Here is a 220,878-nt window from a genome sequence, read left to right as displayed (position 1 = left end):
CCCTCATGATCACTGTTCACCATCTCAACAACTCCCGCTCGCAACGTATCCTCTGGTTGCTCGAAGAGCTCGGCCTGCCTTACGAGGTCAAGCGCTACCAGCGCGACCCGAAAACCAACCTCGCGCCGCCTGAGCTCAAGGCAATTAACCCACTGGGCAAATCCCCGGTCATCGAAGACGGTTCCCTCGTCTTGATCGAATCTGCCGCCATCATCGACTACCTGATACGTCGCCACGGCCAAGGCCGCCTGCAACCTGATCCTGCTACCGCCACCTACGACAAATATGTGCAATGGCTGCACTTCGCCGAAGGCTCGGCCATGCTGCCGCTGATGCTTAACCTCTACGTCGGCCGATTGGGTGAGGCGGGCGCACCGTTGCATCCGCGTATCGAATCGGAGTTGGCCAATTACCTGGGCTATCTGAACGACGTGCTGGCGGATACGCCGTACCTGGTCGGTGACGAGCTGAGTGGCGCGGATGTCCAGATGAGCTTTATCGGCGAAATCGCCAAGGCGCAAGGCAAGTTGCAAGCCTATCCGAACCTGGCAGCCTGGGTGCAACGCTTCCAGGCACGCCCCGCTTACCAGAAGGCGGTGGAGCAAGGTGGGGAATACGCGTTCGCCAAATAAAGCAGGTCAGGGGGCCGGTGTGCCCCCATTCCCTGTGCCTACCGACCTTCGAAGCGCTTCAACGAAAACGACGACAGGTCGAGGTCACTCGAGCCGCGTATGCACCATTGCGCAAACGCCTCGCCCAGCGCCGCCGAATGCTTGAAGCCGTGCCCCGAACATGGCGAGACCACCAGGGTGTGCTGCAGCGAAGGGTGTTCGTCGATGATGAAGTGATGATCCGGTGTCACGGTGTAGGCGCACACCGCCGACTTGACCACGTTGGCCGTGACCCCGGCGATACGACCTCGTACCTGCTGTTCGTACATTTCCTGCCCTTGCGCCGCCGAGACCGTGCGGTCCAGTGTCTCGGGGGTGGACGTGGTGTGATATTGCGCCGTGGCAAGTTTCAAGCTGCCTTCGCCGGGCTGCGCGGGAAAGCCATAGTGGCACTGATCCTCGCGCCGGCCGTGAGTGAGGATGTACGTGGGTGATTTCCCCACCAGATCCGCGTCCGGCTCAAGCTCAAACCAGAACAACTGTTGCCGATAGACGCTGAGCAGCCGATCAAACGGCGCCCCGAGCAAACCTCCCGCCCAGTTGCCCGCACTCACCACCAGCTTGTCGGCCTGTAGCGTGCGCCGGTCGGTGGTCACCGTCACGCCGTGCGCGTCGGAGCTGATGTGAGTCACCGTCTCGCCCTTGTACAGCGTGGCGCCGTGTTGCTCGGCCAGCTTGAGTTGCACCTCAATACAGCGCTCCGGGCGCACAAACCCGCCGCCCGGCTCGTAGTAGCCGATGGCGCTGTCCGCCACCTTGGCGAATTGGGGGAAACGTTGGCGAATCTGCGCGGCATCCAGCACTTCATGGTCGATGCCATAGGTTTGCGCCAGGTCAATCGTACGCAGGGTGAAGTCGGTTTTATCGTGGGGGTCAACGTCATCGCTGGACGTCAGCACCAGCAACCCAGACTGCTCAAACAGTGCTTCTCCCGACGCCGCTTCCAGCTCGCGCCATATACGGTGCGAATTGCGCACGATGGGCACGTATTGCGCGCCTTCGCCGACTGACAGCCGCGTGATGCGAGTGTCGCCGTGGCTTGAGCCAAACGTATGGGGCGGGTGATGACGGTCGATACCCGCGACGTTTACACCGGCTTTCGCCAGTTGGTAGACCGTGGCGGCACCCATGGCGCCCAGGCCGATGACCAATGATTCATAGCGTTCCAAGGTTGATCCTCGCGTATGGGGAGGCGAACAGTTGAGGGGAATGTGCAAGAAAAACAATGAAAATTGGGGCTGGCCTTGAGGGGCTGGATTTTCCTAATAGACACTCAAGGCGTGGAAACATCGAAGCGGCCTCACCTGCGTCGTTCGTGATGCAACACGAATACTTTCCAGAATCCCCTGTGCTTGCAAAGTCGAATCGTTTGTCGGCTCATCTTCGCAATAGTTACGCTGATTCGGTATGCAGTTTCATCGTCGCACTTCGCTTGAGCATGCGCGCGCGCTCCTTCATGGATGAGTGGAGGCTCAGGCCAGGCGTCGGCGCCAATCGCCGCCATGCTGGGCGCTGCAGGCCTCTTCTGAATCGAAGCGTACGCAGCGCTCCATTGGCACCGGAGCCACTTCGGCGTCGTGCAACGCAGCAGCGGTCAGTTCCCGCATGCGTTGCTCGGCTCCGGTTGCCAGGGCGTGGTCCAGGTTGGCCCGCGTGTCGAACACCCAAATCACCCGCAGGCTTTGAGGGAAGGTGGCGTAGTCCACGGTGTGCGTCAGCCAGTCGAAGCCTGGAATTTCGGCTTTGGCGATTTCACAGGCTTCGGTGAGGGTGGCGACCAGGCGGCGTTCGATACGGGCGTTGTCGCGTTTGGTTGAGGGCATAGGAACTCGGGTGAGGGCAATGATTGAAGAGTGTTCTGAGCGTGTTCTAAAGAACGCTCATCCGTGAATCAATATGCGTCGCCATGTTTTCCAGGGACAGCCGGATGCACTCACTGACTTCGTGATCTTGCACCAACTGATCAAGCGAGGCTTTTGATGCCAGCAAATTCACCGTGAATGACGCGTCATCCACGATCACGGCTGACAGGGTTTCCAGCACCAGGCGTAAAGCCGCCTGTGCAGCGCTGGCCCTGGGGGAGGCGTTGTACAGCGCAACGGGCATGCCCGCAAACGCCTCCAGGCTCACCAGCCAGTCCAGCATGTTCTTGAACGATCCGGGTATTCCCCGTGCGTATTCCGGGCAAGAGATCAGCAGGCCATCGGCCCGGCTGATTTGGTCGTACAGATCCAGAACAGCCGCGCCCGGCGTATTCAGCAGGTCCGGATTGAAGTGCGGTAACTGGCCGATGCTGTCGTAGGAGGTGATCGAAACACCCTGCGGGCAAAGCCGGACAGCGGCGGACAACAGCATCGAGTTGGAGGAAGCCTCTCTCAGGCTTCCCGAGAGTGCGAGAAGATGAATCATCCAAGGTGTCCTTATCGCTGCTGGAGCGCAATTTTCAGCCCCAGGCCCATAAACAGCGTGCCGATGATTTTGCCTTCCCACTGGCGCAGCCTGGAAAGCCCTTTGAACCCTCGGCTCAACGGGCGGACGGCGATGGCAAGCAAACTGGTGTAAACCGCGCTGAGCCCCGAAAAGATCAAGCCCAGTAGCGCAAACTGTACCAGCGACGAGCCTGATTCCGGATGAACGAATTGCGGCAGGAACGCCAGAAAGAAGATCGCGGTTTTCGGGTTCAGCACCTCTGCGCCCACGGCCTGGAAATACGCCTGACGCGGTGTCACCGCAGGCAACTCAAGCCGTGCATGTGTGCCGGTTTTGGCCATGAACGCCCGCACGCCCAGGTAGATTAAATAAGCCGCACCCGCCCATTTCACCGCGTTAAACGCCGCCGCCGAAGTCATCAGAATCGCCGATAAACCCAGCGCCGCGCACAGGGTGTGAATCAGATCGCCCGAAGCCACCCCCAGCCCGGTCGCGATGCCGACCCTGCGCCCGCCTTGAATCGTGCGGGTGAGCACCAGCAACACAGAGGGGCCAGGGATCAGGAAAAGGCCAATCACCACGGCGACGTAAGTGACGAGGGAGGCGAGTTCAAACATGGCGGGCTATCTCGAAATAGGGCTCGGCGTACAGTTATCCTCATGTCTTGGGGCAATGCAACGTCATTTCAGGCAAACGCCGCGACGATAAATGCCTCCAGCCCCTTCTCCTCCAGAATCTCGATAGAGAAATGCCCAAAGCGCTTGGGCAACCAGATGATGCGTTTGCCGGAGGGCGAGCGCAGGTCCTCAAGGCTCAACGGCCTGCTGTTTTCATCCTCCGGTTGCACACCGGAGGCGACCAATTCGGCATAGGCCACCTCGATGTCCGGCGTCGTGTAGCAATGCCGATAAATCATCCCTTCGCCATGGGCGTCCAACAGCTCTCGCAGGTTGCCCGCCAACGGCTGAACCAACATGAACCGCTCCTGGCCCATCAACGCAATCGCAAAACGCACATGCAGGCCGCCGCGTTCCCACACCTGGGTGCTGGAGATTTTGGCGTTGAGAATCTTCGCGTAGTAGGCGCACGTCGCCTCAAGGTTCTCGACCAGCACGTCGACGTGACTGAATTTCAGATCCATTGCTTGCCCTCTGGCGCATGTGGGTACACGCGACAGTAGCCGATTTACAACTGTTAACGTATTCAAAACAGCATTCGAGATAGGCTCTGGCGGGCACGTCTGGATCAGCCCTGTTTAATGAGCCCACTACCATGCACCTGCCCGCCACCGCCGCTGCGCTTCTTGCGTTTGCCACGCTGCAAGTGCCTTTCGTACATGCCGCCACGCCCATCACCCATGTCGCCATCTACCGTGGCCCGGCAGGCTGCGATGACTGTTCCGAGAGCGTGAAAAGAGCATTGCAGCGGCTCAGCCCGACTTATCAGATCGACTTTGTGGGCGCCGATGAATCCGTCGACATCACGCCACACAACCTGGCGCGCTATGACCTCTATGTGCAACCGGGCGGCGGCCAGGATATCCCCGCCGCCCTCGACAGCCTGGGTAAGGCGCGCGCTGAAGCCATTCGCGACTACGTCGCCAAGGGCGGGCGCTATTTGGGGCTGTGCATGGGCGCGTACCTGGCGGATAACAGCAACCTTGGCCTGATACCCCAGGACCTTGATTCCGAAGCGGGCAGGCCCGGGTTTGAAGTGGCGGGCATTGCGGATGCGGCGGTGCGGGTTGTGTGGGAGGGGAAGGCCGACAGTGTGTTTTATCAGGACGGGCCGTACTTTCCCAAAGCGGATGGGGCGTCGCCTTACACAACCATTGCGACCTATCACAACGGTGACGTGGCGGCGGCGCGGTATACGTATGAGAAGGGCGTGGTGGTGCTGAGCGGGCCGCATCCGGAGGCGGGTGAACAGTGGTTTGAGGATGCGGGGGTAGCGGTGAGTGAGATGCCGCGGGGGGAGTTGTTTGGGTCGCTGATGCGTGGAGTGGGGGAGTAGTGGCGTTTTTGGAGAGGCTGCGATTTGTTGTCGTGGTCTGACCCTTAGAAATCTAGAGGATCAAGTCAGATCGACGTAGCAAGGCTTCCCAGATCATCTCCTGCATGAACGGTCTCTCGATCAATGCCAACTTCCAACATGACCACTCCTTTTTACCGCTGTGCTGTCACCGGATTGCCCAGCTTTGAGACATCAGCGGCGACCTGTCAAAGTCTGCTGCTATCGGGCCAGAAGTGGATTTTTTTTGAATAACCTATCGGGCTCCTCAGCGGTTGAGACCGTAGCAAGATTTGTGACGCCCTACCGTTTCTTTAGGTTTTAGATCACGATATAGGCCTAAACGCTGGTCAATGGAGCCAACATGCGTATCGCCCAAGATTTCCGCTCAGACGAAATCCTCAGGCTTGAGCATCTCTTGGAGGGCTTCAACTATACCGCCTGGGTTAACACCTACGGACCTTTTGACCTAAGTAGAACGCTTGAGGAGCAACTGTTCCATTCCATTGGTAACGAAGTAATCATCGGTGGCCAGTCCTGCGTGACTGCGAGCGAAGCCCGCAGCGAGATTACTGAGCAACTGCTGCACGTGGGGGATGGCGGTTATGGTCCACTGGATCTAACGGCAAAGCGCTTAGAAATCCTGACCCTCCTTGAGGCCCTATTCACTTACGTGCAGCTCGACCAAGCCAGCGCCATAACATCATTTTGGCTAACAAAAGGCCATCCGGCGTACCCTGTGTTCTGGGACTTCTCTTTCGATATCCAGGGCCACGGGAAAAGATGGATTCTGATGGGTAGTAGCAGCGACTAGGCTAAGAAAGCCTGACTTTCGAACGCCCTTTTGGCCAAGCATGCGGATAAGAAAATAATCCGAAAATAATCCGGGACAGACCACGGTTAATCTCTCCTGTTAGTCGTCTGTCACCTAATGCCTACGGCCTGCTAGCAGTAGGGGCTGTTGCCGTTTCACTCGCGGCCACGCCGAAGCCAGTTTTTGCGCGAGGCAAGGCACGAGATGCGAAGTTTGGCAGGCTAAATGAGCCATCGAGTAACACCGCATCGCGCAAAACGCTTGCCCGGCCCGTAGGGTTGCGAGGGATATGGCCCCGCTGTTGTTGCAGGACTCGGACCATTATGCGTCCTGCGCCTAACCGGGGGCCATTTCTCGCAGCAACGCGGCTCGCGATGAAACGGCAACAGACCCTAAAGCTGAAAGCGCGAGATGTTCTCTCGCAATGTCACGCTGGTGCGTGCCAGTCCTTCGCTTTCCTGCTGAGCGCTGCGGAAGGCTGCAGCGGATTGCTCGGCGCTTTCGCTGACGGTGACGATGCCCCGGCTGATCTGCTCGGCAACGGTACTCTGCTGCTCGGCGGCAGCGGCGATTTGGTGGTTCATGCCGTTGATTCGCTCGATCATGGTTACGATTGTGCTTACCGCGTCACCGGCCTCGGAAACGCCGGACACCGACTGCGCACTGGAGCGTTTGCAGCGTTGCATATGCTGCGAGGTCTCGTCGGCAATTTTCTGCAGACTGGCGATCAGTCCCTCAATCTCTGAGGTGGCCTTCTGGGTACGCTTTGCCAGGCTGCGCACCTCGTCGGCTACCACTGCGAAGCCGCGTCCGGCCTCGCCAGCACGGGCAGCTTCGATGGCTGCATTGAGGGCCAGCAGGTTGGTCTGGTCGGCCACCGACTTGATCACTTCAAGTACGCCGCCGATATTGCCGGTTTCATCCTTCAGCCGGACCATGGCCATGTTGGACTGTTCTATTGTCTCGGCCAGCTCGCCGATCATGTTGACGGCATCTTTGGCCTTCTGCTGGCTGTACAGGGCCGCGCTATCGGCCTCGCTGGCGGCACTGGCGGCTGATTCGGCATTGCGCGCGACATCCTGCACGGTGGCGGCCATTTGGTGAACGGCGGTGACGATCTGCTCGACCTCGCCCTGTGCCATGGCCACGCTTTCGGCGTTTCTCAGGCTCGATTGGCTAAGCTCCTGGCTGGAATCGGCCACGGTCTGTGAGGACAGGTTTATGCCCTTGGTCATGTCCCGCAGATTCTCCTGCATGCTCAACAGGGCGGCCATGATGCTGGCTTGTGGTGGCTCAATCGTGCGCTCGCTAGCGCGCAGGTCGCCCTGGGCAACCCGTTGGGCGAGCTGGTTGAGTTCACTCGGTTCGGCACCCAGCGCGCGCAGCAGGTTGCGGCTGATGACGTAGCCCAGTACCGCTGCTAGTAAGATGGCCAGCGCAGTAATGACGAGCAGCAGGTTGCGTTGAGAAAGATAGTGTGCGTCATTTTCGCTGACCTGCAGGTCTGCCTTCTGGTTGGTGTAGCGCAGGTATTGGCCAATTGCCTGGGTCAGCTCGGCCAGTAATGGTGTGCACTGCTCGCTGACCATGCGCAGGGCCTCGTCGTTTTCACCCTTGAACAGGTGCTCGGCAATGGTGTGCGCTACCGGTTCGTAGCGGCTCTCGACCTGCTCGATGGTTGAGAACAGTTCACGTGCTTTGGGCGACACATCATCATGGTTATCAATTGCCTGGCGTAGCGCGGCGAGGCTGCTGGCCACCATTTGTTCGTTGGCGGCAATCGCGCCCCGCTGCTGTCCTCTCGCGGTGACATTGCTGTTCAAGGCGATGTTACGCAGGGCAATCGCGCGCTGGGCGGCGGCGTCGTTTAGTGTGTTGGCCAGGCGGGTGCGTGCATCAATGCCATTAACGTAGAGAAAAAAGTCCTTATTGCTGTTTGCAAGGGCGTACAGCGAGATAGCGGCGATCAGCAACATAAACGCGAGCAGGCTGGCATAGCCGGCATAGAGACTGGTCCGTGTAGAGAGCCGGGGAGTGTGCGATGGCATGGCGTACCTGCGTAATGGGAGGAGCAATTTAGGGACACCTGCAAGGGTATGTATTCGCCCTTTGTCCGCATCCTGCGCAGGTATTCTTTTGTTCGACGGCAACGAGTAGCGGCGTTATTTCCTGTCTGGGTAAAACTTGTACAGGCGCTGATACTTGTACAAGTCTTGTACAACTATATTGGGGTGATGTCGTCATGACATCATCTAATCCAGATGAACGGTCAGTGACCTCCTGTTTCTGGCAGGCGCGAGAAATAGAGGCCTGGCTATCGGGCTGACTGGTGTTTGGCGGCGATACAGCCCAAGGCCATCCTTGGGCCGATAGAATCCTGCGAGCGCTGTAAAAATGCGTAGCGCTATTTCTGTACAAGTATTTTGTAGGGGGGGAGCTAGGGCGCGCTAATTGTGAGCCTGCGCTGCGCTAAGGGCTGTTGCCGTTTCATCGCGAGCCGCATTGCTGCGAGAAATGGCTCCCGGTTATGGGGGAGGGCGAGTTCATTCTCGGATCTGCATGCGAGATGGCGGGGCAGGTTTGCCCAACGTGCGGCGAGGGGGTTAGGCAAATGGCGAGCCATGGCGTTGACTGCCCACTTGCGGGACATTCATGCCGGCTGGTGAGCATGAGAGGGACTAGCGGATTGATCGACATGAACGTCTGATTGGTCGATTTTGCCAGCTTATCAGCCGCCAGTTATCTCCGACGTTAATGTCTACTTTTGGCCGATTGCAGCCTGTCATGAACGACTGCGATCGACCCAGAGTGTGTAAAAACGCTTTATTGCGGATGAGCGTTGTAGCCCTGGCGACTCGGCTTGCGCCTACGCATGGGTGAGCCCGGTCAACGTATCCGCAATGGTTTTAGTGCGTTGCGCCGTACCCTCGGTCGCGCGGCTCGACGCCTCCAGTGCATCGAGCATTTCGCGCAACGCGCCGACGCCGGTGGATTGGTCTTCGATCTGTTGGGCAACGCGCTGGATCTCACTGGACAGCAGGTCAATATCCACGCCGATTTCCGCCGCATTCTTACGGGTGATTTCCGCCAGTTTGCGCACTTCATCCGCCACCACCGCAAAACCCCGGCCCAGGTCGCCCGCGCGCGCCGCTTCAATGGCGGCGTTAAGCGCCAGCAGGTTGGTCTGCCCGGCGATCTGCTGGATCACCTGCACAATCGACTGGATACGCAAACTCGACCCGGCCAGCGTGCGCGCACCTTCTACCGCCACATCCGCCTGGCTGGAAAGCCCTTCCACCGTTGTCCCGGCCTGGGCAGACACGGCGTTCTGCTGGTCGATCGTACCCACCAGTTCATCCATCGACGCGTGCAACTCACCCGAGTAATGCTTGAGCTGCGCGGCGATGTCCTCCTGCTGACGCTCGGCATGGGCCAACACCATGCCTAAGTCTGCCAAGCCTTCGAACACCGGCAGGATATTGCGGTCCAGCCCACGGGTATTGAGGGTATTGCTGAAGTCATTGTTCTTGAACGCGGTAATCTGCTTGACCACCACATGGTTCAACCCCGCCAACTTCTTCACCTGGCGCCGTAGGAAAAATGCCTTGAACTCGCCGTAATGGGCGATGAAATTGTCCACGTACTCATCACTGAAACTCGCACCCTTGGCCACCCGAAAGAAGAAAATCGCCGTCAACGTCTGATTCAGGTTCAAGCCCAAAATCTCCCCAAAGGTCGAAAAACCCGCCAACGGTACATCACCAAAAATGCCGGCCATGCTGCCCAGCTCGGCGCCGTTGTTCAGCCGGCGCAAAATGCAGTCATTCAAAATCCCCGCCACCGGCTGGCCACCCTTGCCGCGCAGGAACTGCTCATAGTCCAGGCGCGTCGCCTCACGCAACGGCGTACGCCGCACCATCACCAATTCCTCGCCCGGCGCCACGTCGCAAAACAACTGCACGATCTGCTGCTCATAATCGATACGGGCGATGGATCGTACAAACAACTCACTGCCCACCCGAATCGCAAACGAATAGTCCGCCAGCTTCGACTCCAGCGCCTGGGGCGCGCAACTGAAAGCATCACACAGCGCTTGCACCATGCTCTTGATATTGCCGTTGCTGTCGATCACCTGGTCAATCGTGCGGTCCTCAACCGACGCAGTCAGCACACTGAAGGTCAAATCCGCCGGTTTAAAGTTCTGGCTCTTGAACACCCCAAATCGCACATGCGCCGCCGTCTTCAGGAACACAATCTGTGCATGGTTCTGATAACTGCGCTGACCGTCATGAATCAGCGTCTTCTGGAAATCCGACTTACCCCCGGCCGATCCCCCTACAAACAAACACGGAAACCGCCCCGACTCATACAGCGCCTCCATAAAAAACGACTCCGACGCCGACAACCCGTCGAACACCACATACGCCAACGTATCGCGATGATCAATCGATGTGCGTACCTGCACTCGCTTGATATTGGCCACCAACTTGGCAATTCGCTCCTGCATTCCCAACCGCTTACCGCCACCGCGAATGTCCTCACACTCCAACGGCACCATCACCACCTCGGCCGAGGCGATCAGACTGTCGTCGAACAACTGCAACACGATCCGATCCCAGCGATCGCCGGTGGCGCAATACAACGAATTGGGCGCATTGCAGAGTTCGCCGGAGGTGGTGCAGAGGCTGATGGTGGATTGGGGGAAGCGGCGTTTGAGCTTGGCGGCGATTACGTCGATGTCCAGATGCGGCGAGATAAAGCCGGTGATCAGGGTGGGGGTGATGCGTAAGGCGGTGAGTGCGGCGTCCAGGTCGTTGGCAGTACTGGTGAGCGTGGCGGTGCCTTGACGATCGGCCCGGGCTTTTTTTAGAAGGGAAAGTGGGTTCATGTGGTGGACTCGATCAAGGGTGGGCAGGGATAGGCATGCGATTAGTAGGGTTATCGGCAGGTAGGGTGGGGGCTGGAGGTGGGATGTGACGGATGGATGCGGTTTTAGGGAGTTTCCCCTTTATTGACAGGCTGCTTTCAGCCGAGCGTGAATCGCCCCGGCTTTCGTAGACGCTGTTGGTGTCCGCTTTTGGCCGAAAGCCCCCCTTTCTTTGCCAACCGGTCTACCATGCCACCCCCGGCAGTGATTCCACGCGCTACCGACCACTCTTCTTAAAGGTATCGCAATGTCCATCGACCAAATCTCCCTTCCAAAAGGCGTAGGCCCTCACGCCGCCAAGCTGCTTGACGCTATCACCGGTGCCTCCACCTATGAAGAACTCAACCGCGCTGGCGGCAAGGCTGAAGGTTTTGTGTTGGGTCTGGAATCCGCCAAAGCCATCAAAAGCCAAATCGCCGAGTCGCTGTATGTGGCTTATGACGATGCGGCGAGTAATCGGGCGGGTGAGTTGAAGGGCTGATCATTCGCCAGGCAGCGCGTTTCTCTGTGCGATTTTTTGCGCGAGGGTCGTTAGAATGGCGCCTTTGATTTCTCAGGATGAGGCTGTCATGTTTAAAGTTGCTCTGGCGTCAGTGTTGCTGACCTGTACCTTCTGCGCTTCGGCGGGTACGAGTGTTGATGTGTCGAAGATTTACGGCAATATCCAGTTCGTCGATAGCTACCCTGACTACAAGGTTCAGGTTGTCGATCACTACCCCGATCTCAAGGTTCAGAAGGTCGATCATTACCCTGACTCAGCCGGCAAATGGAAAACCGTCGATCACTACCCGGACTACAAGATCCAGATTGTCGATCACTACCCCGACTTCACCATTCAGTACGTAGATCACTACCCTGGCGCTAATTGAAGGCAGCGCCATCGGCGGCGCTGCCGCTCACACGGCCATCACTCGCCAATTCGGCGGGTGAGGTGAAGGGCTAACCATCAGCCAGGGCAGGGTGCTTCGCGGTCGAGCAATTTGGCCGTGAGCAGCACGCCCAGTTCGCTCAGTTGGTGGATGGCCAGCGCGATGTCACGGTGTTTGCCGCACAGGTCTTCGGACAGGTCGAGCAATAGCGTGCTGACGCAGGCGAAGGTTTCGTAGCTGTTGGTGATGAGGGTTTCGGTGCTGGCGTCGGGAACGACGGTGAAGAGAGCAGTTGAATCCGGTTTGACGTTAACCATTGTTAAGTTCCTTGCTTGGGCCACAACCTCATCGCTACTAAACGAAAAGGCGGTAGCTGTACGCAGGTTAGTAGACCGGTGGAACCTAACAAAACCGGCGCACCCAAGGGTGCCCTACGCACAGCCACCATCAAGCACAGACAGGAACGTCTGATAGATGAAGCTTATGCACTTGTTAGGTTAAACCTTGGGCTACTAAACCCGATCACTGAACAATTCAGCGACCGAGCAACCTTAGAGACGGCCACCCCAGCGCACAAGCCGGCGGATTCTGACGTAAGCGTAGGCAATGGAGCAAGGCGGCGACGTTTCGTTGCGCACACCAGAGCGTTTGCCTACGCTGCGATTCATCAATCAGACGCCGCGCTGTTGTAAAGTCGGCCTCTGCAACCGGCCCGCTTCTTAAGGATTCAACATGACATTGACCGTCAAAACCCTGCTCGAAATCGCCATGGCCAACCCGATCAACGCCGAAATTACCGCGCGCCTGCCTGACCTCGGTGTGGATCAGTGCATGCTGACCGCGGGCTGCCTGTTCCAGGCGGTGTGGAACCATCAATCCAACCGTCCGGTCGCTCAAGACGTGAAGGACTACGACGTTTTTTACTTCGATACGGACCTGTCCTACGAAGCAGAGGACAGGGTCATACGCGCGGCCGAGCGGCTGTTTCAGGACTTGGGTGTCAACGTCGAGGTCAAGAACCAGGCGCGGGTTCACCTCTGGTATGGCGAGCGCTTTGGCCGGCCGTATCCGCAATTGCACACGGCCAGACAAGGCGTGGATCGCTACTTGGTGGCGGGCACGTGCATCGGGCTGGAGATTGCAACGGGCGAGGTGTACGCGCCGTATGGGCTGGCGGATGTGGAGCAGGGCGTACTGCGGATTAATCCGCAGCACCGCGAGCCCGAGTTGTTTGCGCAAAAGGCGCTCAGTTATCAGGCGCGCTGGCCGTGGCTCAAAATCGTCGCGCCTGGCCCTATCCCAGCGTAACGCTCAATAGCCACCCCAGCCCGCCACTGCCGATCACCACCAGCCACGGCGGCAACTTCCACACCATCAACGCCACCAGTGCGACCAGGGCCAGGCCGAAACCCCGCGCGTTGAAGATCGCGCTGGTCCACACCGGTTGGTACAACGCGGCCAGCAACAGGCCGACCACCGCCGCGTTCACGCCTGCCAACGCGGCCTGGGTGCGGGGGCTGCGGCGCAGGGTTTCCCAGAAGGGCAGTGCGCCCATCACCAGGAAAAACGATGGCGCGAAGATCGCCAGCAGGCAGAGCAGGCCGCCGAGCCAGCCCGTCGGCGCCTGCTGCATGGACGCGCCGAGGAACGCCGCGAAGGTGAACAACGGGCCGGGCATGGCTTGGGCGGCGCCGTAGCCGGCGAGGAATACATCGTTGCTCATCCAGTGAGTCGGCACGACCTCGGCTTGCAACAGGGGCAGCACCACGTGGCCGCCGCCAAACACCAACGAACCGGTGCGGTAGAACGCGTCGATCAGCGCCAGGCCTTGGCTGGGCGCCAGCTCGGCCAGTAGCGGCAAGCCCGCCAACAACAGCAGGAACAACGCCAACCACATCGCCCCCGCGCGGCGGCTTAGCGTGATGGGCAGGGCGTCATGGGGCGCGGACGGCGGAGTATTGAGCCACAACAGGCCCGCCACCGCTGCGGCGCCGATCACGCCGACCTGGCCCCAGGCCGAAGTTTGCAGCAGGGCCACACAGGCGGCGATCAGCATCAAGGTGATGCGCGGAGCATCGGTGCACAGGTTGCGCGCCATGCCCCACACGGCCTGGGCGACCACGGCGACGGCCACCACTTTAAGGCCGTGCAGCACGCCGGGCGGGATGGCGCTGCTGTGTTGTGCAAGGCCCAGCGCGAACAGAGTCAGCAGCAGGGCCGACGGCAAAGTAAACCCGAGCCAGGCCGCCAGCGCGCCGCCGTAGCCCGCGCGCGATAGCCCGAGGGCAATGCCCACCTGGCTGCTGGCCGGGCCGGGCAGGAATTGGCACAGCGCCACCAGGTCGGCGTAGCTGCGCTCACTCAGCCAGCGCCGCCGGGTGACGAACTCGTCGCGAAAGTAACCCAGGTGCGCCACCGGGCCGCCGAAGGAGGTGAGCCCCAGGCGCAGGAAGATCAGGAATACCGACCAGGGGCTGGCGCGGTGATCAGCGGAGGAAGTGGCCAAGGCGCAGGGTCTCGATGAAGGCAAAACGGGCTAAAGTGTAGAGGCACCCTAGCGGATTTCGATGACGCGAAGAAGAGGCGGTTGTTCGCGAAAATTGCTCCGCTGGATTGAATTTATACGCGCGCGTTTGAGTCATTTAAGGGGCATGGAAAAAGGCCCTCTCACCCCTCACAGCTGATTTCAGCTAAGGACAGACCATGATCTTCCTTATTTTCCTGATTGCCTGCGGCGCCGCCGCCAGCACAGGCATTATTTTTAAACCCGGTCAGTGGTACGAGTCCCTCGTCAAGCCCGGCTTCACACCGCCCAACTGGCTGTTTCCAGTGGCCTGGACGGTCATCTATTTGCTGCTCGCCTGGGCGGGCTATCGCCTCACCCTGATCCCCGGCAGCCAATTGGCCTTGGGCCTGTGGGCGGCGCAGATCGCCTTGAACACGCTGTGGACGCCAGTGTTTTTTGGTGCGCATCAGCTTTTCGCCGGGATGGTGGTGATCGTGCTGTTGTGGCTGGTGGTGGCGGCGCTGGTGGTGATGGCGTTGCGTCTGGACTTGATCACCGGGTTGATCCTGTTTCCCTACCTGGCGTGGTTGAGTGTGGCGGCGGCATTGAATTTCTCGATTTTGCGTAATAACCGCTGATGGCTCATTCACTGTGGCCTGCCAGCGCGCCAGAGCTGGCCGAGATGCGCCGTTTCAATAAAAAGCTCGCCTGGCTGCCGCGCTTCAAAATCCGCAACCGCATTACCCCGCGCCTGATCCAGGCGCTGCTGGTGGCCAGTCAACGGGTCAAAAAGGCACCTGCGGCTGAAACTCGGCGCGTGGCTGGCGTACCCGTGCGCATCCTGCGGCCCGAGGGCAAGGCCAAGGGCGTGCTGCTGGATATCCACGGCGGCGGCTGGGTGATCGGCAATGCACAGATGGATGACGACCTGAACCTGGGCATGGTGCGGGCCTGTGATGTGGCGGTGGTGTCGGTGGACTATCGGCTGGCGGTCGACACGCCGGTTGAAGGGCTGATGGAGGACTGCCTGGCGGCCGCGCGCTGGCTGTTGGGCGACTGCCCGGAGTTTGCCGACTTGCCGGTGTTTGTGGTGGGTGAATCCGCCGGTGGGCACCTGGCAGTGGCGACGTTGCTGGCGCTCAAGCAATGGCCGGATCTGCTCAAGCGCGTGAGCGGGGCGGTGTTGTATTACGGGGTTTATGACTTGACTGGCACGCCCAGCGTGCGCGCAGCCGGGCCGGACACGTTGTTGCTGGACGGTCCGGGTATGGTCGAGGCGTTGCGCATGCTCACGCCGGGGCTGAGTGATGAAGAGCGCCGACAGCCACCGTTGTCACCGTTGTATGGCGATTTTAGCGGGTTGCCGCCGGCGTTGATGTTTGTCGGGGAATTGGACCCGCTCAAGGATGACACGCTGTTGATCGCCGAGCGGTGGGGCGCGCAGACGCAGGTTGAAGCGCACCTGTTAGCGGAATCTGCCCATGGGTTTATTCATTTTCCGGTGGCGATGGCGGGCCATGTGCTGATGCACACCAAGGCCTGGATAACCCAGCGATTGGCAGCAGCAGGAACTTAAAACCTGATCGATTGGTCAGGATAAACAGTCACTCCTCTCCCATCACAGGACCCCACCATGCGCGAATACACCCTGAACTACCTGTTCAACGACGAGCCCCGCACCCACGTGTTTGAATTGAAACAGCTCGAGTTGCCCCGGCATGAAGCGGCAATGCACTTGCTGGCGTTGCATTTTGGCGATGCAGAAAACGGGTTGATCATGCCCACAGCGGACGCAGCCCCCGAGGAGATTCTGGAACAGGCAGAGGTGGTAGGCATCCGCCAGATCAAGGTCATATGAACGAGAGTCCCATCCTTCAGTTCGTCACCGGCGCCGATGTTCCAGCAGTACTGGCCTTCGTCCTGGAGGCCCGCGCCGAGCTTTTCCCCACGCTCAGCGCAACCGGCATGCCGGACGATCTGGCGCGATTTGAAGCGGTCTACCTTCATGGCGACGGCCAGTTCCTGATCGCCCGCGCTGAAGGCCAAATCGTCGCCGCCATCGGCTACTTGCCCTACGACGGCCGTTTCCCCCAGCTGAATTACCAAGGCCTTAAAACGGTGGAAGTGGTGCGCCTGTTCGTACTGCCATCCTTTCGCCGTTCTGGTCTGGCAGGCGAGTTGTACCGCGTACTGGAGGCGAAGGCTCGGGCGGAAGGTGTGGAGGTGGTTTACCTGCATACCCATCCGTTTCTGCCGGGGGCGATTGATTTTTGGGTGCGCCAGGGGTTTGAGGTGGTGGATGTCGAGGCGGACCCGGTGTGGCGGACGACGCATATGCAGCGACACCTCTAACGCCGCCGACCTGATGTGGGAGCAGGCAAGCCAGCTTCCCCCTTTTTAGCGGTGACTCGCCTGTCAGTTTGAGCGCAGCCGCAGAATCTGCGCGCCATCAAACGGGTCCGTCAGGTAATGCGCCTGCACGCCAAACGTGTCCTGCAAGCGCTGCGGCGTGAGCACCTCCAGCGGCTTGCCCAGCGCGACCAACCGCCCGCGATCCAGCACCGCCAAACGATCACACGTCAGCGCCTGATTCAGATCGTGCAGCGCAATCAACGTGGTCACCGGCAGCGCCTGCACGCCCTTTAAAATCGCCAACTGATGCTGGATATCCAGGTGATTGGTCGGCTCATCCAGCAACAGAATCTGCGGCCGTTGCGCCAGGGCGCGGGCGATGTGCACGCGTTGGCGTTCACCACCGGAGAGGCTGCGCCAGGCGCGCGTGCTCAGGTGGGTGGCGTCGACGTCATGCAAAGCCTGGTTGACGATGGCGTGGTCTTCAGCGGACCACGGGCTCAATGCCGACAGCCACGGTGTGCGGCCCAGCGCCACGGCATCGAACACGCGGATCGCGTCGTCGGTGTCGGCTTGTTGCTCCACCACGGCCAACTGCTGTGCGATGGCGCGGCGGGACAGGCCGCTCAAGCGTTGGCCGCTCAAGCGCACTTCGCCGCTGGCGGGCACACGCAAACCGGCGAGCAGTTTGAGCAGGGTGGATTTGCCGGAGCCGTTCGGGCCGACGATGCCTAAGGTTTCGCCTAACCGAACCTCGAGGTGAATATCACGCAGCAACTCGGCCTCGCGCACCTTGAAGCCCAGGCCGGTGCAACTGAGCACGCTCATCGCGCATTCCTCCGGCCGATCAAAATCAGCGCAAACACCGGGGCGCCGACCAAAGCCGTCACCACGCCGACCGGAATCACCTGCCCCTTGATCAGCGTGCGCGACAGCACATCCGCCGCAATCAAAAACAGCGCGCCGCCCAAGGCACTGGCCGGCAGCAACCGCGAATGCCCGGTGCCGACCAGCAGGCGCACGGCGTGGGGAATCACCAGCCCGACAAAGCCGATAGAGCCGACAATCGACACCATCACCGCCGTGACCAGCGCGGCACAGCCCACCAGCACAAACTGCACGCGCCGCACCGGGATGCCCAGGGACGCTGCGGAGTCCGTGCCAAAGGTAAACGCATCCAGCGCGCGACGGTGCCACAGGCACACCGCCAGGCCTGCGACCGCCACCGGCACCACCAGCCACACCGATGGCCAGCGCACGCCGCTGAGGTTGCCCAGCAGCCAGAACAGAATGCCGCGCGCCTGCTCGGAACTGGCGGATTTGGTAATCAGGAACGCGGTGAGGGCATTGAACAGCTGCGAGCCGGCGATGCCTGCGAGGATGATCTGCCCTGTGCCGCTGGACGAGCCGCTGGCCCGCGCCAGCAGGATCACCAGTGCAAAGGCCGCCATGGCCCCGACAAATGCACCCGCCGACAGCGAAATCAGCCCGCCGCCCACGCCGATCAGGGCTACCAATACCGCGCCGGTGGACGCGCCGGCGCTGATGCCCAGCAGGTACGGGTCAGCCAACGGGTTACGCAGCAACGACTGCAAAATCACCCCGCACGTAGCCAGCCCGGCCCCGCACGCCGCGGCGACCAGGGCGCGGGTCAGACGGTAGTTCCACACCACCCCTTCGTCGATCGGGTCCAGCACGTAACCCTCCGCCCACAGTTTATTGGCGAGCACCTGGAGCACGACCTGCGGCGAGATGGCGGTTTCGCCGATGGCCACACCGGCGAGCACGGCGAGCAGTAACAGGGCTAGGGCGAGCAGGGTGCGTATCATTTGGGCAGGTCGTAGCCGTCGATGGCGTGGGCCAGTTGTTCCAGGCCATCGAACGTGCGGATGCTGGCCTGCAAGGCCAGGGCGTCGAGGACGATGATGCGGTTGTGTTTCACCGCGTCCATGTTGCGGGTTACCGGGTCGCTGCGCAGGAAGGCGAGTTTCTTTTCATGGTCGTCGGCTGGGTAGCGGCGGCGGTCCATGCGGGCGATCACGAGGAAGGTCGGGTTGGCCTTGGCGAGGGTTTCCCAGCCGACGGCGGGCCACTCTTCATCGGACTGCACGACGTTGTGCAGGCCCAGGGTTTCCAGCATGAACTCGGGGACACCTTTGTGGCCGGCGACGTACGGGTCGCTGGCCATCTCGGCGCTGGAGAACCAGACCAGCGCACTGGCCTGCTTGAGGCCTTTGCTCTGCGCGGTGGCGACGGAGTTGGCCAGGCGCGCCTTGAGCTCGTCGTTCAGTTGCTGGCCGCGATCCTGTACATCGAAGATCTCGGCCAGTTGGCGGATGCTTTTGTAAATTGTGTCGATGCGGAACGGCTCCAGCCGCGTGCCGTCGGCACCCACCAGGTTGTCCTTGCCTTCGCAGTCGGAGGGCAGCAGGTAGGTGGGAATCTTCAGCTCGTGGAATTGCTCGCGGGTGCCAACCACGCCCTGCGGGCCGACCACCCATTCCAGCTCGGCGGCCACCAGTTGCGGGCGCTTGGCGATCACGGCTTCGAAGCTTGGCTCGTTATCGGCCAGGCGCTCGATGGTGTCGTTCTGCGCCTTGAACGTGGGCAATACGCGGTTGAACCACAGCGAGGTGCCGACCACCGTGTCGGCCACGCCCAGTGCATAGAGCATTTCAGTGGCTGCCTGGCCGATGGTCACGCTGCGCGCGGGTGCCTGCGCGAAGGTCAGCGTGCTACCGCAGTTCTGCACCGTCAGCGGGTAATGAGTGGGGGCCGCGTGGGCCAGGGCGCAGAAGCCCAAGCCGGTGAGCAGGGCGGTGACGCGTGGCAGCATGGGGCAATCTCCGTATGGACCGTACGTGGAACTGGAGCGGTACGGTTCGGAAACACCCCCTCGAAGGCTGCGGTTCAGGCAGGCGAGGACGTCCTTCCCGGACACCCCGCCGGTTAGTGAGTTACTGGGCCGGCAGGTCTCCTGACTGATGCGTCGTCGCCACGCTCCGGCCTTCCCGGGCAATGCCCAGTGGCGATGTGGAGCAGGCTCGGCACCTACAGTTGCGGGGGCAGTTTCGATTGGCGCGATGTGCCGCGCGTCGAATTCCCTATTAGTCCCATTTGGGAACCGGCGCGGTATGGTAGTCGATCGTGGCGGGCAGCGGGAGCCTGATCCGCGCGCAATTGGCCAGCCGCAGCCGATGGGGTCTCTATCTGCCGATATAGGGTGTACCATCAGCTTTTGTTCATCAGATATTAGTCAGACATGCCCACGCATAGCGAAGAGAGCCGCCGGATCGTAGCTTCTCTGGCGCACCGTGTTGGCCAGCACGCTGACACTGCAAGCATCGCCGAGGCGATTGTTTCGATTTTGCAGGATATGGGCGCAGCATTGACGCCCATTATTGGCCAGCAGGGCGTTGTTGCGCTGTACCGCCGCAGCTTCCACCTGTGCGTCTCGACCCACCCACGCCTGGCCGGCACCTATGACAGTGTGCCGGCTGCGATGGATCTGATTGCTCTCAAATCCGTACTCGTCGAGCAGAACGAAACCGACGCGTTGTTCTTCGGTGAGGTGTTGTTGACAACCCTCTACGAACTTCTGACTACGCTGATCGGGCCCTCACTCACTGCACGTCTGCTGGTTGACGTGTGGCAGCCTTCTTCGAGCGACACCTCTGCGCAGGAAATTTCGCCATGAGCACCAAAGTGACTATCAACCGTCTGGCCACGGGTGTGCCAGGACTGGACGAGGTCCTGGGCGGAGGCCTGCCGGAGTTTTCGTTCAACCTGATTGCAGGCCCGCCGGGCTGTGGCAAAACCACCCTGGCGCACCAGATGATGTTTGCCCTGGCCACGCCGGAGCGCCCGGCGCTGTTCTTTACCGTGCTCGGTGAGCCGCCGCTGAAGATGCTGCGCTATCAGCAGCAATTCGATTTTTTCGATAACGAAGCGATTAACCAGTCGATTCGCTATATCAATTTGGCCGACCACACCCTGGCCGGCGATCTGGACGAAGTGTTGCGGCGAATTGTCAGCGAGGTCGAGGCACATTCGCCGTCGCTGGTGTTTGTCGATTCGTTCCGCTCCGTGGTGCTGGCCAGCCAGACCCAGCACAACCCGAATAACAACCTGCCGCAGTTCGTCCAGCAACTGGGTATGTTGATGACCACGTGGCAGGCGACGACTTTCCTGATCGGCGAATATTTCACCGAAACCGACTCCAACCCGATCTTTACCGTGGCCGACGGCCTGATCTGGCTGCGCCAAAGCGTCGAGCGCAACTCGATGGTGCGCAAGATGGAGATCATGAAGATGCGCGGCCAGCCGACGTTGCCGGGGCTGCACACCTTCCGTATCGCCACCTCGGGGATCAGGGTGTTCCCACCGGCCGCCATCAATCGTTCGGTTGACGCGCCGTCGACGTTCCCGATCACGCGTCTGAAAATGGGCGTGCCGGCCCTCGATGAGATGCTCGGTGGCGGCCTGCCTCGCGGCTATTCGCTGCTGGTGGCCGGGCCATCGGGCTCGGGCAAAAGCATTTTGGCGGCGACCTTCCTGGCCGAAGGCGCACGCAACGGTGAAACCGGGGTGATTGCGGTGTTCGAGCAACGCCCCAACCATTCGCAAAACCCGAAGTTGGCCGAGTTAATCAAGAGCGGGCAGGTTGGCCTGGTGGACAGCCGCTCGCCGGACCTGTCCATCGATGAAATCGTGCAATTGCTGCTGGGCGAGATCGACCGTTTAAAAGCCACCCGCGTGGTGATTGATTCGCTGTCGGGCTTTGAGCTGGCGTTGGCGCCAACCTTTCGCGCGGACTTTCGCGAATCGTTGTCACGCATGGTCACCGCGCTGACGGCTGCCGGGGTCAGCGTCTTGATGACCTCCGAGTTGGAAGACCGCTACACCGACCTGCGTTTCAGCCCTTACGGCACGGCGTTCCTGACTGACGCGATCATCGTGCAGCGGTATATCGAAGTCGAGAGCCGTTTGTTGCGGATCATGGCGGTGGTCAAGGTGCGCGCCAGTGCGCACTCCGATCAGCTACGCCAGTACCACATCGACGATCACGGCCTGCAGATTCGCGACATGCTGCCTGAGCAGGAGGGGTTGCTGGGCGGTCGACCGACCAAACAGATTTCAGCAGGAGACAAACATGTGTGAGCCCGACTCATGAGTGAAAGCGGCGGCAAGAATGAACGTGAGCTGACCAGTGCCGCTCACGAACTGTTCCTGCTCGGCCAAAAAACCGTTGAGGCGCGTGCCGTGCTCGCCGCTCTGCAGCAGCAACTGACTGATGCCAGCAGCCGTCTGGTGGATACCCAGCACGTCGAGCAGGTGATCGAGGCCAATCAGCAATTGGTACTGGCGATCCTCCTGGCGCAATCCGACGCTGCAAAGCCGCCGCCGCTGGAGGAGCAACGTTTGTACCAGGAGCTTCGCGAGGCGAACGCCCAGTTAGTGATCGCGGCGCTCAGCGCGCAAGACCTGCAGGCGACAGCCGAGCGTGCGTTGGGCCAGCAGAAAAGTATCCTGGCGATGGTCGCGCATGAGCTGCGCAACCCATTGACGCCGATCAGCATGATCGCCGAGCGCATGGTGCGCCTGCCGAGCGACCAGTTACCACGCATGCGTGAGCTGATCGAGGGGCAGGTGCAGCATATTTCACAGTTGGTTGACGACTTGCTGGACGTGTCCCGCGTGAGCACGGGCAAGCTGCGTATCGAGCGAAGTGATGTCGACATGCTGCAGATCCTCAGAAGCGCGATTGATGCGTGCGGCCCGGTGATGCGGGCAAAACAGCAGCAATTCGATGCGCATCTGCCTGACGGCAGCTTGATGTTCAGTGGCGACCCTGGGCGCCTTTCGCAAATCCTGCATAACCTGCTGGCCAACGCGGCCAAGTACACGCCGGTGGGCGGCCGGATCGTGCTGTCGGTCAGCGTGGCGGACGAGTTGAGGATCAGCATTTGTGACAATGGCATCGGCGTATCGGCCAAGGCGCTGCCGCTCATCTTTGACCCTTACGTGCAGGACGAGCACGCCATTGGTTTCAACGGTTCGGGGTTGGGGATCGGGTTGACGGTGGTTCGCGAGCTGGTTGAAGCGCATGGCGGCAAGGTCACTGCCAAAAGCGAAGGCAAGGGCCGTGGCAGCGAGTTTGTGGTGACATTGCCCTTGTCTCACTGACCTGCCGGCTCTCCACATTCGCTGCGGTGAGCGGGCCTGTTGTGGAGAGCAGGCTTGCCCCAATGCCGTTTTGTTAAGTGCAGATCCCACATTTGATCTTCGCTGCTTTTAGCATTGCGTTCGCTTAACTGAACGGCATTAGGGCAAGCCCGCTCGCCACAGGTCGTTTGCTTGCCCCCAATATAAAGGCCTGCCTAAGAGGCTTATTTGCGATCCAGCCACACCGTCTGCGCGTTGCAGAATTCGCGCACGCCAAAGTGCGACAACTCCCGCCCAAACCCACTTTTCTTGATGCCGCCAAAGGCTACCCGAGGGTCCGAGACGCTGAAGGCGTTGACGAAGATCCCGCCGGTTTCCAGTTGGTTGGCAATGTCGCGTGCCTTGGCTGAGTCGGTGGTGAAGAGGCTCGCCGTCAGGCCGAACTCGCTGTCGTTGGCCAGGGCCACGGCGTGGTCGGCATCGCGGGCGGTGATGATCGAGGCCACCGGGCCGAACAGTTCCTGTTTGAACGAGGTCATCTGGTCGGTGACGTTGGCCAGTACGGTGGGCGCATAGTAGTTGCCGGCGCCGGGTACTTTGTGGCCGCCCAGTAGCAGGCTCGCGCCTTCGTCCAAGGTGGCCTGGACTTGGCCGTGCAGCTCGTCGCGCAGATCGAAGCGCGCCATCGGGCCGACGTAGGTGCTGGTCAATGTGGGGTCGCCCATGACCAGTGCGCGGCTGGCTTCGAGGAATTTAGCGGTGAACGCTTCTACCACGCCGTCTTCGATGATCAGGCGCTTGGCGGCGGCGCAGACTTGGCCGCTGTTCTGGAAGCGCCCGATCACGGCGGCCTGGACGGCGGCGTCGAGGTCGGCGTCGTTGAGCACGATAAACGGGTCGGAGCCGCCCAGTTCCAGCACGCATTTTTTCAGCGCGGCACCGGCCTGGGAGCCGATGGCCATGCCGGCGCGTACGCTGCCGGTGAGCGTGACGGCGGCGATGCGTGGGTCGGCGATGGCGGTGGAGACGCCGTCCTGGGTCACGTTGATCACTTCGAACAGGCCATCAGCGAAACCGGCTTTTTGGAACGCCGCTTTCATCAGGTAGGCGCTGCCCATCACGTTTGGCGCGTGTTTGAGCACGTAGGTGTTGCCGGCGAGCATCGTCGGCACGGCGCCGCGCAGCACTTGCCAGACCGGGAAGTTCCACGGCATCACCGCGAGGATCGGGCCCAGCGGGCGGTATTCAATCTGGGCACTGCCGTTGTCTACCAGCGTTGACTCCGGCGCGAGCATGGCCGGGCCGTGGGCGGCATACCATTCGCTGAGTTGTGCGCATTTTTCAATTTCGGCGCGGGCCTGGGCGATGGGTTTGCCCATTTCCAGGGTGATCATCTGCGCCATGTCTTCGGCTTGGTCACGCAGGGCACTGGCCAGCGCCAGCAGCCGTTCGGCGCGTTGGCTGACTGGCTGGCAGCGCCAGGTGCGGAAGGCGCCGGTGGCGCGGTTGAGAGCAGCGTCCAGCTGCGCCTCGGTTTCGTAAGGGTAGCTGCCGACCGTTTCGCCGTTGGCGGGGTTGATCGACAAGGCGTGAGTCTGCTGAGTAATCGCGTTCATGGCACCGTCCGGCTGAATGAGTGGAATGGGTTCAGCCTACGGGGATGCATGTTTTATGGAAACTGAATAATATTAAGCAATACGTTCACGATTGGAGAATGATTTGGATCTGGTGCAGCTGGAAATCTTCAAGGCCGTTGCCGAGCAAGGCAGCATCAGCGCCGCCGCGCAGTTGATCCATCGCGTGCCGTCGAACCTGACCACGCGTATCAAGCAACTGGAGCAGGACTTGGGCGTGGAGCTGTTTATCCGCGAGAAAAGCCGCCTGCGTCTGTCACCGGCCGGGTGGAATTTCCTCGGCTACACGCGGCGTATTCTCGACCTGGTGCAAGAAGCCCGCGCGACGGTGGCGGGCGAGGAGCCCCAGGGCGCGTTTGCCCTCGGCTCGCTGGAGAGCACGGCCGCCGTGCGTATCCCGGCGTTGCTCGCGGCGTATAACCAGAAGCACACCAAGGTCGAGCTGGACCTGAGCACCGGACCGTCGGGCACGATGATCGAGGGCGTGTTGTCGGGGCGCCTGGCGGCGGCGTTTGTCGACGGCCCGGTGCTGCATGCCACGCTGGAGGGCGTGGCGGTGTTTGAAGAAGAAATGGTGGTGATTGCGCCGCTGCATCACGCGCCGATCACCCGCGGGCAGGATGTGGCAGGGGAGAGCATCTACACCTTTCGCTCGAACTGCTCGTATCGCCATCACTTCGAACGTTGGTTCTCACAGGATGGCGCGGTGCCGGGCAAGATTTTCGAGATGGAGTCCTACCACGGCATGCTCGCCTGCGTCAGCGCCGGCGCCGGCCTGGCGCTGATGCCGCGCAGCATGTTGGAGAGCATGCCAGGGTTTACGGCGGTGAGTGTGTGGCCGTTGAGCGACGCGTTCCGCATTCTGCATACCTGGCTGATCTGGCGCCGGGGCACGGTGTCGCAGAGTTTGAACAGTTTTGTGAAGTTGTTGGAAGAGCGCGCTCTGCAAGCGAAGTAGATCCAGTGTGGGAGCTGGCTTGCCTGCGATAACGGGGTATCAGTGATAGAGGTATCGGCAGGCCTGACGCAATCGCAGGCTAGCCAGCTCCCCCAGGTGATCTTTGTTAGCCGCCGAACTGGAAGGTGCCCATCGCCAGTTTGGCCATGATCGCCGTCGCACCCAACTGCACCAGCCACAAGGCCAGCCCACCGAGGAACACGCCGAGGGCCACTTGCAGTACCAGGCTTTTCTGGCGCTTGGCTTGCGGGGCGCGGGGCGTGTAGTCATGCAATTCGTCGCGGTCGGCGCGCAGGTCCAGGTCGTCGTTTCTCATAAGGCTCTCACAGCAAAGGGGCAGTCGACGTTCAGTCTAGGGGAGCGGGGTGTTTTGCGACAGGCATTAAAAAAGGGAAGCCGCGGCTTCCCTTCGTTCAGCACCGTCAGGTTTATAGAACCTGAACAATCGCCTTGGTTACCGCATCAATGTTGGACTGGTTCAGCGCTGCTACGCAGATGCGGCCAGTGTCCAGCGCGTAGATACCAAATTCGGTGCGCAAACGGGTGACTTGCTCAACCGTCAGGCCGGAGTAGGAGAACATCCCGCGCTGGCGGCCGACGAAGCTGAAGTCGTGGCCTGGCGCTGCCTTGGCCAGTTCAGCGACCATCTGTTCACGCATGCCACGGATGCGCAGGCGCATTTCAGCCAGTTCGGCTTCCCACTGGGCGCGCAGCTCAGGGTTGTTCAGCACTGCCGCAACGATCGCCGCGCCGTGGGTTGGCGGGTTGGAGTAGTTGGTGCGGATCACACGCTTGACCTGGGACAGGATGCGCGCGCTTTCTTCCTTGGATTCGCTGACGATCGACAGCGCGCCCACGCGCTCGCCGTACAGCGAGAACGACTTGGAGAACGAGCTGGACACAAAGAAGGTCAGGCCCGATTCAGCGAACAGGCGCACCGCTGCGGCGTCTTCGTGGATGCCGTCGCCGAAGCCCTGGTAGGCCATGTCGAGGAACGGCACCAGGTTCTTGGCCTTGACCACATCCAGCACGTTTTGCCAGTCGGCCGGGCTCAGGTCGACGCCGGTCGGGTTGTGGCAGCAGGCGTGCAGCACCACGATGGACTGCGGCGGCAGGGCGTTGAGGTCTTCGAGCAGACCTGCACGGTTCACGTCGTGGGTGGCGGCGTCGTAGTAGCGATAGGTTTGCACCGGGAAGCCGGCTTTTTCGAACAGCGCCTGGTGGTTTTCCCAGCTCGGGTCGCTGATGGCGACGACGGCGTTGGGCAGCAGTTGCTTGAGGAAGTCGGCACCGATTTTCAGCGCGCCGGTGCCGCCAACCGCTTGTGCGGTGATGACACGGCCGGCGCTCAGCAGCGGCGATTCAGCGCCGAACAGCAGCTTTTGCACGGCCTGGTCGTAGGCAACGATGCCATCGATCGGCAAGTAGCCACGGGCGGCGTGTTGCGCCACGCGAACGGCTTCCGCTTCGGCAACGGCACGCAAGAGTGGAATCTTCCCCTCCTCGTTGCAATAAACGCCCACGCCAAGGTTGACCTTGGTGGTTCGGGTGTCGGCGTTGAATGCTTCGTTGAGGCCCAGGATTGGATCGCGTGGTGCCATTTCGACAGCGGAGAACAGGCTCATTTTTGCGGCAGCTCTATGGGGGAATGGAGGGACGTGTCGCGCTCCAGCCGAATGCACTAGAGCGGTGCACAAACGGGGAGCTAGTATAGAGGCCATCCCGGCTGAGGGCGACAACCGAAACGGGTTTTCGGCCATGTTTTTCGGTTTATTTGCCGACCGTTAGTCTTATTGCAACATTGGCCAGCGACGGCAGGTAGGACGATTGCCTTGAAACCCGTCACATTCGCCACCACTTCTACAGCTATCATGGTTTTTTCCTGCAACCTGCGATGACTATTCGCGGGTTGCTGAGCTATTTCGTCCCTGGCGGTATTGAGTCTGGGGTGACTTCACGAGGTACGTTATGTCGGATTTCCAGCTCGTCACCCGTTTTGAACCCGCCGGCGACCAACCCGAAGCCATTCGCCTGATGGTTGAAGGCATCGAAGCCGGCCTGGCGCACCAGACGCTGCTCGGGGTGACCGGTTCAGGCAAGACCTTCAGCATCGCCAACGTGATTGCGCAGACCAATCGGCCCACCTTGGTGCTGGCGCCGAACAAGACCCTGGCCGCGCAGCTCTACGGCGAGTTCAAGGCGTTTTTCCCGAACAACGCAGTGGAATACTTCGTTTCCTACTACGACTACTACCAGCCCGAAGCGTATGTGCCGTCCTCCGATACCTTTATCGAGAAGGATGCGTCGATCAACGACCACATCGAGCAGATGCGGCTGTCGGCGACCAAGGCGCTGCTGGAGCGCAAGGACGCGATCATCGTCACCACGGTGTCGTGCATCTACGGCCTGGGCAGCCCGGAAGCTTATTTGAAGATGGTGTTGCACGTTGATCGGGGCGACAAACTCGACCAGCGCGAGCTGCTGCGGCGCCTGACGAGCTTGCAATACACCCGCAACGACATGGACTTTGCCCGCGCCACCTTCCGCGTACGCGGTGATGTGATCGACATCTACCCGGCGGAGTCCGACCTGGAAGCGATCCGCATCGAGCTGTTCGACGATGAAGTCGAGAGCCTGTCGGCCTTCGACCCGTTGACTGGCGAGGTGATCCGCAAGCTGCCGCGCTTCACCTTCTACCCGAAAAGCCACTATGTGACCCCGCGCGAAACCCTGATGGGCGCCATCGAGGGTATCAAGGTCGAGTTGGCCGAGCGCCTGGAATACCTGCGTGCCAACAACAAGCTGGTGGAAGCCCAGCGCCTGGAGCAGCGCACTCGGTTTGACCTGGAGATGATCCTCGAGCTGGGTTACTGCAACGGCATCGAAAACTACTCGCGCTACCTCTCGGGGCGCGAATCCGGGCAGGCGCCGCCGACCCTGTTTGATTACCTGCCGGACGACGCCTTGCTGGTGATCGACGAGTCCCACGTCAGCGTGCCGCAGGTGGGGGCGATGTACAAAGGTGACCGTTCGCGTAAGGAAACCTTGGTGGAATACGGCTTCCGCCTGCCTTCGGCGCTGGATAACCGGCCGATGCGTTTTGACGAGTTTGAAAGCATCAGCCCGCAGACGATTTTTGTCTCGGCCACGCCGGGTAACTACGAAGCCGAGCATGCGGGACGCGTGATTGAGCAACTGGTGCGCCCGACCGGCCTGGTGGACCCGCAAATCGAGATCCGCCCGGCGCTGACCCAGGTCGATGACTTGCTCTCGGAGATCACCAAACGCGTGGCCCTGGAAGAGCGGGTGCTGGTCACCACGCTGACCAAGCGCATGTCCGAAGACTTGACTGACTACCTGGCCGACCACGGCGTACGCGTGCGCTATTTGCACTCGGACATCGACACCGTGGAGCGCGTCGAGATTATCCGCGACCTGCGCTTGGGCACCTTTGACGTGCTGGTGGGGATCAACCTGCTGCGCGAAGGCCTGGACATGCCGGAAGTGTCACTGGTGGCGATCCTCGATGCCGACAAGGAAGGCTTCCTGCGTTCCGAGCGCTCGTTGATCCAGACCATCGGCCGTGCGGCGCGCAACCTCAATGGCCGGGCGATTCTTTACGCGGATCGCATCACCGGCTCCATGGAACGGGCAATTGGCGAGACCGAGCGCCGCCGTGACAAGCAGATTGCCTTCAACCTGGAGAATGGCATCATCCCGAGAGGCGTGTTCAAGGACGTCGCCGACATCATGGAAGGCGCCACCGTGCCCGGTTCGCGCAGCAAGAAGCGCAAGGGTATGGCCAAGGCTGCCGAAGAAAGCGCCAAGTACGAAAACGAACTGCGCTCGCCGAGTGAGATCACCAAGCGGATTCGGCAGTTGGAAGAGAAGATGTACCAGCTGGCGCGGGATCTTGAGTTCGAAGCGGCCGCGCAGACGCGGGATGAGATCGGCAAGTTGCGGGAGCGGTTGTTGGCTGTTTGATTTTGCGGTGACGGTGGTGGCCTCATCGCAGGCAAGCCAGCTCCCACAGTGACCGATTTCCAGCATGAGAATGCGGTCGAATGTGGTAGCGGGCTTGCTCGCGAATGGCGGCACCGCGGTCCACCAGAATCACCCACGCTGGAGCCCAACCACCCCAGGCTGTTACCATTCCCCCCTTGTTTCAATTTTCAGTTTTATCGCCCATTCGAGACCTGCCATGACCACCGTCCGCACGCGCATTGCGCCATCGCCTACTGGGGATCCCCACGTCGGTACTGCTTACATCGCCCTGTTCAACTACTGCTTTGCCAAGCAGCACGGTGGTGAATTCATCTTGCGGATCGAAGACACCGATCAAGTGCGTTCGACCCGTGAGTCGGAACAGCAGATTTTCGATGCCCTGCGCTGGTTGGGCATTACCTGGGCGGAAGGCCCGGACGTCGGTGGCCCGCACGGCCCGTATCGCCAAAGCGAGCGCAGCGAGATCTACAAGCAGTACACCCAGCAATTGGTCGACATGGGCCATGCGTTCCCGTGCTTCTGCACCGCCGAAGAGCTGGACCAGATGCGCGCCGAGCAACAGGCCCGTGGCGAAACCCCGCGCTACGACGGCCGCGCGCTGCTGCTCTCGAAAGAAGAAGTGGCCCAGCGCCTGGCTGCCGGCGAGCCTCACGTTATCCGCATGAAAGTGCCGAGCGAAGGCGTGTGCGTGGTGCCGGACATGCTGCGCGGTGACGTCGAGATCCCGTGGGACCGCATGGACATGCAGGTGCTGATGAAGACCGACGGCCTGCCGACGTACTTCCTGGCCAACGTGGTCGACGACCACCTGATGGGCATCACCCACGTGCTGCGCGGCGAAGAATGGCTGCCGTCGGCGCCTAAACTGATTCTGCTGTACGAGTACTTCGGCTGGGAACAACCGCAGTTGTGCTACATGCCGCTGCTGCGTAACCCGGACAAGAGCAAGCTGTCCAAGCGCAAGAACCCGACGTCGGTGACGTTCTACGAGCGCATGGGCTTCATGCCCGAGGCGATGCTCAACTACCTGGGCCGCATGGGCTGGTCGATGCCGGACGAGCGCGAGAAGTTCTCGCTGCAGGAAATGGTCGATAACTTCGATCTGTCCCGCGTCTCTCTGGGCGGGCCGATCTTCGATATCGAGAAGCTGTCGTGGCTCAATGGCCAGTGGCTGCGTGACCTGCCGGTGGAAGAGTTCGCCAGTCGCGTGCAGCAGTGGGCATTGAATCCCGAGTACATGATGAAGATCGCACCGCTGGTGCAGGGCAGGGTGGAGACGTTCAGCCAGGTCGCACCGTTGGCCAGTTTCTTCTTTGCCGGTGGCGTGAACCCGGATGCCAAGCTGTTTGAATCCAAAAAGCTCTCGGGTGACCAGGTTCGCCAGTTGATGCAGTTGATCCTGTGGAAGCTCGAAAGCCTGCGTCAGTGGGAAAAAGAGGCGATCACCGCGACGATCCAGGCCGTGGTCGAGTCCCTCGAGCTGAAGTTGCGCGATGCCATGCCACTGATGTTTGCCGCCATTACCGGGCAGGCCAGTTCGGTATCGGTACTCGATGCGATGGAAATTCTCGGCCCGGACCTCACGCGTTTCCGTCTGCGCCAAGCCCTTGATTTGCTTGGGGGTGTGTCGAAGAAAGAAAACAAAGAGTGGGAAAAGTTGCTGGGCGCTATCGGCTAAGCAACGGGTTGTAACGGTCAAACCCCGGTTTTCCGGGGTTTGGGCGGTAAGTGATTGTTATCCCGGCAAAAAATTTTGGAAATTGTTGAAAATAAATTTGACACACTTCCAAACCGCCATTAAGATTCGCCCCGTCCTCACCGATGAGGGGCTATAGCTCAGCTGGGAGAGCGCTTGCATGGCATGCAAGAGGTCAACGGTTCGATCCCGTTTAGCTCCACCAATTTACAGGTTCAAGGTCTGGCCACACCGTCCTTGAATTGATCAGGCCTAGCTTGATCAGGTTGTACAGAAGGTTTTGTCCCCTTCGTCTAGTGGCCTAGGACACCGCCCTTTCACGGCGGTAACAGGGGTTCGAGTCCCCTAGGGGACGCCAGTTTCAACAAGCAGCTCGCAAGGTCTGCTGCGCCGCGAGGCGAAAAATCCGGGGCTATAGCTCAGCTGGGAGAGCGCTTGCATGGCATGCAAGAGGTCAACGGTTCGATCCCGTTTAGCTCCACCAATTTACACGTTCAAGGTTCCGGCCACACCGTCCTTGAACTGATCAGACTCAGCCTGATCACGTTGTATAGAAGGTTTGTGTCCCCTTCGTCTAGTGGCCTAGGACACCGCCCTTTCACGGCGGTAACAGGGGTTCGAGTCCCCTAGGGGACGCCACGATTACCCGCTCTGCGGGATTTTTAAGGGTCATTCAATTATTGAATGGCCCTTTTGTTTGTCTGGCGTTTGGGTTTTTACGTCTCCCCCTCCAATACCCGCATCGAATACCCAGTCATTGGCGCGCAAGGCTTCCAGCGATCTGGCCTCGGCTCGCTGCATCGCGAACGGCTGCGGCAGGTGCTTTATTCCATTGTTTTCATCTGTCCTGCTCGGACCAGTGGTCATGTGGGTGGCTTGCGAAATATTATTATGGTAATAATATTTAACCCATGAGCGACGGAGGCAACGATGAGCGATAAAAAAGCGCAAACCCGCGAACGCATTTTGCAGGCTGCCAGCGCGGCGTTGATCCAGCGCGGCCCGGCCGAGCCGAGTGTCGGTGAAGTCATGGGGGCGGCTGGGCTCACGGTCGGGGGGTTCTACGCGCACTTTGAAAGCAAGGATGCGCTGATGCTGGAAGCTTTCACGCAGTTGCTGGCCCGGCGTCGTGCCTCCATTGACGATATGGACGCACGACTGACCGGCGAGGAGCGTAGAGGCCTGGTGGCAGCATTCTATCTGTCGCGCAAACACCGCGACTCGACGGAGCAGGCCTGCCCGATCCCGGCAACGGTGGGCGAGATGAGCCGCCTGCCGGATGAGTTTCGCCTGGCGCTCAACGAGCATACGGAGTTGATGGCCGCCCAGTTGGCTGCCAGCCCGGAAGACACCGACAAAGCCCTGGCGGATATGGCCCTGATGATCGGCGGCCTGGCGTTGGCGCGAGCCCTTGGCCCGGGCGAATTGTCGGACCGCGTCTTACGCGCTGCCAAGTCGGCGGTACGTTAAAAAGAGGAGTCGCAGGGTGGGCGCATTAACCTGGATTCGTGGTTTCAATGGCACTGTCGGCCGCTTGGCGCCGCGCACGGTGGCGAGCAAGTTGCGCCGCGCTTTCATGACGCCTCGCAACCTGCCGCCGCGTGATTGGGAGTTGCCGCTGCTGGCGCAATCGGAGCGCATGACCTTGCGTTTCGGTCTGTCGGCGCTGCGCTGGGGGCAAGGGCCCGCCGTGTTGCTGATGCACGGTTGGGAAGGGCGCCCCACGCAGTTCGCCAGCTTGATCACCGCGCTGGTGGATAACGGTTATTCGGTGATTGCCCTGGATGGGCCGGCCCATGGCCGTTCGCCTGGGCGTGAAGCGCATGTGCTGCTGTTTGCTCGCGCCATGCTCGAAGCCGCCGCTGAGTTGCCGCCGCTGCATGCAGTGGTGGGGCATTCCATGGGCGGCGCCAGTGCGATGCTGGCGGTTCAGTTGGGGTTGCGTACTGAGGCGTTGGTCAGCATTGCGGCGCCGTCGCGTTTCCTCGATGTGCTACGTGGTTTTGCCGGTAGGGTGGGGTTGCCGGCGCGTGCGCGCGCAGCATTCATCCGCGAAGTCGAATTGACCTTCGGCATGCCGCTCAAGCACTTGGATGTCGCTCACTACCAGATGAACATTCCGGGGCTGATCGTGCACGCCGAAGACGACACCTTTGTTCCGGTCAAAGCCTCTCAAGCCATTCATGACGCCTGGTTCGACAGCCGTCTACTACGCCTGGAGCAAGGCGGCCACCAGAAAGTGCTGGCCGACCCGCGGGTGATCGACGGCGTACTGACGCTCCTGGCCGGCCGCCGTTTACAGGCGCGGCAAACCGCCTGATACACTGCTCCCGCCGACATTAATCGACTGGAGCAAGGCATGGGCTGGGATTTGGCAACGCCGTTTATCATTGATCTGCAGGTCGCCGCTGAAGACATCGATGGCCTGGGGCACGCCAATAACGCGGTGTACGTGTCCTGGCTGGAGCGCTGCGCCTGGCGCCACTCACAGCGCTTGGGGCTGGACCTCACCGAGTACCGCCGCCTGGACCGAGCCATGGCCGTGGTGCGCCATGAGATCGACTACCTGGCGGCAGGCTAGAAGGGCGACGAGTTGCAACTGGCTACCTGGATTGTTGACTGGGACCAACGCCTGAAAATGACCCGCCGCTTCCAACTGGTTCGCCCCCGCGACGGCGCGACCTTGCTGCGGGCGCAAACCACCTTTGTCTGCATCGAGCTGTCCAGCGGCAAGCCCAAGCGCATGCCGGCTGAGTTTCTCGACGGCTATGGTCCCGCCCTGACAGGGGGTTAACGGTTACGCTGGGAAACCCAGTAAACTGCGCCACGATTTTTGTTGAGTGTTTTCCATGCAAATTGCTTTGGCGCCCATGGAGGGGTTGGTCGACAACATCCTGCGGGACGTGTTGACCCGCGTGGGCGGTATTGACTGGTGCGTGACCGAATTTATTCGCGTCAACGACCGCCTGCTCACTCCGGCCTATTTCCACAAGCTCGCTCCGGAACTGCTGCACGGTGCCCACACCGCAGCGGGTGTGCCGTTGCGCGTGCAGTTACTGGGTTCCGACCCGGTCTGCCTGGCGGAAAACGCCGCGTTGGCCTGTGAGCTGGGTTCGCAGGTGATCGACCTGAACTTCGGTTGCCCGGCCAAGACCGTCAACAAATCCCGTGGCGGTGCTGTCTTGCTCAAGGAGCCGGAGCTGCTTAACCAGATTGTCGAGCATGTACGCCGCGCAGTGCCCGCGCATATTCCGGTCACCGCCAAGATGCGCCTTGGTTTCGACAGCCCGGACGGTGCGCTGGTGTGCGCCACGGCCCTGGCTGAAGGCGGTGCGGCACATATTGTGGTGCATGCACGGACCAAGGCCGATGGTTACAAGCCGCCCGCTCACTGGGAGTGGATCCCGCGCGTGCAGGACGTGGTCAAGGTGCCGGTGTTCGCCAATGGCGATATCTGGAGCGTCGAAGACTGGAAGCGTTGCCGCGAAATCAGCGGGGCCGACGACATCATGCTCGGCCGTGGCCTGGTGGCGCGCCCTGACCTGGCGCGGCAGATTGTGGCGGCGAAGGCGGGTGAAGAGGTGGTGGAAATGACCTGGGCAGAAATGCAGCCGATGCTCCACGAGTTCTGGCGCCAATCGGTGGCGCAGTTGACCGAAAAGCAGGCGCCGGGTCGTTTAAAACAGTGGCTGGCCATGCTGACACGCAATTATCCCGAGGCCGTGGAGCTGTTCACCGCGATGCGTCGGGAAACCGACTTGCAACAGGTCGGCCGTTTGTTGGGCGTGCCCCCTCCGGTTGCCGCTGGATAGTTTGACGGCCCCGTATTAACCGATACAGGCCTTGAGGTGGATGTGCCTCACATCAACAAACGCCTGAACCCCTCGATCGGCAACGGCCGGCTGTGCAGGTACCCCTGGTACAAATGGCAGCCCAGCTTTTGCAGGAACGCCAGTTGTTCCGGGGTTTCCACGCCCTCGGCGATCACGTCCAGGTTCAGGCTGCGGGCCATGGCCACAATGGCGCGGATGATTTCTGCATCGTTGGGGTCATGGGTGGCGTCGCGCACAAAGGACTGGTCGATCTTCAGCGCATCCACCGGCAGGCGCTTGAGGTAGGTCAACGACGAATAGCCGGTGCCGAAGTCATCCATCGCAAAGCTCACGCCGAGCTTTTTCAGGCGGCGCATCTTGGCCACGGTATCGTCCAGGTTCTGGATCACGATGCCTTCGGTGATTTCCAGTTTGAGCAGGCTGTGGGGCAGATGGTACTGCTTGAGGCTGTGCTCCACCCGCTCCACAAAGTCGTTCTGGCGAAACTGCCGGGGGCTGATGTTCACGCACAGGCTGAAATTCAGTGGGTCCACCAGCCCGTCGGCAATCAGTTGCGCAAATGCGCCGCAGGCTTGATCGAGAATCCAGGTGCCGACTTCCAGGATCAAGCCGCTGTCTTCCAGGACCTTGATGAATTCGGACGGTGACTGCGCACCCAGCTGCGGATGTTGCCAGCGCACCAGCGCCTCGGCGCCGACGATTTTGTTACCGCGCGCATCCACTTGGGGCTGGTAATGCACGCTGAACTCTCCGCGTGACAGGGCCAGGCGCAGGTCGGTCTCCATGCGCAGGCGCTCGCTGGCGGTTTTCTGCATGCTGTTGTGGAACATTTGTATGGTGTTGCGTCCCGAGTCTTTGGCGCGATACAGCGCGATATCGGCGCGTTTAAGCAGGTCGGCCGGCGTGGAGCCATGGTCGGGAATCAGCGCCACGCCAATACTGGGCGTGACCTGCAAGCGGTGCCCATCGAGGAACATCGGCTCCGAGAGCAATTCGCGCAGGGTATCGGCCAGCTCCTGCACTTGGGCGCTGACTTGCGCCCGCGTACCCTCCAGGCCACTGAGCAGTACCACAAATTCATCCCCGCCCAGGCGCGCTACCGTGTCCTCCATGCGCACGCTGGCTTCCAGGCGCGCGGTGACGATTTTCAGCACGGTGTCGCCCACCGGGTGGCCGAGGGAATCGTTGATGTGCTTGAAGTGGTCGAGGTCGAGGAACAGCAACGCGCCGCGTAAGTTGTGGCGCTTGAGCAGGGCGATCTGCTGGCTCAGGCGATCCATCAGTAACGCGCGATTGGGCAGGTTGGTCAGCGGGTCGTGATAGGCCAGGTGACGAATCTGCGCCTGGGCGTTTTTCAGCAGGCTCACGTCCCGCGCGGTCAGCAGCAGGCACGGCATTTCATTCAGGGTGATCGGTTCTACCGAAACCTCGACGGCCAGCACCTCGCCACGTTTGTTGTGCCAAAGCATTTCCAGATGATGGATACGACCTTTGATCTGCAGTTCGGCCAAGAGCGCAGCACGCTGGTTTTCATCGGCCCAGATGCCAATCTGGTAAAGCGTGAGGCCAATAGCTTCTTCGGCGCGATAGCCGGTGAGGCGGCAAAAGCCGTCGTTGACTTCGACATAGCGGCCAGTGTCACGTTCGGTAATGGAAATGGCGTCGGGACTGGAATGGAAAGCCTTGGCGAATTTTTCTTCACTGGCCTTTAGCGCGGCCTCCGAGCGTTGTTGCTGGGTGATATCGCGCAGGGTGGTGACGATACAGGATTGGGCTCCGACCGTGATCAGCCGGCTGGAGATCATGCAGGTCAAGCTTTGGCCATTCTTGTGGTGCACCACGATGGCCACATTGCTCAGCGCCTGCTCGCGGATCACCCGTTCGATACGCTGCAAGCGCTTGCTCGATTCATCCCACAGGCCAATCTGCTCAGCGCTTTTGTCGATGACCTCGGCAACTGTCCAGCCAAAGGTCTGGGTGAAGGCGGGGTTGATTTCGATAAAGGCGCCACTGTCCAGGCACGTGACGCAGATCGGGTCGGGGCTGGCCTGGAACAGGCTGGCGAATTTTTCTTCGGACGCGGTGATGCGTTGTTCGCGCTCCACCTGGTCGGTGATATCGAGCAAGGTGCCAGCCATGCGCAGCGGTTTGCCGGATTCGTCGCGATAGAGGCGTGCCCGGCTTTCCAGGTAGCGAGGGCTGCCGTCCTCCGTCAGCACGCGGTAGGTCAACTGATAGTTGCCGTCCTGGCCTTCACGCAAGCTGCGATAGGCATTGCGCATGCCTTCGCGGTCGTCATCCGACATGCCATCAAAAAACGCATCGAACGACTCGTGGAAGGGTTCGGGCGGCAGCCCGTGCAATTGGGCGGCGCGGGCCGAGCCGTAGAGCATGCCGGTGGGGATGTGCCAGTCCCAGGTGCCCAGTTGCGCCGAATCCAGGGCGAGGTCGAGGCGCTCCTGGCTGTCCTTGAGGGCTTGCTCGGCGTTTTTGCGCTCGGTGGTGTCGAGAAAGGTGCTGATCAGGTAAGCCTCGCCCTCCAGCTCGACTTTCTGCGCGCTGAGGGTGCCATCGTGGATCTGGCCGTTGCTGGCGCAGAACTGCACTTCCATGGTGATGGGTTCGCCCTTGCGCTGCGTGGCCTTGACCAACAGCGCACGTTGTTCAGGCTGTCGCCACAGGCCAAGGTCCAGCGTGGTGCGGCCGATCGCGTGGGCCACGGGCCAACCGAAGTGTATCTCGAAATACTGGTTGGCTTCGCTGATCAGGCCGTCGGATTGACGGGTCAGCAGGACCATGTTGGGGCACAGGTGAAACAGCGTGGCGAAGCGTTTTTCCGACTGCATGAGGGCGCGCTCGCGCTCGCGCTGGCGGGTGGTCTCGCGGATCACGCCGATCATGCGGCGCCGACCGGCCTTGTCCGGCATCAGGCTGCCATTGATTTCCAGCCAGTGATCGCTGCCATCCGGCCACTGTATATGGTGGTGCATGGCCTGCTCGAACGGCTCTCCCGCCAGCACCGCATGAAAGGCGCGCACGACCCGCTCACGATCCTGTGGGGCGAGAAGGTCGAGGTATTCCAGGTCCTTGGGCAAAGGTTGCCGAGGATCGTAGCCGAACAGCGCCTGAGTGCCCCTTGACCAACTGATTCTGCCGGTGTCGATTTCCCAGCTCCACGCGCCCAGCCGGGCAGCATTGAGGGCTGCCAGCAATTGCGGGGCATTGTCCCAGCTTTGTTCCGCCTCTTGAGGGTCCAGGGCGTAAATGCGGGGCAGGGGCGGCACGGAGTCGACGGGGTTGCGCATTATCAAAGGGCCTTGGCTCAATGGGCGGTCGGCGCGGCGTGTTTCAGACCTTGGGGTCGCACAGCTTCATGCCGGTATCCCTGGCAGATCGACCTGTGCATCCAATAGGCTCATGAAAGCCCGCGCAGCGTTCGACAGCGTCCTTTCGGTGTGCACGATATAGCCTAGCTGGCGACTGAGCTGTATGCCCGGTAAAGCGATGCTTGCCACCTGATCGTCGAGCATGGTGCGCGGCAAAACGCTCCAGGCCAGGCCGATAGACACCATCATCTTGATCGTTTCCAGGTAGTTAGTGCTCATCGCGATGTTCGGCGTCAGGCCCTGAGCCTCGAATAGACGGCTGACGATGTGGTGGGTAAAGGTGTTGCCGCCCGGAAACACCGCCGGGTGCCTGGCAATATCGGCCAGGTTGACAGTGCCGTTGCCGGTCAAGCTGTGCTCCGGTGCCACCACGAAATCCAGGGGGTCATCCCACACCGGGGTGGCGCGGACTAAATTGTGCGGATCAGGCGCCAGGGTAATGACCGCCACTTCGGCGCGGCCATGCAGAATCTCTTCGTAGGCCACTTCCGAATCGAGGAACTGAATATCCAGCGCCACGTTGGGGTACTGGCGGGTAAAGGTGCGCAGGATCGGTGGCAGGCGGTGCAGGCCGATATGGTGGCTGGTGGCCAGGGTCAGCCGACCGCTGACTTCGCCGGTCAGGTTGGTGAGGGCACGGCGCGTATCGTCCAGCACGTTGAGAATCTGATAGGCACGCGGCAGCAAAGCCCGTCCGGCCTCGGTCAGGCCGACTTCACGGCCCAGGCGATCGAACAGGCGCACTTTTAATTGTTGTTCCAGGCCGGCAATGCGCTTGCTGATGGCCGGCTGGGTCAGGTGCAGGCGTTCACCGGCGCCGGAGAAGCTGCCGGTCTCGGCGATGGCAATAAAAGCGTTGAGGTTGGCCAAGTCCATTGTGGTATTCCAGTTGGTAATCCAAAGCATAAAAAATATGAATTTGAGTTATTTAATGTAGCGCCATACCATCAGCCTCACAAGCCAAAGGGTTATTGAATGTCTCAAGGCCCGGGGCATAGAAAGACCGATGATGAGGACCGACTGATGGCCGGCAAAACGCTTTACGACAAGCTTTGGGATTCCCATGAAGTGAAACGGCGCGACGATGGCTCGTCGCTGATCTATATCGACCGTCACATCATCCATGAAGTGACCTCGCCCCAAGCGTTCGAAGGCCTGCGGCTGGCCGGGCGCAAGCCTTGGCGCGTCGACTCGATCATCGCCACCCCGGACCACAACGTACCGACGACCCCTGAGCGCAAGGGCGGCATCGACGCGATCGTCGACACTGTGTCGCGCCTTCAGGTGCAGACCCTCGACGATTACTGCGACGAATATGGCATCACCGAATTCAAGATGAATGACGTGCGCCAAGGCATCGTTCACGTGATCGGCCCGGAGCAGGGCGCGACGTTGCCCGGCATGACTGTGGTCTGCGGCGACTCCCACACCTCTACTCACGGTGCGTTCGGCGCGTTGGCCCATGGCATCGGCACATCCGAGGTGGAACATGTGTTCGCCACCCAGTGCCTGGTCGCCAAAAAAATGAAGAACATGTTGGTCCTGGTCGAAGGCACATTGCCCTTTGGCGTGACTGCCAAGGACATCGTGCTCGCCGTGATCGGCAAGATCGGCACCGCCGGTGGTAACGGCCATGCCATCGAGTTCGCCGGCAGCGCGATTCGCGACCTCTCCATTGAAGGCCGCATGACCATCTGCAACATGTCCATCGAAGCCGGTGCCCGCGTGGGCATGGTGGCGGCGGACGAAAAGACCGTTGAATACGTCAAGGGCCGTCCGTTCGCACCGAAAGGCGCCGATTGGGATGCCGCCGTCGAAGCCTGGAAAGACCTGGTCTCCGACGCCGATGCGGTGTTCGACACCGTGGTCGAGCTCGACGCTGCGCAGATCAAGCCGCAAGTCAGCTGGGGCACCTCGCCGGAGATGGTCCTGGCCGTCGACCAGCACGTGCCGGACCCGGCTAAAGAGGCCGACCTGGTCAAGCGCGGTTCCATCGAGCGCGCCTTGAAATACATGGGCTTGAAAGCCAACCAGGCGATTACCGACATCCAGTTGGACCGCGTGTTTATCGGTTCCTGCACCAACTCGCGGATCGAAGACCTGCGCGCCGCGGCGGTGATCGCCAAAGGCCGTAAAGTCGCCTCGACCATCAAACAAGCCATCGTGGTGCCAGGCTCGGGCCTGGTCAAAGCGCAAGCCGAAGCCGAAGGCCTGGACAAGATCTTCCTCGAGGCCGGTTTTGAATGGCGTGAGCCGGGCTGCTCGATGTGCCTGGCGATGAACCCGGACCGTTTGGAATCGGGCGAGCATTGCGCGTCCACCTCCAACCGTAACTTCGAAGGGCGTCAGGGCGCCGGTGGGCGTACTCACCTGGTCAGCCCGGCCATGGCCGCTGCAGCTGCCGTCAACGGTCGTTTCATCGACGTTCGCGAATTGATCTGAGGAAAACCCGATGAGAGCTTTTACCCAACACACAGGTCTCGTAGCGCCGTTGGACCGTGCCAACGTCGACACCGACCAGATCATCCCCAAGCAGTTCTTGAAGTCGATCAAGCGCACCGGTTTTGGCCCCAACCTGTTCGATGAGTGGCGCTACCTGGACGTGGGCTACGCCTACCAGGACAACTCCAAGCGCCCGCTGAACAAGGACTTTGTGCTCAACGCCGAGCGTTACCAAGGCGCCAGCGTGTTGCTGGCCCGCGAGAACTTCGGTTGCGGCTCCAGCCGTGAACACGCGCCGTGGGCCCTGGAAGAATATGGCTTTCGCAGCATCATCGCGCCGAGCTACGCCGACATCTTCTTCAACAACAGCTTCAAGAACGGCTTGCTGCCGATCATCTTGAGCGACGCCGAAGTGGATGAGCTGTTCAAGCAAGTGGAAGCCGATGTGGGCTACCAACTGACCGTCGACCTGGCTGCGCAGACCGTTACGCGCCCGGACGGCAAGGTGTATCACTTCGAAGTCGATGCCTTCCGTAAGCACTGCCTGCTCAATGGCCTGGATGACATCGGCCTGACCTTGCAGGACGGCGATGCGATTGCCGCGTTTGAAACCAGGCACCGGGCCAGCCAGCCCTGGTTGTTTCGCGACGCGTGATTCTATGTAGACCGGACTGGCCCCTTCGCGAGCAAGCCCGCTCCCACATTTGATCGCATTTCAACTGAAGGAACTCGGTTGAATGTGGGAGCGGGCTTGCTCGCGAAGACGGCAGTACAAACAACGCAAGTCTCAAGGAAGCTCACCATGACCAGCACCGCCCACACCCAAGTCGTGCAAAAACAATTCGGCGAGCAAGCCTCGGCCTACCTGAGCAGTGCCGTGCACGCCCAAGGCACCGAATTCGCGGTGCTCCAGGCCGAACTGGCCGGGCAGGGCGCTGCACGACTGCTGGATTTAGGCTGCGGTGCCGGGCATGTGAGTTTCCAAGTGGCGTCGTTGGTAAAAGAAGTGGTGGCCTACGACCTGTCCCAACAAATGCTCGACGTGGTAGCGGCCGCCGCTGTAGATCGCGGCCTGAACAACATTCGCACCGTATGCGGCGCCGCTGAACACCTGCCATTCGCCGATGGCGAGTTCGACTTCGTGTTCAGCCGTTACTCGGCCCACCACTGGAGCGACCTCGGCCTGGCTTTGCGTGAAGTGCGCCGCGTACTCAAGCCAGGTGGCGTGGCGGCCTTTGTCGACGTCTTGTCACCGGGCAGCCCGCTGTTGGACACTTACCTGCAAACCGTCGAAGTGCTGCGCGACACCAGCCACGTGCGCGATTACTCCGCCGCCGAGTGGATGCGTCAACTTAGCGAGGCCGGGCTGCATGTGCGCACCAGCAGTCGCCAACGCCTGCGCCTGGAATACACCTCCTGGGTCGAGCGCATGCGCACACCACAGGCCTTGCGCACCGCGATCCTAGAGCTGCAGCAGGCGATGGGCCAGGAAGTGCGTGATTACTACGAGATTCAGGCCGACGGCACCTTCAGCACCGACGTGCTGGTGGTTTTTGCCGAACGTTGATTAATTTTCCCGACCTGCCCACGGGCAGGTCGCTTGATGAAATGAGGAACGCATGAGCAAGCAGATTCTGATTCTTCCTGGCGACGGTATTGGTCCGGAAATCATGGCCGAAGCGGTCAAAGTCCTGGAATTGGCTAACACCAAGTACAGCCTGGGCTTCGAACTGAGCCACGACGTGATCGGCGGCGCCGCCATCGACAAGCATGGCGTGCCCTTGGCCGACGAGACGCTGGACCGTGCCCGTGCTGCTGACGCTGTGCTGCTCGGCGCCGTAGGCGGCCCGAAATGGGACAAGATCGAACGTGATATCCGCCCTGAGCGCGGCCTGCTGAAAATTCGCGCGCAACTGGGCCTGTTCGGCAACCTGCGTCCGGCCATCCTCTACCCGCAACTGGCCGACGCGTCGAGCCTCAAGCCGGAAGTGGTGGCGGGCCTGGATATCCTGATCGTGCGCGAGCTGACCGGTGGTATCTATTTCGGCTCGCCGCGTGGCGTGCGCGAGTTGGAGAATGGTGAACGTCAGGCCTACGACACTCTGCCGTACAGCGAGAGCGAAATCCGCCGTATCGCCCGTGTCGGTTTCGACATGGCCCGTGTGCGCGGCAAAAAGGTCTGCTCCGTCGACAAAGCCAACGTACTGGCCTCCAGCCAACTGTGGCGCGAAATCGTCGAAGAAGTGGCCAAGGACTACCCGGACGTCGAACTGAGCCACATGTACGTCGACAACGCCGCGATGCAGCTGGTGCGTGCGCCGAAGCAGTTCGACGTGATCGTCACCGACAACCTGTTCGGCGACATCCTGTCCGACCAGGCCTCGATGCTCACCGGTTCCATCGGCATGCTGCCGTCGGCGTCCCTGGACACCAACAACAAGGGCATGTACGAGCCCTGCCACGGTTCGGCGCCGGACATCGCAGGGCAGGGCATTGCCAACCCGCTGGCGACCATTTTGTCGGTGTCGATGATGCTGCGTTACAGCTTCAACCTGAGCGACGCGGCCGATGCCATCGAGAAGGCCGTAAGCCTGGTGTTGGATCAAGGCTTGCGCACCGGTGACATTTGGTCACAGGGTTGCACCAAAGTCGGCACGCAAGAAATGGGCGACGCAGTAGTCGCCGCGCTGCGGAATCTGTAATCTCTCGGGCCCGCTTGCAGTTGTTGCTGCAAGGCGGCCCACTTTTTAACAAGGTGTAGTTGCGATGAAACGTGTAGGTCTGATCGGTTGGCGCGGTATGGTCGGTTCCGTGCTCATGCAGCGGATGCTGGAAGAGCAGGATTTCGATCTTATTGAGCCGGTGTTTTTCACCACTTCGAACGTAGGTGGCCAAGGGCCGTCCGTGGGCAAGGATATCGCCCCGCTCAAGGACGCCTACAGCATTGAAGAGCTGAAAACCCTCGATGTGATTCTGACCTGCCAGGGTGGCGACTACACCAGCGAAGTCTTCCCCAAGCTGCGCGAAGCCGGCTGGCAGGGTTACTGGATCGACGCCGCCTCCAGCCTGCGCATGCAGGACGACGCCGTGATCATCCTCGACCCGGTCAACCGCAAGGTCATCGACCAGCAACTGGATGCGGGCACCAAGAACTACGTCGGTGGCAACTGCACCGTCAGCTTGATGCTGATGGGCCTGGGCGGCTTGTTCGAAGCGGGCCTGGTCGAGTGGATGAGCGCCATGACCTATCAGGCGGCGTCCGGTGCGGGTGCGCAGAACATGCGCGAACTGATCAAGCAAATGGGCGCGACCCACGCGGCGGTTGCCGATCAACTGGCCGATCCTGCCAGCGCGATCCTCGACATCGACCGCCGTGTGGCCGAAGCCATGCGCAGCGAGGCCTACCCGACCGAGAACTTCGGTGTGCCATTGGCCGGTAGCCTGATCCCGTGGATCGACAAGGAACTGCCGAACGGCCAGAGCCGCGAAGAGTGGAAAGCCCAGGCCGAAACCAACAAGATTCTGGGCCGCTTCAAGAGCCCGATCCCGGTGGACGGTATTTGCGTGCGTATCGGTGCCATGCGCTGCCACAGCCAGGCGCTGACCATCAAACTGAACAAAGACGTGCCGATCGCCGATATCGAAGGGCTGATCAGCCAGCACAACCCATGGGTCAAGCTGGTGCCGAACAACCGCGAAATCAGCATGCAGGAGCTGAGCCCGACGAAGGTTACCGGCACCCTGAATGTGCCGGTTGGCCGTCTGCGCAAGCTGAACATGGGCACCCAGTACCTGGGCGCGTTCACCGTTGGCGACCAACTGCTGTGGGGCGCGGCCGAGCCACTGCGCCGCATGCTGCGGATTTTGCTGGAGCGGTAATCGCTGCTGGTAAGTAAGAAACCCGCGTTCTGGTGACAGGCGCGGGTTTTTTGTTGTTCTTTAGGGCCCTCATCGCCGGCAAGCCAGCTCCCACACTTGACCGAGTTCCAGCGTTGAAATGCGGTCGAATGTGGGGGCGGGCTTGCTCGCGATGGGGCCGGCAGCCACAGCACAAACTACCCAGGTTAATTGCCTCACCCCCAGCCACCCGGTAAAGTGCCGCTCCCCCCGCAATGCCCGAGGCAGCCCCCATGACCCAGACTTTTGAAATTGCAGTGATCGGCGCCACTGGCACCGTGGGCGAAACCCTGGTGCAGATTCTCGAAGAGCTGGATTTCCCGGTGGGCACCTTGTACCTGCTGGCGGGCAGCAACTCGGCCGGTGCGTCAGTACCGTTTCGCGGCAAAAACGTGCGGGTAAAGGAAGTCGATGAATTCGATTTCAGCAAGGCGCAATTGGCGTTCTTCGCAGCCGGTCCGGCGGTAACCCTGAGTTTCGCCCCGCGCGCCACGGCCGCCGGCTGCTCGGTGATCGATCTCTCCGGCGCGTTGCCGGCCGAGCAGGCACCTCAAGTGGTGCCGGAAGCCAACGCCCATGTGCTGGACGGTCTGAAAAAGCCCTTTCAGCTGGGCAGCCCAAGCCCGTCCGCCACCAACCTGGCGGTAGTCCTCGCGCCGCTGCGCCGTTTGCTGGACATCCAGCGCGTTAGCGTCACCGCCAACCTGGCCGTCTCTGCCCAGGGCCGTGAGGCTGTCAGCGAGTTGGCTCGACAAACCGCAGAGCTGCTGAACGTACGCCCGCTGGAGCCCAAGTTCTTCGATCGGCAGATGGCCTTCAACTTGCTGGCACAAGTCGGCACGCCGGACGCTCAAGGTCATACAGCCCTGGAGCGACGCCTGGTCCACGAACTGCGTGCGGTACTGGAAACTCCTTTACTGAAGATTTCCGCAACCTGCGTTCAAGCGCCGGTGTTTTTTGGCGATAGCCTGACTGTGTCTTTGCAATTGGGCGCGGCAGTCGATCTGGCGGCGGTCAACCGTGCACTCGATGCGGCACCGGGCATTGAGCTGGTCGAAGAGGGAGATTACCCCACGGCCGTGGGCGATGCGGTCGGCCAGGACGTGGTCTACGTGGGTCGAGTGCGTGCGGGCGTGGATGACCCGGCGGAACTAAATCTATGGCTGACGTCAGATAACGTACGCAAAGGCGCCGCATTGAATGCCGTGCAACTGGCGCAGTTGTTGATAAAAGGCCTTGCGTAAAAGATACTTGGCGGCAATTTGTAGATTGATTCTAGCCAAGCGCTATGCTTGGTCCCTAGCGGAACAGAAGCGCGTCGGTAACCTATCGGCTCGCCATGCCTTATGGCAGCGGTTACCAACCTTCTCGCAGGCCGGGGAGTGTTCAAACAAAGGATGAGGCTATGGTTCAAGTTCGCAAACTGGTGTTAGCAATAGCGGCCGCCTCGGCGCTGTCCTCCGGTATGGCGCAGGCGCTGCAGCTTGGGGAGATGACCCTCAAGTCGAAGTTGAACCAGCCGTTGTCGGTGGAAATCGAATTGCTTGATGTCGGTGGCCTCACCGCTTCCGAGATTACCCCGGGCCTGGCCTCCGACCAGGCGTTTGTAGACGCAGGCGTTGATCGCCAGGCGTTCCTCAATGACCTGACGTTTACCCCGGTGATCAACCCTAGCGGCCGCAGCGTGGTGCGCGTCACGTCCAGCAAGCCGCTGCCGGATTCCTATGTGCGTTTCCTGCTGCAGGTGCAATGGCCCAATGGCCGCCTGATGCGCGACTACAGTGTGCTGCTCGACCCGGCCAAGTTTGAGCAGTCGGCACCGACGCCGACGCCGACTGCCAGCGCACCCGCGCCGCGTTTGAGCGCGCCGACCGGCACTGCGCCGACTGTCAGCAAACCCGCTCAGCACACCACGACTTCTCACGACACCCTGTGGGAAATTGCCGCAAAGAACCGTAATGGTGCGTCGGTCCAGCAGACCATGCTGGCTATTCAGGCGCTCAACCCTGACGCCTTTGTCGACGGCAACATCAATCGCCTGAAAACTGGCCATGTCCTGCGCCTGCCGGACCGCCAGCAAGCCTCCGCCTTGGCGCAGCCCAAGGCGATTGCCGAAGTGACCGCGCAAAATGCGGCCTGGCGCCAGGGGCGTCGCACGGCCAACAATCAAGCGGCGGGCAAGCAGCAACTGGACGCGACCAAGCGCGCCCAGGCGGGCAATGCGCCGTCGAGCACCGACGCGAAGGATAACTTGAGCCTGGTCTCTGCCGAATCGGCCAAGAAAGGCGCGAAGGGCAAGGCGGGTGACGGTCGGGCACTGAACGACAAGCTTGCGATGACCCAGGAACAACTGGATACCACTCGCCGCGACAATGCCGAACTGAAAAGCCGCGCGGCGGACCTGCAAAGCCAGTTGGACAAGCTGCAAAAGCTGATTCAACTGAAAAACGATCAACTTGCCAGGTTGCAGGCAGCAAACGGCGCCCCGGCGGCGCCGGCGACTGCGGCGACTGCGGCGGCTGCGGCGGCTGCGGCGATGCCCGCTCAATTGGCCGGCGAGCCAGCCGCTGCGCCGGCTGCTGTTCCAGCAACGCCCGAAGTTGCGCCTGCTGCGGCTGCACCGACACCGGCACCGGCTGCACCCGAGCCGATCAAGCCGGATGCCGCGCCTGACACCACCGAAGGTAAATTCAACGATCTGCTGACCAATCCGATCGTCCTGGGTGTGATCGGCGGTGCGGCTGGCTTGCTGGTGTTGTTGCTTCTGTTGTTGTGGGCACGTCATCGCAATGCGCGCCTTGAAGAAGAAAAGCACCTGCGTATGGCGCGGGCTTTGGCCGAAGAACCGCAATTTTCCCCTAGCATTGATCACGACCTGCCACCAGACAGCTTCGAAGGCCTTGAAGTAACGCCACCGAACGTCAAGTTGGCTGCTGCGCCTGCGCCCGCTGCGGTGGTTGAGCCGGTCGTGGTTGCGCCGACGGTTGCCTCGGTACTCTCGCCGCTGGCGGTTGCCGTCGCTCCGGAAAATTCCAGTGATGCGTTGGCGCAAGCTCAATCTCATATCGACCGTGGTCACCTGAACCAGGCGGCCGATGTGCTGGAGCAGGCGATCAAGCGCGAGCCCAAGCGAAGCGATCTGCGTTTGAAGTTGATGGAAGTTTACGGTCTGCAGAGCGACAAGGACGGCTTCGTTACCCAGGAGCGTCAACTGGTGGCCAATGGTGAGAACCATGCCCAGGTCGAGCAGCTCAAAAGCCGCTTCCCGGCCATGGCTGTGTTGGCGGCGGGCGTCAGTGCTGCGGTGGCTGCAGCAGCCCTGGACGCCCAATACGTCAAGAACCTGATGGAAGACAAACCCGCTGCTCCGGCCCCGGAGCCAGAGGCGTTCGACACGGATTTCGACCTGAGCCTGGACGATCTGGAAGCCGCTTCACCGGCCGTGGTCAACCCGAAAGACGAGCTGAGCTTCGAGTCTGTGTTGCAACAGCAGGCTGAAGCCAAGGCCAGCCCGGACGATTTGTCGGACTTTGATCTGGACCTGCAACTGGAGGCTCCGGCGTCCACGCAGTCGGATGACGACTTCCTTTCCGGTCTTGAAGACCAGATGAAGGACGTTCCGGCCGTTGAGCCGCCGACCCTGACGCCTGCCGCGCTGGACGACTTTGACCTGCCGGAAGATTTCGACCTGTCCCTGGCGGATGAGCCGCAAGCGCCTGCCGCCGGCAAGCCCGAGGTATTCGCCTCGGAGCTCGATGACGTCAACGCTGAGCTGGATCGCCTGTCCCAGAGCCTGGAGCATCCGCCGATCGAGCCTTCCTTCACTGCTGAAGAGGCGGCGTTGGGCGGTGATGAGCCGGAATTCGACTTCCTTTCCGGTACCGATGAGGTCGCCACCAAGCTGGACCTGGCCCAGGCCTACATCGACATGGGCGATGCCGACGGCGCGCGGGACATCCTTTCCGAGGTGTTGACCGAGGGCAATGAAATCCAGCGCGGTGAAGCCAAGGAAATGCTTGGCAAAATCTGAAGGAAGATGCAAACCCAGTGTGGGAGCGGGCTTGCTCGCGAAAGCGGAGTGTCAGTCGATGCATTAGTTGGCTGGCCCACTGCTTTCGCGAGCAAGCCCGCTCCCACATCAGGACTGCGTACGCTCATGCAACAAAAGCGCCCCTCCTACGCCTGCCGCCTTTATAATGGGCGCCTTTGCGCAACTCATCGGGCTCTCAGTTCTTGGCAAATATAGATAACGCGGCCGCCGAAATGGCGGCCGCAGGCTTTTACCGCATCGCCCTGGGCGTGGAATACAAAGGTTCGCGCTATCGCGGCTGGCAGCGCCAGGCCTCCGGCGTGTTGACGGTGCAGGAAACCCTGGAAAACGCTTTATCGAAAGTCGCTGACTCGCCGGTGTCGCTGATGTGCGCCGGGCGTACCGACGCGGGTGTGCACGCCTGTGGCCAGGTGGTGCACTTCGATACCCAGGCCGAGCGCACGATGAAGGCGTGGGTGATGGGCGCCAATATCAATTTGCCCCACGACGTCAGCGTCACCTGGGCCAAGGTCATGCCTGCGGATTTTCATGCGCGATTCAAGGCGATTGCCCGGCGCTACCGCTATGTGATCTATAACGATCAGATCCGCCCGGCGCACCTTAATCAGGAAATTACCTGGAACCACCGCCCCCTGGATGCCGAGCGCATGGCCGAGGCTGCACAGCATTTGGTGGGTGTGCATGACTTCAGCGCCTTCCGTGCCGGCCAGTGCCAGGCCAAATCGCCGATCAAGGAAGTCCATCACCTGCGGGTGACCCGCCACGGCAAAATGATCGTGCTGGACATCCGTGCCGGCGCCTTCCTTCACCATATGGTGCGCAACATTGCGGGCGTGCTGATGACCATCGGCACCGGCGAGCGTCCGGTGGAGTGGGCCAGGGAAGTGCTGGAAAGCCGCATCCGCCGCACTGGCGGGGTGACGGCGCATCCGTTCGGCCTGTACCTGGTGGATGTGGAATACCGCGATGAGTTCGAGTTGCCGGATCGCTTCATCGGGCCACACTTCCTCACAGGTTTCAGCGAACTTGGCGGCTGACGCCCGGAAAAGCTTTTGTTACCATCCGGGACTTTCTCGGTCCAACCCTGAGGTTTCTACGACATGTCAGCCGTTCGCAGCAAGATTTGCGGGATTACCCGCATAGAAGACGCGCTGGCGGCAGTCGAGGCGGGGGCGGATGCCATTGGTTTCGTGTTTTATGCCAAAAGCCCGCGGGCGGTGAATGTGTTGCAGGCTCGGGCAATCATTGCCGCGCTGCCGCCGTTCGTGACCACCGTGGGGCTGTTCGTCAACGCCAGTCGCTGCGAACTCAACGAAACCCTGGATGCCGTGCAGCTGGACATGCTGCAATTCCATGGCGATGAAAGCCCCGACGAGTGTGAAAGCTACCAGCGCCCCTATATCAAGGCGCTGCGGGTCAAGGCGGGGGATGACATTGCCGCTGCCTGTGCGGCCTATACTGGTGCTCGCGGGATTCTGTTGGACACCTATGTCGAAGGTGTGCCCGGCGGAACGGGTGAGGCCTTCGACTGGACGCTGATTCCCGAAGGCTTGAAGACGCCGATCATCCTCGCGGGTGGCCTCAACCCGGCCAATGTCGGGGCGGCCATCGAGCAGGTCAGGCCGTACGCGGTGGACGTGAGTGGTGGGGTGGAGCAGGGCAAGGGCATCAAGGATCACCAGAAGATTCGCGCATTCATGCAGGCCGTGCGCAACAGCAGTGGCGCGATGTGACGGCTGACAGTCTGCCGCCGTCCATAACTACCACTGTGTAGAACAGCACCGGCGCCGCCTGCGGGAGGCCCGGAAATGAAGTGGCAACCCTGCGCTGGCAGGTTGTCTGGAAGGCTGAGGAGGCATGCGGGAAATGGCCGGTCGAACGTCTGACCCCGTCCAGCATGTGTCATCGCCACATATGAATTTAGCTCAAGGGCATACGCGGGGCTGTGTTCAAGCCACCGGTACTGGAGAAAGAAAGCATGAGCAACTGGTTAGTAGACAAACTGATCCCTTCGATCATGCGTTCCGAGGTGAAGAAAAGCTCGGTTCCTGAAGGTCTGTGGCACAAGTGCCCATCCTGCGACGCGGTGCTGTACCGCCCCGAGCTGGAAAAGACCCTGGACGTTTGCCCCAAGTGCAACCACCACATGCGTATCGGCGCCCGCGCCCGCATCGACATTTTCCTCGACGCCGATGGCCGTAACGAGCTGGGCGCCGACCTGGAGCCGGTTGACCGGCTCAAGTTCCGCGACGGCAAGAAGTACAAGGACCGCCTGACCGCTGCGCAGAAGCAGACCGGTGAGAAGGACGCGCTGATTTCGGTCAGCGGCAAGCTGCTGGGCATGCCGGTTGTCGTGTCCGCGTTTGAGTTCTCCTTTATGGGCGGTTCCATGGGCGCCATCGTGGGTGAGCGTTTCGTACGTGCCGCCAACTACGCCCTGGAAAACCGTTGCCCGATGATCTGCTTCGCCGCCTCAGGTGGCGCGCGTATGCAGGAAGCGCTGATCTCCCTGATGCAAATGGCCAAGACCTCCGCGGTGCTGGCGCGTCTGCGCGAAGAAGGCATTCCGTTCATCTCCGTGCTGACCGACCCGGTCTACGGCGGCGTTTCCGCCAGCCTGGCGATGCTGGGTGATGTGATCGTCGGTGAGCCGAAGGCCCTGATCGGCTTTGCCGGCCCGCGCGTGATTGAACAAACCGTTCGCGAAAAGCTGCCGGAAGGTTTCCAGCGCAGCGAGTTCCTGCTTGAGCACGGCGCCATCGACATGATCATCGCCCGTGGCGAGCTGCGTCCACGCCTGGGTAACCTGCTGGCGCAAATGATGGGCCTGCCGACACCGGTGTACATCGCGCCTAAAGTCGAGCCAATCGTCGTGCCGCCGGTGCCTGCAAACCTATGACCCAGCGTACCCTGGGCGAATGGCTCGCCTACCTTGAGCAATTGCATCCGTCCGCCATCGACATGGGCCTGGAGCGCTCGCAACAGGTAGCGGCCCGCCTTGGGTTGGGCCGGCCGGCACCGCGCGTGGTCACGGTGACCGGTACCAACGGCAAAGGCTCTACCTGCGCCTTTGTCGCGGCGCTGCTGCAGGCTCAAGGGCTGAAGGTGGGCGTGTACAACTCCCCGCACCTGTTGCGTTACAACGAGCGGGTGCAGCTCAATGGCGTCGAAGCCACTGACGAGCAGCTCTGCGAAGCCTTCGCCGCGCTGGACGTCGGGCGTGGTGAGATATCCCTGACTTACTTCGAGATGGGCACCTTGGCGGCGTTCTGGCTGTTCGAGCGTGCGCAGTTGGATGTGGTTGTCCTGGAAGTTGGCCTGGGTGGGCGTCTGGACACGGTCAACGTGGTAGATGCCGACCTCGCGCTGGTCACCAGCATTGGCGTTGACCATGCCGACTACCTGGGTAATACCCGCGAGTCGGTAGCCTATGAAAAGGCTGGTATCTTCCGTCAGGGCAAGCCTGCGCTGTGTGGCGACCTGAACCCGCCGCATACCTTGCTCGATAAGGTGCGTGAACTGGATTGCCCGTTTTTCCTGCGGGGGCGCGAATTCAATCTCGAGATTGGCAACCAGCATTGGCAATGGCGCGGGCGTGATGGGCGTGGGCAAGTTGTAGAGTTGCGTGATTTGCCGCTGCTGAACCTGCCGATGGAAAACGCTGCGCTCGCGCTGCAAGCCTACTTGCTGATGGATTTGCCGTGGAATGCCGAGCAGATTGCTGCGACATTGCAGGCGACTCGTGTGGTTGGGCGTCTGGATCGCCGCACGTTCGAGTGGGCGGGCAAGCGTTTGAATCTGCTGCTGGATGTGGGGCACAACCCGCACGCTGCCGAATACCTGGCACAGCGCCTGTCGCGCACGCCACCGGCTGGTCGCCGTTTGGCGGTGTTCGGGCTGTTGGCCGATAAAGACCTGGACGGCGTGGTCGCGCCGTTGCTGAGCAATGTCCAGGCGTGGGCGGTAGCGCCGCTGGATACGCCGCGCACTCGTCCGGCCGCCGAGCTGGAAATCGCCTTGCAGAACCTTGGCGCATCGGTGGCGTCGTATGCAAGCGTCACCGCGGCACTTGAAGCGCAATGCGCGGTGGCCACGGCCGAGGACGAAATTCTGTTGTTCGGATCATTTTATTGTGTTGCCGAGGCGCTCGAGTGGTTGGCCCGGCGCTCCACGGAGGAAGCTGCACATGGCATTACTGGATAGCGCATACAAGCAGCGAATGGTTGGGGCCCTGGTGTTGGTGGCGTTGGCGGTGATTTTTCTGCCGATGCTGTTTTCCCGTCAGGACGAACAGCGCCAGGTAGTCGTCGAGGCGCCGGCCGCGCCCCAGGCGCCTGCGGTCCCTCAGGTTCAGGTTGAGCCGGTGGTGGTGCCCGAGCCGCAGGCGCTGCCGCAAGAGCCGGTGCCGACCGACGAGGAAATCGCTGCGCAGCAGGCGCCGACCCAGCCGATACAGCCGAGTGTTCCTGTGGTCAAGCCTGCTCCGGCCCCGGTCGTTGCCGCCAAGCCTGTTGCGCCCGCGCCCGCGCCCAAGCCAGTAGCGCCGCAACCGGCTGCGCCGGGTAAGCCTGATGTGGGGCAGAGCCGTATCGATCCGAATGGCTTGCCGATCAGTTGGTCGATCCAGCTCGCCAGCCTGGCCAACCGCGAGAGCGCCGAAGCCTTGCAGAAAAAGCTGCGTACCCAGGGCTACAACGCCTATATCCGTAGCGCCGACGGCAAGAACCGGGTGTTTATCGGGCCGCTGATCGAGCGTGCCGAGGCGGATCGCCTGCGGGACTTGTTGGGCCGGCAGCAGAATCTCAATGGTTTTGTGGTGCGTTTCCAGCCTGAGCGCGGCTGAATAGTTACGCGCTTTTAGGTGGGGCGCAGGCCAAGTGTGGGAGCTGGCTTGCCTGCGATAGCGGTGGGGCAGTCAACAGTGATGTTGAAAGTGCCAGCGTCATCGCAGGCAAGCCAGCTCCCACATTAGTTTTCAGTGGTCTTGAGATAGCGTTAACTCTGGGCAACCCATTGATTTGCAAAGCACCCGCAATCACAGCTTACCGATAGCCCGGCGCTCTGCTAAAATGCGCCGCCTTATCCGTACGTAGGCTGCACTGTGCCATTTACCTGGGTTGATTGGGCGATCGTTGCAATCGTCGCCATCTCCGCTTTGATCAGTCTAAGCCGCGGCTTCGTAAAAGAAGCACTGTCGTTGCTGACTTGGATCATCGCAGGAGTCGTAGCCTGGATGTTCGGTGGTTCACTGTCGGTTTACCTGGCCGGGTATATCGAAACACCTTCGGCTCGCGTTATCGCGGGCTGCGCCATCATGTTCATCGCCACGCTGCTGGTGGGGGCAATGGTCAATTATCTTATTGGCGAGTTGATACGTGTCACCGGCCTCTCCGGGACCGATCGATTTCTCGGCATGGCCTTCGGCGCCGCGCGTGGCGGCCTGCTGGTGGTTGTGGCGGTCGGGCTGTTGAGCCTGGGGCCGGTACAGCAGGATTCGTGGTGGCAGGAGTCGGTACTCGTGCCAAAATTTCTATTGGTTGCAGACTGGTCCAAGAACCTCATTCTGGGGTGGAGCAGTCAGTGGCTGGCCAGCGGAATCAGCGTACCCGCTGATCTTCCGTTCAAGGAACACCTTTTACCGGCCAAAACGCCTCAGTAAGCTGTGTTCAGTCAAGATTCATTAAGTAGGGGTTGCGTCGCATGTGTGGCATCGTCGGTATCGTCGGTAAGTCGAACGTCAATCAGGCGCTGTATGACGCGCTAACCGTCCTCCAGCACCGCGGCCAGGACGCTGCCGGTATTGTGACCAGCCACGACGGCCGGTTATTCCTGCGCAAGGACAATGGCCTGGTGCGTGACGTGTTCCATCAGCGTCACATGCAACGCCTCGTCGGGCACATGGGCATTGGCCATGTGCGTTACCCGACTGCCGGTAGCTCGACTTCGGCCGAAGCTCAACCGTTTTACGTCAACTCGCCTTACGGCATCACCCTGGCGCACAACGGTAATCTGACCAACGTTGAACAGCTGGCCAAAGAGATTTACGAATCTGACCTGCGCCACGTCAACACCAACTCCGACTCGGAAGTGTTGCTTAACGTGTTCGCTCACGAGCTGGCCCAGCGTGGCAAGTTGCAGCCGACCGAAGAAGATGTGTTCGCTGCCGTCACTGATGTGCACAACCGTTGCGTCGGCGGCTACGCGGTGGTGGCCATGATCACCGGTTATGGCATCGTCGGTTTCCGCGACCCCCACGGCATCCGCCCGATCGTGTTCGGCCAGCGTCACACTGACGAAGGCGTCGAGTACATGATTGCTTCCGAAAGTGTGTCCCTGGACGTGCTGGGCTTCACCCTGATCCGTGACCTGGCCCCGGGCGAAGCGGTGTACATCACCGAAGATGGCAAGCTGCACACCCGTCAGTGTGCTGTGGCGCCGAAACTCACCCCGTGCATCTTCGAACACGTCTACCTGGCGCGTCCGGATTCGATCATTGATGGCGTTTCGGTCTACAAGGCGCGTCTGCGCATGGGCGAGAAGCTGGCCGAGAAGATCCTGCGCGAGCGTCCAGAGCACGATATCGACGTGGTGATCCCGATTCCGGACACCAGCCGTACCGCTGCGCTGGAGCTGGCCAACCATCTAGGCGTCAAGTTCCGCGAAGGTTTCGTCAAGAACCGCTACATCGGCCGTACCTTCATCATGCCGGGCCAGGCAGCGCGCAAGAAGTCGGTCCGCCAGAAGCTCAACGCCATCGAGCTGGAATTTCGTGGCAAGAACGTGATGCTGGTGGACGACTCCATCGTGCGTGGCACCACGTGCAAGCAGATTATCCAGATGGCCCGCGAAGCCGGTGCGAAGAACGTGTACTTCTGTTCCGCCGCGCCTGCCGTGCGTTACCCGAACGTGTACGGTATCGACATGCCGAGCGCCCACGAACTGATCGCCCACAACCGTTCGACCCAGGACGTGGCCGACCTGATCGGCGCCGACTGGCTGATCTATCAGGACCTGCCGGACCTGATCGAAGCGGTCGGCGGTGGCAAGATCAAGATCGAACAGTTCGACTGCGCCGTGTTCGACGGCAAGTATGTGACCGGAGATGTCGATGAGGCTTACCTGAACAAAATCGAGCAGGCGCGTAACGACTCGTCGAAGATCAAGACCCAGGCGGTCAGCGCGATCATCGATCTGTACAACAACTGAGTAAACACCGGCCCTGAGGGGCCGGTTTTGTATCTTAAATAAAGAATTGAGTGAGGAGTCGCAGCATGAGTCAGGAATGGGATGCCGGTCGGTTGGACAGCGACCTCGATGGCGTAGCTTTCGATACCCTGGCTGTGCGCGCCGGCCAGCACCGCACCCCGGAAGGTGAGCACGGTGACCCGATGTTCTTCACCTCAAGCTATGTGTTCCGCACTGCTGCCGACGCCGCTGCGCGTTTCGCCGGTGAAGTGCCGGGCAACGTTTATTCGCGCTACACCAACCCGACCGTGCGAGCGTTCGAAGAGCGTATCGCGGCGCTGGAAGGTGCTGAGCAGGCAGTGGCCACGGCGACCGGCATGGCGTCCATTCTGGCCGTGGTGATGAGCCTGTGCAGCGCGGGTGACCACGTGCTGGTGTCGCGCAGCGTATTCGGTTCGACCATCAGCCTGTTCGAGAAGTACTTCAAGCGCTTCGGTGTTGAAGTGGACTACGTGCCTCTGGCCGAACTTTCCGGCTGGGAGGCGGGAATCAAGGTCAACACCAAGCTGTTGTTCGTCGAGTCGCCCTCCAACCCACTGGCCGAGTTGGTGGATATCGCCGCCTTGTCCGAAATAGCTCATGCCAAAGGCGCGATGCTGGTGGTCGATAACTGCTTCTGCACGCCTGCCTTGCAGCAGCCGTTGAAGCTTGGCGCAGACATCGTTGTGCACTCGGCCACCAAGTTCATCGATGGCCAGGGCCGTTGCATGGGCGGCGTGGTTGCTGGCCGCAGCGAACAGATGAAGGAAGTGGTGGGCTTCTTGCGTACCGCTGGCCCGAGCCTGAGCCCGTTCAACGCCTGGATCTTCCTCAAGAGTCTGGAGACCCTCAGCCTGCGCATGAAAGCCCATTGCGCCAATGCGCAGGCTTTGGCCGAGTGGCTGGAGCAGCAGGACGGTATCGAGAAGGTCCATTACGCTGGCCTCAAGAGCCACCCGCAGCACGCGTTGGCTCAGCGTCAGCAGCGTGGTTTCGGCGGTGTGGTGAGCTTTGAAGTGAAGGGTGGCAAAGAAGGCGCCTGGCGCTTTATCGATGCGACGCGCTTGATCTCCATCACCGCCAACCTGGGTGACAGCAAAACCACTATTACTCACCCAGGCACCACTTCCCACGGTCGTCTGACCCCGCAAGAGCGTGAAGCGGCGGGCATCCGTGACAGCCTGATTCGCATCGCCGTGGGCCTGGAAGATGTGGCTGACTTGCAGGCTGACCTGGCCCGCGGGCTGGCCGCCTTGTGATCGAGTGGTCCATGGACGCTGCAGCGACCGGTAACGGCCGCGTTGCACTGGTGACGGGCGCGGCGCGCGGCATTGGCCTCGGTATCGCCGCGTGGCTGATCAGTGAAGGCTGGCAAGTGGTGTTGACCGACCTTGACCGCGAGCGCGGTTCCAAGGTGTCCAAGGTGCTGGGTGACAATGCCTGGTTTATTACCATGGACGTGGCGGATGAGAAACAAGTCGCCCAGGGCGTCGCCGAAGTGCTGGGCCAGTTCGGGCGCCTGGATGCGTTGGTGTGCAACGCGGCAGTGGCCGACCCGCGCAATATCACCCTGGAGAGCCTTGACCTGGCTTACTGGAACCGGGTGCTGGCGGTGAACCTCAGTGGGCCGATGCTGTTGGCCAAGCACTGTGCGCCGTATCTGCGCGCCCACGGCGGTGCCATCGTCAACCTGGCGTCGACCCGCGCCCGCCAGTCAGAGCCCGACACCGAAGCCTACGCGGCGAGCAAGGGCGGCCTGCTGGCCCTGACTCACGCCTTGGCCATGAGTCTGGGGCCAGAGGTGCGGGTTAACGCCGTGAGCCCTGGTTGGATCGATGCGCGTGATCCTGCCGCTCGGCGTGCCGAGCCATTGACCGATGCCGATCACGCCCAGCATCCGGCGGGCAGGGTGGGTACGGTTGAAGACGTGGCGGCGATGGTGGCGTGGTTGCTGTCGCGTCAGGCGGGGTTTGTCACCGGGCAGGAGTTTGTGGTGGACGGTGGCATGAGCAAGAAGATGATTTACAGCGAGTAGGACCGGTAGCCGTCTTGAAGCAATTTTGTCTTTTTCAGAAAAACTTCAAGCGGGCTATTGACTTAGGTCCGCTACCTGCGTAAATTTCGCGGCCTCAACGAAGCAAAGGGTGATTAGCTCAGCTGGGAGAGCATCTGCCTTACAAGCAGAGGGTCGGCGGTTCGATCCCGTCATCACCCACCACTTCTTGAGAGTTTTGCTTCAGGGCAAGACGCAACGTTAAAGGTTGCACCGACGCGCAGCGGTAGTTCAGTCGGTTAGAATACCGGCCTGTCACGCCGGGGGTCGCGGGTTCGAGTCCCGTCCGCTGCGCCATATTTCCAGGTTCGACTTGTCGGGCTTGAGATCGAACAGCCAAGGCTGAACGATCAGATGTTTAAAGACGGTTGAGCGTTCACGCGCAGCCGGTCAAGCGATACGCAGCGGTAGTTCAGTCGGTTAGAATACCGGCCTGTCACGCCGGGGGTCGCGGGTTCGAGTCCCGTCCGCTGCGCCATATCTGCCTCAAGGCCCACTGAACGCCTTGAAGCACAAAGCAAGCGTTAAGCTTCTTTGATCCGATAGCAAAGACCCTGGTCGAAAGACCGGGGTTTTTTGTGTCTGCAATTTGGCTCCGGCTGTTCCTCGGTCAGAAATGTGGGAGCGGGCTTGCTCGCGAATACGGTTTGTCAGCTACATATTCAGTGGCTGACACACCGCCTTCGCGAGCAAGCCCGCTCCCACAATCAGGTAGGCTCAGAACCCCAACTTATCCCGCAGCCCGTAGTACCACGCGCCCAGCGCAGCAAACGGCGTGCGCAACAGTTGCCCACCCGGGAACGGGTAGTGCGGCAGGTCGGCAAACGCATCAAAACGCTCTGCCTGGCCTCTCAACGCTTCTGCCAGCACCTTGCCAGCCAGGTGCGTGTACGTCACGCCGTGGCCACTGCAGCCTTGGGAGTAATAGATGTTGTCGCCCAGGCGACCAACCTGCGGCAGGCGCGACAGGGTCAGCAGGAAATTACCGGTCCAGGCGTAGTCGATTTTCACATCCTTGAGCTGCGGGAAGGCTTTGAGCATCTTCGGGCGGATGATTGCTTCGATGTTTGCCGGGTCACGCGCGCCATACACCACGCCGCCGCCGAAGATCAGGCGCTTGTCGCTGGTAAGTCGGTAGTAGTCGAGCAGGTAGTTGCAGTCCTCGACGCAGTAATCCTGCGGCAGCAACGTCCTGGCCAGCTCATCGCCCAGCGGTGCGGTGGTGATGACCTGTGTGCCGCATGGCATCGATTTGGCCGCCAGCTCCGGCACCAGGTTCCCGAGGTAGGCGTTGCCCGCGACGATGATGAACTTGGCCCTGACCTTGCCCTCGGCGGTGTGCACCACTGGGTTGGCGCCGCGCTCGATGCGCACTGCCGCCGATTGCTCGTAGATTGTGCCGCCCAGCGACTCCACAGCCGCCGCCTCGCCCAGCGCGAGGTTGAGCGGATGAATGTGTCCGCCACTCATGTCCAGCAGGCCGCCGACATAGTTGTCACAGGCCACCACTTCGCGGATACGGCGCTCGTCCAGCAACTCCAGCTGCGTATGGCCGTAGCGCTCCCACAGTCGTTGCTGCGACTCCAGATGACCCATGTGCTTGCTGTTGAGTGCAGCGAACACGCCGCCGTCCTTCAAGTCGCACTGGATTTGGTACTTTGCCACGCGTTCACGGATGATCCTGCCGCCTTCAAACGCCATCTGCCCGAGCAGTTGCGCCTGCTTGGGGCCGACGCTGCGTTCGATCACGTCGATGTCGCGGCTATAGCTGTTGACGATCTGCCCGCCATTACGGCCCGAGGCGCCAAACCCCACTTTGGCGGCTTCCAGCACGGTGACGCGAAAACCGCTCTCCAGCAGAAACAGCGCGCTTGAAAGGCCGGTGTAGCCAGCGCCAATCACGCACACATCGGTTTCGACTTCACCTTGCAGTACCGGGCGCGGCGGAACCGCATTCGCGGATGCGGCGTAATATGACTGGGGGTAGGGGGTGTTCGCCATCCTGGAACCTCTGTTTTATATTTTTTACGAGTGCGCCGATCCTACCTGAGTTGAAAATTGCCTGCCAGCCACCCGAAAACCTCGGGTCTGCCCGGCGCGAATAAATAATTCGCATATTCATAGGGTTAGCTGCAAAAAAGATGTTGACACCCCTCCGGAATTCCGTAGAATGCCGCCTCACAGCAGGCACGTAGCTCAGTTGGTTAGAGCACCACCTTGACATGGTGGGGGTCGTTGGTTCGAGTCCAATCGCGCCTACCAAACAAAATCCGCTCTGCTGGGCGGTCTAGAAGGGCTCACCGAAAGGTGGGCCCTTTTTTGTTGTCCGCGATTTGACTAGGCATCCAATTTGAGCGCCTTCGTGCAGTGCTGAATAGCGTTGAATTCAAGCCGGCATGAGGGCAATCAGCGCAGGTGTTGTGAGGGATCGACAAAATAGCCTATACCCGTACGGGCGCTTTTCACGCTACTGTTATAACGAATGTTTTGGTGAAGTCAGCCTAAGGAAAAGGCTGCGAGATAAAATAAAACTCGAATGTCGCGTGATAGGGGCTCGAAGGGAACAATGAGAAAAGACCTTAGTGTTGGATTGGATTTCACACGAATCATCGCTTGCTTAATGGTCGTTGTTCTTCATGTGTCCGCAACGGGCGTTGCCGAATTTAGTCATGACTGGGTTTATTTTAATGCGTATGACTCACTTGTTCGGGCGTGTGTTCCACTCTTCTTGATGTTGTCGGGTGCACTGTTGCTGGGCAGGGAAGAAGGGGTGACGCAGTTTTACACCAAGCGATTTTTACGCATCTTCCCGCCACTTATATTTTGGTCGGTGTTCTACGTGCTGTGGAAGGCCAGGTTGAGTGGTGATTACAGTGGGTTAAGTGCCTCATTGTTTTCCGTGCTCAAGGGGCCTGCTTATTTTCACCTGTGGTACCTGTATGCCTTGGTGGGGATTTATCTGTTTATTCCATTCATGTCGAAGATTTATCGACATTCCACAGACGCGGAGAAGATCACCTACCTCTCTATTTGGTTCGTCGTTGCCTGCGTGATTCCCTTAGTCGCTTACTTTTATCCGGGGATGGGTGACGTAGCCTCTGTGTACGGTCTTTCATCGTTTGTCGGGTTAAGTGGGTTTGTGTTTCTTGGCGCTTATGTGTTTGATCGGATCAAAACGCAGGTGAAGCAATCGCTTCTGGCGGATGCCGCAGGTTTCATCACGAGCGCCGTGTGCACCGCGTTGGCGACCTATTGGTTATCTCTGCGAGACGGCACGCCCAATCAACTGTTTTTTTCTTACCTTTCGCCTTTTGTCGTGGCGGGGGCTGTTTTCGGGTTTCGGCTATTGATGGGGCTAGGGACGCGACTGTCCAGATACGCTAAAACATTAAATGTGCTGGCAGGCTCTACCCTGGGTGTGTACTGCTTACATATCTTTGTGATGAACAGGCTGAGTATCGTCTATGGCCCCTTCATTGAAGGCCATTCGATGCTCTGGGTTATTCCTGCGCTGGTTTTCGCTATCTTCATCATGACGCTGGCACCTATATTTATTGCGCGCCAGTTCAAGCCCTTCAGGCATATTATTTAAGTGTCGGGCGCGAAGATGTCCGCCGCATGGGCTCCAGCGGCAGATGTGGAAGGCGGCTGTTACTGACTGATCAGCAGAACAGGGTAGCGACCGATAACAGGCAGATGATTTGAACAACCAACTGGCACCGTATTTCACCATTCGTTGTCGCCATACCTATTTGTCCGGCGTACATAGTGGCTCCCTCTTCGTTGGCAAAGTACCGTGAGCGGTGCGCGCAACGCGTGACCGCGTTATTGAGTATAGGTCTGGAACAGGATTTCGCTGTCGAACCGATCTGCGTGGATCAATACCGCGCTTTCAAATGGGTGCCGCAGCGCTGGAGGCATTGCCTGTGGGGCCGCAGCATTAAGAGGCCTGTAGTCAATCTGCACCGATTGTGAGGTGCTGCGCAAGCCGCAGTGACCCTGCATACTGACGGATGATTGAATTCAGCCCAGGGAGCAAACGATGGAATTGGCAATGGAAGTGTCGTTCGACGTGACGGCGCAGGAGCGTGAGGCCATCCTCAAACCGCTGAGGGCGTATAACCTCAGCCATACCGGTGCAATGGCATTTGAAACCGTCGGCATTTTGCTACGTGATCCCACTTCTCAAGAGGTGGTGGGCGGTCTATATGGGAAGATTTCCTACGGATGATTGTTCGTTGAACTCTTGAGCATTCCGGACCAGATGCGTACTCAAGGAACCGGCACGCGTTTGATGGGCGCCGCTGAAGATCTGGCGCGTGAACGCGGATGTGCCGGGATCTGGCTGGACACCTTCAGCTTCCAGGCGCCGGACTTTTATCGCAAGCTGGGCTTCAGTGAGTTTGGTCATATCGCTGATTATCCGCCGGGTCATCAACGGCACTTTTTTCAAAAACGCCTGCGCTAAATCCCTGCACGGCGCCGGATCATCTGGCGCCAATCACCCACAAAATTTATTGGTTTGCAGCAACAATTTTTCTTGTTGGACACCCCCCGCCCCCAAGCAGCACAGTTGCCGCCACTGACGCTCGACCTTCCAGGTCAACAATAAAAACCGCGCCGGGCTGCACGCTACTTTCATGCTGTGAACCCTTTGTTCACATCCTGCTGTAATGGCGCCGCAGCGCGCATTCAAGGACCTCATCGTCATGCAAACTGTTGTGAACCTATGGCCGTTGATCGGCGTACTTGTCATCGTGGTTGGCTTCGTCTTGCGCTTCAATCCACTGTTGGTAGTCACCGCCGCCTCCATCGCCACAGGGCTTGCCGCCCACTTTCCGTTGGACAGAATCCTCGCCAGCATGGGCGAAGGTTTTCTTCAAACGCGCGCCCTGCAACTGATCTTGTTATTGCCCCTGGCAGTCATTGGCCTGTTGGAGCGCCATGGTTTGCGCCTGCACGCGCAGAACTGGATCGCTCGCTTTGAACGTGCCACCGTCGGGCGTTTGTTGATCATCTATCTGTTTGTGCGCGAGTCCACGGCGGCGATGGGGCTCACCAGCCTGGGTGGGCATCCCCAAATGGTGCGGCCGCTGTTGGCGCCGATGGCCGAGGGCGCCGCCGAAAAGCGCTATGGCAAGCTGCCGGACACGCTGCGTCACAAGGTACTGGCCATGTGTGCGGCAACCGATAACGTCGGGCTGTTTTTCGGTGAAGACATCTTTGTCGCCTTCGGTGCAATTGCGCTGATGCATACCTTCCTGCTGGGTTCGGGCATAGATGTGGAGCCGTTGCACATTGCGGTGTGGGGCATCCCGACAGCGATTTGTGCCTTTATCATCCACGCGATTCGCCTGCATCGGTTTGACCGAAGACTCACCCGCGAGATGACGCCCGCCGTCACGCCCGTGGAGGCCGCGCAATGATCATCTCGATTGAATACCTGTACTGGCTTGCCGGCATTTTGTTGCTGATTACCGCGGGCATGATCCTGATGGATCGAACCCACCCCAAGCGCTGGTCCAGCGCCGCATTTTGGCTGCTGTTCGCTATACCATTCCTGGTCGGGGAGCGCTTGCCGCCGATACTCATTGGCATTGGCGTCGTAGTGATGGCGTTGATCGCAGGTTTTGGCGGCGTCGGTCGAGGCGCACATGCCCAGTTGCATGACAAGTCTGCCCGTGCCAGTGCTGGTCGACTGGGCCACAAGCTGTTTATCCCGGCGTTGGCCATTCCCCTGACTACCGTGATTGGTTCGGTGTTGCTCAAGCACACCGAAATCGGTGGCGTGCCACTGCTGGACCCGAAAAACACCACCTTTGTATCGCTCGGTGTCGGTTGCCTGATCGCCCTCGGCCTGGCCTGCTGGTTGACCCGCGATACGCCTGTGCAAGCCTTGCGCGAATCCCGGCGCCTGACCGAAGCCTTGGGCTGGGCCATGGTGCTCCCGCAGATGCTGGCGATGCTCGGGCTTTTATTCAATGAGGCCGGGGTCGGCACGGCGGTTGCGCATGTGACTACCACCTACATCAACCTGGATTTCAAACTGGTTGCGGTGATGGTGTATGTACTGGGCATGGCCCTGTTCACCGTGATCATGGGCAATGGCTTTGCGGCTTTCCCGGTCATGACAGGCGGTGTTGGCGTGCCGGTACTGGTGGTATCTATGGCGGTAACCCGGCGGTGATGGCGGCGATCGGTATGTTCTCCGGCTATTGCGGTACGCTGATGACGCCTATGGCGGCCAACTTCAATATCGTGCCGGCGGCGTTGCTGGAGTTGCCGGACAAGAACGCAGTGATCAAGGCGCAACTGCCGACCGCCTTAATGATGCTGGTCGTCAATATTGTCCTGCTCTACCTGTTGATGTGAGGCCAAGATGCAAACTTTACTGCTGACGGGCTTCGAGCCCTTTGATCAAGACCCGGTCAACCCGGCCTGGGAGGCGGTGCGCCAGTTGGATGGCGTGCAACTGGGCGAGGGTGTGCAGATTGTTGCGCGTCTGCTGCCTTGTGCGTTTGCCACGGTGGGGCAGTGCCTGGCTGGGCTAATCGCCGAATTGCGCCCGGCGATGGTGATTGCCACGGGTCTCGGACCTGGGCGTAGTGATATCTCCGTGGAGCGAGTCGCGATCAACGTTAACGACGCGCGCATCCCCGACAACCTGGGTGAGCAACCTATCGATACGGAGGTCGTGGTCGACGGGCCGGCCGCCTACTTCAGCACGCTGCCGATCAAGGCTATGGTCAAGGCGATGCGCGAGGCTGGGATTGCGGCGTCGGTTTCGCAGACGGCGGGCACATTTGTGTGTAATCAGGTGTTTTACCTGCTGCAGCACGCGCTGGTCGGTACGGACGTTCGCAGCGGGTTTATTCATGTACCGAACCTGCCGGAGCAAGTCGCAGGCAGTGGGCAGGCTTCGATGCCGTTAGTGACGACAGTCGAGGGGCTGCGCGTAGCCGTACGTGCGGCATGGAACACTCAGGTTGATTGGGTGCAAACCGGTGGGCAGATCAGTTGATCTGCCTTAGCCGTTCAACAGTCGGGTCAGGCCGACGGTAATGGCGCACGCGAGCCCGGTCATTGCGAACGCGGTAGCGACGTACCATTTGATGAGATTCAGCTCTGTGGTCGCCAGGTCCGCCTTGGTGGCGAAGTGCTTTTCCATGGAGTCTGCCCTGCTCGAAACGGCGAATAGCTTCTCTTTCATTTCAGCCAGCCCTTTTTCCAGTAAACCCAAGCGTTTTTCCATGCCCGAACCTCCGTCATTGCCTCCACCGGCTCTACCTTGAGCCGGGATGTTCAGTGTGTTCGCCCAACCTAGCCGATATTGTTTTTTCTCCAAAGCGTGACACCTTTTTTGGTTGAAGTGAGAGAGCGCTTGGGAACGAAGATTAGTACCAGTTCGGGCCGACCGTGAGCGACAAACCTTTGCAAAATACCACCAAGGTTCTCGCCTGGGAGGTCAGGCTTCCCGCCGTGGAAAGAACAACTCAAAACACGTCACCCCTGCCTCACTGGTAACGCTGTAGCGACCGTTATGCAGCAGCATGATCGTTGCGACAATCGATAGCCCCAACCCGTTGGACTGGGCCGAGCGTTCCCGCGACTCATCCACTCGGTAAAACCGTTCGAACAGGCGCGGCAAATGCTCGGCGGGTATGGTTTCACCCCGATTGCTGACCCGCAGGTTGATGCCATCGGCATCTGGAACCGCCTGAATCAAAAGTTCTGAACGGGGGGCGCCGTACTTGATAGCGTTTGCACACAGATTGGCCAGTGCACGACGCAATAACATCGGTTCAGCCCAGATCACACCGTCACCCTCGGCGAGAATGCTGATATCCACGTCGCTCGCCAACCCTTCGAAGTAGTCAGCCATACGCTCCACTTCCTCCGCCGCACTCAGCTCCTGGCGCTGGCGCAGGGCGCTGGCCGGGTCGGTGCGGGCGAGGAACAGCATGTTGTCGAGCATCCGCGCCAGGCGTTCGAGCTCTTCGACATTGGAGGCCAGCAGTTGCTGGTAGCTTTCGATGCTGCGGCTCTGTTGCAGGGCGACTTGCGTTTCGCCCAGCAGATTGTTGATCGGCGTACGCAGTTCGTGGGCCATGTCGGTGGACACCTGGCCCAGCTGCACGAAGCCTTTGGCCAGTCGCTCGAGCATGGTGTTGAAGGCGTCGATCATCGGCAGCAGTTCTTTCGGCGCACCGTGGCTGTCGAGTCGTTCAGTCAGGTTGCCCACGCCGATGCCTTGGGCGTGTTTGGCCAGGCGCCGCAACGGCAAAAGCCCGCGGTGCACCAGCAGGTACCCCACCAATGCGAGGATGATTGCCGCAACGGTTGCCAGGATAAACACACTCAGGCGATAGCTGGCGAGCATGGCGGTGCGTTCAGTCATCAGGCGCCCGGTGGTGACTTGCAGGCTGCCCAGGTCACCGGAGTCGATGGATGCGGCCACGGTGGCGAAAGGCACGCCATTCACACCGGGCAAATGGTGCACGTCGGAAAAGCCCAGCTCGTGGTCTTTTGGTACGGGGGGCACGGACGGCATTTCAATGTTGCCCGGGTTGACCAACAGCAACGGCTTTTGCCCCGGCGCCGCGATGCTCAGCACCGACTCGCTGTTGCCCAGCATGTTCTTGAACAGCTCTGGCTTGGTCTTGATCAGGTCCAGGGTATTGCTGTCGTTGAGCAGGTTGCGTAACTGGTCGGCGCGATAGATCAGGGCAGCATCGTCACGTTTGATCAGTTCACGCTCAAGTTCGCGATACAGCGCAACGCCCAGGGTGGCCAGCAGGGCGAAGGCGAGCAGAGCGAAGATCAGCGCCAGGCGCAGAGTCAGCGAGTAGTGCCGGCGGCGGTTCATGGCTGTATATCGAAGCGGTAGCCGATGCCCCGCACGCTGTGAATTAACTTGAGCTGGAATGGGTCATCGATTTTCAGACGCAGGCGTCGTACCGCGACGTCGACCACATTGGTGTCGCTGTCGAAATTCATGTCCCAGACCCGCGAGGCAATCATCGAGCGTGACAACACCTGATCCTGGTGGGTGGCGAACAGGTGCAGCAGGGCGAATTCCTTGTTGGTCAGGGTAATGCGTGTACCCGCACGGGTGACCCGGCGTTTCAGTACATCGATTTGCAGGTCGGCAATGTGCAGTTGCTCTTCTTCGCGACTCGGGCCGCGGCGGGTCAGGGTGCGTAAGCGCGCGACCAACTCGGCGAAGGAGAAGGGTTTGATCAGGTAGTCATCAGCACCCAGTTCCAGGCCCTTGATACGGTCGGCAATGTCATCGCGGGCAGTCAGGAACAGTACCGGCGTGTCAGCCTCCTTGCGCAGGCGCCGCAGCACTTCCCAGCCGTCCATTTTTGGCATCATCACGTCCAGCACGATCACGTCGAATGGCGTTTCCAGCGCCAGGTGCAACCCGTCCACGCCGTCACGGGCGAGGCTCACCGAGTAACCCAGTTCCTGCAGGCCATTGAGCAGGTAATTGCCGGCCTTGGGTTCGTCTTCGACTACGAGGATGTTCATGGGAAGTGCCCTGGTTCTAAGCGTTGCGCAAGTGTAGCCCGATCAATTGTCACTGGCGCAGCCAATGCCCTGAACCTGATAGTCCAGCACATGCTCGCGACCCTGATGGTCCAGGTAATCGAGGCGGGCGGGGACGATACCGCACTGGCCGTAGGTGTCGGTGCTCGACAGGACTTTGTCGACATCCAGGTGCACGAAGAAGCCGGTCTTGTCGTGGATCACGTTGGTGGCGGGGGTTGTGTCGGCTGCGAACACTGAGCCGGTGGCAAGTAAGGCGCTGAAGCCGAGGATAAACAGTTTCATGGTGGTCTCTCTCTTTAAAGGGTTGGCTGCCAGCTCCTGGCAGTGAGTTCACAGTAACCAGGCACCTCAAACAGCCAACCAACAGGATCATGACAAGTTCGTAATGAACGGTTTAAGGCTGACGGCCGGACGCTTCGAGGATCAGGTCAGTGATTTCCTTGGCGTGGGACACCAGCGACAAGTGGCTCGACGGCAGCTCGATGGTGGTGGCGTTCATGCGCTTGGCGAGAAATCGCTCCAGGTCCGGGTTGATGGTCTGGTCATTGCTCGACACGGCGTACCAGGACGGCTTGGTGTGCCAGGCCGCATTGACGGTGCGGCCGCTGAAAAGGGTCTTGGCAATCGGTTGTTGTACGGCGTACAGCTGCAGCGCCTTGGCGTGCGGTACATCGGCGGCGAAGTACTTCAGGAAGGCGTCCTGGTTCAGGGTGAGGTAGCCGTCGTGCTCAACAACACCGGCTCGCACGGGCATGCTCGGGTACTTGGCAGCAAGGGCGACGAAGTCTTCGTTGGCGTCCGGTGCACGGGCTGCCACATACACCAGGGCGCTAACTTTCGGGTTCGCCCCGGCGTCGCTGACCACGGTACCGGCGTAGGAATGGCCGACCAGCACGGTAGGGCCGTCCTGTTGGTTCAGTACGCGATTGGTCGCGGCGACGTCATCGGCAACCGATGTCAGCGGGTTCTGTACGGCGGTCACGTGCAGGCCGGCGGCCTGGAGGCGGGTGATGACTTCTGACCAGCTTGAGCCGTCAGCCCAGGAACCGTGCACCAGCACCACGTTGTCGGCTTTGACCGGTGTGACGGTGCCGGCCATGGCGGTGCCGGTACCCAGCATCAACAGGCTGGCGGCAATCAGGCAGAGCTTGCTTGCAGGTTTCATCGTGCGGCCCTTCATCTTCAGTGGGAAGTTGTGCCACCCGATGTGGGTGACTGACGACGCCACTGTAGGAAGTGAGGGTGCTGACAAGACTTACAGGTTGATGACAAACCTGTAATGCAATCGCTTGGTTAGCGGCGCGGCGCTGGCGTTTACAAGCGAGGAGGTGACCCGTAGATTGCATCGGGTCGATTATTTGTTAATGCCCAAGAGGAATCCACGCCGTGTCCGTCCGAGGTTCAGCCGTATTTGCCCAACGTTACCGCGCCTTTCTGTTCGATATGGATGGGACCCTGCTCAACTCTATCGCGGCCGCCGAGCGTGTATGGAGCACTTGGGCTGAGCGCCACGGGCTGGATGTGGCGGCCTTCCTGACCACCATCCATGGCGCACGCGCCATTGACACCATCACCCGTCAAGCTTTGCCAGGCGTGGACCCTGAAGTTGAAGCGCAGTGGATCACCGAAGCGGAAATCAATGATGTCGAGGGGGTCGTGGCGATTTGCGGCGCTGTCGAGTTTCTGAACGGCCTCCCTGGCGATCAATGGGCGCTGGTCACCTCTGCACCCAGGGAACTGGCGTTGCGCCGCCTGACTGCTGCGGGCATTGCACCGCCGGCAGTGTTGGTGACGGCTGAAGATGTTGTCAGCGGTAAGCCTGACCCCGCCTGTTATGTGCTGGGGGCGCAGCGTTTGGGGGTGCCGGTGCGGGAGTGCCTGGTGTTCGAGGATGCGAGCGTGGGTATTCGAGCCGGGGAGGCGGCCGGTGCGGATGTAATGGTGGTGACCTCTACTCACCTGACGCCCATGGCCACCGCGCATGCCACCATCCACGACTATGAGCAGTTGCAGGTCCGGCGCGACGGTGAGGGCCTGCTGAGTTTGCAGGGTCTGGCGGGCTGAAATGAAAAAGCCGAGCCGTTACCGGTCTCGGCCTTATTCGCGAGGGATGTGATCAGGCGGCGCCTGTAGCCGGCTGCTTCTTATTCCCTGGCGGGACATCACCATTTCTCTGAGGATTTCATTGGCAAGCCGGGCAATCGCTTCGGCACCGCGATAATTCGCCCGCACGATTCCGGTAATCGCGAAATGGTCGGTTTCCGGGCCACTGAGGATGGCAGAAAGGGTGCCGTCAGCGTGCAACGTACACGTGATCTTGTAGCTGGGCAGGCGCGCTGCCAGTGCCGATTCGATTTGGCATTTGCTGAGGCTGTCCATCTGCTTTAACGCCTTTGACTGACCGTGCAAGCCAAGCATAGATCCTGCTGCAAGGCTGTAAATACCGGCGATCCGATAGCGGATTACCGGCCCTCATCGTGCGGCTTTCTGCGGGGGACGTTGCGCGGCGCGTTGGCACAATTTGCGCAAAATGGCCTTTTGGAGGGGCTGAAGGCAGAACGCGAACAGGTAGCCAGACAAGAAGAGCGCCAGGTCCAGCCACGAACGTTTGCCGGGGTCGCTGATGCCTTCAATTTCGAACCTCACGCCATATCCCAACGCCACGAAGACCAGCCCTATCAGCAGGGCGATCCCCCAGGACTTGGAAACAAGTGGCTGCTTTGCGGTTGGCCTCATCGACGTGCTCCTGAACGCACTCGGATGGCAGGATAATAGTCAGGAGATTCGGCTGCGAATTAAGCAACAAGTTCCAGGCGCCAAGACAGTTTCATCTTGCAGCGACGCTGAACGTGTCAAGCGCGCGGATCGCGCAAGAAAGCGCGAACAGTCTGAAGGGATTTCGCCAGCCGTTACAGTGAACGAAAAGGCTGGCTACTGAGTGGGGCGTCAAGGAGTCTGGTTTTTGTCCGGAGCCGTGAGGCCGGCCTGGATGCGCTGGTAAATCTCCTCGCGATGCACGGCAACGTCCTTGGGGGCGTTGATGCCGATTCGTACTTGCTGGCCGCTGACGCCCAGGATGGTGATCGTAATGTCATCACCGATGTTTATGCTTTCACCAACTTTTCGGGTGAGTATCAGCATGGACTTCTCCTTGATTACTTTTAAGGGCACATGTTTCAGACAGGGCACGTGTCGGATGTGTGTAGCTTACTGCTAAGCGCTTCCCTGTGACTGCCTCTTTTAGGACGCATAGAGGCGACATTAATTCCCATGGCGGCATCATACAGGTCTGCGGTACATCATTCGCATTGTTTAAGCCAACGTTTATGACGGCCAGAATAGACAGTGAATGATAAAGTTGCCTCTTTATCCTTAAAGGAGCAGGGCAGTGCGTAAAGTAGCGATGGCAATTGCGGTGTTGGCATTGGCCGGTTGCGGTGAAGGTAAACCGGTCGACGCCCCCAAGGCCAAGCCTGCCGTGACCGAGAGCCAGCCTCAAACCGGAGTGATTGCCGCTCAGGAGTGGGACGTATGGGTAGGCCCGCCAGACCACAAACTGCAGGCGCTCACCGACTTGACCGCCTGGCTGCTGGAACATGGTTTCAATTTTTATATCGTGAAGACAGACGGTAAGGACGAGGTACTGCTGGGCCCGTTCGCCAGCAAGGCCGAAGCTGAAGCCAAGCAGGCCCTGTTGACCGAAAAACTGGCACGCGCCAAGAAAAATGATACCGAGTCGCAGGTCATCGAGCACAAGACTGCGCAGTAACCGGCAGGTTGGGCGGCAGTCCCGCCCATTTTCAGCCGCAGGCTTTCAGGTTCACCGGGCCGACAAATTCGTTACCGCGCCCCATTACACACGCCACGGTCTGGTTGCGCTGACGCTCCCAAGGTTGCACGGGGTAGGTCTTGTTCCAGGCTTCATACAGCTGGCGGTCCTGTTTTGACAGGCGCAAGCCGTATTGTTTGCTCATATAGAAATACGTTCGGGCGATCATCCCGCGAATGGACGGGCGGGGCATGACCTTCTTGGCCTTGAAATCCACTTGGGTCAGGCATGAACCGTATTGCCCGCGTTGCGCCGGCAGCCATCCAAAACTGAAGTTGTTACGGTCGCCATTGACCTCGCCGATGCTCGGCACCAGGTTGTGCAGGTCCGCCTCGGCGCGCTTGAACACGTCGTCGTAGCGCGTACAGTTTTTGCGCCCACCGGTTTGCCAACACTGGCGCTGATGCCCGATCTGCCAGGCTGGAACGATGTGTTCCCATTCGATGCGTGCAGCGCGATTGGCATTTTTGCGTGGGATGTAACCGCAGGCTTTCAAATCCACGCGGTTGCCGTTGTATTTGCAGCCGCAGTAGAACTCCGTGGATTGTGGTGCGTAGAGCTTCCAGGCGACTTTTTTGGCCTCGCTGAATGTTCGGGGCGCCTGAGCATGAGCAGTAGCGGCAAAAAACAAGCAAAAAACAGCAATAAAACGGGCACTCATTGAATCAATCTTCCTTCGGCACAACCCAGAAAATCTGCACGCCGCCATCATCCCGATAGGCGAGGGTGACGTTGTCGTTCTCCGCGATTTCTTCCAGCAAGCGCTCCCATTCCTCCTCCGGCTCGTCCGGCAAACGGAAGATCAGGGCGGCCTTGGCTTTTTGGGCGTTGGTCGAATTGATGATTTTTTGCACACGAACGGCGAGGCGTGCATAGGCGTCAGGCGGGGTTGGCGCTGCAGAAGTAGACGTTGCCACGGAGTATTCCTTAGTGTGCTGTACGTGCATACAGTATTTAACTGTTACGAATTTCGCAACTGCTTAATATTCAGGAAGTTCGTTTGACGGTCATTCAGGCAGAGGGCTGTAGCGAGGAGAATGTGTACCGGAGGGGCGAGCGGGGAGGTAGAGGCAGGCGAGCCCGCCTCTACAGGTGTCGCTAGCAATCAATATTCCCAGAACATCCGTTGCAACTCTTTGCTGTCCTGAGTCTTGGTCAGGGCAACCATTGCCAGAATTCGGGCTTTCTGTGGGTTGAGGTCATGTGCGGCAACCCAGTCGTACTTGTCGTCAGGCTGTTCGGCGTTACGCAGAACGAACCCGCCGGCATTCACGTGGGAAGAACGAATGATTTGCACGCCTTGCTTGCGCAGTTCCTGCAGGGCAGGGACTACTTTGGAAGACACCGAACCGTTACCGGTACCGGCATAGATGATGGCTTTGGCACCGGCCTGGGCCAGGGCCTTGACGGCGGTGTCGCTCACGTTGCCGTAGCCGTAGGCGATTTCCACGTCCGGCAGGCTTTTGATGGTCTTGATGTCGAACTCGGAATCCATGGTGTGGCGCTTGGCAGGCAGGCGGAACCAATAGGATTTGCCTTCAACGACCATGCCCAACGGGCCCCACGGGCTTTTGAACGCTTCGGTCTTGATGTTGATCATTTTGCTGACATCGCGACCCGACTGGATTTCGTCGTTCATGGTGACCAGTACGCCCTTGCCGCGAGCGTCTTTGCTGCCGGCGACAGCCACGGCGTTGTACAGGTTGAGCATGCCGTCAGCCGACATGGCGGTACCTGGACGCATTGAGCCGACGACTACGATTGGCTTGTCGGTCTTTTCCACCAGGTTCAGGAAGTAAGCGGTTTCTTCGAGGGTGTCGGTACCGTGGGTGATTACGATGCCGTCCACGTCCTTGCTGTCAGCCAGTTCGGCAACGCGGCGACCCAACTGCAGCAGGTTTTCGTTGTTGATGCTTTCGGACGCAATTTGCATCACTTGCTCGCCGCGTACATTGGCGATCTGGCTAAGCTCAGGAACACCAGCGATCAATTGCTCGATACCGACTTTGGCCGCCTGGTAGGTGGCGCTGTTGGCGGCGCTGGCGCCGGCACCTGCAATGGTGCCGCCAGTGGCGAGAATCACCACGTTGGACAGTTTGGTCTTGGTTTCAACTTCCTTTGCCTGGGCGGCAACGGGGAACAGCAGCAGTAGGGCTAGAGCGCCCGGAACGAAGGTTTTCAGTGCAGATTTCATTATTTTTCTCTCTGGTTTTTGATGAGTGCGGTAGCAGGTTCATCTAGAACACCCGGGCGATTCTGAATGCCGCGAGGTGCTGAGAAAGAGCAGGATTTGTACCAGGCTGATGGTGGCCGAACATATAAATTAACGTGTTGATTTAAAACAACTTAAATTGATTTTTTAGAGGGGGATGAGGAGCGGTTGTCCGGCTTTCCGAACAGTGAGGGGCTATTGCGTTCGGTTGTCCGAAAACCATGATGGAATATTCATGGAGGCGTGTATGACGGTGGCGTCACTGCCTATCGTTTTGGAGAGCGGTCGGGCAAAGGCAATGTTTAATCACATCAGCGGTACGATGAAAGGCCCGGGCCAGATGAAAGGCAGATTTCCGTCGTTGACAAATCTCGGCAAGGTTCTCATAGTTTGACTAACGCAAACGTTTGCGAGATGTTTCACGCAGCGCTCCCTGAGTATCGTGAAAGCTCGTATCAGCCACCCGGGTGGGAGGGCTGCCGAAGCGTTCTTCGGTGCAAGCGTTGCTTACAATAATCATAAGATCGGAGTGAACCCATGAAGCTGCCATTTGCTGGACGTCTTCTTGCTGTCGCTGTGCTTGCTGCCGCATCCGCTGCTCTACCTCTCTCCTCTGCATTCGCTGATGACGCCGCCGCCAAACCCAAGGTCGGCCTGGTGATGAAATCCCTTGCCAACGAATTTTTCGTGACCATGCAGGACGGCGCCAAGGAATACCAGAAGGCGCATTCCGCTGATTTCGACATGATCACCAACGGGATCAAGAACGAAACCGATACCAGTGCGCAGATCGATATCGTCAACCAGATGATCCTCGCCAAAGTAAACGCCATCGTGATCGCCCCCGCCGACTCCAAGGCATTGGTCACTGTGCTGAAGAAAGCCTCTGATGCTGGCATCAAGGTCGTCAACATCGACAACCGCCTTGATCCGGACGTACTGAAAAGCAAAAACCTCACTATCCCGTTTGTGGGCCCGGACAACCGCAAAGGCTCCAAGCTGGTGGGTGACTACCTGGCCAAGCAACTGACCTCGGGTGACAAGGTCGGCATCATCGAAGGCGTGCCGACCACCACCAACGCCCAGCAGCGCACCGCAGGCTACAAGGATGCGATGGACGCCGCCGGCATGAAGATCGTTTCCACCCAATCGGGTAACTGGGAAATCGACCAGGGCCAGAAAGTGGCCTCCGCCATGTTGAGCGAATACCCGGACCTCAAGGCGCTGCTGGCCGGTAACGACAACATGGCACTGGGCGCAGTCTCCGCGGTACGTGCGGCAGACAAGGCCGGCAAAGTGCTGGTGGTGGGCTACGACAACATCGAAGCCATTAAACCTATGCTGCAGGACGGCCGTGTCCTGGCGACTGCCGACCAAGCCGCTGCTCAGCAAGCTGTGTTCGGTATCCAGAACGCGCTCAAGCTGGTCAAGGGTGAGCAAGTCGATGCCAAAGACGGCGTGATCGAAACCCCGGTCGAACTCGTCCTCAAGAAGTAATCCTGGTAGCACCCAACAGCGCCCGCTCGTCCTGAGCGGGCGCCTGGAGATTTTTCTTATGTCATCTTCCGCCCCGAACGCTGTCCTCTCGGTCAGCGGTATCGGCAAGACCTATGCCCAACCGGTTCTGTCCGACATCACCCTTACGCTCAATCGCGGGGAAGTGCTGGCGCTGACTGGTGAGAACGGCGCTGGTAAAAGCACGTTGTCGAAAATTATCGGCGGGCTGGTCACGCCGACCACCGGGCACATGCAGTTCAATGGCCAGGATTACCGCCCCGGCAGTCGCACCCAGGCTGAAGAGCTGGGCGTGCGCATGGTTATGCAGGAACTCAACCTGCTGCCAACGCTGACCGTGGCCGAAAACCTGTTTCTGGATAACCTGCCCAGAAACTGTGGCTGGATCAACCGCACGCAACTGCGCAAGGCTGCGATCGAGGCGATGGCCCAAGTCGGCCTCGACGCGATCGACCCGGACACCCTCGTCGGGAGCCTGGGCATCGGCCATCAACAAATGGTCGAAATCGCCCGCAACCTGATCGGCGACTGCCATGTACTGATCCTTGACGAACCCACGGCCATGCTCACCGCCCGTGAAGTCGAGATGCTGTTCGAGCAAATCACCCGCCTGCAGGCCCGGGGCGTGGCGATCATTTATATTTCACACCGGCTCGAAGAACTGGCTCGTGTCGCGCAGCGTATTGCGGTTTTACGCGACGGCAAGCTGGTCTGCGTCGAGCCGATGGCCAATTACAACAGTGAGCAACTGGTCACCTTGATGGTCGGTCGTGAGCTGGGTGAAAAGATCGACCTGGGGCCACGCACCATTGGCGGTCCGGCCCTGACGGTGAAAGGGCTGAGCCGCTCGGACAAGGTCCGCGATGTGTCCTTTGAAGTGCGTGCCGGGGAGATCTATGGCATCTCCGGCCTGATCGGCGCGGGTCGTACTGAATTGTTACGCCTGATTTTCGGTGCCGACCTGGCCGACAGTGGCACGGTGGCCCTGGGGTCGCCAGCGCAGGTGGTGAGTATCCGTTCGCCGGTGGACGCGGTGGCTCATGGCATTGCTCTGATTACCGAAGACCGCAAGGGTGAAGGCCTGCTGCTGACCCAATCCATCAGCGCCAATATCGCTCTGGGCAACATGCCGGAAATTTCCGGCGGCGGCGTGGTGAACAGCCGGGACGAAACTGCCCTGGCCAAGCGCCAGATTGATGCCATGCGCATCCGCAGCTCAAGCCCCGCACAGTTGGTGTCCGAGCTGTCGGGCGGCAACCAGCAGAAGGTCGTGATCGGCCGTTGGCTGGAGCGCGATTGCGCGGTGATGCTCTTTGACGAGCCAACCCGCGGTATCGACGTCGGCGCCAAGTTCGACATTTATGCGTTGCTCGGCGAATTGACGCGCCAGGGCAAAGCGCTGGTAGTGGTGTCCAGCGACCTGCGGGAGCTGATGCTGATCTGCGACCGCATCGGTGTGCTGTCCGCCGGGCGCCTGATCGAGACCTTCGAGCGCGACAGCTGGACCCAGGACGAGTTGCTCGCCGCCGCCTTTGCCGGCTATCAAAAACGTGACGCGCTGCTGAACGAAGCAGCGCTTAGGGATACCCCATGAAAACAATAAACTCCCCGGGTAAAACCGGCGGCAACTTCTACGGCCTGGGTACTTATCTGGGACTGGCCGGTGCCTTGCTCGCAATGATTGCGCTGTTCTCGGTACTCAGCGATCACTTCCTGTCCTATGACACCTTCAGCACCCTGGCCAACCAGATTCCGGACCTGATGGTGCTGGCGGTCGGCATGACGTTCATCCTGATCATCGGCGGTATCGACCTGTCGGTGGGCTCGGTGCTGGCATTGGCCGCATCGGCAGTCAGCGTGGCGATTCTCAGCTGGGGTTGGAGCGTATTGCCAGCGGCGGTGCTGGGCATGGGCTGCGCAGCATTGGCGGGTACCATCACCGGTTCGATTACCGTGGCCTGGCGCATTCCGTCATTTATCGTATCCCTCGGCGTGCTGGAAATGGCCCGTGGCGTGGCTTACCAGATGACCGGTTCGCGCACCGCCTATATCGGTGATTCGTTTGCCTGGTTGTCCAACCCGGTTGCCTTCGGTATTTCGCCATCGTTTATCATTGCTTTGCTGGTAATCGTTGCCGCTCAGTTGGTGTTGACCCGTACTGTATTCGGCCGTTACCTGATCGGTATCGGCACTAACGAAGAGGCGGTGCGCCTGGCCGGGATCAATCCCAAGCCCTACAAGATCCTGGTGTTCAGCCTGATGGGGCTGTTGGCCGGCGTGGCGGCACTGTTCCAGATTTCGCGCCTGGAAGCGGCGGACCCGAATGCCGGCTCCGGCCTTGAGTTGCAGGTGATCGCGGCGGTGGTGATCGGCGGTACCAGCCTGATGGGTGGGCGCGGCTCGGTCATCAGTACGTTCTTCGGTGTGTTGATTATTTCGGTGCTGGCGGCCGGCCTTGCGCAGATCGGTGCTACAGAGCCCACCAAACGCATCATCACCGGTGCCGTGATCGTGATTGCCGTGGTCCTCGACACCTATCGCAGCCAGCGCGCCAGTCGGCGGGGCTGAACCATGGCAACGATCAAGGATGTGGCGGCGCTCGCAGGTATTTCCTACACCACCGTGTCCCATGTGGTGAACAAGACGCGGCCGGTCAGCGAGCCTGTGCGGATCAAGGTTGAAGCGGCGATCAAGCAGTTGGACTATGTGCCAAGTGCGGTTGCGCGCTCGCTCAAAGCCAAGACCACTGCCACCATTGGCCTGCTGGTGCCCAATAGCCTTAACCCGTATTTTGCCGAACTGGCCCGGGGCATCGAGGATTACTGTGAGCGTAATGGTTATTGCGTGATCCTCTGCAACTCCGACGATAACGCTGAGAAGCAGCGCAGCTACTTGCGCGTATTGCTCGAGAAGCGCATCGACGGCTTGATCGTGACCTCGGTGGGTGGTGACGACAGTGGCCTTGCTGCGGGTTTGAGCGCGGTGCGCACGCCCATGGTCATTGTCGACCGTGCGCTGGATGGCATTGATGTCGACCTGGTGCGTATCGACCACGAGGAGGGCGCTTACCTGGCGACCCGGCACTTGCTTGAACTGGGTCACCGGGACATCGCCTGCATTGGTGGCCCCGGTCACACCCGTGTGGCGCAAATGCGGCTTGCGGGCTATCACCGCGCGCTGCGTGAGGCGGGCGTGGATGTAGCGGCCAGTCGCACCCTGGAAAGTGACTTCACCAGCACCGGTGGTTATGCCGCTGCGGTACAGTTGCTGTCGGAAAACCCGCCAAGTGCGATTTTCGCCAGTAACGACATGATCGGTTTCGGTGTATTACGTGCGGCAGCCGAGCGCAATATTCGTGTGCCGGGTGAGCTGTCGGTGATCGGTTTTGACGACATTCAAATGGGCCGCTACGTTTACCCCGCGCTGACCACGGTCGGGCAGTCAATCGTGCAATTGGGCGAGACGGCCGCCGAACTCTTATTGCGACGAATTGCGACACCCCAACTGCCGATCGATCAGCGCATCGTGACGCCAAGCATTGTTTTACGTGAGTCGACGGCGCCGTTTGCGGGTGTGTTCGCCCAATACCGCTGAACCGAATTGATGAGTACTGATGTATGCCAGCAAAAGTAGTGGTAATAGGCAGCTTGAACATGGATTTGGTCACCCGCGCCAGTCGCTTGCCGCGCGCCGGTGAAACCCTGATTGGCCAAACGTTTTCCACCGTCCCGGGCGGCAAGGGCGCCAATCAGGCGGTCGCTTCGGCGCGCCTGGGTGCTGATGTGGCGATGATTGGATGCGTCGGCACGGACGCCTACGGCACTCAATTGCGCGACGCGTTGCTGGTGGAGGGCATTGATTGCCAGGCCGTCAGCTCGGTCGACGGCTCAAGCGGCGTGGCATTGATTGTGGTGGATGACAGCAGCCAGAACGCGATTGTAATCGTTGCGGGAAGCAACGGTGAGCTGACGCCCGCTTCGTTGCAGCTGGCCGATTCGGTGTTGCAGGCGGCCGATGTGATCGTCTGCCAATTGGAAGTACCCATGGACACCGTGGGCCATGCTCTCAAGCGCGGTCGTGAACTGGGCAAGACGGTGATCCTGAATCCAGCACCGGCCAGTGGCCCGTTGCCCGCGCAGTGGTACGCCTCGATCGACTATCTGATTCCCAACGAAAGCGAAGCCGGTGCATTAAGTGGCGTGACGGTCGATTCCCTCGACAGCGCCAAGGTCGCTGCGACGCAGTTGATCAAGGCGGGCGCCGGCAAAGTGATCATCACTCTGGGGGCGCAGGGCGCGCTGTTTGCCGATGGCAACGGCTTTGAGCACCTGGTGGCGCCAAAGGTCAAGGCAGTGGACACCACGGCTGCCGGTGACACCTTCGTGGGTGGTTTTGCCGCCGCGCTCGCCAACGGTAAAAGCGAAGCCGAGGCTATTCGCTTTGGTCAGGTCGCCGCAGCGCTGTCGGTCACTCGCGCCGGCGCGCAACCCTCTATCCCTGTATTGCAGGACGTTCAAGGTTTTATACCCTCATGAAAAAGACACCTCTGCTCAATATCGCCCTGTCGCGCGTGATCGCGTCCCTCGGTCATGGTGACATCCTGGTGATTGGCGATGCCGGCCTGCCGGTGCCGCCGGGCGTCGAGTTGATCGACCTGGCGCTGACCCAGGGCATTCCTGATTTCATCAGTACCCTACGCATTGTGCTGAGCGAAATGCAGGTGGAAAGCCACGTGTTGGCGGAAGAAATCCTGCTCAAGCAGCCACCTGCGCTCACGGCACTCAACACCCTGACTGACCAGGCTGCCCTCGGCGAGCGCCGCCTGCTCAGCCACGAAGAATTCAAGCAGCTCAGCCGCAAGGCCCGCGCCGTAGTGCGCACTGGCGAGTGCCAGCCTTATTGCAATATCGCGCTGGTGTCCGGCGTAACCTTCTAGAGTTTTCCTACGACAAGGAGTGTTTCATGCAACGTGGTCTTCCAACCCTGAAAAACCTGTTTCGGAGTGTCCTGCTTTTGTCCGCGCTCACAGCAGCCAGCGCCCAAGCGGCGGAAAAAATCGACCTGATCATCGATACCGACCCAGGTGCCGATGACGTAGTGGCCTTGTTGTTTGCCATGGCCTCTCCGGAGGAACTGAGCATTCGTGCGCTGACCACCGTTGCCGGTAACGTGCGCCTGGACAAGACTTCCCGCAACGCACGCCTGGCTCGTGAGTGGGCAGGGCGTGAGGAAATTCCTGTGTACGCAGGCGCGCCAAAACCGATGCTGCGCACGCCGATTTACGCTGAGAATATTCACGGCAAAGAAGGTATTTCCGGTGTCACCGTACACGAGCCAAAAAACGGCCTGGCTGAAGGCAATGCTGTCGACTACCTGATCAAAACGCTCAGCACTGCCAAGCCGCACAGCATCACCATCGCCATGCTCGGCCCACAAACCAACCTGGCGCTGGCGTTGACCCAGGCCCCGGAAATCACCCAAGGCATCAAGGAAGTGGTGGTGATGGGCGGTGCGCACTTCAATGGCGGCAATATCACACCGGTGGCCGAATTCAATTTGTTCGCCGACCCTATCGCCGCTGAAATCGTGCTCAAAAGTGGCGTCAAGCTGACCTACCTGCCACTGGACGTGACCCACAAGGTGCTGACCAGCGAAGCGCGACTGAAGAAAATCGCGGCGATTAACAACAACGCGAGCAAAGTGGTTGGCGACATTCTCAATGAATACGTCAAAGGCGACATGGAGCACTACGGCATCCCGGGCGGTCCGGTACACGACGCTACCGTCATTGCCTATCTGCTCAAGCCGGCACTGTTCAGTGGGCGTGAGGTTAACGTGGTGGTAGACAGTCGCGAAGGCCCGACCTTCGGCCAGACCATCGTCGATTGGTATGACGGCTTGAAGCAGCCGAAGAACGCGTTCTGGGTTGAGAACGGCGACGCCCAAGGCTTCTTCGATCTGCTGACCGAGCGCTTGGCGCGCCTGAAGTAATGTGTTTGCCGGTCGGCGCTCGCCGGCCGGTTCTTATTCGCGCTCGGGCTTGTGTGCGCCCATGTGATCGGCCGGGTATTTCTCGAATATCTGGCCGATGAAGGCTTGCGCGGCCTGAGTACCGAGTTCCTTGACCAGCAGGTCGATTCCGATGATTGCCAACTCCTCCGGGCTTCCGGGGCTGTAGGAGCTCTGTCCTTGAGGCCACTTGGCTTTGATGTCGGCTTGGAGGGTTACAGTGGTCATGGGGGGCTCGCGGGGTTTGAAGTGCTGGGCAGTGCGCTGGCACGCGGTTTTAGTCGCGGCAGTTAACCATTTTTGCAGGGTATTTGGCACTGCTACTTAGGCATGAGGCGCTTCGGGTTGAGGCAGGCGCTGTGCGACACTGTTGCTCAATTCAATTGCCGGGGAACACCAGGTGCAGATCGATTTGAACAACCCCGATAACGTCACGCTGGAGGCTGTCCGTCAGTTGCTCGCCAGTGCCAGTGATGACGAGCATACCCAGTTACGGGTGACCAGGGCCGGTATCGCGTATATCTCCTCCGGGAAGGCCGTAGGCGGTGTCGAGATCGATGGCTTGCTGTTTCGCCTGGAAACCTGGGCGAAAGGTTCGGGTTATGTCGGTAAAGTCGCGGCCAGTGATGAAGTCTGGGTCATGCAGATTTTCAATGCGCTCACGCAGAATTGGCCAAACCCACCGTTTGACTACATCGACATCTACTGAGTGCGTTCATATCTGGTGACGATTGACTTGGCGAATGCTCGCCCTGAGTCAGGCAGACTTGCCGTCGGGCGATTTACGTCTTGAAACCAAACGGCCAGATCGCTGTCGCACGATCTCTGTCCATTTTTTATCATAGGAGGCTTCATGCCTTGGAAGCTCGCATCATTCGGCACTTTGTTGGCAGCACTCGCGTTGGCGGGTTGCAGCACCCCGGGTGCCTCTGAGCCAGGCAAAGACGTCGCCGTTGCTGACGCAGGCCATAGCCGTTGTGAGTCGAAGGCTGCCGAATTCGCCATCGGCCAGAAAGCTTCGCCTCAACTGCTGGATCAGGCGCGTACCCGTGCCGGCGCGCAGAACGCGCGGATCCTCAAGCCTAACGACATGATCACTCTGGAATACCGCTCCGACCGCTTGAACCTGAACACCGACGACAACCTGGTGATTACGCGGGTCAACTGCGGCTGACAGCGTCCCGGCTTTTGCAGCGCCCATAAAAAACCCCGTCACATGGACGGGGTTTTTTTTAGCTCAGCGGAGAATTACTCGCCGCGAACCTGTGCAGCTTGCATACCCTTTTGGCCTTTCTCAGCCACGAAGGAAACGGTTTGGCCTTCTTTCAGGCTTTTGAAACCGTCGCTTTCGATAGCTTTGAAGTGTACGAACAGGTCGTCACCGCCACCTTGAGGAGTGATGAAGCCGAAGCCTTTTTCATCGTTGAACCATTTAACGGTGCCGGTTTGGCGATTAGACATGGTGTATCTCCAAGAAACATATATTTTCAGTAGTGCTGTGCTGCTCAGGCCAACTGGGCACACTTGGCTATCATAGTCGAAATGTTCGACTTGGGAGCCCCCCCAAGGCATTGTTTACTACTCAATGGCGTTGCGTTTAGTGCCTTGTTCGGCTGAAAGCCCCGATCTACGGGGCTTTGGCGCGAAATATCAGCTGTTAAAAAAAGCCGTAAAAGCTGCGTAATTTGTGAGAAATGGCAGTTTTCAGGCTTTTTTTTCCGCTAAATGGCTGCCTGATCAGTGGTCGGTCTTACTTTTTCTTCACGACTTTGCAGGACGAAATAGCCGTGACCGCTTTGTTTTTAAGCTCCTGCTTGGCGTTCTGGTTAGTCATGAGCTCCTTGATTTCAGCGGTGCTCAATTCCGCGTTGATCTTGTCGGCGCCGCATTCGCAATGGTCTTTGGCGGTTTTGGCGTCAACGCTCTGCTGAGCGGCTGAGGTGCAGTCTTTGACAAAGTTGTCCCGGTCGCCGGCCGAAGGCCAGTTCGATGGGGCTGCAGCCTGTGCGCCGAAGGAGAGGAAGGCCAGCGATGCAGCAAGCGCGAAGGTCGAGGAAAAACGCATAGTTAAAGGCTCCTGAAGTCTTGAGGACGAACGGCGATTCTCGGTGCGTTTGAGGCCTGTCGTACAGCTCAAGTTCACTTTTGCCGCTATAAACGCTGGAATTTGTATTTCCTAAGGCCGTGTCGGCGCGACGACCGTTCATCTGTGCTAGCATCCGCAACCTGGCTGTTTACAGGCGTGCCAATTGCCGCCTTGCCATGTTCTTTTTAGTTCACTCCAGTCACTCTGGTTCGATTATCGGTTGGCCGAAAGGCTCCTGCCGCTGTAAGGCAGGCGTTCATCACTGAACGGCCTGGTGTTGGATCTTGTACTGGCTCATCCCAACCCACGTGACCTTTGGTAGGGGTCACCACTAGGAGAGGAGGCGCCATGCCAACTATTACTCTTCCCGATGGCAGTCAACGTTCATTCGATCATTCGGTTTCCGTAGCCGAGGTCGCCGCATCCATTGGTGCCGGCCTGGCCAAGGCCACTGTGGCCGGCAAGGTCGACGGCAAGCTGGTTGACGCCAGCGACCTGATCACCGCCGATGCCAGCCTGCAAATCATCACGCCTAAGGATCAAGAGGGGCTTGAGATCATTCGCCACTCTTGTGCGCACCTGATTGGCCACGCGGTCAAGCAGCTGTACCCGACCGCGAAGATGGTAATCGGCCCGGTCATTGACGAAGGCTTCTATTACGATATCGCCTACGAGCGTCCATTCACTCCGGACGACCTGGCTGCTATCGAGGCGCGCATGCACGCTCTGATCGAAAAAGATTACGACGTCATCAAGAAAGTCACGCCGCGCGCCGAAGTGATCGACGTATTTACTGCTCGTGGTGAAGACTACAAGCTGCGTCTGGTGGAAGACATGCCGGACGAACAGGCCATGGGCCTGTATTACCACGAAGAATACGTCGACATGTGCCGTGGCCCGCACGTGCCGAACACGCGCTTCCTCAAGTCGTTTAAGCTGACCAAGCTGTCCGGTGCCTACTGGCGCGGTGATGCGAAGAACGAGCAGTTGCAGCGGATCTATGGCACTGCCTGGGCTGACAAGAAGCAGCTGGCAGCCTACATCCAGCGCATCGAAGAAGCCGAAAAACGCGACCACCGCAAGATCGGCAAGCGCCTGAACCTGTTCCACCTCCAGGAAGAAGCGCCGGGCATGGTGTTCTGGCACCCGAACGGCTGGACCCTGTATCAGGTGCTCGAGCAGTACATGCGCAAGGTTCAGCGCGATAACGGCTACCTGGAAATCAAGACTCCGCAGGTCGTTGATCGCGGCCTGTGGGAGAAATCCGGGCACTGGGCCAACTACGCTGACAACATGTTCACCACCCAGTCGGAAAACCGCGACTACGCCATCAAGCCGATGAACTGCCCGTGCCACGTGCAGGTGTTCAACCAAGGCCTGAAGAGCTACCGCGAGTTGCCGATGCGTCTGGCCGAATTCGGTGCCTGCCACCGTAATGAGCCGTCGGGTGCGCTGCACGGCATCATGCGTGTGCGTGGCTTCACTCAGGATGACGCCCACATCTTCTGCACCGAAGAGCAGATGCAGTCTGAATCCGCGGCGTTCATCAAGCTGACCATGGACGTTTATCGCGATTTCGGCTTCACCGAAGTCGAAATGAAGCTGTCCACTCGTCCGGAAAAACGCGTCGGGTCTGACGAGCTGTGGGATCGCGCCGAAGCTGCACTGGCCGCCGCGCTAGACAATGCGGGCCTTGCGTACGATTTGCAGCCGGGTGAGGGCGCCTTCTACGGTCCGAAAATCGAGTTCTCGCTGAAAGATTGTCTTGGTCGTGTGTGGCAATGTGGTACTTTGCAGCTCGATTTTAACCTGCCGATCCGTTTGGGGGCTGAATACGTCTCCGAAGACAACAGCCGTAAACACCCGGTTATGCTGCACCGGGCGATCCTCGGCTCGTTCGAACGGTTTGTCGGGATCCTGATCGAGCACTACGAGGGTGCGTTCCCCGCGTGGCTGGCTCCGACTCAGGCAGTGATCATGAATATCACTGATAAACAGGCCGATTTTGCCGCTGAAGTTGAAAAAACTCTCAACGAAAGCGGATTTCGTGCCAAGTCCGACTTGAGAAATGAAAAGATCGGCTTTAAAATCCGCGAGCATACTTTGCTCAAGGTTCCCTATCTTTTGGTTATCGGAGATCGGGAAGTCGAGATGCAGACTGTCGCTGTGCGTACTCGTGAAGGTGCTGACCTGGGCTCGATGCCCGTCGCCCAGTTCGCTGAGTTCCTCGCGCAAGCGGTTTCCCGGCGTGGTCGCCCAGATTCGGAGTAATTATTATTAAGCGTGAACCGAGACAAGATAAACGAGCTGCACCGAAAGCGCCGATCAATGAGAATATCTCGGCACGCGAGGTTCGGTTAATTGGCGCTGATGGCGAGCAGATTGGCATCGTCTCTATTGATGAAGCGCTTCGTATTGCTGAAGAGTCCAAATTGGACCTGGTGGAAATTTCCGCCGACGCAATCCCACCTGTTTGTCGGGTGATGGACTACGGCAAATCGATCTTCGAGAAGAAGAAGCAGGTTGCCGCAGCGAAGAAGAACCAGAAGCAGATTCAAGTAAAAGAAATCAAGTTTCGTCCAGGGACGGAGGAAGGGGATTACCAGGTAAAACTGCGCAACCTGGTACGTTTCCTGAGTGATGGGGACAGGGCCAAGGTATCCTTGCGATTCCGCGGCCGTGAGATGGCCCACCAGGAGCTGGGGATGGAACTCCTCAAGCGGGTTGAAGCTGACCTGTTGGAGTACGGTTCTGTCGAGCAGCATCCTAAGATGGAAGGACGCCAGCTGATTATGGTCATCGCCCCGAAAAAGAAGAAGTAATCAACAGGGCACGGCAGGCCTTCTGATTATGTTTATCAACTGAATGCGGAGTATCCGAACATGCCAAAAATGAAAACTAAAAGTGGTGCTGCTAAGCGGTTTCTGAAAACTGCTAACGGTATCAAGCACAAGCACGCTTTCAAGAGCCACATCCTGACTAAAATGTCGACCAAGCGTAAGCGTCAACTGCGCGGTAGCAGCTTGCTGGCACCGTGTGACGTGGCAAAAGTCGAGCGCATGCTGCGCCTTCGTTAATTTAGTCAAGAATAGAGGAAGTAACTCATGGCTCGTGTAAAGCGTGGCGTCATTGCCCGTAAGCGTCACAAAAAAATTCTGAAACTTGCTAAAGGCTACTACGGCGCGCGTTCACGCGTATTCCGTGTTGCCAAGCAAGCGGTAATCAAGGCAGGCCAATACGCCTACCGTGACCGTCGTCAGAAAAAACGTCAGTTCCGCGCTCTGTGGATCGCTCGTATCAATGCTGGTGCACGTGTTAACGGTCTGTCCTACAGCCGTTTCATCGCTGGCCTGAAAAAAGCGTCCATCGAAATCGACCGTAAGGTTCTGGCTGAACTGGCCGTGAACGATAAAGCGGTGTTTGCTGCGATTGTCGAGAAAGCTAAAGCCACTTTGGCTTAAGTACCCCCGACAGTCACCCTGGGTTGCTCCTGCAGCCCAAGGTGGTAAACGTCATAAATAGGGGAAGAGCCTTCAAGCTCTTCCCCTATTTTGTATCTGGAGTCTGTACATGGAAAACCTGGACGCGCTCGTCGCTCAAGCTCTTGAGGCTGTGCAAAGCGCTGAAGATATCAATGCCCTGGAGCAAATCCGGGTTCACTACCTTGGCAAAAAGGGTGAATTGACTCAGGTGATGAAGACCCTGGGGAATTTGCCGGCTGAAGAGCGTCCGCAAGTCGGTGCGCTGATCAACGTCGCCAAGGAGCGTGTCACAGAGGTTCTCAATGCGCGCAAGGCGTCGCTCGAGGAGGCCGATCTTGCGGCCAAGCTCGCCGCCGAGTCCATTGACGTAACCTTGCCTGGCCGTGGCCAGGCCTCGGGCGGTCTGCATCCGATCACCCGGACTCTGGAACGTATCGAGCAGTTCTTCACCCATATCGGCTACGGCATTGCCGAAGGCCCTGAGGTCGAAGACGACTATCACAACTTCGAGGCGCTCAACATCCCAGGCCATCACCCGGCCCGGTCGATGCACGACACCTTCTATTTCAACGCGAACATGCTGTTGCGCACCCATACCTCGCCGGTACAGGTCCGCACCATGGAAGCGAACAAGCCGCCGATCCGCATCGTCTGCCCAGGCCGTGTGTACCGTAGCGACTCGGATATCACCCACTCGCCGATGTTCCATCAGGTCGAAGGCCTGCTGGTTGATCGCGACATCAATTTCGCCGACCTCAAAGGCACCATCGAAGAATTCCTGCGGGTGTTCTTCGAGAAGGAGCTGGCGGTGCGTTTCCGTCCTTCGTTCTTCCCGTTCACCGAGCCATCCGCCGAAGTTGATATGGAGTGCGTGATGTGCAGCGGTAAAGGCTGCCGCGTCTGCAAACAGACGGGCTGGCTGGAAGTGATGGGCTGCGGCATGGTGCACCCCAACGTGCTGCGCATGTCCGGGATCGACCCGGAAGAGTTCTCGGGCTTTGCCTTCGGCATGGGCGTTGAGCGTCTGGCCATGCTGCGTTACGGCGTGAACGACTTACGTCTGTTCTTCGACAACGACTTGCGGTTCCTCGCGCAATTTCGCTAGTCGTAACGAATCTTTAGGAGAGCAGGATGAAATTCAGTGAACAATGGCTGCGTGGCTGGGTAAGCCCGCAGGTAGATCGCGACGAGCTGGTTGCTCGTCTGTCGATGGCCGGCCTTGAGGTCGATAGCGTAACGCCGGCCGCCGGTGTTTTCAGCGGCGTGGTCGTGGGCGAGGTGCTGAGCACCGAGCAGCACCCTGATGCTGATAAATTGCGCGTGTGTCAGGTCAGCAATGGCTCCGAAACCTTCCAGGTCGTATGCGGAGCGCCAAACGTGCGCCCGGGCCTGAAGATTCCGTTTGCCATGATCGGCGCCGAACTGCCAGGCGACTTCAAGATCAAGAAAGCCAAGCTGCGTGGCGTTGAGTCCAACGGCATGCTCTGCTCCCAGGCTGAACTGCAAGTGGGCGAGGGCAACGACGGCCTGATGGAACTGCCGGCCGACGCGCCAACAGGCCAGGACATTCGTGTTTACCTGGAGCTGGAAGACGCCAGCATCGAGGTTGATCTGACCCCGAACCGCGGCGATTGCCTGTCCCTCGCTGGCCTGGCCCGCGAAGTAGGCGCGCTGTACAACGCGCCAGTCACTCGTCCCGTGGTTGCCGCAGTAGCTGCCGTGCACGAGGAAGTACGCCCGATCGAAGTGCTGGCGCCAAACGCTTGCCCACGCTACCTCGGCCGCGTGATCCGTAACGTCGACCTTTCCAGGCCAACCCCGCTGTGGATGGTTGAGCGCCTGCGTCGCGCCGATGTGCGCAGCATCGACGCTGCCGTCGACATCACCAACTACGTGATGCTGGAGCTGGGTCAACCGTTGCACGCTTTCGATCTCGCCGAAATCAATGGCGGCATCCGCGTACGCATGGCCGAAGAAGGCGAGAAGCTGGTATTGCTCGACGGCCAGGGAGTCAGCCTGCGCGCTGATACCCTGGTCATCGCCGACCATTCCCGCGCCCTGGCGATTGCCGGCGTGATGGGTGGCGAGCACAGCGGTGTGTCCGCGACCACTCGCGATATTTTCCTCGAAAGCGCGTTCTTTGATCAGATCGCCATCGCCGGCAAGGCCCGCTCCTACGGCCTGCACACCGATGCCTCGCATCGCTACGAGCGTGGCGTGGACTGGAAGCTGGCCCGTGAAGCCATGGAGCGCGCCACTGGCCTGCTGCTGGAAATCACGGGTGGCGAAGCTGGCCCGATCACCGAAACCGTCAACGAACAGTACCTGCCGTCCGTTGCACCTATTACGCTGCGCGCCAAAAGCGTCGAGCAAATGCTTGGCCTGGTGATCGAGCCTGCTCAGATCGAGCAATTGCTGTCGGCGCTTGGCCTTGGCATTTCCGCTGGCGAGGAAGGGCAGTGGCACGTTGACGTGCCAAGCCATCGCTTCGATATCAGCCTGGAAGTTGATCTGATCGAAGAGCTGGCCCGTCTGTATGGCTATAACCGTCTGCCGGTACGCTACCCGCAAGCGCGCCTGGCACCGCAACCCAAGGCCGAAGCGCGTGCGCACCTGCCAGAGTTGCGTCGTCTGCTGGTTGCCCGAGGCTATCAGGAAGCAGTGACGTACAGCTTCATTGATCCGAAGCAGTTCGAGCTATTCAACCCAGGCGTTGAGCCGTTGCTGTTGGCTAACCCGATCTCCAACGACATGGCCGCCATGCGCTCGTCGCTGTGGCCAGGTTTGGTCAAGGCGCTTTCCCACAACCTGAACCGTCAGCAAGATCGCGTACGCATGTTCGAAAGCGGCCTGCGTTTCGTCGGCCAACTCGACGGCCTGAAGCAAGAGCCGATGTTGGCCGGTGTGGTTTGCGGTAGCCGTCTGCCGGAAGGCTGGGCGCAGGGCCGTGACACCGTGGACTTCTTCGACGTTAAAGCTGACGTGGAAGCGGTATTGGGCTTTGCCGGCGCACTGAATGACTTCACGTTTGTGCCAGGCAGCCATCCAGCGTTGCACCCGGGCCAGACTGCGCGTATCGAGCGCGAAGGGCGCTTGGTGGGCTTCGTCGGTGCCATTCACCCCGAGCTGTCGAAAACCCTCGGTCTCGACCGTCCTGTGTTCGTTTTTGAGCTGGTGCTGGCCGAAGTGGCGTCGGGCAAAATGCCTAAATTCAGCGAGTTGTCGCGCTTCCCTGAAGTACGTCGTGACCTGGCCCTGATCGCCGACCGTGACGTGGCCGCCACTGCTGTTCTGGATGTAATCCGTGAAAATGCAGGGGAATGGCTGACAGACCTCAGGCTATTTGACGTCTATCAGGGTAAAGGCATTGATCCGCATAGAAAAAGCCTTGCAGTTGGCTTGACCTGGCAGCATCCATCGCGCACTCTTAATGACGATGAGGTGAATACCACGACACAAAATATCCTCACCTCGCTCGAACAAAGGTTGAACGCCACGTTAAGGAAGTGACGTATGGGGGCTTTGACGAAAGCTGAGATGGCGGAACGTCTGTACGAAGAGTTGGGTCTGAACAAGCGCGAGGCCAAGGAATTGGTCGAGCTGTTTTTTGAAGAAATCAGGCACGCTCTGGAAGACAACGAACAGGTCAAATTGTCCGGTTTCGGCAATTTTGACCTGCGGGACAAACGCCAGCGGCCTGGCCGCAATCCAAAAACGGGAGAAGAAATCCCGATCACGGCTCGCCGTGTGGTCACCTTTCGTCCAGGGCAGAAGTTGAAGGCCCGAGTTGAGGCTTATGCTGGAACCAAGTCATAACGACGAGCTACCCGTCATCCCAGGCAAACGCTACTTCACCATTGGTGAAGTCAGCGAGCTCTGTGCGGTCAAACCGCACGTGTTGCGCTATTGGGAGCAGGAGTTTCCTCAACTCAACCCCGTCAAACGCACCGGGAACCGTCGGTATTATCAGCGCCAGGATGTGCTGATGATCCGGCAGATCCGTGCGTTGCTGTACGATCAGGGGTTCACCATCAGCGGCGCGCGCCAGCGTATGTCCGGTGATGAAGCCAAAGACGACACCACCCAATACAAGCAATTGATCCGCCAAATGATCTCCGAACTCGAAGATGTGCTGGTGGTTTTGAAGAAATAACTCAGGCTTTTAAAATACTTCCACATTTCAAAAGCTTGCGGTATATTCCTGATCGCTTCGTTGCGAAGCGAACCCAGTAACACGCCTAGTCGGGGCGTAGCGCAGTCCGGTAGCGCACTAGCATGGGGTGCTAGGGGTCGAGTGTTCGAATCACTCCGTCCCGACCATATTTTACAGTGACTTAGCCGAACTCTAGCCAGTTCGGATTTTTTACGCGTAGGGACTTTTGCGGGGGATCATCCCAACTTCCTCCTCAAGATTGTCAGTGCTGGCCCGCGAGAGTCAGTTGCCGACACTTTGTTCGCAGCCTCAATCAAGTGCTGCAGCTCCGGGGTAGAATAGTGGCTCGTTATGCTGCCGTTCTTATGCCCCAACAACGCTTTCCGATCTTCCTCTGTCACGTTTGCTGCACGTAGCCTTCTGCCAAAGGTGTGCTTCAAGTCGTGAATCCTGATCGACCTAAATCCGGGGTGCGCTGGCGATTGGTGGGCCTTCTCCCATTTATCCGCTGCGCGCACCCTGGCTTTCTTCCAGGCCGAGTCATTCATGCGATGCATTGCCGTTGGCCCGAACTGATCTGGCTGCCCGTACGGGAACACCAGGTCTCGATGCAGACCGCGCTGGCCATCGATGATGGACATCGCCACGTTGTTAAGGATCACTAGGCGCTCATCGCCGTTCTTTACCCCTGCCTTTTCACTCCGCCCGCCGAATCCGGCAGGTATCAGAAATACGCTGGTGTTCAGGTCCGGCACCCGTATTTCCCAATCCCACCGCAACTTGCACACCTCCTGCTCCCTGCAACCCGTGTTTACCTTATAGAGGGCCATCCTCAAAAGGTGGTCGGGCAGCTCAGGGAACAATAGGGCCTGCTCTTCCCAGGACATCGGGTAGGGTTTACGGCTCGACTTCTTCTCCTCAAGCATCGAGATCATCGGCACGCTCTCCAGCCACGGCCGCTTTTCAGCATCACGCCACTTGCGGTTACACAGGTTCAAGATCCTGACGACTCGCTGCAGGGCTATGTTGACCGTCCTGTTCGATACGCCTGGTTTGACCCTACCATTGCCCGTCTTGCTCGGCCGCTGCCGCTCACGAATGAACGTGGCCAGGCTCCCATCATCGATGTGCGTTATGGGCAGATCGCCGATGTACGGGTCGAGCTGCTCAATGTGAGAAGCGGAAAGGCCGATGGATGCCTGGTCTTTGAACTCCACGAGGAACCGGGTGGCAGCCTCACGCCAGGTTCGCACCTGGCGCACGCCATAAATCTTTTCTTGCCGCAGCTTTTCCAACCGATGAATCAGGTACTGCTCGGCTTCTTCCCTTTCGCTTGCTCCAGTGCTTTCCTGAAGTCGGCTACCTCGGACGACTTTGTCGATGTGCCAAATCCCGTTCCTCTGATAGAGGCCCGACATTGTTTTTCGCGCCATTGTTTTGCTCCTTGGCGCCCACTGCGGGGCGGATTGTTGTCCTGATCAGCCTTCTTTTCAATCGCCTTGGCTTCGATGTAGGCGTCTGCCCACGCGTCCAGTTCGTGTCGATCAAAGCCAACGCCCTGTTTTCCAATGGGGAATTCGCGGACGTGTGGACGGACGGTATTCTTGAATTCTTCCCGGCACATGCCAAGGTAAGCGGGGGCGTGCATCGCCCGGATGAAGCGGGGCGCGGTCTCTAGGACCGGCGCTAACTTTGTGTTGGCCATAGGAATGCCTCGCCACGCCGTTGCCGGGTGGAATTATTGGGGTGGGTTTCCGCGCCGCGCTGGGCGGCAGAAGGTGGGGGAGAGTTATGCGGAGTAGGCGGTGAGAATCACTACCGAAACGCTGGTTCCAGAAAACTCATTGCTGTAGATCTGCGTCCACTCATGAGTGAGCCCTGGGAGCAATTCCTTTCCTTTTGCGCTGGCTGGTAGCACCGCAACCAATCGCCCGCCGAGCTTTAGCATCGATGAAGCATGCTCAAGGTGAGCCTGCCATCGGCCCTCGCTGAACGGAGGATTCATTACGATACGGTCGTATTTGCCAGTGATATTCCACTTCAAAAAGTCGGCACACTCGACATGGTGACCTTTGGCCTTGAGCACTTCGCAATGTAGTGCGCTTATCTCAACGCATACGGTTGTGTCGTTCGGCATCATGTCGGCCAAGCCGCCAAGACCGGCGCTCGGCTCCAAGCATTGGTGGCCCGGATGGATGTCGGCCAGCTCGATAGCTGCCAGCGCGACGTTTTCAGGGGTTGGATAGAACTGATGCGACTTCTGGTCCGGAATGCACCCAGAGCAAACAATCTGGTCAAGCACTTCGCCAGGGTTATAGTCGAACTGCCAGTAGTGCTTGACCTTCACTGCGCCGATTGCTATCAGCGCTTTCTCGGCTTCGGCCTGAGTGGCCTTGTCCTTCTCGCCGTAGCCGAAGCTTTTTGCCATCGGCACGTCGATGTGGCGCTCCGGCCACTCAGGCAAAACACGCTCTCGCACATCTCGCATTTCCGCCAGCATCGCAATCACTGCATGCGGCAGCGGTTTATCGAAGAGCTCGAAATCCTTGATCTTCTTGCGGGTCTTTGGCTTCTCGCGGAATTGCGATGGGATTGCCGCCGGGTATAGGCTGGCAAGGATCGCATTCAGTCGCCAGGACATCTCGGGGTGCACTTCGAGGTGCGCGGTACCGACGCCGCCGTAGACGCGAATGCGCAGCGAATTGCCGTCTATTGCCATCCATTCGCCGTTGTGCCGGCCAGCAGCTTTGATCACCGGATCGGTTGCGCCGTGCTTCGGCTCCTCGCGACCCATGAATTTAGCGATGACACAGCGCAGATCGTTGATTTGGCCAGAAGTACCCCAGCTGTTAATGCCCGCGATGATCATGCGCTTGCTGAAACCTTCTGGCCGGTTGGTCACGTGCGTTCGGCTTAGGGCGCGAAAGATGCCGTCAACGCGCTCGGCCAGGAACTTGTGCCGACTTGACAGTAGGCCTGACAGCGTGCCGCGCACGGTGCTCTCTTCGAAGTCGGGCAGCGCTGGCAGCTCGGCTTCCTGGCTGTGCTTGTTTTTCTTGCGGCCCAGCGGGTTCTTGATTTGCTCGTGCCATTCTTCCCGACGCTTTTGGGGCATGTAGTCGAACACGTCGGTAAGGCGCAGCGCCCTATTCCAGAAATCTCCATTCAGCTGGCCCACGGCGCCCTCCAGATTGAACAGGGTTTCAACGGTCGACGGGATGCTGTAGCGCTGCTCTTCCACGTTTCCGCTAATGAAGTAGTGCAGGACACTGGCGTGCTGGGGGTCGCTGACCGCTGCGGCCATGGATTCGATGTTCCGGCGGGCGGCGCCGTATTGGCCGAGCAGGCCATCTACAAGGTCGCTCGACATCGGCGCAAAGAATTCGGACACATCTTCTACGATTTCCCCAAATGCCTGCTTTGCAATTGAGCTCATGCTTTATCTCCAGATGCGCGCCCGCCGCTCACCGACAGGCATATAGGGGGATTGGGGTTAGGAGGCGATCTTGATGCCGGCAGCGTCGACGGCTTTGAAGCACGCGTCGCGCATTTGAATCTTGGCGTGGTGGGCATCCAGCCAGCTGTCGTCGATTGCATCTTCTGGCGGTTCCGGCGAAGGGCCAACCGTTGGCAGGTCCACCACCAGGGTTTCACGGGAGCGCTTGAACCAGTACCAGGCCCGGGCAACACGCGGCACGCTGTAGCTGTCGCCCAAGCGCTGCAGCTTGATGAACGATACCGGCAGCTTGCCGTTGTCATCGCTGAACGCCTGCTCGAACTGTTCCTGCATTGTCTGCGTCATGGCTTGGGCCCCTTGTAGATAAAGACCTAGGCGAACCAGAGGTTGGCGATCATGGCGTCACCTCTGAAGCTTCTGGAATATCCTCGAACTTGTAAGTCTTGATGACGCGCTCTTCGACGCCGGAGACCTTGATGAATTTGGCTTCTTCAACCCAGGGGTACGCGTTTGGCTCGCCGTGCTTACCGCCGCCGCTCATCTCACAGAAGGCGAGAGCGCGGCCATCAGGCAGGATGAAGGCCTTAACGTCGACCTCGTAGTTGCGGCCCCAGCTGTAGTGGCACCAAGACGAAATTCCGGGGGCGCTCACCGCGCTGTAACGCACCTCGTTCACTGCATCATCGTGCGAGCTCTCATCGTAAAGCTGATCCAGATCCTCGCCGGACATGGACGCCAAATCTTCAAGCGTGACGAGGCCCTTGGGTGCATCGCGCAGGCTGTCGTACTTGTAGCCGAAAGCATCGATTCCGTGATGCATCACCAGCAGCTTGGCCATCTGGCTTGCAGTGAGGCTATTCAGCGAGATGTGGATGTTTGCATCGAGCATGGGGGTTCCTTGCCGCTATAGCGGCTGACTTTGAAGGGGGAGGGGCTACATGTTTTGCGGGTGGAGTACGGATGTTCTCCTACCGGGTTTTTGCACTGCGCTTGCGGAACTCGTAAACCATGCCGCGCAGATCTACGAGAGCTTCCTGTAGGTCGCCGCGGGCGGAGTCGATATTCTCGAACAGCTCACCTTCACCGTCGTCGCCGCCTTCATCGACGGCCAGAAGAGCCAGGCCGTATGCCTGGAACTTCGCCAGCACGTCATCGGCTGACTTGGCCATGTACTCGGCGTGCTCGATGGCGTAGTCCTTGTTGGATCGCTCAGTGGATGTAGGCGCTGCATCGCAAAGCTCAAGCACCCAATCAATCCATTCCTTGCGCTGCCTGTACTGCGGTTGGTCGTCGTCAATCGCTTTGACCATATAGTGCGGGCTGCGGTTGATTGACCGTACCGCACTGACCAACTCGTCCCAGCGCTCATCCGCTGCGGTCAGGCGCTGTTGCATATCCTGCCCGTTGCGCAATTCCGCCTCGCGCTGCTGCTCCAGGCTTTCGACCTGTTCGTCGCGCTGGTTGAGCAGCAGTTGCAGGCCGTCACGCTCGGCTGTGACCCGGTCGAAGTCGGTCGACTCCACGTACCGCCCACCGTCGGCCGGCACCATGTCCGCGCATATTTCGTCAGTGTCCCTGTCCAGGTCGTAGCGCATAACTTCGGTCATACAGCCTCCATCGATACCAGATCATGGGCATTCACAACCGGCTGCTGTTCTTGACGAAGCGCTGCTTGGACGGCCTCGACAACCCGCCGCAGGTACGTGAATTTGTGGTTCTCTTCGACGGCCTTTCCGTCTAGCGGGTAGTGCCACTCATCGCCGAACAACTCGGTCAGCAGCGCGCTTTGATGCCAGCATTCACTCGGACTCTCGATGCTGCGCAGAACGTCGATGTCCTGCCAGAGCTCGCGGGCTTCCTCTTTGCTCAGCTCGCCCAACTCCCAATCGTGGCGGCCGGTCTGTTGCCGCCGGCGCTGGACGATGCACTTCTTGGCGAGGGCGTGAAGCGCGTCACCACTGAACACCGTGGAACTGATGCCGCGATCCAAGCAATTCAGGACGTAGTCCCAGCCGCAGTCGGCGACAAACTCCGCGACGGTGCGCGGGCCCATACCGCCCCAGTAAGCGTTCCAGCTGTTGTCCCAGCAGTTGATGGTGATCTTGCCCTGAGCGGTCTGGTAGTTCGGGTTCGCCTCAATCGGGCAGTCGCGCCGGCCGAAGTCCTCGAGGAACACGGTGATCGGGTCTAGGCGTGGCGCACCGGTGATCACCAGCTTCGTGACTGTGGAGCGCTCAACCTGCAGCGGCGCGGTGATTTGGTTTTCTGTAGGCATGGGGAGTCCTTGCCGGGCCACGCCCGGGCGGTGCAGTGGGGGAGTTACTTCTTCTGGAAGGTTTTGGTCATCGCCGCGTTGACGATGTTGCCGCGCTTCAGCACGACGCGAGCAAGTGCTGCTCGGTCGCTATGACTGTGGCTGGCCTGGCTGAGTAGCCCGAAATAGCTGTTGGCTGTCTGGCGCAGATCCTCGGCTGGCGCCGCGGCGGTGCGCTTCAGTGCCTGGGCCAGGGATCGCTTGCGGGTGGTGCGTCGCCATGGCTTGATGACGTGGCCAACGAAGTCCACGCCACGATCCACGGGTTGCAGGATCGTCTTTGTGGGGTTCAGCTTGGCGCCGAGCCTTGGCAGGAACGCTTCGACCTCTGCCAGCCACTGGTTTAGCTGCTGCGGCGATTCATGCAGGAACACGAAGTCATCGACGTAGCGGATGTAGTGCTTGGCGCCCAGCGTGTGCTTGGCGAACTGGTCCAGGGCGTCGAGGTAGACGTTGGCGAAGAACTGCGATGACAGGTTGCCGATCGGCAGGCCGAGGCGCGCGGGCTGCGCTACCAGACGCTTGTGCTGTGGTACCCGGTTGAACAGGTGCGCCGGGCTGCGCGTCTCGTAATCCTCACGCGGGTCATGCATCAGGATCTGCGTGGCCAGGGCCAGCCACCATCGTTCGGTGATCCTCGCTTCTAGTTGCTTGCGAAGCACCGCCTTGTCGATGGCGACAAAGAAATTGGCCAAATCCAACTTTAGATACCAGCAGGGCTTCGACCAGTTCTCGCTGGCGCTCCGGATCTTCGATTCAAGACGCTTGGCCGCGTACAGCGTGCCGCGCCCTGGAATGCATGCGCAACTGTCCGCTATGAAGCAGGCGTAGAAGCGCGGTGCCACATGGTTGTACATGAGGTGGTGGACGACGCGGTCCCGAAAGGCTGCCGCCCATACTTCCCGGGCTTTCGGTCGGGTGACCACGAAACAAATAGACCGGCCTGGCCGGTATGTGCCGGCTACCAGGTCGTCGTGTAGTTGGATCAGGTTCCGCTCCAGGTCGATCTCGAAAGCCAGCGCACTGTCGCTGTTGCGCTTGGTGCGTCGGCAGTCGTAATAGGCCTGGACCAGATCCTGAAACGGGTAGGGGCCCAAAGTCGAATCTGCGGACGGGGCGGACACGGAGCTCGTTGTTCTTGTCGTTGTTGTTCTGATTGCCATCATCGAAGTTCATGTTGAATGCGTTGTTGGCTGAGCGCTGCGACCTATCGTGCTATCTACGTCGCCGAGCCGAAGGCATAGCCGATCAGCAAGGAAACTGCGCAGGACCTACGCGGACGCTTTAGACCGGCGGTATCCCTTGTGCGCATGGCGGTGACCTATCAGGTCAGCGGCACGACCAGATTCAATTCGCACAGACCAGAAAGCCGTAACCTTCAGGTAGCGGGCGCGGTTGGGGTAGAGCGTTTCCAGGCATTGGCCTGCTTGCCGACGGAGGCTGTTACCTCTATCGCCTTAGCATGCTGTTCGACACTGATGAATCGGCTGTCCTTGAATAGGCGCATCAGGAACTCGACCACTTGAACCCTCTCGACCAACAAGGTCAGGTGTGGTCGTTTGTCCTGGGTTGCGTTTGCACGGGCGATCAGCATCACAACCTCGATGCATTCGTCGATCACTCGCTTACCCAGCGATTGTTTGAGGTCTCGCGGGATATTTCTAGTCAGGATGGTCGCCATGTGCAAAAGACCCATGGCCGCCCGGTAGATCGACAGATCGGTGTGCATTCCCATTGCGGTACAGCTCCATAAGCAAAGCAACCGGCCGCACGCGGCCGGATTAAATAAGCGAATTAATCGATAAATTCACTGCGGACGGGGCGGACACGGCGCTCGTTGACCTTGCCGCCGTAGCCCTGATCGCCATCAACGAAGACCATGAAGAACGCGGTGTCGGCTGAGCGCTGCGAACTCGACCAGTACCAGGTGTCGCGGAAGGCTTCGGCGCCACTTTCTTGGAAGGCGGTGTGCACGGTTTGCAGCGGGCCTTCCGCACTGTACAGCTGACCCACCGGCTCGCTATGTGGGTTGTCACCGTTGCGCGAGTTTTCCCAGTTCTCTTCGGTGGTCGGCTTGAAGTGGCGGTACTGCAGCTCCTGCACATCGCGAGCCGGGATCGCCCAGTCGGTGAAGCCTTCGATGTTCAGGGCTAGCACCTTCGCTGCCAGATCACTGCCTGCTGCTGCCATGGCTTGGGTGTTGGCCAGGCTGTCGGTGAAGCTATCGGCGCCTTCGATCTTCTCGCCGTACTCGCCCCACTTGCCGAGCAACTCATGCGCTGCGCCGGCGGTGATGTGCAAGGAGCGCTTGCCAGTTACCGGGTCGTGGGTGATGCCGGTGACGAAACCGCCGCCGTAGGACTGGCCGATTGCCGGAGTGGTTACTGCTGGTGCTGCTTTCTCAACTGCGGACATGGTGCTTCCTCTTTTCGAAGGCAACAAAAAAGGCGCTGTGCGCCCTGGTGTGCCGGATCAAGAACGAATGGATGAAGGATTAAATAAAGAATCTGCGGACGGGGCGGACACGGAGCTCGCCGCTCTTGCCGCCGAAGTCCTGACCGCCACCACCGAAGTTCATGACGAATGCGGTGTTGGCTGAGCGCTGCGACGATGACCAGTAATAGCAGTCCTGGGCGAACACCTTGGGACAGTTCAGCCAGCCCTGGTACAGTTCGGCAGCGGCGGGCAGGTAGAAGTCGCGGTGACCATCGGCCTGGTGTTCGGCGCAGGCATCCGCCGCCGGGTACTTTCGCTCGTCATCGTTGCCGATCAGCACCTGGGTGTTGGTGTAGCCGTCAGTCTTGCTCAGTCCTTTGACCTCAACGCCACGACCGCCCCACTTGTGATCGCCAACGTCCTTGGCCGCGATGATCAGGTAGTGCGCCGGCACTTCACCGCGGGCGTGAACGAAACCGCCGTTGAGTCCGCCCTGGCCCGGCCACGGTTGGCCGATCTCCGGGATAGTGGAAGGCGCTACCGGTTGAACGTTCGCCGCCGGCGGAAGCACCTGGGCGAAAAAGCTGGCAATCGCCAGTTTTGCCAGAGCACTTGATGGCATCTTGATAGACACGTCGCCGTGTTTCAGGGTGATCATTTCGGTTTTCATGCGGTTACCTCAGTCAGGCGCCGCCATCCGGTGGCCGGATGCAGCGAGTAGGGTGGGTTATTCGTCGTCTTCGGCGTTCATCTGGAGCGATTCGGCAAACCCTGCTTGTCTTAATTTGCGCGCCACGTTTTCGGTTATCTCATAACCGTGGCGCTTAATTTCGAAGAGTGGCGCGGACTTCTCGGCGCCAAGCGAGTGGACATGAGCGATCAGTCGCCAGATGGTGGCGCGGTCTTTCGTCTCGCCAAGCTCGGCGGTGAGCGCTGTAAGCCGGTCACGCATTCCCTGCCGGAAGTAGTGACGGATGATGTCGGACGGCCCTTTGACCTTCGGCGGCGCTGGCGGTAGATCCTCGGCCTTGCCATTGATCACCAGAAGTTGTACTGCCTCGCCAATTTCTCGAATCTCATGCCAGAGCATCAGCTCTGCAAGCATCAGCTGGGTGCCGTACGGGACCGTGTGCCGCAATTCCTGCTCGCCCAGTTCCTGCCGTTTCTCGGCAAGTTTGGCCGTGCGATCCTTCTGTTCGGCAGCCATGGCCTACCTCTTCTATTCCGCTGGCCGGCAGTGCGAGCCAGGTTAGCCGGCGTCTCGCGCTGACCTGTTTATTGATTCGCTTCACGCCGCGACCTTCTGCTGATTCCAGGCGCCGACCGCTTCGAAGATCCGTGCGGCGTGCGCCTCATCGAGCGACATCGCTTCAGGTATGGCAATCCAACCTGAAGCCACCATCTGGCTTTGATTGGCCTCGTCGCGCAGCTTCTTGTAGCAATGCTCGATCACGTCTTCCAAGTGGTCGGAGAGGTAAACGCCTTCGGGCGCCACCTCCACCGACTTGCTGTAGCGGTCGCCGCGGGCGTCGATGCAAAGCGCGCTCAGGTAGATCGTCCAGCGGTGGGGAATGCCGCAGACGGCCTGGCCGATCTTCCCCGGCGCAATATTTTTGAGCGATTTGTAATTGATCATGCCCTGGCGGCCGCTGGGGTCAATGTTAACCACCGCTACGTGGTTGGATGCCAGCAGCGAGCGGCACGACCGGGCAATGCGCGCCTGCAGGTTGTGGGGTTTACGCTTACTCATAAAGCCTCCGCGAGTTTGCGCAGCGCTTCACGCTCGGCTCGGGTGATGGGCGGCTTACGGCGCTTGAGGATGGTTGTCGGGTCGATGAATTCCGAACGCTTTGCCGGATCTGGATTGATCGCCGGGCTCTCGCCGATTGTGAGCTTGCCGCCGGCGGCCAGGTGCCGACGGACCTGACTGGAAAGCTCCAGCGCTTTCTCGCGCCGAAACTCGATGTCTGATTTCAGGTTGCTGATCATGATCAGGCTCCTAGGCGATGGGCTTGCGCCCTGGCTTTGTCTGCTACCTCATCAACCATGCGATTGAGTTCCAGGTTGAACTGAACCAGCTCTTTGTGCAGGTTGGCGATGTAGTCTTCGTCGCGGTAAATCGTCTCGATGTAGAGCTGGCACTCTTCATCCTGGCGCGAATCGAACGACAGGAAGTCCCACCATTTTCGCCCTGTCACGAACATGCAGCCCTGGACTTGCGGCATGTGTTCCTCGGGCATACCTTCGATCCAGGTCCTGACGTGAATCGCTTCATTGAAAGGGCACTTTGATTCAGTGCCGCCGTCATCGTTGATCAGGCCGTCTGGCGAGCAGCCGAGCCAGTCGTACTTCGGGTGAACGATAAACTCCGACGGCAGGACGATGTTGCCGGTCAACATCTCGTAGGCGTCCTGCGCCTTTTGTTCTTCGGTGTGGCCCCACTTCATAGAGGCGCTGCTGACGTTGTGCTTGGACTTCTTTGCCAGCCGTTCGAAGCACAGCTCGCGCATGTATGAGGTGCGCGCCCCCATAGGCTCGCGCTTACCATTTTTGTCAGGCTTTCCCCAGGCCATCACGTCTTTAAAGCGGCTGGCTGTCACGCGGCCAGATCGGTCCGCATGCCACTTGTCCGTGCCCTGAAGCTCAGTTCTCACTACGCGGCCTCCTCTGTATGGGGTTGGTCTGCGTTGGAGCCGCTCATGTCGGTGAAGTCAGCATCAACGGTCGCCGCCATGCTCTTGAGTGCTTCGTGGCATTCAAGACCGATTGCCGCACGCTGCTTCGGCTTGAGGCCCGCCCAAGCTGCAGCGTAGGCTTCAATGTCCTGGCGCTTCGCGACGAACAGAAGGTCCGCAAATACTCCGTCGATGTCAGGCGATGGAGATTTAGGCCCGAACGACACACCTGCCGCGGCAGCGGTGTTCGCAGTCTGCTTGGCGGGGGTGATGTCGATCTCGCCACCGTACGAATCCTCGAATTCGTCGGGGGTGTAAACACCAAGGATCACGTCAGGGCAGAAAAGGCGTGCCCATTTTTTTGTCACCAAGTAGGCGATCTGTTGCTTCGGGTCTTCCGCCCAAAGTGTGGAGTTGCGTGTGCGAACCTGCGTAAGCAGAAGCTCCAAAACCCGCGGCTCGTCTTCGCCCTTGAAGGTCGCCCAGACTTTAATGCCGAGTCCTTTCTCATCATCAAAACTCCAGGCTGGAACGCGGTATTTTTTAAACTCGCCGGTGTCCTCGTCCTTCTTCGTTTTGCTGGTGACTTCGCGCATCTTCCCGATGACGTTTTCCCAAGCGCCGAACCATTCAAAATTTAATCGACCTTTGACTGGTGCCTTGGCGGTGATCACTGCATTAACGAGCTGCGCCTCATAGCTCAATGCCCCACCGTTGACGATGAACGTCTTCTGCGCGACAGCGAATGGATTCATCTGCCACTGCATGGCCTGCAGTACTACAGCCATGCAGTCGGCTTGATTGCCCTTCAGGTGTTTTGGCACTGTGGTAACACCCTTCGACATCATCATCGCCAGGTCGCTCATCGACCTCATGGTGCCCGGGTCGAGTATGAGCGCTGCGGCGTTGTGAGATGGATCTTGGTATGTCGCCAGGCCGGTTTGTGCTTGGGTGTCTGATTCGGTCATTGCGCTCTCCCTGGCCGACAAGGAATGTGTCGGCTTTCGGGTGGAAAGGGTGGTTAGAAGCGGATGGCGCGTAGCCAAGCGCGGGCGGTGTCGAGAGGTACGTCGAAGCCCAGCGCTACAACCTCGACAATGTCGTCAACTGCCGGCGCGGTCGTAGTCAAATCGTCCTGTTCAGCGCCGGTCGCCTGTGAGCTGACTGGTGCGACCTCGGCCTTCGCTTCGATCGAGGCAGGAGCCGTAGCAATGACCGGGACCGGGACCGGCGCGGCAGCTTGGGCGCGCAGACGGGCCAGCTCTTCCTGGTCACGCTGATATTGGGCGTCGCGCTCGCGCTGTTGGCGTTGCTGGGCTTCCATGTCGCGACGCTGCTGGTCCAGTTCGTCCTGCTGCTTCTTTAACCGCAGACGGTCTTCCTCGGCGCGCTGCTTACGCAGTTCTTCAGCCTCAGCGTCGGCGATGCGTTGCTTCTCGTGCAGCTCGTCCAGTTCTTTCTGCTGAGCCAGCAACTTGGCAGCAGCTTCCTCTCGATCAATGGCAGCCTTGTGTAGCGCTTCCAGCTGCTCAATTGCGTTGTCTCGAGCGATGGTGCCTTCAGCTTCAAATTCGCCATATTCTTCGGGCAGGATCACCGACTCCTTAACGCCTTGCAGAATTCCGGCGACGTCGGCAGCGCTGCGGCTTGCGTACGCGGCAGCGACAGAACTGAAACGGGTAATTTTTGCCCGGATGGCTTCGATTCGCTCCTGCTCCAGGCGCTCTTTCTCAGCCTTAGCGTCGGCGACGCGCTTCTCCTCGGCCTTGATCGCTTCGTCAATTGGTTCTTCAAGTACGAGGACGCGAGCCCTGAGGGTTTCACCGAATTCCTTGACCTGGTTGACGCGGGCCTGAGCCTCTTTGACCTTTTGCTGATATGGAACCAACGCCGTCTTGGTGGTGTTTGCCAGGGCATAGCGCACGTCGCGTATATCTACGCGAACCTCTTTCGCATTTGCCAGGCCCTCACTCGTTGAGCAATCCACGACCAGCTTCGCGTAGGTTGTTTCCAGGCGAACGATTTGTTCTTCGTGGGGCCGATATTCAGCGATGTCGGTAACCGCCACCGCAGGGGATACAGCCTTTTGCGCATCTTCGGCTTCACTCATTTCGAGCGATTCCTGTGCGGGTGCATTTTTAGGATTTGTGGACATGACGATACCTCGCCGCGCCTGGCGCAGCATTGAAAGTGTTTGTGGTTTGGTTACGCCGTCAAGCGGCGGTAGAGGTGGAGGCGTTGTAGTTGGCGTAGATTTTGTCGATGCGCGCCCGGAAATAACGATGCTCGGCTTCGTCAATGACCCGCAGCATGAAGGCCAAGGTGACGCATGATGTTGCCGCCGCGCTGGCATTGGCCTTGCCCAGGTCGCGAATCATGTTGTCGATCTCGCCCTCGATCCAGCTCACGGCGTTCTGGTGGTCTCGCTGCGCGATGTTCATTCGATACCGCCTGCTGGCGGGCAAACCAACTCCATCTGCGCAATGGCTGCGCCGATGCGCAGCTTTAGGCTTGCCCGCTCTTTGAGTCGGCGCGCCTCACGCTCAGCCAGGTTGTCCGCCGTGTATTCATGGAACAGGTCGACGTGCTGTTTCTTCCCGAAGTTCGGCAAATCCCAGCGCCTGTCGGACTCCCTGGCCTGGGCGCTATCCGCGTAGCTGGTTGGCATGGCGAGTCTCCAGGCTCCGGGCGAGGGCGCAGGCTTCGTTGTGGTTGCGACGGAACCCCATGACCTTATTGGTCTGGCTATCCACCACATGGAAGAAGTCGCGGCCCGCCGGCTTCACCATCATCCGGAAGGTGACCACTGGCTCAGGCCGACCAATTAGCCGATACAGCTCAATGGTGGCGAGACGGGAACGCTGATGCAGGCCGTCGACGATGTCGCGGCGCATTTGGATGTCAGGGTGCATGGTCGCCTCCAGGGTGGCGTTATTCGGTTGCTGGTGCTGGCCGTGGCTGCCAGTGGGTGATTTGGTAGCCGTACTGGTGGCTGATCTGGAAGAATCCTGATGGCTTGCCCAGGCTACTTCTCGAATAGCTATTGCCGGCGCCACGCAGAAACTCACGGTTCAGGCAGAAGAAGGAAATATCGACATTCCCACCAACACACGAAACCAGTACGTGGGTGTTGTTCTCCGGGAGCATGTCCTCAACCCTGATCCAATCGCTCATGGCGACCTCCAGTGTTTGGGGTTAGGCGGCTTTCGGGTATCGAGCGCCGCGATATTCGGGCTTCGATTGGTATTCGGTCTGTCGGATCACAGCTGCGAGAAGCTGCTTCCAAGTTGCTGCATTGTTCGCAAGGCAGTCGCCAAATTCTTTGGTGTCGTACTCAACCTCTCTCGCCAAGCGCTGGACGAGTGCTAACGGCACGGCTATGTTCGAGCAGCCACTGTTGTAGTAGCCAAGATGCTCAAGCACTTGCGGCTCTTCGTATCGGCCAGCCCTGTCGAGCGTCCAGCAGTAGCCCTTGTCATCTGGCCGCCAAAGGGTGATTGCTTTGTGCCGCCGATGGGTGCGCTTAAGGCTGATCACGATGTACTGCTCACTCATGACTCTCTCCATTCGTTGGTTCACCCGGTTAGGCGGGCAGATCGGACCAGCCTTGAACAAGGTTAGTGACGTAGCTCCCGTAGTTCGGGATGTAGTCGTTTTCGGATTCGGGGCCGCGCTCGTACAGTTCACACAGCGGCGTGAAGTCGCCTGCGGTGCGGTGTTGATCGGATTTGAAGATGCCCAGGCAGTAGCGGAATTCCTCGACCGTGAAGTCTTCGAATCCGGACTCGTAGCCCATGATGTACGTCGATACTCGGATGCGATTTAAAGCTTTCATCGCTAATTCCTCTTTTGGTTCACCTGTATTCGTCAACACTCATTCCTCCCGCTGTTTGCCGATGGGCGCGGGGGAGGAGTGCTGACGGGTAGAGGTGGGGAAGGGTGCAGGCGCCCGGCACTGCCCGGGATGTGTCGAGTCTGGCCAGCTATGCCCTCGGACTCGCCTGCGGTGTTCGTCTTCGTTTTGGTTGGGCCTGCCAGCTCCCTGGCTGATGCGCGGTGACATCGTCGGCCCTGCTGTCCGCTGCCTGTTAGGGTGTTGGGCGAAGCCTTCAGGCTTGCTACGCCACGCGGATGAATCGTTGATCTACTTCATGGCCGTATCTCCTGTTGTTCGCTCACTGGGAAGGCGGTGGCCACCTATTGAATGGGTGATGCAGATGCCCGGTGCTGATCTCCGGGTTGGGTGTGAAGTGTCAGGTTCAACCGAGCCGATCAACCGAAGTCCGTCGGCGCCCCACTTGCGAGCCTGCGTCGCTGCCCATCAGCCTGGGCGTGCATCCGCATCGGATATAGCTCGAATCCCTCCGAGTGTTGTCCGTCTTCGCCGCGACAAAATCCGCTCAGGCTCAGGACAAGGTGGCCACCCTGCTATCACGCAGAAGGCCGAGCTATATCCGATGCGCTCTCATAGAGAGGATCGGGCAGTTAACGACAGGCTGTCGTGGCGCTGGCTGTCCTATTCGGCATCCTGCTCGAGCCATGCAATCCGCGGCGCCTCTTTGCGAAGCGCGAAATACTCGACTTGCACCTTGGCGCTGTTGATCATCTTGCCGCCCAGATTTGCCAGCTCAGAGGCGTCCTTGGCGTTGATTTCACCGGCTTGCAGCTGGCGAAAGACATCGGCCAGATTTTTCCGTAGTGCTTCAGCGTTTTTCATTTTCTATGTCCTTTGCCAATCGAATTATCTGGATTTGAAGGGCTTTAACTGCCACCAACGATTCCGGGATATCTGCTGCACTAGCAGCCCCTCTAGACAGAAGGCCGCGAACATACGACGGGGATAGGCCCGCTCGAAGTTGAGATTTTGTCTTGGTCGATCTAGGCCTGCGCTTGGAATTCATGCAGGTATTGCAGGTGCTTCTATGGTCGCGCTCATTTCCAGCCGAGGTAAGAAATTCGGTCTTGTATTTCTGCGCACTGCAAACCTGGCAGAGCCGATATTCAAGCTCTTTGAATGACTCAAGCATTTCTTTCCGCTTTACCTTCTGCTCCCTGCCTAGATCTGTCCTTCCCTGCCTCCAGCATGATTTGCACTCGGAGGCGACGCCGTCTTTTCGAGCCTTGTTTCGGTGAAACTCAGCAAGGCTTTTATCCACCCTGCAGGTGCTGGATCGCTTAGTCTCGTGGCACATCGTTCTGCACCTGGTTGATTTCCCGTCAGGCCCTCTTGCGAAGGCCTGCCAGTGAAATCTGTTGTCTCCACCACTCACAACTACCGAGTCGTCTCTCACCGGCGTTAGCACATTTCGTGTTCGATGCTTTGCCGGTTTGTGTGCGTGGTTTCGCGCACCCTCATATGGAAGGTGCGGCCAGTTCCAGAGCTGGCGTGGAGATCGAATTTATTGTTCGCACTGTGCCCGTTGCCGGGGATCGATCTGCGAAGGTCTTGAGCTGTTAAAGAGCGGTCAGGCCCTGAGGCCCTTCGCAGTCCCTCGTAAGTCGCTGCGATGGAGCTAGTAAACAACACGTTTATAAACGCGTCAACACAAAATGTTTATTTTGTTTATTTGGACTGCCAGGACGGCATGGGCGGGGACGGCGTGAAGGTCAAATCGCGGGCACAAAAAGCCCGGCGCTTGGCCGGGCTTGATTGGATAGCGTGGACTGGTGTTAGGAGAACATTGCCCACCAGAAGACGTGACCAATGATGGAGATTTGCTGCTCTTGGATTTCGGCGAACGTGTAATCCTCGTCAGGGTACTCGTCGCGATTGTAGCTTCTGAATCTTAGGCCCGTGGGGAGGCGATAGACCTGCTTAACGCGGAGCTGTCCGTTGTGATTGATGGCGTACATCTCTCCATCGACCACATCCTTGAGGGAGTTCTTCCCAACGTTTACACCGACTGTCGCGCCATCTCGCAGAACGGGCACCATGCTGTTCCCGCTTACCGACACGCACTTGGCTTTATCGAACTGCACACTGTTGCGGCGCAGGTCCTGCTTAAAGAAGCGCAGTTTTGCGCTAGGGCTTTCTTCTACTGCAAACATACCAGGGCCGGCATCAAGCTCAACCTCTTCCAAGAAGGGGAGCCAAACCTCATCAGGCCTAAGCGGGGTGTCGTCATCCCACGCTTCAATCTCTGACAGCGCGCCCGATGCGTCTCGATCCCTCGCATCGCCAATACCCTCCATCAAAGGAAGGCCGTCGCCACTGTCGAGCCACTCAAAGCGAATCCCCAATTCCTGACTGACCCGATAGAGGTCTTTCTTGGGCACGCCGCGACTGAACCAGTTGTTCACCGATTGAGTGGAAACCCCGAATTTATCCGCGAGCCAGGTCGGCGTGATGCTTCTAGGGGCAGTGAATTGCCTGAGGCGGTCGCCTGAATGTTCGATTTTCATAAACAGAAAGTTTACTCGTGTTGCTATGTTTATTAAATAAACGTATCGTTGAGTTATGTTTACTCGCCGACGGCGGAATGTTTATGAAACCAACACCTCTAGAACGCGCAATTTTGGCTGCCGGTTCCGGCAAAGCCCTTGCCTTGCTCCTGGGAGTCACTCCTATGGCGGTCTCCTACTGGAAGGCCAGGGGTGTGCCCGCACGTCAGGCACTTCGCATCGAGAGCGCAACCGGTGTGCCTCGGCACGAGTTGCGCCCCGATCTCTACCCAATTGCTGCTTAAACCCAATTCATCAGCCAGGAGCATCGAAGTATGTACATGGACCCCAATCAAAAGCGCGCCATCCCGGTGAAGGTTCGTTTCGAACCAGTGCTTGATCGGATTCTGCGTAAAGCCGCCAGCAAAACCCGTATGCAGCACGCCACGTATCTCTACGAAATCATCGAGTGGGCAGTTTCCAACGGTGTCATCGAAGAGCTCATGCAGGACAAACAAGAAGATATCGCGGGCTAGAGGCCTTTTGGAGGCCCGAATGAGCATTGAGCTTGAAAAGTTGCCGCCTAAAACGCGGCAAGCAGTGGAGGGGTTGATGCGTCAGAACGGGTGGAGTTTTGCCCAGGCCATCAACGCAATGATGGAAACATCAATCGCAAGCGGGGCGCTTTCAGAGGTCGGCCGGAAGAAGGCACCAGTCCTTCAGTTGGTTACCCCAATGAGGGCCTCTGGCAGGGACTCTTAAGGGTAATCCAGAGGGCCTCTGCCAAATTCAAGGCAAAAAAAAGCCGGGGTAGTGACCCGGCTCTCTTCAACGCGTTGTGGAGCAAATCATGCACCATCCAACAGAAACGATCAATACCCCAATCAATTCCGCGCCACGTTTTTCGATTGCTGAAAACGTGGCGCGGAAAGAAGTGATCTCGGAAGAGATTCTCGCGATACAGGCCGGGACAGCCACCATGGCTGTAGCCTATGAGTGGGCTTTTAAGTTCATGTCCCTCGCGAGCCAGAAGGTCGGATCAATTAATTTGGGCGACTTGGATCATATGGATAGAGAGCAGGCTAGGGCTGCGCTCGACGAAATAGAAACTGGCCGAGAGCACTTGAGAGGCATCGCTCCACTCTTTGAAAAATACCCATATATCGCGGAGACCATGCGGTTTCATTGCAGCGCGCTGTTTTACGCCGAGGCAACCCTCATCCCGTTCTACATCCAGTGCAACAAGTCTTTCCTCGACCACAAAGCCTCGTCTACCAAGACCTATATCGTTCGCCATCCAATTACGGGAATGATCAAGATCGGCCGCACTAGCGACGTTCAAGGACGAATCAAGTCTTTGCAAACTGGGGCCGGAGCTATTCTCGCGACCCTGGCAATAATCCCGGCGGATATTGAGCAAGAACTTCACAAGCGCTTTGCCGCGCTCCGTCGTCATGGTGAGTGGTTTGAGGATGTAGACGGCCTTATCAGTTCTTTTGCAAAGACACAGGAGGCTGTGTAATGGCCCGTGCGCGCAATATAAAACCCGCTCTATTCAAAAATGAAATCCTCGGGGTGGCCGACCCCATGGCCACGCTGCTGTTCGAAGGCCTTTGGTTACTTGCAGATAAAGCCGGCCGTCTTGAGGATCGCCCCCTGCGCATCAAAGGCGAACTTTTTCCATACCGAGACGGCCTGGATATCGAGGGGCTTTTGAGGTTCCTTGCAGTTGAGGGCTTCATTGTTCGCTACTCCGTCGCAGCTAAGCGCTATATCCAAGTCGATAATTTCGACAAACATCAGAACCCGCATCGTAACGAACCAGAGTCAGTTATCCCTTCTGTATCAGAGGGTTGTATCGCTACCGATTTTAGCGGAAGTACTTCTGCCATTCTCGGAAGCGCTCCGGCTGATTCTCTGATTCCTGATTCCGGATCCCTGATTCCTGACTCCCTCACCCCGTCAACGCCTCCGGCATTGCCGACTTCGCAGAGTGCAGATCTTTTCCCGAAGTTCTGGAAGCTCTACCCAAACAAGAAGGGCAAGGCTGCTGCGGAGAAGGCTTGGGGGAAACTCAAGGTTACTGACGAACTATTCGCCCTGATTGCCGAAGGCCTGGCTAAGCAGGTTGTTTGCCCGGCATGGACCAAAGACGCCGGCCAGTTCATCCCTCATCCGGCGAGCTGGCTCAACGGCAAGCGCTGGGAAGACGAAGTGAAGCTTTCCGGCAACGTCCACCAATTCCCACAATCGCGCCACACCGGCTTCGCTGATCGCGACTACACCGCCGGCCTGATCGCTCGGGAGGATGGCACCTATGCGTTCTGACAAGATCGTTTCGATGCCCGGCGCCACGCAGGCGCCGCAGCAGACCACTGGCGTGTGCGAAGACCATGGCCAATTCTCACAGAAGCTCACGGTGATATTCGGCAAGGAGTTCAGGACTACATGCCCTGAGTGTCAGCGCATCCACGCCGAAGAGGAAAAGACTCGCAGTCAGGCGCACGAAGCCGCGCTAGCGCAACTACACATGGCGCAAAAGCTGGGCGCCGCGCTGATCCCCAAGCGCTTCGCTGGAAAAACCTTTGCCGGGTACATCGCGGACACCGCCGAACAGCAGAAGGCGCTGAAGACCTGCATCCGGTACGCGGCCGAGTTCAAGCAGATCGCCGCCGCCGGGCGCTGCCTGTTGCTGCTGGGAAAGCCCGGCACCGGGAAGACTCACCTGTCGGTCGCGGTCGCCAACGAGATCATGGCCAAGTCGAGCGACACCGCCGTGTACCGAACGATCGGCTCAGTGCTTCAGGCGATCCGCGCCACCTACGACCACACCAGCGACCAGAGCGAAAGCCAGATCCTGTCGAGCCTCATCAGCCCCTCGCTGCTGATCCTGGACGAGATCGGCGTCAGCAAGGAGAAGCCCAGTGACTTCGAGCTGACCACGCTGTTCGCCATCATCAACGGCCGCTACGAAGAGCTGCGACCCACAGTCATCGTTTCCAACCTCGACGCGAAGGCCTTGGCCAGTGCTATCGGCGAGCGTTGTGCAGACAGGCTTCGGGAGGGCGGGGTGATCGTCATCCCGTTTGAGTGGGAATCGCAGCGTGGAAAGGAGGGCTTCTGACATGGCAGTAACCAGCATTCGATACAGCACCGCACCAACCAAGGCAAAACCGCAGGCCGGCGACGAGCGCTTCCTGAAAGGCCGTGGCGTCCAGCAAATCCGCCAGCAGCAGTACAGCAAGATGTACCGGGCCTGGATGGTCAGCAATGGCCGTCCGGTGTGGGAGTGGGTCGACAAGGGCAGCGAGAAGGATCGCACGTCTGAGGCATGGCTCCAGGCACGCAAGTCGGAGCGCCTGGCATTGATCGCAGAAGCAGCGGAGCAACGGACATGACCAAATTCGTAGAAGTGAAGACTCAAGACTTGACGGGGGCGGCGCTGGATTGGTCTGTGGCCAAGGCTGAAAAGGTCGAGGGTTTGGTGACTCACAAGGGGCACCCATCCTTTGAAAAGGAATTTGACCCGGACTGCTGGGCAGATCACAGCTGCCTAAAAGAGTTCAAGTGCTGGCAGTACTACGCGCCATCTGCCGAGTGGAGTCAGGGCGGCCCCCTGATCGAGAAGTACAAGCTCGATATCGGTGCGCCACTCGAGAACAAAAACGGCCCCTGGAATGCAGCCACCGAATGGGCGCACCCCATGGGCTACAAGGGCGAAACTCCGCTAATCGCTGCCTGCCGAGCCATCGTTGCTTCAGTCCTTGGTGGCACCGTAAGCGTGCCAAAGGAGCTGCTTTCATGATCCACGTAAATGAACTCAGTGACGAGCAGCGGCTCGATGTATGCCAGAAGCTCGACAGGCAGAGTTTGAAGTCTGCTATCGACTACATCCTGAAGCAGGAAGCGCACGAATATCTGGATAGCGGCGATCAATACGATGCGGCCTATGCGATCTACGACGCAGAGGTAACGCCTGCCGCAGTCCTGGCCCTGATCGCCGAGAACGAAGAGAGCGAAGCAGTCATCAATCAGCTCGCCAAGATCCTTGCCGGTGTAGCGGTTGCGCTAAAGGGCGAAGAGCTGCCACTGCGCCGCCACGGATATCAGGATCTGGTGGAGCGCGTCACCGTGCTCAAGCTGGAGAACGATCTGCGCATTGCCGAGAACGCTGGCCTCAAGACCGGCTACGAAGCTTACGAGCGGGTGAATGCTGAGCTGAAGGCTGAGAACGAACGTCTGATCCGTGAAAGCGAGGGAAAAGTCCTGTGCGATCTGGAGCTGTTCGAAACCCTGCGGGACTCTGCCAACACCGAAGCTGACGAACACCGCCAATGCATGGCTACTTACCGGCCACTGCGCCAGGCCAACTTGGATTCAGTCGTCAAGAAGTGCGACGACCTGCTCGCCGCCATGGGCCAGGGAGAGCGGTCATGACCGCCGAAATTCATCAGTTCCCAGCCTCGCGCAGTCTTCACAACAGGCGTGTCGCTGGAGAGCAGGCCAAGCGCAACGAGATCGCCGAGTACCTGCGCACCGTTGCAAAGTGGATTCAGGCCGACGACGTGAAGAGTGAGCCCACCGCGGTGCTATTGGTTCTTTCTGGGAAGGACGGTGACGAAGTCGTCTGGAAGGGCTACCAAGACAACGCCGACGTGAGCCTGCGCGACGCGGGGCGAGCTGCTGATTCGCAGGTAAACACTCTGTTCAGGCGCCGTGGCGGAAACTTCCACGACCGGAGGAAGCCATGACCAAGCCAGCTAAGCCACGCCCAATGCCTGTTTATCTGGTGCTGCGACGCTTGGTCGATCCCGCCACCGGCAAGGAGGTGGCCGCGTTCGTGCCTTCCTCCGACGCCGACCGGTCGATCCTTCGCGAGCGTGATTTCAAGATGAACGCGAAGATCCGGGCCGACCTCAAGCAGCCGCGCAATCCACGGTTTAACGGATTGGTCCACGGCCTGGGCCGGGTGCTGAGCCAGAACATTGACCGGTTCTCTGGCAAGCAGTCCCACGACGCAATCAAGGCCCTGCAACTGGAGTCGGGCGTGTACTGCGACGAGGAAGCGTTCGACATCCTTGGCCTGGGCCAGCTCACCCGCAAGACACCCCGCAGCCTTTCCTACGACTCGATGGGGGAGGAGACATTCCAAGACTTCTGGCGCCAGTGCTGCGCGTACCTGGTGCTGCATGACTGGCCGACCCTCACCGAAGAGCGCCTGACCGAGATGGCCGAGTTTGAAGCATTCAAGGAGGCCGCATGACAATCGAACGGAAGCCGGCCAAGCCCAAGAAATGCCGCGTTGCTACGTGCAGGGCCTCATTCGTCCCTTCGCGGATGGGTCAGGCGGTGTGCAGCCCGGCCTGCGCAATGATCGACGCGCCCAGGCATGAGCCGAAGGCGCGCAAGGCCCTGGCCGATATCGAGCGCAAAGACATCAAGGTCCGCAAGGAGAAGCTGAAGAGCAGGGCGGATCATCTCAAGGATACACAGCACGCGTTCAATGCATGGATACGGGCGCGGGATGCAGGTCAGCCCTGTGTCAGTTGCGGTACGACGGCAGACGTTCAGTACTGCGCCGGGCACTACAGGACGACAGCTGCAGCGCCAGAGCTTCGCTTTGAGCCACTCAACGTACATCTCCAATGCAATCGCAACTGCAACATGGGCAAGTCGGGGAACCTCCTGGGGTATCGCCCTCGACTGCTGGAAAAGATCGGGGCTGAAAAGCTCGCATGGCTGGAAGGGCCGCACGAACCCAAGAAGCACACCGTCGAGCAGCTGAAGGCGATGACCGCCGAATACCGGGCAAAGACCAGAGAGCTGAAGAGGGCGGCAGCATGAACTACCAGAACGTTATTTCTGCAGTGGTCCGCGCTCTGGCAACGGAAACCATTAACAGTGCCGGTGGCTGCAACGTTGAGCCGCGCGTGCAGACCAGCAAGCTCAAAGGCGAGATCACCGGCAAGGACGCGGCACTGCTTGCCGACTGCATCGTGCACAAGCTGTTGCATGCCCAGCTCAGTCCTCGCCACTGGAATGCATTGGTGGCGAAGTACAGCACCCACCGAGGGCGGAAGATCGACTCAATCGGTCGCCTCGTCGCGGTTGTGCCTTCGCCTGCGCCCAAGCGCTTCACGCAACAGGCGGTACTGGTCTGGGCAGTTCCGCAGCAGTCGAAGGGCATTCAGCGCGCCGTAGTTGAGGTGAGGGCGCCGAAGCATCGGGAAAACAAGGATGAGGGGCAGTGGGATTGGCGCAACAAAGCGGCCGACGCAGATGTTGCGCGCGCCAACAAGCACGCCAGGGCAGTGGCCGAGACCAAGCCGGGAGAGATGATCGTCCTTGCCGAGTCGAACTACGACATGACGAACTGGGACACCCAGGGCCTGACCGAGCGCACCTATCAGCGCTGGAACAAGACCATCAAAGGGGGGCTGGAGTCGATGGTGGACGAGGCTTTGGTCGATGCACAGCACATGCTTGAGGCCGTAGGAGTGCTGGAGTGCGAAGCAGCGTGAAATAGTCCCTCAAAAGGGCTTGCAATATCATGTCGCCATGTCGTAAATTACACCCATCCTGTCGTACTTGCGCATGTAGGTGATGCAAGAGACAAACAAACCCGGCCACCGCGTCGGGTTTTTTATTGCCCAAAGAAACCCACCACAAGGAATGCCGAATGATGAAGCGAATGTCCGCTTACCTGGGCCTGGCGCTCGCCGCCTGCCTGTCCTGTTTCTCCCTGTCGGCATTCGCCGGGCCGATCGCCGACCGAGCCGCGCATTACCTGACCGCTCTCAATGAGCCGCAGGGTGTCGCCATGCAGCGCCTGGAGCTGACCCTCGCCATGTGGCGAACGGGTAGCCAGACCACTGACGAAAGTTTGGCCTCCAATCTGCGCGCATCCAGCAACCACTTCGTGATGGCCTCGGCCAAGCCTGCGCCTGATGGTGTCGGCCTGACTCCCTGCTGAATACGCCTGGAAGCAATAGAAAAAGCCCGGACATGCGAGCCGGGCTTTTTTGTACCTGCGAGGAAAGCCGCTACCAAGTGGAAGATTTCCGGGATGTACTTTTGGGTGCGGCTGTGTACTAAATCGAAAAGATTCGGTGCTGTTGGCTACTGATTTTGGATTTGCTTTGCGCTGAATCCGGCAATCACCCAACGAAGCGCCCAAAGACCTAATAGCAGTGCAATGCAGCAAGCTATCCAGCCCCCAAAATACTCGATTCGCGAATCAAACTTTCGTTGATTGTGGTTTTTTACAATTGCACTCATGGATGCGCTGAGGGCGTCGATGTCTTGTTGGATATTCTCAGCAGAACGAGCTGGCGTTTTTCCCTCTGCAGCGGCCATTTTTTCTATAAGAAGCGGGCCGATTCTTGAGTTGTGGTAGTCAAGAGCATCGTAGGGATATATCGGGAGGTTTTCATTTCCTACCCACGCAAAGCCAATGCCCAGCAGTACAGCACCAACGATCCATACTCGCCACCATCCATTTAATTTGATCATCTGCCTCTCCCTATAAAAGCGGGATTATCTCTCCTGGCTTCAACATGCGGAAGACCCCTCATAGTTTGCGTAATTTCAGCCTCGACATTGATCGGGGCTTTTTCGTTTTCGTCCCCACCACACCCTTCGCAATGAGCAGGGAGTGCCGTCGGGGCTGACCTATTTCAAACATGCCCCACGGAGTCGAGCGCATGGAGTATCTACAGCGCCTGCTCGACAAGATCGACAGGTTCGAATTACTGATTGCGGGCCTTGTTGGCGCCGTGATCGCCAGTTGGTGGCACAAGGACGACTTGAACGACTGGCGTGCCTGGATGATCTTCCTCATCACCGGCATGGCCTGCTCGATCTACCTCACGAGCATGGTCAGCACCTACCTGGGTGTGACTGAGCCGAAGATCGTCGCCGGTATCGGCTTCCTGCTGGGCGCATTCGGCGGCTCGCTCCTGGCGGCCATCAATCGAGCCATCAAATCCGCTGACCTCTGGGCGCTCATTCGCCAGCGGTTCGGGGGAGGCAATCCACCATGAATCTTGAACTGATCAACTCCATCGCCTGCGGCCTTATCGCGCTGTGGGCAGCCTGGTGCGTACTGAGCGGGAAGGTGAGGGATGGCATTCTCGGCAAGCTGATCTACTCGGCTATCGCCATCAGCGGCTTCGTCGTTATGGCGCGCAGCCAGAACATCTTCTTCGGCCCGAGCAGTGCCGGGCTGACACTGCATGTGTCCCTGGCCCTGGCCGGTGCACGCCACATCTTCATGGTCACGTACTGGCAGCCGGTAAAAGCCTGGCTGTGCCGGACACTGAACTGCGAGCACTGCCTGAACTGTGACAAGGCACCTGGCGGTGTCGAACGCCGGGGTAAGTAGCCGACCTATCTATAAGTCCGAGGGTAACGTGCTACTGCGGGCATCACAGGCAACGTCGAGCTCTACATTCAACTGATCCACCTGTTCTTGACTGATCCACCCGGCCTTCATCAGAGACTGGTTGTAGCCGGCTGCACCCAGTCTGAGCTTTGCCAGTTGTGCCTGATCCTTGGCTTCCGCCAGGTAATTGAAGTTCTTGCGTGCTAACGCCATCGCGGATGCAGCATCAGTTGGCATGACGTTAACTCGACTAGAGAAGAGGCGCGCAGATTGCCGCAAGTGGTCGATCAAAGGTAGCGGATTATGATGATTCAATAGCAAGTAATCCGCGCCACGTTTTCGAATGCGCCAAATCGTGGCGCGAGAAAGGAGTAGGGCATGAGCGACCAATCAGGCGAGCACGTCCACTACTGGGATGATGGCCGGGGACGTCGGGAAGTGATCATCGACGGCCAGCCAGTTACCCATGTGATCTGGTGCGACACGAAGGCCGGTATCGCCGTTGTGGCCGACCAGCCGCTCAAGGCATCCGACGGCGAGACGGTCGACTTCCACCCTATATGGGGCGAGATCACTGTGCTGACCCTGGAGGCATCATGAGCAAGGTCACCCGACTGCGGCACGCGCTCCCGATGAGCCCGGACATCAACAAGGCAGTGAACGACCTGGATAGCGCCATCGCTAAAGCTGTAGACGCCGCCAAGACTGCCGGGCTTCCCCAAGGCCTGATCGTTGGATTGCTCCACGGTCACGCACATGCACAGACACACCAGATGGTGACGCTATGACCGCGAGCATCCATGACATCGCCGACCAGCGCCCGCACCTGATGGTGGTAGCCAGTGATGGTGCCCATGTCGTCCCGCACGCCCTTATGCAATCGGTGATCGACGGCGACAAGCCTGCATCAATCCTGACTGAGCCAGTGGTGCAGCGGATCATTGAAGAGTGGCTAAAGCAGGTGACCGAATGACCGTCAAGGTTCTTGAGTTCAAGCGAGAAGATTGGCGCGACGCCGCCAAGACGTTGCGAAAGATTGCCGATGACCTCGACGCGGGCGAGCACCCTGAATGCACCGTGGGTGCCTTGACGCTGATCGGCGCGAAGGGAGAGGTGACTGTGTTCGGCCTCGGTCCCAAGTGCGATGACCTGCAGTGTCTGGGTGCGATGCGCCTGGGTGAGCAGAAGCTGATTGATGTGCTGCTGGACACCAGCGACTGAGGGAGACCAATGGATAGGCCAATGCCACCGAAGTCACTGCTGGAGTTGTCTGAGCTATCCGACTTCGGTATACGCCTGACTCCAGCGCCTGAAGTATGGGAGTGGTTCCAAGCCGAGATCCTCGCCGACACCGGCAGCATCCACAACGAAGACCATGCCCACCTACTGGATGCAGACATCCGGGTTATGTGGGCATCGTCGAGCTTCGAGAAGCAGGGTCGCACAGTCCTGGGGCAGGCCGAACAGGTAGCGTTCCGCGCCGGTGGCTGGCAGAAAGCCCGGATGGAGCAGCAGATGCGCGATTGGTTCGGCGATGTGCCGGCCTTCATCATCACCCTGGCGGCGGACTACTGCGCCGAGTGCAGCGACCTTGAGTTCTGCGCACTCATCGAACATGAGCTGTATCACCTGGCTCATGCGACCGACAAGTACGGTCAGCCAGCATTCACCCAAGATGGTGCACCGAAGATCAAGCTGCAGGGGCACGACGTCGAAGAGTTCGTCGGTGTCGTTCGCCGCTACGGTGCAAGTCCTGACGTTCAAGCGTTAGTGGATGCTGCAAACAGTCCTGCTGAGGTGGGGAAATTGAACATTGCGAGGGCCTGCGGAACCTGTCTGCTCAAGTCGGCCTGATTTTTGACAGGCATTAGACGGAATTCAACCTATGGCAGCCCTGAAAAATGAGGTGAAAGGCTTCATCGTTCAGGCGTTGGCGTGTTTTGACACTCCCTCCCAGGTGGTGGAGCAGGTCAAACAGGAATTCGGCGTTGAGATATCTCGCCAGCTGTGTGAGTCGCACGATCCCACCAAGCGAGCCGGGGTGAACCTAGCGGTGAAGTGGGTGACGTTGTTCCATGACACCCGTAAGCGCTTCCGAGAAGAGACTGCCGAGATTCCAATCGCCAACCGCGCCTATCGCTTGCGCACGCTTGGGCGCATGGCCGTAAAGGCCGAGAACTCAAAGAACATGGCGCTGACTGCTCAGTTGCTGGAGCAGGCGGCCAAAGAGGTTGGCGACGTTTACGTCAACCGACAGACCAAGAATGAAAACCCACACGACAATCTTGTGCCTACTCGGGTGCAGGTAGACGTGGTGGACGCGAGGAAGCCTGATGCCGACGCTTAACGTCCCCCAGGCCAAGTTCCTCCAAATGGATAACAAGTTCCGCGGCTTTGTGGCTGGGTTTGGCTCTGGCAAGACTTGGGTGGGCTGTGCTGGCATCTGCAAGCACGTGTGGGAATGGCCTCGGATCAACTCTGGATACTTCGCCCCGACTTATCCTCAGATCCGCGACATCTTCTTCCCGACGATTGAAGAGGTGGCCTTTGATTGGGGGCTGAAGGTCAAGACCAAGGAAAGCGACAAGGAGGTCGAGTTCTACAGCGGCGGGCAGTACCGCAGCACCACCATCTGCCGATCGATGGAGAAGCCCCAGACCATCGTTGGTTTCAAGATTGGCCACGCGCTGGTGGATGAGCTTGATGTACTGCCCGCTCTAAAGGCCGAACACGCCTGGCGCAAGATCATTGCCCGGATGCGCTACAACGCCCCCGGCCTGAAGAATGGGGTGGACGTTACCACCACGCCGGAAGGGTTCAAGTTCGTCTACCAGCAGTTCGTGAAGCAGCTCCGCGAGAAGCCAGGCATGCAGGGGATGTATGGCCTTGTGCAGGCCAGCACGTTCGATAACGAGCTTAACCTTCCGCCCGACTACATCCCGTCGCTGATGGAGTCCTACCCGCCTCAGTTGATCCTTGCCTACCTCAATGGGCAGTTCGTCAACCTGAATGCCGGTTCGATCTACCACGCGTATGACCGAAAGCTGAATGGCTGCTTCGACGCGGTTGAGCCAGGCGAACCGCTCTTCATCGGCATGGACTTCAACGTCGGCAAGATGGCGGCTATCACGCACGTCAAGCGCGCCGATGACAAGCCTCGGGCGGTCGACGAACTTATCGATGGCTTCGACACCCCCGACATGATCCGCCGTATCAAGGAGCGCTACTGGCGCTACAACGGCAAGGACTACGAGAAAACCTGCGAGATCCGTATTTATCCGGACGCCTCGGGGGGATCTCGCAAGTCGGTGAATGCCAGCGAGACGGATATCGCCATCCTTCGACAGGCCGGGTTCAGTGTCATCGCGCCGGATGCGAACCCGCCAGTGAAAGACCGCATCAACGCCATGAACGCGATGTTCTGCAACGCACTTGGCGAGCGCCGATATCTGATCAACCCCCTGCGTTGCCCGACATATGCGGATGGCCTGGAGCAGCAGGTGTGGGCGCCCAATGGTGAGCCTGACAAGAAATCAGGCGTAGACCACGCGAACGACGCCGGCGGCTACTTCATTCACCACGACTACCCGATCATCAAGCCGATGACCCACATCCCCGTCACATTCACATTCTGAGGCCATCAATGCCAAATTTCATTCCACGGGCAGAGTACGCGCAAGCCCTGGCTGGCTGGCAGCTGGTGAAGCGTTGTGTTGCGGGGGCGCGAGAAGTTCGCAAGCATGATGAATACCTGCCGATGCCAGACCCGGAGAACAAAACACCGGAGAACCAGGCCCGGTATAAGCAGTACAAGAAGCGGGCGATGTTCCTCAACGTCACTGGGCGCACGCGCACCGGCCTGATGGGGGCGGTGTTCCGCAAGACCGCTGAACTTACCCTGCCAGCTGGCATTGAGTACCTGAAAGAGAACGCCAGCGGTGACGGCACCAGCCTCGAACAGCTTTCTAAAGAGTCTGTAGGTGAGTGCCTAGACACGGGGCGCGGCGGTTTTCTTGTCGACTTCCCTCCCGCTGAATCTGAAGACGGCGTCAGCTCTATGGCTGACCTGGCAACAAAGCGCGCCCTCATTCACTTCTATGACTCCCTGGCAATTATTGACTGGGAAGAGCAGGTGATTGATGGCGTTAAGCGTCTGGTGTACGTGAACCTGCAAGAGTGCGTGACCGAGTTTGACCCGGTAGAGCTTGCGCGTGAGAAGTACGTACAAAATAGAGTTCTGCTGCTGGTCGATGGGAAATACGTTCAGCGTGTCTACCGGGAAGGCTCCGACGATTACGACGAGGCGCTGCCGACCGACAAGGCAGGGCAGCCTTTTGACCACATCCCGTTCAGCTTCTTCGGCGCCCAGAACAATGACGCCAGCATCGACAAGTCGCCCCTTGAGGACTTGGCCGATGTGAACATCCTGCACTACGGCAACAGCGCCACGGTGGAGGAGAGCGGGTTCATCAGTTCGCAACCTACTCTGTTCATCACCACCGAAATCAGTGCCGACGAGTTCGTAAAGGCCAACCCAAACGGCATGCAGATTGGTTCGCGCCGCGGGCACATGCTTGGCAAGACCGGTTCAGCAGTCTTGCTGCAGGCCGACGAAAGCCAACTCGCCCGAACACTGATGAAGGACAAGGAAGAGCAGATGCTCATGATCGGCGCCCGTATCGTCCAGCAGGGCGGAGGCGCCGAGACGGCAGAGGCTGTTCGAATCCGGTATAGCTCCGATAACTCGGTGCTCGGCACCATTGCGGGCAACGTTTCCGAGGCACTGAAGCGCGCCATACTTGACGCTGAGCGCTTCATGATCGGAGAGCCGGACGAGAAGGGCACCGTGTTCTGGCTCAACCAGTCGTTCTTCGACGAGACCATGACCGCCCAGGACATCCTCGCCCAGGTACAGCTCTGGCAGCAGGGCTTCATTGCGAAGTCGGATGTCCGGGTAAACCTGCGTCAGGGCGGCGTGCTTGAAGCGGATCGCACCGACGAGAAGATCGACGAAGAACTGGCAAGCGAATCACCGGTAGGCGGAATCAATGAGCAGTGAAGGTTATCTGACGGACGCTACCACCAGGCACCAGATCTACGTCCAGCGATATGCGGGCGGAAACCTGAAACGGGTGGCTGCGTTCATCAGTAAGGCCATCAAAACAGCCAAAGATCGCGTTACAGCAGGTCTGAGCGATTACGGCACTCGTCGTTACACTTCGCAGATAGAAACGCTCCAGGGCGATTTGCGAGGCATCTACGACGACTTGAAGGGCCGCGCACAGCTGGACCTTGGCGAATTTGCTGCCTATGAGGCTGAATTCAACGGGAAGATGCTGGGCAAGGTGATCAAAGCCATTGTTCAGCTCAACGTGCCGTCAGCAGAGATGGTTAGAGCTGCGGCGCTGGCTGATCCGCTGCTGTTGGAGGCTCGCAAGGGCATTCAGCGCATCAGCATCAGTGGCGCGCTCGACCAGTTCGGCACCAAGAAGGCCGCCGAGATCATCGGTGAGATCCAGATTGGCTCAAGCCTGGGCGAGACCAGCCAGCAGATCGGCCGGCGCCTGACCAGCATCCACCAACTGCACCAGGATCAGGCCTCATCGCTGGTTCGCACCATGACCAACCACGTAGCCAGCACGGCCAGAGTAGAAACGCTAAAGGCGAACGACGACATCCTCAAGGGCATGCGCCGGATTGCCACGCTCGACTCCAGCACCACGCTGTACTGCATGGGCATCGATCAGACGATCATCCCGCTGGATGGTCCTAAGCCTCCGTATCACTGGGGGTGCCGCACAACACTTGTGCCGGTCCTCAAGGATGAGTTTGCGCGCGAGATACCAGGCTCTACCCGGCCCTCAATCGGCCCTGACGGTGTAGCCATGGTGTCGAGCAAGACGAGCTATCAGGACTGGCTGTCACGGCAGCCGGCAGCCTTCCAGCGCGACATTCTCGGGCCGAACCGCTACGCGCTGTTCAGCAAGGGCGAGTTGACCCTCGACAAGTTCGTCGATGACAACGGCAAAACCCTAACACTGCAACAGTTACGAGACCTTGAGCCTCGCGCCTTCGAGCGTGCAGGGCTTAACTAACTGCCTGAATGGCAAGTGAGCGCGCATGTGCGATAGATCGAATTGCTTCGTAGATGGTGGATTTACCGGTTCACGCGAAAACCAGCAGGTTCTTCTGCCAGGTTTCGGCTTAGACCCTCTTGAGTCTGCGATCACCAACGCAGCGCAGGCGGCAAAGGAAGCTGATGGAATGTCGCTCATGATCCTGCAGCGCCACCTAAAACAACTTTGCGAGCTGCAACTGAAGCAGCTCAGCAGCAAATAAACAACCGGCCATGAGCCGGTTTTTTTACGCCCGCAGGCAGGGCCTGCACCAAGTCTCTGGGAGACAGCAATGACCTTGAAATTCCAACTGGACAGCCTCGAAGGCGTCGACGAAGCCACTCAAGCCATGTACGTGGAGAAGGGCGGCAAGTACGTCCTGAACATTGAGGGCTTGCCAGCACAAGAAGACGTGACCGGTCTTAAAGCCAAGGTTGACGAACTGCTCGGCGAGAAGAAGGCAGCCGAGAAGAAGGCGCGCGAGGCGGAAGAGGCTGCGCGGCTGGAGCGCGAAGAGCTGGCCCGCAAGTCCGGCAACGTCGAGGAACTGGAGAAGTCCTGGTCCGAGAAGTACGCCCGCCGTGAGGCTGAGCTGTCGGGTCAGTTGGAAAGCACGAATAGCGCCCTGCAGGGCCAGATCCGGGATCTGACCGTAGGCCGTACCGCTACCGATATCGCCACTACTCTGGCGATCCCTGGCAGCGCCAAGGCATTGCTCCCTCATATCGAACGCCGGCTGAGCGTTGAGCAGCGAGACGGCAAGCCAACTGTCGTCGTGCTGGATGCCTCCGGCAAGCTCTCGGCAGCAACGCTGGACGAGTTGAAAGCAGAATTCACCAACGATCCGGCCTTCGGCCCGCTGATCGCTGGCAGTAAGGCATCGGGCGGCGGGGCCGGCGGTGCTGGTAAGGGCGGCGGGGCCGCAAAAGGAAAAATCGGCGGCACCAAAGAGGAACGGACGGCTGCAATCGCAAGCCGGTTCCCAGATCTCCCACAATCGTAAGGAAATAACTCATGTCCCTGTCGCAAATGCAGGTTTTCAACGAATACATCATGCCGGCGACTCTCGAGACGCTGGATCAGTATCTCGCCGCTTTCAACGCCGCCAGCCGCGGCGCGATCGTGCTGTCTCCGGACGGCTTCACTGGTGACTTCCTTCAAGAGTCGTTCTTCCAGACACTGGCCGCTGCCCAGCGCCGCGTAGATCGCTACAGCGCAAACGCCGCCGTGGCTGCAACCGACCTGACCGAGCTGAAGAACACTTCGGTGAAGGTCGCCGGCGGCTTTGGCCCGATCCGCTACGAGCCGTCGCAGATGACCTGGCTGGAGCGACCAACCGCCCAAGGCATCGAAGTCGCCAGCCGCGCGTTCGCTGAAATCCTGCTGAAGGACCAGCTGAACACCGCGATCGCCGCCTTGGTCGCCGCTATCACTGCCCAGGCTGCTGCCGTCAACGATGTGTCGGCTACCGCTGGCATCACCTACGCCGGCCTGAACAATGCCCACGCGAAGTTCGGCGACGCAAGCCAGAACCTTGTAACCCAGGTGATGCAGGGCACCAGCTACCACAAGTTGGTCGGCCAGAACCTGGCGAACCAGCAGCAGCTGTTCCAGGCGGGCAACGTCCGCGTGGTGGATATCCTCGGCAAGATCTCCGTTGTGACGGATGCCCCAGCGCTGATGCAGGCCGGCACCCCGAACAAGGAAATCATCCTGTCCCTGGTGCAAGGCGCTGCGCTGGTCCACGACGGCCGCGACATCATCAGCAACGTCCAGACCACCAACGGCAAGGAGCGTATCGAAACCACGCTCCAAACCGACTACACCTTCGGCCTGGGCCTTAAGGGCTACACCTGGGACACCACCACCGGCGGCAAGTCACCAACCGACGCCGAACTGGCGACCGGCTCGAACTGGGATAAGACCGCCACCAGCATCAAGCACACCGCCGGTGTGGCTCTGATCGGTGATGCCTCCAAGTAACCCTGACAACTGAGTCGGGCCCAGCGCCCGGCTTGGCGAGGACACGATCATGAGTAACAAGAACATCTGGTATTTGCCTGGTCCGTTTCATCGGTACTCCGAGGACATCAAGGCGCTGGCTAAAGAAGCAGGCTTGCGCATCATCGACGCGAACGCTACCGAAAGCCGCGAAGATGCTGCCGACGATGTGCCTGAAGTGACGGTCAAGGAGTTTCCGAAGGTGCTGCTGATCGATGGTGGCAGTTCCATCGTCAATATCGATGCCTTCCGTGCTGAGCTCGAATCTGTCGGCCTGATCGTCGAGTCATTCGCTGATCAGGCGCTGGTGCGCCCCGAAGGCGATCTTGGACCAGTCGCTGATCGCCTGTTTCAGGTGTTCGAAGCAGTCAATGCTGGCGTGCAGAGTCTGCGCAACGAGCGTGACGGCGAGGTCGAGAAGGTGAAGTCGCTGCAAAAGCGGATAGACGACCTGCTGGCCCAGACTGATAAGGCCGGTCAGGCAGACGCCGAGGCGAAGGAAATTGCCGACCTGAAGGCCAAGCTTGACGCTGCCAATGTTACCTACCGCGCCAACGCCTCGAAAGAGTCGCTGCAAAAGCAGGTCGACGAGCTGCCGAAGGTGTAACACCCGGGGCTCCGGCCCCACTCATTCAAGCGGAGGCCAGATGGCTACCTACATCTCTGTGGCGGACGTTGACGCCATCCTTGGCACCGACTGGGCGCCAGATGACAAGAAAGCCCGCGCAGTGTTGCAGGCGAATGCCTATCTGACCTCGCTGAACCTCGTTGGCGTCGACATGAACGCTATCCCTGAAGAGGTGAAGCAGGCCGGCGCCGAACTGGCGGTGGTCGCTTCGCAGGGCAAGCTGTATCAGCAGCAGACCGAAGGGTCTCTTGAGGCCAAGACCGTCAAGGCCGGTTCGGTTTCTACCAGCAGGACGTTCGCCTCGATCGACAGCAGCAAATCCACATCGCTGCCCGACGGGGTGCAGTTCGCCTTGGGCCTGTTGCAGCCGTGGCGCTCCAGTCCGTTTTCTTTCCGCGTAGACAGGGGGTGAGCCGTGGGCCTTCGCGAAGACATCCAGAAGGATTTGGCCGAGGCCTTCGACACTGACCTGGCTGATGCTGTGCAGCCGTTCTCCGGGGGCGTGACGTTGCCCGGCACGTGGGACCCTGTTACAGAGGCTGCTGGCCCGCCAGTGGTCATTGCCTACACCGGCCGAGGCGTGTTCGACGCATTCAAGATGGACAGGGTGGACGGCGTGAACATCCGCGCTACCGACCAACTGCTGATCGCGCTGACTAACGAAACAATCGGCGGTGCGCCGGACATCGGCCACAAGATCAACGGATTCGACGTGATCAACGTGCAGACTGACCCGGCGATCGCCCACTACGAGATCCAGCTGAGGAAAGTCTGATGACAGGTAAAGCCGGTTGGAGCCATAGCCTCACCGACTTTGCCGACCAGGCGGGGGAGGACATTACACAGATGGCCCGCGTCATCGCGATTGCCATGCTCACCGAAGTCGTAACCCGTTCGCCGGTGGGGAACCCTGCGCTGTGGAAAGCCAACATTGCGCTGAAGACGAAGAATGTGGCCCTGGCGGATGCATACGACGCGAATGTCGACGCACGCAATGCCAGCAACACCGGGAGCAAGAAGTTCAAGAAGCTGACCCAGCGAGAGCGCAAGGAAAACTTCTACGTCGACGCCAAGGCGGCAGGCAAGGGCTACATCGGCGGCACGTTCCGGGGCAGCCACATGGTTTCCATCGGCGCGCCAGATCTGTCGGTCATTGATCGTGTTGACCCATCGGGCTCCGCGACCATCTCTGACGGCGTGTCGCAGATCAATGCGTCCGGCAAGTTCCCGGTCATCTACATCCAGACCAACAGTCCATACGGTGAGATGCTCGAACTTGGCCACTCCACACAGGCGCCCGACGGCGTGTACGACCTGGCCTTTATTGGCGTATCCGAGGCCTACAAATGACCTACGAGCAAATCAGGGCGGCGCTCACGGCGCAGATGGTCGCCTTCACCGGAGTTGACCAAGCGCGGATTGATTACCCCAACCAGCCCACCGTATTCACCCCGCCGGCCACCGGCCTGTGGTGCCGCTTCAACGCGCAGTACGCCACGGCCTTCATGGCCGGCATGGCCGACAAGCCTTATACGCGCAAGCCGGGCCAAGTCAGCATCCAATGCTTTGCCCGGCTGAACACCGGCACAAAGGCCATCAACGAACTGGCCGACGCGCTCGAAGCGCACTTCGCCTACTGGATGTCCGGCGACCTCGAATGCATGGAGGCCAGCCAGGTCGTCGCCGGTGAGTTCGAAGGCTTCTACCAGATCAACGTGAACATCCGGTTCCGCGCCGGCTGAGCCAGGCAACACCATCCACCCGCCTTGAGCGGGTTTTTTTATGCCCGCAGATAGGAGACTCACCCATGAGTTCCGGCGCAAAAGTTGTTTCGCACATCATCAAGGAGGTGACGCCTGGCGTTACCCCCACCGGCACCTGGGACACGCTGCGCCTGACCGGCAACGCGCTGACCCCAACCGTCAACACCGCAGTCAGTGACGAGATCACTGATTCCCGTATCAGCCAGGGTTCGGTGGCCACCAGCACCGATATCGGCGGAGACCTGACTGCAGAATTCTCGTTCGGCTCGTTCGATCAGCTGCTTGAGGCCGCTTTTTACAGCACCTGGACCGGCAACGTGCTGTCTGTGGGCGATACGCGCAACACCTTCAGCATCGCCAAGGGCTACAGCGACGTCGGCGTGTACAGCGTGTTCAAGGGCGCTCATGTATCCACCTTTGCCCTCGACATTCCCTCCGACGGCAAGGTGACCGCCACCTTCAATATGGCCTGCCTGGATTACGCCGACAGCGACACGCCGATTGTGGTGTCGCCCAATGCACCGACCACCACGCCGTTCCTGTCGAACAACAACGTCGGCACCATCTCGATAGACGGCGAGTCACTCGAAGGCGTGGCCTGCGTATCGGCCATGACCATCAGCCTGGACAACAGCCTCCAGGCCCAGCGCTGCATCGGCAACACCAAGCTCGGCCCGGGCGCGCAGATCGCTACCGAAGCCGCCATCACCGGCACCATCACCCTGGCATGGTCCAAGCGTGCCTGGGAGATCTGGAAGAAGACTTTCACCCGTCTGCCAATCTCCGTGGTGTTCCCGATCACCGACGCCCTCGGTAACAAGTACACCTTCAACTTCCCAGCGGTGGAAGTGGATGGCGAACTGCCAAGTGGCGGCAAGCGCGACCTGATTGAAGTGACGCTGAACTACACCGTCGCCAAGATCAGCCCGACCATCACCCGACTGGCATCGCCGACCGCTGTTACTGGCGTGACTGTCGCGCCGGGCACGGCCTCGATCGCTGTAGCGGCAACCCGCCAACTGACGGCGACCGTCGCACCGGCTGGCGCAAATCAGGCTGTGACCTGGACCAGCGCGACCCCTTCGGTTGCCACCGTCAACAGTTCTGGCCTGGTCACTGGCGTTGCCGCTGGCACCTCCGTCATCACCGCCACCAGTGTTGCCGACGGCACCAAGACCAGCACCGCGACCATCACGGTCACCGCGTAACACGATTCCCCTTTGGCTGCCCAGGCTCTAACGCCTGCCTGGGCGGCCTTTTTTATGGCGCGGCGTTGAGGATTTAGCATGGCTCTCAAACTGAGCAAGAAGGCCCCAGTCACCAATCTGCGCTGGGCCAAGTTCGACGAAGAAACCAAGATTCAGCTGGTCGGCATCGATAACCCGGAATACCTGATTGCCCTTGAGCGTGTGCGCCGGCGCATCCAGCGCAATGACGCCAGCTTTGACCAAGGCGATGTCGGCGTATTCGATGGAGAAAAAACCGAACACGATAGCCACTGCGCATTGCTGGCCCAGTTCGTCGTAAAGGACTGGGACGGTGTTCAGGACGATCAGGGCAACCCTCTTAAGTTCGATTCGGCGGTATGCGAAGAACTGATGGTGACAAACATCGACTTTTTCCTGTTCGTACTGCGCGAGTCCAGCAAGTCCTCGATCGAGGCCGACGCGGAACTGGCTGAAACCGTGGAAAAGCAGTAACCCGGTTCGAGTGGGAAAGGGAGTGGGGCGGTCAGGCCGACAAGCGCCGGGCCATCTATGAGCGTCTGCGCATGGAAATTCCCGAAGAGCCGCCGACCGACCCCATCACCAAGCACCTGCTCGCCACGTTCTTCGGCGTCTGCCGGGGCCGCCGCTTTATCACAACCATGGTGGGAGCCTTCCCGCTCCCGCTGTCTGCCCGCGAGATATCCGACTGGCTCGACGCTCACCCATCCCCCCTGGATCGCCGGGAAGTGGATGAGGTGATGTTTGCGCTGGATGTGATTTGCCTGAGCGAAGAAGACGACTGAACCGCCGCCCTGCGGCAATTTTGCCCGGAGGCAACATGACTCAAACTTCACGCCTGGTCCTTGAGATCGACAGCCGCGACGCTGAGCAGAAGGCCGCAGACGTCCACAAGGCGCTCGAAGCACTCGAGTCTGCTGGTATCCCCACGCAGAACTCCATGAAGAAGGCCGCGTCTGGTATTGATGACGTCGGTAAGAGCTCCTCCAAGGCTGTCGGTTCAGTTGATGACTTGTCTGAAAGCTCCAACAAGGCTGGCGCGTCAAGCAAGAAGGCGGGGGAATCGTACGCAGAAGCCCGTGCACGAATAGAGGCGATAGCCAAGTCGTCTCTCGACGCCAGCACCTACCTGAATTCGCTGTCCACCAGCACTGTTAAGGCTTCCGGTTCGTTTGATGCCGCCGCTGGCAAAGCAAAGAGCCTTGCGGATCTGGCAAAGCGCCTACGCGAAGAGTCGGACGCCAATGTGGGGTCGAATGCCAAACAGGCTGACTCAGTTAAAAAGACTGCGTCCGCGACCGGCACGTATTCCGAAGAGCTAGAAAAGCTCCTTGCAAAACTAGACCCTGTTCGAGCCAAGCAACTCGATCTAATCAATCAGCAGAAGCAACTGGCGGCAGCATTCAAGAAGGGCGATCTCGACGAGGCCGGATACAAACGTTTCTCTTCGATCATTGGCGACAACGCCTCAGCATTGAATAATTTCAGCACTGCAACAAAGGGCTCGCAGCGAGACGTTGCGCAGCTACTGAACGCACTCAAATCGGGTGATTGGGCCGGAGTTACTCGAAATTTCCAGCAGATCAGTGTGAGCGCTGGCGGTACCGGCAATGCCTTGAAAATGCTTGGAGGAATGGCGTCAGCCGTACTGAACCCCATCGCGCTGGGTGCTGCCGCCCTTACGGGTCTTGGCTTGGCATTTTACGACGCAGAGAAGCAGGCAAACGCGTTCAACCAAGCTCTCTTCTCGGGGACTGCAAACTCAGGCCAAACGGTATCGTCGCTTGCGTCTATCGCTAAATCTGCAGCAGCTTTAAGCGGAAGCATCTCTTCGGCAAACGATGCGGTGATCTCGCTTGCAGGAAGCAGCAAGCTGAGCAAGGCCCAGTTTGTTGATCTGGCGCAGGCCGCTTCTGCCATTTCTGCTTACACCGGAAAGGGCGCGGCAGAAGTAGCCAAGGATCTTGCAAGTGTTGGAGACAGCGCTACAAAAGCGGCCGAGAAAATCAGTTCCCAGTATGGGCTATTAACCAGCGCTCAATACGAAGTGATTGCTGCGCTTGATCGTCAGGGTAAGAAGCAGGAAGCACTGGATGTTCTGAGCTCCTCCCTGAATGAGAATGCCCAGCATAGGCTTGAAAAGTATAGAGAATCTCTTTCTCAGGTCCAGAGAGACTGGATTGCGATCGGAACCGCGATAAGCAACGCATACAGCAAGGTGAAGTCTGAACTTTTTCCGGACCTCCAGAAAGAAGCAGACCTCATTGAGCGAGTACTCAAGACTCGCAAGGATGGCGGAATCCTCGGATCGCTCTCTACGGGTCTGGGAAAGGCAAGCACGGCATTTGACTCGGCTCTGGGCATCAAGGACACGGACTCGACTGAAGCGCTTGAGAAGAAACTCGCCCTGATTAAAGAAAGGATGGCGGTATCGCAACAGTCTGCTACGGCTGACGGCGTTGCTGGTCAAGCTGAGCAATCAAGGATTGCAGCGCTAAGCAAGTGGGATGATCTTCACAAGAAAAATTTGTTTGACCAGGCGAAGCTTGAGGATGACATCAAGGAGACCAAAAAGCTTGGCCTTGAGGCCGGTAAGTCCCAGGCTGATATCGACAAAGAAGTCGCCAATATTCAGGCGAAATTCGATAAGTCACAGCCGAAAGATCCAAAAGCCAAGGCATACACCGAAGACGCCGGCATGAAGGCGCTGGACGCGGCGCGTCAGACCCAGGCCGTGCTGATCCAGCAGAACTCTTCTCTGAACGCCCAAGGCATCGCTACGGAGAAAGTAGGTGCCCAAGCGCAGGCATTGATCAAGTGGGAGCAGCAACTCGCTGACATAAAAGGCAAGAAGACGCTCACTGCCGATCAGAAGTCGCTACTGGCCAGTCAGGACCTGATCACCGCCCAGCTCAAGAAAAACGTTGCACTCGAGCGTGAAGCGGAAATCAGCAAAGGCATCCAGCAGGCGCAGAAGGACCAGGTGCAGTTGCTGACTCTCACCGGACAGCTACGTGAAGCAAACAGCCTAAAGTCGTCCTTGGATGACGCTGCGCAAATGGCCGAATACGAGCGCCAGGGCAACGTCGAAGCCGCAAAACGGCTTGAGACGATGATCAAGATCCGCGACATAAACCTGAAAGCGGCGCAAAAGCCAGGGACTGTTGAGGGCGTTACTCAGGCGCCAACGGCCCCGGGCCTCGACGCGTCTGTCGGCGGGCCGGTTAGTGAGATTGACCGGCTCGATGAAGCGGCGAAAAAACTGGAGACATGGCGCGCGACCGAGCTTGAAAAGCAGGCTGCCTACCTGGATCTGAAGGCGATCAACGAAGAGACCTACGCTGCGCGCGTGGCGAACATCGACCAGCAGGCCACTCAAAACCGCCAGAAGATCGAAGAAGCCAAGAACCAGGCATTGCTGGTGGGCGCTTCCGATTTCTTCGGCAACATGGCCAGCCTCAGTCAGTCCGGCAACAAGAAGCTCGCAGCAATCGGCAAGGCGGCGGCAATCATTCAGGCCACTATGGACGGCTATCTGGCCGTGCAGAAGGCTCTGTCCGCATTCCCGCCACCGTTCAACTTCGCAGCAGCCGCTGCCGTGGGGGTGGCCACTGCTGCCAACGTGGCGAACATCGCTGGAATTGGCTTCTCTGGGGGCGGGTATACCGGCGCAGGTGGAGTAAATGAATATGCCGGCCCCGCGCACAAAGGCGAGGTTGTGTGGAGTCAGGCGGATATCCGCAAGGCTGGCGGTGTCGCCACGGTTGAGGCGCTACGTAAAGGCAACGTCTCGCCAATTCGCCCTGGCGCGAAAGGAACAGGGCCTGATGCAAGTCGGCCGATGGTGGGCGCGGCTCCAGTCGTCAACGTGATCGAGGACGCCAGCAAGGCCGGCCAGAGCCAGTCGAGCCAGGTCGACGGTAAATGGATCACTGACTACTTCGTCGCGAATATCCGTGAAAACGGCAAAGAGGCCAAGGCCATTCAGCAGATGCTTGGCATGGGAAGGGCTGCACGATGATCCAATATCCAGTTGGGCTGCCGTATCCGTTGCGAGACGGTTACGGGTTCAGTCCTGTCAGCCCGCTCAAGTCGACGGCCATGCAGACCGGGCGCACGCGGTACCGAAGGAAATATTCCTCGGTACCCACTGAGGCGAAAGTCACCTGGAACATGAGTGACCTTGAGGCTCAGTATTTTGAGTCGTGGTTTGAAGAAGTCCTGATCTCTGGCTCTGAATGGTTTGAGGTAGAGCTCAGGACGCCTCAGGGGCTCCTGCCTTACAAGGCCCATTTCAAGGATATTTACGAGGGGCCTGAACTGTTCGGCGTGGATCGCTTTGTTTTCACAGCGACTTTGCAGTTGTGGGAGCGCCCTGTGCTCGCCGGTGGTTGGGCGATCTATGCGCCTGAATACCTGCTCGCAATGAACATCATCGACCTGGCTGTAAACAAGGACTGGCCATCATGACAAGCCCACTACTCAATCGGCTTTATTCGAGCGGCGGTACGGAAATTATCCACCCGACATTGGAGATTACCGACGGCTCTGTTCGACATTTCCTAACCAACGGTTATGAAGACTTGGAGGTTGGCCTCGAATCCGGATTGCTGGCCCGCTTTATCGCTTGCAGCATATCGGTAGCTTTGCCAAAGCGCGGAAGTGATGGAAAGCAAGATTTGAAATTCGCGCTGTGCAACATTGACGGTAGCGTCTCTGGCTTCCTACGTGCAGCCCTCAGGGAGCGCCGTGAGATCAACCTGGTGTACAGGGAGTACATCAGCACCGACCTGTCCTATCCATCCAAGATCCTGCGCTACAAGGTGAAAAGCGGCTCAGTCACTGCGACCGAAGCTCAGATCGTGGCGGGCTACTTCAACCTGCTCGAAACCCTCTGGCTTCGCTATAACTACACCGGCGACTTCGCCCCTGGCATGCGGTACCAATAATGATCGATCACAACAAATACCTCGCGGGCCGGTACCTCGAGGGCGGGAGAGTGTGGCCGTTTGTTGACTGCTATGGGCTGGTCTTGGAGGTCCGTCGCGACCTCGGCCTGCCGGATTGGCCGGAGTGGGCGGACATCCGCGCCGGCGACGGCTCAATGGTCGAGGTGGCCGGCAAGTGGTTCCCAACGCTCACGCCGTGCGAGCCTGAAGAGGGCGCGTTGATCGCGCTCTACCAGGGTAGCGAGATGCGCCACGTCGGCGTTGTGGTTCGCTGTGGCGCCTCACTTGAGGCAATGGAGATCACCCAAAAGCAACGCACAATCTGCCTGCCTTTGCACAGGCTCAAGCGCCGCTTCGTGCGGGTGGAGTATTACAAGTGATCAATATTTATCCATCCTCCCCTAAGCTGTTTCCAGATTGTCTGCCGCTTGAAGTCCACCAGATCAATGAGCCAACGACCATTACGGAATGGCTTTATGCCAATGTTCAGGATTTCAGCCTGAGCGAGCATCATCCAATTTGCATTGAGGTTGATGGTATAGCCATTGATTCAAGTTTCTGGGGCGAAACGGATATCAACGAAAGTAGCGCAGTTAGGATATTCCCCGTGGTGGGTCTTTTCGGTGGGGCGATCGGGTACATTGCAATTGCCTTGGCTGCAATTTCGATTGTCATGATCCTAACGATGCCCAAGGCTGCCAATGCCAATCAGCAACAGGGCGACAATCTTGATGCCGCTACGGCAACAGGCAACCACGCAAAGCTCAACTCGCCTATTCGTGAGGTATTGGGCATGGCAAAGGTCTATCCAGACCTGCTGGTGCCACCTGTATCGCGGTTCGTAAACAAAAGGAAGATGGTCACCACCCTTGCCGTCTCCGTTGGCAGGGGCCGGCTCGCCATACCTCCAAGCTCGTTTAAAGTCGGGGACACGCCCTTCGCGGCTTTTGGTTCTGATCTGAACTACACGATTTATGAGCCTGGAGCTTCCCTTGTAGCTGATTCGCGCGCAAGAAACTGGTATCCGGTCACAGAGGTTGGCGGCACGAATGCTGGCACCGCCGGGCTCGATCTCTCCAGTACCGCGCCTTCGGAATCCGCGGCCTTGGCAGATTCCATGCTGATCAGCGGCAGCTCTGTATCACTGCTGGGAAACAGCCCGAAATTCCCGGAGGCCTGGGCAACTGGCACCGTGGTACAGCTGGTTACGCCAGACACCTTCATGGTTACAGTGGCAGGTTCGTACAGTCGAATTTCCGGCGCCCTGTCTGACTTTGCGCCGTTCGTTGGCATGAAGGTGACGCTGGGCAGTGATTCGGAGATTGATTTGACGGTGGCCAGTGTGCTGCCTTACGTCGCCCCGGTTCCAGGTATCGGCGGTTCGCCATCAATGGTTACCGGTAGCGCCTCACCGACCGCCTACGACTTCACGTCGGGCGCGGTGGTCTGGTCTGTGACGTTCCAGGGGGTTACCAAGACCGTATCCCTCAATACCAACTACGTGAACATGAGCGGCCTTGTATCGACGATAACGTCTCAGTTGTCGGGAACTGGGCTTGTGGCACAAGATAGCTCTGGCCGTATCCGCCTGATTGAGCCGCTGAGCCCCTACAAGGGTGGGACAATCTCGCAGACCAGCGCACCGGTGCCAATCTTTGGTTCGGGGCCGACCTATACCGTCGGCACTGCCTCTACAGGCGGCACCCCGGAGCAACTCGCAAGCGTCACGCTCAGCTTCGATGATGGAACGCCGTTCTCCGGTATTGCTGCCGGCCAGCAAAGGCTTTCCATTGCTTACCGCGGCTACAGATATCAAATCGTCTCGGTTTCCGGGCTGACGGCAACGGTTAAGCGAATCACTGATACCGGCACGGTCGATAATGCCTGGGGCGGATTCACAGCAAGAACCCTTCTCGACTTCTCCATGTCTGGCAGTGGTGGTGCGAGCAACTGGATTGGTTCGTTCATGGGATGCCCAGAATACGAACTGGCGACCAAGGCTGAATATGACGTCTTCTTCAGCCAAGGCCTTTGCAACTACAGCAAATCCGGCAACATCAAGACGCTCACAAAGTCGATTGAGGTGCGCTGGAGGGATTCGGCTGTAGGTGGGGCGTGGACAACTATCACCCAAACTTACACCGATGCGACCCCTGACCAGATCGGATTCACCCACGGAATCGTTTTCCCTTACCCGCTGCGTCCTGAGTTTCAGATGAGGCGTGTTCAGCCGGTAGAGGGTGGCCAGGTGCGTGACGCGATTCAGTGGTATGGCCTCCGCACGCTGCTTCCTGACCCGGGCTTCTATGAGGGCATCACAGTCATCACCATGGATATCCGTGGCGGCGACCGCCTCAGTGCTCAGTCGGAGCGGCAGATTAACTGTGTGCCGACTCGAATCTACGATAACGCACCGGCGCGCTCCATCAAGGGCGCGGCCCTGCACGTTTGTAAGGGGCTGGGGATTGATGAGTCACTCATCGACATGGATGCGCTGAATGCAGTTGACCAGGACTACTGGACGCCGCGCAGCGAGCTCTACGATATGTCGCACGAAAAGCCCACGGCGGTCCGAGAGGTCCTGCAGGGCATTTTCACGGCAGGCATGTCACACCTTTCCAGCGGCAATGGGTTGCTCAGCGTCAAACGCGAAGGCGTACAGCCACCGCGCGGGGTTATCACCCCGCACGAAATGACCAGCGAACTACAGGCCAGCTTCACGGCGCCGAGCCCCGACGACTTCGACGGGGTAGACGTTGAATACATTGACCAATACACCAACCGCAAGGAAACCGTGCAATGCCGTCTGGACGGAAGCCTTGGGCTCAAAGTGGACAAAATCCAGCTGGACGGGGTTTCCGACAAAACCCGCGCCTGGCGCATTGGCATGAGGCAGTTACGCAAGTATCAGTTCTCGCGCTGGGGCTACAGCGTCGATACCGAGATGGATGCTTTGGTGTTTGACGATATCGACCACATCACACTGGCCGATGACATCCCGAACACAACCAGCAGCGCGCTCATCACCGATGTGGAAGCGTTTGAAGGCCAGTACCTGCTCACGCTTAGCGAAGAGATGGATTGGTCGATGAAAGCCCCGCGCGCAGTCATCCGGCGACACGACGGCACAGTAACAAGCCTGTTTGAGCCAAAGAATGCAGGCTTTCACCAGGTACTGGTGCCGCTCACGGCAATCGACTTTGATATCGTCACCGACCTGAGCATTGAACCTGCAAGGTTCCTGTTTGGCCCAAGCGAGCAAGTCGGCTACCCGGCAATGATCACCGAGATAACCCCGAACCAGGACGGGTCCTGCGCCGTCACCGCGACCGAGTATTCCCCGGTGTTTTACGCGGACGACGACAACTACCCACCCGCAACAGCTTAAATAAAACCCTTCCAAGGCCCGCCATTGAGCGGGCTTTTTTTGCCTCGGGGAAAACCATGGCCTTTAACACCGGAAACCCTGTAGAACCAAACGGCTCGACAGATCCGCGCGACCTCAAAGACAACGCGCAGATCATCGACAAGCTGGTCAACAGCTCAGACCTTACCTGGCTCGGGCGCCTGGGAAAGACCCTGAAGACGTGGGCTGGCATGACTGCCGATTTTATGGCCGCGCAGTTGCAGCGAACCAATGACTTCCAGGCGTTTCTGCAAAACATCAGCTTTGAAGTGCCGGTGAACTACGCCCCAGGTATCAGCATCACGCGCAGCACGCAGACTGTGCTTTATAACGGCCAGGCATACCGGCCTAAAGCTGAGGCGCTGCCTTTCGTCACGACTACCTTTCCGGCTGACTCAGCAAAGTGGATGCTTGCCGGTGATAGCTCCCTGCGTCAAGATCTTGCGGCTGCGCCGGGCTCAGGAAAGGTTGGGTTTGACGAGGCGCAAGCATATTCGACAGGAACAGTGGGCAACCGTCTCAAGGAACTGAACGCGCCAGGCATTGATAAAGAGCAGCGCACGTTCTCAGACCTTGACCTCCTACCGAACCTGGGCAACACAAAGACCCTGGACGCGGCTATCCGCTCCGGCACCGTACGCGTGGCCTTCGTGGGCGACTCCATTACCCAGGGTGACGCGGACAGCCTGTACGACAACAGCTCGGCAGCGATCATCATGCGCCGCCTGCGCGAGGAGAACCCGCGCGTTACTTTCGTGTTTGCCAATTTCAGTATCGCGGGTCTCGGCATTCCGTCCTTTTCCAACCCGAACTACAAAGGAATGGCACCGCCTGCCGACCCGTTCGTGGGTTTCTATCGTCCGCCAGGTGACGCGCTTACCGGTCAATGGCCCGGCGGGTCAGTGGCCGGCAAGTCCTGGATTGACCACCTTAAGGACTGGGCACCCGACCTGGTGTGCAACCCGTTCGGCGCTAATGACGTGGGCTGGACCAGTCTTGAACTCGCCGCGTACAGCAAGCAAGCGATTGACTACATGGAGAGCTGGGCCAAGCCGCCGAGCATTGCCTGGGGTGCTGCTGCTCGCCCTGCCACGGTCTCTATCTATGGCGAGGCGGTACAGAAGGCCGCGAACGTCGCGCGCTCCATTGCCCGCCAGCGTAACCTGACGTTGCTGGACTTTAACCGCCTGCATAACGTGCGTCGTTTTGCGGTCGACGTGGATAACCCGTTCTACGTTCGTGACGATGCGTTCGCGGGGTTCCCAACCAATTGGACCTTGGACCCGGGTACCACCCTGGCACTAAGCACGGTAACGCCCGGCGCACTCGAGGGCCAAGGTACCGCCACCCGTAACACCTTGAGCCAGGACTGTAACCTGGAGGCTTTTTTCACTGCGACCAACTGGTCCGCCACCACCGTAGGGCTTTTGTACCGGGACCTCGGTACCAATGACGGCGGCGGGCAAAACCGGTACTCGGCATTTGCCAGCGCCACGGCGGTCTCCCTCTATTGGGCGGGCACCATGATTGGGTCCTACTCGTACGCGGCTATCCCGAACGGAACAGCTATCAAGCTGCGCGTAGACGTGCGGGGCGCCTTGCACCGGGTTTTCGTCAACGGTATTGAGCGGATTACCGTTTGGAACTACGGCAACGTCATGCAGGGTAAGCACGCGGTTACCGTGGTCGGCGGGTTCGGGGCGGTGTACGGTTTCTCGGCGCACCTGGGCAACAACTACGTCGTGGGTCGCCAGCAACTTAACGATGTTGATATTTATGGCGTAAATGACTTTGCCACGAACCAAAACAGCCTGGGCGGCAACGGTAATAACCACTTTACCAAGTTGGGCAATACCGTGATTATGGCGGCTGGTTACTTCCCGCTCACGCACCACATGAAAACTGTGTACCCCAAACTGTCTTCGGTAATCGTGCCGTTTACGGTGACGGGCACTACCCAGGTTTTTGATGCTGCGGGTACCACTCTGCGCACTCAGATTGAGGGTACTGGTGTGGGCGCGGCGACTTACCCACTTGTCACGTCCAGTGGCGCTACCGCGAGCAAGCAAGACAGCGCGTTTGTGAACGTGCTAACCGACCGAAACGTCACGTGTGAGATTCTATCGTCGTCTGGCCCCACTTCGTTCCTTCAGGCTGTGGTGCCGTTCACCGTAGGCCTTTGGCAAGTCAACGTGAGCGCGCAATTCACAAAAAACTCGGCCGGCGTGTATGCCAACACCTTGACGGTAACGGCTATCCGCATCGTCTAGGCGTGCCCTGGCGCATTGGCAGAAGCCCTCAATCGGTAAGCCAGTGCGCCTAGTGCGTCACGGATAGCGCGCAACAGCGACCCGTCTCTAAAATTTCATTGGCACCGTAAAATCTGGTAAGGTGCCGCGAAATTATCAGGATTGTTGTAATGGAACCGATACAAGCTTTGCAAACGTCGGAAGTATGGATGCTATTAGCCTTTCTTTTAGTCTGCGCTTTTATTCCAATGCTTGTTATGTCGCGAACAGTTACGACTCTTATTCCAGAAGGTCACATGCAGACTCGATGGATAGACGGCCTGCGTGGTTTGGCGGCAGCTATTGTTTCGCTGAATCACGCGCCATATGTAATTGGTAATCTGGCCGTAGTACCAAAAGCCTTTTATGTATCGCCAAATGATGATAGGTTTTTGCTAATGTCTGGAGCGCTAGGCGTTCAGATGTTTTTTTGCATAACCGGCCTGCTTTTTGCCGGAAAGATACTTTCCGAAAAGCCTGTTGATTGGTCTGACTTCTATGCTAAACGGGTTAGGCGAGTGGTGCCCGCATACATCGCGGCCGTATTACTAGCCATAGTGATTGCTGCTTGGTTCTCTTGGCCTATCACTCAATCTCCTACGGAGATGCTGGCCGCAACGCCCAACCTTTTCTCGTTCGGCCTGCTTTACATGCCAACCATTAATGGCTTCAACTTCAGTCGATTGCTCGGCGTTACATGGACGCTGGCTATCGAGTGGCGCTTTTACTTCGTGCTGCCCCTTATCTATTTGGCAGTTAAGAAAAGCAAAAAGGCCACCTTCACAGCGATCATTGCTTTTGCCATCGCCGACCTTTCGATCTCCGGGGTAAGCTCCTGGTCGTTCTTCATCCCTGGCGCGCTGTGCTCGTTAATAGCCGGCAAGAATTTTGGCAGGAACGTAAGAGTAATCGCGGGCGTGGTCGCTCTGGCTGCGGTTGTCTTCATATATTATCGGTCTGGGCAAAAAACAAACTATGGGCTGGAGCAATGGCTCTGTGTTTCCGTGTTGTTTACAGCCTTGACTATTTCGCGCCCTAGCATTCTCAATCTTAAAGTGTTTGTCGGTATGGGCACTGTCAGTTACAGCTTCTACCTGCTTCACTCAATGCTACTATTTGCTGTGCTTGGCGCAGTAAATTTCTACGTCGTAGATTTGGGCACTTTGTCCATTGCTAAGTACGCGATGCTAGCTGGCGGAACCCTGGCACTTGCCACAATTGTTTCGACGGCCTCTTATCTTCTAATCGAAGATAGATACATGCACAAGCCAAGCAAGTCTAAAGTAGCGGCAACGCGCTATTCGGTCGCCGCAAAGTAAATTAACCAAGATTAAAAAGCCCGCCATTGAGCGGGCTTTTTTTCGCCTGGAGAAAAGTATGCCGATTACCGAGCAGCAGTTGCTGCAGATCCTCCCTAACGCCGGCCGACAAGCCGGCGTTTTTGTTCCTGCACTGAACACCGCCATGAACCGCTACGGAATCGTGGGCACGGCGCGGGTCGCCGCGTTCATCGCCCAGGTCGGGCATGAGTCCGGCCAACTGCGCTACGTGCGCGAGATCTGGGGGCCGACGGCGCAGCAGCTCACATACGAAGGTCGTGCCGATCTGGGCAACACCATGAAGGGGGATGGTTCCAAGTTCCGTGGCAGGGGCCTGATCCAGATCACCGGTCGGGCGAACTACGCAGCGTGCGGCGAAGCCCTGGGCCTGGACCTGGTCAATAATCCGGAGCTGCTTGAGCAGCCGCAGCACGCCGCGATGTCGGCTGCCTGGTTCTGGTTGACGCGGGGGCTCAACACGTTGGCAGATCAGGGTGAGTTCACGAAGATCACGCGGCGCATCAATGGCGGGCTCACCGGTAAGGCTGATCGCCAGGAGCTGTACGACAAGGCGCTGAAGGTGCTGGCGTGACGCCGATGCAGAAGCTGGCCGGGATGGTGCTGGCCGCTCTCTTGGTGTTGGCAGTGGGCGCTGGGGCCGGCGTATGGCTCGCCGCGCGTCACTACCGGCCGCTGCTCGACACGGCCCAACTCGACCTTGCTAACACCAAGTCGGCCCGGGACAACCTTGAGGCGTTGGCCGGGGAGCAGGGCAGGAAGCTCGGCGAACTGGTGCAGGCCGGTGAGCTTCGGCAGCGGAACGCTGCATTGGCGCAGGAGAAAGCACGGCAGGAGGCCCAGCCAGACTACGCGGCAGCCAACAATCTATTGCGGGAGCGAACCGGCGGTGATCCCGCCCAGGCTGCCAGCGCGATCATTGATAAGGAGCTGGGTCTATGAAGACTTTGCTGGTGGTACTGGCCGTGGTGTTGGCCGGATGCACGGGCCGACCGCCCGAGGTGCGCACCGTCCGTGTTGAGGTGCCGTTGCTGGTTCCCTGCAAGACCAAAGGCGTCGAGGTCCCGCCGTGGGCGGCGCAAGGCCTGAAAAAATCAGACAGCCTGGAACTGAAGGTGCGCGCGCTCTTGGCTGAGCGCAGGCAGAGGATCGGCTACGAGAGGCAGTTGGTTTCTGCCTTAGGATCGTGTCAGTAGCTTCCTGGCGACCCATGCCAAGTAGCGTCGGCATTGGGCGACAAATAAAAAAGCCCGGCGATGGACCGGGCTTTGGGAGGCTGATGAAGGCGCTGCTGCTACTGCCTGTAGACCTTGCCATCATTGCACAGCCAATCAGTCTTCTTGATGGTGTTCTGAGACGGGGAGCTACTGGCATTATCAGATGACTGTGTTACGGCCTTGCAATCATTCGCAACCACAAATTTTTCCCATCGAGCGCTTTCGTTGTTTGCGAAGTACGCGACCAGAGCGATAACGGCAACAACCCCAATCAGCGCGAAAATTCTGGATACCTTCATTATTCTTCCTTAATAAGTAGTTCTCACGGAGCAAAGTGCGCCGCGTGGTTTATAGAGAGGTCTGGCTGCCAAGGGGTGATTCATTGATATTGAATCAATGATACACAAGACATCATTTTTTTTCCTGCCGAGTGAGCTTCAGGGTTTCGGACCCCTAAGCACGCTCAGCTCCAGCAGGATTCGCTGATTCTCCCTAAGCAGGTAGTCGCGCTGTTCGGCGACGAGCTTCATGCCCAGGATTGCGGGCTCGGAACATCGTTCTTTGAGCTCTCCGATCTCAGCCATCGCCTTTTTCAGCGCTGACTGCGCCTCGGCCTTGCCGGTGGCCAGCGCGTCACTCATCTGGACGAGCCCGGCGATGTTCTTCCGGGCCTTGCGCAGCAGCGCCTGAGTCTCGCTGAGTTCGTCCTCGAGCAGAGAGCATTGGTGCTTGTACATTTCCAGGGGCGTAGGGCAGCCAAGCCACGCTGAGGTGTCTTCGTCGATGTGCATGGTGGTTAAATCCGAATGCTGTATGTGCATACAGTAATCGAGCTTTTGACTCGCCGGTATTTGAGGCGACGAGAGGCGGTCAGTCCGGTGTCATGAGGACGGCCAGGGTCAGCTTTATAAACTCTTCGTTCTCGTCGATGGTGTGCAGGGCACCGCGCACGTTCTCTGCGACTTCAGCGGAACCGCGCTGCTCCACCCAGTTCGATAGCTCCATGATGGAGGCTTCGAGGGCGAGTTGGTTTTCGTAGAGATTCGAGAGCAGGGAAGGGATCAGGTCTGAGTTCGGCATCGGTGTTCCTCCAGGGAGTGAACAGGGTACCAGTTGATGCGATTTAGGTGGTTTGGTGTTCAGTCGGCAGAACGCCGGGCGCAGGGAATTTCTTACCGAAAGCCTGTAGGGAGATTTGCGGGGATTAGTAAATCACGGTTCAGCATCGTTAGGCGTCGATTGCAGTGGGCGCCCACATAAGGTGTTGCAGTTTAAGGCTTTCCGGCACGTCCGCTAGCATGGGGTGCTAGGGGTCGAGTGTTCGAATCACTCCGTCCCGACCATTATTCCTGAGTAAAATCAGACACTTGAGCCGATCAGATGGATCGGCTTTTTTGTGGCTGCGCAAAACTACCCGATGATTTCGCTGATATTCAGGTCCGGTATTGCCTCGGACCAGATGATTTCCTCGTGGTTGTGAGTTCACGCCGTTTTTTGCCCTTTTTCGCACTGCCTTTGGCACCAATACGGTTTGATATTTCTCTTCCTTTCTCAGCTTTTTCGCATGTCAGATGTTCTTGCCTAACGCCTTGTTTCCGGGCAATTAGGGCGTTTTCCCTCACCTGCTCCGCGACGCTAAACCCTGGAAGCTCAGTTCCGATTCTTCGTTCTTAAAGGTCACCATCCCAAATCATCGAAACCGGCTGTACGTCACGCGGGCCGTGTCTTTGAAGACAAACAGAAGCAGCGAAAGCCGGACTTCCGATTGTGCGCTAGGGAAACGGAACAGGGCGCGGGGGGCGCGCGGAGGGTGGTTGGGCAATCGCCAGGTCTGTGGAAGGTCTCTAGTCGCCGGCCGAGCCCTTTGATCACAAGGCCCAGGGGCCGATTTGGAATCAAACCATCGCGTCCGAGAGCCTGACTCATACCTCCAAATTCGATGTTTTTGGGCCCAAACCGCAGTGCCAAACACACCGCAAATTCACCCGACTTCTTGCTGTTTTGGTGACAAACCATTTTGCAGGTAGTTGGTACCGATTGAGTGCCGCTGAACCCTCGAAAGATCCGTCGGCCGAGACTTCTAGCGGTCAGCTCGGAATCTCTTGCAAGGTCCTGGTCGGTGCCAAATCCGCTGCTAACTCACATCTTGAAGTCGGCTACTTCTGGCGACTTTGTCTATATTCCGAATCCAGTTCCTTTGGTTGAGCCCCAACATTGTTTCTCGCGCCATTGTTTTGCTCCTTGGCGCCCACTGCGGGGCGAGTTGTTGTTCTGATCGGTCTGCTTTTCAATTGCCATGGCTTCGATGTAGGCGTCTTCCCTCTGGTCGAACTCATGACTGTCGAAGACAACTCCCTGTTTTTCAATGGGGAACTCCCGGACGTGAGAGTGCCGCTTGCCGTCGAGTTCCATTACGCGGTTGATGGGGCCGGTGATGACCAGGGCGGGTAACGGCTCGCCGGCCAAGACGGGCGGAATAAGTTTGTGCTTTGGCTCGGGTGCCTGAAACTGACGGTCGAACGCGTGCGCCAGCGCTTTCAATACTGTTGGGTTCATGGGGGCATACCTTGCCTATTGGCGGTAGCTGGAATGATGTGCCTTACTCGAAGCTCAACTAAAAATAGGAGCAGGGGAATGGCACCGGTCACGCGTAGGAGAACAAAAGCGTATTTCGAGTGGGCAGCAGCACACCTTCCGTATTCGAGCAAAGAGGAGACGCTGCCTAATGGGGTGTTTGTTGAGGCTTGCGGCCGCCAACTAACCGGCGGACAGGTCCAGCTTTTTATTGGCATTTATACTGCTGATGGAGAGCTGGTTCTTGAGGATTACACTGAGAATGTCCAAGAAATGACTGTCGCAGAGGCCATTGATTGGGGTTTTGATCGTGGTCGAAGCGTTGGTAACAGTCAAAAATTCTGAATGAACGAACGCCCCTTTCCGGGCGTTTTTGGTTACTGCGTGTTCTGTTGGGATACGTTCAATGCTACCGCCACAGGCTGAACCCAGATCGGCATGCTGTTGAGCATGAAGGTTTCGCCGGCTTCGGCCAGCATCAGGGTGGTGCCAAACACGTGGGCAATTGCTTCGGTGGCCGCCGGCGGAACTGCATTGCCGATCCGCTCGAGCCAGGCCTGGTCGCTCAGGCCGTCAAGCTCAAACATTTCTTCGGGTCCCACCAGGCCTTAAAGCGCGGCCAGCTCAAGGGTGGTGAATGGCCGGTGCCAGGTTCCGTCGAGGCTTTTAATAACGCAGGTCAACCGCTCGTTGGCTTCTGGCATGCGAGGATCTGCAACAGACCATCGGCCGTTGTCTTTGCGGGCATTGGCTGAAACGTCGCCGCACTGAACATTCCATCGGTAACACCGTAGCGGTCGCCAGTAAGGTAGGCGCCTCCCTTGGTGCGCTTCATGCCTGGTCTCATTGAGCCATGTCGTATTTCGCGTGTCCAATACCTGGAGCGCGAGGATCTGCAACGCTAAATGTTCCCTGCCCGGGAGACTTGACGCCGATCACAGCGCCGCTCGTTTGATCCCAGGGGCGGACGCCATACAGCTGGTTTTGAAGGGCACCAGCTTTGACCCGCGGATCAGCTACAGAAAACTTGCCGTTGGTTGGCCCGCTGCGTGCTGCGACGGTGCCGATTGTTTCGTTCCAGTCACTTACGCCCAGGAATCCATCCAGAAACTGAGGAGCAATTACCAAGTCACGCAGATAGCCATCCTTGATCGTTAAATTATTCAGGCAGCGCCAGTCCTTACCGGCGTTCACCAGGGCGAGGCGCACCCATGTTTTCCATTGCTACGCTGGCACTCTGTATATGGGGGTCGGAGGCCTCCACGTCGCCCGCCATAGGCATGCGGCTTAGGATTCAGCCGACGGACTTGAGTGTCTTTTTCCCCGGCCCGTAAAGGAACGGCAGCACCTTCTCGATGTGCCTGGCCACCAGCAAAAAGCGCTTGCGGCTCTGGCATGGCTGCCAATGACTCCGTAATCGAGGTTTTTTTTGCAACTGCATAGAGCGCGGCCAACAAAGCACTACGCCTGATAAGCTCAGGGGTTCATGAACGTGCTTGGCATAAAGTTGACCCAACTGGAACAGGAAATAGATTCCACACAAGATGAATCGCCCCGGGTTTCCTAGACACTCTCCAGGCTCGCTGCGTAACGCTTTTCAAACTCTACCGGTGACAGCTGATTGTTGAAACTGTGGCGTCGTTTTGGGTTGTAAAACATCTCGATGTAATCGAACACATCATCCCGAGCATCCTGGCGTGTAGTGTAGATTTTACGCTTGATCCGCTCCCGCTTTAGCAGCTGGAAAAAGCTCTCCGCCACAGCGTTGTCGTGGCAGTTACCTCGACGACTCATGCTGGCCACCAGGTTGTTAGCTTTCAAGAAGCTTCGCCAGTCTGAGCTGCTGTACTGGGCGGATTCAACCGGTCGTCGCAACACCTTGATCGAGGTGTTTATGGGACGACCTGCAGGATGGATGCAAAAATTGACGGGCCGGGGAGCGATGCGTTCTCCAGGTGCACCCTCACTTCGTAATGAGATCGAACGGCTATTTTGGCTGCAGATTGCAACAGGCATCACAAGCGAAAAGGCAGCACATGCCGTTGGCGTATCAACCGCGGTAGGTACACGCTGGTTCCGTCATCGAGGCGGGATGCCATTATTCATGTCGAATCACATATCAGGACGATACTTATCGTTTGCAGAGAGAGAAGAGATTGGGCTGCTTCGAGCGCAAAGTGTTGGCGTTCGTGAGATCGCTCGTCGCCTTGGACGAAGCCCATCGACAATTTCACGGGAGCTGACACGAAATGCTGCTACCCGTTGCGGTCGGCTTGAATATCGAGCGTCAGTAGCGCAATGGAAGGCAGAACTGGTGGCCAAGAGGCCGAAACCAGCAAAACTGGTCACTAACCCGCGACTGCACCAGTACGTACGCGACCGCCTTGAGGGCAAGGTTCAAGACGCCGATGGTCGTGAGATTTCTGGGCCTCGGCAAGCGCCCTTCAAAGGCCGAAATAAACCGCATCGCAGTGACCGTAAATGGGTCAATGGCTGGTCGCCTGAACAAATTGCCAACCGACTCCAGATCGATTTTCCGGATGATGAATCCATGCGTATCTCTCATGAAGCCATATATCAGGCGCTCTACATTCAGGGTCGAGGAGCTCTCAAGCGCGAACTGGTGAGTTGCCTGCGCTCAGGACGAGCGTTACGCGTACCGAGAGCCCGATCGCAGGCCAAAGTGTGGGCACACGTCAGCGAGGACGTGATGATCTCCAGTCGTCCTGCTGAGGTAGAAGATCGGGCTGTACCCGGGCATTGGGAGGGCGACCTGATCATCGGTCTGAACCGTTCTGCGATTGGAACTCTGGTCGAGCGCTCAACTCGATTTACCATGCTCGTCCATCTGCCTCGCGAGAAAGGTTATGGGCTAATCCCCCGCACGAAGAACGGCCCGGCGCTGGCTGGCTATGGGGCTGTTAGTATGGCCAACGCATTGAAGAAGACGGTGACTGATCTTCCCATCGAGCTGTGGCGATCCTTGACCTGGGATCGTGGAAAGGAGTTGTCGGATCACGCTCGGTTTACCATCGAGTCCGGAGTAAAGGTTTTCTTTGCTGATCCACATAGTCCATGGCAGCGCGGCACAAACGAAAATACGAACGGCCTTCTACGGCAATACTTCCCGAAAGGCACTGACCTCTCTCGTTGGAGTGCCCAAGAAATACAGGCGGTAGCTCACGTACTCAATACTAGACCTCGAAAAACACTAGGCTGGAAAACACCTGCCGAAGCACTGAATGAGTATTTAAAGTCTGTACAACAATCCAGTGTTGCGACGACCGGTTGAATCCGCCCTGACTGCCTTGATCCGAGTGGATCATCACCTCTTGCTTCGGCTTACGTCTCCAAACCGCCATCAGCAGTGCATCAATGGCTACGTCGCTGGTCATCTGCGACTTCATTGACCAACCAATGATCTGGCGTGAAAACAGATCGAGCACCACGGCCAAATACAGCCAGCCTTCATATGTTCGGATGTAGGTAATGTCTGTGACCCAGACTTTGTTGGGTTCTCTGACATCGAATTGGCGCTTCAGTAAGTTCGGTGAGGCAACGGCTGGTTTACCGCCATATTTTCCCGGCCTCCGTCGATACCCAGTCTGAGAACGTAAACCTTCAAGGCGCATCAACCTAGCTACCCGGTGACGGCCACAGCTCTCACCAACCTCTCGCAGGTCATCATGGATCTTGCGATAGCCATAAACACCACCGCTTTCCAACCAGGAGTGTTTGATCAGTCCAAGCAGTCGCTGATCGTCCTTGGCTCGCGCAGATTTTGGTTCTGATAGCCACGCGTAGTAGCCGCTGGGATGAACCTTGAGCGTCAGGCAAAGCCGTCGAATCGCGTAATGACCCGCTTGCTGCTTAATAAAGGCGTACTTCAGCCGCACTCCTTGGCAAAGTACGCGGCGGCCTTTTTTAAGATGTCTCGCTCCTCCGTCACCCGTTTCAGCTCGGCACGTAGACGACGAACCTCAGCGCTCTGATCATCCTCCTCAACGCGCTGTTCCTGGGGCTTGGTGTAGCGCTTAACCCAGGCATAGAGGCTGTGCACGGACACACCCAATCGTGCAGCCACCTCCGAGACAGGAAGCTGCTTTTCGGTCACTTGCTTGACCGCCTGGATTTTGAATTCTTCGGGATATCGCTGGTTGCTCATGGCACCTCCTAATGGGCCTCATTTTAAGGCTTGGAGGTGTCTACGAAACTAGGGGCGATTCAAGATGCGGGAACGTCTAACGTGTAGCTTGGCCATGCAACCAAGCTGGGGCTCGCTCGCTTCTACCGAGAATGCTAGCGATCACGGCTTCAGGCAGGATGTGCGCGGTGACTCGATGACCTGTGCCGGCAACCCAACTTTTCCGGAGGGATCGCGTATCTTGGTGATGCCTGAGGCCGATCTGATTAGCGGAAAGTATTACGTTTTGAAGCTGAAAAACGGCGAAAGCAATTTCAAGAAGTACATTGAGGACGCAGGGCTTCGCTACTTGCGGCCGCTAAACTCGAACTACCGAACCATACAGATTGATGGCGACTGCAAGGTGATTGGTCGCGGGATCGTAACCAAAATGATAGGGCTCTGACTGGTGCATGATGAAAACTACAAATCTCACTTTCGCATTGCTGGGTGTCTTACTTTCAGGGAATGCATGGTCTGCTACGGGTAATGATCTGATCCAGTGGGGGACGAATGGTCCAAAAGGCACGACATTCATGGATGGCGTGTACATGGGATACATCTCTGGAGTCTCCGACTTTTCAAACGGTATTCTTTACTGCGCCCCGCCAGGTGTTACCAACGGACAAAACGTCGCTGTAGTAACCAAATTTTTAAAAGCCAACCCTGAGAAATGGACCGAGCAAGCCGCCTCACTTATCGTCCAAGCGTTGACTAAGGCCTACCCCGCCTGCAAAACCAAATAACCTCTGCTAAAAATAGAGCCCGCCATTGAGCGGATTTTTTTGCGCCTAGATTTTAAAGTTTTCGCTTGATGTAGAAATAATCTGCGCATTACGCAATCCGTGTTCTGCGATTGGTGCAAATCAATACAGCCCTTTAACAACCAGCCGTAACAAAGCGTCGACCGGTTAGGATTTGACGCATCGGGCGTGTGCGACTCTCACCCCTGATGCGCCGTATAGACCTCGGTACGTCGGCGTGCAAGACAACGGAAAATTTCACTGGTGCGTCCAGCCGCCATTTGGTCGGACGCAAAGAGAAAACAACCGGAGCAACCGCCCTGCAGGCAACCATGGAACACGAAATAGTTATTGAGGGGTGGGGCCCGAAGTGGAGGTAAACGTACTCGCTGTACGATCCTCCCTGCCCGGCCCACACATCCAGCGACTGGGATGTCCAGGGGGGAACGGGAGCTCGAATTCAAACTGCTGTCGGGCCGTTGCTACGACTAAGGCAGCGTGTCTATGGATTTACCGCGTTACCAACTGCCCTAAGTAGCCAAGCAGCAGTACACGGCTATTTCTTGGAGTTTCGATAGCTAGGAAGGGATCAGGTCTGAGTTTGGTATCGGTGTTTCTACAGAGAGTGAACAGGGTACAAGTTGATGCGGTTCAGGTGGTTTGGTGTTCGGTCGGCAGGAGTCGGGGCAGGGACTTTCTTATCGAAAGCTTGTAGGGAGATTTGTGGGGCTTCTTAAATCACGGTTCAGCATTTTAGGCGTCGATTGCCGTGGTCGCCTACATAAAATATTTTTTAAGGTTTTATAGAGATTCCGTCAGTAGGGGTGCTAGGGGTAGAGTGTTCGAATCACTCCGTCCCGACCATATTCTTCTTTGAAAAAGCCCAATCTGAAAAGGTTGGGCTTTTTCATGCGTCACACTTTCAGGTGGCTTCAGCCAGCCGTGCGTTCGCGCTGTTTGAGGTAGTCCACAAACGGGGTGATATCCGGGCTGCAGAGCAAATGCGCGATCGCGCAGACTTCGGTTTCCGGCCATTCCCACCAGGCGGATTGCTCAAGGATCAGGCGCGTGGGTTCGTCAAAGCGCCAGCGGATATGTTTGGCGGGGTTGCCGCCCACAATGGCGTAAGGCGCTACATCCTTGGTGACGATCGAGCCGGCGGCAACGACCGCGCCATTGCCGATGGTCACGCCTGACAGAATCTTCGCATGCGAGCTGATCCAGCAGTCATTGCCGATGGTGACGTCACCTTTGCTACCGCCGAAGTCAGTAATGTGGGCGAGGCTTTTAACCTTGGCCGGGAACGGGTAGCAGCTGAGCCAGTCAGTACGATGGTGGCCCCCCAAATACACTTCGACATTGCCGGCAATGGAGGTGTAGGCGCCTACACGCAGGGTCGTGCCCTCATGCCAGTCATGAACCTTCAAGTCTCCGTAGGTGCCGATGCCAAAACTGTAATCGGGGTAACGGTTGCGCAGTTTTTGCGTAGAGCGCTCCAGCGGGGAGAGCGCGCGTAATGCCTTGCGCGCTTGATGTTCGCGCCATTTACGCAATAGCTTCATGGGGTGAGCCTTCTTGCAGAGATTGAAATCAGGCGACATCGTGATGAATGGGTGCCGTCTATGCAAGACGAAGGTAGAGCGGTTTATTTATTGTCTGAAAATAGTCGTCGAAGCCTGTCCCTTTTTTTCACCTCGCCTGTCATTCCAGGCAAGTGAATAAAATCGAGAGCTTCCCCTAATGCCCGCAGTCTCACCCTTGCGCTTGCGCCCGTTGCTGAACCTGAGCCTGATGCTGAGCCTCAGTGCCAGCCCGCTATTCGTCCCGCTCAGCTATGCCGAAGACAGCACAGAGCGCCGCAGCTACGAAGTGCCGGCCGGCAGTCTGAGCGCCGCATTGACCCGCTTTGCCGGGCTCGCTGGCGTCAACCTGTCCGTGGACCCGGCGCTGGTCAGCGGTCACAACAGCAGTGGCTTGTCCGGCAAGTACGCGGTGGAGGAGGGGTTTGCTCGCTTGTTGCAGGGCTCCGGCCTGCAGCTGCAACCGATGGGCGAGCAGGCGTACAGGTTGGTGCCGGTGCCGGAGGGTGGCAGCCTGCAACTGGCGCCCACGTCTATCCTCGGCATCACCGGGCAGGCCGATGGGGATACCTATGCCGGTGGCCAAGTGGCGCGCCGTGGTTCGCAAGGCCTGCTCGGCTCGCGCGACTTTATGGAAACGCCGTTCAGCATGACCACCTACACCGCTGATGCGGTGAAGAACCAGCAGGCGCGCACACTGGGAGACCTGGTTGCCAGCGATCCGTCGGTGCGCGCCACCAACCCGGCGGGTGGGCGCTATGAGCAATTCACGATTCGCGGGTTCAGCCTGTTCAACAGTGATGTGGCCTACAACGGCCTCTATGGCGTGCTGCCGACCTACACCATCGACATGGAAATGGCCGAGCGGGTCGACATCCTTAAAGGCCCGAGCCAGTTGATCAACGGTATCTCGCCACGCGGTAGCGTCGGCGGCGGGATCAACGTGGTGCCCAAGCGCGCCACCGACAAGGACATCACCTCGTTGACCGGCACGTGGGCATCCGGCAGCCAGGCCGGTGGCGCGGTGGATGTGGGACGGCGCTTTGGTGAGGACAACAAATTTGGCATCCGTTTCAACGGCGTGAAGCAGTCCGGCGATACCGAATGGGATCACCAGAGTGTCGACCGTGAAATGGCCGTGTTGGGCCTGGATTTTCGCGGCGAGCGTTTGCGCCTTTCCACGGATATAGGCCACACCGAGCGCGACACCGACGCGCCGCAAGAACGTGTACAAGTCGGCGCCAATGCCAGGGTGCCGAGCGCCAACGATGTGCGCCATAACTACGCACAGCCCTGGAGTAAAGCCCGCACCGATGACACCTTCGGCACTGTTAACGGCGAGTTCGACCTCAGTGACAACGTGATGCTCTATGGCGGTGTGGGCGCGCGTAAAAGCAACCACGACTTCTTGCGTCACGCGGTTTCCGTCACCAACAACGCCGGGGATTTCAGCGTATTGCCACGGGATTTCACCCGCGATGAAAACGTGCGCACCGCCACAGCCGGGGTGCGCAGTTGGTTGCATACCGGACCCGTTAGCCATGAGATCAACCTGGCGGCCAGCTACTTCTACATGGACTTTGAAAACGGCGGCGCCCGGTACGCGGCGGCGCCGAGCAACCTGTACAACCCGGAAGAAACCCCAACCCCTTCACGGCCAACACGCCTGGATTCCAGGGTCTACACCGAGAACCGCTTCAGTGGCGTGGCGCTGTCCGACACCCTGGGCTTTTTCGAGGATCGTTTATTGCTCACTCTCGGCGCGCGCTGGCAGCGGGTGAAGGTCGATGACTGGACCGACAACGTCAAGGGCGACACGGCGTATGACGAGGAAAAAGTCTCGCCATCGGGCGGCATCCTCTTCAAAGCCACCGACAAACTGTCGCTATATGCCAACTACATGGAAGGCTTGAGCCAGGGCAAAATCGCGCCTTCGACCTCGATCAACGAAGATGAAATCTTCCCGCCATTTATCAGCCGCCAGGTTGAAGTAGGCGCCAAATACGACGCCGGTGCCTTTGCCGTGACCGCTGCCGTGTTTCGTATCAAGCAGCCCGCCTACGAAACCAACGCGACCACACGGGTTTTCGGCCCCAACGGCAAACGTCAGAACGACGGCGTGGAGCTGAGCGTATTCGGCGAGCCGCTCAAAGGCTTTCGTCTGCTCGGCGGCGTGATGTATATCGACAGCGAACTGACGAACACCACCCACGGCACCTTTGACGGCAATCGCGCACCGGCCACGCCCAAATACAACGTCAACCTGGGCGCAGAATGGGATGTGCCGACGGTTGAGGGCCTGACCCTGACCAGCCGGGGCCTCTATTCCAGCTCACAGTACCTCGACACGTCCAACGTCAAGCAAATCGATGCCTGGACCCGCATCGACCTGGGCGCGCGATACGCTTTCAAGGTCGACGACAAGCACATCACCTTACGAGCGAATGTCGAGAACGTCGCCGATAAACGCTACTGGAGCTCTGCCGGGGCGTCTGACGACAGCGAACCGGGTTTGACGCTGTCGACGCCGCGTACCTACTTGCTCTCGGCGACGGTTGATTTCTAGGCGCCGGGGGAAGGTGGCAGCAACGGCGTTAATAAGAATGTTTTTTGATTGCATCGCCGTGATATGGAATAGTACCCGCCGTTTTCCCAGGCCTCTCCCGCCTGGGTGTGTTAACGCCGAGGTCTTTGTCATGCGAATGCTGCGCTCCATCCCGACCCTTGCCGCCTGCCTCCTGGCATTCTCCTGCAGCGTATTGAACGCGGCCCCCATCGACCTCAACGACGGCCAGCATGCGGTGCACCTGCCGGATGCGCCCAAGCGCGTGGTGGTGCTGGAGTTTTCTTTCCTCGACAGCCTGGCTGCCGTTGACGTCACGCCAGTCGGGGCCGCCGACGATGGCGATGCCAACCGTGTATTGCCGCGTGTGCGCCAGGCCATCGGCCAATGGAAGTCAGTGGGCCTGCGTTCGCAACCCAGTATCGAGGAAATCGCCCGGCTCAAGCCGGACCTGATCGTCGCTGACCTCAATCGCCACCAGGCGCTCTACAGCGACTTGGCGAGCATCGCGCCAACCTTGCTCCTGCCATCACGCGGTGAGGATTACCAGGGCAGCCTGAAATCCGCCGAACTGATCGGCAAGGCCTTGGGCAAAAGCCCGCAGATGCAGGCGCGTATCGCGCAGAATCGTGAGCACCTGAAGGCGATTGCGCAGCAGATTCCCGCCGGTGCCAGCGTGCTCTTCGGCGTTGCACGTGAGGACAGCTTTTCCGTGCACGGCCCGGACTCCTACGCCGGCAGTGTGCTGGAGGCCATCGGCTTGAAAGTGCCATCGGTACGCGTCAAGGCTGCGCCAACCGAGTTTGTCAGCCTGGAACAATTGCTCGCCCTGGACCCGGGTTGGTTGTTGGTGGGGCACTACCGTCGCCCCAGTATCGTCGATACCTGGAGCAAGCAGCCGCTGTGGCAAGTGCTCGGTGCGGTACGCAATCACCACGTGGCGCAAGTCGATGGCGACAGCTGGGCGCGTAATCGTGGCGTATTGGCCTCGGAGCAGATCGCAGAAGACGCCCTCGCCATTCTTAAAGGCGGCCATGCCGTATTGAGCCAATAACCGTGCAGCGCAGTATCGCGGCGACAAGCATTGTGCTGCTGGGGGCCGTGTTGTTCTGGTTCTCGCTGTACAGCTGGTCGCCGTTTGTGATCTCCCCGACGGACGCATGGAATGGGCTGGTTCACCAAGGCCACGAAGGCGGCAATATGGCCTACATCGTCGCCCAGTTGCGGGTGCCGCGAGCCGTGTGCGCGGCGTTGGTCGGTGCCTGCCTGGGGCTGGCCGGTGCGCTGATGCAGGGCATCACCCGTAACCGTTTGGCGTCGCCTTCCCTGTTTGGTGTGACGGCGGGCGCAGCGTTGGGGCTGGCGTTGTTCTCGACCGGATTGGTTGCACCGCCGTTTGCCGGTGGTGCGTTGTTGATGACGTGCCTGGGCGGCGCGCTGGCGTGGATAACGGTATTCAGCCTGGGCGGCGCCTGGTCGCCGACCACTGCGCAAGGTCGGCTGGTATTGGCCGGTGTGGCCGTGGCGGCGCTGTGCGCGGCATTGACTCGACTCACCGTGATTCTGGTCGAGGCGCAGGCGCAAAGCGTGTTGAACTGGCTGGCCGGTTCGCTGGCGAACGTCGGGGCGGCCCAGGTGCAATTGCTCTGGCCGTGCACGTTGATCGGCGGCCTGTGGGCGCTGTGGTGCGCCCCGCGCTTGAATCTGATCAACCTCGGCGAAGACGCTGCGCGCTCGTTGGGCGTGGGTATCGCCAGCCTGCGCTTGCAGGTGTTTCTGGCCAGTTTGTTACTGGTGGGCGCCAGCGTCTGCGCGGTCGGCCCCATCGGGTTTGTCGGGCTGATCGCGCCGAATATCATTCGGCAATTTCTCGGTAACGACTACCGCTGGCTGATTCCGTTGAGTGCGGCATTGGGCGCGGTGATCGTGCTCGGCGCCGACCTGCTCAGTCGCGCCGTGGCCTTTCCGGTGGAAACCCCGGCGGGCGTGGTGACCGCGCTGATCGGCGCGCCGTTCTTTTTGTTCCTTGCCAGGCGCGCCCTATGACCCGGCCACGATTGCGCTTATGGCTGCTGCTGGGCCTGTTGCTGGTGACGCTGTTGGTGAGCCTCAGCGCCGGTACGGTGTGGCTCAAGCCCGCAACCGTGCTGGATCGCCTGCTGGCTCACGACGCCCTCGATTTTGAAGTGTGGAACCACCGCCTGCCGCGCAGCCTGATCGCCATGCTTGCCGGGTGTGCGTTCGGTCTGGCGGGGGCGATTGTGCAGGGGGTGATTCGCAACCCGCTGGCCTCGCCGGAAATTCTCGGCGTAACGCAGGGTGCAGGGCTGGCGCTGACGGTGGCGATCATCAGCTGGCCGCAACTGCCGATTGCCTGGCTGCCGCTGGTAGCCTGCCTGGGCGGGGCGGGCGGCGCCTTGCTGTTGGCGCTGTACAACACCGGCGTGAGTTTTTCCGGGGTGCGTTTTGCGCTCTCGGGCGTGGCGATTGCGGTGACCTTGTCCAGCGTCACCGAGTTTTTGATCCTGTCTCACCCGCTGGATATCAACACCGCGTTGCTCGCACTGACCGGCAGCCTGTGGAGCCGCAATTGGCACCACGTGGTGTTGGTGCTGCCGTTTCTGCTGCTGATCCCGCTGGGCCTGTGCCTGGCCAAACCGCTGAACCTGATCGCCCTCGGCGACGAAGCCGCCCACAGCCTGGGCACCGCCCTTGGCCGCACGCGCTGGCTGGCGATGGCCTGCGCGGTGGTGCTCACCAGCCTGGGTGTCGGCGTGATCGGGCCGATTGGCTTTATCGGTTTGGTCGCGCCGCATATGGCGCGGCGGCTGGTGGGCGGGCATCACCACTATTTGCTGCCCGCCGCGATGCTGATTGGCGCGCTGCTGTTGGTGCTGGCCGACACCCTCGGGCGTACGTTGATCGCACCCAGCGAAATCCCGGCGGGCATTCTCACGGCGGTGATTGGTGCGCCGTATTTTCTTTGGTTGCTGGCACGGTTCAAGGGCTGATGACATGAGTATTCTTCAGGCACAACAGCTCGACATTGGCTACGGTGCGACGCGTATCGTGCAGGGGTTGTCGTTCGCGCCGCCAGCGGGTCGCGTCACCGCGCTGATCGGCCCCAACGGCTGCGGCAAGTCCACCTTGCTCAAGGCGTTTGCGCGCATCCTTAAACCCACCCAAGGTGCATTGACCCTTGATGGCCAGCCCTACGCCAGCCTGTCCGCCCGCCAGTTGGCCCGGCAAATTGCGTTCTTGCCCCAGGTGTTGCCAGTGCCGGAGGGCGTCAGTGTGCGCCAGTTGGTCGCTTACGGTCGCAGCCCGCACAACTCGCTGTGGGGGCGCCTGAGCGGCAACGATCAATCCCATGTGACCCAAGCCATGCAACGCCTGGAACTGGACAGCCTGGCCGACCGTGTGCTGGCGGATTTGTCCGGCGGTCAGCGCCAGCGCGCCTGGCTGGCCATGGTGTTGGCGCAAAACGCGCCAGTGGTGCTGCTCGACGAACCCACCACCTACCTCGACATCAGCCATCAGGTCGAGCTGCTCGACTTGATGGGCGAACTGGCCGCCGAAGGCAAAACCGTCATCACCGTACTGCATGACATCAACCAGGCCTGCCGCTATGCTGATCATCTGGCGGTGATGCAGGGCGGCAAGCTGGTCGCCGATGGCGCGCCCGCCCAGGTGATCAGTGCCGAACTGATGCGCCAGGTGTTCGATGTGCACGTGCAGGTCATGCAGGAGCCGCTGGCCGGAACGCCCATGTGCCTGGTGGAAAAAAGCACCCGTACACGTGCCTGATGTGGGCAAAAATGCGCGAAGGGCTTGCTCCCTAATCGCGTTCTGTCCTGCAAAAACATTATTTATATGAATAAAGTTATTTATAAATAATGAAAGTAGAGAATATTAGCTTATGCCCAAATAGCATTATATTTTTAAAATCCATTCCGTTATGTTTGATCGCAACAGCCTACCCCTGACCTCGGATGGTACCCAGCGTGATTCAGATTCTGCGCGCCATAACCGGGTAACAACCCCGCGGCAGAATCGTTGGAACGGAGTTCAACGTATGTTGCCATTTCAAAGCCCTCGCTCGCCCCACACCTAGTTACAGATCGCTTACACCTCCCTGAAAACCGTGCACCCCGCGCCGTCCCGACGACAGCGTGACTGCCCGACTTCGCGATCCGGAAAGTTTGGAGTGGCCATGAAGCAAGTTTTACAACCCACCGCTGCACTGGCGCTGGCCCTGTTTGCCGGCACCGCACAGGCCCAGGACGACAGCACCCTGTCCACCGTGGTGGTCACCGGCAACCGTGGCGCCGAACAGCGCACCGTCACCAGCAGCCCGGTACCGATCGATGTGGTCAGCGCCAAGCAACTGCAAAACACCGGCAAGCCCGGCTTGATGGAAGCCTTGAGCGCGGTGATCCCGTCGCTGACCCTGCCGGAAAAAACCGGCTGGGATGCCAGCGGCATTGCCCGCGCACCCAACCTGCGTGGCCTGAGCGCCGCCGAAGTGCTGGTGCTGGTCAATGGCAAACGTCGCCACACCAGTGCCACCCTGAACATCAACGGCATCAATACGGGCGCGGCGCCGGCCGATCTCGACTTAATTCCCATCAGCGCCATCGACCACGTGGAAGTGCTGCGCGATGGCGCCGCCGCCCAATACGGTTCGGATGCCATCGCCGGGGTGATCAATGTGATCCTCAAGGCCGACACCAGCGGCACCGCAGTGACCCATATCGGCCAGGGTTACGACGGCAAGAAACAGACCGTGCAACAGAGCCTCAACAAGGGTTTTGAAATCGGCAACGGCGGCATCGTGCAACTGGCCCTGGATGCGCGCAGCCAGAATGACGACAACAAGGCCAGCGCCAACGGCTACACCTATGAGCAAGCCTACAACCAGGCCGGCAGGGCCACCTATGGCGGTTATGGTACGCCCAAGACCAACCTGCTGACCTTGGGCTACAACGCCGAGCTGCCGATCGATGACAGTCTCAGCCTGTATTCCTTCACCACTTACTCACGACGCAAAGCCGAGCAGGGGCAGAACTACCGCCTGCCCACCATCACCAACACCATTACTACCGGGCCGAACGGCTACCCGGCCGGTTATACGCCAACCTGGTCCATCGACGAGGATGATTTCCAGGCCGCATTCGGCGGCAAAGGCACCGTCGGCGCGTGGGACTGGGACTTGTCCACCACCTACGGGCGCAACGAAGCGGAGCAGGGCACCACCCACAACCAGAACCCGTCGCTGGGCGAGTACACGCCGAACAGCTTCACCTCCGGCACCTGGATTTCCACCGAGTTGACCACCAACCTCGACTTCAAACGCGGCTTCGACGTCGGCCTGCAAAAACCGTTGGACCTGTCCTACGGCTTCGAGCATCGACGCGACACCTATGAGGTGCAGGCCGGTGACTATGCGTCTTATGCCAACGGCGGTTATTGCGTGGCGCCGGGCAACTGCGCTTCATCCGGGGCCCAGGTCACCAATGGTATTTCACCGGACGAAGCCACCAGCGCCTCGCGCAACAGCCTGGCCAGCTATGTTGATGTGGGCTTCAACCCGCTACCGGATTGGTACGTGGGCACCGCCTTTCGTTATGAGCATTACAACGAAGGTGTGGGCGCTACCCGCAGCGGCAAGTTGACCACGCGCTACGATTTCACCCCGCAATTTGCCGTGCGCGCCACGGTCAGCAATGGCTTTCGCGCGCCGTCCCTGGCCAACAGCCTGTTCAGTGCGCGCTCCACCACCTATGGCGTGGTCGACGGGGTGTACCAGTCGATCAACTACGGCGTGTTGCCGGTGGATTCGGCGGCGGCCAAGGCCCTCGGCGCCCAAGAGCTGAAACCCGAGCGCTCGACCAATTTCAGCCTGGGTTTCACCCTCACGCCCACCGACCGTTTGAACTTCACGGCCGACGCCTACGTGATCAACCTGCGCGACCGCATCACCCTGACCGGTACCTTGCTCGGGCCTGAAGTCACCCAAGTGCTGCAGAACAACGGCATCAACTCAACCTCCGGCGGCCAATACTTCATCAATGGCGCCGACACCCGCACCAAAGGTGTTGATCTGGTCAGCAACTACAACCAGGACATCGGCCAGTACGGCACCTTGAAGTGGACGGCGGCGTTCAATTGGAACCAGACCCAGATCCTCAACTACAAGGCGTCCACCAACATCCTGGGCACTTCCTATGACCTGATGGACCGCCAGGCGCGCAACCTGATCACCGGCGTCCAGCCCAGCACCAAGCTGATTCTCGGTGGCGACTGGAGCATCGACCGCTTCAACCTCAACCTGGCCCTGACACGCTATGGCACCTACAAGGAAGTCAACGTCTCTGCCGACCGCAGCCTGGACCGAATCTACAGCGCCAAATGGATCACCGACCTCGACCTTGGCTACAACCTCACCAAAGCCCTGAACATCGCCGTCGGCGCCAAGAACCTGTTTGACCTCTACCCCAAGAAACAAGGCGTGCCGAGCAGCACCATGCTCGCCAGCTACGGCACCTATTCGCCCTACGGTTTTACCGGCGGGTACTACTACACCCGGCTGACTTACGCCTTCTAAGGCCGCTACCCGCGAGGAATAGAACATGCCCATTGTCGCCAAAACCTATGACCTGATCGATGAGGTCACCGACTACCCGGTTCGCCAGCGCCGTGTCTCCACGCCGATCAAGGCTCTACACGTGGTCCCGGCCCGACACCCCTGGCGCTGGGCGGGTTCGATCTTTGCCGCGCTGGTGTTACTCGCCATCGTGCATTCCCTGGCCACCAACCCGCGCTGGGAATGGGGGGTGTTCGGTCAATGGTTCTTCTCGCCGTCGGTGCTGCGCGGCCTGGGCCAGACGCTGTTGCTGACGCTGCTCAGCACGGTGTTCAGCATCATTCTCGGCACTGCGCTGGCCCTGGCGCGGCTGTCGGGCTCGCCGCTGCTGGCGGCATTGGCCTGGGGCTATATCTGGTTTTTCCGCTCGATGCCGGCGCTGCTGGTGCTGATCATCCTGTACAACTTTGCCTATCTGTATGACCACATTGTGCTCGGCGTGCCCTTCACCCGTGTGGTGTTCGCCGAATGGTCGACGGTGGATGTACTCAGCCAATTCACCGTGGCGGTGTTGGGCTTGAGCCTGATGCAAGCGGCGTACGCGGCGGAGATCATTCGCGGCGGCCTGATCGGCGTCGACGCCGGCCAGCACGAAGCCGCGGCAGCCTTGGGGTTGCCGGCCTCGCGACGCATCTTCCGCATCATCTTGCCCCAGGCCTTGCGCTCGATCCTGCCCTCGGGTTTCAACGAAATCATCGGCCTGGTCAAGGGCACGTCGATCGTCTACGTGCTGGCGTTGCCTGAGCTGTTCTACACCGTGCAGGTCATCTACAACCGCACGCAGGCGGTCATTCCGCTGCTGATCGTCGCCACCGTCTGGTACCTGATCATCACCACCGTGCTGACCAGCGCCCAGTACTACGTCGAGCGCTATTTCGCCCGAGGCACTGCGCGCGTGCTGCCGCCGACACCGCTGCAACGCATAGGCCGCTGGCTCAAGGAGAAAACCCATGAGTGAAGCACGCGCCGGGCGCATCCAGATCCAGGGCGTGGGTAAGCGCTTTGGCAACCAGCAGGTGTTGAAAGACATCGACCTGACCATCGACCCGGGCAAGGTCACGGTGATTCTCGGCCCCTCCGGCTCGGGCAAATCCACCTTGCTGCGCACCATCAACCACCTGGAGAAAATCGACAGCGGGCATATCACCATCGACGGTGAATACGTTGGCTACCGCCGCAAGGGCGACCTGCTCTACGAGCTCAAGGAACGCGAGATTCTCAAGCGGCGTATCGACGTAGGTTTCGTGTTCCAGAACTTCAACCTGTTCCCGCACCTCACGGCCTGGGAAAACATCGCCGAAGCACCGCTGGCGCACAAACGTTGGAGTAAGGCCGAGGCTCAAGCCAAGGCATCCGCACTGCTGGCCAAGGTCGGCCTGGCGGACAAGCTCGATGCCTACCCGCGCCAGCTTTCCGGCGGCCAGCAACAACGTGTGGCCATTGCGCGGGCCCTGGCGCTGGACCCCAAGGTGTTGCTGTTCGATGAGCCTACCTCGGCCCTCGACCCGGAGCTGGTGGGCGAGGTGCTCGACGTGATCAAGGGCCTGACCCAATTGGGCGTGACCCTGGTGATCGTCACCCACGAGATCGGGTTTGCCCGCGAGGTCGCCGACCACGTGGTGTTTCTTTGCGACGGCCAACTGATCGAAGAGGGCCCGCCCGAACAGATTTTTCGCCAACCCCGACATCCCCGCACCGTGGCCTTTCTCGGCAAGGTGCTTTAGTTCAAGGAGTGACTGCTCATGTTCATCAATACCGCCCGTGTGGCTTTGCTGACGCTTGCCGTCAGTGCCGCGCATACGGCTTTCGCCGCCACGCAACCCGTTGACCTCAGCCCTGACCGCGCACGCATTCATGTGCCACGCAACGAGGCGGCTATCGCGCAAATCCCGCCGGGCTTCAAGTTCGCCCAGCCGGGCAAATTCACGGTGGCGGTGTCCGGTGTGGCCGGGCCACCGCTGGCACTGCTGGCCAATGACGACAAGACCACTATCGGCAGTGAGGCCGACACCGCGCAGCTGGTGGCCGACAGCCTCGGGCTGCAACTCAACGTGGTGCAGACCAGTTGGGAGGATTGGCCGCTGGGCGTGAGCTCGGGCAAATACGACGCGGTGATCAGTAACGTCACCGTGACCGAGGCGCGCAAGAAGCGCTTTGACTTCGCCACCTATCGCCAGGATGTGCTCGGGTTTTACGTCAAGAGCACCAGCAAAATTACCGAGATCAAACAGGCTTCGGACATTGCCGGGCTGAAGATCATCGTCGGCTCCGGCACCAACCAGGAAAAGGTCCTGCTGGCGTGGAATGAGGCCAACGAAAAGGCCGGCATCAAGCCTGCGCTGTTGCAGTACTTCGACGACCAGGCCGCCGCGCAATTGGCGGTGCAGTCGGGGCGCAGCGATGCGCTGTTCGGGCCTAACTCGGTGTACGCCTATTCGGCGGCGATTACAGGCGGCATCAAGCGAGTCGGTACGGTGAACGGTGGCTGGCCGTTGAAGGCGGATATCGCGGTAACTACGCGCAAGGACAACGGCCTGGTCCAGCCGATCCATACCGCCCTGGAGGGCGCGATTGCCGGCGGCCAATACGAACAGGTGCTGCAGCGTTGGGGCCTGGATGTGGAGCGCGTCGACACGTCGCTGATCAACCCACCGGGCTTGCCGGACTAGGAGAATCGACATGGGACTGACACGACGTGAAGCGTTGTCGAGCATCGCCGCCGTAGGGGGCGAGAAGGCCGTCAAGGACGCACTGGCGGTATTGGGTTTGGGGCCCTCGTCACATCGGCGGCCGCAACCGCTGAAACTCAAGGACGGCCTGGGGCAGGGCACCCGCGTGTTGGTGCTGGGCGCCGGGATTGCCGGGCTGGTCACCGCCCTGGAGCTGACCCGCGCCGGGTTCAGCGTGCAAGTGCTGGAAGCCCGTGAGCGCGTGGGCGGACGCACCTGGACACTGCGCCATGGCGATCGCGTTGACTACAAGGACGGCCGCACGCAAACCGTGGCGTTTGATCCGGGCCTGTATTTCAACGCAGGTCCCGCACGCATCCCCAGCCAGCACCGCACGATTCTCGATTATTGCAGCGAACTGGGTGTGCCGCTGGAAGTGCTGGTCAACAGCAGCCATGGCGCCCAGGTGCGCCCGGACCTGCAGCAGCCGGCGTTCACCGTCGGCCAGGCGATCAACGATGCGCGTGGGCACCTCTCCGGTTTGCTGGCCAAAGCCGTGCAGCGCGATGCGCTCGATGATGTGTTGAGCGGCGAAGAACGCACGCGCTTGCTGGCCTTCTTGCAGGTCTACGGCGATTTGTCGCAAGAACTGGCCTATGAGGGCAGCCTGCGCGCCGGTCATCTGGATTCGCCTGCGCACCCCGGCGCATTGCCCGCCAGCCGCAGCCCGCTGGCGCTGGATCGCTTGCTGCATCCCGAGCTGTGGGGCGCATTACTGCATACTGAATTCCCTGAGTTCTCCGCGACCATGTTTCAACCGGTCGGCGGCATGGACCGCATTACCGACGCCTTCTACCAACGCGTCAGCGAGCACGTGCAGTTGGGCGCTCAAGTCCGGCAGATCCGTCAGCTGGAAGACGGCGTGGCGGTGACTTACCACGACCAACACAGCGGCCGCGAACAGGTGGTGCGCGCCGATTATTTGGTCTCGACATTACCGCTGCCGCTGCTGGCCAGGCTCGACACCGACTTCAGCGAACCGGTCAAAGCCGCGTTGCTCAGCACCCGCAGCGATCAGGCGACCAAAGTCGCGTGGCAGTCCCCGCGCTTCTGGGAGACCGACTATCGCACCTACGGCGGCCTGTCGTGGATAGAGCACCCGGCGCGCCTGCTGTGGTACCCGAGCAATGACCTCAACACCCGCGAAGGTGTGTTGGTGGCCGGTTACGTCACCGGGGAGGGCGCCGACGTGTTTGGCGCGCAACCGTTCAACCAGCAATACGCCACCTCCAAGGAGGCCGTGGAGCTGCTGCATCCGGGTTACTCCAAACACTTGCGCAACCCGCTGGCGGTGTCCTGGGAACAGATTCCCTACAGCGAAGGCCCGTGGCTGCAACGCGAACACTTCCCGGCCGAGGCCAGCGCCTTGTTGGAACACGCCCATGGCCGCGTGTACTTCGCCGGTGACGGTTTGGTGCAAAGCGGTGTGGGCATCTGGCAGGAGTCAGCAGCCAACTCGGCCCGCTTTGTGGTCGGTCAACTGGCTGAGCGGGTTACCCAACAACGACACATTGCGGTCGTGGCCGCGTCTTAAGGAGCAACACCATGAGCGACAGCATTCAACGCACCAGCGTCGGTGATTTTCCGATCTCGCAAACTGTCTCCGTGCCGGCCTCCGCCAGTCTGGTCTTTGTCAGCGGCACCTTGCCGGACCTTGCCGACCCGAACGCACCGGCCGGGACGCCGGCGGCCTACGGCAATACCGAAGTGCAGACGGTGTCGGTGTTCAACAAGCTGCGCAAGATCCTTCAGCAGCAGGACCTGGACCTCGGCGATATCGTGCAGTTACGGGTATTCCTGGTCGGCGCCGAAGAGACCGGCGGCAAGCTCGATTTCGCCGGTTTGCAGCGTGGTTATACGCAATTCTTCGGCACGCCCGAGCAGCCGAACAAACCGGCGCGCACCGCGTTGCAAGTGGTGGCGTTGCCGTTGCCGGGGGCGTTGGTGGAGGTGGAGGCGGTTGCCGCCAGGACGGTGTAGCACTCAGCGACTGCCCAGGTGTGCGAACAGTTTCTGCGGCTGCGGGATCAGCTGCGCCTGGCTGCTGCCCCCGCAGACTTTGGCGCTTCCCCCACGTAATCGACACTCAACGCGGTGATGAACTCAGGCGGGACAGGCCGCACGGCATGCCCATGGGCGAATTCACCCAAAATCATGTCATGAATCGGTCTTAAACCGTCGTTTTCATCAGGTTTCGATGCCTTGCCAGTGGTTATGATCAGTCAGCTTGCTGCTCTCTTCTTCCAATAATAAAGGAGCACAGATCTTGGACTGGTTGCACTATCTCATCGAAAATCTGCCATTGCTGGGGACTCGAACCGTCGAGCATTTGGGGCTGATTTCCATTGCTGTCGGGTTGGCAATCGTCACCGGCGTTCCCATCGGCATCGCCATTACCCAGAACAAACGCGTGGCCGATGCAGTGCTGTACGCCGCGTCGGTCCTCGTGACCATTCCTTCTGTCGCCATGTTCGGGGTGATGATTCCTCTGCTTTCTCCCTTCGGCTATGGCATCGGTCCGGTGCCGGCAGTCATCGCTGTGCTGCTGTATTCCCAGTTACCGATCATCCGCAACACCTACACCGCCATCGGTAATGTCGATTGCGCCCTCAGGGAAGCTGCACGGGGCATGGGCTTGAGCCCGCTCCAGCGTCTGCGCCTGGTTGAGATTCCCCTGGCGATACCGCTGATCATGGCCGGCATCCGCACCGCTGTGGTGTTGAATATTGGGGTGATGGCCATCGCTGCCTACATTGGTGCTGGAGGCCTGGGGACATTTATCAGTCGCGGTATTTCGCAATCGGATTCGCGGCAACTCGTGCTGGGGGCCGCGGCAGTGAGCCTGCTGGCGATTATTGCCGACTACTTGCTGCTCTGGTTGCAGAAATGCATAACGCCACGTGGCATGGCTTTGGCGCGCTGAACACGCTTTTCCTCTTTCATATCAGGAGCCTGCCTGCATGATCCAACTCGACTGCCTGACCAAGACATTCGATACCTCCAAAGGGCTGGTCACAGCGGCGGACAATATCTGCCTGGAAGTCCCCAGCGGCGAAATCTGCATCCTGCTGGGGCCGTCGGGGTGTGGCAAAACCACCACCCTGAAAATGATCAATCGCATCATCGAACCCACCTCTGGCAAGGTCTTGATCAACGGGCAGGATACTTCCGGGCTCAACACTCAGGAACTACGCCGCAATATCGGCTACGTGATTCAGCAGATTGGCCTGTTCCCGAACATGACCGTCGAAGAAAACATCTGCCTATTGCCCAAGCTGCTTGGTTGGGACGTGAAGCGCTATCGCGAACGTGCCCGCGAGTTACTGGACATGGTGGCACTGGACCCCAACCTGTTTCTCAAGCGTTATCCCTATGAACTGTCAGGTGGGCAGCAGCAGCGTATTGGCGTGGCCCGTGCCCTGGCAGCAGATCCGCCCTTGATGCTGATGGACGAACCCTTCGGGGCGATTGATCCGATCAACCGCGCGTTGATTCAGGACGAGTTTCTGCGTATGCAGCAGGCGCTGAACAAGACCATCCTGTTCGTCAGCCACGACATTGACGAAGCGGTGAAGATGGGTGATCGCATCGCCATTTTCCGAGACGGCAGGCTGGTGCAGTGCAGCATCCCGGACGACCTGCTGGCGGCGCCAGAAAATGCCTTTGTCGAGAGTTTTCTCGGATCAGACCGCGCCTTGAAGCGCCTGAACCTGGTACGTGTCAGCCAGGTCATGCTGGCCAATACACCGGTGCTTTTCCAGCACGACAGCCTGGAGCGCGCGCTCGGCGTCATGGATGAGCATTCCTACATAGCAATGACGTTAGTCAACAGCGCGCACCAACCGATTGGCATGGTGCTGCGCTCCACCGCAGTCGCCAAGCGTGGGCGTTGCGGCGACCATTACCTTGGGCTTGATGCGGTCGTCCATGTCAACGATGACCTGCGTAAAGTCGCCTCGCTGATGTTCGCCCACGATACAACCTGGATGCCTTGCGTGGACGACGATGGCCGCTTCTGTGGCGAGATCACGCAAAAAGGCATTACCCATCATTTGGGGGCTCGCTACAGGAATAGGCCTGAGGTGACGATATGCGCATAGCCGCGACCACGGATGCAGTTTACGCGGGCCTGCTCTGTTTGGTTTTTGTAGGCGGCGCGGTGGTCGGGCACCAGGGATTGTTTAACGCTTTCTACACGTATTGGCCGGACATTCGCTACCTGAGTATGCAACACCTGCAATTGACAGCGATGTCCGGTGGCCTGGCGGTCCTGGCCGCCATTCCTCTGGGCATCTGGTTAAGTCGGCCACGCTTGCGTCGTTACTCGCAAACAGCGATGCAACTGCTCAACATCGGCGCGACCCTACCGACCTTGGCTGTGTTGGCATTGTCCGTGGGGCTTCTCGGAATTGGCACCTTGCCCGCCGCGTTTGCGCTGTTCGTCGCGACCTTGCTGCCAATCACCCGCAATACCCATACCGGTTTGCTGGACGTGCCACAGCACCTGCTCGAGGCCGCCAGTGGCATGGGCCTGTCGCCCTTTCAGAGTTTGCTCAAAGTCGAGTTGCCCAATGCACTGCCCACGATGTTCGCTGGCATTCGCACTGCCCTTGCGATCAACGTGGGTACGGTGCCCCTGGCCTTCTTGATCGGCGGAGGCGGTCTGGGTGAATTGATATTTACCGGGATCGACTTGAACGAGCCGGTCATGATGTTGGCTGGCGCCATACCGACCGCCATGCTGGCAATTGCGGTAGACGCCATCGTCGCCGCGCTGGCAACCCTGGCAATTTCGCGCGGCGTCAATTCGCATCGCGCTGTTGCAGCACAACTTAAACCTACCCGCTGAGGATCGACCGATGAAACTCAAGTTGCTTCAGGCCATCGCCGCCTTATTGCTCGGCTCCATCGGCGTGATCGCTTCGGCGAATACGCTGACGGTAGGCGGTAAGAACTTCGTTGAGCAACAGTTGCTGACTAGCCTCACCGGGCAATATCTGGAAGGGCTGGGCTATCAGGTGAAACAGCGTGCCGGCATGGGTAGCAGTGTGCTGCGCAGCGCACTGGAAAACGGCCAGATCGATCTTTATTGGGAATACACCGGTACTGCATTGGTTAACTACAACAAGGTCAAGGAGCGTCTGTCTCCCGAGGACACCTATACACGGGTGAAGACACTCGATGCTGCCAAGGGCCTGGTCTGGCTTACGCCGTCAAAAGCCAATAACACTTATGCCTTGGCCATGCGCAGTGCCGATGCGCAGGAGCGAGGTATCACCACGCTGTCGCAACTGGCGGCCTTATTGAAAGCCAGCGGCGGCAAATCGTTAAGTATTGCCATGAACGCTGAGTTCTATTCCCGTGCCGACGGTTTTAAACCCCTGTCCGAGGCCTATGGCCTGGTGATCGAGCGCGACCGGATTCGGCGCATGGATTCTGGACTGACCTACGTGGCCCTGAAGGATAAACACGTCGACGTCGCCCTGGTCATGGCCACTGACGGTCGTATACCGGCTTTCAACTTTACTGTGTTGCAGGACGATCTCAACTTCTTTCCGGACTATGCGATTATTCCCGTAGTGCGTGAAGCGACGTTGGCGAAGAACCCTCAACTGGCCGAACAGATGAACCGTCTTTCGGCTCTGTTGGATGATCAAGTCATCGCTGGACTCAATGCCCAGGTCGATATTGAAGGTGTCGCGATCGAAACCGTCGCCAGCGATTTTCTCAAGCGCAACCGCTTGATCTGAGTACCGCTGCAAACACCACCGAATGCTTGCAAGTCGTTGCCCCTGTCAATGCTTCTGCCGTAACTGCCGGGGTGTCACCCCGAACATCTCGCGGTGGCAGCGCGCAAAGTGTGACGTGGTGGAGAAGCCACAGGCCAGGGCGACCTCCAGAATAGGCAGAGATGAACTGAGCAAAAGCTCCCGAGCCCTTTCCAGGCGCAGCTTCAAGTAGTACTGCGCCGGCGTCAGTTGCAATTGCTCACTGAACAGCCGCTGCATTTGCCGGTACGACAACCCAACCATGCGGGCAATGTCTTCGCAACTGAGCAGCCCTTCCAAATGGTTCTGCATCAGCGTGATCGCGCTGATCAGTTTCGGGTTATGAATGCCCAGTCGGCTTTCCAGTGACATACGCTGCTTGTCGTGGGAGCTGCGAATGCTTGGGTGTACACACTGCTCGGCTACCTGGTGCATCAGTGCATTGCCGTGCTGAAGGCCGATCAGGTGCAACATCATGTCCAGGCCGGCGACACCACCGGAACACGTCCAGATTCGTCCGTCCTGTTCAAACAATTCGCCCGTCACGGTCGCTTCCGAGTGTTCTTCGAGAAGGCTCTGGTGGCTCTCCCAGTGAATGGTGCAGCGTTTACGGTCCAGTAAGCCTGCACGAGCCAACAACAGGCTGCCGGTGGATATCGAACCGATCAGGCGCTTGCCGTTGTTGCGTTGGCGTAACCAGCTGCGCATACCCTCCGAGTCGAGTTGATGGGCGGCGATACCCGCCACCAGGAACAACGCATCGAGCGTGTCTGCTTCACGCAGTTTGATCGTAGGGGAAAATGGCAAATTATTGCTGGCGAGGACCTCGCCATCGTCCCGACTCAACAGGCCCCATTGATAAAGCGTAGTACCACTCATGCGGTTGGCGATGCGCAATGGCTCCAGCGCTGCGGCAAACGAAAGCATGGAAAATCCGGGAAAGAGCATGAAACCAAAGGTACGCGTTTCAGGTGTCATGAATCGGCCTTTTTACGTCGTTCTTATCGTATTGAAGCGGTTTTGACTGACGCATCATAAGCCCGTCGAACCCACTTCGACAGCGATGCGGACAAACAATAAATTCGCCTACTTCGAAGGATTTTTTCCATGCAGACAGAACAAGTTCAGGTCGTGAGCGACGGCATAAAAATTGATGCTGCCTATTTCTGGGATGACCACGCACTGCGCGCCGATGCGCCGCTGGTCATCGTCTGCTCGGGCTTCACTGGCCTGAAAAACATTCATCCGGAGCGTTTCGCGCGAGCCCTGACGCCGTATGGTTATTTCTGCTTTGGGTTCGATTATCGCGGCTTTGCCGACAGTGGTGGTACCCGGGAGAAAGTGCTGATCGAAGAACAGGTTCGTGATATTGCCAACGTGGTCGCGGTGGTTGCCGAACGCGCCCGCACTGAAGGGCGCAAGCTGGTCCTGGCTGGCTGGGGCATGGGTGGGGGCCTGGTTCTGGATGCCTATCGCCAGGCCGAGGGTTTGATCGACGGTCTGATCGCGATGAATGGTTTCTTCGACGCCGTACGGGTACAAAAAGCCCTGCGCGGCGGCGAAGGCTGGAAAGCATTCCGTGACTTCATGAACGCCGAGCGCCTGCGGCTGGCCAAGGGTGGCGACGCTAAAGGCATCGACCCGTTCGCTATTTATCCACTGGATGAAAAGTCCCGTGTCTATGTCGACACTGTATTACGCAAGAACCCGGACTATGGGGTGACTTCGGATTTTGAATTTGCTGATTCACTGATTGCTTTCACCCCTGAAGCGCATATCGACGAACGTTTTGCCGGCACACCGTTGCTGATCGCTCACGGTGCCGAGAACAATCTGCACCCAGTCGAAGAGGCACGCTCGCTGTTTGCGCGCTACCCAGGTCCGAAGTCCCTGTTCCTGCTACCTGATGCCGGTCACACCGAATGGATGTTGGATGAAGATCCTAAGTTCCAGGTGTTTTCCGCTCGCATTGCCCAGTGGTTGGACGAGCATTTCGCCTGAGTCGGGAATAGGCCCGGGGCTCAAGCTTCGGGCCGTATTTTTACCTGCAACCGTGGCCGAACGAGAGGCGAGTGATGAAAGCCCCACCTGACGAACCCAGCACGTGCGCGCCTGCCGATCCGACACCGCGCCCTCCAACGTTTACCTTGCCCGCCGGGGCCGTGGACTGCCATGCGCACGTCTTTCTTGACCCGCGCGCTTTCCCTTTTCATCAGCCGCGCAGCTACACCCCACCACCCGCCTTGCTGGAAGCCTATTGCGCCATGCATCGCACTCTCGGCATTGCCCGTGGCGTATTGGTGCAGCCGAGTGTCTACGGTGATGACAACAGCGCCCAGGCAAACGCACTGGTGTCCTTGCGCGGAAAAGGGCTTGATTACAGGGGCGTTGCCGTAGTGAGGGGGAATGTGACGGATGTCGAACTCGACCGGTTGGGGCGCATTGGGTTCTGCGGTGTGCGCCTGAACTTGCTGTTCGAGGGGGGGATCGCCTGGGCCGATGTCGTGCATCTGGCGTCGCGCCTGGCCGAGCGCAACTGGCATCTGCAATGCTTGATCGACATCTCTACATTTCCTCGGCTTACCCATCGCTTGGGTAACCTGGCGGTTCCGGTAGTGATCGATCACATGGGCCATTTTAATGCCGAGAAGGGCGCCGCTCATCCGAGCTTCCAAAACCTCCTGCGTCTGCTCGACACGGGTCGGGCCTGGGTCAAGTTGTCCGGTGCCTATCGCCTTACCCGTCAGAATCATCCGCCGTACTCCGATGTTCAGCCGTTGGCCGAAGCGCTGGTGCAAGCCAACCCGCAGCGCTTGGTTTGGGGGTCGGACTGGCCACACCCCCATATTCGGGGGGCGATGCCAAACGATGGCCACTTGCTTGATCTGCTGGCTGGCTGGGCACCGGACCAGGCCACACGCCAGGCGATTCTAGTGAGCAACCCCGAGGCTTTGTATGGCTTCGCGCCTGTTGGGCAAAAAAACGGTCATTGTCGATAACTGCCCGGCTGCATCGCAGCAGTGGTGTTAAGCAAGGGTTGTGTCAGTGACTTGGGCTTAAGGGGTATGCAAACGTTGAATACAGCGTTTTGGATGATCAATAGTTCTGATAACTATAAGAGGCCTACATAACTTGAAAAACCGCCGGGTAAATCGAGCCCTGACTTGATAATGCGCTGCGCCGGAGCTACCAGCCGCAGAAGGCCGACGGTGGCAAGGACGGTGGGCCGGTAAAGTTTGGCTGGAACATCCGGCAGAACATCAAAGCCTGAGTCCCAGCCAACCCCTTACTCCTCCAGCTGCAACGCCTGCTGCTTGAGCTTGCGCTTCTGCTCAAACGGCAACTTTTCATTATCCCCATACGGCGCGCTGTACCAGTTGCCATAACTCGGATTCGGCAGCAAAAACCAGCGTTGCCCCAGCCAGCTCACATAGGGCTCCACCGCCTTGCGTTGGGCGGCGAGGGTGTTGTGTTCGGCTTGCACGAAATCCCCCAGCGAGTCACCTGCCATCAGCAATACACGGGCATGGCTGGCGACCCACTGGCGGCGGCAAGTCTTGCCGTAACCGGCGCTTTCGCAATGACCGGTGGGTGTGCTGGCGGCCAGGACTTGTTCGTCGCTGCTTACTGGAAAGCCGCGCAGGCGCAGGTTGGCGACGGTGGCTGCGACCTGGCTGTGTTCGCGATTAGTGAGGTAGTAAACCTTGATGCCTTTTTGCTGGGCGGCTTGCAGGAACGCCACCGCTCCCGGCAATGCCTGGGCACTGGCCTGGTCGACCCAGGTGTTCCATCGGTCGTAGGAATACACTTGGTTATGGATGATGTCACGTGCATTGAGCGGCACGTTGTCCAGCAGCGTTTCGTCGATATCGACCACCACGGCCGCAGGTAGCCCGTTCAAATTGCGTGGCGGGAAGGGCAGGGCATCCCAGGTTGGGTCGGCCAGGGCCACATCGAGCTGGCGGGTGGCGTTGGCAAACAGTTGACGGTAGATCAGCTCGTGCTCAATGGAGGTTTGGGTCCAGAGCACGGCGTCGAGTTGGTCGTTGGCCGGTGGGGTCTGCTGGCAGCCCGACAGGGCAGTGGTCAGCAGGCAGACACTGGCGAATAACAGCTTACGCATGGGCAAGTCTCGAAGAGGAAGGCGCATTGGCAGCACCTTAGCCTAATCGCCCCCACAATCAAGGCGCGCATACCAGCGCCTGACGCTCATAGTTCAGCGCTTTGTTCTGCGGCGGCAGCGCATAGGTTGCGTTGCATTGTTGCTCGCCCCACTTGATGATCAACGTGCCCTGATCCTGTTCCACCAACGCCAGCGCATTCCCATTCGGATCAGCAATCGCCAGTTGCTTGCCATTGGCGTCCTCCAGCGAAGCCCCAAACGACAGCGGCTTATGCTGTGCATCAAACAACTCAAACAGCACCCGCCGTCCAGTGCTGCCACTGTAATGCGCCACCACGACGGCGCCGCGGCGCGGTACCAGTTGCTGGGTGGCGTTGGTAATTTCCACATCGCCGCCCAGGTCGCGGGTGTCCAGGCTGATCCAGTTCACCCGGTAAGGTTGGGCCGTTGGGATCACTGCATAGCCGTTGTAGCCGGTTTCGACGCCGCTGTAGCTGCTGATCTTCGCCCCGGCGATGCCCGGCACCTCGGCCAGAGCGAAGGTCTCACTGACGGTTTGTCCCAGGTTGACGCCGCCCGCATGGGCCACCACGGAACCGGCAAGGTTGAGGTTCTGCGAGTTGTAGCCCTGGCCCTGGCTGTAGCCAACGCTGACATCCGCCACTGAGGTGCGGCTGTTGATATTCACCGAACCGGAATCACCGCTGGTGTCGCTATGGCCCGCCTGCACCGAATAGAACGTGTCGCTGGCATCGGCGACGTAGCCGTTGATACCCGCTTGCGTCGTGGTGTCGCCATGCTGATGGCTGGTGGTGACAAACGCCCGGGGGGCGCGGGCCTGGCTGCCCAGCGGGAACGAGATGGACAGGTTCACCTGCGTGTCACTGCTGGGCTCGCCCCAGGTGACGATTTGCTTGGTGCGCGTCACGCCAACGTTGTAGCTCAGGTCGCCCCAGTTGCCGGTGTAGCCGGCGGATAGACTCTGCGACCCGCCGCGGTTCCAGTAACGCTGGTCGCTGGCATTCACATACAGGCTGCCGAGCGCATTGTTGCGCCCCAGGCTCTGGTTGATGGTCAGGTCGGTGCGGGTTTTCGAATGCCCGGTGCGCACGCGCACGTCTTCGCTCCTGTCTTCCACATGGTCGGTGAGCGTGCGGTAGCCCTCGGTGGAGTAGCGGTAGGCGGCCAGGGTGAAGTTGGTGTCCGTGCCGGCAAAGGTCTTGGCGTACAAGGCACGCACGCTGCTGCCCTGGGTGGTTTGCCCTCGCGCCTTGCTGGACGAATGGGTGGTATCCAGGGAGAAGGCGCCGAACGAGGTGTTCTTGCCGGCGCCGATCGACAGGGCGCTGTAGTCGTCACTGGCTTGCAGTCCGACAATGCCGCTGAGGTTGCTGGTCAAGCCGTACGCCAGGGTGCTGCTGATAAATTGCGGGCTCGCCAGGCCATCGGCGTTGCTTTTGAAGGTGCCCGCCGAGACGCTGTATTTGACCTGGCCTTCACGGACCATGATCGGCAGGCTGGAAAATGCCTGCATCGTCACGCGACGGCTGCCGTCGGCTTCGATGACGGTGATTTGCAGGTCGCCGTTAGAGCCGCTGGGGTAGATGTCGTTGATCTCGAACGGGCCGGGCGCAACGTTGGCGGTGTAGAGGATGTAGTCGTTCTGGCGGATCTCTACGGTGGCATTGGTCTGCGCCACACCACGAATTACCGGCGCGTAGCCGCGTTCGCTGTCGGCCCGCATGCCGTCATCGGAGGCGAGTTTCAGGCCGCGATAACGCACGCTGTCGAACAAGTCGGTGTCGGAGAAGATCTCACCGGCGCTGAACTGGCCCTTGATCGCGGTCACGTCATGCTGCAAGTAGGTGCGGTTGCTGGTGAAGGTGTTCGAGCGCCCGGTGCCGTTACTCATGTTCGATTCGTTGCGCAAGCGCCAGGCACCCAGGTTGATGCCGTTGCGCAGGCCGAGGTTATTGGCGATGCGGGTTTTATAGTCACCGGCCGTGCGGCTGCTGTTGAGCTGGTAGTTGATGAACGCAGCGGGTACGCCGTCGTCCCACAACTGCGGGTCAACATAACCGCGCAGGCCGCGCTGCATGGCCACTTGCGGAATGCTTGCGAGCAGGCGCAGGCGGCTGCTGTCGTAGCGCACACTGGCGTCTTCAATCATCTCGGCGAGGGCGTAGCATTCCTGTGGCTGCTGCGGGTCGAGTTTGCCTTCGGCCTGCAAACGGGTCATGTCGATACCCAACTGCTTGAGCAGGTCGAGGGTGAGACAGGCCTCGACGCGACCGTTTTTCGGGTTGCGCTTGAAATCGATATCGCGCCGGCCCACCAGTACCTCGTTGCTGTACAGATCCACCCGGTAATTACCCGGCAGTACGCTGTTGGCCGAGAGCAATTGCTGCAAGTCGACCGGCGACTGCGAGCCTTGCAGGAAGGTGGTGTTGAAGGTTTCCGCAGCCTCATCGGCCATGACCCACACGGGCAGGCTGGCGGCGATCGCAAGCGACAGCGTCTTCAACTTCAGTGCGCCCCGTGCGGGCCTGTTGCTGGAAAGAAAAGACATGCGAAGACCTGTGACATCCCTGATTGGCGAACAGCCGGGCACGCAAACACGCACGCGAAGTGAGCCTGTGGGTTAGAGAAAAGGCTTAGGGTTTGAGGCGCGCTTCAGTAGCGTGCGAAGCGACGCCTGACAAAGCGGCGGTGTAGTGGTTCTGCGCGCCGTAGTCATTGATGCTGGAAAACGACAACTGCACTGGGCCGCTGGCGATTGGCGCGCTGAGCGGGAACTGTTTTTCCTCGCCGGGCGCAATCATGGTGGAGTCGCTGGCCAGTTGCGCCTGCACTTTGATGTCGGCCATGGACACGTGGTACAGCGTCGGGTTTTTCACCTGCAACAGCGTTTGGCTGCCGTGTTTGGCCAGCGTCCATTCAAGCTGTGCAGGCGCTTGCAGCGCGCTGCCGGTGAGGCCGGCAGGGCGGTAAAAAATCTTGATGCGTTGGCGGATGGCCAACTGCAAGGTGTTCTCGGTTTCGCTGGCCTTGGGGATTTCCTGCACGTTAAGCCACACCACCGACTCACGGTTCGTGGGCATGCCGGTGCCTTCGTACAGAATGCGCAGCAGTTGTTGTTCCTTGGCGAATACCCGCGCCAGTGGCGGGGTGACGGCAAATGGTGCACGGCTGCCGCTGGAATCGTTCATGTCGACCCAGGATTGAATCAACACATCCTGGTTACCGTTGCGCACGGTGATGTTGGCTTCCTTGTGGTCGCCATCGAATACGATACGGGTGGCATTCAGTGAAATGCTGGCGGCGGCCTGGGTAGCCATAAGCATGCCCAGCAGCCCCAGGCATGCGGCGATAGAACGAGGCAGCATGAGGGTTATCCGGTGTAGTCAAAGAAGAATGGCGAGGCCGTATGGCCTCGCACGTTCGGTGCTCGGGGCGCCGAGTTATTCGTATTGCAGGATGAACGGCAGGGTCGCGTCACCGCGACCGGCGGTGGATGCATTGGCTGCAGCGGTAGTGACGTAGGCGGCTGCGAAGCTCAGGGTGGCGTCGCCGCCTGCGGTGCCGGCGCCGTGCATGGTGCTTTCAATGCGCGCGGTGCTTGGCGAGCTGAGGTCGATCAGGCCGCCATTGCTGTCGAGCAGGGCGATACCCACGTTTTGCGCGGTAGCCGAACCTGGGTTCAGGGCCAGAACTTTTTTGCCGGTGACCAGGCCCGAACCGCCGTTGTTGGCGTCAAAGATCATCGCGACTTTGGTGCCCTGGTTGCAGTTGACGTTCAGGTTGAAGTCTTTGGCAGTGACGCGACCGGCAGTTGGGTTTTCCGCGGTGCCCATGTCTTTGATCGACACGTTGCCCATGTCCACCGAAATGGTGCGGTCGGAGTTGGCGCCGTCGACCGAGCACGCGTCGTTGTTGATCACGCCGGTGAAGGTGATTTTACCGCTGCCGCCCAGGGTTGGCGTCGGTGCAGGATCATCGGCAAAGGCACTGCCGGAAGCGGCGATAATGGCCGAGGCGATAACAGCCAGGGAAAACTTCTTCATGATGATGTCCGTTAGTGTTAGTTGGAAAATGCGGTTGTTGAACTGCGAGGAAAGAGTAAGCGGCGAGGCGGCGGGAGCGAATAAGACGATTCTTATAAGCGCGGAGGCGGGTAGGTTAGTTGCGCTTTTGAAGGGGCGGGAGGCCAGCAAATAAAGGGCGAAGCCATTGTCCAGGAATGGCTTGCAAGTGAGTGGTTAGTTGAAAATGTTACGCGCCAGGCAATAGGCAAGAAGGTCCTGGTCGCTGCTCACTTCAAGTTTGCGCATGGCCGATATTTTTTGCGCACTGATGGTCTTGGAACTTCGGTTCTGACTGCGCGCAATATCACTCACGCTCATGCCGGAAATAAATAAGCGCAGGATCTCGAACTCTTTGGGCGACAAGCTGGTGAAGCGCTCGTCGATGGCCGTCAGGGTCTCGATCACTGAGGTCTTGGGCGGTTCCAGGCTGCGATAGGCGCTCTGCTGCGCAATCGCCTTGAGCGCCAATTGAATCTCGGTGTGCAACTGGCTTTTCTGGATGATGCCGACCACACCCAGCTCCTGCAGGCGAGTGAGGATCAGGTGGTTGGAAATCATCGTCAGGATCAGGATCTGTACCTGCGGGAAATGCCGTTTGAGGTATTCCACCAGCTTCAGGCCATCGCCGTATGGCGAGTCGCCCGGCATGTTGTAATCGGTGATCACAATGTCGGCGCCCTGGCGCTGCAACAGCTCGATCAGGCCGGCCGAACACACGGCCTCGCCGACGACTTGAAAGCGCGTGTCGCGCTCCACCAGTTCGCGAACGCCAAGCAACACGATCGGGTGATCGTCCGCGATTACTACGTTGAATTTTTTCATAAAGGGCCGTCCGTAGTGCCAGTTCAAGTAAGTGAAGAGTGCCCGGGCTGGAGAGTCTCCAGAACGGCCGACAGACGCTGCATCACAGCCTTCACCTTGAGCTCAAGCGTAGTGTCGAGGCTGCCGCGGTTAAGCGCGCTTTCCAATTCGATGCAGGCCTGGGCCAGGCTCAGCGCCTGCACTGCGCCCAGGGCGCCCGCGGTCGAATGCAGCAATTGGCCGAGGCCGTGGGCATCACGCTGCGCCAGCGCCACGCCGATGCGCTGCAAGTCATGCTGCACGCTGCTGATGAACAGCGGGCGCATCTTGTCCGACAGCTGCACGCTGTCGTCGAATACCGCCGCGACGGGCTCGATCGGCGGCTTGACCTTGCACAGCTTGACCAACTGGCCGCGCAGGGTTTGCAGGCTCAAGGGTTTGACGATCCAGGCGTTCATACCCACTGCCAGGCAACGCACGCCTTCCTCGCGCATCGCATTGGCGGTCACGCCGATAATCGGCAATTGCGGGTCATGCTCGCGCAAGGTCCTGGCCAGTTCATAGCCATTCATCAGCGGCATATTCACGTCGGTCAGCACCAGGTCGAAGGCCTGCGGTTGCCACAGTTGCAGCGCCTGTTCGCCATTGGCGGCCAGGCTCACCGAGCAACCGAGCGCTTCCAGCTGTTCCTTGATGATTGCCTGGTTGACCGGGTTGTCCTCGGCCACCAGGATGCGCAGCCCCAACTGCCCGGCGCTTTGGGGGCGTGCTGCCGCAGGTTGCTCATGCTTGCCGTGCTGCGCCAGTGATACGGTGGCGGCGATGCTGCGTATGTCGTGCAGATCCACCACCCAGCCTTGCGCCGTGTGCAGCGGCGGGCTGTGCGCGCCCGGCAGGCAGAGCACACGTTGACCGGCCCATGGTTTGGCGGACTCGTTGGGCAACAGGTCCACCAGCACCGCCTGGCGGCTGTCCTTTTCATGACTGGTCGCTGCCAGAGCGGCCGCAATGCCCAGGCGGTTCAGCCAGTCACTCATCGACTGCGCCAATTCGCGCACCGGTGCCTGCACATACACCGGCGTCGGGCTCGGGTCGATCTGCGGCAGGTTGGTCAGCGTGCCGCAACACCGTGGCAGGCGCATTTTCAGGGTAAAGCTGCTGCCCAGGCCTGGCTCGCTGACCACGCGGATTTCGCCGTCCATCATTTGCGCCAGCCACCGGCAAATCGGCAGGCCCAGCCCGGCGCCGCCTTCGCTCGCGGTGTCCGGTGCCTGGTAGAAAAGATCGAACAGCTTGGCTTGCTGCACCTCGGGAATGCCGACGCCGGAGTCGGTGACTTGCCATTCCAGGTCAACGTTGTCGGCATCAAACTCCATGACCCTGGCGCGGATCACCACGCGCCCGACATCCGTGAACTTGATGGCGTTGCTCACCAGGTTATTGAGGATCTGGCGGATGCGCATCGGGTCGCCCATGACGCAGTCCGGCAACTGCGGGTCGATGCAACTGTACAGTTGCAAACCCTTGCGCTGGGCGGAGGCCGCGTAGGTGTGAAGGGTGTCTTCGAGCAGGTCCAGCGGGCAGAAATCCACGGCTTCTATCGCCATTTGCCCGGACTCGATTTTCGACACATCCAGCACATCGCTGATCAGTTGAAACAGCGTGCCGGACGAACGCTGGATGGTGTGCAGGTAGGTTTTCTGGTGCACGTCCAAGTCGGTGAGGCCGAGCAATTCCAGGGTGCCGAGCACGCCATACAGGGGGGTGCGGATTTCATGGCTCATGGTCGCCAGGAACAGTGTCTTGGCCTTGTTGGCCGCATCGGCGGCGTGGCGCGCTTCTTCCAGCGCCTGGGCATCTTCGATATGTCGGGTGATGTCGTTGAACGCATACAGGCGTACGTTCTCGGCCTGATAGCGGGTCGACACAAAGCCGATTTGCAGGTGCCGGCCTTCGATTTCCAGGTGCGTCTCGCCACTTTCGGCGCTGTCGTGGGCACCGGCCATGGCTGCCACCAGGCGTGCGGTGCCCGGCCATTGTTGGGCACGCTGGTTTTCGATCAACACTTTGCCGTCGCTGCGTCGCACCACGCATAAGCCGGTGGGCGCGGTGTCGATGATCACGCGGCTGAACGCCACGCTTTCGGCAATGTGTTCGTGGGCCAGGCGCGCCGGGGTGATGACTTGGCGCCGATACCAGCGGCTGCCGGCCCAGCCCAGGCCAATCAGGCTGGCAAAGAGCAGGGCCAGGGTGCTCAGCGGCCACAACGCGGAGTGGAAGAAGTGCGAGTAGTTCAGGCCATAGACCGCGCTCCAGGGCTGGTCACCTGCTTGGGTTATCTTGAATTCGAAGCCATTCGCGGTGATGTGCATACCATCGCTGAGTGGCGCTCCGGTTTCTGGCCCGATCAACCGCGTGCCGTCGGGGGCAATCAGCGTGAAGCGATCAAACGCCGAGTGGTCGAGGGCACGCTGCACATCGTCGGCCAGGGCCAGGTCGAGCAAGGTACCGATCACCACCTGGCTCTGGCCATCGAGTGGCAGGCCGATGTACGCCAGCAAGTGTTCGGGTTCAGGACCTGCCTGCCAATACACGCGATCCTGCTCCAACGGTTGCGGCGTTTGCTCCAGGGTGTTTTGCACCGCGTTGACCACCGCCACCAGGTTGCCGGTTTCCTCGGTACTTTCCCGCCGCTGGTAACCCACGGACGGAATGGTGATGGTGTAGTTCGTCTGCCGATTGAGCAAAAAGGTCTGCGGCGCCTCGTACGGTGACGAGGACCAGAAGGCGCTGTAGTAGCTGGTCAGGTGCGCGCCCAGGGCAAAGATCTGCGGCCTGGCGGCGGCGCTGACTTGCTGCTCATCGAACTTGACGCTGAACGGCACTGAAAACGAATACTTCTGGCCTTCATAGAGCGTACGGCGGTTGTCGACCATGCGGCTTTTCAGGCTGACCTGAACGTTGGTGGCACGCAGCAGTTCGGCCTGGATCCCCGGATGCGTCAGGCTCCTGAGGTACGACTCTTGCTCCTGCAGGTTTTCCATCAGCCGCGCGAAGTGAAAACGCGTAGCGCCGTAGCGCGTTTCGATCCCCCGTTGCAGTGACCAGTAATTGGTGAGGACCAGCAGCAACGCGATCCCAATCAGCACCATCAAGCCTTTGTTCAGGCGCAATGAGCTGCGGGTAAAGGCTTCGAGGATCGCGTTGTTGTGCTTCATCAGGGGTTTCCGCAGGCGCAGGATAAATCGGCACTGGATGGAGCTTACTCCTTACTATGGAACAGATAATCCGTGGCCACCAGCTAGTGAGATGTCGCGGGGCCATCATTGTTCAGTAATTGCTGAAATTGGTCCGAAGAGACCGCATGGGAAATCAGGAAACCCTGTACCTGGTTGCAGTCGATTTTGCGCAGCAGGGCTAATTGCTGGGGTGTCTCCACGCCTTCGGCGACCACGGTCAGGCCGAGTTTGCGGCCCAGCGCGATGATGCTCGCCAATGCCTGGGCGATGCCTTCGTTGTCGTGACTGCCCTGGACCAGCGCCTGGTCGATCTTGAGCTCGGTAAACGGCGTGGACACCAGGTTCAGGTACGAGCTGTAGCCCTTGCCGAAATCATCCTGGGACAGGCCGAAGCCCTTGATGCGCAGGCGGCATGCACCGGCATAGAAATTACTGATGTCCTGCGGCACCGAGCACTCCATCAATTCGAAACAGATCATTCCCGGGATGCCATCGTGGTGCAGCACGAACTCCAGTAAACGGTCAGCCAGGTCGTGACTGTTGAGCAGGTGGGTGGGCAGGTTGATGGATACCGGGATTTCATAGCCGCGCTGGCGCCAATGCTCTTGGGCGTGGATGGCCTGTTTGAGCACTAGCCACAACAGGCGTTCCTCCAGTTCAAATGCCTTGATCGCCGGCAGGAACGCAGCAGGCAGCATCACGCCTTGCTCCGGATGCATCCAGCGCACCAGGGCTTCGGCGGCGACGATTCGGCCGTTGGCCAAGGATTTTTTCGGTTGGAACCAGGCCTGGAACTGGCCGCTGCTCATGGCCTGCACCAGCGTGTGACGGTCGATGTCCATGTGTTCGGGCAATTCGGGGGAGGGCTTGCGCACCTTGTTCCTGAGCTGTTCCACCAGGCTGCGCAAGGCATCGGCAGCGACCGGTTTGGAGATCAGCCCGATTACTTCTACGTCGAGGTTTTTCGCCACCAGGCTTGCCGCCATCAACATGCGCCGCGACGCCGCACTCATGATCGCCAGCGCCGGTTTGCAGCGCAGGCTGGCCAGGCACTGAATAAACTGCACGCCGTCCATGCCGGGCATCAGCAGGTCGGTCAGAACCAGGTCGAAATCGCGCTGGCGCAGTCGCTCCAGCGCTTCTTTGCCGTCTTCGGCGGTTTCGAGCATGAAATCCCCCAACTCACTGAGCAAGTGCTGCAGATAGATGTGCTGCAGGGGATGGTCCTCAACAATCAAAATACTAAGAGGCTTCATGAGTGTTCCGTGCATAAGGCGCCAGGGAGTTGAATAGAGCCCGCAACGCAAAGGGTTTGACCAGGCAGTGGTTCATGCCGGCGGCCAGGCACAGGTCGGCCTCGCCGCGCATGGCGTTGGCGGTGGCCCCGATAATCGGCAACGGTGAGCCCAGGCGGCGCAGTTCGCGCGCCAGTTCATAGCCGTTGATGTGGGGCATGTTCACATCTGTCAACACCACGTCGAAGTTGCCGGCGGTGTACAGCTGCAACGCTTCCTGACCATCGGCCGCCAGCTCCACGGTGCAGCCGAGTTCTTCGAGTTGGTCACGCAATATCAACTGGTTGATGATGTTGTCTTCAGCCACCAGCAGGTGCAGGTTGAGTTTATTCAGGTCGCGCTGGCGCGTTTGTTCATCGGCACGGGCCACCCACAACCCCTGCGCCTGGCTCACCGCCTGATGAATCGCACCCAGATGGTTGAGGTTGACGTGCCAGGCGCCGGCTTCGGCTTCCACGGCGGTACAGGTGTTGCTGCTCACGTGAATCACCGGCCCCGGCCACTCGGGCACCAGCAACGGGTCGACACTGCCGGGATGCACTTGCAGCAGCAGATGGTTGTCCGGCAGCGTCGGCAGGCCGGTCTGGGCCCGCGCGCCCCAGCGGCGCAACCAGCCGCTGACGGAATTCGCCAACTCCGGGATCGGCGAGGCCACGTAAATGGTCTCGGCCAGCAACGGGGTCATCGGCGTGGTGGGCGCTTCTTCCAGCGGCAGGATCAGGCTGAAACTGCTGCCCAGGCCGAGTTCGCTGACCATACGGATATTGCCGTTCATCAATTCCGTAAGGCGCTGGCAGATCGGCAGGCCCAGGCCGGTGCCGGCGACCACGTTGGTGTTGCCTTCACTCTGGTAAAACGGCTCGAAAATCATCGCCTGGTCTTCCTGGGCGATGCCTTTGCCGGTGTCCGAGACTTGCCACAGCAGGCTGGAGCGTTCGCCGTCGCGGCCAAGCACTTTGACCCGCAGCACCACGCGCCCGTAGTCGGTGAATTTCACTGCATTGTTGAGCAGGTTGTTGAGAATCTGGCGGATGCGCGTCACGTCGCCGATCAGCCGTTCCGGCAACTTCGGGTCGAAGCAGGCATACAGTTGCAGGCCCTTGCCTTGGGCGGCTGCGGCATAGCCCTGGATGATTTCGTGCACCAGGTCCAGCGGTGAAAATTCGCTCAACTCCAGTGCCAGTTGCCCGGCCTCGATCTTCGACACATCCAGCACATCGCAGATCAATTGCAGCAAGGTCGAGGACGAGCCTTCGATGGCATGCAGGTAGTCTTTCTGTTGGCTGTCGAGTTGGGTGCGCGCCAGCAGTTCCAAGGTGCCCAGTACGCCATACAGCGGCGTGCGGATTTCATGGCTCATGGTCGCCAGGAATAACGTCTTTGCGGCGTTGGCGGCATCTGCCGAATGCCGCGCTTCTTCAAGCGCCGCCTCAACTTGCTTGCGCGCGCTGATATCGCTGAACGCGCAAAACAGCACGTCCTCGCCTTTATAGCGGGTCGGCGCACTGCTCAGGTACAGGTGGCGGCCGTCGATGGTTTCAAAGTAGTCACTGCGTTCGGACGGGCCGTTGGCAAAGGCTTGTTCGATCCAGCCGGCGCGCAATGCTTCGCGCTCCGGGCCGTTGCCCAGCCACTGCTGGGCCAGGGTGTTTTCCAGCACCACCTGGCCGTCGGTGCGGCGCAGTACGCAGAGGGCGACGGGCGCGGTCTGGATCACATCACGGCCGAATGCCTCGCTTTCGATCAGCGCCTGGATGCGATGGATCGAGGGAATGATAAAACGCTGGTCGACACGGCGCATCACCAACCCGATCAGCATCAGGCTGAACAGACAGAACAACAGCGAACCGAGCAGCTGTTTCCATAAGCCGGTGACCACCGCGCGCAGGTCGATGGAGTACATCAGTTGCCACTCCGAAGACTTCAAGTGCTTGCGAATTACCAGGTGGTCGGGCAAGAGCCCGCTGCCGACGAAACCGAAGAAGCTCTCTTCGTCGGGCTTGAGGTGTTGCCGGCTCAGTGGGGTATCAGGGCTGTTGGTAAAGACCAGCATGCCTTGGGAGTTGAGCATCATGAACTCCCCGGCGCTCTGGTCGCTGAGGGTCGAGGACACCTCGCGGCTCTCCATCTCAAGGCCGAGCCAGCCGGAATTGGCATCGCGGTCGTCCAGGCGGATGAAGATGTACAGGTGCGAGTGGTGTTCGGTGTTGTCGCTCAGCCACAGCTCGTTGAGCGTGGCCGGGTCGCTGTGTTGCAGGGCCTTGAGGCGGTTGAGCATGCACTTGGAAATCGGCAATACCTGTGCGGTCGCGTCGTACAGCCGCGTCACCTGCGGGATGGGGTCGGGGCTCACATAGAGCAGGTTGAGTTGCTTGGCTTTGAGGTAGTCGCGCATGCGCGCGGTCAGCCAGATACTCCACTGGTTGCCGGGCGTATTGCCCAGCTCCAGGTGTTGTTCTTCCTGCGAGGAAGGGTAAAGCCTGGACTGCTTGCGCACCGCCGACAGGCTCAGGCTTTCAAGCAAGGCCTGGCGGTTGGTGAAAAAGGTATGGGCTTCGGCGATGGCGCTGCTCATGTAGCCGCGGCGCTGGGAAATGTCGTTGTTGAAGGTGGACAGCAGAAAGGTATAGACCCCGCTCAGGATGCCGACGAGCAACACGGTCGCAAAAATACGAAGCAGCCTTCTGGCTGCTTCGGGTCGGGAGAGGACGGGGTTGATCTGGAGCAGATAACTTTTCAATCGCATCGGCAGACTTTAAGCGCGGGCCGTTGCGCGTGGCATAAGACGATCCTTAAAAATCATCTACTTGTAATACATATCCACCACCACGGCGGCGTCGAACGCGCCGGGTTTTGGCAGGGTGCGCCATTTCAGGTCGGCGCGGAATTCATCGTGGCTCTGGCCCAGCCCCATCAGTTGCTGCAGGGTGAACCAATCGTTGAACGGCAATGGCTGCTCGCTCTCGGCGCGGGACAACGAGATGCCCACCGAATTGTTGTTATCCGGCACCAGCAAACCGTTGATCACGCTGCCGCCCCCCGATGTGCTGGCGAAGCGTGCGCTGACGGTGTAGGGCGTGTCGCAGCCCTTGCGCAGGTTCAAACTGAAGTTCGCGCTGCTGGCGACTTCACCGATCGACGCCTTGCGCGACGGTGTGGGGAATTTGACCACGTTGGGGGTGATGGTCAGTTCGGGGGTGCAAGGCACGAAGCGGATGCCGTTCATGCCGGTGACCACGTAGTTGAAGTTGCTGTTGGGCCTTGAGTTGAGCCCGCGCACGCCGTCCAGTTGGAATACGCGGTAGGAGGTCAATGTACTGGCTTGGCCACTCGGTGGCGTGGGGTCGTACTTCTCGATGAAGACACTGAAGTTGAGGGTAAAGCGCGCCTTGTCCCAACCGACGCAGTTGGAGGTGCAGCCCCGGTCGGAAAAGAACCCGGTGCCGACCTTGCCAGTGCTTTGGGTAATCGGCTGATTGTTATAGCGAATGCCAACACGAATGCCCGTGCCGATACTCACACCGGCCGGGTTGACATAGAAATACACCTCTTCGCGGCCGACGCTGTAGTCGTCCTTGCAGATCACATTGGTCGAGCGTGGGCCCGACTCCCAGATAATACTGCCGTTGGGGGCATCGGCGGCGACGGCCAGTGCGGTGCCCAGCGCTTCCTGGGTGATGATCGAGCCGGTGCCGTCCTCACGGCAAGCCAGCGCATGGCTGGTGGCGGGCAGGGCCGCGCAGACCCACAGCAGTATTGGTAAGCAGCGTTTGGTGAGTGACATAGGTGTAAATACCCCGCGATCTATCACTTGAGCGCCGCGCTATGGCGGGCCTGCAAGCCGATATCGGTGATTTCGGTGAAATGGAGGGTGGTGCCCTTGGGCAAGGCGCTCGGTGCGGTCAGGGTTTTGCTCTCTTGAGGCTTGAGCAGCAGGTAGTCACTGAGCGTCACGCTGTCGGTCTGTACGTTCACCAGCGACAGGTGAAACGCGCTGGGGTTGCGGACCGTTATGGTGTGCCCGTCCTTGCTGCTCCAGACCAACTGCTGCACCGCCTCGGCCGAGCCGCCCTTGAGCGTGGGCGGCCGATAGAACAGCTTGAGCCGTTGGCGAATTGCGAACTGCACGCTGTTGGGGTCTTCCGGCTTGAGCGGAATCTCCATGATGTTGAGCCAGAACAGCGATTCGCGATCGGTGGGCAAGCCTTCGCCGGCATACAGGATGCGCAGTGGGTGATGCTCCCCTGCGCCCAGTTGCACCAGCGGCTCGGTGGCGGCAAACGGCACCGCGCCGCCGGTTGAGTCGTCATCGCCGGTGATCCAGGTTTGCACCACCACCTCGCGCGACGCCTGGTTGACCACGTTGATGCTGGCAGCCTTGTCCTGGCCGAAATAGATCAAGCGCGTGCCTTCGATCTTCAGTGCCGCGCTGGCAGGCGGCGGCGCGAGTACCAGCAGCCCGCAGGCAATCAGCACCATTCTGAGTAAAAACATGAGCACAGACGAATTCCATGGAAGCGTAAGAGGACGCAGGCCATGGTAGGGGCGAGGTGATGCGAGGGCTTTCAGGCGATTCTTAAAAGTTGGCCGGTGCACCCGGTGACCGTTTCAGAATCGCCTTAAAGTCAGGTTTCCCGCTGACGGTTACCGTGTTCAGCGTTGAATGATCGACGCTGATGCCCAACTGTCAGGTTTACCCTATGTCCAATAAAGCGTTACGCCTTCTGATTGCTGATGCAGACTTGTTGCAACGGATCAAGATCGAGAAAATGCTCAACCAGCTGGGCTATCACCGTATCGCCCCCTTGAGTTCGTTCGAGGAGTTGCAGGCGTTGACGCGCTCAGGTTGCGTGGCGTTCGACTTGTTGATCATCAACACAGCGCTGGTGCGATCCAGGCAAGTCAACCTGTTGAAGTATTGCCATGACAATCCGCTGATTCGCCACACGCTGATCTATGACGGGCAATGCGCACAGAGTTCGGTGGTGTCGGTATCGGTGAGCCAGACGTTGCACCTGTCGCTGTCGCAGTCGCCGGACTTCAACTCGCTGCGCCGTTGCATGGAGATTGTCGACCCCGACCATAGCCTGCCGACCGTTGAGCGCCCGATACTGCGCGCCGTCGACAGCCGGACGCAGCCACCCTCGGTGGCACCGCGGGCGATCCCTTTGGGCGACCCGGCGGTGGTGGCGTGCGCCGTCGGGTTATCGCCCAAGCGGTAAACTGGGGTCAGTCACGCCAGACGGGGTGGCAATCGCTGCCCAAAGTCCAATGCGGTTGGCCGGGCTTGAGGCACACACCACCGACCCAACGCTCATGGCTGGCGTGGTCCAGCCAATAGGCATCACCGTCCAGAACCCGAGCGCCCAAAGGCGTCAACACCAGCTCGCGGCGTGGCCATTCGCGGTCGGTTTCGGTTTCGATCAGCAAGGGGTTCGGCCCATCGATTAATGGCCGCAGCAGGGCATGGAACATCATGTCGCCCAGGAACGGCAGCGGCTCGCGTTTGGCCATCAGCTCGGCGAATACCCTGCCGAAGGGCACCGGTCCAACCTCGGCGATGTACCTTAGCGACAGGCGCTCGGTGAGTGACAGGCCATCCAGAATACCTGGCAACTCCTGTAACTGGCGCAGTAGCGCTGGCGCGAGAAAGGGCAGCGACGCATGCGTGTTGTGCGCCAGTTCCGCGAGCTTGACCGGTGAACTGTCGCAGTAAGCCGCCCAGGCCTGTTGGGCCAACTGGACTGCTGCATCATAGATCACCCGTCGCTGCGGCCATAGCCACGCCAGGACATCGGGTGCCAACTGGCCGATGCCGATAAAGCGCTCGACCCCGGGAATACGGTCGACCTCAATCAGCTCCAGCCTGGGCGGTGCCTGTTCAAGACCAGCCAGCGCGCGGATCAGAAACAGCTGATCGTAGGCATCCGCCTCGCACCACAGCACGCTGTGGTCGGCGCTGGCCAAGGTGTCCAGTTGGTTATATTCATCGTCAACGCGGCGCGCGACATCAACGCAGTCCAGCGCAAAGGCCTGGCTGATAAAGGCACTGCGCAGGGCGCGGAAATCTTCGCTGGGCAGGTCGCGAACCGGCCCCATGCACAACGGATCGGTGAGCATCCGGAACTGCCCTTTGAACCCCGCCAGTTGCAGGCTGTGGGCAATGTCACTGCCACAGCGCCAGTGGGTGGTGCGGGCTTCATCGCAGGCATCGAACGTTGGGTGGCGGGCGGCGAAATCGAGGGCGTCGACATGGGCCTTGAGCTTGGGCCAGCTGCTGAAACCGAGCTGTCTGGCAACCTGCCATTGGGCTTGCGACAAGGTGGCACTGGGGTCCTGGCTTTTCAGCTGCGCCAATAGCTCCTTGGCGCGCTTGCGCTGCTGCTCAAGGTTGATACGGCCGTGATGGGTCGAGGATGCGGGGCGTGGCGACATACGATCTCCTTGTACAAACCTTTTCCGCTTTAAGGTTGGGAGTCGTAGAAATGAGGTAGTGCTTGAGTATCTTGGGCGCAGCCCTTTCCGCGGAAGGTGGCGTAGAGAGCGCCAGGCGGGAAATATAGGCAGGATTGCTGTTCAGTGCAATTCAAAACTGTGGGAGCGGGCTTGCCCGCGATTGCGCAGTGTCAGTCACCAGATTCACTAGCTGATCCACCGCTATCGCGGGCAAGCGCGCTCCCACATTGGGATTTGCGTGACCTTTTACTTATCTTTTCTGGCATCCATGGTCTTTTGATGTTCCGCCAGGAAGGGCTGCTCCGCTGGATCAAAGCGATCAATCCCGGCGGTGAATCGATGCCAGTACGGATACAACGGCTGTCGGCGCGTGACCGCCTCGATGCGCGAAGTTTGTGCCTCGGTAAGTTTCAGTTCGGTCGCCGCCAGGTTGTCGCGCAGGTGCGCTTCGGTGCGGGCGCCGACGATCAGCGAGGTGATCCCCGGGCGATCCTTGAGCCAGGCCAGGCAAGTGCGCGCCACCGACACACCCAGCTCATCGCCCACGGCAGCAAGGGTCTCGATGATATCCAGCGCACGCTCCGGGTCATGCACATAGGGTTCCGGCCAGTCGCTGCCCTGCCGGGTGTTGGCCGGCGGCTTGTGCCCGCGCCGGGTCGAGCCGGTCAGCAGGCCTTCGCCCATCGGGCCCCACACCAGGGTGCCGATGGACTGGTCCAGCGCCATCGGCAGCAATTCGTACTCGGCTTCGCGAGATTCCGGTGTGTAGTAGATCTGCTGGGTAATGGGTTTGAGCATGCCGTGCAGCTCGGCTTTGCCCAGGGTTTTCATCATCTGCCAGGCGGTGAAGTTGCTGGTGCCGAAGTAGCGGATTTTCCCGGAGCCCACTAACAGGCGCAGTGCTTCGAGGGTTTCCTCGATGGGCGTCACGCCGTCCCAGTTATGCAGCTGGTAGAGGTCGATATGATCGGTGCCCAGCCGCTTCAGACTGGCTTCGCAGGCGCGGATCAGGTGGTAACGTGATGAGCCGGAGTTGTTCGGGTTTTTGTCCACGGGGCTGCGGCCCTTGGTGGCCAGCAGGATGTCGTGACGTTTGTCACCCAAGGCTTTACCGACGACTTCCTCGGCCAGCCCGTGGGAATACAGGTCGGCGGTGTCGACCATATTCACCCCGGCGTCAAACGCGATGTCGAACATGCGCTTGGCCTGGGGCACGTCCACCGCGCCGCATTTTGCAAACTCGGCGCGCCCCCCAAACGGTACGGTGCCGAGGATGATTTCGGATACCAGCAGGCCCGAATGGCCCAGTTGACGGTATTGCATGTCGCCTCCTGTTTTACGTTGCACGTGAACGTGTGAACGACAGGGGTGGCGATAGTTTGAATTTTTTCATGAAATCTTCCTGCGCGTGCCTCACCATTGCACCCAACACGGTTTAAGAGGAACCCCGCGTTCATGAGCGCACTGATAGAAACCCGCGGCCTTACGCGCAGGGACGAGCGCCGCCAAGTGGCGTTGCTGCAACCGACGGACTTCTGCTTGAACCGCGCCGACCGCGTGTCCATCACCGGCTCCTCGGGTTCCGGTAAAAGCGTGTTCCTGCGTGCGCTGGCATTGCTGGATGCGCCGACCCGCGGGCAGGTCCTGTGGAACGGCCAGCCCATCGCCGACGCGCAGATTCCCCACTATCGCAGCCACATCAGCTACCTCTCACAACGCCCCGCGCTGATCGAGGGCACGGTGGAAGACAACCTGCGTTTCCCCTTCAGCCTCAAGACGTTGCGCAAGCGCAGCTTTGATCTGGCGGCGGTCACCACACTGCTGGGGCACGCCGGTAAAACACCGGACTTCCTGGCCAAGATTGCCGGTGACTTGTCAGGCGGTGAGTCCCAGGTGGTCTCACTGATTCGGACCTTGCAACTGAACCCCGAAGTGCTGTTGCTGGACGAACCGACTGCCGCACTCGACCCGACATCCTCGCGTGATGTCGAAGCGCTGATCACCGCCTGGTATGCCGCCGATAACGCCCGCGCCTATATCTGGGTGTCCCACGACCTGGACCAGGCCCAACGCATGAGCGCCATCCACCTGCACATGAATGCCGGTGCCCTGAGTGGAGCGGCCCAACCATGAACTATCAAAACCTCACCGCGCTGGACATGGGCATCGCCGCCTCGCTGATTCTGATTAACGGCGCGCTGTCATTGCTGTTGCGCCTGGGCCTCGGTCGCCAATTGCTCTGGGCGGCGGTGCGCACGGTGGTGCAACTGTTGGCCATCGGTTACTTGCTGGGTTGGGTATTCGAGTTCGCGTACTGGTATGTGGTGCTGCCACTGATGTGTGCGATGACCTTGATTGCCGGGCTGTCGGCGGCGGGGCGTGGGCGCAGGACCTATCGCGGGCAGCGGGTCGACAGCATCCTCTCGGTGTGGGGCAGTTCCTGGCTGGTGACGGCGGTGGGTTTGTTTGCGGTGATCCGGATCCACCCGTGGTACGAGCCGCAATATGCGATCCCGATTTTGGGGATGATCCTCGGCAATACCCTGACCGGTGTGTCCTTGGGGATCGAGCGCATGACTCAGGAGCTGACCTCGGGGCGCAACACCATCGAGATGATCCTGGCCCTGGGCGGTTCGCGTTGGGAAGCGGCGCAGGAAGCCATCCGCCAGGCGGTGCGCGCCGGGATGATCCCGACGCTGAACCAGATGACCGTGGTGGGCATCGTCAGCTTGCCGGGCATGATGACTGGCCAGGTGCTGGCGGGGGAGAGCCCGGTGGATGCGGTGCGCTACCAGATCGTCATCATGTTCTTGATCGCCGCGTCGTCGGCGCTGGGCACGGTCGGTGCGGTACTGCTCACCTACCGGCGGCTGTTCTCCAGGAGCCACCGGTTTTTGCGCGACCGATTGGAAGAACGCTGACGGTCAGCCCAAGTCCGGCACACCAAAGTCCAGCACCACTTTCATCGCCTGGGTCTTATCCGCCGCCAACTCAAATGCCTGCACCGCGTCGCCAAACGGCACGGTGTGGGAGATCACCGGGCGCACATCCACGATGTGGCGGTTGAGCAAGTCCACCGCCTGGACGAATTCGCTGTGGAAGCGGAAGGTGCCGCGCAATTCAATCTCGCGACTGACCAGCACATTCAGCGGCAGCGACACATCGCCACCCAGCCCGACCGTCACCAGCACACCGCGCGGGGCGATGCATTCCAGGCCATTGCGCAGGGCCTGGGCACTGCCGGAGACTTCGAACATCACGTCGAAGTAACCTTTTTCAGCGGTGTAGCGCTTGAGTGCATCGGTGCTGTCGGCCAGGTTGTGCAGGCGCGTGGCGCCCATTTTTTCGGCGCAGACGAGGGCGCTGGCGGACAGGTCCACGGCGACGATCTCAGCGGCACCGGCGGCGCGCAGGCTGCCGATCAGCAGGTTGCCGATCGGGCCACAGCCGGTCACCAGTATGCGTTTGCCGAACACCGTGCCGGCGCGTTGGATCGCATGCAAACCCACGGACAACGGCTCGGCCAACGCACCTTCGGCGAGGCTGACGTGGTCGGCCAGGTGATGGGCCTGATGCGTCTCGATCACCAGGCTTTGGCGAAACGCGCCCTGGATATGCGGGAAGGGCATGGCGCTGCCGTAGAAGCGCATGTTCAGGCAATGGTTGGGCAGGCCTTGATGGCAATACCGGCAACCGCCGCAAGGGCGCGATGGTGAAACGGCAATGCGTTGACCGACCTTGAACGAACCGACGTCACTGCCCACCGCGTCGATCACCGCCGACACTTCATGGCCGAGCACCATCGGCTCGCGCAGGCGCACGCTGCCGAAGCCGCCGTGCTGGTAATAATGCAAATCCGAACCGCAGATACCGCCACGGGCTATGCGTACGCGCAGTTGATCGGGCGCGAGGGCTTGCGGTTCATCCTGGGGATCGACCCGCAGGTCTTTCGAGGCGTGACAGACGATAGCGTGCATAAGGTTCTCCGGTTTACAGCGAGGCGGTGATGCCACCGTCGACATACAGGATGTGGCCATTGACGAAGCTGGCCGCGTCACTGGCGAGGAAGACGGCGGCGCCGGCCAGTTCGGCCACGTCTCCCCAGCGGCGGCTCGGCGTGCGCTGCACCAGCCAGTCGCTGAATTCGGGGTTGGCCACCAGGTTTGCATTCAGCTCGGTCTTGAAATAGCCGGGGCCAATGCCGTTGACCGTCAACCCATGGGGGCCCCAATCGATGGCCATGCCCTTGGTCAGCATTTTCAGTGCGCCTTTGCTCGCCGCATACGGTGCGATGCCCGGACGGCCCAGTTCACTTTGCACCGAGCAGATATTAATGATGCGCCCACGTTTGCGCGGGATCATCGCCCGTGCCACGGCCTGGCCCACCAGGAAAGCGCTGTCGAGGTTGGTGCTGATCAGCTCGCGCCAGTGTTGCTCGCTGTAGTCTTCCAGCGGCCCACGGCGTTGCATGCCGGCGTTGTTCACGAGGATGTCCAGCGGGCCAAGGCGCTCTTCGATATCGGCGACGGCGGCCTGGATGGCCGCGCTGTCGGTCACATCAAACGCCTGGGTGTGCACCTCCAGGCCTTCCAGCGTCAGCATTGCGGCCGCATCGCGCAAAGTGCTGCGGTTGCGCCCATTGAGCACCACTCGCGCCCCGGCCTGGGCCAGGCCGCGAGCGATGGCCAGGCCGATACCGGCACTGGAACCGGTGATCAGAGCGAGTCGACCGTCGAGGCGGAACGTTTCCAAAACGTTTTGCATGGGGTTGTCTCTCCTGGCGTGCGTATGGTGATAAGCGTTGAGTCCAATGGCGCTTACTTCATCCCAGTGTAGGGTGTAGGTCCAATGTTCATTTATGATCGGCTGATCAACATTGGTGATAACCAAGGGGGGCGGATGGAGCTCAAGCACTTGCGCGCGTTTGTGGTGCTGGCCCAGGAGCTGCATTTCGGGCGGGCGGCGGCACAGTTGTCGATCGTGCAGCCAGCGCTGAGCATGCAAATAAAGCTACTGGAAAGCGGTCTCGGCGTACGCCTGCTGGATCGCAACCGCCACTCGGTGACGCTGACCGACGCCGGCCGGGTGTTTCTGCCGGAAGCCCAGGCCACCTTGCACCAGGCCGCTCGGGCGGCCGATACGGCACGGGCGTCCAACCGTGGTGAAATCGGGCGGGTGCGCTTGGGATTTGTGTCGTCGGTGTTGCCACAGTTATTGCCCGAGTTGATCCGCGCAGTACACCAGCGCTACCCGCGTATCGAACTGGAGCTCAAGGACATGGCCGGCCCTGATCAAGCGGCTGCCTTGAAGAACGGCCAGCTGGATTTCGGCCTGATGCGCTTGCCGGCCGCCCACCCCGGCGTGCAGACCCGCGCGGTGTTGCATGAGCATTTTTGCGTGGCGTTGCCAATCGATCACCCACTGGCGGCCCAGGATTTCATCCGGCCTGGCGACCTGCTCAAGCTGCCGGTTTACATTCTGGCGCGACGTTACGCGCCGGGGTTCTATGACGAGTTTATCCAGGCCCTGGGCATCACGCTGGCTATCGCCAGCGAACTGGGTGAGTTCACCACCATGCTCGCGCTGGTGTCCGCCGGGTTGGGCATTGGGGTGTTGCCGCAGCAGGCGGCGCGGGCGTTGCCCGCCAATTGCGTGTCGCGGCATCTGCAGCTGGGCGGCTTCCAGGCCAGTACAGGGTTGGCCTGGACCGAGCTGGACAGTGCAGTGAAGACCACGGTGTTCGATCTGATCGTGGAATTGTTCGGCGAATGATTGTTTCATTCGGTGAAATACTGGATTGTAAATCCTGGTGATTCCATTGTTCGGGGCAGCGGTAGACCATCCCTGGCACCGACACCCCCACCTTTGGAGTCTTGCATGTCCCAGTCTGCGATCAAACTTTATGGTTTTCCGATGTCCGGCCACTCTCATCGGGTTGAGCTGATGTTGTCGCTGTTGGGCCTGCCCACGGAATTTATCCTGGTGGACCTCAAGCAGGGCGCCCAAAAATCCCCAGACTTTATCGCCACCCTCAACAGCTTTGGCCAAGTGCCTGTGATTGACGACAATGGCACGGTATTGGCCGATTCGAATGCGATCCTGATCTACCTGGCGAACACCTATGGCAACGGCCAGTGGCTGCCGACCGATCCTGTCGACCAAGCATGCGTGCAGCGTTGGCTGTCGGCCGCCGCCGGGCAACTTCACGCCGGGCCGGCTGCGGCGCGACTGGCCGTGGTGTTTGGCGCCGATGTTGATACCGTCACCGCGATCAACCGCTCTCACGCCCTGTTGAAGTTGGTGGAGCAGCAACTGAGCCAAAGTCGCTTCCTGGCCAGCGAACAACCGAGCATTGCCGATATCGCCTTTTACACTTACGTGGCCCATGCGCCGGAAGGCAATGTGTCACTGGCCGACTACCCTCAAGTGCGCGCTTGGCTTGCCAGCATTGAAGCATTGCCGGGCTTTGTGGGCATGCCGCGCACGGCCGTTGGCCTGCAATCACAGTAATGTGAACACCCTGTGCCTATTAGAGTGAACGCCGATGGACCGATTTCATGAAATGCAGGTGTTTCTCGCGGTGGCCGAGGAGGAGGGCTTCGCCGCTGCTGCGCGCCGCTTGAACACCTCGCCGCCGAGCGTGACCCGGGCCATCGCCGCCATGGAACAACGCATCGGCACCCAACTGCTGGCACGCACTACCCGCAGCCTGCACTTGACCGAGGCCGGCCAGCGTTACCTGGAAGATTGCAGGCGTATCCTCGCCGAATTGGATGAAGCTGAAGAAGCCGCGGCGGGCAGTTATTCCATCCCCTGTGGGCACTTGACGGTGACCGCGCCGGTGCTATTCGGTGAGCTGTATGTGGCACCGGTGCTTGGCGATTACCTGGACCGCTTTCCCCAGGTGAATATCAACGCCTTGCTGGTCGACCGCGTGGTCAACATGACCGATGAAGGCGTCGACGTGGCCGTACGCATCGGCCATTTGCAGGAATCGGGGCAGCAGGCGATCAAGGTCGGCGAAGTGCGCCGAGTGGTGTGCGCCGCGCCCGGTTATCTCGACCAGCACGGGCGCCCGTCGCGGCCTGAGCAACTGCGCGAAGCGAAGGTCGTCACCTCGTCCTCCAGCCAGTTGGTGAGTGAGTGGCGGTTTGTCGACGCGGGTCACCCGCTGACAGTGCCGATCGAACCGCGTTTGGTGGTCACGGCGAACAATGCCGCGATTAACCTGGCGCGGCTGGGCTGGGGCGTGACGCGGGTGCTGTCCTACCAGGTCGCGGCTTCGGTGGCGGCGGGGGAGCTGGAGATAGTGTTGGCGGATTTTGAACCGGCGCCGCTGCCGATCCAGGTGGTGTTTCACAAGAGCGGCCGCGTACCGGCCAAGATCCACACCTTTGTCGACTTCCTCACCCAACGCCTCGGGCAGGACACGGCCCTGAACCCGGCGATGAAGCGGCGCGGCTGATGGAACGGTATCGCGACATGCAACTGTTTGCGGCGCTGGCCGGGCAACCCAGCCTGGCTTCGGCGGCGCGTTATGCGCAAGTCTCCGCTCCAACCTTGATACGCGCCATTGCCCGCCTGGAAGCCCGCCTGCACGTGCCGCTGCTGCTGCGCACTACGCGGGGTGTGAGCCTGACCGATGCGGGCAACGCCTACATGACCGACTGCGTGCGCCTACTGGCCGCCGTGGACGCCGCCGAGGCCTCGGCCAAAGGCTTGCATGTGCAGCCCCAGGGTAATCTGCAGGTATTTTTGCCGTTGCTGTTCAGCCACTATGTGATGGCGCCGGTGTTGGCGGCTTACATGGACCGTTACCCTGGCGTGCGCCTCGTCGCCCACTATCACGACTATTACCCCAACCTGCACGAAGAGGGGCTGGACGTGGCGGTGCTGGTGGGCGAGCTGCCCAGTTCGTCGCTGATCGCCCGGTTGGTGGGGCGGGTGCGGCCTATCCTCTGCGCCAGCCCCGGCTACCTCGCCACTAATGGTGAGCCGATGCACCCCAATGACTTCAATCGCCACCACCTGATCGCCAACGCTGATTGGGTGCACTGGGCCTTTCAAGGTTATTCACTCAAGGCGCACGCGCGCTTGAGTTGCGCCACAGTACAAGGGGCGATCAATGCGGCCGTGCACGGTGCAGGATTGATACGCTGCCTGAGCTACTCGGTTCATGAACATCTGGTGAGCGGCCAATTGCGCCGCGTGTTGCCAGCTTTTGAAGGGCCGCCGTTGCCGGTGCACGTGGTCTACCGCGAGGGCCGCAATGCGCCGATGCGCGTGCGCAGTTTTGTCGACCACTGCGTGGAAGCGCTGCGTGAACATCCGGCATTTCAGTTGGCGTAATAGTGGATTGCCTGGCGTGGGTATTCTCTCGATGGGTGGCTGGGCTTAGCCTCTGCACATCGACTATGAGGTGATCGCGATGAACCTGATCGAACAGTCCCCCTGGCATGCCGGCGAACGGCAGATGCAGGAAAGTGCCGGCGTTGCCGAGCGCATGGCAGTGGTCGGGCCCAAGGTGATCCGTGATCATTTGCCGGAGCAGCATCGGGATTTTTATCCGTTGCTGCCTTATCTGGTGCTCGGTGTGGTGGACGAACAGGGCATCCCGTGGGCGACACTGCTGGAAGGCGCGCCGGGGTTTGCCCATTCACCGAATCCGCAGGCGTTACAGGTCGACAGCATGCCGTCCAAGGGTGACCCGGCGTTGCCTGCAATACTCAGTGGCGCGTCGGTGGGCCTGCTGGGCATTGACCTCAACACCCGGCGTCGCAACCGTATAAATGGCTGCATCGGCCGCCTCGATCGGGAGGGTTTCTCGGTCGACGTCGTGCACACGTTCGGAAACTGCCCCAAGTACATCCAACTGCGCCCGATCGATGCGATTGCGCGCAAACCCGGCACCCTGGCCGAGTGCTCCAACAGTCTGGACGATACGGCGCGGGCCATGATCCGCAACGCCGACACCTTCTTCGTCGCAAGCTTTGTGGACGTGGAAGGCCAACGTTCGGTGGACGTCTCCCATCGCGGCGGCAATACCGGTTTTGTGCGTGTCGACGGCAACGTGCTGACCATCCCTGACTTCGCCGGCAATCTATTCTTCAATACCTTGGGCAACCTTTTGGCGAACCCGGTGGCAGGGTTGTTGTTTATCGATTTCGAATCGGGCGACGTGATGCAGGTGGCCGGGCGCACTTCGCTGATTCTCGGCGGCCCCGAAGTGGCGGCGTTTGAGGGGGCGCAGCGGTTGTGGACGGTGACCGTGGAGCAGGTGGTGCGCCGCCCGGCGGCATTGGCGTTGAGGTGGAATTTTGCGGGGTTTTCGCCCTATAACCTGGCGATGGGGCATTAACTCCAGCCTAGCGAACACACCCGATGTAATGCCTCATTTACCCCTGACGGCGCACGTTGATCAGTGCTTGTCAGCGGCACAGTCGAGGACGAGTACGCCATGCTGGCCCTCGGCAAGCAGTGGGCCGAAAAACGTTGGGCAGGCATCGTGTCGTAATACGTCGCCGATGTGCGAACCGTCGGGCCTGGCATCGCTGAGCAAACCGCCATCGCGTTGGACAATGGCGAAAAGGTGTTGGCCGCGGTCGGCGGCGAGCTTGCCCATATGATCATGCTGCGGCTGTATATCGCCTAGCACGCTCGCGATCGGCAGGAGCCGATAGCGCAAGCCCCGTGCCAGCGTTTCCCACGCAACCCGCCGCCGTCTTCGTGGATTATCGTCAATCGGTTGTCGGCGTCGGAGTGGTTGATCGATATTGAGGCGCAGGTGGCGATGCCAAGCAGCCTCAATACCGAATCATCACTGACTTAAGTTCGGTGTAATCCTCGATAAACGCGCTGCCGAACTCCCGTCCAACCCCCGAAGAACGATTGCCCCCGAACGGCACGGCCGGGTCGAGCAGGGTGTGCATATTCACCCACACGGTGCCCGCGTTAATGGCCGGTATCATGCGCAATGCCTTGCCGAGGTCGTGGGTCCACAGGCTGGCACTCAAGCCGTAGGGGCTGTTGTTCATCAGCGCGAGCAGTTCGTCTTCGCTGTCGTAGGGCAGGAAGGTGGCGATGGGGCCGAAGGTTTCTTCGTTGAGCAGGGTGTCGTTGACGCTGTTAGCCAGGATCACGGTGGGCTCGACGTAGCAGCCGGGCCGGTCGATGAGCTTGCCGCCGTGAATGATCGTGTTGTTTTCGGCGCGCGCCTGCTGGAAGTAGCCGAGCAGTTTCTGCTGGTGTTGCTGGTGGGTTACCGGGCCGAATTCGGTGCGTTCGTCCAGGGGCGAGCCAATCGTCAGTCGGCTGAGGCGCTGGCTGAGCTTCTCCAACACGGCGTCCATCTGCGAGCGGTGCACGAAGAAGCGTTCGGCCGCCGCGCAGATTTGCCCGGAGTGCAAAAAGCCTGCCTCGATAATCCCGTCCACCGCCTTGTCCGCTTCCATGTCACGCAAGAAACCGGCGGCGTTTTTGCCGCCCAGTTCCAGGGTCGCGCGGGTCAGGCCGGCGCCCATGGCGCTGCGGCCCACGGCGATACCGGTGGGTACGGAACCTGTGAACGACACTTTGTGGGTACCGGGGTGTTCCACCAGGCCTTTGCCGACGTGCCCGCCGCCGGTCAGCACATTGAGCACACCCGCCGGTAGCCCGGCGTCAATGGCCAGTTCGGCGATGCGCAGGATGGTCAACGGGGTGAATTCGCTGGGTTTGATGATGATGCTGCAACCGGTCACCAGCGCAGAAGCGAGTTTCCAGATGGCGATCATGGTCGAGAAATTCCACGGCACGATACCGACCACCACGCCCACCGGCTCGCGCAGGGTAAATGCGGTGTAGCGCTCGCCGTTGAAGGAGGGCAACGACGGTGTGAGGGTCTGGCCGCTGATCTTGGTGGCCCAGCCAGCGTAATAACGCAGGAAGTGCGCGGCCTGGTCGACCTCGAACGCGCGGGAAATCTGGATGATTTTGCCCGACTGGCAGGTTTCGATCTGCGCCAGTTCTTCGCGATTGTGTTCCAGCAGGTCAGCGAGTTTCAGCAGCACGTTGCCGCGTGTGGCCGGTGCGGCCTGGGACCATCGTTGGAACCCTCGGTTGGCGGAGGCCACGGCTGCATCGATATCCGCAAGGTCCGCATCGGCGAACTCGGCGATCACCTGGCCGGTCGCAGGGTTGGTCACTGTCAACGTCTGGCTGGCATGGCTGTGCACGGTGGCGCCGTCAATAAACAGCCCATGCTGGCGACGCAAAAAGGCTTCGACTTGGGGCAGCAGCGGGATATCGCTCATGGCAGGTTCCTGGCAGTTCACAAAGGAAAACCCGAGGGTAGCCAACGCGCGAAGGCAGCGCTTGACTGTGCCTGCCGCGCCTTATGTCTGTGCCTGCCACGTCTATGAAAAGTACAACCTTGCCTGCCGAATGTGCATTTTGCGCCCGTGCAATGCGTTCGATACTGGCCCTGCATCCGGCGCCGTGCCTGTACGTGGCGCACCTGCCGGACCTCCAATAATAAGCAGGGCCGTCCATGAAAAAGCCAAACCCGCTCCTCGAAGACCTCAAGCCCCTCCTGCCCGCCATCGCCGCGAATGCCGCGCGCGCCGAACAGCAGCGCCAGGTACCGGATGAAAACATCGCCTGGCTCAAAAGCATTGGCCTGCACCGTGCCTTTCAACCCAAGGCCTTTGGTGGCCTGGAGCTGTCGCTGCCGGAGTTCGCCGACTGCATTGCCTTGCTCGCCGGCAGTTGCGCCAGCACCGCCTGGGCCATGAGCTTGTTGTGCACCCACAGTCACCAGTTGGCGTTGTTCTCGGCAACCTTGCAGCAGGAAATCTGGGGCGCCAACCCGGATGCCACGGCCAGCAGCAGTATTGCGCCGTTCGGGCGAGTGGTGGAGGGCGATGGCGGTGTGCATTTAAGCGGTGAAATGGGTTGGAGCAGCGGCTGCGACCATGGCGAGTGGGCGATTGTCGGCTGTCGTCGGCAGAACACCGAAGGCACCCAGGATTATTGCTTTGCCGTGTTGCCGCGCAGTGACTACCAGATCCGTGACGACTGGTACGCCGCCGGCATGAAAGGCAGTGGCACCAAGACCTTGATCATCGACAACGCCTGGGTGCCCGAACACCGGATCCAGAAGGCCAAGGACATGATGGAAGGCAAGTCCGCAGGCTTTGGTCTCTATCCCGACAGCAAGATCTTTTACGCACCGTACCGGCCGTATTTCGCCAGCGGCTTCTCGACCGTGAGCCTGGGCGTGGCCGAACGCATGCTGGAGGTGTTTCGCGAAAAAACCAAAACCCGCGTGCGCGCCTACACCGGCGCCGCTGTGGGCGCGGCTACCCCTGCGCTGATGCGCCTGGCCGAGTCCACCCACCAGGTGGCGGCCGCCCGCGCATTCCTCGAAAAAACCTGGCAGGAGCACGCCGAGCACAGCGCCGCGCACCGTTACCCGAGCCGCGAGACGCTGGCGTTCTGGCGCACTAACCAGGCCTACGCGACCAAAATGTGCATCGAAGCCGTGGATCGCCTGTTCGCTGCCGCAGGTGGCAATGCCTGGTTCGAACACAACGAGATGCAGCGCCTGTTCCGCGATTCCCATATGACCGGTGCCCATGCCTACACCGACTACGATGTCTGCGCGCAGATCCTCGGCCGTGAGCTGATGGGCCTTGAACCTGACCCGAGCATGGTGTGACGGGTTCTTCCACAATAACCATCAGGGTGACCGTGCGCGGTCGCCCGGGAGTCTTGCATGTCTGACAGCAGCCTTTTCGACCCACGGGCCTTTCGCCGCGCCCTGGGCAACTTCGCCACCGGCGTGACCGTGGTCACCGCCGCCACTGCATCCGGGCGCAAGGTGGGCGTGACCGCCAACAGTTTCAACTCGGTGTCACTCGATCCGCCGCTGGTGCTGTGGAGCATCGACAAACGCTCCAACAGCCATGAAGTGTTTGAGGAAGCCAGTCACTTTGCAGTGAATGTATTGGCGGCGGATCAGGTGCACTTGTCCAATAACTTTGCGCGCCCGCGTGAAGACCGCTTCGCCTTGATCGAATACGAGCCGGGGGAGGGTGGCTCGCCGGTGTTTGCCGATTGCTCGGCGCGGTTTCACTGCGAGAAGTACCAGCAGGTGGACGGCGGCGACCACTGGATCATGATCGGCAAGGTGGTGGCCTTCGATGACTTCGGCCGCGCACCGTTGCTCTATCATCAAGGCGCCTATGCCGAGGTTCGGGCGCTGCGTCCCTGCGCGCCCGAGGCGATTCAGAACGGTACGGCGACCACCAACTGACTGTAGACATTGGTGCCGTTGCCGCCGACCTGGTTGCCGCCGGTCTCTGCATCCTTGTTGGGTTTGTAGAGGCCGAGCAGCGGCGTGATGATCAGGTGTTCGTTGACGGCCCATTCGGCATACAGGTCCAGCTCGCGGCCAACCAGGTTCAACTGGCCGCGGGTGCTGACCGTGCTGTAGTCGAAGAACAGCGCGCCAAGGGTGAGGTTGTCCAGCGGCTTGACCTTGAGCGCCACGTGCTGCACCGCCGTGTTGCTGTTGTACGGGCCGGAATAGTTGCCCGCCACCTCGCCTTGAACCCAGGTGCCGTAGCCGCGATTGAAGCCTGAGAACATGGCGTCCCAGTTTTTTGAATATCGCGCATATCGGTAGGTGAGGTCCGGTGACCACGGCAGGTCAGTGAAGGTGTAGCCGGCTTCGGCGTACCCGGCATTTTCCTGGGCGTCGCGACGGTCCTGGCGTGCCAGTTCAAAGGCAAAGTGCGCGCTGTCGATGCCGGCATTGCCGGCGCCGCGCAGGCTGTAGAGGTTCATGCCTTTGCGCTGGCGCTGCAGGTCGGTAGCGAAGCGCTCATCCACGTCGATCCCGTGAATGTAGGTCAGGCCCAGGGTACCCGGTGCGGCGCTGTATTCCAGGGTGCCGGCGGCCATTTCAGTCATGGCCTGTGCCGGGTTGTCGGATTTTATCCACATCAGGCTGCCATGCACGCCGTCCTTGCCGCCCAGGCGGATCACCGCCGTCTGGTCGAAGGCATGGCGTGCGGCGATGTAGTAGGCGCCGCCGCGATTGAACTCACCGTCGCCCACACCCTTGCCGAGGTTGGGGCCGTCGTCGTTGATGATGAAACCATCGCCCAGCATGATGATCTGCCGGCCGAACGACAGGTCTACGCCGTCCTTGCCCAACCCCGCGAACAGGTCGCCGGAGCGCCAGCCGGCGAAGGCTTCGTCAAACTTGGTGGTGCGCTCTGTGCCGTTGGTGACCCCGGACGCATCACCATCGCCCCAGGTGCCGGAACTCACCAGGTTGGCCGTACCGTACACGCCGCCAAAACTGCCCAGGCTGTGTTCGACACTCAGGCCGTACTTGATGAACGCCTCGCGCCAGGTCGAGCCACCGCTACGCCCATCGTAGTTTTTCGGGCTGTTGAACATCCCGTACACGGCGAGAAAATTGCCGGTGACTTTGGTGTCGGCATCGGCATACAGCTCGATCGCCTGAACCTTACAGACCAGCAATGCCATGCCCAGGCCGACCGCCTGGCGCAGGCGGCGATTTTTCAGTGTGTGCTCCATTGTTATTGTCCCCATCTTGGTTAAGAGTGAGGGCGCATTAGGGCGAGCGGTGGGCGCCCAAGTCTTTCATTTGCGTGCCAGGGAATTGACCCTGGCCGCCAGGCGGTTCGCCGTGGCAGGGAGCAACAAAACCGGCGGCAGACAGGGGCAAGACGATCAACTCGGGTGGGGCGCACAGTGCCGACACATTAAAAAAAACCGCTTTCGAGGACCCCACCATGTCGATCAACGACCGACTCACCGCGCACCTCAACCGGGGCACGGTAGGTTTCCCCACCGCGTTGGCCAGCACCATTGGCCTGATCATGGCCAGCCCGGTGATACTCACCGCCACCATGGGGTTTGGCATCGGCGGCAGCGCATTTGCCCTGGCGATGCTGATCGCCGTGGTGATGATGCTGGCCCAGGCCACCACGTTCGCCGAAGCCGCTTCTATCCTGCCCACCACCGGTTCGGTGTACGACTACATCAACTGCGGCATGGGCCGGTTTTTTGCGATCACCGGCACCTTGTCGGCCTACCTGATCGTGCATGTGTTTGCCGGCACCGCCGAGACCATCCTGGCCGGGGTGATGGCCCTGGTGAACTTCGAACACCTCAATACCCTGGCTGAGTCGGCCGGCGGTTCGTGGCTGCTTGGCGTGGGCTTTGTGATTGTCTTCGGTGTGCTGAATGCCTTTGGCGTCAGCGCGTTTGGCCGGGCGGAAATCATCCTCACCTTCGGCATGTGGACCACGCTGATGGTGTTTGGCGTGCTGGGCCTGATTGCCGCGCCGGCGGTGCAACTGGACGGCTGGTTCGGTGCATCACTGGTGGGCACCGACCTGATTACCGTGCTGTCGCTGGTGGGCATGGCGATGTTCATGTTTGTCGGCTGTGAGTTCGTCACGCCGCTGGCGCCGGACCTGCGCCAGTCGGCCAAGGTCATGCCGCGCGCGATGATGCTCGGGCTGGTGGGCGTGGCCACGTGCATGTTCATCTATGGCGCGGCGATGAAGCGCCAGGTGGAAAACGTCGTGTTGGACGCCGCTTCCGGCGTGCACTTGCTGGACACGCCCATGGCGATCCCCAAGTTCGCCGAGCAGGTGATGGGGCAGATCGGCCCGATGTGGCTGGGCATCGGTTTTCTGTTTGCCGGAGCCGCAACCATCAACACCCTGATGGCAGGCGTGCCACGCATTCTCTATGGCATGGCGGTGGACGGCGCGTTGCCCAAGGTCTTCACCTACCTGCACCCGCGCTTCAAGACGCCGCTGCTGTGCATCCTGGTGGCAATGCTGATTCCCTGCCTGCACGCGTTGTACCTGGGCGGCAACACCGACAACATCATGCACCTGGTGCTGGCGGCGGTGTGTGCGTGGAGCTTTGCCTATTTGCTGGTGACGGTGTCGGTGTTGATCCTGCGTATTCGCCGGCCGGATTTGCCACGGGCCTACCGTTCGCCGTGGTTCCCGCTGCCGCAGATCGTGTCGAGTATCGGCATCCTTTTAGGCATGTGGTTCATCACGCCACCGGGCATGAACCCGGCCGATATCTACGTGCCATTTGGCGTGATGCTCGCCATCACCGCAGCGTATGCGTTGTTCTGGACCCTGGTGGTGCAGAAGGTCAACCCCTTCAAGCCGGCCTCCGTGGAGGAGGTGCTGGCCAAGGAATTCAGCAACGAACCGGGGCTCCCAGATGATGGTTATGGCGACTTTGCGGCAAAAACTGTTTGAGCTGTTTCGCGCTGATCGCGCTCCGGCGGGGTACCGGCCGGGCGTGACCCTGGAGCATCTGCGGCGTAATTTGGGGCTGGCGAACGTCGAGCGGCTGTCCGCTACACAGGTAAAAGTGTGTGTGGATGAGGTGACGCTGGAGATTGTCGAGCGCGCCGAATCGCAGTTGTTGATGCACATGGTGATGACCGAATTTGTACTGCGCGTGCCCGCGTCGACAGCGGGCACGGCGAGCTTCGAGGTGCACCATGGCGGCGCGATTCGACGCCGGGGCGTTTGCGTGCGCCGCCGCTCCGGCAACCCGGCGCTGGCCCGTGAGTTACAGGCGTGCTTGCTGGCCGACGACGCATTATTCCAGGCGCTGATGCCGCTGGATTTCAAGCGCCTGCGTATCGAACTGCACGACCAGCAATGGTGCCTGCGCCTGGAGCATATGGGCGGCAGCGAGGTGGTCAATCGGCTGCCGGCGTTTCGGCGTTACATCGCGCTGAGCCCGGTGCAGCGCGGGCATTTACTTGCGACGATGGCCGGCTTGCAGCGGGTGTTGTCGAACCTCTGATTGGCATCAATAGTGCTTTCGTAATGGCAAACAGGTAGTTGTTGCGTGCATATAGATAACATGTTAACTATTGCAGCAGAACAACAAAAAAAACCATTGCGGAGGCACCCCATGAGCATCCCACAGCATGCACACGACGGGCTGGACAGCTGGAACCACGAGCTGCGCGCCGCGTGCGGTCATTTCGACACTGAACTGGCGTTCAACCGCTCGCTGTTTATCGGCGAGATCAACAACTTGCCGCGTGGCCTGGCGATCCTGCGCACCAATGCCGGGCTGATCAAGCGCCCGGCGCACCACGCCGACCACGATAATGACCAGGATTGTTTCCTCGTCAGCCAGCGCAGTGGTTACTCGCAGATCGTGCAGAACGGCCAGACCCTGCAACTGGCGCCCGGCGAGATGCTGTTGATGGACTCTGTGGGCTCTATCGAAATCACCCCCTTCGGCCTCATTGAGCATGCCTCGTTGTCGCTGTCGCGCCCTGATGTGTGCAAGCACCTGGGCGGCGATGCCCATGCCTTCGGCAAGATCTCTTCGACCAAAGCCTGTGGGCGCATGCTGCATGTGCTGATGGACCAGTTGTGCAAGGACGACACGGCGGATGGTGCGGGTGAAGTCGAGGCGCTGCAAACCGCGTTCGTCTCGCTGCTGGGTTCGGCCCTGGAGCAGGGCGATGAGTGCCGTGAAGGCTTGGCGGCGTTGCAGGGGAATAACCTGCGCAGTTATGTGCAGAAGGTGATTGATGAGTCGCTCAGCCAGCCCGGCCTCAGCCCGATCGGGTTGGCCAATCGGCTGAATATTTCGGTGCGACACCTGTACCGGTTGTTTGAGGAGCAAGACGACAGCGTCTGTCGCTATATCCAGCGGGCGCGGCTCAAACGCAGCGCGGATGATTTGACCAACCCGTTCCTCAGGAGTGAGTCGATCACCTCGATTGCCTACAAGTGGGGCTTTACTGACTCGGCGCATTTCAGCCGGTCGTTCAAGAAGCAATTCGAGGTGTCGCCCAAGGATTTCCGGTCCAGCCGGTTGCAGGCAGCGGGAGCATAACCCGGGTCTTCAACGCTAATGTGGGGCGGGGCTTGCTCCCACATTGGAACCGAGCCGGGTTTCAGACTTCCGGCAAGGTCGACCCGCCGTCCACCACCAGGGTTTGGCCGGTGATATAGCCAGCCAGATCGGAGGCCAGAAACAGCATGGCGCCGGCGATATCCGCCGCCGAGCCCAGGCGCCCGAGCGGCACGCGGCTGGCGATGCTGGCATTCAGCGCGGCGTCGCCCAGGTTGCCCATCGCCGGGGTGGCGATCATGCCCGGCTCCACACCATTCACCCGCACCTTCAGCGACGCCAATTCCAGCGCCGCGTTGCGAATAAAGCCGTTGACCCCGGCCTTGGACGCCGCGTAATGACTGAGCCCTGGATAGCCGACCCGATTGCCGGTGACCGAAGACGTCACCAGCACGCAACCACGACCCTGCGCGCGAAACGCCGGCAAGGCCGCCTGGGTCAGCCAGAACAATGCTGACAGGTTGACCGCCAAGGTCCGTTGCAGGATGGCCGGGGTGATGTCAGCAAACGCCGTCAGCGGAAAATACCCGGCGTTGTGCACCAGGACATCCAGTCGCGCCAACCCTTGGACACAGGCGAACACCGCCTCTGACTCCGCCAGGTCGACGCCCACGGCTTCGACGCGGTAACCCTGCACGCAGAGTGCGGCGGCAACCTCCTGGGCTTGCGCGAGCAGGCGGTCGGCAATCACGACCTGCGCGCCGCGACGGGCAAACGCTTCGACGATACCGAGCCCAATGCCTTGCGCGCCGCCGGTGACCAACACCACACGTCCGCTGAAATCCAGGTCATTCACCATGGCTGGGCTCCAGTCGCGTGAAGGCCAATGTGGGCACATCGACAATGCTCGAACCGCCGTCGGCGACCAACGTCGCCCCGGTGATGATCGATGCATCACTGGACGCCAGGAAGCGACAGGCTTTGGCGATTTCCTCGGCGCGTGCGGCCCGGCGCAGCGGCACATCGGCGCACACCCGTTCATAAGCCTGTTGCAGCGTATCGCCATAGGCATTCATCAGCGGCTGCATTTCCGCATCAGCCATGGGGGTGTGCACCCAGCCCGGGCATACCGTGTTCACCCGCACGCCGTGGGGCCCATAATCCCGCGCGAGCGAGCGGTTAAGCCCGAGGAGCGCATGCTTGGCCGTGGTGTAGCCGCACACGTCGGGCCCTGCCGCCAACGAGGCGATGGAGCCGATCAGCACAATATTGCCCGCGCTTTCCTGCAACATCGGCAGGCAGGCGCGGGCGCTGTAGAACGCGCTGTCGAGGTTGCTGCGCAGTGCACTTTCCCAAGTGGCCGGGCTGGTCTGGGTCGCGCTGCCCACGCCATGGCCACCCGCGCAAGCCAGCAGCACATCCAGGCGCCCGTAGTGTTCGCGGATCTGCCGGATAAACCCGTCCCAGGTGTCCGGGCAGGCGGCGTCGCCCACCAGGATCAGTCCGCCGGTTTGTCGGGCCACCTGTTCCAGCGGCTCACGGCGCCTGCCGATCAGCACCAACCGCGCGCCGTCCTCAGCATACAACCGCGCACACGCAGCGCCGATACCGGTGCCGGCACCCGTGATGACGACCGTGCGCGGCTCAGTCACGAGGGTACTCCGTGCGGTTAAGCACCTGGCAATAGGAGCTGATGGGGAAGTTCGACAGCGCATCGAATGACGCCCCGGCGTAGCCAAAAATTTTGCCGTCGCTGCGGTGCTGTTGCAGGTCGATCAGCACCAGGCCGAGGGTGGGTACGATTTTTTCTTGCCACACAAACAGGTACAGCTGTTCGGCGATCTTGTAGTAGTGGCAGCGGTCGGTGTCGCACAAGCCTTGCTCCACGCCCTTCAAACATTGCCAGGCATAGAAGCGTGGGTTGAGGTAGATGTGCTCATAGATTTCGCTGGGGCTGTAGCGATATTGATTGCGCAGGCCCAGCAGTTCGTCGGTTGGCGCATGCAGGCAGTGGCCGTCTTGCCACGGGCGGTCGAGGCTGCCGTGCAGGAAGTCGACCTGCACCGAGCTCAGCGGTTTACCGGCCAGGGCTCGGTGGTAAAGGCCTTCGTGGGTTTCCGATTGTTCGGGCAGGCGGCCGATCACCGCCGTAAACGACTCGCCCGGTGTATCCAGCACCAGGCTGATCGACCAGCTTTGCCCGGCCTCATGCTTGATGAAGTCCACCAGGTACAACCCCGGGCGAATCGAGGTGGCGCGGTAGGGCGCGCTGCCGCTGGAGTGCCCGTCGGCGGCCTGCCAGGCCAGGCGGTCCTGCTCGAAACGGTGCTCGATCTGCCAGCCATTGGCGAAGTGCAGGGTAAACGTCTTGCCGGCCAGTTCGGCGAGGTTGGGCAGGATAAACGCTTGCGGGGCAAACCCGTCGGCCAGGGCGCCCACGGTGATCCAGTCTGGGGAACTCGTCATGGCAACGCTCCCTTAGGCAACGGCGAAGTAGTGTTTGACGAAACTCTCGCTGACCACTTCCCACAGCACGGGTGTGCCCTTGGTCACGAACCAGCTGTCGCCGGCCTTGTAGCGCGCGGATTGGCCGGTGGATTCGTCGGTCAGGACCACTTCGCCGGTCACCACTGTGGCCTGCTCAGCGAACGGGTAGACCATGCGGAACTTGCCCTGTGTGGTGCCGAAGTAAGCACTGCTGACCGGATCGGTAGGCGCGCCGAAGGTCATCTTGCCGAAGGCACGCACCTCGCCTTCGAGGATCTCTGAGCCGAGATCGGCCACGGTACCCCAGGCGTCGAGTTCCGACAGCTGGACGTTGTGCTTGAGGGTGGTAAGGGTCATGGCAGTTGCTCCTGATAAGGAAATGAAAATTAGCGGCGCCCGTTCCAGTAGCCGGAAAGTTGGTGCCAGGATTTGCCTGCCGTCAGCAGCAAGGGGCGGATCGCGTCCTTGCCGATGATGGTCGGGCGATGAATCGAGCTGACCAGGTCATACCGCGCCGAGCCTTCGCTCATGCCTTCGGCCAGGACCTTGCAGATGATGTGGCTGGGGGTGACGCCAAAACCTGAATAGCCCTGCACGAAAAACGCGTTGCTGCGCCCTGGCAAAGTGCCGATCTGCGGAAACAGATTAGGGCTGCACGCCATCGGCCCGCCCCACGCCAGGTCGATTTTCACGTCCTTGAGGTAGGGGAAAATCTTCAGCATCAGGTTGCGGTTCCAGGCCTTCAGGTCGCCGGGAATATGCTCCACCAGTGGCGTCGCGGCACCGAACAGCAAGCGGTTTTCATTGGTTACGCGGTAGTAGTCGATCACCGGGCGAATGTCGCTGTAGGCCCCGCGAATCGGGCTGATGCGTTGGATCAGCTCCTCGGACAACGGCTCGGTCATCATCTGGAACGCGTAGGTGTTGATGGTCGAACGGTGCAGCTCCGGTTCCAGCTTGTTGAGGAAACTGTCGCAGGCCCACAGCAACTTGCTGGCGCGGACCGAGCCGCGGCCGGTGCGCACGGTGATGCGCTCGCCATAACTGACGTCCAGGGCCGGGCTGTTCTCGAAAATCTTTACGCCATGGCTGGCCAGGGCGGTGGCTTCGCCCAATAGCAGGTTGAGCGAGTGCACATGCCCGCCGCCCATGTGCAGCAGGGCGCTGGTATAGGCTGTGGAGCCGATGATCTGCTGCACGTCGGCGCCGCCGAGAAAGCGGATCTCATGCTGGCTGTTGATCGACTTGAAGTCCTTTTCCCAGGCGCGCAGGGTTTTTTCCTGGCGGGCGTTGAAGCCCATGTAGCCATAGCCGTGGCAGAAATCCGCGTCGATGTTGTACTTGGCGATGCGGTTCTTGATGATGTCGGCGCCCAGGTCGCTGATCTCGAATATCTGGCGCAGGCCGTCTTCGCCCACATCCTTTTTGATCTTCTCCAGGTCATGGCCGATGCCCGCCATGATCTGCCCGCCGTTGCGCCCGGTGCCGCCAAAGCCCAGGTAGCGCGCTTCGAGCACCACAACATTGGTGATGCCTTTTTCCGCCAGTTCCAGGGCAGTGTTGATACCGGAGAAACCGCCGCCAATCACCACGACATCGGCGTCGATGTCCTGCTCCAGCGTGGGGAAGCTGAGGTTGTATTTCTTGGTGGCGGTGTAATACGTGGGGGTTTCGATGTTGATCATGGCGCAGCCTGAAAAGGTGAAGGAAGGCGCTAAAGCGGATGCCTCCATTAGGGGCCCTGGCGGGACGGATGTCTTGACCCTGCGTGCCCAGGCTTTTGATTCAGCGCGCCATGGACAGGTGCGGCAAACAAGTTATAGCGCGCTCACTGGCCGGGAATGCTAGAGTTTCGTTAAATTATTAACTAAATAACCCGTGACCCTGATCCCTATGCTTAAACCTCGACAATCCCTGACATTGGCCCTGCTGCAAGCCCGCGAAGCTGCCATGAGTTTTTTCCGGCCCTCCCTGAATGAACACGGCCTGACCGAACAGCAATGGCGGATCATCCGCATCCTTGAGCAACACGGTGAGCTGGAGATTTACCAACTGGCGGAACTGGCCTGCATCCTCAAACCGAGCATGACCGGCGTGCTGGTGCGCATGGAGACCGCCGGCATGGTGCACCGGCGCAAGGCCGAGCAGGACCAGCGCCGTGTGCTGGTGACCCTGGCCGACAAGGGCAAGGCGAGTTTCGAGTCCATGAGCCATTGCATGGAAGCCAACTACCAGCGCTTGCAGGATCAATTCGGTACGGAGAAGTTCGAGGCCCTGTTGGGCCTGCTGGATGACTTGAAGAACATCAAGCGCTGAAACAATTGCTCAAACGCCACACATCAAAGTGTGGGAGCTGGCTTGCCTGCGATAGCGGTGTACCTGTGACAACTAACCCCATTGGCCCACCGCCATCGCAGGCAAGCCAGCTCCCACATGAGATCTCAGTAGACACCACCGGTGTGTGAGGCTTCGGGAGCGCCCTTGAATCTCCCCGCCAAACTCTGCAAGCCACGCATCAACACCGTGGTATCCACACCCACCGCCACAAACGTCGCACCCAGTTCGATGTAGCGCCGCGCCAGCGTTTCATCCGCACTGAGAATTCCCGCCGCCTTGCCCGCGTGTACGATGCGCGTGATTGCCTGTTCAATTGCCGCCTGCACCGCAACGTGCCCCGGGTTACCGCGATGCCCCATGGACGCACTTAAATCCGCCGGGCCGATAAACACACCGTCCACGCCTTCGACTGCGGCGATGGCGTCCAGATTGGCCAGGCCTTCAGCGCTTTCAATCTGCACCAGGAGGCACATCTGCTCATCGGCCTGGTCGAGGTAACCGGGGATGCTGTTCCAGCGCGAAGCGCGGGCCAAAGCACTGCCGACGCCACGAATGCCCTGGGGCGGGTAGCGCATGGCACGCACCAGTTCGCGGGCCTGCGCGGCGCTTTCAACCATTGGCACCAGTAATGTCTGAGCGCCGATATCCAGCAGTTGCTTGATCAGCGCGCTGTCGCCGATCACCGGGCGAATCAGCGCCTGGCTGGGATAGGGCGCGATGGCCTGCAATTGGCCAAGCATGCCTGGCAGAGCGTTGGGCGCGTGTTCGCCATCGATCAGCAACCAATCGAAACCTGCGTTGGCGGCCAGCTCGGCACAGTAGGCATTCGCCAGGCCGAGCCACAGGCCGATCTGTACGTCGCCCTTGTTCAGGCGTTGTTTGAAGCGGTTGACAGGCATGTCCATGACAATCTCCAGTGGTCAGACGAAACGGCAGGCGATCGACCCGAGCGTGTCGTAGTCGACATGGAAGGTATCGCCGGGGCGTGCCGCCACCGGGCGTGTAAACGAGCCACCGAGGATGATTTGCCCGGGCAGCAGCGTGACGTCATACGCCGCCAGCTTGTTGGCCAGCCACGCCACGCCCTTGGCCGGGTGGTTAAGCACCGCAGCCGACACCCCGGACTCCTCGATCACGCCATTGCGGTACAGCACCGCCGGCACTTTGCGCAGGTCGATGTCGGTGGGCCGCACGGCGCGGCCGCCCATCACCACTCCCGCATTCGCGGCGTTGTCGGAGATCGTGTCGAAGACCTTGCGGGTCGCGTGGGTCTGTGGGTCGACCTGTTGGATGCGCGCGTCGATGATCTCCAGCGCCGGGATCACCCACTCAGTGGCGTCGAGGACGTCGAACACCGTGCAGTTCGGGCCCTTGAGCGGTTTGCCGAGGATGAAGGCCAGTTCCACTTCCACCCGAGGGACAATGAAACGCTCGAAGGGAATATCACTGCCTTCGTCGAAAAACATGTCATCGAGCAGCGCGCCATAGTCGGGTTCGGTGATGTTCGATGACACTTGCATGGCCCGTGAAGTCAGGCCGATTTTGTGACCCTTCAAGGTACGGCCGTCCTTGATCTTCTGCGCGACCCAGGCGCGCTGGATGGCGTAGGCGTCTTCAATCGTGATGCCAGGGTAGTCGAGGGAGAACTGGCGCACCTGTTCGCGGCTGCGTTCGGCGCGGTCCAGACGGGTAGCGGCCTCATGGATGTGCTGTGAGTCGAGCATGGCAACGGTCTCTAGTGTGGGTTGACGATGGCGGCGTGGGTGCGCAGCACCAGCAGGCCGCCGAGGGCGATAAACAGGGCGAGTACGTAAAGCGCGAGGCTGGCGCTCTGGGTGGCGTCGCGCATCCAGCCGATCAGGTACGGCGCGAGGAACGCGGCGACGCTGCCGAACGAGCTGATCATGGCGATGCCGGCGGCCTGGGTGGTGTTGGAGAGAAACGCTGGCGGCAGTTGCCAGAACATCGGCAGGGCGGCACTGGCGCCCATGCCGGCGACCACCAGCCCGCTCATCACCAGCAGCGGATTGCCTGGCGCCAGGCCGGTCACGGCGATACCGACGGCGGCCATCAGCAATGGCACACACAGGTGCCAGCGACGTTCGCGGTGTCGGTCGGACGAGCGTCCGCAGCCGATCATGAAGAAGCACCCGGCCAGATACGGCACGGCGCTGAGCAGGCCAACCTGGCTGTCGCGGCCGATGCCAGCGCCGTGGATCAGGGTCGGCATCCAGAACGCCAGGGTGTTTACCGCCAGCATCACCGCAAAGTACACCGCCACCAACAGCCACACCTGCGGGTCACGCAGGATGCCGCTGAACGAGGTGATGGTCTTGCGCTGTTCTTCGCTGCTCAGTTGGGCGTGCAGTTGCTGTTTTTGCTCGGCCGTCAGCCAGTTCACCGAGTCGAAACCGTCCGGCAAGCACTTGAGCACCACCAGCCCCAGCAGCACCACCGGCGCGCCTTCGATCAGAAACATCCACTGCCAGCCGCGCAGGCTGCCCACGTCGTGGAAGTTCTCCAGAATCGCCCCGGAGAGTGGTCCGCCCAACACGCCGGCCATCGGCACTGCAATGGCGAACAGCGCGGTGACCTGGGCACGCCGGCGTGCCGGGTACCAGCGGTTGAGAAACACCAGGATGCCCGGGAAAAACCCGGCCTCGGCCACCCCCAGCAAAAAGCGCAGCACATAGAAATCACGGGCACTCTCGACCCACAACATGCCGGTGGACAACAGGCCCCACACCACCATCAGGCTGGCGATCCAGCGCCGTGGCCCGACCCGGTCAAGTGCCATATTGCTGGGTACGCCGAACAGCGCGTAGGCGATAAAAAACAGCCCGGCGCCAAAGCCGTAGACCGTGTCGCTGAAGTGCAGGTCACTGCTCATCTGCATCTTCGCGAAACCAATGTTGATGCGGTCCAGATGGGCGAACAGGTAACAGACCAACAACAGGGGCATCAGGCGCCAGGTGACTAAACGATGGGTGCGGTCGTGCTCGGCCAGCACGAGGCTGGCAGTGGAATTGGCTGTGCTCATGGTGTTGTACTTTTTGTCTGAGTGGCCGTGAGGGGAGGGCGGGACTCAGCCCGCCGGGTTGTTCAGAAATGCATGCACGTTGTTCTGCTTGAAGTTGAGCTGCGGGTGCAGTTCGACCATCTCGAATGACAGCGCCAGCAAGCGTTGCGCCTGCAGCTCGGCAAAGTGCGCGCTGATCGTCGCGAACACGGCCTCGGCCACCGCCTGTCGCGTGGGCAGGTCGCGGCCATGACCCACCTTGAGGGTCATGTGCACAAAGGCGTAGTCGTGCTTGCCATCGGCCATGCGCCAGGTGTCCAGGCGCACGCCACGGCTGCGGATGCCGCCAAGGGGAAACACGCCACTGTCCCCCAGCACGCGGTGGATCTTTTCAAACAGGCCGGGCAGGTCGGCCTGTGGTTCGATGTTGTCGGTGTACTCGGCGATAAAGTGCGGCATGGTTGCCTCCCAGGGTTACAGGGGAAAGATCGCGTTGACCTGACCGGTGCCCGAACTGCCGAACGGCGCCGTAATGATCTCGGCCGGTTTGGCATAGTCCGGCCCGCCGAGCAGGCCCAGCAGCATGGCGGTGTCGTGCATCTTGCCTTCGCCAAAACAGTGTTCGGCGTAGTCCGGCAGCATCGCGCAGAACTCCTTGAAGCGGCCTTGCTGCCACATTTGCACCACGTGCAGGTCCATCTGCTTATCGAATTCACGGGTCCAGTTATGGATGTTCGCCTCGGCTTCACGGTCGTCCGAAAAACGGTGGGAGAGTGAGCCGGAGGCCAGCACCAGCACCTTGCGGTCACTCTTTTCGATAGCCCGGCGCACGGCGGCACCAAACGCAAAGCTGTCTTCCAGGCGATGCCAGGCGCACCACGCGGCGATGGAAATGACCTTGAGCTTTTCATCCTCCGGCACGCCCATGTGCATGTAGCGCATGGGCACCAACGTGCCGTATTCCAGCTCCAGGCTCGGGATGTTATGGGCCATGGTGCGCACACCGGCCAGGTTGGCCTCGGCGGCGATCAACGCGCCCAGCTCGGGGCAACCGGGGTAGGCGTATTCCATGTTCTTGATGAAGTGCGGCAGCTCGTTACTGGTGTAGGTGCCCTGGAAATGCTCACCGCAGTTGACGTGATAGCCGCTGTTGACCAGCCAGTGCACGTCAAACACCACGGCTGTGTCCGCCCCCAATTCTCGGGCGCGGCGGCCGATTTCCGTGTGGCCGGCAATCGCCGCTTCGCGACAGCCATGATGTTTGCCGGGCAGTTCCGACAGGTACATCGACGGTACGTGGCAGATCTTCGCCGCCAGGACCACTTCGCCCATGATCATTCTCCTGAGTATTTATTCTTGTTGGAGTGCAATGTGAGGGTTACACGCCCCAACGCGGGATGTGATGGCTGCCCATGGAAATGCACACGTTCTTGATCTCGGCAAACACTTCAAAACTGTACTGGCCGCCTTCGCGCCCGGTGCCGGAACCTTTTACGCCGCCGAAGGGCTGGCGCAGGTCACGCACATTCTGGCTGTTGATAAATACCATGCCGGCTTCAATCCCGCGCGCCAGGCGATGGGCCTTGCCGATGTCCTGCGTCCAGATATACGACGCCAGGCCGTACTCGGTATCGTTGGCCAATTGCAGCGCCTCGGCTTCGTCCTTGAACGGAATCAGGCACACCACCGGGCCGAAGATTTCTTCCTGGGCGATGCGCATCTTGTTGTTCACATCGGCAAACACCGTGGGCTGGATAAACTGACCTTTGCTCAGGTGCGCCGGTAAATTGGCCGGGCGTTCCAGGCCGCCGGCGAGCAGAGTGGCACCTTCTTCGAGGCCGATTTTGATATAGCCGGTGACCTTGTCGTAGTGCGCCTGGGTGATCATCGAACCGACCTGGGTCTTGGGGTCTTGAGGGTCGCCCACAATCAGCCGCTTGGCCCGCGCGGCAAACTCAGCGACAAACTGCGGGTAGACACTTTCCTGGATAAAGACCCGGCTGCCGGCGGTGCAGCGTTCGCCATTCAGCGAAAAGATGGTGAACAGCGCGGCGTCGAGCGCGCGCTCAAGGTCGGCATCTTCAAAGATCAGCACCGGCGACTTGCCGCCGAGCTCCATCGAGTACTTTTTCAGGCCGGCGGTCTGCATGATTTTCTTGCCGGTGGCGGTGCCGCCGGTGAACGAAATGGCGCGTACATCCGGGTGGCGTACCAGCGCATCACCGGCGGTGGCGCCGTAGCCTTGAATCACATTGAGCACGCCGTTGGGAATCCCGGCTTCCACCGCCAGGCGCCCCAGTTCGTTGGCGGTCAGTGGCGACAGTTCCGACATCTTCAACACCGCCGTATTGCCCAGCGCCAGGCACGGCGCGGTTTTCCAGGTGGCGGTCATGAACGGCACATTCCACGGCGACACTAACCCGCACACACCCACCGGCTGGTAGAGGGTGTAGTTGAGCATCTGATCGTCCACCGGGTAGCTGTGGCCGTCCATGCGTGTGCACACTTCGGCGAAAAAATCGAAGTTGTGTGAGGCCCGCGGGATCAGCACATTTTTGGTCTGGTGGATCGGCAGGCCGGTGTCGAGGGTTTCCAGTTCGGCCAGGCGCGGTACGTTCTGCTCGATCAACTCACCGAGCTTGCGCATCAAGCGTGCGCGCTCCCTGGCCGGGGTGTTGGCCCATTTGGGAAACGCTTCTTTAGCGGCCGCGACAGCCCGCGCGACTTCTTCAGGCCCACCGCTGGCGACTTCGCCGATGGCATCGCCGGTGGCCGGGTTGTAGTTCATGAAGGTGTCTTTGCTTTCGACCTCACGGCCGTTGATCCAGTGTTTGATCATGGTGCTCAAGCCTCTTTCCGGGCGGAAAAGAATTCCGCCTCGCTGACAATTCGGTTGACCAGGCGGCCCACGCCTTCGACTTCCACCACCACTTCGTCACCCGGCACCACATCGGCCAGGCCTTCGGGCGTGCCGGTGGCGATCATGTCGCCGGGTTGCAGGGTCATGAAGCTGGACAGGTATTCGATGAGGTAGGGAATGTCGAAAATCATGTCGCGGGTGCTGCCTTCCTGGCGCAGCTCACCGTTGATCCAGGTGCGCAGGGTCAGGTTGCTCGGGTCGGGCACATCCGCCACATCGACGATCCACGGGCCGACCGGGGTGGTGGCGTCGCGGTTTTTAACGCGCAGGTTGGGGCGGTAGTAGTTTTCCAGGTAGTCGCGGATCGCGTAGTCGTTGCACACCGTGTAACCGGCCAGGTAATCCAGGGCGTCGGCGCGCTTGACGTTGCGCGCAGTCTTGCCGATTACCGCCACCAGCTCGCACTCGTAGTGCATGTAGGCGACGTTGTCCGGGCGCCAGGTAACCTGCCGGTGGCCGGTGTAGGTGCCGACGGACTTGATGAATGCTAGGGGCTCGGTGGGCGGTTTGAATGCCAACTCGGCGGCGTGGTCGGCGTAGTTCAGGCCCAGGGCGAACATCGTGCCGGTGGCGGGCGGCAGCCACTCCACGTGTTCTTCGGCGAGCAACCGGCCATCGCTCAGGCGCACGCTGTAATCCGCCTCCACGTGCACGGCATGGATCGCGCCTTCAAAACGAATACGGGCGTGTTTCATCGCGCTGCCTCCGCCTGCACGGTGTTGGCCAAGCGACCGACACCGCTGATTTCAACTTCAACCCTGTCTCCAGGCTGCACATCCACGCGACCTTCCGGGGTGCCGGTAATCAGCACGTCGCCAGGGTGCAGGGTCATGAACTCGCTGATTTCGGCGATCAATTGCGCAATATCCCGTACCCAATTGGCGGTGGAGTTTTGCTGGCGCAGTTCGCCGTTGACGAAGAGTCTGAGGCTCAGTTGATTGGGGTTGGTCACCTGATCCCGCGCGACCCAATCCGGCCCGAAGGCACAAAAACCATCGCGGCATTTGGCTTTCACGGCGGGGCGGTAGTAACTGTCTTCCGGCAGGCTGAATTCATTCACCACCACATAACCGGCCACATGCGCCATGGCGTTTTCCAGGCTGACGCGGCTGGCACGCTGGCCGATCACCACACCCAGGGCCGGCCCTGGTTGCAGGCGTTCACCCTGAGGAAACACCACCACACCGTCGTGCTCATTGCGCGTATTCGGGGTCTTGATAAACAGCACCGGTTTGCTCGGCGGCTGCTGATAGGGCGCCTGCTGGAAGGCGGCGAGATGCTGGTCCAGCAAGCCCTGGTAGTTCAGCGCAACGCCGAACAAGGTGCCGCTGGCAACATCATGCAGGGTACGGCTCATGCGTTTCTCCTGGCGGTGGCGACTGCTGCATAGGCAGTTCGTTAATGTATTAACGTTATAATTAATATGTTAACTACCGTCAAGCATGGCAAAATCCAGCAGCATCCGAACAACAAGAAGAGTGCACTGTGAAGCCGATTCCCAACATCAACATCGGGCAGGTCTACGACCAGCGTTACAGCGATGCCGAGGTGCATTACGACAAGCTCGCCAACCTGGCAGGATTTTTCGGGCGCAATATGCCCGTGCATCGGCATGACCGATTTTTCCAGGTGCATTACGTGAAGAGCGGCGCGGTGCGGGTGTATCTGGATGATCGCCAGTACGTTGAATCAGGGCCGATGTTTTTTCTCACACCGCCCACGGTGCCCCATGCGTTTGTGACTGAACCGGATGCGGACGGGCATGTGCTGACGGTGCGTCAGCAATGGGTGTGGGCCTTGATTGACGCCGACCCGAGCCTTGCCTCCGGGGCCGCGTGTGTGGCGCTGAAGGCAGATGCCCAAGGATTGGATCAACTGTTCGAAGCGTTAAGCAGCGAGATCAACGCCCAGTGGGCAGGGCGCGCCGCTGCACTGGAAAGCCTGACGCGCCTGATCATGATTCGCCTGCTGCGCCTGTGTGCCAACTCGCTGCCGGCGCGCCCGACGCGGCATGAAGACCTGCGTATCTTCCATCGTTTCAACGAACTGATCGAAGCGCATTACCTGGAGCATTGGCCGCTGGCACGTTACGCCGGGGAGGTCGGTGTCACCGTCGCGCGGCTCAATGAAGTCTGCCGGCGCATGGCCGACCTGCCGTCCAAGCGCCTGATCCTGGAACGGGTCATGCAGGAAGCCAAGCGCCTGCTGCTGTTTACCGGCAGCTCGGCGAATGAAATCTGCTACCAGCTGGGGTTCAAAGACCCGGCGTATTTCAGCCGGTTTTTCCTTCGTTACGCACAGGTGACGCCGGGGGAGTACCGGCTGCGGCAGTCGGGGTTGAGTTGACGTTCCACGCGCCACCCAGCGCCGTATACAGGTTCACCTCCGCGACCAATTGGGCCAACCGATCGACGATCAGCGCCTGCTGTGAACTGAACAGCGAGCGCTGCGCATCAAGGAACGTCAGGTTGCTGTCGACACCGCTGCGGTAGCGGTGTTGGGCCAGGTCGTAATAGGCCTGGTTGGCCGCGACGAAATCCCGTTGCGCCTGCAGTTGGTCGTTGAACGTCTGACGGGCGGCGAGGCCGTCGGCGACTTCCTGGAACGCGGTCTGGATGGATTTTTCGTACTGGGCCACCGTAATGTCTTTCTGCAATTTGGCGTAGTCGAGGCTGGCGCGCAGGCTGCCGGCGTTGAAGATCGGCAGGTTGATTTGCGGTTGGAAGGTCCAGGTGCCCGTGCCACCCTTGAACAACCCTGACAGTTCGGTGCTGGTGCTGCCGGCGTTGGCCGTGAGGGTGACCGAAGGAAAAAACGCTGCGCGGGCCGCGCCGATATTCGCGTTGGCCGCTTGCAACTGGTACTCGGCCTGGAGGATATCCGGGCGCCGTTGCAGCAGGTCGGAGGGCAAGCCTGCGGGCACGCGCGCCACCAGATCATCGGCCAGTGGCCGCGACGGCAGGTGCTCATCCACCGGGCCGCCGACCAGCAGGGCAAGGTTGTTGAGGTCCTGGGCGACCTGGCGCTCATAACGGGCCACGCTGGCGCGGGTACTTTCGACGGCTGTGCGGGCTTGTACCACCTCCAGCGCCGAAGCCTTGCCCGCACTTTTGCTGCGGCTGGTCAGTTGCCAGCTGTGGTCGTTGGCCTTCAGGGTTTGCTGCGCCAGGGCCAGCAGTTCCTGGTCGGCGCGCCAGGTCAGGTAGGCATTGGCGACGTTGGCGACCAGGCTCAGTTGTGTGCTGCGCCGGGCTTCCTCGGTGCCCAGGTAAGTGAGCATCGCCTGCTCGCTGAGGCTGCGCACGCGGCCGAACAAATCCAGCTCATAGGCGCTGAGCCCTAACGTGGCCGAATAGTTGGACGTGATCGCCGACTTGCCGGTGCCGGTTACATCGGCCGGCAACTTCTGGCGTTTGCCGGCGCCTGTTGCGGACACCGCCGGGAACAGGTCCGCACGCTGGATGCGGTACTGGGCCTGGAACGCTTCCACATTCAGCGCGGCAACCCTGAGGTCACGGTTGTTGACCAGCGCGGTGCCAATCAGCTGTTGCAAGGCCGGGTCGTGAAACAGTTGCTGCCAGTCCGGCTTTACCGCCACGGTGTCGGCCTGCGCCAGGCTGTAGACGCCGCCTTGGGGGTACTGCGCAGGTGTCGGCGCTGCAGGCCGTTGGTACTCGGGGATCAGCGAACAACCGCCGAGCATCCAGGCCACGCCTACGCTGGTGAGTGTCCATTTGTTCATCAGGCGCCAACCATCCATTTGGCCAATCCATGCCGCCCACTCACGCCCAATTTGGCGGCGGCGCGCTTGAGGTAGGTTTCGATCGAGCTGTTTTTCACGCTGAGTTTTTCCGCCATCTGCGGCACGGTGCCGCCGGTCAGCAGGCCGAGGCAAACTTCCTGCTCGCGCGCCGACAGGGTGATATCGCTGAGGGACAAGCGCTTGTAGAACTCGCGCTGCAACTGCGATTGTTCCAGCAGGTTCTGGGCCGGCTCGGACTCGGCGTGCGGCGTCAGACGCAGAAGGTGCGCATGCCGCTCCAGCAAGGGCAACAAGGTCTCCGACAAGCATTTGAGAAACGACAACTGCGCCAGGGAAAAGCCCTGCTGGG

At 59.8% G+C, this 220,878-nt stretch carries 233 protein-coding genes, 9 tRNA genes, 8 pseudogenes and 1 riboswitch (1 of these 251 only partly in view); of the genes and pseudogenes, 151 read left to right on the top strand and 99 right to left on the bottom strand.

Annotated elements, in window-relative coordinates; translation table 11 throughout:
* The first annotated feature begins 5 nt into the window (after window positions 1-5).
* On the top strand, window positions 6-632 hold the full coding sequence (locus A7J50_RS19565; protein WP_064453286.1) for a glutathione S-transferase family protein: 627 nt from the start codon (window positions 6-8) through the stop codon (window positions 630-632).
* Between the two features lie 38 nt (window positions 633-670).
* Here A7J50_RS19565 and solA read toward each other — a convergent pair whose 3' ends face one another.
* From solA to A7J50_RS19540, 5 genes are all read right to left on the bottom strand, one after another.
* A complete protein-coding gene (gene solA, locus A7J50_RS19560) occupies window positions 671-1,840 on the bottom strand; it encodes an N-methyl-L-tryptophan oxidase (RefSeq protein WP_082895927.1) in 1,170 nt (389 codons plus the stop codon).
* Window positions 1,841-2,143: 303 nt separating this feature from the next.
* Window positions 2,144-2,494, bottom strand: a complete 351-nt coding sequence (locus A7J50_RS19555) for a hypothetical protein (protein ID WP_064453285.1) — start codon at window positions 2,492-2,494, stop codon at window positions 2,144-2,146.
* A 46-nt stretch (window positions 2,495-2,540) separates the two neighbouring features.
* Window positions 2,541-3,080 carry an NADPH-dependent FMN reductase gene (locus A7J50_RS19550; RefSeq protein WP_082895926.1) on the bottom strand — a complete coding sequence of 180 codons (540 nt, stop codon included), beginning with the start codon at window positions 3,078-3,080 and terminating at the stop codon, window positions 2,541-2,543.
* A gap of 11 nt (window positions 3,081-3,091) precedes the next feature.
* Window positions 3,092-3,718, bottom strand: coding sequence for a LysE family translocator (locus A7J50_RS19545; protein ID WP_064453284.1), 627 nt, complete (start codon window positions 3,716-3,718; stop codon window positions 3,092-3,094).
* 68 nt (window positions 3,719-3,786) lie between these two features.
* Window positions 3,787-4,242 carry a VOC family protein gene (locus A7J50_RS19540; protein WP_064453283.1) on the bottom strand — a complete coding sequence of 152 codons (456 nt, stop codon included), beginning with the start codon at window positions 4,240-4,242 and terminating at the stop codon, window positions 3,787-3,789.
* A gap of 131 nt (window positions 4,243-4,373) precedes the next feature.
* Between A7J50_RS19540 and A7J50_RS19535 the strand changes: the two genes are divergently transcribed.
* Entirely contained in the window at window positions 4,374-5,114 is a 741-nt protein-coding gene (locus tag A7J50_RS19535) for a BPL-N domain-containing protein (protein WP_064453282.1), read from the top strand.
* Window positions 5,115-5,475: 361 nt separating this feature from the next.
* Complete coding sequence (locus A7J50_RS19530) at window positions 5,476-5,925, top strand: hypothetical protein (protein ID WP_064453281.1); 450 nt, start codon at window positions 5,476-5,478, stop codon at window positions 5,923-5,925.
* Window positions 5,926-6,317: 392 nt separating this feature from the next.
* Here the strand turns inward: A7J50_RS19530 and A7J50_RS19525 are convergent, their stop codons facing one another.
* Both A7J50_RS19525 and A7J50_RS32140 read right to left on the bottom strand, forming a co-directional pair.
* A complete protein-coding gene (locus A7J50_RS19525; protein ID WP_064453280.1) occupies window positions 6,318-7,973 on the bottom strand; it encodes a methyl-accepting chemotaxis protein in 1,656 nt (551 codons plus the stop codon).
* Window positions 7,974-8,791: 818 nt separating this feature from the next.
* On the bottom strand, window positions 8,792-10,813 hold the full coding sequence (locus A7J50_RS32140; protein ID WP_064453279.1) for a methyl-accepting chemotaxis protein: 2,022 nt from the start codon (window positions 10,811-10,813) through the stop codon (window positions 8,792-8,794).
* A 286-nt stretch (window positions 10,814-11,099) separates the two neighbouring features.
* Here A7J50_RS32140 and A7J50_RS19515 point away from each other — a divergent pair, with 286 nt between their 5' ends.
* The gene (locus A7J50_RS19515; protein WP_064453278.1) at window positions 11,100-11,333 is read left to right on the top strand and encodes a hypothetical protein; all 234 of its coding nucleotides are present in this window, start codon (window positions 11,100-11,102) and stop codon (window positions 11,331-11,333) included.
* Window positions 11,334-11,421: 88 nt separating this feature from the next.
* A complete protein-coding gene (locus tag A7J50_RS19510; RefSeq protein WP_053257115.1) occupies window positions 11,422-11,721 on the top strand; it encodes a hypothetical protein in 300 nt (99 codons plus the stop codon).
* A gap of 77 nt (window positions 11,722-11,798) precedes the next feature.
* Here A7J50_RS19510 and A7J50_RS19505 read toward each other — a convergent pair whose 3' ends face one another.
* A complete protein-coding gene (locus A7J50_RS19505) occupies window positions 11,799-12,038 on the bottom strand; it encodes a DUF6124 family protein (protein WP_064453277.1) in 240 nt (79 codons plus the stop codon).
* Window positions 12,039-12,453: 415 nt separating this feature from the next.
* On the opposite strand from A7J50_RS19505, the gene A7J50_RS19500 reads away from it, so the two are divergent.
* The gene (locus A7J50_RS19500) at window positions 12,454-13,029 is read left to right on the top strand and encodes a nucleotidyltransferase family protein (protein WP_064453276.1); all 576 of its coding nucleotides are present in this window, start codon (window positions 12,454-12,456) and stop codon (window positions 13,027-13,029) included.
* Here the strand turns inward: A7J50_RS19500 and chrA are convergent.
* Window positions 13,016-14,227, bottom strand: coding sequence for a chromate efflux transporter (gene chrA, locus A7J50_RS19495; protein WP_064453275.1), 1,212 nt, complete (start codon window positions 14,225-14,227; stop codon window positions 13,016-13,018). The two genes, A7J50_RS19500 and chrA, sit on opposite strands and share 14 nt — an antisense overlap.
* A gap of 197 nt (window positions 14,228-14,424) precedes the next feature.
* Between chrA and tspO the strand changes: the two genes are divergently transcribed.
* Genes tspO through A7J50_RS19475 form a run of 4 tightly spaced genes read left to right on the top strand, consistent with a single transcriptional unit; the run spans window position 14,425 to window position 16,579 of the window.
* Window positions 14,425-14,865 (top strand): tryptophan-rich sensory protein TspO, encoded by a 441-nt coding sequence (tspO, locus tag A7J50_RS19490; protein ID WP_064453274.1) that lies wholly within the window; start codon window positions 14,425-14,427, stop codon window positions 14,863-14,865.
* Window positions 14,865-15,803: an alpha/beta hydrolase gene (locus A7J50_RS19485; RefSeq protein ID WP_064453273.1), complete on the top strand. Its 939-nt coding sequence runs from the start codon at window positions 14,865-14,867 to the stop codon at window positions 15,801-15,803. Before tspO ends, A7J50_RS19485 begins: the two co-directional genes overlap by 1 nt.
* 57 nt (window positions 15,804-15,860) lie before the next feature.
* Window positions 15,861-16,085 carry a hypothetical protein gene (locus tag A7J50_RS19480; RefSeq protein WP_064453272.1) on the top strand — a complete coding sequence of 75 codons (225 nt, stop codon included), beginning with the start codon at window positions 15,861-15,863 and terminating at the stop codon, window positions 16,083-16,085.
* Window positions 16,082-16,579 (top strand): GNAT family N-acetyltransferase, encoded by a 498-nt coding sequence (locus tag A7J50_RS19475; protein ID WP_064453271.1) that lies wholly within the window; start codon window positions 16,082-16,084, stop codon window positions 16,577-16,579. Before A7J50_RS19480 ends, A7J50_RS19475 begins: the two co-directional genes overlap by 4 nt.
* A gap of 63 nt (window positions 16,580-16,642) precedes the next feature.
* Here the strand turns inward: A7J50_RS19475 and A7J50_RS19470 are convergent, their stop codons facing one another.
* The 3 genes from A7J50_RS19470 to A7J50_RS19460 are packed head-to-tail and all read right to left on the bottom strand — an operon-like array spanning window position 16,643 to window position 19,415.
* Window positions 16,643-17,407, bottom strand: coding sequence for an ABC transporter ATP-binding protein (locus A7J50_RS19470; RefSeq protein ID WP_064453270.1), 765 nt, complete (start codon window positions 17,405-17,407; stop codon window positions 16,643-16,645).
* Window positions 17,404-18,408 carry a FecCD family ABC transporter permease gene (locus A7J50_RS19465; protein ID WP_064453269.1) on the bottom strand — a complete coding sequence of 335 codons (1,005 nt, stop codon included), beginning with the start codon at window positions 18,406-18,408 and terminating at the stop codon, window positions 17,404-17,406. The genes A7J50_RS19470 and A7J50_RS19465 overlap by 4 nt, the downstream gene beginning before the upstream one ends.
* Complete coding sequence (locus tag A7J50_RS19460) at window positions 18,405-19,415, bottom strand: ABC transporter substrate-binding protein (RefSeq protein ID WP_064453268.1); 1,011 nt, start codon at window positions 19,413-19,415, stop codon at window positions 18,405-18,407. Before A7J50_RS19460 ends, A7J50_RS19465 begins: the two co-directional genes overlap by 4 nt.
* A gap of 113 nt (window positions 19,416-19,528) precedes the next feature.
* Window positions 19,529-19,723: riboswitch (cobalamin riboswitch) on the bottom strand.
* A 118-nt stretch (window positions 19,724-19,841) separates the two neighbouring features.
* Here A7J50_RS19460 and A7J50_RS19455 point away from each other — a divergent pair.
* From A7J50_RS19455 to A7J50_RS19445, 3 genes are read left to right on the top strand one after another with little or no spacing between them, the layout of a single operon-like run.
* Window positions 19,842-20,276 (top strand): hypothetical protein, encoded by a 435-nt coding sequence (locus A7J50_RS19455; protein WP_237140857.1) that lies wholly within the window; start codon window positions 19,842-19,844, stop codon window positions 20,274-20,276.
* Entirely contained in the window at window positions 20,273-21,739 is a 1,467-nt protein-coding gene (locus A7J50_RS19450) for an ATPase domain-containing protein (RefSeq protein ID WP_064453266.1), read from the top strand. Before A7J50_RS19455 ends, A7J50_RS19450 begins: the two co-directional genes overlap by 4 nt.
* 9 nt (window positions 21,740-21,748) lie before the next feature.
* Window positions 21,749-22,765, top strand: coding sequence for a sensor histidine kinase (locus tag A7J50_RS19445; protein WP_064453265.1), 1,017 nt, complete (start codon window positions 21,749-21,751; stop codon window positions 22,763-22,765).
* 203 nt (window positions 22,766-22,968) lie between these two features.
* Here the strand turns inward: A7J50_RS19445 and A7J50_RS19440 are convergent, their stop codons facing one another.
* Entirely contained in the window at window positions 22,969-24,360 is a 1,392-nt protein-coding gene (locus A7J50_RS19440) for an aldehyde dehydrogenase family protein (RefSeq protein ID WP_064453264.1), read from the bottom strand.
* Window positions 24,361-24,463: 103 nt separating this feature from the next.
* On the opposite strand from A7J50_RS19440, the gene ptrR reads away from it, so the two are divergent.
* Window positions 24,464-25,336, top strand: a complete 873-nt coding sequence (gene ptrR, locus A7J50_RS19435) for a putrescine utilization regulator PtrR (RefSeq protein ID WP_064453263.1) — start codon at window positions 24,464-24,466, stop codon at window positions 25,334-25,336.
* A 106-nt stretch (window positions 25,337-25,442) separates the two neighbouring features.
* On the opposite strand, the gene A7J50_RS19430 is transcribed toward ptrR, so the two are convergent.
* Complete coding sequence (locus A7J50_RS19430) at window positions 25,443-25,652, bottom strand: hypothetical protein (protein ID WP_016970937.1); 210 nt, start codon at window positions 25,650-25,652, stop codon at window positions 25,443-25,445.
* A gap of 112 nt (window positions 25,653-25,764) precedes the next feature.
* Window positions 25,765-26,961, bottom strand: coding sequence for an amino acid aminotransferase (locus A7J50_RS19425; protein ID WP_064453262.1), 1,197 nt, complete (start codon window positions 26,959-26,961; stop codon window positions 25,765-25,767).
* A 343-nt stretch (window positions 26,962-27,304) separates the two neighbouring features.
* Here A7J50_RS19425 and uvrB point away from each other — a divergent pair, with 343 nt between their 5' ends.
* The 6 genes from uvrB to A7J50_RS19395 all read left to right on the top strand — a co-directional run bounded on the left by uvrB (window position 27,305) and on the right by A7J50_RS19395 (window position 31,676).
* Window positions 27,305-29,320 (top strand): excinuclease ABC subunit UvrB, encoded by a 2,016-nt coding sequence (uvrB, locus tag A7J50_RS19420; RefSeq protein ID WP_064453261.1) that lies wholly within the window; start codon window positions 27,305-27,307, stop codon window positions 29,318-29,320.
* A gap of 217 nt (window positions 29,321-29,537) precedes the next feature.
* Window positions 29,538-31,019, top strand: coding sequence for a glutamate--tRNA ligase (gltX, locus tag A7J50_RS19415; RefSeq protein WP_064453260.1), 1,482 nt, complete (start codon window positions 29,538-29,540; stop codon window positions 31,017-31,019).
* Window positions 31,020-31,166: 147 nt separating this feature from the next.
* A tRNA-Ala gene (locus tag A7J50_RS19410) sits at window positions 31,167-31,242 on the top strand.
* Window positions 31,243-31,319: 77 nt separating this feature from the next.
* A tRNA-Glu gene (locus A7J50_RS19405) sits at window positions 31,320-31,395 on the top strand.
* 50 nt (window positions 31,396-31,445) lie between these two features.
* Window positions 31,446-31,521: transfer RNA gene (locus tag A7J50_RS19400), tRNA-Ala, on the top strand.
* A 79-nt stretch (window positions 31,522-31,600) separates the two neighbouring features.
* Window positions 31,601-31,676, top strand: a tRNA-Glu gene (locus A7J50_RS19395).
* Between the two features lie 30 nt (window positions 31,677-31,706).
* On the opposite strand, the gene A7J50_RS31445 is transcribed toward A7J50_RS19395, so the two are convergent.
* Window positions 31,707-31,904: a hypothetical protein gene (locus tag A7J50_RS31445; protein ID WP_156526297.1), complete on the bottom strand. Its 198-nt coding sequence runs from the start codon at window positions 31,902-31,904 to the stop codon at window positions 31,707-31,709.
* A 63-nt stretch (window positions 31,905-31,967) separates the two neighbouring features.
* Here A7J50_RS31445 and A7J50_RS19390 point away from each other — a divergent pair, with 63 nt between their 5' ends.
* From A7J50_RS19390 to A7J50_RS19375, 4 genes and pseudogenes are all read left to right on the top strand, one after another.
* Window positions 31,968-32,507 carry a TetR/AcrR family transcriptional regulator gene (locus A7J50_RS19390; RefSeq protein WP_064453259.1) on the top strand — a complete coding sequence of 180 codons (540 nt, stop codon included), beginning with the start codon at window positions 31,968-31,970 and terminating at the stop codon, window positions 32,505-32,507.
* Window positions 32,508-32,523: 16 nt separating this feature from the next.
* A complete protein-coding gene (locus tag A7J50_RS19385) occupies window positions 32,524-33,357 on the top strand; it encodes an alpha/beta hydrolase (RefSeq protein WP_064453258.1) in 834 nt (277 codons plus the stop codon).
* Window positions 33,358-33,396: 39 nt separating this feature from the next.
* Window positions 33,397-33,831: pseudogene (locus A7J50_RS19380) on the top strand (acyl-CoA thioesterase).
* 55 nt (window positions 33,832-33,886) lie between these two features.
* Entirely contained in the window at window positions 33,887-34,849 is a 963-nt protein-coding gene (locus A7J50_RS19375; protein WP_064453257.1) for a tRNA dihydrouridine synthase, read from the top strand.
* A 47-nt stretch (window positions 34,850-34,896) separates the two neighbouring features.
* Here A7J50_RS19375 and A7J50_RS19370 read toward each other — a convergent pair whose 3' ends face one another.
* Both A7J50_RS19370 and A7J50_RS19365 read right to left on the bottom strand, forming a co-directional pair.
* Window positions 34,897-38,175, bottom strand: a complete 3,279-nt coding sequence (locus tag A7J50_RS19370) for an EAL domain-containing protein (protein WP_064453256.1) — start codon at window positions 38,173-38,175, stop codon at window positions 34,897-34,899.
* A 66-nt stretch (window positions 38,176-38,241) separates the two neighbouring features.
* Window positions 38,242-39,132 (bottom strand): LysR family transcriptional regulator, encoded by an 891-nt coding sequence (locus tag A7J50_RS19365; RefSeq protein ID WP_064453255.1) that lies wholly within the window; start codon window positions 39,130-39,132, stop codon window positions 38,242-38,244.
* A gap of 147 nt (window positions 39,133-39,279) precedes the next feature.
* Here A7J50_RS19365 and leuC point away from each other — a divergent pair, with 147 nt between their 5' ends.
* The 19 genes from leuC (at window position 39,280) to A7J50_RS19270 (ending at window position 58,401) form a co-directional block, all read left to right on the top strand.
* A complete protein-coding gene (gene leuC, locus A7J50_RS19360) occupies window positions 39,280-40,698 on the top strand; it encodes a 3-isopropylmalate dehydratase large subunit (RefSeq protein WP_064453254.1) in 1,419 nt (472 codons plus the stop codon).
* 10 nt (window positions 40,699-40,708) lie between these two features.
* Complete coding sequence (leuD, locus tag A7J50_RS19355; protein WP_064453253.1) at window positions 40,709-41,353, top strand: 3-isopropylmalate dehydratase small subunit; 645 nt, start codon at window positions 40,709-40,711, stop codon at window positions 41,351-41,353.
* Between the two features lie 147 nt (window positions 41,354-41,500).
* Window positions 41,501-42,265 (top strand): class I SAM-dependent methyltransferase, encoded by a 765-nt coding sequence (locus A7J50_RS19350; RefSeq protein ID WP_064453252.1) that lies wholly within the window; start codon window positions 41,501-41,503, stop codon window positions 42,263-42,265.
* 52 nt (window positions 42,266-42,317) lie between these two features.
* Window positions 42,318-43,400 (top strand): 3-isopropylmalate dehydrogenase, encoded by a 1,083-nt coding sequence (leuB, locus tag A7J50_RS19345; protein ID WP_064453251.1) that lies wholly within the window; start codon window positions 42,318-42,320, stop codon window positions 43,398-43,400.
* A gap of 64 nt (window positions 43,401-43,464) precedes the next feature.
* Complete coding sequence (asd, locus tag A7J50_RS19340; protein WP_053257089.1) at window positions 43,465-44,577, top strand: aspartate-semialdehyde dehydrogenase; 1,113 nt, start codon at window positions 43,465-43,467, stop codon at window positions 44,575-44,577.
* A gap of 251 nt (window positions 44,578-44,828) precedes the next feature.
* Window positions 44,829-45,839, top strand: a complete 1,011-nt coding sequence (locus tag A7J50_RS19335) for an aspartate-semialdehyde dehydrogenase (protein ID WP_064453250.1) — start codon at window positions 44,829-44,831, stop codon at window positions 45,837-45,839.
* A gap of 161 nt (window positions 45,840-46,000) precedes the next feature.
* Window positions 46,001-48,625: a FimV/HubP family polar landmark protein gene (locus tag A7J50_RS19330; protein WP_064453249.1), complete on the top strand. Its 2,625-nt coding sequence runs from the start codon at window positions 46,001-46,003 to the stop codon at window positions 48,623-48,625.
* Between the two features lie 233 nt (window positions 48,626-48,858).
* Window positions 48,859-49,683: a tRNA pseudouridine(38-40) synthase TruA gene (gene truA, locus A7J50_RS19325; protein ID WP_064453248.1), complete on the top strand. Its 825-nt coding sequence runs from the start codon at window positions 48,859-48,861 to the stop codon at window positions 49,681-49,683.
* Between the two features lie 63 nt (window positions 49,684-49,746).
* Window positions 49,747-50,379, top strand: coding sequence for a phosphoribosylanthranilate isomerase (locus A7J50_RS19320; protein WP_064453247.1), 633 nt, complete (start codon window positions 49,747-49,749; stop codon window positions 50,377-50,379).
* Window positions 50,380-50,624: 245 nt separating this feature from the next.
* Window positions 50,625-51,545: an acetyl-CoA carboxylase, carboxyltransferase subunit beta gene (accD, locus tag A7J50_RS19315; protein ID WP_064453246.1), complete on the top strand. Its 921-nt coding sequence runs from the start codon at window positions 50,625-50,627 to the stop codon at window positions 51,543-51,545.
* Entirely contained in the window at window positions 51,542-52,849 is a 1,308-nt protein-coding gene (gene folC / locus A7J50_RS19310; protein ID WP_064453245.1) for a bifunctional tetrahydrofolate synthase/dihydrofolate synthase, read from the top strand. The genes accD and folC overlap by 4 nt, the downstream gene beginning before the upstream one ends.
* A complete protein-coding gene (locus A7J50_RS19305; protein ID WP_064453244.1) occupies window positions 52,833-53,489 on the top strand; it encodes an SPOR domain-containing protein in 657 nt (218 codons plus the stop codon). The genes folC and A7J50_RS19305 overlap by 17 nt, the downstream gene beginning before the upstream one ends.
* Window positions 53,490-53,747: 258 nt before the next feature.
* Entirely contained in the window at window positions 53,748-54,305 is a 558-nt protein-coding gene (locus A7J50_RS19300; protein ID WP_003212681.1) for a CvpA family protein, read from the top strand.
* Window positions 54,306-54,346: 41 nt separating this feature from the next.
* A complete protein-coding gene (gene purF / locus A7J50_RS19295) occupies window positions 54,347-55,852 on the top strand; it encodes an amidophosphoribosyltransferase (protein WP_064453243.1) in 1,506 nt (501 codons plus the stop codon).
* Window positions 55,853-55,917: 65 nt separating this feature from the next.
* Window positions 55,918-57,129 (top strand): O-succinylhomoserine sulfhydrylase, encoded by a 1,212-nt coding sequence (locus A7J50_RS19290; protein WP_064453242.1) that lies wholly within the window; start codon window positions 55,918-55,920, stop codon window positions 57,127-57,129.
* Window positions 57,130-57,140: 11 nt separating this feature from the next.
* Window positions 57,141-57,905, top strand: a complete 765-nt coding sequence (locus tag A7J50_RS19285; RefSeq protein ID WP_082895925.1) for an SDR family oxidoreductase — start codon at window positions 57,141-57,143, stop codon at window positions 57,903-57,905.
* Between the two features lie 107 nt (window positions 57,906-58,012).
* Window positions 58,013-58,088, top strand: a tRNA-Val gene (locus tag A7J50_RS19280).
* Between the two features lie 55 nt (window positions 58,089-58,143).
* A tRNA-Asp gene (locus A7J50_RS19275) sits at window positions 58,144-58,220 on the top strand.
* A gap of 104 nt (window positions 58,221-58,324) precedes the next feature.
* A tRNA-Asp gene (locus A7J50_RS19270) sits at window positions 58,325-58,401 on the top strand.
* 239 nt (window positions 58,402-58,640) lie between these two features.
* Here A7J50_RS19270 and A7J50_RS19265 read toward each other — a convergent pair.
* Entirely contained in the window at window positions 58,641-59,924 is a 1,284-nt protein-coding gene (locus A7J50_RS19265; protein ID WP_064453240.1) for an NAD(P)/FAD-dependent oxidoreductase, read from the bottom strand.
* A gap of 184 nt (window positions 59,925-60,108) precedes the next feature.
* On the opposite strand from A7J50_RS19265, the gene A7J50_RS19260 reads away from it, so the two are divergent.
* The 6 genes and pseudogenes from A7J50_RS19260 (at window position 60,109) to pcp (ending at window position 64,944) form a co-directional block, all read left to right on the top strand.
* Window positions 60,109-60,185: transfer RNA gene (locus A7J50_RS19260), tRNA-Val, on the top strand.
* A 304-nt stretch (window positions 60,186-60,489) separates the two neighbouring features.
* Window positions 60,490-61,515, top strand: coding sequence for an acyltransferase (locus tag A7J50_RS19255; protein WP_167353708.1), 1,026 nt, complete (start codon window positions 60,490-60,492; stop codon window positions 61,513-61,515).
* A 450-nt stretch (window positions 61,516-61,965) separates the two neighbouring features.
* Window positions 61,966-62,391 (top strand): annotated as a pseudogene (locus A7J50_RS19250) (GNAT family N-acetyltransferase).
* Between the two features lie 241 nt (window positions 62,392-62,632).
* Window positions 62,633-63,349, top strand: coding sequence for a DUF969 domain-containing protein (locus A7J50_RS19245; RefSeq protein WP_064454981.1), 717 nt, complete (start codon window positions 62,633-62,635; stop codon window positions 63,347-63,349).
* Window positions 63,346-64,295 (top strand): annotated as a pseudogene (locus A7J50_RS19240) (DUF979 domain-containing protein). The gene A7J50_RS19245 and the pseudogene A7J50_RS19240 overlap by 4 nt, the downstream one beginning before the upstream one ends.
* Before the next feature lie 7 nt (window positions 64,296-64,302).
* Window positions 64,303-64,944 (top strand): pyroglutamyl-peptidase I, encoded by a 642-nt coding sequence (pcp, locus tag A7J50_RS19235; protein ID WP_064453238.1) that lies wholly within the window; start codon window positions 64,303-64,305, stop codon window positions 64,942-64,944.
* Between the two features lie 6 nt (window positions 64,945-64,950).
* On the opposite strand, the gene A7J50_RS19230 is transcribed toward pcp, so the two are convergent.
* The 5 genes from A7J50_RS19230 to A7J50_RS19210 form a co-directional block, all read right to left on the bottom strand.
* Complete coding sequence (locus A7J50_RS19230) at window positions 64,951-65,175, bottom strand: hypothetical protein (protein ID WP_064453237.1); 225 nt, start codon at window positions 65,173-65,175, stop codon at window positions 64,951-64,953.
* Between the two features lie 213 nt (window positions 65,176-65,388).
* Window positions 65,389-66,789 carry a heavy metal sensor histidine kinase gene (locus A7J50_RS19225; RefSeq protein ID WP_064453236.1) on the bottom strand — a complete coding sequence of 467 codons (1,401 nt, stop codon included), beginning with the start codon at window positions 66,787-66,789 and terminating at the stop codon, window positions 65,389-65,391.
* Window positions 66,786-67,457, bottom strand: a complete 672-nt coding sequence (locus tag A7J50_RS19220; RefSeq protein WP_064453235.1) for a heavy metal response regulator transcription factor — start codon at window positions 67,455-67,457, stop codon at window positions 66,786-66,788. The genes A7J50_RS19225 and A7J50_RS19220 overlap by 4 nt, the downstream gene beginning before the upstream one ends.
* Before the next feature lie 42 nt (window positions 67,458-67,499).
* On the bottom strand, window positions 67,500-67,760 hold the full coding sequence (locus A7J50_RS19215; RefSeq protein ID WP_053257071.1) for a DUF2790 domain-containing protein: 261 nt from the start codon (window positions 67,758-67,760) through the stop codon (window positions 67,500-67,502).
* Between the two features lie 112 nt (window positions 67,761-67,872).
* On the bottom strand, window positions 67,873-68,643 hold the full coding sequence (locus A7J50_RS19210; protein WP_064453234.1) for an alpha/beta fold hydrolase: 771 nt from the start codon (window positions 68,641-68,643) through the stop codon (window positions 67,873-67,875).
* A gap of 221 nt (window positions 68,644-68,864) precedes the next feature.
* On the opposite strand from A7J50_RS19210, the gene A7J50_RS19205 reads away from it, so the two are divergent.
* Window positions 68,865-69,542, top strand: a complete 678-nt coding sequence (locus tag A7J50_RS19205; RefSeq protein WP_064453233.1) for an HAD family hydrolase — start codon at window positions 68,865-68,867, stop codon at window positions 69,540-69,542.
* Window positions 69,543-69,575: 33 nt separating this feature from the next.
* Here the strand turns inward: A7J50_RS19205 and A7J50_RS19200 are convergent, their stop codons facing one another.
* The 3 genes from A7J50_RS19200 to csrA form a co-directional block, all read right to left on the bottom strand.
* The gene (locus A7J50_RS19200) at window positions 69,576-69,857 is read right to left on the bottom strand and encodes a hypothetical protein (RefSeq protein ID WP_064454980.1); all 282 of its coding nucleotides are present in this window, start codon (window positions 69,855-69,857) and stop codon (window positions 69,576-69,578) included.
* A gap of 93 nt (window positions 69,858-69,950) precedes the next feature.
* Window positions 69,951-70,214: a hypothetical protein gene (locus A7J50_RS19195; protein WP_064453232.1), complete on the bottom strand. Its 264-nt coding sequence runs from the start codon at window positions 70,212-70,214 to the stop codon at window positions 69,951-69,953.
* A 210-nt stretch (window positions 70,215-70,424) separates the two neighbouring features.
* On the bottom strand, window positions 70,425-70,619 hold the full coding sequence (gene csrA / locus A7J50_RS19190; RefSeq protein ID WP_003192511.1) for a carbon storage regulator CsrA: 195 nt from the start codon (window positions 70,617-70,619) through the stop codon (window positions 70,425-70,427).
* Window positions 70,620-70,881: 262 nt separating this feature from the next.
* Here csrA and A7J50_RS19185 point away from each other — a divergent pair, with 262 nt between their 5' ends.
* Window positions 70,882-71,247, top strand: coding sequence for an SPOR domain-containing protein (locus tag A7J50_RS19185; RefSeq protein WP_064453231.1), 366 nt, complete (start codon window positions 70,882-70,884; stop codon window positions 71,245-71,247).
* A gap of 31 nt (window positions 71,248-71,278) precedes the next feature.
* Here A7J50_RS19185 and A7J50_RS19180 read toward each other — a convergent pair whose 3' ends face one another.
* The 3 genes from A7J50_RS19180 to A7J50_RS19170 all read right to left on the bottom strand — a co-directional run bounded on the left by A7J50_RS19180 (window position 71,279) and on the right by A7J50_RS19170 (window position 73,501).
* Entirely contained in the window at window positions 71,279-71,968 is a 690-nt protein-coding gene (locus tag A7J50_RS19180; RefSeq protein ID WP_064453230.1) for an endonuclease, read from the bottom strand.
* Between the two features lie 4 nt (window positions 71,969-71,972).
* On the bottom strand, window positions 71,973-72,224 hold the full coding sequence (locus A7J50_RS19175; protein WP_208604440.1) for a DUF1654 domain-containing protein: 252 nt from the start codon (window positions 72,222-72,224) through the stop codon (window positions 71,973-71,975).
* Between the two features lie 188 nt (window positions 72,225-72,412).
* Window positions 72,413-73,501, bottom strand: a complete 1,089-nt coding sequence (locus tag A7J50_RS19170) for an asparaginase (RefSeq protein WP_064453228.1) — start codon at window positions 73,499-73,501, stop codon at window positions 72,413-72,415.
* A 555-nt stretch (window positions 73,502-74,056) separates the two neighbouring features.
* Here A7J50_RS19170 and A7J50_RS19165 point away from each other — a divergent pair.
* Genes A7J50_RS19165 through A7J50_RS19135 form a run of 7 tightly spaced genes read left to right on the top strand, consistent with a single transcriptional unit; the run spans window position 74,057 to window position 81,025 of the window.
* A complete protein-coding gene (locus tag A7J50_RS19165) occupies window positions 74,057-75,016 on the top strand; it encodes a sugar ABC transporter substrate-binding protein (RefSeq protein ID WP_064453227.1) in 960 nt (319 codons plus the stop codon).
* Between the two features lie 58 nt (window positions 75,017-75,074).
* Window positions 75,075-76,628 (top strand): sugar ABC transporter ATP-binding protein, encoded by a 1,554-nt coding sequence (locus A7J50_RS19160; protein WP_064453226.1) that lies wholly within the window; start codon window positions 75,075-75,077, stop codon window positions 76,626-76,628.
* On the top strand, window positions 76,625-77,602 hold the full coding sequence (locus A7J50_RS19155; protein WP_064453225.1) for an ABC transporter permease: 978 nt from the start codon (window positions 76,625-76,627) through the stop codon (window positions 77,600-77,602). Before A7J50_RS19160 ends, A7J50_RS19155 begins: the two co-directional genes overlap by 4 nt.
* A gap of 3 nt (window positions 77,603-77,605) precedes the next feature.
* Window positions 77,606-78,628 (top strand): LacI family DNA-binding transcriptional regulator, encoded by a 1,023-nt coding sequence (locus tag A7J50_RS19150; protein WP_064453224.1) that lies wholly within the window; start codon window positions 77,606-77,608, stop codon window positions 78,626-78,628.
* A gap of 23 nt (window positions 78,629-78,651) precedes the next feature.
* The gene (gene rbsK / locus A7J50_RS19145; protein WP_064453223.1) at window positions 78,652-79,569 is read left to right on the top strand and encodes a ribokinase; all 918 of its coding nucleotides are present in this window, start codon (window positions 78,652-78,654) and stop codon (window positions 79,567-79,569) included.
* The gene (gene rbsD / locus A7J50_RS19140; RefSeq protein WP_064453222.1) at window positions 79,566-79,970 is read left to right on the top strand and encodes a D-ribose pyranase; all 405 of its coding nucleotides are present in this window, start codon (window positions 79,566-79,568) and stop codon (window positions 79,968-79,970) included. The genes rbsK and rbsD overlap by 4 nt, the downstream gene beginning before the upstream one ends.
* A 26-nt stretch (window positions 79,971-79,996) precedes the next feature.
* A complete protein-coding gene (locus A7J50_RS19135) occupies window positions 79,997-81,025 on the top strand; it encodes a nucleoside hydrolase (RefSeq protein ID WP_064453221.1) in 1,029 nt (342 codons plus the stop codon).
* 33 nt (window positions 81,026-81,058) lie between these two features.
* Here the strand turns inward: A7J50_RS19135 and A7J50_RS19130 are convergent, their stop codons facing one another.
* Window positions 81,059-81,271 carry a hypothetical protein gene (locus tag A7J50_RS19130; protein ID WP_064453220.1) on the bottom strand — a complete coding sequence of 71 codons (213 nt, stop codon included), beginning with the start codon at window positions 81,269-81,271 and terminating at the stop codon, window positions 81,059-81,061.
* Window positions 81,272-81,443: 172 nt separating this feature from the next.
* Between A7J50_RS19130 and A7J50_RS19125 the strand changes: the two genes are divergently transcribed.
* Both A7J50_RS19125 and A7J50_RS19120 read left to right on the top strand, forming a co-directional pair.
* A complete protein-coding gene (locus A7J50_RS19125) occupies window positions 81,444-81,752 on the top strand; it encodes a hypothetical protein (RefSeq protein ID WP_064454979.1) in 309 nt (102 codons plus the stop codon).
* A gap of 144 nt (window positions 81,753-81,896) precedes the next feature.
* On the top strand, window positions 81,897-82,217 hold the full coding sequence (locus tag A7J50_RS19120) for an I78 family peptidase inhibitor (protein WP_064453219.1): 321 nt from the start codon (window positions 81,897-81,899) through the stop codon (window positions 82,215-82,217).
* A gap of 74 nt (window positions 82,218-82,291) precedes the next feature.
* On the opposite strand, the gene A7J50_RS19115 is transcribed toward A7J50_RS19120, so the two are convergent.
* Entirely contained in the window at window positions 82,292-82,504 is a 213-nt protein-coding gene (locus tag A7J50_RS19115) for a cold-shock protein (RefSeq protein ID WP_003234260.1), read from the bottom strand.
* 289 nt (window positions 82,505-82,793) lie between these two features.
* Window positions 82,794-83,108, bottom strand: coding sequence for a hypothetical protein (locus A7J50_RS19110; protein ID WP_064453218.1), 315 nt, complete (start codon window positions 83,106-83,108; stop codon window positions 82,794-82,796).
* Window positions 83,109-83,477: 369 nt separating this feature from the next.
* Here A7J50_RS19110 and thrS point away from each other — a divergent pair, with 369 nt between their 5' ends.
* The 9 genes from thrS (at window position 83,478) to A7J50_RS19065 (ending at window position 90,931) form a co-directional block, all read left to right on the top strand.
* Entirely contained in the window at window positions 83,478-85,400 is a 1,923-nt protein-coding gene (gene thrS, locus A7J50_RS19105) for a threonine--tRNA ligase (RefSeq protein WP_053257053.1), read from the top strand.
* Entirely contained in the window at window positions 85,400-85,951 is a 552-nt protein-coding gene (gene infC / locus A7J50_RS19100) for a translation initiation factor IF-3 (protein WP_064453217.1), read from the top strand. Before thrS ends, infC begins: the two co-directional genes overlap by 1 nt.
* 60 nt (window positions 85,952-86,011) lie before the next feature.
* Window positions 86,012-86,206 carry a 50S ribosomal protein L35 gene (gene rpmI / locus A7J50_RS19095; RefSeq protein WP_008145659.1) on the top strand — a complete coding sequence of 65 codons (195 nt, stop codon included), beginning with the start codon at window positions 86,012-86,014 and terminating at the stop codon, window positions 86,204-86,206.
* Window positions 86,207-86,233: 27 nt separating this feature from the next.
* Window positions 86,234-86,590 (top strand): 50S ribosomal protein L20, encoded by a 357-nt coding sequence (rplT, locus tag A7J50_RS19090; RefSeq protein ID WP_053257052.1) that lies wholly within the window; start codon window positions 86,234-86,236, stop codon window positions 86,588-86,590.
* Window positions 86,591-86,699: 109 nt separating this feature from the next.
* On the top strand, window positions 86,700-87,716 hold the full coding sequence (pheS, locus tag A7J50_RS19085) for a phenylalanine--tRNA ligase subunit alpha (protein WP_034099107.1): 1,017 nt from the start codon (window positions 86,700-86,702) through the stop codon (window positions 87,714-87,716).
* 26 nt (window positions 87,717-87,742) lie between these two features.
* The gene (gene pheT, locus A7J50_RS19080) at window positions 87,743-90,121 is read left to right on the top strand and encodes a phenylalanine--tRNA ligase subunit beta (protein ID WP_064453216.1); all 2,379 of its coding nucleotides are present in this window, start codon (window positions 87,743-87,745) and stop codon (window positions 90,119-90,121) included.
* 3 nt (window positions 90,122-90,124) lie between these two features.
* Window positions 90,125-90,427, top strand: coding sequence for an integration host factor subunit alpha (gene ihfA, locus A7J50_RS19075; RefSeq protein ID WP_002553164.1), 303 nt, complete (start codon window positions 90,125-90,127; stop codon window positions 90,425-90,427).
* On the top strand, window positions 90,408-90,764 hold the full coding sequence (locus A7J50_RS19070; RefSeq protein ID WP_003174972.1) for a MerR family transcriptional regulator: 357 nt from the start codon (window positions 90,408-90,410) through the stop codon (window positions 90,762-90,764). The genes ihfA and A7J50_RS19070 overlap by 20 nt, the downstream gene beginning before the upstream one ends.
* Before the next feature lie 90 nt (window positions 90,765-90,854).
* A tRNA-Pro gene (locus tag A7J50_RS19065) sits at window positions 90,855-90,931 on the top strand.
* Between the two features lie 69 nt (window positions 90,932-91,000).
* Here A7J50_RS19065 and A7J50_RS19060 read toward each other — a convergent pair.
* From A7J50_RS19060 to A7J50_RS18940, 24 genes are all read right to left on the bottom strand, one after another.
* Entirely contained in the window at window positions 91,001-92,197 is a 1,197-nt protein-coding gene (locus A7J50_RS19060; RefSeq protein WP_064453215.1) for a tyrosine-type recombinase/integrase, read from the bottom strand.
* A gap of 356 nt (window positions 92,198-92,553) precedes the next feature.
* Window positions 92,554-94,200, bottom strand: coding sequence for a DUF4942 domain-containing protein (locus A7J50_RS19050; RefSeq protein WP_064453213.1), 1,647 nt, complete (start codon window positions 94,198-94,200; stop codon window positions 92,554-92,556).
* Between the two features lie 57 nt (window positions 94,201-94,257).
* On the bottom strand, window positions 94,258-94,566 hold the full coding sequence (locus tag A7J50_RS19045; RefSeq protein ID WP_156526296.1) for a hypothetical protein: 309 nt from the start codon (window positions 94,564-94,566) through the stop codon (window positions 94,258-94,260).
* A gap of 49 nt (window positions 94,567-94,615) precedes the next feature.
* Window positions 94,616-95,110, bottom strand: a complete 495-nt coding sequence (locus A7J50_RS19040) for a hypothetical protein (protein WP_064453211.1) — start codon at window positions 95,108-95,110, stop codon at window positions 94,616-94,618.
* A gap of 79 nt (window positions 95,111-95,189) precedes the next feature.
* Entirely contained in the window at window positions 95,190-95,828 is a 639-nt protein-coding gene (locus A7J50_RS19035) for a hypothetical protein (RefSeq protein WP_064453210.1), read from the bottom strand.
* Window positions 95,825-96,496: a hypothetical protein gene (locus A7J50_RS19030; protein ID WP_064451072.1), complete on the bottom strand. Its 672-nt coding sequence runs from the start codon at window positions 96,494-96,496 to the stop codon at window positions 95,825-95,827. Before A7J50_RS19030 ends, A7J50_RS19035 begins: the two co-directional genes overlap by 4 nt.
* Before the next feature lie 44 nt (window positions 96,497-96,540).
* A complete protein-coding gene (locus tag A7J50_RS19025; protein ID WP_237140856.1) occupies window positions 96,541-97,701 on the bottom strand; it encodes an RNA-directed DNA polymerase in 1,161 nt (386 codons plus the stop codon).
* Window positions 97,702-97,913: 212 nt separating this feature from the next.
* Window positions 97,914-98,270: a four helix bundle protein gene (locus tag A7J50_RS19020; protein ID WP_032903920.1), complete on the bottom strand. Its 357-nt coding sequence runs from the start codon at window positions 98,268-98,270 to the stop codon at window positions 97,914-97,916.
* Between the two features lie 59 nt (window positions 98,271-98,329).
* Complete coding sequence (locus A7J50_RS19015) at window positions 98,330-98,950, bottom strand: DUF1566 domain-containing protein (protein WP_064453208.1); 621 nt, start codon at window positions 98,948-98,950, stop codon at window positions 98,330-98,332.
* Window positions 98,951-99,029: 79 nt separating this feature from the next.
* Window positions 99,030-99,641, bottom strand: a complete 612-nt coding sequence (locus A7J50_RS19010; RefSeq protein WP_064453207.1) for a DUF1566 domain-containing protein — start codon at window positions 99,639-99,641, stop codon at window positions 99,030-99,032.
* Between the two features lie 57 nt (window positions 99,642-99,698).
* Window positions 99,699-100,178 (bottom strand): hypothetical protein, encoded by a 480-nt coding sequence (locus A7J50_RS19005; RefSeq protein WP_064453206.1) that lies wholly within the window; start codon window positions 100,176-100,178, stop codon window positions 99,699-99,701.
* Window positions 100,179-100,259: 81 nt separating this feature from the next.
* A complete protein-coding gene (locus A7J50_RS19000) occupies window positions 100,260-100,721 on the bottom strand; it encodes a hypothetical protein (protein WP_064453205.1) in 462 nt (153 codons plus the stop codon).
* Complete coding sequence (locus A7J50_RS18995) at window positions 100,718-100,960, bottom strand: hypothetical protein (RefSeq protein WP_064453204.1); 243 nt, start codon at window positions 100,958-100,960, stop codon at window positions 100,718-100,720. Before A7J50_RS18995 ends, A7J50_RS19000 begins: the two co-directional genes overlap by 4 nt.
* Before the next feature lie 2 nt (window positions 100,961-100,962).
* Complete coding sequence (locus A7J50_RS18990) at window positions 100,963-101,625, bottom strand: lambda exonuclease family protein (protein ID WP_064453203.1); 663 nt, start codon at window positions 101,623-101,625, stop codon at window positions 100,963-100,965.
* On the bottom strand, window positions 101,625-102,614 hold the full coding sequence (locus A7J50_RS18985) for a RecT family recombinase (protein WP_064453202.1): 990 nt from the start codon (window positions 102,612-102,614) through the stop codon (window positions 101,625-101,627). The genes A7J50_RS18990 and A7J50_RS18985 overlap by 1 nt, the downstream gene beginning before the upstream one ends.
* Window positions 102,615-102,667: 53 nt before the next feature.
* Window positions 102,668-103,756, bottom strand: a complete 1,089-nt coding sequence (locus A7J50_RS18980; RefSeq protein WP_064453201.1) for a hypothetical protein — start codon at window positions 103,754-103,756, stop codon at window positions 102,668-102,670.
* Between the two features lie 103 nt (window positions 103,757-103,859).
* A complete protein-coding gene (locus A7J50_RS18975) occupies window positions 103,860-104,087 on the bottom strand; it encodes a hypothetical protein (RefSeq protein ID WP_064453200.1) in 228 nt (75 codons plus the stop codon).
* Window positions 104,084-104,314 (bottom strand): hypothetical protein, encoded by a 231-nt coding sequence (locus tag A7J50_RS18970; RefSeq protein ID WP_064453199.1) that lies wholly within the window; start codon window positions 104,312-104,314, stop codon window positions 104,084-104,086. Before A7J50_RS18970 ends, A7J50_RS18975 begins: the two co-directional genes overlap by 4 nt.
* Window positions 104,292-104,558 (bottom strand): hypothetical protein, encoded by a 267-nt coding sequence (locus tag A7J50_RS18965; protein ID WP_064453198.1) that lies wholly within the window; start codon window positions 104,556-104,558, stop codon window positions 104,292-104,294. Before A7J50_RS18965 ends, A7J50_RS18970 begins: the two co-directional genes overlap by 23 nt.
* Window positions 104,559-104,577: 19 nt before the next feature.
* Window positions 104,578-104,820 (bottom strand): DUF551 domain-containing protein, encoded by a 243-nt coding sequence (locus A7J50_RS18960; protein WP_064453197.1) that lies wholly within the window; start codon window positions 104,818-104,820, stop codon window positions 104,578-104,580.
* A 21-nt stretch (window positions 104,821-104,841) separates the two neighbouring features.
* Complete coding sequence (locus tag A7J50_RS18955; RefSeq protein WP_064453196.1) at window positions 104,842-105,201, bottom strand: hypothetical protein; 360 nt, start codon at window positions 105,199-105,201, stop codon at window positions 104,842-104,844.
* 28 nt (window positions 105,202-105,229) lie between these two features.
* A complete protein-coding gene (locus tag A7J50_RS18950) occupies window positions 105,230-105,481 on the bottom strand; it encodes a hypothetical protein (RefSeq protein ID WP_064453195.1) in 252 nt (83 codons plus the stop codon).
* Window positions 105,482-106,162: 681 nt separating this feature from the next.
* Window positions 106,163-106,363 (bottom strand): hypothetical protein, encoded by a 201-nt coding sequence (locus tag A7J50_RS18945; RefSeq protein WP_064453194.1) that lies wholly within the window; start codon window positions 106,361-106,363, stop codon window positions 106,163-106,165.
* A 953-nt stretch (window positions 106,364-107,316) separates the two neighbouring features.
* On the bottom strand, window positions 107,317-108,048 hold the full coding sequence (locus tag A7J50_RS18940; protein WP_082895924.1) for a LexA family transcriptional regulator: 732 nt from the start codon (window positions 108,046-108,048) through the stop codon (window positions 107,317-107,319).
* Window positions 108,049-108,125: 77 nt separating this feature from the next.
* On the opposite strand from A7J50_RS18940, the gene A7J50_RS30850 reads away from it, so the two are divergent.
* From A7J50_RS30850 to A7J50_RS18875, 13 genes are all read left to right on the top strand, one after another.
* Complete coding sequence (locus A7J50_RS30850; RefSeq protein ID WP_335711415.1) at window positions 108,126-108,332, top strand: transcriptional regulator; 207 nt, start codon at window positions 108,126-108,128, stop codon at window positions 108,330-108,332.
* Window positions 108,333-108,362: 30 nt separating this feature from the next.
* Window positions 108,363-108,563 carry a hypothetical protein gene (locus A7J50_RS18935; RefSeq protein ID WP_034120602.1) on the top strand — a complete coding sequence of 67 codons (201 nt, stop codon included), beginning with the start codon at window positions 108,363-108,365 and terminating at the stop codon, window positions 108,561-108,563.
* Between the two features lie 314 nt (window positions 108,564-108,877).
* Window positions 108,878-109,549, top strand: a complete 672-nt coding sequence (locus tag A7J50_RS18925; RefSeq protein WP_064453192.1) for a GIY-YIG nuclease family protein — start codon at window positions 108,878-108,880, stop codon at window positions 109,547-109,549.
* Entirely contained in the window at window positions 109,549-110,355 is an 807-nt protein-coding gene (locus A7J50_RS18920; RefSeq protein WP_064453191.1) for a hypothetical protein, read from the top strand. Before A7J50_RS18925 ends, A7J50_RS18920 begins: the two co-directional genes overlap by 1 nt.
* Entirely contained in the window at window positions 110,345-111,151 is an 807-nt protein-coding gene (locus tag A7J50_RS18915) for an ATP-binding protein (RefSeq protein ID WP_064453190.1), read from the top strand. The genes A7J50_RS18920 and A7J50_RS18915 overlap by 11 nt, the downstream gene beginning before the upstream one ends.
* A gap of 1 nt (window position 111,152) precedes the next feature.
* A complete protein-coding gene (locus tag A7J50_RS18910) occupies window positions 111,153-111,425 on the top strand; it encodes a hypothetical protein (protein ID WP_064453189.1) in 273 nt (90 codons plus the stop codon).
* Window positions 111,422-111,832: a phage protein NinX family protein gene (locus A7J50_RS18905; protein ID WP_064453188.1), complete on the top strand. Its 411-nt coding sequence runs from the start codon at window positions 111,422-111,424 to the stop codon at window positions 111,830-111,832. The genes A7J50_RS18910 and A7J50_RS18905 overlap by 4 nt, the downstream gene beginning before the upstream one ends.
* Complete coding sequence (locus A7J50_RS18900) at window positions 111,829-112,464, top strand: hypothetical protein (RefSeq protein ID WP_064453187.1); 636 nt, start codon at window positions 111,829-111,831, stop codon at window positions 112,462-112,464. The genes A7J50_RS18905 and A7J50_RS18900 overlap by 4 nt, the downstream gene beginning before the upstream one ends.
* A complete protein-coding gene (locus tag A7J50_RS18895; protein WP_064453186.1) occupies window positions 112,461-112,778 on the top strand; it encodes a hypothetical protein in 318 nt (105 codons plus the stop codon). The genes A7J50_RS18900 and A7J50_RS18895 overlap by 4 nt, the downstream gene beginning before the upstream one ends.
* Window positions 112,775-113,290, top strand: a complete 516-nt coding sequence (locus A7J50_RS18890; protein ID WP_064453185.1) for a hypothetical protein — start codon at window positions 112,775-112,777, stop codon at window positions 113,288-113,290. The genes A7J50_RS18895 and A7J50_RS18890 overlap by 4 nt, the downstream gene beginning before the upstream one ends.
* Window positions 113,287-113,871, top strand: coding sequence for a recombination protein NinG (locus tag A7J50_RS18885; RefSeq protein WP_064453184.1), 585 nt, complete (start codon window positions 113,287-113,289; stop codon window positions 113,869-113,871). Before A7J50_RS18890 ends, A7J50_RS18885 begins: the two co-directional genes overlap by 4 nt.
* Window positions 113,868-114,548: a hypothetical protein gene (locus A7J50_RS18880; RefSeq protein ID WP_064453183.1), complete on the top strand. Its 681-nt coding sequence runs from the start codon at window positions 113,868-113,870 to the stop codon at window positions 114,546-114,548. Before A7J50_RS18885 ends, A7J50_RS18880 begins: the two co-directional genes overlap by 4 nt.
* 158 nt (window positions 114,549-114,706) lie before the next feature.
* Window positions 114,707-115,000, top strand: a complete 294-nt coding sequence (locus A7J50_RS18875) for a hypothetical protein (protein WP_064453182.1) — start codon at window positions 114,707-114,709, stop codon at window positions 114,998-115,000.
* A 146-nt stretch (window positions 115,001-115,146) separates the two neighbouring features.
* Here the strand turns inward: A7J50_RS18875 and A7J50_RS18870 are convergent, their stop codons facing one another.
* The gene (locus tag A7J50_RS18870; protein WP_064453181.1) at window positions 115,147-115,539 is read right to left on the bottom strand and encodes a hypothetical protein; all 393 of its coding nucleotides are present in this window, start codon (window positions 115,537-115,539) and stop codon (window positions 115,147-115,149) included.
* Between the two features lie 191 nt (window positions 115,540-115,730).
* On the opposite strand from A7J50_RS18870, the gene A7J50_RS18865 reads away from it, so the two are divergent.
* Window positions 115,731-116,069: a hypothetical protein gene (locus A7J50_RS18865; RefSeq protein WP_003218335.1), complete on the top strand. Its 339-nt coding sequence runs from the start codon at window positions 115,731-115,733 to the stop codon at window positions 116,067-116,069.
* Window positions 116,066-116,410, top strand: coding sequence for a hypothetical protein (locus A7J50_RS18860; RefSeq protein WP_064453180.1), 345 nt, complete (start codon window positions 116,066-116,068; stop codon window positions 116,408-116,410). Before A7J50_RS18865 ends, A7J50_RS18860 begins: the two co-directional genes overlap by 4 nt.
* A 9-nt stretch (window positions 116,411-116,419) precedes the next feature.
* Here the strand turns inward: A7J50_RS18860 and A7J50_RS18855 are convergent, their stop codons facing one another.
* Window positions 116,420-116,647, bottom strand: coding sequence for a hypothetical protein (locus A7J50_RS18855; protein WP_156526295.1), 228 nt, complete (start codon window positions 116,645-116,647; stop codon window positions 116,420-116,422).
* A gap of 141 nt (window positions 116,648-116,788) precedes the next feature.
* Between A7J50_RS18855 and A7J50_RS18850 the strand changes: the two genes are divergently transcribed.
* The 30 genes from A7J50_RS18850 (at window position 116,789) to A7J50_RS18705 (ending at window position 141,320) form a co-directional block, all read left to right on the top strand.
* Window positions 116,789-117,010, top strand: a complete 222-nt coding sequence (locus A7J50_RS18850) for a hypothetical protein (RefSeq protein WP_064453178.1) — start codon at window positions 116,789-116,791, stop codon at window positions 117,008-117,010.
* Window positions 117,007-117,198: a hypothetical protein gene (locus A7J50_RS18845; protein WP_064453177.1), complete on the top strand. Its 192-nt coding sequence runs from the start codon at window positions 117,007-117,009 to the stop codon at window positions 117,196-117,198. Before A7J50_RS18850 ends, A7J50_RS18845 begins: the two co-directional genes overlap by 4 nt.
* Window positions 117,195-117,383: a hypothetical protein gene (locus A7J50_RS18840; RefSeq protein ID WP_064453176.1), complete on the top strand. Its 189-nt coding sequence runs from the start codon at window positions 117,195-117,197 to the stop codon at window positions 117,381-117,383. Before A7J50_RS18845 ends, A7J50_RS18840 begins: the two co-directional genes overlap by 4 nt.
* Window positions 117,380-117,631 (top strand): hypothetical protein, encoded by a 252-nt coding sequence (locus A7J50_RS18835; protein ID WP_064453175.1) that lies wholly within the window; start codon window positions 117,380-117,382, stop codon window positions 117,629-117,631. Before A7J50_RS18840 ends, A7J50_RS18835 begins: the two co-directional genes overlap by 4 nt.
* Before the next feature lie 9 nt (window positions 117,632-117,640).
* Window positions 117,641-118,264: a putative metallopeptidase gene (locus tag A7J50_RS18830; RefSeq protein ID WP_064453174.1), complete on the top strand. Its 624-nt coding sequence runs from the start codon at window positions 117,641-117,643 to the stop codon at window positions 118,262-118,264.
* Between the two features lie 31 nt (window positions 118,265-118,295).
* Window positions 118,296-118,757 (top strand): DUF2280 domain-containing protein, encoded by a 462-nt coding sequence (locus tag A7J50_RS18825; RefSeq protein WP_064453173.1) that lies wholly within the window; start codon window positions 118,296-118,298, stop codon window positions 118,755-118,757.
* Window positions 118,744-120,045 carry a terminase large subunit domain-containing protein gene (locus A7J50_RS18820; RefSeq protein WP_064453172.1) on the top strand — a complete coding sequence of 434 codons (1,302 nt, stop codon included), beginning with the start codon at window positions 118,744-118,746 and terminating at the stop codon, window positions 120,043-120,045. Before A7J50_RS18825 ends, A7J50_RS18820 begins: the two co-directional genes overlap by 14 nt.
* 8 nt (window positions 120,046-120,053) lie before the next feature.
* Window positions 120,054-121,469 carry a DUF4055 domain-containing protein gene (locus tag A7J50_RS18815; protein ID WP_064453171.1) on the top strand — a complete coding sequence of 472 codons (1,416 nt, stop codon included), beginning with the start codon at window positions 120,054-120,056 and terminating at the stop codon, window positions 121,467-121,469.
* Window positions 121,459-122,505: a hypothetical protein gene (locus A7J50_RS18810; protein ID WP_064453170.1), complete on the top strand. Its 1,047-nt coding sequence runs from the start codon at window positions 121,459-121,461 to the stop codon at window positions 122,503-122,505. Before A7J50_RS18815 ends, A7J50_RS18810 begins: the two co-directional genes overlap by 11 nt.
* Before the next feature lie 25 nt (window positions 122,506-122,530).
* On the top strand, window positions 122,531-122,749 hold the full coding sequence (locus tag A7J50_RS18805; RefSeq protein ID WP_064453169.1) for a hypothetical protein: 219 nt from the start codon (window positions 122,531-122,533) through the stop codon (window positions 122,747-122,749).
* Window positions 122,750-122,818: 69 nt separating this feature from the next.
* Complete coding sequence (locus A7J50_RS18800; RefSeq protein WP_064453168.1) at window positions 122,819-123,529, top strand: hypothetical protein; 711 nt, start codon at window positions 122,819-122,821, stop codon at window positions 123,527-123,529.
* 11 nt (window positions 123,530-123,540) lie between these two features.
* A complete protein-coding gene (locus A7J50_RS18795; RefSeq protein WP_064453167.1) occupies window positions 123,541-124,509 on the top strand; it encodes a major capsid protein in 969 nt (322 codons plus the stop codon).
* A 49-nt stretch (window positions 124,510-124,558) separates the two neighbouring features.
* A complete protein-coding gene (locus A7J50_RS18790; protein WP_064453166.1) occupies window positions 124,559-125,134 on the top strand; it encodes a hypothetical protein in 576 nt (191 codons plus the stop codon).
* Window positions 125,135-125,174: 40 nt separating this feature from the next.
* A complete protein-coding gene (locus A7J50_RS18785) occupies window positions 125,175-125,567 on the top strand; it encodes a DnaT-like ssDNA-binding protein (RefSeq protein WP_064453165.1) in 393 nt (130 codons plus the stop codon).
* Between the two features lie 3 nt (window positions 125,568-125,570).
* Window positions 125,571-125,930 (top strand): hypothetical protein, encoded by a 360-nt coding sequence (locus A7J50_RS18780; RefSeq protein ID WP_064453164.1) that lies wholly within the window; start codon window positions 125,571-125,573, stop codon window positions 125,928-125,930.
* Window positions 125,930-126,505 carry a hypothetical protein gene (locus tag A7J50_RS18775; protein ID WP_064453163.1) on the top strand — a complete coding sequence of 192 codons (576 nt, stop codon included), beginning with the start codon at window positions 125,930-125,932 and terminating at the stop codon, window positions 126,503-126,505. Before A7J50_RS18780 ends, A7J50_RS18775 begins: the two co-directional genes overlap by 1 nt.
* Window positions 126,502-126,897, top strand: a complete 396-nt coding sequence (locus A7J50_RS18770; RefSeq protein ID WP_064453162.1) for a phage tail terminator-like protein — start codon at window positions 126,502-126,504, stop codon at window positions 126,895-126,897. Before A7J50_RS18775 ends, A7J50_RS18770 begins: the two co-directional genes overlap by 4 nt.
* Before the next feature lie 65 nt (window positions 126,898-126,962).
* Window positions 126,963-128,126 carry a phage tail tube protein gene (locus tag A7J50_RS18765; RefSeq protein ID WP_064453161.1) on the top strand — a complete coding sequence of 388 codons (1,164 nt, stop codon included), beginning with the start codon at window positions 126,963-126,965 and terminating at the stop codon, window positions 128,124-128,126.
* Window positions 128,127-128,204: 78 nt separating this feature from the next.
* Window positions 128,205-128,618 carry a hypothetical protein gene (locus A7J50_RS18760; protein ID WP_064453160.1) on the top strand — a complete coding sequence of 138 codons (414 nt, stop codon included), beginning with the start codon at window positions 128,205-128,207 and terminating at the stop codon, window positions 128,616-128,618.
* 71 nt (window positions 128,619-128,689) lie between these two features.
* Window positions 128,690-128,929, top strand: a complete 240-nt coding sequence (locus tag A7J50_RS18755; protein WP_047711305.1) for a hypothetical protein — start codon at window positions 128,690-128,692, stop codon at window positions 128,927-128,929.
* A gap of 35 nt (window positions 128,930-128,964) precedes the next feature.
* Window positions 128,965-132,165 (top strand): phage tail length tape measure family protein, encoded by a 3,201-nt coding sequence (locus A7J50_RS18750; RefSeq protein ID WP_064453159.1) that lies wholly within the window; start codon window positions 128,965-128,967, stop codon window positions 132,163-132,165.
* Window positions 132,162-132,614 carry a hypothetical protein gene (locus tag A7J50_RS18745; RefSeq protein WP_064453158.1) on the top strand — a complete coding sequence of 151 codons (453 nt, stop codon included), beginning with the start codon at window positions 132,162-132,164 and terminating at the stop codon, window positions 132,612-132,614. The genes A7J50_RS18750 and A7J50_RS18745 overlap by 4 nt, the downstream gene beginning before the upstream one ends.
* Window positions 132,611-133,093 (top strand): DUF1833 family protein, encoded by a 483-nt coding sequence (locus tag A7J50_RS18740; protein WP_064453157.1) that lies wholly within the window; start codon window positions 132,611-132,613, stop codon window positions 133,091-133,093. The genes A7J50_RS18745 and A7J50_RS18740 overlap by 4 nt, the downstream gene beginning before the upstream one ends.
* Window positions 133,093-133,473 (top strand): hypothetical protein, encoded by a 381-nt coding sequence (locus tag A7J50_RS18735; RefSeq protein ID WP_064453156.1) that lies wholly within the window; start codon window positions 133,093-133,095, stop codon window positions 133,471-133,473. Before A7J50_RS18740 ends, A7J50_RS18735 begins: the two co-directional genes overlap by 1 nt.
* Window positions 133,470-136,481: a host specificity factor TipJ family phage tail protein gene (locus tag A7J50_RS18730; RefSeq protein ID WP_064453155.1), complete on the top strand. Its 3,012-nt coding sequence runs from the start codon at window positions 133,470-133,472 to the stop codon at window positions 136,479-136,481. Before A7J50_RS18735 ends, A7J50_RS18730 begins: the two co-directional genes overlap by 4 nt.
* 56 nt (window positions 136,482-136,537) lie before the next feature.
* Entirely contained in the window at window positions 136,538-138,769 is a 2,232-nt protein-coding gene (locus tag A7J50_RS18725; protein WP_064453154.1) for an SGNH/GDSL hydrolase family protein, read from the top strand.
* 149 nt (window positions 138,770-138,918) lie between these two features.
* Window positions 138,919-140,106, top strand: coding sequence for an acyltransferase family protein (locus A7J50_RS18720; RefSeq protein WP_237140855.1), 1,188 nt, complete (start codon window positions 138,919-138,921; stop codon window positions 140,104-140,106).
* A gap of 58 nt (window positions 140,107-140,164) precedes the next feature.
* A complete protein-coding gene (locus tag A7J50_RS18715) occupies window positions 140,165-140,698 on the top strand; it encodes a glycoside hydrolase family 19 protein (RefSeq protein ID WP_064453153.1) in 534 nt (177 codons plus the stop codon).
* Between the two features lie 5 nt (window positions 140,699-140,703).
* Window positions 140,704-141,066 carry a hypothetical protein gene (locus A7J50_RS18710; RefSeq protein ID WP_064453152.1) on the top strand — a complete coding sequence of 121 codons (363 nt, stop codon included), beginning with the start codon at window positions 140,704-140,706 and terminating at the stop codon, window positions 141,064-141,066.
* The gene (locus tag A7J50_RS18705; protein ID WP_064453151.1) at window positions 141,063-141,320 is read left to right on the top strand and encodes a hypothetical protein; all 258 of its coding nucleotides are present in this window, start codon (window positions 141,063-141,065) and stop codon (window positions 141,318-141,320) included. Before A7J50_RS18710 ends, A7J50_RS18705 begins: the two co-directional genes overlap by 4 nt.
* A gap of 458 nt (window positions 141,321-141,778) precedes the next feature.
* Here A7J50_RS18705 and A7J50_RS18695 read toward each other — a convergent pair whose 3' ends face one another.
* The 3 genes from A7J50_RS18695 to A7J50_RS18685 all read right to left on the bottom strand — a co-directional run bounded on the left by A7J50_RS18695 (window position 141,779) and on the right by A7J50_RS18685 (window position 143,897).
* Window positions 141,779-142,132, bottom strand: a complete 354-nt coding sequence (locus A7J50_RS18695) for a hypothetical protein (RefSeq protein ID WP_064454976.1) — start codon at window positions 142,130-142,132, stop codon at window positions 141,779-141,781.
* Between the two features lie 79 nt (window positions 142,133-142,211).
* Window positions 142,212-142,421 (bottom strand): hypothetical protein, encoded by a 210-nt coding sequence (locus A7J50_RS18690; protein ID WP_064453149.1) that lies wholly within the window; start codon window positions 142,419-142,421, stop codon window positions 142,212-142,214.
* 1,095 nt (window positions 142,422-143,516) lie between these two features.
* Window positions 143,517-143,897 (bottom strand): hypothetical protein, encoded by a 381-nt coding sequence (locus A7J50_RS18685; protein ID WP_064453148.1) that lies wholly within the window; start codon window positions 143,895-143,897, stop codon window positions 143,517-143,519.
* Between the two features lie 78 nt (window positions 143,898-143,975).
* Here A7J50_RS18685 and A7J50_RS18680 point away from each other — a divergent pair, with 78 nt between their 5' ends.
* Window positions 143,976-144,260, top strand: a complete 285-nt coding sequence (locus tag A7J50_RS18680; RefSeq protein WP_064453147.1) for a hypothetical protein — start codon at window positions 143,976-143,978, stop codon at window positions 144,258-144,260.
* 32 nt (window positions 144,261-144,292) lie between these two features.
* Here A7J50_RS18680 and A7J50_RS18675 read toward each other — a convergent pair.
* A pseudogene (locus A7J50_RS18675) lies at window positions 144,293-145,308 on the bottom strand (DNA cytosine methyltransferase); the annotation flags it as partial.
* A gap of 170 nt (window positions 145,309-145,478) precedes the next feature.
* Window positions 145,479-145,775 (bottom strand): annotated as a pseudogene (locus A7J50_RS31440) (IS3 family transposase); the annotation flags it as partial.
* Window positions 145,776-145,830: 55 nt separating this feature from the next.
* Between A7J50_RS31440 and A7J50_RS30845 the strand changes: the two are divergent.
* Window positions 145,831-147,207: an IS30 family transposase gene (locus A7J50_RS30845; RefSeq protein WP_082895877.1), complete on the top strand. Its 1,377-nt coding sequence runs from the start codon at window positions 145,831-145,833 to the stop codon at window positions 147,205-147,207.
* 7 nt (window positions 147,208-147,214) lie between these two features.
* Here A7J50_RS30845 and A7J50_RS18660 read toward each other — a convergent pair.
* Window positions 147,215-148,080, bottom strand: a pseudogene (locus A7J50_RS18660) (IS3 family transposase); the annotation flags it as partial.
* A 94-nt stretch (window positions 148,081-148,174) separates the two neighbouring features.
* On the opposite strand from A7J50_RS18660, the gene A7J50_RS18650 reads away from it, so the two are divergent.
* Both A7J50_RS18650 and A7J50_RS31435 read left to right on the top strand, forming a co-directional pair.
* Entirely contained in the window at window positions 148,175-148,504 is a 330-nt protein-coding gene (locus tag A7J50_RS18650) for a S24 family peptidase (RefSeq protein ID WP_237140854.1), read from the top strand.
* A gap of 10 nt (window positions 148,505-148,514) precedes the next feature.
* Complete coding sequence (locus tag A7J50_RS31435) at window positions 148,515-148,844, top strand: Rap1a/Tai family immunity protein (RefSeq protein ID WP_156526294.1); 330 nt, start codon at window positions 148,515-148,517, stop codon at window positions 148,842-148,844.
* Between the two features lie 929 nt (window positions 148,845-149,773).
* Here A7J50_RS31435 and A7J50_RS18640 read toward each other — a convergent pair.
* Entirely contained in the window at window positions 149,774-150,403 is a 630-nt protein-coding gene (locus A7J50_RS18640) for a CatB-related O-acetyltransferase (RefSeq protein WP_064453143.1), read from the bottom strand.
* 178 nt (window positions 150,404-150,581) lie between these two features.
* Between A7J50_RS18640 and A7J50_RS18635 the strand changes: the two genes are divergently transcribed.
* From A7J50_RS18635 to A7J50_RS18565, 15 genes are all read left to right on the top strand, one after another.
* On the top strand, window positions 150,582-152,987 hold the full coding sequence (locus A7J50_RS18635) for a TonB-dependent receptor (protein WP_064453142.1): 2,406 nt from the start codon (window positions 150,582-150,584) through the stop codon (window positions 152,985-152,987).
* 136 nt (window positions 152,988-153,123) lie between these two features.
* Window positions 153,124-154,038 (top strand): Fe(3+) dicitrate ABC transporter substrate-binding protein FecB, encoded by a 915-nt coding sequence (locus tag A7J50_RS18630; RefSeq protein WP_420492099.1) that lies wholly within the window; start codon window positions 153,124-153,126, stop codon window positions 154,036-154,038.
* A 2-nt stretch (window positions 154,039-154,040) separates the two neighbouring features.
* The gene (gene fecC, locus A7J50_RS18625) at window positions 154,041-155,030 is read left to right on the top strand and encodes an iron-dicitrate ABC transporter permease FecC (RefSeq protein WP_064453140.1); all 990 of its coding nucleotides are present in this window, start codon (window positions 154,041-154,043) and stop codon (window positions 155,028-155,030) included.
* Window positions 155,027-155,995: a FecCD family ABC transporter permease gene (locus tag A7J50_RS18620; RefSeq protein ID WP_064453139.1), complete on the top strand. Its 969-nt coding sequence runs from the start codon at window positions 155,027-155,029 to the stop codon at window positions 155,993-155,995. The genes fecC and A7J50_RS18620 overlap by 4 nt, the downstream gene beginning before the upstream one ends.
* Window positions 155,996-155,999: 4 nt before the next feature.
* Window positions 156,000-156,791, top strand: coding sequence for a Fe(3+) dicitrate ABC transporter ATP-binding protein FecE (fecE, locus tag A7J50_RS18615; protein WP_064453138.1), 792 nt, complete (start codon window positions 156,000-156,002; stop codon window positions 156,789-156,791).
* A gap of 406 nt (window positions 156,792-157,197) precedes the next feature.
* Entirely contained in the window at window positions 157,198-159,591 is a 2,394-nt protein-coding gene (locus A7J50_RS18610) for a TonB-dependent receptor plug domain-containing protein (protein WP_064453137.1), read from the top strand.
* A 25-nt stretch (window positions 159,592-159,616) separates the two neighbouring features.
* On the top strand, window positions 159,617-160,588 hold the full coding sequence (locus tag A7J50_RS18605; RefSeq protein WP_064453136.1) for an amino acid ABC transporter permease: 972 nt from the start codon (window positions 159,617-159,619) through the stop codon (window positions 160,586-160,588).
* On the top strand, window positions 160,581-161,354 hold the full coding sequence (locus tag A7J50_RS18600; RefSeq protein ID WP_064453135.1) for an amino acid ABC transporter ATP-binding protein: 774 nt from the start codon (window positions 160,581-160,583) through the stop codon (window positions 161,352-161,354). Before A7J50_RS18605 ends, A7J50_RS18600 begins: the two co-directional genes overlap by 8 nt.
* 18 nt (window positions 161,355-161,372) lie before the next feature.
* Window positions 161,373-162,299 (top strand): ABC transporter substrate-binding protein, encoded by a 927-nt coding sequence (locus A7J50_RS18595; RefSeq protein WP_064453134.1) that lies wholly within the window; start codon window positions 161,373-161,375, stop codon window positions 162,297-162,299.
* Between the two features lie 10 nt (window positions 162,300-162,309).
* Window positions 162,310-163,893 carry a flavin monoamine oxidase family protein gene (locus A7J50_RS18590; RefSeq protein WP_064453133.1) on the top strand — a complete coding sequence of 528 codons (1,584 nt, stop codon included), beginning with the start codon at window positions 162,310-162,312 and terminating at the stop codon, window positions 163,891-163,893.
* An 11-nt stretch (window positions 163,894-163,904) separates the two neighbouring features.
* Window positions 163,905-164,339 (top strand): RidA family protein, encoded by a 435-nt coding sequence (locus tag A7J50_RS18585; RefSeq protein ID WP_064453132.1) that lies wholly within the window; start codon window positions 163,905-163,907, stop codon window positions 164,337-164,339.
* Window positions 164,340-164,625: 286 nt separating this feature from the next.
* A complete protein-coding gene (locus tag A7J50_RS18580) occupies window positions 164,626-165,282 on the top strand; it encodes an ABC transporter permease (RefSeq protein ID WP_064453131.1) in 657 nt (218 codons plus the stop codon).
* Window positions 165,283-165,319: 37 nt separating this feature from the next.
* Window positions 165,320-166,459: an ABC transporter ATP-binding protein gene (locus tag A7J50_RS18575; RefSeq protein WP_064453130.1), complete on the top strand. Its 1,140-nt coding sequence runs from the start codon at window positions 165,320-165,322 to the stop codon at window positions 166,457-166,459.
* Entirely contained in the window at window positions 166,450-167,208 is a 759-nt protein-coding gene (locus A7J50_RS18570) for an ABC transporter permease (RefSeq protein WP_064453129.1), read from the top strand. Before A7J50_RS18575 ends, A7J50_RS18570 begins: the two co-directional genes overlap by 10 nt.
* 10 nt (window positions 167,209-167,218) lie before the next feature.
* Window positions 167,219-168,109: a glycine betaine ABC transporter substrate-binding protein gene (locus tag A7J50_RS18565; RefSeq protein WP_064453128.1), complete on the top strand. Its 891-nt coding sequence runs from the start codon at window positions 167,219-167,221 to the stop codon at window positions 168,107-168,109.
* A 45-nt stretch (window positions 168,110-168,154) separates the two neighbouring features.
* Here the strand turns inward: A7J50_RS18565 and A7J50_RS18560 are convergent, their stop codons facing one another.
* The gene (locus A7J50_RS18560; RefSeq protein WP_208604439.1) at window positions 168,155-169,054 is read right to left on the bottom strand and encodes a GlxA family transcriptional regulator; all 900 of its coding nucleotides are present in this window, start codon (window positions 169,052-169,054) and stop codon (window positions 168,155-168,157) included.
* A gap of 180 nt (window positions 169,055-169,234) precedes the next feature.
* Here A7J50_RS18560 and A7J50_RS18555 point away from each other — a divergent pair, with 180 nt between their 5' ends.
* From A7J50_RS18555 to A7J50_RS31770, 3 genes and pseudogenes are all read left to right on the top strand, one after another.
* Complete coding sequence (locus tag A7J50_RS18555) at window positions 169,235-170,128, top strand: alpha/beta hydrolase (protein WP_064453126.1); 894 nt, start codon at window positions 169,235-169,237, stop codon at window positions 170,126-170,128.
* A 74-nt stretch (window positions 170,129-170,202) separates the two neighbouring features.
* Window positions 170,203-171,126: an amidohydrolase family protein gene (locus A7J50_RS18550; RefSeq protein WP_064453125.1), complete on the top strand. Its 924-nt coding sequence runs from the start codon at window positions 170,203-170,205 to the stop codon at window positions 171,124-171,126.
* Window positions 171,127-171,314: 188 nt separating this feature from the next.
* Window positions 171,315-171,398: pseudogene (locus A7J50_RS31770) on the top strand (type VI secretion system tube protein Hcp); the annotation flags it as partial.
* Window positions 171,399-171,413: 15 nt separating this feature from the next.
* Here the strand turns inward: A7J50_RS31770 and A7J50_RS18545 are convergent.
* From A7J50_RS18545 to A7J50_RS18500, 10 genes are all read right to left on the bottom strand, one after another.
* Window positions 171,414-172,250, bottom strand: a complete 837-nt coding sequence (locus A7J50_RS18545) for a 5'-nucleotidase, lipoprotein e(P4) family (protein ID WP_064453124.1) — start codon at window positions 172,248-172,250, stop codon at window positions 171,414-171,416.
* Between the two features lie 58 nt (window positions 172,251-172,308).
* Window positions 172,309-174,819: a fimbria/pilus outer membrane usher protein gene (locus A7J50_RS18540; protein ID WP_064453123.1), complete on the bottom strand. Its 2,511-nt coding sequence runs from the start codon at window positions 174,817-174,819 to the stop codon at window positions 172,309-172,311.
* Window positions 174,820-174,904: 85 nt separating this feature from the next.
* On the bottom strand, window positions 174,905-175,636 hold the full coding sequence (locus tag A7J50_RS18535; RefSeq protein ID WP_064453122.1) for a molecular chaperone: 732 nt from the start codon (window positions 175,634-175,636) through the stop codon (window positions 174,905-174,907).
* Between the two features lie 75 nt (window positions 175,637-175,711).
* Window positions 175,712-176,314, bottom strand: a complete 603-nt coding sequence (locus tag A7J50_RS18530) for a fimbrial protein (protein ID WP_064453121.1) — start codon at window positions 176,312-176,314, stop codon at window positions 175,712-175,714.
* Between the two features lie 195 nt (window positions 176,315-176,509).
* Window positions 176,510-177,157 (bottom strand): response regulator, encoded by a 648-nt coding sequence (locus A7J50_RS18525; RefSeq protein WP_053257033.1) that lies wholly within the window; start codon window positions 177,155-177,157, stop codon window positions 176,510-176,512.
* A gap of 23 nt (window positions 177,158-177,180) precedes the next feature.
* The gene (locus A7J50_RS18520) at window positions 177,181-180,354 is read right to left on the bottom strand and encodes a hybrid sensor histidine kinase/response regulator (protein ID WP_064453120.1); all 3,174 of its coding nucleotides are present in this window, start codon (window positions 180,352-180,354) and stop codon (window positions 177,181-177,183) included.
* An 83-nt stretch (window positions 180,355-180,437) separates the two neighbouring features.
* The gene (locus tag A7J50_RS18515; RefSeq protein ID WP_053257031.1) at window positions 180,438-181,631 is read right to left on the bottom strand and encodes an EAL domain-containing protein; all 1,194 of its coding nucleotides are present in this window, start codon (window positions 181,629-181,631) and stop codon (window positions 180,438-180,440) included.
* Window positions 181,618-184,416, bottom strand: coding sequence for an ATP-binding protein (locus A7J50_RS18510; protein ID WP_064453119.1), 2,799 nt, complete (start codon window positions 184,414-184,416; stop codon window positions 181,618-181,620). The genes A7J50_RS18515 and A7J50_RS18510 overlap by 14 nt, the downstream gene beginning before the upstream one ends.
* Before the next feature lie 57 nt (window positions 184,417-184,473).
* The gene (locus A7J50_RS18505) at window positions 184,474-185,454 is read right to left on the bottom strand and encodes a fimbrial protein (RefSeq protein ID WP_064453118.1); all 981 of its coding nucleotides are present in this window, start codon (window positions 185,452-185,454) and stop codon (window positions 184,474-184,476) included.
* A gap of 23 nt (window positions 185,455-185,477) precedes the next feature.
* Window positions 185,478-186,164, bottom strand: coding sequence for a molecular chaperone (locus tag A7J50_RS18500; RefSeq protein ID WP_259746293.1), 687 nt, complete (start codon window positions 186,162-186,164; stop codon window positions 185,478-185,480).
* Between the two features lie 206 nt (window positions 186,165-186,370).
* Here A7J50_RS18500 and A7J50_RS18495 point away from each other — a divergent pair, with 206 nt between their 5' ends.
* Window positions 186,371-186,892: a hypothetical protein gene (locus tag A7J50_RS18495; RefSeq protein ID WP_064453116.1), complete on the top strand. Its 522-nt coding sequence runs from the start codon at window positions 186,371-186,373 to the stop codon at window positions 186,890-186,892.
* A gap of 7 nt (window positions 186,893-186,899) precedes the next feature.
* Here the strand turns inward: A7J50_RS18495 and A7J50_RS18490 are convergent, their stop codons facing one another.
* Complete coding sequence (locus tag A7J50_RS18490) at window positions 186,900-188,105, bottom strand: DUF1835 domain-containing protein (protein ID WP_064453115.1); 1,206 nt, start codon at window positions 188,103-188,105, stop codon at window positions 186,900-186,902.
* A gap of 267 nt (window positions 188,106-188,372) precedes the next feature.
* On the bottom strand, window positions 188,373-189,449 hold the full coding sequence (locus A7J50_RS18485) for an aldo/keto reductase (protein ID WP_064453114.1): 1,077 nt from the start codon (window positions 189,447-189,449) through the stop codon (window positions 188,373-188,375).
* A gap of 132 nt (window positions 189,450-189,581) precedes the next feature.
* Between A7J50_RS18485 and A7J50_RS18480 the strand changes: the two genes are divergently transcribed.
* Both A7J50_RS18480 and A7J50_RS18475 read left to right on the top strand, forming a co-directional pair.
* Window positions 189,582-190,259, top strand: a complete 678-nt coding sequence (locus tag A7J50_RS18480; protein ID WP_064453113.1) for an ABC transporter ATP-binding protein — start codon at window positions 189,582-189,584, stop codon at window positions 190,257-190,259.
* On the top strand, window positions 190,256-191,047 hold the full coding sequence (locus A7J50_RS18475; protein ID WP_053257023.1) for an ABC transporter permease: 792 nt from the start codon (window positions 190,256-190,258) through the stop codon (window positions 191,045-191,047). Before A7J50_RS18480 ends, A7J50_RS18475 begins: the two co-directional genes overlap by 4 nt.
* Before the next feature lie 3 nt (window positions 191,048-191,050).
* On the opposite strand, the gene A7J50_RS18470 is transcribed toward A7J50_RS18475, so the two are convergent.
* Both A7J50_RS18470 and A7J50_RS18465 read right to left on the bottom strand, forming a co-directional pair.
* Window positions 191,051-192,103: an L-idonate 5-dehydrogenase gene (locus tag A7J50_RS18470; RefSeq protein WP_064453112.1), complete on the bottom strand. Its 1,053-nt coding sequence runs from the start codon at window positions 192,101-192,103 to the stop codon at window positions 191,051-191,053.
* A gap of 13 nt (window positions 192,104-192,116) precedes the next feature.
* A complete protein-coding gene (locus tag A7J50_RS18465; RefSeq protein WP_064453111.1) occupies window positions 192,117-192,890 on the bottom strand; it encodes a glucose 1-dehydrogenase in 774 nt (257 codons plus the stop codon).
* A 135-nt stretch (window positions 192,891-193,025) separates the two neighbouring features.
* Here A7J50_RS18465 and A7J50_RS18460 point away from each other — a divergent pair, with 135 nt between their 5' ends.
* The 5 genes from A7J50_RS18460 to A7J50_RS18440 all read left to right on the top strand — a co-directional run bounded on the left by A7J50_RS18460 (window position 193,026) and on the right by A7J50_RS18440 (window position 197,484).
* Window positions 193,026-193,898: a LysR family transcriptional regulator gene (locus A7J50_RS18460; protein ID WP_064454975.1), complete on the top strand. Its 873-nt coding sequence runs from the start codon at window positions 193,026-193,028 to the stop codon at window positions 193,896-193,898.
* A 105-nt stretch (window positions 193,899-194,003) separates the two neighbouring features.
* Window positions 194,004-194,636, top strand: a complete 633-nt coding sequence (locus A7J50_RS18455; protein ID WP_064453110.1) for a glutathione S-transferase family protein — start codon at window positions 194,004-194,006, stop codon at window positions 194,634-194,636.
* A gap of 34 nt (window positions 194,637-194,670) precedes the next feature.
* Window positions 194,671-195,591, top strand: a complete 921-nt coding sequence (locus tag A7J50_RS18450) for a LysR family transcriptional regulator (protein WP_064453109.1) — start codon at window positions 194,671-194,673, stop codon at window positions 195,589-195,591.
* The gene (locus tag A7J50_RS18445) at window positions 195,591-196,475 is read left to right on the top strand and encodes a LysR family transcriptional regulator (RefSeq protein ID WP_064453108.1); all 885 of its coding nucleotides are present in this window, start codon (window positions 195,591-195,593) and stop codon (window positions 196,473-196,475) included. The genes A7J50_RS18450 and A7J50_RS18445 overlap by 1 nt, the downstream gene beginning before the upstream one ends.
* Before the next feature lie 79 nt (window positions 196,476-196,554).
* Window positions 196,555-197,484 (top strand): pyridoxamine 5'-phosphate oxidase family protein, encoded by a 930-nt coding sequence (locus tag A7J50_RS18440; protein ID WP_064453107.1) that lies wholly within the window; start codon window positions 196,555-196,557, stop codon window positions 197,482-197,484.
* Between the two features lie 60 nt (window positions 197,485-197,544).
* On the opposite strand, the gene A7J50_RS31430 is transcribed toward A7J50_RS18440, so the two are convergent.
* Both A7J50_RS31430 and A7J50_RS18430 read right to left on the bottom strand, forming a co-directional pair.
* Window positions 197,545-197,748 carry a hypothetical protein gene (locus A7J50_RS31430; RefSeq protein ID WP_156526293.1) on the bottom strand — a complete coding sequence of 68 codons (204 nt, stop codon included), beginning with the start codon at window positions 197,746-197,748 and terminating at the stop codon, window positions 197,545-197,547.
* 181 nt (window positions 197,749-197,929) lie between these two features.
* Window positions 197,930-199,417, bottom strand: coding sequence for an aldehyde dehydrogenase family protein (locus A7J50_RS18430; RefSeq protein ID WP_064453106.1), 1,488 nt, complete (start codon window positions 199,415-199,417; stop codon window positions 197,930-197,932).
* A 236-nt stretch (window positions 199,418-199,653) separates the two neighbouring features.
* On the opposite strand from A7J50_RS18430, the gene A7J50_RS18425 reads away from it, so the two are divergent.
* Both A7J50_RS18425 and A7J50_RS18420 read left to right on the top strand, forming a co-directional pair.
* Window positions 199,654-200,823, top strand: a complete 1,170-nt coding sequence (locus tag A7J50_RS18425) for a p-hydroxyphenylacetate 3-hydroxylase oxygenase component (RefSeq protein WP_064453105.1) — start codon at window positions 199,654-199,656, stop codon at window positions 200,821-200,823.
* Window positions 200,824-200,880: 57 nt separating this feature from the next.
* Window positions 200,881-201,360: pseudogene (locus tag A7J50_RS18420) on the top strand (flavin reductase family protein); the annotation flags it as partial.
* A 32-nt stretch (window positions 201,361-201,392) separates the two neighbouring features.
* Here the strand turns inward: A7J50_RS18420 and A7J50_RS18415 are convergent.
* Complete coding sequence (locus A7J50_RS18415; RefSeq protein WP_064453103.1) at window positions 201,393-202,715, bottom strand: hypothetical protein; 1,323 nt, start codon at window positions 202,713-202,715, stop codon at window positions 201,393-201,395.
* Window positions 202,716-202,933: 218 nt separating this feature from the next.
* Between A7J50_RS18415 and A7J50_RS18410 the strand changes: the two genes are divergently transcribed.
* From A7J50_RS18410 to feaR, 3 genes are all read left to right on the top strand, one after another.
* Entirely contained in the window at window positions 202,934-204,433 is a 1,500-nt protein-coding gene (locus A7J50_RS18410; protein ID WP_064453102.1) for an APC family permease, read from the top strand.
* Entirely contained in the window at window positions 204,396-204,992 is a 597-nt protein-coding gene (locus A7J50_RS18405; RefSeq protein ID WP_064453101.1) for a DUF3156 family protein, read from the top strand. Before A7J50_RS18410 ends, A7J50_RS18405 begins: the two co-directional genes overlap by 38 nt.
* 111 nt (window positions 204,993-205,103) lie before the next feature.
* Window positions 205,104-206,045, top strand: coding sequence for a transcriptional regulator FeaR (gene feaR / locus A7J50_RS18400; RefSeq protein WP_064453100.1), 942 nt, complete (start codon window positions 205,104-205,106; stop codon window positions 206,043-206,045).
* Between the two features lie 61 nt (window positions 206,046-206,106).
* On the opposite strand, the gene A7J50_RS18395 is transcribed toward feaR, so the two are convergent.
* From A7J50_RS18395 to A7J50_RS18375, 5 genes are read right to left on the bottom strand one after another with little or no spacing between them, the layout of a single operon-like run.
* Window positions 206,107-206,862, bottom strand: coding sequence for an SDR family oxidoreductase (locus A7J50_RS18395; RefSeq protein WP_064453099.1), 756 nt, complete (start codon window positions 206,860-206,862; stop codon window positions 206,107-206,109).
* Window positions 206,852-207,655 (bottom strand): SDR family NAD(P)-dependent oxidoreductase, encoded by an 804-nt coding sequence (locus tag A7J50_RS18390; RefSeq protein WP_064453098.1) that lies wholly within the window; start codon window positions 207,653-207,655, stop codon window positions 206,852-206,854. The genes A7J50_RS18395 and A7J50_RS18390 overlap by 11 nt, the downstream gene beginning before the upstream one ends.
* A complete protein-coding gene (locus A7J50_RS18385) occupies window positions 207,648-208,469 on the bottom strand; it encodes a molybdenum cofactor biosynthesis F family protein (protein ID WP_064453097.1) in 822 nt (273 codons plus the stop codon). Before A7J50_RS18385 ends, A7J50_RS18390 begins: the two co-directional genes overlap by 8 nt.
* 12 nt (window positions 208,470-208,481) lie before the next feature.
* Entirely contained in the window at window positions 208,482-208,847 is a 366-nt protein-coding gene (locus A7J50_RS18380) for a cupin domain-containing protein (RefSeq protein ID WP_064453096.1), read from the bottom strand.
* Between the two features lie 29 nt (window positions 208,848-208,876).
* The gene (locus A7J50_RS18375; RefSeq protein ID WP_064453095.1) at window positions 208,877-210,175 is read right to left on the bottom strand and encodes an NAD(P)/FAD-dependent oxidoreductase; all 1,299 of its coding nucleotides are present in this window, start codon (window positions 210,173-210,175) and stop codon (window positions 208,877-208,879) included.
* Window positions 210,176-210,383: 208 nt separating this feature from the next.
* Between A7J50_RS18375 and hpaR the strand changes: the two genes are divergently transcribed.
* Window positions 210,384-210,806 (top strand): homoprotocatechuate degradation operon regulator HpaR, encoded by a 423-nt coding sequence (hpaR, locus tag A7J50_RS18370; protein ID WP_064453094.1) that lies wholly within the window; start codon window positions 210,384-210,386, stop codon window positions 210,804-210,806.
* A gap of 125 nt (window positions 210,807-210,931) precedes the next feature.
* Here hpaR and hpaI read toward each other — a convergent pair whose 3' ends face one another.
* The 8 genes from hpaI to A7J50_RS18330 are packed head-to-tail and all read right to left on the bottom strand — an operon-like array spanning window position 210,932 to window position 218,123.
* Complete coding sequence (gene hpaI, locus A7J50_RS18365) at window positions 210,932-211,732, bottom strand: 4-hydroxy-2-oxoheptanedioate aldolase (RefSeq protein ID WP_064453093.1); 801 nt, start codon at window positions 211,730-211,732, stop codon at window positions 210,932-210,934.
* Between the two features lie 15 nt (window positions 211,733-211,747).
* Window positions 211,748-212,551, bottom strand: a complete 804-nt coding sequence (gene hpaH, locus A7J50_RS18360) for a 2-oxo-hept-4-ene-1,7-dioate hydratase (protein ID WP_064453092.1) — start codon at window positions 212,549-212,551, stop codon at window positions 211,748-211,750.
* Between the two features lie 11 nt (window positions 212,552-212,562).
* Window positions 212,563-213,867: an MFS transporter gene (locus A7J50_RS18355; protein ID WP_064453091.1), complete on the bottom strand. Its 1,305-nt coding sequence runs from the start codon at window positions 213,865-213,867 to the stop codon at window positions 212,563-212,565.
* Window positions 213,868-213,912: 45 nt separating this feature from the next.
* Complete coding sequence (locus tag A7J50_RS18350) at window positions 213,913-214,305, bottom strand: 5-carboxymethyl-2-hydroxymuconate Delta-isomerase (RefSeq protein ID WP_064453090.1); 393 nt, start codon at window positions 214,303-214,305, stop codon at window positions 213,913-213,915.
* A gap of 15 nt (window positions 214,306-214,320) precedes the next feature.
* Window positions 214,321-215,178, bottom strand: coding sequence for a 3,4-dihydroxyphenylacetate 2,3-dioxygenase (gene hpaD / locus A7J50_RS18345; protein ID WP_064453089.1), 858 nt, complete (start codon window positions 215,176-215,178; stop codon window positions 214,321-214,323).
* 46 nt (window positions 215,179-215,224) lie between these two features.
* A complete protein-coding gene (gene hpaE / locus A7J50_RS18340; RefSeq protein ID WP_064454974.1) occupies window positions 215,225-216,685 on the bottom strand; it encodes a 5-carboxymethyl-2-hydroxymuconate semialdehyde dehydrogenase in 1,461 nt (486 codons plus the stop codon).
* Between the two features lie 5 nt (window positions 216,686-216,690).
* Window positions 216,691-217,461, bottom strand: a complete 771-nt coding sequence (locus A7J50_RS18335) for a fumarylacetoacetate hydrolase family protein (protein WP_064453088.1) — start codon at window positions 217,459-217,461, stop codon at window positions 216,691-216,693.
* Entirely contained in the window at window positions 217,458-218,123 is a 666-nt protein-coding gene (locus A7J50_RS18330; RefSeq protein ID WP_064453087.1) for a fumarylacetoacetate hydrolase family protein, read from the bottom strand. Before A7J50_RS18330 ends, A7J50_RS18335 begins: the two co-directional genes overlap by 4 nt.
* 128 nt (window positions 218,124-218,251) lie before the next feature.
* On the opposite strand from A7J50_RS18330, the gene hpaA reads away from it, so the two are divergent.
* Window positions 218,252-219,112, top strand: coding sequence for a 4-hydroxyphenylacetate catabolism regulatory protein HpaA (gene hpaA, locus A7J50_RS18325; protein ID WP_064453086.1), 861 nt, complete (start codon window positions 218,252-218,254; stop codon window positions 219,110-219,112).
* Here the strand turns inward: hpaA and A7J50_RS18320 are convergent.
* A complete protein-coding gene (locus A7J50_RS18320; RefSeq protein ID WP_064454973.1) occupies window positions 219,039-220,508 on the bottom strand; it encodes an efflux transporter outer membrane subunit in 1,470 nt (489 codons plus the stop codon). The genes hpaA and A7J50_RS18320 overlap by 74 nt on opposite strands.
* Window positions 220,508-220,878, bottom strand: the final stretch of a protein-coding gene (locus A7J50_RS18315) for a helix-turn-helix transcriptional regulator (RefSeq protein WP_064454972.1). It continues 424 nt past the right edge of the window; the window shows 371 of its 795 coding nt (coding positions 425-795); its start codon lies beyond the right edge, outside the window — the gene reads right to left on this strand; it ends in the stop codon at window positions 220,508-220,510. Before A7J50_RS18315 ends, A7J50_RS18320 begins: the two co-directional genes overlap by 1 nt.

It is taken from the genome of Pseudomonas antarctica (genome assembly GCF_001647715.1).
Classification (GTDB): Bacteria; Pseudomonadota; Gammaproteobacteria; order Pseudomonadales; family Pseudomonadaceae; genus Aquipseudomonas; species Aquipseudomonas antarctica_A.
This window is presented reverse-complemented; position numbering and strand designations above follow the sequence as displayed.

Bases quoted from the DNA above. Each gene is read 5' to 3' on its own strand.
- A7J50_RS19565 (WP_064453286.1), top strand. From the start codon at position 6: ATGATCACTGTTCACCATCTCAACAACTCCCGCTCGCAACGTATCCTC.
- A7J50_RS19555 (WP_064453285.1), bottom strand. From the start codon at position 2,494: ATGCCCTCAACCAAACGCGACAACGCCCGTATCGAACGCCGCCTGGTC.
- A7J50_RS19550 (WP_082895926.1), bottom strand. From the start codon at position 3,080: ATGATTCATCTTCTCGCACTCTCGGGAAGCCTGAGAGAGGCTTCCTCC.
- A7J50_RS19545 (WP_064453284.1), bottom strand. From the start codon at position 3,718: ATGTTTGAACTCGCCTCCCTCGTCACTTACGTCGCCGTGGTGATTGGC.
- A7J50_RS19540 (WP_064453283.1), bottom strand. From the start codon at position 4,242: ATGGATCTGAAATTCAGTCACGTCGACGTGCTGGTCGAGAACCTTGAG.
- A7J50_RS19535 (WP_064453282.1), top strand. From the start codon at position 4,374: ATGCACCTGCCCGCCACCGCCGCTGCGCTTCTTGCGTTTGCCACGCTG.
- A7J50_RS19530 (WP_064453281.1), top strand. From the start codon at position 5,476: ATGCGTATCGCCCAAGATTTCCGCTCAGACGAAATCCTCAGGCTTGAG.
- A7J50_RS19525 (WP_064453280.1), bottom strand. From the start codon at position 7,973: ATGCCATCGCACACTCCCCGGCTCTCTACACGGACCAGTCTCTATGCC.
- A7J50_RS32140 (WP_064453279.1), bottom strand. From the start codon at position 10,813: ATGAACCCACTTTCCCTTCTAAAAAAAGCCCGGGCCGATCGTCAAGGC.
- A7J50_RS19515 (WP_064453278.1), top strand. From the start codon at position 11,100: ATGTCCATCGACCAAATCTCCCTTCCAAAAGGCGTAGGCCCTCACGCC.
- A7J50_RS19510 (WP_053257115.1), top strand. From the start codon at position 11,422: ATGTTTAAAGTTGCTCTGGCGTCAGTGTTGCTGACCTGTACCTTCTGC.
- A7J50_RS19505 (WP_064453277.1), bottom strand. From the start codon at position 12,038: ATGGTTAACGTCAAACCGGATTCAACTGCTCTCTTCACCGTCGTTCCC.
- A7J50_RS19500 (WP_064453276.1), top strand. From the start codon at position 12,454: ATGACATTGACCGTCAAAACCCTGCTCGAAATCGCCATGGCCAACCCG.
- tspO (WP_064453274.1), top strand. From the start codon at position 14,425: ATGATCTTCCTTATTTTCCTGATTGCCTGCGGCGCCGCCGCCAGCACA.
- A7J50_RS19485 (WP_064453273.1), top strand. From the start codon at position 14,865: ATGGCTCATTCACTGTGGCCTGCCAGCGCGCCAGAGCTGGCCGAGATG.
- A7J50_RS19480 (WP_064453272.1), top strand. From the start codon at position 15,861: ATGCGCGAATACACCCTGAACTACCTGTTCAACGACGAGCCCCGCACC.
- A7J50_RS19475 (WP_064453271.1), top strand. From the start codon at position 16,082: ATGAACGAGAGTCCCATCCTTCAGTTCGTCACCGGCGCCGATGTTCCA.
- A7J50_RS19470 (WP_064453270.1), bottom strand. From the start codon at position 17,407: ATGAGCGTGCTCAGTTGCACCGGCCTGGGCTTCAAGGTGCGCGAGGCC.
- A7J50_RS19465 (WP_064453269.1), bottom strand. From the start codon at position 18,408: ATGATACGCACCCTGCTCGCCCTAGCCCTGTTACTGCTCGCCGTGCTC.
- A7J50_RS19460 (WP_064453268.1), bottom strand. From the start codon at position 19,415: ATGCTGCCACGCGTCACCGCCCTGCTCACCGGCTTGGGCTTCTGCGCC.
- A7J50_RS19455 (WP_237140857.1), top strand. From the start codon at position 19,842: ATGCCCACGCATAGCGAAGAGAGCCGCCGGATCGTAGCTTCTCTGGCG.
- A7J50_RS19450 (WP_064453266.1), top strand. From the start codon at position 20,273: ATGAGCACCAAAGTGACTATCAACCGTCTGGCCACGGGTGTGCCAGGA.
- A7J50_RS19445 (WP_064453265.1), top strand. From the start codon at position 21,749: ATGAGTGAAAGCGGCGGCAAGAATGAACGTGAGCTGACCAGTGCCGCT.
- A7J50_RS19440 (WP_064453264.1), bottom strand. From the start codon at position 24,360: ATGAACGCGATTACTCAGCAGACTCACGCCTTGTCGATCAACCCCGCC.
- A7J50_RS19430 (WP_016970937.1), bottom strand. From the start codon at position 25,652: ATGAGAAACGACGACCTGGACCTGCGCGCCGACCGCGACGAATTGCAT.
- A7J50_RS19425 (WP_064453262.1), bottom strand. From the start codon at position 26,961: ATGAGCCTGTTCTCCGCTGTCGAAATGGCACCACGCGATCCAATCCTG.
- uvrB (WP_064453261.1), top strand. From the start codon at position 27,305: ATGTCGGATTTCCAGCTCGTCACCCGTTTTGAACCCGCCGGCGACCAA.
- gltX (WP_064453260.1), top strand. From the start codon at position 29,538: ATGACCACCGTCCGCACGCGCATTGCGCCATCGCCTACTGGGGATCCC.
- A7J50_RS31445 (WP_156526297.1), bottom strand. From the start codon at position 31,904: ATGACCACTGGTCCGAGCAGGACAGATGAAAACAATGGAATAAAGCAC.
- A7J50_RS19390 (WP_064453259.1), top strand. From the start codon at position 31,968: ATGAGCGATAAAAAAGCGCAAACCCGCGAACGCATTTTGCAGGCTGCC.
- A7J50_RS19375 (WP_064453257.1), top strand. From the start codon at position 33,887: ATGCAAATTGCTTTGGCGCCCATGGAGGGGTTGGTCGACAACATCCTG.
- A7J50_RS19370 (WP_064453256.1), bottom strand. From the start codon at position 38,175: ATGCGCAACCCCGTCGACTCCGTGCCGCCCCTGCCCCGCATTTACGCC.
- A7J50_RS19365 (WP_064453255.1), bottom strand. From the start codon at position 39,132: ATGGACTTGGCCAACCTCAACGCTTTTATTGCCATCGCCGAGACCGGC.
- leuC (WP_064453254.1), top strand. From the start codon at position 39,280: ATGGCCGGCAAAACGCTTTACGACAAGCTTTGGGATTCCCATGAAGTG.
- leuD (WP_064453253.1), top strand. From the start codon at position 40,709: ATGAGAGCTTTTACCCAACACACAGGTCTCGTAGCGCCGTTGGACCGT.
- A7J50_RS19350 (WP_064453252.1), top strand. From the start codon at position 41,501: ATGACCAGCACCGCCCACACCCAAGTCGTGCAAAAACAATTCGGCGAG.
- leuB (WP_064453251.1), top strand. From the start codon at position 42,318: ATGAGCAAGCAGATTCTGATTCTTCCTGGCGACGGTATTGGTCCGGAA.
- asd (WP_053257089.1), top strand. From the start codon at position 43,465: ATGAAACGTGTAGGTCTGATCGGTTGGCGCGGTATGGTCGGTTCCGTG.
- A7J50_RS19335 (WP_064453250.1), top strand. From the start codon at position 44,829: ATGACCCAGACTTTTGAAATTGCAGTGATCGGCGCCACTGGCACCGTG.
- A7J50_RS19330 (WP_064453249.1), top strand. From the start codon at position 46,001: ATGGTTCAAGTTCGCAAACTGGTGTTAGCAATAGCGGCCGCCTCGGCG.
- truA (WP_064453248.1), top strand. From the start codon at position 48,859: ATGGCGGCCGCAGGCTTTTACCGCATCGCCCTGGGCGTGGAATACAAA.
- A7J50_RS19320 (WP_064453247.1), top strand. From the start codon at position 49,747: ATGTCAGCCGTTCGCAGCAAGATTTGCGGGATTACCCGCATAGAAGAC.
- accD (WP_064453246.1), top strand. From the start codon at position 50,625: ATGAGCAACTGGTTAGTAGACAAACTGATCCCTTCGATCATGCGTTCC.
- folC (WP_064453245.1), top strand. From the start codon at position 51,542: ATGACCCAGCGTACCCTGGGCGAATGGCTCGCCTACCTTGAGCAATTG.
- A7J50_RS19305 (WP_064453244.1), top strand. From the start codon at position 52,833: ATGGCATTACTGGATAGCGCATACAAGCAGCGAATGGTTGGGGCCCTG.
- purF (WP_064453243.1), top strand. From the start codon at position 54,347: ATGTGTGGCATCGTCGGTATCGTCGGTAAGTCGAACGTCAATCAGGCG.
- A7J50_RS19290 (WP_064453242.1), top strand. From the start codon at position 55,918: ATGAGTCAGGAATGGGATGCCGGTCGGTTGGACAGCGACCTCGATGGC.
- A7J50_RS19285 (WP_082895925.1), top strand. From the start codon at position 57,141: ATGGACGCTGCAGCGACCGGTAACGGCCGCGTTGCACTGGTGACGGGC.
- A7J50_RS19265 (WP_064453240.1), bottom strand. From the start codon at position 59,924: ATGGCGAACACCCCCTACCCCCAGTCATATTACGCCGCATCCGCGAAT.
- A7J50_RS19255 (WP_167353708.1), top strand. From the start codon at position 60,490: ATGAGAAAAGACCTTAGTGTTGGATTGGATTTCACACGAATCATCGCT.
- A7J50_RS19245 (WP_064454981.1), top strand. From the start codon at position 62,633: ATGCAAACTGTTGTGAACCTATGGCCGTTGATCGGCGTACTTGTCATC.
- pcp (WP_064453238.1), top strand. From the start codon at position 64,303: ATGCAAACTTTACTGCTGACGGGCTTCGAGCCCTTTGATCAAGACCCG.
- A7J50_RS19230 (WP_064453237.1), bottom strand. From the start codon at position 65,175: ATGGAAAAACGCTTGGGTTTACTGGAAAAAGGGCTGGCTGAAATGAAA.
- A7J50_RS19225 (WP_064453236.1), bottom strand. From the start codon at position 66,789: ATGAACCGCCGCCGGCACTACTCGCTGACTCTGCGCCTGGCGCTGATC.
- A7J50_RS19220 (WP_064453235.1), bottom strand. From the start codon at position 67,457: ATGAACATCCTCGTAGTCGAAGACGAACCCAAGGCCGGCAATTACCTG.
- A7J50_RS19215 (WP_053257071.1), bottom strand. From the start codon at position 67,760: ATGAAACTGTTTATCCTCGGCTTCAGCGCCTTACTTGCCACCGGCTCA.
- A7J50_RS19210 (WP_064453234.1), bottom strand. From the start codon at position 68,643: ATGAAACCTGCAAGCAAGCTCTGCCTGATTGCCGCCAGCCTGTTGATG.
- A7J50_RS19200 (WP_064454980.1), bottom strand. From the start codon at position 69,857: ATGGACAGCCTCAGCAAATGCCAAATCGAATCGGCACTGGCAGCGCGC.
- A7J50_RS19195 (WP_064453232.1), bottom strand. From the start codon at position 70,214: ATGAGGCCAACCGCAAAGCAGCCACTTGTTTCCAAGTCCTGGGGGATC.
- csrA (WP_003192511.1), bottom strand. From the start codon at position 70,619: ATGCTGATACTCACCCGAAAAGTTGGTGAAAGCATAAACATCGGTGAT.
- A7J50_RS19185 (WP_064453231.1), top strand. From the start codon at position 70,882: ATGGCAATTGCGGTGTTGGCATTGGCCGGTTGCGGTGAAGGTAAACCG.
- A7J50_RS19180 (WP_064453230.1), bottom strand. From the start codon at position 71,968: ATGAGTGCCCGTTTTATTGCTGTTTTTTGCTTGTTTTTTGCCGCTACT.
- A7J50_RS19170 (WP_064453228.1), bottom strand. From the start codon at position 73,501: ATGAAATCTGCACTGAAAACCTTCGTTCCGGGCGCTCTAGCCCTACTG.
- A7J50_RS19165 (WP_064453227.1), top strand. From the start codon at position 74,057: ATGAAGCTGCCATTTGCTGGACGTCTTCTTGCTGTCGCTGTGCTTGCT.
- A7J50_RS19160 (WP_064453226.1), top strand. From the start codon at position 75,075: ATGTCATCTTCCGCCCCGAACGCTGTCCTCTCGGTCAGCGGTATCGGC.
- A7J50_RS19155 (WP_064453225.1), top strand. From the start codon at position 76,625: ATGAAAACAATAAACTCCCCGGGTAAAACCGGCGGCAACTTCTACGGC.
- A7J50_RS19150 (WP_064453224.1), top strand. From the start codon at position 77,606: ATGGCAACGATCAAGGATGTGGCGGCGCTCGCAGGTATTTCCTACACC.
- rbsK (WP_064453223.1), top strand. From the start codon at position 78,652: ATGCCAGCAAAAGTAGTGGTAATAGGCAGCTTGAACATGGATTTGGTC.
- rbsD (WP_064453222.1), top strand. From the start codon at position 79,566: ATGAAAAAGACACCTCTGCTCAATATCGCCCTGTCGCGCGTGATCGCG.
- A7J50_RS19135 (WP_064453221.1), top strand. From the start codon at position 79,997: ATGCAACGTGGTCTTCCAACCCTGAAAAACCTGTTTCGGAGTGTCCTG.
- A7J50_RS19130 (WP_064453220.1), bottom strand. From the start codon at position 81,271: ATGACCACTGTAACCCTCCAAGCCGACATCAAAGCCAAGTGGCCTCAA.
- A7J50_RS19120 (WP_064453219.1), top strand. From the start codon at position 81,897: ATGCCTTGGAAGCTCGCATCATTCGGCACTTTGTTGGCAGCACTCGCG.
- A7J50_RS19115 (WP_003234260.1), bottom strand. From the start codon at position 82,504: ATGTCTAATCGCCAAACCGGCACCGTTAAATGGTTCAACGATGAAAAA.
- A7J50_RS19110 (WP_064453218.1), bottom strand. From the start codon at position 83,108: ATGCGTTTTTCCTCGACCTTCGCGCTTGCTGCATCGCTGGCCTTCCTC.
- thrS (WP_053257053.1), top strand. From the start codon at position 83,478: ATGCCAACTATTACTCTTCCCGATGGCAGTCAACGTTCATTCGATCAT.
- rpmI (WP_008145659.1), top strand. From the start codon at position 86,012: ATGCCAAAAATGAAAACTAAAAGTGGTGCTGCTAAGCGGTTTCTGAAA.
- rplT (WP_053257052.1), top strand. From the start codon at position 86,234: ATGGCTCGTGTAAAGCGTGGCGTCATTGCCCGTAAGCGTCACAAAAAA.
- pheS (WP_034099107.1), top strand. From the start codon at position 86,700: ATGGAAAACCTGGACGCGCTCGTCGCTCAAGCTCTTGAGGCTGTGCAA.
- pheT (WP_064453216.1), top strand. From the start codon at position 87,743: ATGAAATTCAGTGAACAATGGCTGCGTGGCTGGGTAAGCCCGCAGGTA.
- ihfA (WP_002553164.1), top strand. From the start codon at position 90,125: ATGGGGGCTTTGACGAAAGCTGAGATGGCGGAACGTCTGTACGAAGAG.
- A7J50_RS19070 (WP_003174972.1), top strand. From the start codon at position 90,408: ATGCTGGAACCAAGTCATAACGACGAGCTACCCGTCATCCCAGGCAAA.
- A7J50_RS19060 (WP_064453215.1), bottom strand. From the start codon at position 92,197: ATGGCGCGAAAAACAATGTCGGGCCTCTATCAGAGGAACGGGATTTGG.
- A7J50_RS19050 (WP_064453213.1), bottom strand. From the start codon at position 94,200: ATGAGCTCAATTGCAAAGCAGGCATTTGGGGAAATCGTAGAAGATGTG.
- A7J50_RS19045 (WP_156526296.1), bottom strand. From the start codon at position 94,566: ATGACGCAGACAATGCAGGAACAGTTCGAGCAGGCGTTCAGCGATGAC.
- A7J50_RS19040 (WP_064453211.1), bottom strand. From the start codon at position 95,110: ATGCTCGATGCAAACATCCACATCTCGCTGAATAGCCTCACTGCAAGC.
- A7J50_RS19035 (WP_064453210.1), bottom strand. From the start codon at position 95,828: ATGACCGAAGTTATGCGCTACGACCTGGACAGGGACACTGACGAAATA.
- A7J50_RS19030 (WP_064451072.1), bottom strand. From the start codon at position 96,496: ATGCCTACAGAAAACCAAATCACCGCGCCGCTGCAGGTTGAGCGCTCC.
- A7J50_RS19025 (WP_237140856.1), bottom strand. From the start codon at position 97,701: ATGATGGCAATCAGAACAACAACGACAAGAACAACGAGCTCCGTGTCC.
- A7J50_RS19020 (WP_032903920.1), bottom strand. From the start codon at position 98,270: ATGGGAATGCACACCGATCTGTCGATCTACCGGGCGGCCATGGGTCTT.
- A7J50_RS19015 (WP_064453208.1), bottom strand. From the start codon at position 98,950: ATGTCCGCAGTTGAGAAAGCAGCACCAGCAGTAACCACTCCGGCAATC.
- A7J50_RS19010 (WP_064453207.1), bottom strand. From the start codon at position 99,641: ATGAAAACCGAAATGATCACCCTGAAACACGGCGACGTGTCTATCAAG.
- A7J50_RS19005 (WP_064453206.1), bottom strand. From the start codon at position 100,178: ATGGCTGCCGAACAGAAGGATCGCACGGCCAAACTTGCCGAGAAACGG.
- A7J50_RS19000 (WP_064453205.1), bottom strand. From the start codon at position 100,721: ATGAGTAAGCGTAAACCCCACAACCTGCAGGCGCGCATTGCCCGGTCG.
- A7J50_RS18995 (WP_064453204.1), bottom strand. From the start codon at position 100,960: ATGATCAGCAACCTGAAATCAGACATCGAGTTTCGGCGCGAGAAAGCG.
- A7J50_RS18985 (WP_064453202.1), bottom strand. From the start codon at position 102,614: ATGACCGAATCAGACACCCAAGCACAAACCGGCCTGGCGACATACCAA.
- A7J50_RS18980 (WP_064453201.1), bottom strand. From the start codon at position 103,756: ATGAGTGAAGCCGAAGATGCGCAAAAGGCTGTATCCCCTGCGGTGGCG.
- A7J50_RS18975 (WP_064453200.1), bottom strand. From the start codon at position 104,087: ATGAACATCGCGCAGCGAGACCACCAGAACGCCGTGAGCTGGATCGAG.
- A7J50_RS18970 (WP_064453199.1), bottom strand. From the start codon at position 104,314: ATGCCAACCAGCTACGCGGATAGCGCCCAGGCCAGGGAGTCCGACAGG.
- A7J50_RS18965 (WP_064453198.1), bottom strand. From the start codon at position 104,558: ATGCACCCTGACATCCAAATGCGCCGCGACATCGTCGACGGCCTGCAT.
- A7J50_RS18960 (WP_064453197.1), bottom strand. From the start codon at position 104,820: ATGAGCGATTGGATCAGGGTTGAGGACATGCTCCCGGAGAACAACACC.
- A7J50_RS18955 (WP_064453196.1), bottom strand. From the start codon at position 105,201: ATGAGTGAGCAGTACATCGTGATCAGCCTTAAGCGCACCCATCGGCGG.
- A7J50_RS18950 (WP_064453195.1), bottom strand. From the start codon at position 105,481: ATGAAAGCTTTAAATCGCATCCGAGTATCGACGTACATCATGGGCTAC.
- A7J50_RS18945 (WP_064453194.1), bottom strand. From the start codon at position 106,363: ATGAAAAACGCTGAAGCACTACGGAAAAATCTGGCCGATGTCTTTCGC.
- A7J50_RS18940 (WP_082895924.1), bottom strand. From the start codon at position 108,048: ATGAAAATCGAACATTCAGGCGACCGCCTCAGGCAATTCACTGCCCCT.
- A7J50_RS30850 (WP_335711415.1), top strand. From the start codon at position 108,126: ATGTTTATGAAACCAACACCTCTAGAACGCGCAATTTTGGCTGCCGGT.
- A7J50_RS18935 (WP_034120602.1), top strand. From the start codon at position 108,363: ATGTACATGGACCCCAATCAAAAGCGCGCCATCCCGGTGAAGGTTCGT.
- A7J50_RS18925 (WP_064453192.1), top strand. From the start codon at position 108,878: ATGCACCATCCAACAGAAACGATCAATACCCCAATCAATTCCGCGCCA.
- A7J50_RS18920 (WP_064453191.1), top strand. From the start codon at position 109,549: ATGGCCCGTGCGCGCAATATAAAACCCGCTCTATTCAAAAATGAAATC.
- A7J50_RS18915 (WP_064453190.1), top strand. From the start codon at position 110,345: ATGCGTTCTGACAAGATCGTTTCGATGCCCGGCGCCACGCAGGCGCCG.
- A7J50_RS18910 (WP_064453189.1), top strand. From the start codon at position 111,153: ATGGCAGTAACCAGCATTCGATACAGCACCGCACCAACCAAGGCAAAA.
- A7J50_RS18905 (WP_064453188.1), top strand. From the start codon at position 111,422: ATGACCAAATTCGTAGAAGTGAAGACTCAAGACTTGACGGGGGCGGCG.
- A7J50_RS18900 (WP_064453187.1), top strand. From the start codon at position 111,829: ATGATCCACGTAAATGAACTCAGTGACGAGCAGCGGCTCGATGTATGC.
- A7J50_RS18895 (WP_064453186.1), top strand. From the start codon at position 112,461: ATGACCGCCGAAATTCATCAGTTCCCAGCCTCGCGCAGTCTTCACAAC.
- A7J50_RS18890 (WP_064453185.1), top strand. From the start codon at position 112,775: ATGACCAAGCCAGCTAAGCCACGCCCAATGCCTGTTTATCTGGTGCTG.
- A7J50_RS18885 (WP_064453184.1), top strand. From the start codon at position 113,287: ATGACAATCGAACGGAAGCCGGCCAAGCCCAAGAAATGCCGCGTTGCT.
- A7J50_RS18880 (WP_064453183.1), top strand. From the start codon at position 113,868: ATGAACTACCAGAACGTTATTTCTGCAGTGGTCCGCGCTCTGGCAACG.
- A7J50_RS18875 (WP_064453182.1), top strand. From the start codon at position 114,707: ATGATGAAGCGAATGTCCGCTTACCTGGGCCTGGCGCTCGCCGCCTGC.
- A7J50_RS18870 (WP_064453181.1), bottom strand. From the start codon at position 115,539: ATGATCAAATTAAATGGATGGTGGCGAGTATGGATCGTTGGTGCTGTA.
- A7J50_RS18865 (WP_003218335.1), top strand. From the start codon at position 115,731: ATGGAGTATCTACAGCGCCTGCTCGACAAGATCGACAGGTTCGAATTA.
- A7J50_RS18860 (WP_064453180.1), top strand. From the start codon at position 116,066: ATGAATCTTGAACTGATCAACTCCATCGCCTGCGGCCTTATCGCGCTG.
- A7J50_RS18855 (WP_156526295.1), bottom strand. From the start codon at position 116,647: ATGCCAACTGATGCTGCATCCGCGATGGCGTTAGCACGCAAGAACTTC.
- A7J50_RS18850 (WP_064453178.1), top strand. From the start codon at position 116,789: ATGAGCGACCAATCAGGCGAGCACGTCCACTACTGGGATGATGGCCGG.
- A7J50_RS18845 (WP_064453177.1), top strand. From the start codon at position 117,007: ATGAGCAAGGTCACCCGACTGCGGCACGCGCTCCCGATGAGCCCGGAC.
- A7J50_RS18840 (WP_064453176.1), top strand. From the start codon at position 117,195: ATGACCGCGAGCATCCATGACATCGCCGACCAGCGCCCGCACCTGATG.
- A7J50_RS18835 (WP_064453175.1), top strand. From the start codon at position 117,380: ATGACCGTCAAGGTTCTTGAGTTCAAGCGAGAAGATTGGCGCGACGCC.
- A7J50_RS18830 (WP_064453174.1), top strand. From the start codon at position 117,641: ATGGATAGGCCAATGCCACCGAAGTCACTGCTGGAGTTGTCTGAGCTA.
- A7J50_RS18825 (WP_064453173.1), top strand. From the start codon at position 118,296: ATGGCAGCCCTGAAAAATGAGGTGAAAGGCTTCATCGTTCAGGCGTTG.
- A7J50_RS18820 (WP_064453172.1), top strand. From the start codon at position 118,744: ATGCCGACGCTTAACGTCCCCCAGGCCAAGTTCCTCCAAATGGATAAC.
- A7J50_RS18815 (WP_064453171.1), top strand. From the start codon at position 120,054: ATGCCAAATTTCATTCCACGGGCAGAGTACGCGCAAGCCCTGGCTGGC.
- A7J50_RS18810 (WP_064453170.1), top strand. From the start codon at position 121,459: ATGAGCAGTGAAGGTTATCTGACGGACGCTACCACCAGGCACCAGATC.
- A7J50_RS18805 (WP_064453169.1), top strand. From the start codon at position 122,531: ATGTGCGATAGATCGAATTGCTTCGTAGATGGTGGATTTACCGGTTCA.
- A7J50_RS18800 (WP_064453168.1), top strand. From the start codon at position 122,819: ATGACCTTGAAATTCCAACTGGACAGCCTCGAAGGCGTCGACGAAGCC.
- A7J50_RS18795 (WP_064453167.1), top strand. From the start codon at position 123,541: ATGTCCCTGTCGCAAATGCAGGTTTTCAACGAATACATCATGCCGGCG.
- A7J50_RS18790 (WP_064453166.1), top strand. From the start codon at position 124,559: ATGAGTAACAAGAACATCTGGTATTTGCCTGGTCCGTTTCATCGGTAC.
- A7J50_RS18785 (WP_064453165.1), top strand. From the start codon at position 125,175: ATGGCTACCTACATCTCTGTGGCGGACGTTGACGCCATCCTTGGCACC.
- A7J50_RS18775 (WP_064453163.1), top strand. From the start codon at position 125,930: ATGACAGGTAAAGCCGGTTGGAGCCATAGCCTCACCGACTTTGCCGAC.
- A7J50_RS18770 (WP_064453162.1), top strand. From the start codon at position 126,502: ATGACCTACGAGCAAATCAGGGCGGCGCTCACGGCGCAGATGGTCGCC.
- A7J50_RS18765 (WP_064453161.1), top strand. From the start codon at position 126,963: ATGAGTTCCGGCGCAAAAGTTGTTTCGCACATCATCAAGGAGGTGACG.
- A7J50_RS18760 (WP_064453160.1), top strand. From the start codon at position 128,205: ATGGCTCTCAAACTGAGCAAGAAGGCCCCAGTCACCAATCTGCGCTGG.
- A7J50_RS18755 (WP_047711305.1), top strand. From the start codon at position 128,690: ATGGAAATTCCCGAAGAGCCGCCGACCGACCCCATCACCAAGCACCTG.
- A7J50_RS18750 (WP_064453159.1), top strand. From the start codon at position 128,965: ATGACTCAAACTTCACGCCTGGTCCTTGAGATCGACAGCCGCGACGCT.
- A7J50_RS18745 (WP_064453158.1), top strand. From the start codon at position 132,162: ATGATCCAATATCCAGTTGGGCTGCCGTATCCGTTGCGAGACGGTTAC.
- A7J50_RS18740 (WP_064453157.1), top strand. From the start codon at position 132,611: ATGACAAGCCCACTACTCAATCGGCTTTATTCGAGCGGCGGTACGGAA.
- A7J50_RS18735 (WP_064453156.1), top strand. From the start codon at position 133,093: ATGATCGATCACAACAAATACCTCGCGGGCCGGTACCTCGAGGGCGGG.
- A7J50_RS18725 (WP_064453154.1), top strand. From the start codon at position 136,538: ATGGCCTTTAACACCGGAAACCCTGTAGAACCAAACGGCTCGACAGAT.
- A7J50_RS18720 (WP_237140855.1), top strand. From the start codon at position 138,919: ATGGAACCGATACAAGCTTTGCAAACGTCGGAAGTATGGATGCTATTA.
- A7J50_RS18715 (WP_064453153.1), top strand. From the start codon at position 140,165: ATGCCGATTACCGAGCAGCAGTTGCTGCAGATCCTCCCTAACGCCGGC.
- A7J50_RS18710 (WP_064453152.1), top strand. From the start codon at position 140,704: ATGCAGAAGCTGGCCGGGATGGTGCTGGCCGCTCTCTTGGTGTTGGCA.
- A7J50_RS18705 (WP_064453151.1), top strand. From the start codon at position 141,063: ATGAAGACTTTGCTGGTGGTACTGGCCGTGGTGTTGGCCGGATGCACG.
- A7J50_RS18695 (WP_064454976.1), bottom strand. From the start codon at position 142,132: ATGCACATCGACGAAGACACCTCAGCGTGGCTTGGCTGCCCTACGCCC.
- A7J50_RS18690 (WP_064453149.1), bottom strand. From the start codon at position 142,421: ATGCCGAACTCAGACCTGATCCCTTCCCTGCTCTCGAATCTCTACGAA.
- A7J50_RS18685 (WP_064453148.1), bottom strand. From the start codon at position 143,897: ATGAACCCAACAGTATTGAAAGCGCTGGCGCACGCGTTCGACCGTCAG.
- A7J50_RS18680 (WP_064453147.1), top strand. From the start codon at position 143,976: ATGGCACCGGTCACGCGTAGGAGAACAAAAGCGTATTTCGAGTGGGCA.
- A7J50_RS30845 (WP_082895877.1), top strand. From the start codon at position 145,831: ATGCAAAAATTGACGGGCCGGGGAGCGATGCGTTCTCCAGGTGCACCC.
- A7J50_RS18650 (WP_237140854.1), top strand. From the start codon at position 148,175: ATGCAACCAAGCTGGGGCTCGCTCGCTTCTACCGAGAATGCTAGCGAT.
- A7J50_RS31435 (WP_156526294.1), top strand. From the start codon at position 148,515: ATGAAAACTACAAATCTCACTTTCGCATTGCTGGGTGTCTTACTTTCA.
- A7J50_RS18640 (WP_064453143.1), bottom strand. From the start codon at position 150,403: ATGAAGCTATTGCGTAAATGGCGCGAACATCAAGCGCGCAAGGCATTA.
- A7J50_RS18635 (WP_064453142.1), top strand. From the start codon at position 150,582: ATGCCCGCAGTCTCACCCTTGCGCTTGCGCCCGTTGCTGAACCTGAGC.
- A7J50_RS18630 (WP_420492099.1), top strand. From the start codon at position 153,124: ATGCTGCGCTCCATCCCGACCCTTGCCGCCTGCCTCCTGGCATTCTCC.
- A7J50_RS18620 (WP_064453139.1), top strand. From the start codon at position 155,027: ATGACCCGGCCACGATTGCGCTTATGGCTGCTGCTGGGCCTGTTGCTG.
- fecE (WP_064453138.1), top strand. From the start codon at position 156,000: ATGAGTATTCTTCAGGCACAACAGCTCGACATTGGCTACGGTGCGACG.
- A7J50_RS18610 (WP_064453137.1), top strand. From the start codon at position 157,198: ATGAAGCAAGTTTTACAACCCACCGCTGCACTGGCGCTGGCCCTGTTT.
- A7J50_RS18605 (WP_064453136.1), top strand. From the start codon at position 159,617: ATGCCCATTGTCGCCAAAACCTATGACCTGATCGATGAGGTCACCGAC.
- A7J50_RS18600 (WP_064453135.1), top strand. From the start codon at position 160,581: ATGAGTGAAGCACGCGCCGGGCGCATCCAGATCCAGGGCGTGGGTAAG.
- A7J50_RS18595 (WP_064453134.1), top strand. From the start codon at position 161,373: ATGTTCATCAATACCGCCCGTGTGGCTTTGCTGACGCTTGCCGTCAGT.
- A7J50_RS18590 (WP_064453133.1), top strand. From the start codon at position 162,310: ATGGGACTGACACGACGTGAAGCGTTGTCGAGCATCGCCGCCGTAGGG.
- A7J50_RS18585 (WP_064453132.1), top strand. From the start codon at position 163,905: ATGAGCGACAGCATTCAACGCACCAGCGTCGGTGATTTTCCGATCTCG.
- A7J50_RS18575 (WP_064453130.1), top strand. From the start codon at position 165,320: ATGATCCAACTCGACTGCCTGACCAAGACATTCGATACCTCCAAAGGG.
- A7J50_RS18570 (WP_064453129.1), top strand. From the start codon at position 166,450: ATGCGCATAGCCGCGACCACGGATGCAGTTTACGCGGGCCTGCTCTGT.
- A7J50_RS18565 (WP_064453128.1), top strand. From the start codon at position 167,219: ATGAAACTCAAGTTGCTTCAGGCCATCGCCGCCTTATTGCTCGGCTCC.
- A7J50_RS18560 (WP_208604439.1), bottom strand. From the start codon at position 169,054: ATGCTTTCGTTTGCCGCAGCGCTGGAGCCATTGCGCATCGCCAACCGC.
- A7J50_RS18555 (WP_064453126.1), top strand. From the start codon at position 169,235: ATGCAGACAGAACAAGTTCAGGTCGTGAGCGACGGCATAAAAATTGAT.
- A7J50_RS18550 (WP_064453125.1), top strand. From the start codon at position 170,203: ATGAAAGCCCCACCTGACGAACCCAGCACGTGCGCGCCTGCCGATCCG.
- A7J50_RS18545 (WP_064453124.1), bottom strand. From the start codon at position 172,250: ATGCGTAAGCTGTTATTCGCCAGTGTCTGCCTGCTGACCACTGCCCTG.
- A7J50_RS18540 (WP_064453123.1), bottom strand. From the start codon at position 174,819: ATGTCTTTTCTTTCCAGCAACAGGCCCGCACGGGGCGCACTGAAGTTG.
- A7J50_RS18535 (WP_064453122.1), bottom strand. From the start codon at position 175,636: ATGCTGCCTCGTTCTATCGCCGCATGCCTGGGGCTGCTGGGCATGCTT.
- A7J50_RS18530 (WP_064453121.1), bottom strand. From the start codon at position 176,314: ATGAAGAAGTTTTCCCTGGCTGTTATCGCCTCGGCCATTATCGCCGCT.
- A7J50_RS18525 (WP_053257033.1), bottom strand. From the start codon at position 177,157: ATGAAAAAATTCAACGTAGTAATCGCGGACGATCACCCGATCGTGTTG.
- A7J50_RS18520 (WP_064453120.1), bottom strand. From the start codon at position 180,354: ATGAAGCACAACAACGCGATCCTCGAAGCCTTTACCCGCAGCTCATTG.
- A7J50_RS18515 (WP_053257031.1), bottom strand. From the start codon at position 181,631: ATGAAGCCTCTTAGTATTTTGATTGTTGAGGACCATCCCCTGCAGCAC.
- A7J50_RS18510 (WP_064453119.1), bottom strand. From the start codon at position 184,416: ATGCGATTGAAAAGTTATCTGCTCCAGATCAACCCCGTCCTCTCCCGA.
- A7J50_RS18505 (WP_064453118.1), bottom strand. From the start codon at position 185,454: ATGTCACTCACCAAACGCTGCTTACCAATACTGCTGTGGGTCTGCGCG.
- A7J50_RS18500 (WP_259746293.1), bottom strand. From the start codon at position 186,164: ATGTTTTTACTCAGAATGGTGCTGATTGCCTGCGGGCTGCTGGTACTC.
- A7J50_RS18495 (WP_064453116.1), top strand. From the start codon at position 186,371: ATGTCCAATAAAGCGTTACGCCTTCTGATTGCTGATGCAGACTTGTTG.
- A7J50_RS18490 (WP_064453115.1), bottom strand. From the start codon at position 188,105: ATGTCGCCACGCCCCGCATCCTCGACCCATCACGGCCGTATCAACCTT.
- A7J50_RS18485 (WP_064453114.1), bottom strand. From the start codon at position 189,449: ATGCAATACCGTCAACTGGGCCATTCGGGCCTGCTGGTATCCGAAATC.
- A7J50_RS18480 (WP_064453113.1), top strand. From the start codon at position 189,582: ATGAGCGCACTGATAGAAACCCGCGGCCTTACGCGCAGGGACGAGCGC.
- A7J50_RS18475 (WP_053257023.1), top strand. From the start codon at position 190,256: ATGAACTATCAAAACCTCACCGCGCTGGACATGGGCATCGCCGCCTCG.
- A7J50_RS18470 (WP_064453112.1), bottom strand. From the start codon at position 192,103: ATGCACGCTATCGTCTGTCACGCCTCGAAAGACCTGCGGGTCGATCCC.
- A7J50_RS18465 (WP_064453111.1), bottom strand. From the start codon at position 192,890: ATGCAAAACGTTTTGGAAACGTTCCGCCTCGACGGTCGACTCGCTCTG.
- A7J50_RS18460 (WP_064454975.1), top strand. From the start codon at position 193,026: ATGGAGCTCAAGCACTTGCGCGCGTTTGTGGTGCTGGCCCAGGAGCTG.
- A7J50_RS18455 (WP_064453110.1), top strand. From the start codon at position 194,004: ATGTCCCAGTCTGCGATCAAACTTTATGGTTTTCCGATGTCCGGCCAC.
- A7J50_RS18450 (WP_064453109.1), top strand. From the start codon at position 194,671: ATGGACCGATTTCATGAAATGCAGGTGTTTCTCGCGGTGGCCGAGGAG.
- A7J50_RS18445 (WP_064453108.1), top strand. From the start codon at position 195,591: ATGGAACGGTATCGCGACATGCAACTGTTTGCGGCGCTGGCCGGGCAA.
- A7J50_RS18440 (WP_064453107.1), top strand. From the start codon at position 196,555: ATGAACCTGATCGAACAGTCCCCCTGGCATGCCGGCGAACGGCAGATG.
- A7J50_RS31430 (WP_156526293.1), bottom strand. From the start codon at position 197,748: ATGGGCAAGCTCGCCGCCGACCGCGGCCAACACCTTTTCGCCATTGTC.
- A7J50_RS18430 (WP_064453106.1), bottom strand. From the start codon at position 199,417: ATGAGCGATATCCCGCTGCTGCCCCAAGTCGAAGCCTTTTTGCGTCGC.
- A7J50_RS18425 (WP_064453105.1), top strand. From the start codon at position 199,654: ATGAAAAAGCCAAACCCGCTCCTCGAAGACCTCAAGCCCCTCCTGCCC.
- A7J50_RS18415 (WP_064453103.1), bottom strand. From the start codon at position 202,715: ATGGAGCACACACTGAAAAATCGCCGCCTGCGCCAGGCGGTCGGCCTG.
- A7J50_RS18410 (WP_064453102.1), top strand. From the start codon at position 202,934: ATGTCGATCAACGACCGACTCACCGCGCACCTCAACCGGGGCACGGTA.
- A7J50_RS18405 (WP_064453101.1), top strand. From the start codon at position 204,396: ATGATGGTTATGGCGACTTTGCGGCAAAAACTGTTTGAGCTGTTTCGC.
- feaR (WP_064453100.1), top strand. From the start codon at position 205,104: ATGAGCATCCCACAGCATGCACACGACGGGCTGGACAGCTGGAACCAC.
- A7J50_RS18395 (WP_064453099.1), bottom strand. From the start codon at position 206,862: ATGGTGAATGACCTGGATTTCAGCGGACGTGTGGTGTTGGTCACCGGC.
- A7J50_RS18385 (WP_064453097.1), bottom strand. From the start codon at position 208,469: ATGACGAGTTCCCCAGACTGGATCACCGTGGGCGCCCTGGCCGACGGG.
- A7J50_RS18380 (WP_064453096.1), bottom strand. From the start codon at position 208,847: ATGACCCTTACCACCCTCAAGCACAACGTCCAGCTGTCGGAACTCGAC.
- A7J50_RS18375 (WP_064453095.1), bottom strand. From the start codon at position 210,175: ATGATCAACATCGAAACCCCCACGTATTACACCGCCACCAAGAAATAC.
- hpaR (WP_064453094.1), top strand. From the start codon at position 210,384: ATGCTTAAACCTCGACAATCCCTGACATTGGCCCTGCTGCAAGCCCGC.
- hpaI (WP_064453093.1), bottom strand. From the start codon at position 211,732: ATGGACATGCCTGTCAACCGCTTCAAACAACGCCTGAACAAGGGCGAC.
- hpaH (WP_064453092.1), bottom strand. From the start codon at position 212,551: ATGCTCGACTCACAGCACATCCATGAGGCCGCTACCCGTCTGGACCGC.
- A7J50_RS18355 (WP_064453091.1), bottom strand. From the start codon at position 213,867: ATGAGCACAGCCAATTCCACTGCCAGCCTCGTGCTGGCCGAGCACGAC.
- A7J50_RS18350 (WP_064453090.1), bottom strand. From the start codon at position 214,305: ATGCCGCACTTTATCGCCGAGTACACCGACAACATCGAACCACAGGCC.
- hpaD (WP_064453089.1), bottom strand. From the start codon at position 215,178: ATGGGCGAAGTGGTCCTGGCGGCGAAGATCTGCCACGTACCGTCGATG.
- hpaE (WP_064454974.1), bottom strand. From the start codon at position 216,685: ATGATCAAACACTGGATCAACGGCCGTGAGGTCGAAAGCAAAGACACC.
- A7J50_RS18335 (WP_064453088.1), bottom strand. From the start codon at position 217,461: ATGAAACACGCCCGTATTCGTTTTGAAGGCGCGATCCATGCCGTGCAC.
- A7J50_RS18330 (WP_064453087.1), bottom strand. From the start codon at position 218,123: ATGAGCCGTACCCTGCATGATGTTGCCAGCGGCACCTTGTTCGGCGTT.
- A7J50_RS18320 (WP_064454973.1), bottom strand. From the start codon at position 220,508: ATGAACAAATGGACACTCACCAGCGTAGGCGTGGCCTGGATGCTCGGC.